This is a genomic window from Pseudaquabacterium pictum, assembly GCF_005403045.1.
GTDB classification, from domain to species: domain Bacteria; phylum Pseudomonadota; class Gammaproteobacteria; order Burkholderiales; family Burkholderiaceae_C; genus Pseudaquabacterium; species Pseudaquabacterium pictum.
Genome location: NZ_BJCL01000003.1, coordinates 56621 through 283486, shown reverse-complemented (window position 1 = coordinate 283486; position 226866 = coordinate 56621). Strand labels below are relative to the sequence as shown.

Annotated in this window: 203 protein-coding genes, 4 tRNA genes and 1 pseudogene (2 of these 208 only partly in view); 120 read left to right on the top strand and 88 right to left on the bottom strand. The window is 69.5% G+C overall.

The window, feature by feature from the left end; translation table 11 throughout:
- Together FFT10_RS28825 and FFT10_RS28820 are read right to left on the bottom strand one after the other, a co-directional pair.
- On the bottom strand, positions 1–278 hold the 5' portion of the coding sequence (locus FFT10_RS28825; protein ID WP_137732324.1) for a type II toxin-antitoxin system RelE/ParE family toxin. The gene continues 19 nt to the left of window position 1, outside the view; the window shows 278 of its 297 coding nt (coding positions 1–278); it begins with the start codon at positions 276–278; its stop codon lies off the left edge, out of view.
- Positions 275–499, bottom strand: coding sequence for an addiction module protein (locus FFT10_RS28820; RefSeq protein WP_137732323.1), 225 nt, complete (start codon positions 497–499; stop codon positions 275–277). The genes FFT10_RS28825 and FFT10_RS28820 overlap by 4 nt, the downstream gene beginning before the upstream one ends.
- 197 nt (positions 500–696) lie before the next feature.
- Between FFT10_RS28820 and FFT10_RS28815 the strand changes: the two genes are divergently transcribed.
- Complete coding sequence (locus FFT10_RS28815; RefSeq protein WP_137732322.1) at positions 697–1209, top strand: DUF3658 domain-containing protein; 513 nt, start codon at positions 697–699, stop codon at positions 1207–1209.
- Between the two features lie 204 nt (positions 1210–1413).
- On the top strand, positions 1414–1899 hold the full coding sequence (locus FFT10_RS08265) for a hypothetical protein (protein WP_137732321.1): 486 nt from the start codon (positions 1414–1416) through the stop codon (positions 1897–1899).
- A gap of 223 nt (positions 1900–2122) precedes the next feature.
- Here FFT10_RS08265 and FFT10_RS08260 read toward each other — a convergent pair whose 3' ends face one another.
- Entirely contained in the window at positions 2123–2422 is a 300-nt protein-coding gene (locus FFT10_RS08260; RefSeq protein WP_137732320.1) for a hypothetical protein, read from the bottom strand.
- 172 nt (positions 2423–2594) lie between these two features.
- Here FFT10_RS08260 and FFT10_RS08255 point away from each other — a divergent pair, with 172 nt between their 5' ends.
- The 7 genes from FFT10_RS08255 (at position 2595) to FFT10_RS08225 (ending at position 7688) form a co-directional block, all read left to right on the top strand.
- Positions 2595–2981 (top strand): toxin-antitoxin system YwqK family antitoxin, encoded by a 387-nt coding sequence (locus FFT10_RS08255; RefSeq protein WP_137732319.1) that lies wholly within the window; start codon positions 2595–2597, stop codon positions 2979–2981.
- A 266-nt stretch (positions 2982–3247) separates the two neighbouring features.
- Positions 3248–3571, top strand: a complete 324-nt coding sequence (locus FFT10_RS08250) for a hypothetical protein (protein WP_137732318.1) — start codon at positions 3248–3250, stop codon at positions 3569–3571.
- Between the two features lie 1010 nt (positions 3572–4581).
- Positions 4582–5049: a hypothetical protein gene (locus FFT10_RS08245; RefSeq protein WP_137732317.1), complete on the top strand. Its 468-nt coding sequence runs from the start codon at positions 4582–4584 to the stop codon at positions 5047–5049.
- Between the two features lie 299 nt (positions 5050–5348).
- Positions 5349–5750, top strand: a complete 402-nt coding sequence (locus FFT10_RS08240; RefSeq protein ID WP_137732316.1) for a hypothetical protein — start codon at positions 5349–5351, stop codon at positions 5748–5750.
- 45 nt (positions 5751–5795) lie between these two features.
- A complete protein-coding gene (locus FFT10_RS08235) occupies positions 5796–6425 on the top strand; it encodes a C40 family peptidase (protein WP_137732315.1) in 630 nt (209 codons plus the stop codon).
- A 226-nt stretch (positions 6426–6651) separates the two neighbouring features.
- Positions 6652–6930, top strand: a complete 279-nt coding sequence (locus FFT10_RS08230) for a hypothetical protein (protein WP_137732314.1) — start codon at positions 6652–6654, stop codon at positions 6928–6930.
- A gap of 155 nt (positions 6931–7085) precedes the next feature.
- Entirely contained in the window at positions 7086–7688 is a 603-nt protein-coding gene (locus FFT10_RS08225; RefSeq protein WP_137732313.1) for a YdeI/OmpD-associated family protein, read from the top strand.
- A gap of 100 nt (positions 7689–7788) precedes the next feature.
- On the opposite strand, the gene FFT10_RS08220 is transcribed toward FFT10_RS08225, so the two are convergent.
- Positions 7789–8184 carry a type II toxin-antitoxin system VapC family toxin gene (locus FFT10_RS08220; protein ID WP_137732312.1) on the bottom strand — a complete coding sequence of 132 codons (396 nt, stop codon included), beginning with the start codon at positions 8182–8184 and terminating at the stop codon, positions 7789–7791.
- Positions 8181–8414: a FitA-like ribbon-helix-helix domain-containing protein gene (locus FFT10_RS08215; protein ID WP_228027008.1), complete on the bottom strand. Its 234-nt coding sequence runs from the start codon at positions 8412–8414 to the stop codon at positions 8181–8183. Before FFT10_RS08215 ends, FFT10_RS08220 begins: the two co-directional genes overlap by 4 nt.
- A 256-nt stretch (positions 8415–8670) precedes the next feature.
- On the opposite strand from FFT10_RS08215, the gene FFT10_RS08210 reads away from it, so the two are divergent.
- The 9 genes from FFT10_RS08210 to FFT10_RS08175 all read left to right on the top strand — a co-directional run bounded on the left by FFT10_RS08210 (position 8671) and on the right by FFT10_RS08175 (position 14634).
- A complete protein-coding gene (locus FFT10_RS08210) occupies positions 8671–9060 on the top strand; it encodes a RidA family protein (protein ID WP_137732310.1) in 390 nt (129 codons plus the stop codon).
- 206 nt (positions 9061–9266) lie between these two features.
- Positions 9267–9542, top strand: coding sequence for a BrnT family toxin (locus tag FFT10_RS08205; RefSeq protein WP_137732309.1), 276 nt, complete (start codon positions 9267–9269; stop codon positions 9540–9542).
- Positions 9499–9798: a BrnA antitoxin family protein gene (locus FFT10_RS08200; protein WP_137732308.1), complete on the top strand. Its 300-nt coding sequence runs from the start codon at positions 9499–9501 to the stop codon at positions 9796–9798. Before FFT10_RS08205 ends, FFT10_RS08200 begins: the two co-directional genes overlap by 44 nt.
- A 125-nt stretch (positions 9799–9923) precedes the next feature.
- On the top strand, positions 9924–10463 hold the full coding sequence (locus FFT10_RS08195) for a hypothetical protein (RefSeq protein ID WP_137732307.1): 540 nt from the start codon (positions 9924–9926) through the stop codon (positions 10461–10463).
- A gap of 429 nt (positions 10464–10892) precedes the next feature.
- Positions 10893–11330 carry a VOC family protein gene (locus FFT10_RS28810; protein ID WP_373282480.1) on the top strand — a complete coding sequence of 146 codons (438 nt, stop codon included), beginning with the start codon at positions 10893–10895 and terminating at the stop codon, positions 11328–11330.
- Between the two features lie 917 nt (positions 11331–12247).
- Entirely contained in the window at positions 12248–12451 is a 204-nt protein-coding gene (locus FFT10_RS08190) for a type II toxin-antitoxin system VapB family antitoxin (RefSeq protein WP_137732306.1), read from the top strand.
- The gene (gene vapC / locus FFT10_RS28805; protein ID WP_137732305.1) at positions 12448–12861 is read left to right on the top strand and encodes a type II toxin-antitoxin system VapC family toxin; all 414 of its coding nucleotides are present in this window, start codon (positions 12448–12450) and stop codon (positions 12859–12861) included. The genes FFT10_RS08190 and vapC overlap by 4 nt, the downstream gene beginning before the upstream one ends.
- Before the next feature lie 693 nt (positions 12862–13554).
- Positions 13555–13968: a hypothetical protein gene (locus FFT10_RS08180; RefSeq protein WP_137732304.1), complete on the top strand. Its 414-nt coding sequence runs from the start codon at positions 13555–13557 to the stop codon at positions 13966–13968.
- Between the two features lie 150 nt (positions 13969–14118).
- On the top strand, positions 14119–14634 hold the full coding sequence (locus tag FFT10_RS08175; RefSeq protein WP_137732303.1) for a hypothetical protein: 516 nt from the start codon (positions 14119–14121) through the stop codon (positions 14632–14634).
- A gap of 302 nt (positions 14635–14936) precedes the next feature.
- Here the strand turns inward: FFT10_RS08175 and FFT10_RS08170 are convergent, their stop codons facing one another.
- Entirely contained in the window at positions 14937–16034 is a 1098-nt protein-coding gene (locus FFT10_RS08170) for an IS110 family RNA-guided transposase (protein ID WP_137732302.1), read from the bottom strand.
- A gap of 211 nt (positions 16035–16245) precedes the next feature.
- Here FFT10_RS08170 and FFT10_RS08165 point away from each other — a divergent pair, with 211 nt between their 5' ends.
- Positions 16246–16782, top strand: coding sequence for a helicase (locus FFT10_RS08165; RefSeq protein WP_137732301.1), 537 nt, complete (start codon positions 16246–16248; stop codon positions 16780–16782).
- A gap of 255 nt (positions 16783–17037) precedes the next feature.
- On the top strand, positions 17038–17274 hold the full coding sequence (locus tag FFT10_RS08160; protein WP_137732300.1) for a hypothetical protein: 237 nt from the start codon (positions 17038–17040) through the stop codon (positions 17272–17274).
- Positions 17275–17295: 21 nt separating this feature from the next.
- Here FFT10_RS08160 and FFT10_RS08155 read toward each other — a convergent pair whose 3' ends face one another.
- Complete coding sequence (locus FFT10_RS08155; RefSeq protein ID WP_137732299.1) at positions 17296–17910, bottom strand: YitT family protein; 615 nt, start codon at positions 17908–17910, stop codon at positions 17296–17298.
- Positions 17911–17950: 40 nt separating this feature from the next.
- Complete coding sequence (locus tag FFT10_RS08150; RefSeq protein ID WP_228027007.1) at positions 17951–18940, bottom strand: NADP-dependent oxidoreductase; 990 nt, start codon at positions 18938–18940, stop codon at positions 17951–17953.
- A 129-nt stretch (positions 18941–19069) separates the two neighbouring features.
- Here FFT10_RS08150 and FFT10_RS08145 point away from each other — a divergent pair, with 129 nt between their 5' ends.
- The gene (locus tag FFT10_RS08145) at positions 19070–19741 is read left to right on the top strand and encodes a hypothetical protein (RefSeq protein WP_137732297.1); all 672 of its coding nucleotides are present in this window, start codon (positions 19070–19072) and stop codon (positions 19739–19741) included.
- A 9-nt stretch (positions 19742–19750) separates the two neighbouring features.
- On the opposite strand, the gene FFT10_RS08140 is transcribed toward FFT10_RS08145, so the two are convergent.
- Entirely contained in the window at positions 19751–19954 is a 204-nt protein-coding gene (locus FFT10_RS08140) for a DUF2805 domain-containing protein (RefSeq protein ID WP_137732296.1), read from the bottom strand.
- A gap of 3 nt (positions 19955–19957) precedes the next feature.
- Positions 19958–21187, bottom strand: a complete 1230-nt coding sequence (locus FFT10_RS08135) for a saccharopine dehydrogenase family protein (RefSeq protein WP_137732295.1) — start codon at positions 21185–21187, stop codon at positions 19958–19960.
- Positions 21188–21264: 77 nt separating this feature from the next.
- Here FFT10_RS08135 and FFT10_RS08130 point away from each other — a divergent pair, with 77 nt between their 5' ends.
- The 22 genes from FFT10_RS08130 to FFT10_RS08025 all read left to right on the top strand — a co-directional run bounded on the left by FFT10_RS08130 (position 21265) and on the right by FFT10_RS08025 (position 40743).
- On the top strand, positions 21265–21477 hold the full coding sequence (locus tag FFT10_RS08130; RefSeq protein ID WP_137732294.1) for a SlyX family protein: 213 nt from the start codon (positions 21265–21267) through the stop codon (positions 21475–21477).
- 304 nt (positions 21478–21781) lie between these two features.
- On the top strand, positions 21782–22885 hold the full coding sequence (locus FFT10_RS08125) for a hydrogenase small subunit (RefSeq protein ID WP_137732293.1): 1104 nt from the start codon (positions 21782–21784) through the stop codon (positions 22883–22885).
- Between the two features lie 22 nt (positions 22886–22907).
- Positions 22908–24764, top strand: coding sequence for a nickel-dependent hydrogenase large subunit (locus tag FFT10_RS08120; RefSeq protein WP_137732292.1), 1857 nt, complete (start codon positions 22908–22910; stop codon positions 24762–24764).
- A 29-nt stretch (positions 24765–24793) separates the two neighbouring features.
- Complete coding sequence (locus FFT10_RS08115; RefSeq protein WP_137732291.1) at positions 24794–25087, top strand: hypothetical protein; 294 nt, start codon at positions 24794–24796, stop codon at positions 25085–25087.
- 21 nt (positions 25088–25108) lie between these two features.
- Complete coding sequence (cybH, locus tag FFT10_RS08110) at positions 25109–25840, top strand: Ni/Fe-hydrogenase, b-type cytochrome subunit (protein WP_137732290.1); 732 nt, start codon at positions 25109–25111, stop codon at positions 25838–25840.
- A gap of 5 nt (positions 25841–25845) precedes the next feature.
- Positions 25846–26466 carry a HyaD/HybD family hydrogenase maturation endopeptidase gene (locus FFT10_RS08105; protein ID WP_137732289.1) on the top strand — a complete coding sequence of 207 codons (621 nt, stop codon included), beginning with the start codon at positions 25846–25848 and terminating at the stop codon, positions 26464–26466.
- Between the two features lie 5 nt (positions 26467–26471).
- The gene (locus tag FFT10_RS08100; RefSeq protein WP_137732288.1) at positions 26472–26813 is read left to right on the top strand and encodes a HypC/HybG/HupF family hydrogenase formation chaperone; all 342 of its coding nucleotides are present in this window, start codon (positions 26472–26474) and stop codon (positions 26811–26813) included.
- Positions 26813–27337, top strand: a complete 525-nt coding sequence (locus FFT10_RS08095) for a thioredoxin domain-containing protein (RefSeq protein WP_228027006.1) — start codon at positions 26813–26815, stop codon at positions 27335–27337. The genes FFT10_RS08100 and FFT10_RS08095 overlap by 1 nt, the downstream gene beginning before the upstream one ends.
- Positions 27338–27347: 10 nt before the next feature.
- The gene (locus FFT10_RS08090; RefSeq protein ID WP_137732287.1) at positions 27348–28226 is read left to right on the top strand and encodes a hydrogenase expression/formation protein; all 879 of its coding nucleotides are present in this window, start codon (positions 27348–27350) and stop codon (positions 28224–28226) included.
- Complete coding sequence (locus tag FFT10_RS08085) at positions 28223–28447, top strand: rubredoxin (protein ID WP_137732286.1); 225 nt, start codon at positions 28223–28225, stop codon at positions 28445–28447. Before FFT10_RS08090 ends, FFT10_RS08085 begins: the two co-directional genes overlap by 4 nt.
- Positions 28444–29043 carry a [NiFe]-hydrogenase assembly chaperone HybE gene (gene hybE / locus FFT10_RS08080; RefSeq protein WP_137732285.1) on the top strand — a complete coding sequence of 200 codons (600 nt, stop codon included), beginning with the start codon at positions 28444–28446 and terminating at the stop codon, positions 29041–29043. Before FFT10_RS08085 ends, hybE begins: the two co-directional genes overlap by 4 nt.
- Positions 29040–30203, top strand: coding sequence for a hypothetical protein (locus tag FFT10_RS08075; protein WP_137732284.1), 1164 nt, complete (start codon positions 29040–29042; stop codon positions 30201–30203). Before hybE ends, FFT10_RS08075 begins: the two co-directional genes overlap by 4 nt.
- Positions 30196–30543, top strand: a complete 348-nt coding sequence (locus FFT10_RS08070) for a hydrogenase maturation nickel metallochaperone HypA/HybF (RefSeq protein WP_137732283.1) — start codon at positions 30196–30198, stop codon at positions 30541–30543. Before FFT10_RS08075 ends, FFT10_RS08070 begins: the two co-directional genes overlap by 8 nt.
- A gap of 33 nt (positions 30544–30576) precedes the next feature.
- A complete protein-coding gene (gene hypB, locus FFT10_RS08065) occupies positions 30577–31476 on the top strand; it encodes a hydrogenase nickel incorporation protein HypB (RefSeq protein WP_137732282.1) in 900 nt (299 codons plus the stop codon).
- Positions 31469–32692, top strand: a complete 1224-nt coding sequence (locus tag FFT10_RS08060; protein ID WP_137732281.1) for a Kae1-like domain-containing protein — start codon at positions 31469–31471, stop codon at positions 32690–32692. The genes hypB and FFT10_RS08060 overlap by 8 nt, the downstream gene beginning before the upstream one ends.
- Complete coding sequence (locus tag FFT10_RS08055) at positions 32665–32931, top strand: HypC/HybG/HupF family hydrogenase formation chaperone (protein ID WP_137732280.1); 267 nt, start codon at positions 32665–32667, stop codon at positions 32929–32931. Before FFT10_RS08060 ends, FFT10_RS08055 begins: the two co-directional genes overlap by 28 nt.
- The gene (gene hypD, locus FFT10_RS08050) at positions 32928–34088 is read left to right on the top strand and encodes a hydrogenase formation protein HypD (RefSeq protein WP_137732577.1); all 1161 of its coding nucleotides are present in this window, start codon (positions 32928–32930) and stop codon (positions 34086–34088) included. The genes FFT10_RS08055 and hypD overlap by 4 nt, the downstream gene beginning before the upstream one ends.
- Positions 34085–35140 (top strand): hydrogenase expression/formation protein HypE, encoded by a 1056-nt coding sequence (gene hypE / locus FFT10_RS08045; protein WP_137732279.1) that lies wholly within the window; start codon positions 34085–34087, stop codon positions 35138–35140. The genes hypD and hypE overlap by 4 nt, the downstream gene beginning before the upstream one ends.
- Before the next feature lie 56 nt (positions 35141–35196).
- Positions 35197–36654, top strand: coding sequence for a sigma-54-dependent transcriptional regulator (locus FFT10_RS08040; RefSeq protein ID WP_137732278.1), 1458 nt, complete (start codon positions 35197–35199; stop codon positions 36652–36654).
- Positions 36655–36662: 8 nt separating this feature from the next.
- The gene (locus FFT10_RS08035) at positions 36663–37706 is read left to right on the top strand and encodes an NADH-quinone oxidoreductase subunit B family protein (protein WP_174246090.1); all 1044 of its coding nucleotides are present in this window, start codon (positions 36663–36665) and stop codon (positions 37704–37706) included.
- 10 nt (positions 37707–37716) lie between these two features.
- A complete protein-coding gene (locus FFT10_RS08030) occupies positions 37717–39207 on the top strand; it encodes a nickel-dependent hydrogenase large subunit (RefSeq protein ID WP_137732277.1) in 1491 nt (496 codons plus the stop codon).
- 138 nt (positions 39208–39345) lie between these two features.
- Entirely contained in the window at positions 39346–40743 is a 1398-nt protein-coding gene (locus FFT10_RS08025; RefSeq protein WP_137732276.1) for a sensor histidine kinase, read from the top strand.
- A 24-nt stretch (positions 40744–40767) separates the two neighbouring features.
- On the opposite strand, the gene FFT10_RS08020 is transcribed toward FFT10_RS08025, so the two are convergent.
- The 6 genes from FFT10_RS08020 to cysS all read right to left on the bottom strand — a co-directional run bounded on the left by FFT10_RS08020 (position 40768) and on the right by cysS (position 46379).
- Positions 40768–40860, bottom strand: a tRNA-Ser gene (locus tag FFT10_RS08020).
- Between the two features lie 71 nt (positions 40861–40931).
- Positions 40932–42206, bottom strand: a complete 1275-nt coding sequence (locus FFT10_RS08015; protein ID WP_137732275.1) for an aspartate kinase — start codon at positions 42204–42206, stop codon at positions 40932–40934.
- A gap of 102 nt (positions 42207–42308) precedes the next feature.
- A complete protein-coding gene (gene tilS / locus FFT10_RS08010; protein WP_137732274.1) occupies positions 42309–43235 on the bottom strand; it encodes a tRNA lysidine(34) synthetase TilS in 927 nt (308 codons plus the stop codon).
- A 25-nt stretch (positions 43236–43260) separates the two neighbouring features.
- Complete coding sequence (locus FFT10_RS08005) at positions 43261–44232, bottom strand: acetyl-CoA carboxylase carboxyltransferase subunit alpha (RefSeq protein ID WP_137732273.1); 972 nt, start codon at positions 44230–44232, stop codon at positions 43261–43263.
- 24 nt (positions 44233–44256) lie between these two features.
- The gene (locus FFT10_RS08000; RefSeq protein WP_137732272.1) at positions 44257–44988 is read right to left on the bottom strand and encodes a DNA-3-methyladenine glycosylase family protein; all 732 of its coding nucleotides are present in this window, start codon (positions 44986–44988) and stop codon (positions 44257–44259) included.
- 2 nt (positions 44989–44990) lie between these two features.
- On the bottom strand, positions 44991–46379 hold the full coding sequence (gene cysS / locus FFT10_RS07995) for a cysteine--tRNA ligase (protein WP_137732271.1): 1389 nt from the start codon (positions 46377–46379) through the stop codon (positions 44991–44993).
- Positions 46380–46658: 279 nt separating this feature from the next.
- On the opposite strand from cysS, the gene FFT10_RS07990 reads away from it, so the two are divergent.
- Genes FFT10_RS07990 through FFT10_RS07970 form a run of 5 tightly spaced genes read left to right on the top strand, consistent with a single transcriptional unit; the run spans position 46659 to position 49801 of the window.
- Positions 46659–47135 (top strand): tetratricopeptide repeat protein, encoded by a 477-nt coding sequence (locus FFT10_RS07990; protein WP_137732270.1) that lies wholly within the window; start codon positions 46659–46661, stop codon positions 47133–47135.
- Positions 47136–47178: 43 nt separating this feature from the next.
- Entirely contained in the window at positions 47179–47730 is a 552-nt protein-coding gene (locus FFT10_RS07985; protein WP_137732269.1) for a peptidylprolyl isomerase, read from the top strand.
- Between the two features lies 1 nt (position 47731).
- Positions 47732–48235, top strand: coding sequence for a peptidylprolyl isomerase (locus FFT10_RS07980; protein WP_137732268.1), 504 nt, complete (start codon positions 47732–47734; stop codon positions 48233–48235).
- A gap of 7 nt (positions 48236–48242) precedes the next feature.
- Positions 48243–49019 (top strand): UDP-2,3-diacylglucosamine diphosphatase, encoded by a 777-nt coding sequence (locus tag FFT10_RS07975; protein WP_137732267.1) that lies wholly within the window; start codon positions 48243–48245, stop codon positions 49017–49019.
- Positions 49016–49801 (top strand): M90 family metallopeptidase, encoded by a 786-nt coding sequence (locus tag FFT10_RS07970; RefSeq protein ID WP_137732266.1) that lies wholly within the window; start codon positions 49016–49018, stop codon positions 49799–49801. The genes FFT10_RS07975 and FFT10_RS07970 overlap by 4 nt, the downstream gene beginning before the upstream one ends.
- Here FFT10_RS07970 and clpA read toward each other — a convergent pair whose 3' ends face one another.
- A complete protein-coding gene (clpA, locus tag FFT10_RS07965; protein WP_137732265.1) occupies positions 49802–52120 on the bottom strand; it encodes an ATP-dependent Clp protease ATP-binding subunit ClpA in 2319 nt (772 codons plus the stop codon). It lies immediately after the preceding gene.
- Positions 52117–52473 carry an ATP-dependent Clp protease adapter ClpS gene (gene clpS, locus FFT10_RS07960; RefSeq protein ID WP_137732264.1) on the bottom strand — a complete coding sequence of 119 codons (357 nt, stop codon included), beginning with the start codon at positions 52471–52473 and terminating at the stop codon, positions 52117–52119. The genes clpA and clpS overlap by 4 nt, the downstream gene beginning before the upstream one ends.
- A gap of 263 nt (positions 52474–52736) precedes the next feature.
- Here clpS and FFT10_RS07955 point away from each other — a divergent pair, with 263 nt between their 5' ends.
- Positions 52737–52967: a cold-shock protein gene (locus FFT10_RS07955; protein WP_137732263.1), complete on the top strand. Its 231-nt coding sequence runs from the start codon at positions 52737–52739 to the stop codon at positions 52965–52967.
- Between the two features lie 71 nt (positions 52968–53038).
- Here FFT10_RS07955 and FFT10_RS07950 read toward each other — a convergent pair whose 3' ends face one another.
- Positions 53039–53824 (bottom strand): S1 family peptidase, encoded by a 786-nt coding sequence (locus FFT10_RS07950; RefSeq protein ID WP_137732262.1) that lies wholly within the window; start codon positions 53822–53824, stop codon positions 53039–53041.
- Between the two features lie 120 nt (positions 53825–53944).
- Between FFT10_RS07950 and FFT10_RS07945 the strand changes: the two genes are divergently transcribed.
- A complete protein-coding gene (locus tag FFT10_RS07945) occupies positions 53945–54484 on the top strand; it encodes a carboxymuconolactone decarboxylase family protein (RefSeq protein ID WP_137732261.1) in 540 nt (179 codons plus the stop codon).
- A gap of 146 nt (positions 54485–54630) precedes the next feature.
- A complete protein-coding gene (locus FFT10_RS07940; protein ID WP_137732260.1) occupies positions 54631–57912 on the top strand; it encodes a GH149 family glycoside hydrolase in 3282 nt (1093 codons plus the stop codon).
- A gap of 111 nt (positions 57913–58023) precedes the next feature.
- Here FFT10_RS07940 and FFT10_RS07935 read toward each other — a convergent pair whose 3' ends face one another.
- Both FFT10_RS07935 and FFT10_RS07930 read right to left on the bottom strand, forming a co-directional pair.
- Positions 58024–60144, bottom strand: a complete 2121-nt coding sequence (locus tag FFT10_RS07935; RefSeq protein ID WP_137732259.1) for an Ig-like domain-containing protein — start codon at positions 60142–60144, stop codon at positions 58024–58026.
- A 162-nt stretch (positions 60145–60306) separates the two neighbouring features.
- The gene (locus tag FFT10_RS07930; protein ID WP_137732258.1) at positions 60307–62562 is read right to left on the bottom strand and encodes a glycosyl hydrolase; all 2256 of its coding nucleotides are present in this window, start codon (positions 62560–62562) and stop codon (positions 60307–60309) included.
- A 270-nt stretch (positions 62563–62832) separates the two neighbouring features.
- On the opposite strand from FFT10_RS07930, the gene FFT10_RS07925 reads away from it, so the two are divergent.
- From FFT10_RS07925 to FFT10_RS07915, 3 genes are read left to right on the top strand one after another with little or no spacing between them, the layout of a single operon-like run.
- The gene (locus tag FFT10_RS07925) at positions 62833–64188 is read left to right on the top strand and encodes a hypothetical protein (protein ID WP_137732257.1); all 1356 of its coding nucleotides are present in this window, start codon (positions 62833–62835) and stop codon (positions 64186–64188) included.
- A gap of 15 nt (positions 64189–64203) precedes the next feature.
- Positions 64204–65961, top strand: coding sequence for a glycosyl hydrolase family 17 protein (locus FFT10_RS07920; protein WP_137732256.1), 1758 nt, complete (start codon positions 64204–64206; stop codon positions 65959–65961).
- Positions 65958–67313, top strand: coding sequence for a glycoside hydrolase family 30 protein (locus FFT10_RS07915; RefSeq protein WP_137732255.1), 1356 nt, complete (start codon positions 65958–65960; stop codon positions 67311–67313). Before FFT10_RS07920 ends, FFT10_RS07915 begins: the two co-directional genes overlap by 4 nt.
- A gap of 34 nt (positions 67314–67347) precedes the next feature.
- Here the strand turns inward: FFT10_RS07915 and FFT10_RS07910 are convergent, their stop codons facing one another.
- The 6 genes from FFT10_RS07910 to FFT10_RS07885 form a co-directional block, all read right to left on the bottom strand.
- On the bottom strand, positions 67348–69702 hold the full coding sequence (locus tag FFT10_RS07910) for an MFS transporter (protein WP_137732254.1): 2355 nt from the start codon (positions 69700–69702) through the stop codon (positions 67348–67350).
- Between the two features lie 15 nt (positions 69703–69717).
- Positions 69718–70653 carry a glycosyl hydrolase family 17 protein gene (locus FFT10_RS07905; protein ID WP_174246089.1) on the bottom strand — a complete coding sequence of 312 codons (936 nt, stop codon included), beginning with the start codon at positions 70651–70653 and terminating at the stop codon, positions 69718–69720.
- Positions 70654–70658: 5 nt separating this feature from the next.
- Positions 70659–71633: a glycoside hydrolase family 17 protein gene (locus FFT10_RS07900; protein ID WP_137732253.1), complete on the bottom strand. Its 975-nt coding sequence runs from the start codon at positions 71631–71633 to the stop codon at positions 70659–70661.
- Positions 71634–71677: 44 nt separating this feature from the next.
- Positions 71678–72643 carry a glycoside hydrolase family 16 protein gene (locus tag FFT10_RS07895; RefSeq protein WP_137732252.1) on the bottom strand — a complete coding sequence of 322 codons (966 nt, stop codon included), beginning with the start codon at positions 72641–72643 and terminating at the stop codon, positions 71678–71680.
- 22 nt (positions 72644–72665) lie between these two features.
- The gene (locus FFT10_RS07890; protein ID WP_137732251.1) at positions 72666–74060 is read right to left on the bottom strand and encodes a GH1 family beta-glucosidase; all 1395 of its coding nucleotides are present in this window, start codon (positions 74058–74060) and stop codon (positions 72666–72668) included.
- Positions 74061–74183: 123 nt separating this feature from the next.
- On the bottom strand, positions 74184–75239 hold the full coding sequence (locus tag FFT10_RS07885) for a LacI family DNA-binding transcriptional regulator (protein ID WP_137732250.1): 1056 nt from the start codon (positions 75237–75239) through the stop codon (positions 74184–74186).
- Between the two features lie 90 nt (positions 75240–75329).
- Between FFT10_RS07885 and FFT10_RS07880 the strand changes: the two genes are divergently transcribed.
- On the top strand, positions 75330–76487 hold the full coding sequence (locus tag FFT10_RS07880; protein ID WP_137732249.1) for an MFS transporter: 1158 nt from the start codon (positions 75330–75332) through the stop codon (positions 76485–76487).
- A gap of 3 nt (positions 76488–76490) precedes the next feature.
- Here FFT10_RS07880 and FFT10_RS07875 read toward each other — a convergent pair whose 3' ends face one another.
- From FFT10_RS07875 to FFT10_RS07835, 9 genes are read right to left on the bottom strand one after another with little or no spacing between them, the layout of a single operon-like run.
- Positions 76491–77204, bottom strand: a complete 714-nt coding sequence (locus tag FFT10_RS07875) for an HAD-IA family hydrolase (RefSeq protein WP_137732248.1) — start codon at positions 77202–77204, stop codon at positions 76491–76493.
- 2 nt (positions 77205–77206) lie between these two features.
- Positions 77207–77911: a ribulose-phosphate 3-epimerase gene (rpe, locus tag FFT10_RS07870; RefSeq protein ID WP_137732247.1), complete on the bottom strand. Its 705-nt coding sequence runs from the start codon at positions 77909–77911 to the stop codon at positions 77207–77209.
- A 20-nt stretch (positions 77912–77931) separates the two neighbouring features.
- Positions 77932–78600: an HAD-IA family hydrolase gene (locus FFT10_RS07865; protein WP_137732246.1), complete on the bottom strand. Its 669-nt coding sequence runs from the start codon at positions 78598–78600 to the stop codon at positions 77932–77934.
- Between the two features lie 30 nt (positions 78601–78630).
- Positions 78631–80670, bottom strand: coding sequence for a transketolase (gene tkt, locus FFT10_RS07860; RefSeq protein ID WP_137732245.1), 2040 nt, complete (start codon positions 80668–80670; stop codon positions 78631–78633).
- A gap of 12 nt (positions 80671–80682) precedes the next feature.
- The gene (locus FFT10_RS07855; RefSeq protein WP_137732244.1) at positions 80683–81555 is read right to left on the bottom strand and encodes a phosphoribulokinase; all 873 of its coding nucleotides are present in this window, start codon (positions 81553–81555) and stop codon (positions 80683–80685) included.
- An 11-nt stretch (positions 81556–81566) separates the two neighbouring features.
- Complete coding sequence (locus FFT10_RS07850) at positions 81567–82646, bottom strand: class 1 fructose-bisphosphatase (RefSeq protein WP_137732243.1); 1080 nt, start codon at positions 82644–82646, stop codon at positions 81567–81569.
- A gap of 40 nt (positions 82647–82686) precedes the next feature.
- Positions 82687–83652 (bottom strand): CbbX protein, encoded by a 966-nt coding sequence (gene cbbX, locus FFT10_RS07845; protein ID WP_137732242.1) that lies wholly within the window; start codon positions 83650–83652, stop codon positions 82687–82689.
- 32 nt (positions 83653–83684) lie between these two features.
- Positions 83685–84125, bottom strand: coding sequence for a ribulose bisphosphate carboxylase small subunit (locus tag FFT10_RS07840; RefSeq protein ID WP_137732241.1), 441 nt, complete (start codon positions 84123–84125; stop codon positions 83685–83687).
- A gap of 22 nt (positions 84126–84147) precedes the next feature.
- Positions 84148–85587: a form I ribulose bisphosphate carboxylase large subunit gene (locus FFT10_RS07835; protein WP_228027033.1), complete on the bottom strand. Its 1440-nt coding sequence runs from the start codon at positions 85585–85587 to the stop codon at positions 84148–84150.
- Between the two features lie 200 nt (positions 85588–85787).
- Between FFT10_RS07835 and FFT10_RS07830 the strand changes: the two genes are divergently transcribed.
- Positions 85788–86717 (top strand): LysR family transcriptional regulator, encoded by a 930-nt coding sequence (locus FFT10_RS07830; protein WP_137732239.1) that lies wholly within the window; start codon positions 85788–85790, stop codon positions 86715–86717.
- 211 nt (positions 86718–86928) lie between these two features.
- Complete coding sequence (locus FFT10_RS07825; protein ID WP_137732238.1) at positions 86929–87156, top strand: hypothetical protein; 228 nt, start codon at positions 86929–86931, stop codon at positions 87154–87156.
- A gap of 29 nt (positions 87157–87185) precedes the next feature.
- On the opposite strand, the gene ybaK is transcribed toward FFT10_RS07825, so the two are convergent.
- From ybaK to FFT10_RS07810, 3 genes are read right to left on the bottom strand one after another with little or no spacing between them, the layout of a single operon-like run.
- Positions 87186–87674, bottom strand: coding sequence for a Cys-tRNA(Pro) deacylase (ybaK, locus tag FFT10_RS07820; protein WP_137732237.1), 489 nt, complete (start codon positions 87672–87674; stop codon positions 87186–87188).
- Between the two features lie 16 nt (positions 87675–87690).
- Positions 87691–88779, bottom strand: a complete 1089-nt coding sequence (locus FFT10_RS07815) for an aldo/keto reductase (protein ID WP_137732236.1) — start codon at positions 88777–88779, stop codon at positions 87691–87693.
- 7 nt (positions 88780–88786) lie between these two features.
- Positions 88787–89638 carry a sulfurtransferase gene (locus tag FFT10_RS07810; RefSeq protein WP_137732235.1) on the bottom strand — a complete coding sequence of 284 codons (852 nt, stop codon included), beginning with the start codon at positions 89636–89638 and terminating at the stop codon, positions 88787–88789.
- Positions 89639–89808: 170 nt separating this feature from the next.
- Between FFT10_RS07810 and FFT10_RS07805 the strand changes: the two genes are divergently transcribed.
- Entirely contained in the window at positions 89809–90927 is a 1119-nt protein-coding gene (locus FFT10_RS07805) for an HD-GYP domain-containing protein (RefSeq protein ID WP_137732234.1), read from the top strand.
- Here FFT10_RS07805 and FFT10_RS07800 read toward each other — a convergent pair whose 3' ends face one another.
- Positions 90928–91431, bottom strand: coding sequence for a GNAT family N-acetyltransferase (locus tag FFT10_RS07800; protein WP_137732233.1), 504 nt, complete (start codon positions 91429–91431; stop codon positions 90928–90930).
- A gap of 75 nt (positions 91432–91506) precedes the next feature.
- On the opposite strand from FFT10_RS07800, the gene FFT10_RS07795 reads away from it, so the two are divergent.
- On the top strand, positions 91507–92421 hold the full coding sequence (locus FFT10_RS07795) for an alpha/beta fold hydrolase (protein WP_137732232.1): 915 nt from the start codon (positions 91507–91509) through the stop codon (positions 92419–92421).
- A gap of 101 nt (positions 92422–92522) precedes the next feature.
- Positions 92523–95540, top strand: a complete 3018-nt coding sequence (locus FFT10_RS07790) for an ATP-binding protein (protein WP_137732231.1) — start codon at positions 92523–92525, stop codon at positions 95538–95540.
- Here the strand turns inward: FFT10_RS07790 and FFT10_RS07785 are convergent.
- Complete coding sequence (locus tag FFT10_RS07785; protein WP_137732230.1) at positions 95524–97914, bottom strand: UvrD-helicase domain-containing protein; 2391 nt, start codon at positions 97912–97914, stop codon at positions 95524–95526. The two genes, FFT10_RS07790 and FFT10_RS07785, sit on opposite strands and share 17 nt — an antisense overlap.
- Here FFT10_RS07785 and FFT10_RS07780 point away from each other — a divergent pair.
- The 5 genes from FFT10_RS07780 (at position 97909) to FFT10_RS07760 (ending at position 104494) form a co-directional block, all read left to right on the top strand.
- Positions 97909–98580 carry a hypothetical protein gene (locus FFT10_RS07780; RefSeq protein WP_137732229.1) on the top strand — a complete coding sequence of 224 codons (672 nt, stop codon included), beginning with the start codon at positions 97909–97911 and terminating at the stop codon, positions 98578–98580. The two genes, FFT10_RS07785 and FFT10_RS07780, sit on opposite strands and share 6 nt — an antisense overlap.
- 188 nt (positions 98581–98768) lie before the next feature.
- Positions 98769–99746 (top strand): GMP reductase, encoded by a 978-nt coding sequence (locus FFT10_RS07775; RefSeq protein ID WP_137732228.1) that lies wholly within the window; start codon positions 98769–98771, stop codon positions 99744–99746.
- Between the two features lie 192 nt (positions 99747–99938).
- Positions 99939–100556 carry a TRAP transporter small permease subunit gene (locus FFT10_RS07770; protein ID WP_137732227.1) on the top strand — a complete coding sequence of 206 codons (618 nt, stop codon included), beginning with the start codon at positions 99939–99941 and terminating at the stop codon, positions 100554–100556.
- 1 nt (position 100557) lies between these two features.
- Positions 100558–102369, top strand: a complete 1812-nt coding sequence (locus FFT10_RS07765) for a TRAP transporter large permease (protein ID WP_137732226.1) — start codon at positions 100558–100560, stop codon at positions 102367–102369.
- 19 nt (positions 102370–102388) lie between these two features.
- On the top strand, positions 102389–104494 hold the full coding sequence (locus FFT10_RS07760) for a reductive dehalogenase domain-containing protein (RefSeq protein WP_137732225.1): 2106 nt from the start codon (positions 102389–102391) through the stop codon (positions 104492–104494).
- 61 nt (positions 104495–104555) lie between these two features.
- Here the strand turns inward: FFT10_RS07760 and FFT10_RS07755 are convergent, their stop codons facing one another.
- Together FFT10_RS07755 and pmbA are read right to left on the bottom strand one after the other, a co-directional pair.
- Positions 104556–105638, bottom strand: coding sequence for a TRAP transporter substrate-binding protein (locus FFT10_RS07755; protein WP_137732224.1), 1083 nt, complete (start codon positions 105636–105638; stop codon positions 104556–104558).
- A gap of 115 nt (positions 105639–105753) precedes the next feature.
- Positions 105754–107127: a metalloprotease PmbA gene (gene pmbA, locus FFT10_RS07750; protein ID WP_137732223.1), complete on the bottom strand. Its 1374-nt coding sequence runs from the start codon at positions 107125–107127 to the stop codon at positions 105754–105756.
- An 89-nt stretch (positions 107128–107216) separates the two neighbouring features.
- Here pmbA and yjgA point away from each other — a divergent pair, with 89 nt between their 5' ends.
- Entirely contained in the window at positions 107217–107807 is a 591-nt protein-coding gene (gene yjgA, locus FFT10_RS07745; protein ID WP_137732222.1) for a ribosome biogenesis factor YjgA, read from the top strand.
- Positions 107800–108402 carry a molybdopterin adenylyltransferase gene (mog, locus tag FFT10_RS07740; protein ID WP_137732221.1) on the top strand — a complete coding sequence of 201 codons (603 nt, stop codon included), beginning with the start codon at positions 107800–107802 and terminating at the stop codon, positions 108400–108402. The genes yjgA and mog overlap by 8 nt, the downstream gene beginning before the upstream one ends.
- Before the next feature lie 10 nt (positions 108403–108412).
- On the opposite strand, the gene cysE is transcribed toward mog, so the two are convergent.
- The gene (gene cysE / locus FFT10_RS07735) at positions 108413–109192 is read right to left on the bottom strand and encodes a serine O-acetyltransferase (RefSeq protein ID WP_137732220.1); all 780 of its coding nucleotides are present in this window, start codon (positions 109190–109192) and stop codon (positions 108413–108415) included.
- A gap of 84 nt (positions 109193–109276) precedes the next feature.
- Here cysE and FFT10_RS07730 point away from each other — a divergent pair, with 84 nt between their 5' ends.
- From FFT10_RS07730 to FFT10_RS07720, 3 genes are read left to right on the top strand one after another with little or no spacing between them, the layout of a single operon-like run.
- Positions 109277–110650 carry a S1 family peptidase gene (locus FFT10_RS07730; RefSeq protein WP_228027005.1) on the top strand — a complete coding sequence of 458 codons (1374 nt, stop codon included), beginning with the start codon at positions 109277–109279 and terminating at the stop codon, positions 110648–110650.
- Entirely contained in the window at positions 110602–111615 is a 1014-nt protein-coding gene (locus FFT10_RS07725; RefSeq protein WP_137732218.1) for an FHA domain-containing protein, read from the top strand. The genes FFT10_RS07730 and FFT10_RS07725 overlap by 49 nt, the downstream gene beginning before the upstream one ends.
- Positions 111612–112322: an SDR family NAD(P)-dependent oxidoreductase gene (locus FFT10_RS07720; RefSeq protein WP_137732217.1), complete on the top strand. Its 711-nt coding sequence runs from the start codon at positions 111612–111614 to the stop codon at positions 112320–112322. The genes FFT10_RS07725 and FFT10_RS07720 overlap by 4 nt, the downstream gene beginning before the upstream one ends.
- 1 nt (position 112323) lies before the next feature.
- Here FFT10_RS07720 and FFT10_RS07715 read toward each other — a convergent pair whose 3' ends face one another.
- Complete coding sequence (locus tag FFT10_RS07715) at positions 112324–113079, bottom strand: RNA methyltransferase (protein WP_228027004.1); 756 nt, start codon at positions 113077–113079, stop codon at positions 112324–112326.
- Between the two features lie 114 nt (positions 113080–113193).
- On the opposite strand from FFT10_RS07715, the gene FFT10_RS07710 reads away from it, so the two are divergent.
- Entirely contained in the window at positions 113194–114327 is a 1134-nt protein-coding gene (locus FFT10_RS07710; protein ID WP_137732216.1) for an inositol monophosphatase family protein, read from the top strand.
- 58 nt (positions 114328–114385) lie between these two features.
- Positions 114386–116005, top strand: a complete 1620-nt coding sequence (locus FFT10_RS07705) for a gamma-glutamyltransferase family protein (protein ID WP_137732215.1) — start codon at positions 114386–114388, stop codon at positions 116003–116005.
- Between the two features lie 22 nt (positions 116006–116027).
- Here FFT10_RS07705 and FFT10_RS07700 read toward each other — a convergent pair whose 3' ends face one another.
- The 3 genes from FFT10_RS07700 to FFT10_RS07690 form a co-directional block, all read right to left on the bottom strand.
- Positions 116028–117755 (bottom strand): response regulator, encoded by a 1728-nt coding sequence (locus FFT10_RS07700; RefSeq protein ID WP_162520716.1) that lies wholly within the window; start codon positions 117753–117755, stop codon positions 116028–116030.
- A 94-nt stretch (positions 117756–117849) separates the two neighbouring features.
- Positions 117850–119016 (bottom strand): HupE/UreJ family protein, encoded by a 1167-nt coding sequence (locus FFT10_RS07695; RefSeq protein ID WP_228027003.1) that lies wholly within the window; start codon positions 119014–119016, stop codon positions 117850–117852.
- A complete protein-coding gene (locus tag FFT10_RS07690) occupies positions 119013–120197 on the bottom strand; it encodes a hypothetical protein (protein WP_228027002.1) in 1185 nt (394 codons plus the stop codon). The genes FFT10_RS07695 and FFT10_RS07690 overlap by 4 nt, the downstream gene beginning before the upstream one ends.
- Before the next feature lie 190 nt (positions 120198–120387).
- Here FFT10_RS07690 and FFT10_RS27950 point away from each other — a divergent pair, with 190 nt between their 5' ends.
- Together FFT10_RS27950 and FFT10_RS07685 are read left to right on the top strand one after the other, a co-directional pair.
- A complete protein-coding gene (locus tag FFT10_RS27950; RefSeq protein WP_162854852.1) occupies positions 120388–120564 on the top strand; it encodes a hypothetical protein in 177 nt (58 codons plus the stop codon).
- 105 nt (positions 120565–120669) lie between these two features.
- Complete coding sequence (locus FFT10_RS07685; protein WP_137732213.1) at positions 120670–121650, top strand: Gfo/Idh/MocA family protein; 981 nt, start codon at positions 120670–120672, stop codon at positions 121648–121650.
- 9 nt (positions 121651–121659) lie between these two features.
- Here the strand turns inward: FFT10_RS07685 and FFT10_RS07680 are convergent, their stop codons facing one another.
- The gene (locus tag FFT10_RS07680) at positions 121660–122067 is read right to left on the bottom strand and encodes a MarR family winged helix-turn-helix transcriptional regulator (RefSeq protein WP_228027001.1); all 408 of its coding nucleotides are present in this window, start codon (positions 122065–122067) and stop codon (positions 121660–121662) included.
- Between the two features lie 119 nt (positions 122068–122186).
- On the opposite strand from FFT10_RS07680, the gene FFT10_RS07675 reads away from it, so the two are divergent.
- Together FFT10_RS07675 and FFT10_RS07670 are read left to right on the top strand one after the other, a co-directional pair.
- Positions 122187–124127, top strand: coding sequence for an FAD-dependent monooxygenase (locus FFT10_RS07675; RefSeq protein ID WP_137732211.1), 1941 nt, complete (start codon positions 122187–122189; stop codon positions 124125–124127).
- A 52-nt stretch (positions 124128–124179) separates the two neighbouring features.
- Positions 124180–124593: a hypothetical protein gene (locus FFT10_RS07670; RefSeq protein WP_137732210.1), complete on the top strand. Its 414-nt coding sequence runs from the start codon at positions 124180–124182 to the stop codon at positions 124591–124593.
- Between the two features lie 28 nt (positions 124594–124621).
- Here the strand turns inward: FFT10_RS07670 and FFT10_RS07665 are convergent, their stop codons facing one another.
- Positions 124622–125161: a CHRD domain-containing protein gene (locus tag FFT10_RS07665; protein WP_137732209.1), complete on the bottom strand. Its 540-nt coding sequence runs from the start codon at positions 125159–125161 to the stop codon at positions 124622–124624.
- Between the two features lie 215 nt (positions 125162–125376).
- On the opposite strand from FFT10_RS07665, the gene mutS reads away from it, so the two are divergent.
- The 5 genes from mutS (at position 125377) to FFT10_RS07640 (ending at position 132437) form a co-directional block, all read left to right on the top strand.
- Positions 125377–128010: a DNA mismatch repair protein MutS gene (mutS, locus tag FFT10_RS07660; protein ID WP_228027000.1), complete on the top strand. Its 2634-nt coding sequence runs from the start codon at positions 125377–125379 to the stop codon at positions 128008–128010.
- A 98-nt stretch (positions 128011–128108) separates the two neighbouring features.
- The gene (locus tag FFT10_RS28570) at positions 128109–129095 is read left to right on the top strand and encodes an ABC transporter ATP-binding protein (protein WP_137732208.1); all 987 of its coding nucleotides are present in this window, start codon (positions 128109–128111) and stop codon (positions 129093–129095) included.
- Between the two features lies 1 nt (position 129096).
- Complete coding sequence (locus FFT10_RS07650; RefSeq protein WP_137732207.1) at positions 129097–130260, top strand: ABC transporter permease; 1164 nt, start codon at positions 129097–129099, stop codon at positions 130258–130260.
- 40 nt (positions 130261–130300) lie between these two features.
- Positions 130301–131551 (top strand): aminotransferase class III-fold pyridoxal phosphate-dependent enzyme, encoded by a 1251-nt coding sequence (locus tag FFT10_RS07645; protein WP_228026999.1) that lies wholly within the window; start codon positions 130301–130303, stop codon positions 131549–131551.
- A gap of 61 nt (positions 131552–131612) precedes the next feature.
- The gene (locus tag FFT10_RS07640) at positions 131613–132437 is read left to right on the top strand and encodes a proteasome-type protease (RefSeq protein ID WP_137732206.1); all 825 of its coding nucleotides are present in this window, start codon (positions 131613–131615) and stop codon (positions 132435–132437) included.
- Here FFT10_RS07640 and FFT10_RS07635 read toward each other — a convergent pair.
- The 3 genes from FFT10_RS07635 to FFT10_RS07625 all read right to left on the bottom strand — a co-directional run bounded on the left by FFT10_RS07635 (position 132409) and on the right by FFT10_RS07625 (position 136330).
- A complete protein-coding gene (locus tag FFT10_RS07635; protein WP_137732205.1) occupies positions 132409–134274 on the bottom strand; it encodes a PEP-CTERM sorting domain-containing protein in 1866 nt (621 codons plus the stop codon). The two genes, FFT10_RS07640 and FFT10_RS07635, sit on opposite strands and share 29 nt — an antisense overlap.
- Positions 134271–134942: a PEP-CTERM sorting domain-containing protein gene (locus FFT10_RS07630; RefSeq protein ID WP_137732204.1), complete on the bottom strand. Its 672-nt coding sequence runs from the start codon at positions 134940–134942 to the stop codon at positions 134271–134273. The genes FFT10_RS07635 and FFT10_RS07630 overlap by 4 nt, the downstream gene beginning before the upstream one ends.
- Before the next feature lie 134 nt (positions 134943–135076).
- Complete coding sequence (locus tag FFT10_RS07625; RefSeq protein WP_228027032.1) at positions 135077–136330, bottom strand: MFS transporter; 1254 nt, start codon at positions 136328–136330, stop codon at positions 135077–135079.
- 181 nt (positions 136331–136511) lie between these two features.
- On the opposite strand from FFT10_RS07625, the gene FFT10_RS07620 reads away from it, so the two are divergent.
- The 8 genes from FFT10_RS07620 to FFT10_RS07585 all read left to right on the top strand — a co-directional run bounded on the left by FFT10_RS07620 (position 136512) and on the right by FFT10_RS07585 (position 146738).
- On the top strand, positions 136512–137057 hold the full coding sequence (locus tag FFT10_RS07620) for an ECF-type sigma factor (protein WP_137732202.1): 546 nt from the start codon (positions 136512–136514) through the stop codon (positions 137055–137057).
- Between the two features lie 64 nt (positions 137058–137121).
- Positions 137122–139941 carry a serine/threonine-protein kinase gene (locus FFT10_RS07615; RefSeq protein WP_137732201.1) on the top strand — a complete coding sequence of 940 codons (2820 nt, stop codon included), beginning with the start codon at positions 137122–137124 and terminating at the stop codon, positions 139939–139941.
- Between the two features lie 94 nt (positions 139942–140035).
- Entirely contained in the window at positions 140036–140851 is an 816-nt protein-coding gene (locus FFT10_RS07610) for an alpha/beta fold hydrolase (protein WP_137732200.1), read from the top strand.
- 109 nt (positions 140852–140960) lie between these two features.
- On the top strand, positions 140961–142496 hold the full coding sequence (locus FFT10_RS07605; protein ID WP_137732199.1) for an acyl--CoA ligase: 1536 nt from the start codon (positions 140961–140963) through the stop codon (positions 142494–142496).
- A 143-nt stretch (positions 142497–142639) separates the two neighbouring features.
- Complete coding sequence (locus FFT10_RS07600) at positions 142640–143644, top strand: Bug family tripartite tricarboxylate transporter substrate binding protein (RefSeq protein WP_373282476.1); 1005 nt, start codon at positions 142640–142642, stop codon at positions 143642–143644.
- 28 nt (positions 143645–143672) lie between these two features.
- The gene (locus tag FFT10_RS07595; RefSeq protein WP_137732198.1) at positions 143673–144182 is read left to right on the top strand and encodes a tripartite tricarboxylate transporter TctB family protein; all 510 of its coding nucleotides are present in this window, start codon (positions 143673–143675) and stop codon (positions 144180–144182) included.
- Between the two features lie 12 nt (positions 144183–144194).
- On the top strand, positions 144195–145715 hold the full coding sequence (locus FFT10_RS07590) for a tripartite tricarboxylate transporter permease (protein ID WP_137732197.1): 1521 nt from the start codon (positions 144195–144197) through the stop codon (positions 145713–145715).
- Between the two features lie 15 nt (positions 145716–145730).
- On the top strand, positions 145731–146738 hold the full coding sequence (locus tag FFT10_RS07585; RefSeq protein WP_137732196.1) for a 2-dehydropantoate 2-reductase: 1008 nt from the start codon (positions 145731–145733) through the stop codon (positions 146736–146738).
- A 13-nt stretch (positions 146739–146751) separates the two neighbouring features.
- Here the strand turns inward: FFT10_RS07585 and FFT10_RS07580 are convergent, their stop codons facing one another.
- The gene (locus FFT10_RS07580; RefSeq protein WP_137732195.1) at positions 146752–147516 is read right to left on the bottom strand and encodes a fumarylacetoacetate hydrolase family protein; all 765 of its coding nucleotides are present in this window, start codon (positions 147514–147516) and stop codon (positions 146752–146754) included.
- A 172-nt stretch (positions 147517–147688) separates the two neighbouring features.
- On the opposite strand from FFT10_RS07580, the gene pyrG reads away from it, so the two are divergent.
- The 9 genes from pyrG to FFT10_RS07535 all read left to right on the top strand — a co-directional run bounded on the left by pyrG (position 147689) and on the right by FFT10_RS07535 (position 153713).
- A complete protein-coding gene (gene pyrG / locus FFT10_RS07575) occupies positions 147689–149332 on the top strand; it encodes a CTP synthase (RefSeq protein ID WP_137732194.1) in 1644 nt (547 codons plus the stop codon).
- Positions 149333–149345: 13 nt separating this feature from the next.
- Positions 149346–150203 (top strand): 3-deoxy-8-phosphooctulonate synthase, encoded by an 858-nt coding sequence (gene kdsA / locus FFT10_RS07570; RefSeq protein WP_137732193.1) that lies wholly within the window; start codon positions 149346–149348, stop codon positions 150201–150203.
- Positions 150204–150219: 16 nt separating this feature from the next.
- Positions 150220–150525, top strand: a complete 306-nt coding sequence (locus FFT10_RS07565; protein ID WP_137732192.1) for a DUF1330 domain-containing protein — start codon at positions 150220–150222, stop codon at positions 150523–150525.
- A gap of 37 nt (positions 150526–150562) precedes the next feature.
- Positions 150563–151849 carry a phosphopyruvate hydratase gene (gene eno, locus FFT10_RS07560; RefSeq protein WP_137732191.1) on the top strand — a complete coding sequence of 429 codons (1287 nt, stop codon included), beginning with the start codon at positions 150563–150565 and terminating at the stop codon, positions 151847–151849.
- A gap of 19 nt (positions 151850–151868) precedes the next feature.
- Positions 151869–152144 (top strand): septum formation initiator family protein, encoded by a 276-nt coding sequence (locus FFT10_RS07555; RefSeq protein ID WP_137732190.1) that lies wholly within the window; start codon positions 151869–151871, stop codon positions 152142–152144.
- Positions 152141–152782, top strand: a complete 642-nt coding sequence (gene pnuC, locus FFT10_RS07550; protein ID WP_228026998.1) for a nicotinamide riboside transporter PnuC — start codon at positions 152141–152143, stop codon at positions 152780–152782. Before FFT10_RS07555 ends, pnuC begins: the two co-directional genes overlap by 4 nt.
- Positions 152775–153449, top strand: a complete 675-nt coding sequence (locus tag FFT10_RS07545; protein ID WP_137732189.1) for an AAA family ATPase — start codon at positions 152775–152777, stop codon at positions 153447–153449. Before pnuC ends, FFT10_RS07545 begins: the two co-directional genes overlap by 8 nt.
- A 69-nt stretch (positions 153450–153518) precedes the next feature.
- A tRNA-Lys gene (locus tag FFT10_RS07540) sits at positions 153519–153594 on the top strand.
- 43 nt (positions 153595–153637) lie between these two features.
- Positions 153638–153713: transfer RNA gene (locus FFT10_RS07535), tRNA-Lys, on the top strand.
- A gap of 76 nt (positions 153714–153789) precedes the next feature.
- Here FFT10_RS07535 and FFT10_RS07530 read toward each other — a convergent pair.
- Entirely contained in the window at positions 153790–155046 is a 1257-nt protein-coding gene (locus tag FFT10_RS07530) for an ABC transporter substrate-binding protein (protein WP_137732188.1), read from the bottom strand.
- 248 nt (positions 155047–155294) lie between these two features.
- Between FFT10_RS07530 and FFT10_RS07525 the strand changes: the two genes are divergently transcribed.
- From FFT10_RS07525 to FFT10_RS07490, 8 genes are all read left to right on the top strand, one after another.
- Positions 155295–155678 (top strand): VOC family protein, encoded by a 384-nt coding sequence (locus FFT10_RS07525; protein ID WP_137732187.1) that lies wholly within the window; start codon positions 155295–155297, stop codon positions 155676–155678.
- Positions 155679–155981: 303 nt separating this feature from the next.
- Positions 155982–165767, top strand: a complete 9786-nt coding sequence (locus FFT10_RS07520; protein WP_137732186.1) for an Ig-like domain-containing protein — start codon at positions 155982–155984, stop codon at positions 165765–165767.
- A 121-nt stretch (positions 165768–165888) separates the two neighbouring features.
- On the top strand, positions 165889–167331 hold the full coding sequence (locus tag FFT10_RS07515) for a TolC family protein (RefSeq protein ID WP_162520715.1): 1443 nt from the start codon (positions 165889–165891) through the stop codon (positions 167329–167331).
- Positions 167328–168137, top strand: coding sequence for an efflux RND transporter periplasmic adaptor subunit (locus FFT10_RS07510; protein ID WP_137732184.1), 810 nt, complete (start codon positions 167328–167330; stop codon positions 168135–168137). Before FFT10_RS07515 ends, FFT10_RS07510 begins: the two co-directional genes overlap by 4 nt.
- Entirely contained in the window at positions 168109–169668 is a 1560-nt protein-coding gene (locus tag FFT10_RS07505; protein WP_137732183.1) for an efflux RND transporter periplasmic adaptor subunit, read from the top strand. The genes FFT10_RS07510 and FFT10_RS07505 overlap by 29 nt, the downstream gene beginning before the upstream one ends.
- A 14-nt stretch (positions 169669–169682) precedes the next feature.
- Entirely contained in the window at positions 169683–171761 is a 2079-nt protein-coding gene (locus FFT10_RS07500) for an efflux RND transporter periplasmic adaptor subunit (protein WP_137732182.1), read from the top strand.
- Between the two features lie 22 nt (positions 171762–171783).
- Entirely contained in the window at positions 171784–172770 is a 987-nt protein-coding gene (locus tag FFT10_RS07495) for a tripartite tricarboxylate transporter substrate-binding protein (RefSeq protein WP_137732181.1), read from the top strand.
- 120 nt (positions 172771–172890) lie between these two features.
- Positions 172891–173877 (top strand): tripartite tricarboxylate transporter substrate-binding protein, encoded by a 987-nt coding sequence (locus FFT10_RS07490; RefSeq protein ID WP_137732180.1) that lies wholly within the window; start codon positions 172891–172893, stop codon positions 173875–173877.
- Between the two features lie 137 nt (positions 173878–174014).
- Here the strand turns inward: FFT10_RS07490 and icd are convergent, their stop codons facing one another.
- Positions 174015–175268: an NADP-dependent isocitrate dehydrogenase gene (icd, locus tag FFT10_RS07485; RefSeq protein ID WP_137732179.1), complete on the bottom strand. Its 1254-nt coding sequence runs from the start codon at positions 175266–175268 to the stop codon at positions 174015–174017.
- Between the two features lie 147 nt (positions 175269–175415).
- Here icd and FFT10_RS27945 point away from each other — a divergent pair, with 147 nt between their 5' ends.
- Complete coding sequence (locus FFT10_RS27945; protein WP_162854851.1) at positions 175416–175589, top strand: hypothetical protein; 174 nt, start codon at positions 175416–175418, stop codon at positions 175587–175589.
- Between the two features lie 84 nt (positions 175590–175673).
- Here the strand turns inward: FFT10_RS27945 and FFT10_RS07480 are convergent, their stop codons facing one another.
- Together FFT10_RS07480 and hemN are read right to left on the bottom strand one after the other, a co-directional pair.
- A complete protein-coding gene (locus tag FFT10_RS07480; protein ID WP_137732178.1) occupies positions 175674–176372 on the bottom strand; it encodes a sulfite exporter TauE/SafE family protein in 699 nt (232 codons plus the stop codon).
- Between the two features lie 25 nt (positions 176373–176397).
- Complete coding sequence (hemN, locus tag FFT10_RS07475; protein ID WP_265575327.1) at positions 176398–177762, bottom strand: oxygen-independent coproporphyrinogen III oxidase; 1365 nt, start codon at positions 177760–177762, stop codon at positions 176398–176400.
- A 213-nt stretch (positions 177763–177975) separates the two neighbouring features.
- On the opposite strand from hemN, the gene fnr reads away from it, so the two are divergent.
- Complete coding sequence (gene fnr / locus FFT10_RS07470; RefSeq protein ID WP_137732176.1) at positions 177976–178719, top strand: fumarate/nitrate reduction transcriptional regulator Fnr; 744 nt, start codon at positions 177976–177978, stop codon at positions 178717–178719.
- Positions 178720–178746: 27 nt separating this feature from the next.
- Here fnr and FFT10_RS07465 read toward each other — a convergent pair whose 3' ends face one another.
- The 9 genes and pseudogenes from FFT10_RS07465 to FFT10_RS07425 form a co-directional block, all read right to left on the bottom strand.
- A complete protein-coding gene (locus tag FFT10_RS07465) occupies positions 178747–179031 on the bottom strand; it encodes a hypothetical protein (RefSeq protein ID WP_137732175.1) in 285 nt (94 codons plus the stop codon).
- Positions 179032–179048: 17 nt separating this feature from the next.
- On the bottom strand, positions 179049–179315 hold the full coding sequence (locus FFT10_RS07460) for a hypothetical protein (RefSeq protein ID WP_228026997.1): 267 nt from the start codon (positions 179313–179315) through the stop codon (positions 179049–179051).
- Positions 179316–179335: 20 nt separating this feature from the next.
- Positions 179336–180838 (bottom strand): cytochrome c oxidase accessory protein CcoG, encoded by a 1503-nt coding sequence (ccoG, locus tag FFT10_RS07455; RefSeq protein WP_137732174.1) that lies wholly within the window; start codon positions 180836–180838, stop codon positions 179336–179338.
- Between the two features lie 30 nt (positions 180839–180868).
- A complete protein-coding gene (gene ccoP, locus FFT10_RS07450; RefSeq protein WP_137732173.1) occupies positions 180869–181786 on the bottom strand; it encodes a cytochrome-c oxidase, cbb3-type subunit III in 918 nt (305 codons plus the stop codon).
- Entirely contained in the window at positions 181783–181956 is a 174-nt protein-coding gene (locus FFT10_RS07445) for a cbb3-type cytochrome oxidase subunit 3 (protein ID WP_137732172.1), read from the bottom strand. The genes ccoP and FFT10_RS07445 overlap by 4 nt, the downstream gene beginning before the upstream one ends.
- Before the next feature lie 15 nt (positions 181957–181971).
- On the bottom strand, positions 181972–182592 hold the full coding sequence (gene ccoO, locus FFT10_RS07440; RefSeq protein WP_137732171.1) for a cytochrome-c oxidase, cbb3-type subunit II: 621 nt from the start codon (positions 182590–182592) through the stop codon (positions 181972–181974).
- A 25-nt stretch (positions 182593–182617) separates the two neighbouring features.
- Positions 182618–184069 (bottom strand): cytochrome-c oxidase, cbb3-type subunit I, encoded by a 1452-nt coding sequence (gene ccoN / locus FFT10_RS07435; RefSeq protein WP_137732170.1) that lies wholly within the window; start codon positions 184067–184069, stop codon positions 182618–182620.
- Between the two features lie 104 nt (positions 184070–184173).
- Positions 184174–184308: pseudogene (ccoS, locus tag FFT10_RS07430) on the bottom strand (cbb3-type cytochrome oxidase assembly protein CcoS); the annotation flags it as partial.
- Positions 184309–184320: 12 nt separating this feature from the next.
- The gene (locus tag FFT10_RS07425; protein ID WP_228026996.1) at positions 184321–186642 is read right to left on the bottom strand and encodes a heavy metal translocating P-type ATPase; all 2322 of its coding nucleotides are present in this window, start codon (positions 186640–186642) and stop codon (positions 184321–184323) included.
- A gap of 117 nt (positions 186643–186759) precedes the next feature.
- Here FFT10_RS07425 and FFT10_RS07420 point away from each other — a divergent pair, with 117 nt between their 5' ends.
- Positions 186760–187227, top strand: coding sequence for a DUF192 domain-containing protein (locus FFT10_RS07420; protein WP_137732167.1), 468 nt, complete (start codon positions 186760–186762; stop codon positions 187225–187227).
- Positions 187228–187299: 72 nt separating this feature from the next.
- On the opposite strand, the gene FFT10_RS07415 is transcribed toward FFT10_RS07420, so the two are convergent.
- Both FFT10_RS07415 and xseA read right to left on the bottom strand, forming a co-directional pair.
- Positions 187300–187881 carry a superoxide dismutase gene (locus FFT10_RS07415; RefSeq protein WP_137732166.1) on the bottom strand — a complete coding sequence of 194 codons (582 nt, stop codon included), beginning with the start codon at positions 187879–187881 and terminating at the stop codon, positions 187300–187302.
- Between the two features lie 104 nt (positions 187882–187985).
- Positions 187986–189359, bottom strand: coding sequence for an exodeoxyribonuclease VII large subunit (gene xseA, locus FFT10_RS07410; protein WP_137732165.1), 1374 nt, complete (start codon positions 189357–189359; stop codon positions 187986–187988).
- Positions 189360–189732: 373 nt separating this feature from the next.
- Between xseA and FFT10_RS07405 the strand changes: the two genes are divergently transcribed.
- The 9 genes from FFT10_RS07405 (at position 189733) to FFT10_RS07365 (ending at position 197036) form a co-directional block, all read left to right on the top strand.
- A complete protein-coding gene (locus FFT10_RS07405; protein WP_137732164.1) occupies positions 189733–190377 on the top strand; it encodes a MotA/TolQ/ExbB proton channel family protein in 645 nt (214 codons plus the stop codon).
- A 15-nt stretch (positions 190378–190392) separates the two neighbouring features.
- The gene (locus tag FFT10_RS07400) at positions 190393–190836 is read left to right on the top strand and encodes an ExbD/TolR family protein (RefSeq protein WP_137732163.1); all 444 of its coding nucleotides are present in this window, start codon (positions 190393–190395) and stop codon (positions 190834–190836) included.
- A gap of 7 nt (positions 190837–190843) precedes the next feature.
- Positions 190844–191911 carry a tetraacyldisaccharide 4'-kinase gene (gene lpxK, locus FFT10_RS07395; RefSeq protein ID WP_137732162.1) on the top strand — a complete coding sequence of 356 codons (1068 nt, stop codon included), beginning with the start codon at positions 190844–190846 and terminating at the stop codon, positions 191909–191911.
- Positions 191908–192120 carry a Trm112 family protein gene (locus tag FFT10_RS07390; RefSeq protein WP_137732161.1) on the top strand — a complete coding sequence of 71 codons (213 nt, stop codon included), beginning with the start codon at positions 191908–191910 and terminating at the stop codon, positions 192118–192120. Before lpxK ends, FFT10_RS07390 begins: the two co-directional genes overlap by 4 nt.
- Positions 192121–192126: 6 nt before the next feature.
- A complete protein-coding gene (kdsB, locus tag FFT10_RS07385) occupies positions 192127–192888 on the top strand; it encodes a 3-deoxy-manno-octulosonate cytidylyltransferase (protein ID WP_137732160.1) in 762 nt (253 codons plus the stop codon).
- Between the two features lie 182 nt (positions 192889–193070).
- Positions 193071–193727 carry an adenylate kinase gene (adk, locus tag FFT10_RS07380; RefSeq protein WP_137732159.1) on the top strand — a complete coding sequence of 219 codons (657 nt, stop codon included), beginning with the start codon at positions 193071–193073 and terminating at the stop codon, positions 193725–193727.
- An 86-nt stretch (positions 193728–193813) separates the two neighbouring features.
- A complete protein-coding gene (locus FFT10_RS07375) occupies positions 193814–194572 on the top strand; it encodes a 3-hydroxyacyl-CoA dehydrogenase (protein ID WP_137732158.1) in 759 nt (252 codons plus the stop codon).
- Between the two features lie 106 nt (positions 194573–194678).
- Complete coding sequence (locus FFT10_RS07370) at positions 194679–195974, top strand: aspartyl/asparaginyl beta-hydroxylase domain-containing protein (RefSeq protein ID WP_162520714.1); 1296 nt, start codon at positions 194679–194681, stop codon at positions 195972–195974.
- A 39-nt stretch (positions 195975–196013) separates the two neighbouring features.
- Positions 196014–197036, top strand: a complete 1023-nt coding sequence (locus FFT10_RS07365) for a class I SAM-dependent methyltransferase (protein WP_137732156.1) — start codon at positions 196014–196016, stop codon at positions 197034–197036.
- Positions 197037–197145: 109 nt separating this feature from the next.
- Here the strand turns inward: FFT10_RS07365 and FFT10_RS07360 are convergent, their stop codons facing one another.
- The 13 genes from FFT10_RS07360 to hemC all read right to left on the bottom strand — a co-directional run bounded on the left by FFT10_RS07360 (position 197146) and on the right by hemC (position 214004).
- Positions 197146–199671, bottom strand: coding sequence for a TonB-dependent receptor (locus FFT10_RS07360; protein ID WP_162520713.1), 2526 nt, complete (start codon positions 199669–199671; stop codon positions 197146–197148).
- A gap of 417 nt (positions 199672–200088) precedes the next feature.
- Entirely contained in the window at positions 200089–201915 is a 1827-nt protein-coding gene (locus FFT10_RS07355; protein WP_137732154.1) for an ABC transporter ATP-binding protein, read from the bottom strand.
- 5 nt (positions 201916–201920) lie between these two features.
- Positions 201921–203372 carry an ABC transporter permease gene (locus tag FFT10_RS07350; RefSeq protein WP_137732153.1) on the bottom strand — a complete coding sequence of 484 codons (1452 nt, stop codon included), beginning with the start codon at positions 203370–203372 and terminating at the stop codon, positions 201921–201923.
- A complete protein-coding gene (locus FFT10_RS07345; RefSeq protein WP_137732152.1) occupies positions 203372–204355 on the bottom strand; it encodes an ABC transporter permease in 984 nt (327 codons plus the stop codon). The genes FFT10_RS07350 and FFT10_RS07345 overlap by 1 nt, the downstream gene beginning before the upstream one ends.
- Before the next feature lie 25 nt (positions 204356–204380).
- Complete coding sequence (locus FFT10_RS07340; RefSeq protein WP_137732151.1) at positions 204381–206633, bottom strand: ABC transporter substrate-binding protein; 2253 nt, start codon at positions 206631–206633, stop codon at positions 204381–204383.
- Positions 206634–206857: 224 nt separating this feature from the next.
- On the bottom strand, positions 206858–207775 hold the full coding sequence (locus FFT10_RS07335) for an LD-carboxypeptidase (RefSeq protein WP_137732150.1): 918 nt from the start codon (positions 207773–207775) through the stop codon (positions 206858–206860).
- Complete coding sequence (tadA, locus tag FFT10_RS07330; RefSeq protein ID WP_137732149.1) at positions 207772–208383, bottom strand: tRNA adenosine(34) deaminase TadA; 612 nt, start codon at positions 208381–208383, stop codon at positions 207772–207774. Before tadA ends, FFT10_RS07335 begins: the two co-directional genes overlap by 4 nt.
- 68 nt (positions 208384–208451) lie before the next feature.
- The gene (locus FFT10_RS07325) at positions 208452–209423 is read right to left on the bottom strand and encodes an MBL fold metallo-hydrolase (RefSeq protein ID WP_137732148.1); all 972 of its coding nucleotides are present in this window, start codon (positions 209421–209423) and stop codon (positions 208452–208454) included.
- 173 nt (positions 209424–209596) lie between these two features.
- Positions 209597–209673: transfer RNA gene (locus FFT10_RS07320), tRNA-Arg, on the bottom strand.
- Positions 209674–209755: 82 nt separating this feature from the next.
- Entirely contained in the window at positions 209756–211000 is a 1245-nt protein-coding gene (locus FFT10_RS07315) for a heme biosynthesis HemY N-terminal domain-containing protein (RefSeq protein WP_137732147.1), read from the bottom strand.
- Between the two features lie 17 nt (positions 211001–211017).
- A complete protein-coding gene (locus tag FFT10_RS07310; protein WP_137732146.1) occupies positions 211018–212130 on the bottom strand; it encodes a uroporphyrinogen-III C-methyltransferase in 1113 nt (370 codons plus the stop codon).
- Between the two features lie 54 nt (positions 212131–212184).
- Positions 212185–212985 (bottom strand): uroporphyrinogen-III synthase, encoded by an 801-nt coding sequence (locus FFT10_RS07305; protein WP_137732145.1) that lies wholly within the window; start codon positions 212983–212985, stop codon positions 212185–212187.
- A 29-nt stretch (positions 212986–213014) separates the two neighbouring features.
- Positions 213015–214004 (bottom strand): hydroxymethylbilane synthase, encoded by a 990-nt coding sequence (hemC, locus tag FFT10_RS07300; RefSeq protein WP_174246087.1) that lies wholly within the window; start codon positions 214002–214004, stop codon positions 213015–213017.
- A 105-nt stretch (positions 214005–214109) separates the two neighbouring features.
- Here hemC and ppc point away from each other — a divergent pair, with 105 nt between their 5' ends.
- Both ppc and FFT10_RS07290 read left to right on the top strand, forming a co-directional pair.
- On the top strand, positions 214110–216971 hold the full coding sequence (ppc, locus tag FFT10_RS07295) for a phosphoenolpyruvate carboxylase (protein ID WP_137732144.1): 2862 nt from the start codon (positions 214110–214112) through the stop codon (positions 216969–216971).
- 70 nt (positions 216972–217041) lie between these two features.
- Positions 217042–219258, top strand: a complete 2217-nt coding sequence (locus FFT10_RS07290) for a N,N-dimethylformamidase beta subunit family domain-containing protein (protein ID WP_137732143.1) — start codon at positions 217042–217044, stop codon at positions 219256–219258.
- 9 nt (positions 219259–219267) lie between these two features.
- Here FFT10_RS07290 and FFT10_RS07285 read toward each other — a convergent pair whose 3' ends face one another.
- The 6 genes in view from FFT10_RS07285 to phnA are tightly spaced (at most 13 nt apart) and all read right to left on the bottom strand, a layout consistent with a single transcriptional unit that may run on beyond the window.
- Positions 219268–221706, bottom strand: coding sequence for a GcvT family protein (locus FFT10_RS07285; protein WP_137732142.1), 2439 nt, complete (start codon positions 221704–221706; stop codon positions 219268–219270).
- Positions 221707–221719: 13 nt separating this feature from the next.
- Positions 221720–222604 carry an EamA family transporter gene (locus tag FFT10_RS07280; RefSeq protein WP_137732141.1) on the bottom strand — a complete coding sequence of 295 codons (885 nt, stop codon included), beginning with the start codon at positions 222602–222604 and terminating at the stop codon, positions 221720–221722.
- Positions 222601–223146, bottom strand: a complete 546-nt coding sequence (locus FFT10_RS07275) for a phosphonate degradation HD-domain oxygenase (RefSeq protein ID WP_137732140.1) — start codon at positions 223144–223146, stop codon at positions 222601–222603. The genes FFT10_RS07280 and FFT10_RS07275 overlap by 4 nt, the downstream gene beginning before the upstream one ends.
- Before the next feature lie 9 nt (positions 223147–223155).
- A complete protein-coding gene (locus FFT10_RS07270; protein WP_137732139.1) occupies positions 223156–224826 on the bottom strand; it encodes a Na/Pi cotransporter family protein in 1671 nt (556 codons plus the stop codon).
- A 7-nt stretch (positions 224827–224833) separates the two neighbouring features.
- Positions 224834–226270: a phosphonoacetaldehyde dehydrogenase gene (phnY, locus tag FFT10_RS07265; protein ID WP_137732138.1), complete on the bottom strand. Its 1437-nt coding sequence runs from the start codon at positions 226268–226270 to the stop codon at positions 224834–224836.
- On the bottom strand, positions 226263–226866 hold the 3' end of the coding sequence (phnA, locus tag FFT10_RS07260) for a phosphonoacetate hydrolase (protein ID WP_137732137.1). The gene runs 608 nt beyond the window's last position; 604 of the gene's 1212 nt are visible here — the last part of the coding sequence; its start codon lies off the right edge, out of view; it ends in the stop codon at positions 226263–226265. The genes phnY and phnA overlap by 8 nt, the downstream gene beginning before the upstream one ends.

Here is a 226866-nt window from a genome sequence, read left to right as displayed (position 1 = left end):
CCAGGTGCACGCCGGTTGTGTGCTACCGCAAGAACGATGACAGTCCTTTGATCGACCTCATAGAAAACTGTGTATGGAAAGTGCCGAAGTAGGCGACGACGAGTTCCATCGTCGTCTTCCCTCCACTTACCTGCAGATTCAGCCAAGTCGTCCATGGAACTGAGCGCTTCATCCCGAAACGCAATTGCAGCTTGCGGATTTCTCTCGAAGTACCAAAGATAGATAGCACCAATCTCTGCCTCAGCATCGGGCAGGATCTGAACATCAAATAGACTCACAGCGCAGAAAGCCTTGCTTTAGCCTCTGCCCAAGCCACCGGCACTATCGTCCCATCACGTAACCCAGCGCGCCGGCGACGAATTTCTTGTCGCCAAGCGTCAGAGACGCTGGCATCATCACTTCCTTCAAGACTGTCGAGCAGCGCTACAACGAGTGCAGATCTGTCGTCAGTAGGAAGAGACAGTGCCTCGTCCAACAGGTGGTCAATGCGAGCGTTCATGGGTCATGAGTCTAGCACTTGCCAGGCGCTGTCGCACTAGCCGGCGCCATCGAACACCGACGCCTAACCAATCGCTCAACCGGACATTTTGCGGCATGCGGCAGTTGGGCTTCATTATTCTCGCCCAACTGCCGCATGCCGCAAAATGCCGGTTAGCTCAAACGTTAGGCCGCACAGCAGCCATCGCGCACTAAGAAATGCCTCAAGAAAAATCTATTGATCTTCAAGCCGCGCTTGAACACGCCAAAGCTGCGCTGACTGCATCAGTCGCAGATGTTATGGCAGCAACAGATCCCGCCGAAAGAAGCGGCCACCTAAGGGCCCTTGCAACTATGCTGGTAGGCAGTCATGAAGTGCTGAGATCACACGCAATAGCACTTTGTCCAGAACTAGAGGAAGTAGAGCCTACTTCTGATCATTGTTTGCACGAGTCGGAACAGAAGGCTGTAGCGCAACTAAAGAACGCAGATATCGACACTATCGACCATGAACTATTGACCAATACCACATGTACCTGGACGAAAGCCATACGAGTCATTGGTGAGACCCTAGTGTCACTTGATAATCGGTTCTCAGCTGTTCCACTTGGCTTCTATGCTCAGCGTGTGGCGGCACTGATAAGTAGCGGCACCCTTGAAGCACGGGGGAATACAGAGTTCATGCGCCTCTGTGAGATAAGATTGTCAACCGTGATCGAAAGTGCGGCCTAACCCTTCGCTCAACCGGACCCATTGCGGCATGCGGCTAAAGGCCCGCCATTTCATTCTGGGCCTTTAGCCACATACCGCAACGGTCCGGTTAGCTCAAACGTTAGGCATCAGGTAGTGAAGGCTTTAACCGTCGACGGTACGGTCAATACTGAATACGTTCTGGGCCCACCTTGGTTGCTTCCAGAGGCATCCCGACCAGAGCTCATGCAAGCTGCAATAAACAGCCTGCTGGCAAATCTGGAGTTCGAAAGGGACCAAAGACAAGCTTCGCGGTCACGTAGCCAAGTTGCCTTCATGTTCATCTGCTTTGGTCGCAAAGATGAAGCGCTCAAGACACTGCATGACTGCGCCCGCTCACAAGAGTCGATCCAGGACTACAGAGGCCTGATTGCGACACAACTGCGACAAGTCCAAGCCCTCCAGGCGATCAACGATGCTGCCGCAGCAGTTGAGATTGCCCGAGCAGCACTGTCCAGAAGCAACGCAGATCCAGCGCTCGCTGACCTTCAGCACTTTGCGTATCACCACCTTGGCAAGGCCGAGCTGCAAGCAGGTCTGTACGGCGAAGCTAGACAGCATTTGCTCAATGCCCTAGCTTCGAGGCAGCAAATGTCCGATCATGAGCTTGTGTCTTCAACGCAGGCGGCACTAGCGCTTCTGCGCAGGCTCACAACGAACACTGATGCCTAACCATTCGCTCAACCGGACCCATTGCGGCATGCGGCCAAAGGCCCGCCATTTCATTCTGGGCCTTTAGCCACAAACCGCAACGGTCCGGTTAGCTCAAACGTTAGGCCGCATATTTGAACCGGCGCCGCTTGCCAACGGCAATGAATGCAGTTCTGCGCGCGCTCGGCAGTTTCCACACTGGTCGGCACAGTCAGCCCGCTTCCGGCAAGGCCAGCGCGCAAAGTCAAGACAAGGCACGCACGGTGGTCGTTCTAGGCGTCGAGGCGGCTGCGGGCACCATGAAGAACATAGGCCCGGTGGCTGTTCTGGCGTGCAGTCCCTGCCAGCTTGCGAACGCTGCTTTCTCTTGTTGTTGGTTGGCGCGTCGCGCCGGCGTGCTGCGCCGCGCAGTCAGTTCTTCGGTGCGGCCCTTGTTGCACCGTGCCTCTTGTTCGGTTAGCGTGGGCCGCATGCCGCTTCGTTCAAGTCCGTGGCCTAAAGCACCAAGTTCTTGCGCAGTCGTGTTACCGGCGCGCTTGGCCATCGCTGTCCAGGTCGGCAGCCGTCCACAAATGCGGCCTAACAGGTCGCTCAACCGGACCCATTGCGGCATGCGGCCAAAAGCCCGCCATTTCATTCTGGGCTTTTAGCCGCATGCCGCAACGGTCCGGTTAGCTTCAACGTTAGGCCGCATATCGGTCACTTTCAGAGGTGCCATGAAGTCAGAGAATCCAACACCGCTAGATGGTCCCTGCACGGAACTGTTCGCCGATGGAGGCCTGTCTGGCAAAGGACACATGAAGGATGGGAAGCGGGATGGGAAATGGGATTGGTACTATAAAAGCGGCGGACTGAAGGCTGTGGGTAACTACTCGGATGGAGAGCTTGATGGCTTCTGGGAGTGGTGGCGTGAAAATGGCGCGCCACTTCAGGCGGGAGCCTTCAACTGTGGGCATCAGGTGGGTCCATGGAAGCGCTACTACGAGAACGGCCAGTTGTGGGACGAGGGCAACTACGAAGACGGGAAGAAAGTTGGCGAGTGGAAGCTGTACGACAGGAGCGGTGAGCTCAAGCAAACTAAAGTGTTCAAGCCGAAGACATGATCGGCGTCACGGTAATACTCGTTGTGTAACCTACTTGTGTGAAGTAAGTCGGTACGTTACATGCGGCGCAAGCATCAGTCAGGCCCGCAGTAGGCTTCAATAAATCGTCGCCTTCCATCAACGCCAAAAATGCGGCCTAACCATTCGCTCAACCGGACCCATTGCGGCATGCGGCTAAAGGCCCTCCATTTCATTCTGGGCCTTTAGCCACATACCGCAACGGTCCGGTTAGCTCAAACGTTAGGCGTCACAGGCACCACCGTCGCATGTCGGACACCATCTTCTGGATCTTTCCTTTCGCACTGGTGATTCCAGTCGCCGGACTTCAACTAGTGCGTGAGCGGTTGGTTGCTAAGTTGCAAGCAGCCGGACATCCCATAGCGCAACAAATCTCCGACTGGACGTTCAGCGCAGGACTACCGGGTTATGCAACGCCAATCAAGCGGCAGTTCATCTGGGGGCGCGAGTCCCGCGCACTGATGACTGAGCCCCAGACCAGAAGGCTGATCATCGTTGCTCGTCTACTCAGCGCCGTGTTCTGGTTGGGGTTTGCTTCAACCCTATTTGCGCTCTACTTGGAGTTTGCGTGAAGCCACCAACGCGAAGAACAGGAGCTATCAGTGATTAGCATTCTCAACCGCCCAATAAACGCGGTGACGCCTAACCATTCGCTCAACCGGACCCATTGCGGCATGCGGCTAAAGGCCCGCCATTTCATTCTGGGCCTTTAGCCACATACCGCAACGGTCCGGTTAGCTCAAACGTTATGCGTCAGGTACCCCGCGCAAATCAAATGCAGTCGGTGGCCAGCGTTGACCTCGACAAGACTCCATCGCTCTGGCAGCCATTGTCTCGGTGCACCGAGAACCATGTCAGCGCACAGAGACTGCCATCGCCACGCGTCAATCAGTTCCGCATGCAACGGTTTTGTGTCCCGCGCTCAACCACCTGCCGCGCATTGGCTCATGCAGGCTGGCTCAGCTTCAATCAGCCACCACGCGCGGCGGGCGTTTCCGCTTCGTCGTTGGCGCTACGCATAACACTGCGCTCAACCGGACCCATTGCGGCGTGCCGCCATTTGGGCTACAAAACCGTAGCCCAAATGCCGCCACACCGCAACGGTCCGGTTAGCTAGAACGTTATGCGTCAGGTACCCCGCGAAAATCAAATGCATTCGGTGGCCGGCCCGAACCTCAGCAAAACTCCGCCGCTCTGGCAGTTGTTCCCTCGGTGCACCGAGAACCATGTCAGCGCACAGAGACTGCCATCGCCACGCGTCAATCAGTTCCGTCCGCAAAGGTTTTGTGTCCCGCGCTCAACCACCTGCCGCGCATTGGCTCTTGCCGGCTGGCTCAGCTTCAACCCGCGTCCGTACACTGCTGGCGTCACCGCTTCGTCGTTGGCGCTACGCATAACACGGCGCTCAACCGGACCCATTGCGGCATGCGGCTAAAGGCCCGCCATTTCATTCTGGGCCTTTAGCCACATACCGCAACGGTCCGGTTACCTCAAACGTTAGGCATCGGAATCCGTCACCTGCGCTCTACCTCAAATCTCTCTCTACATCACTATGGCTCAACGACTTTTAGTCACTGTACCGATGCTGCTTTCTCTTGCACTGCTCTCCTCATGCTCGGAAACCACTGAGCAGAAATACATCAAATTACAGCAGCAAATTCAGAAGGACAATGCGAAGCTGATCGATCTCGTGAAGGTTCGGCTCAAGGATCCTGAATCGGCACAGTTCAAAAACCTTACCGCATCTAGTGGCGACAATGGCAAATCTCTATGCGGCCTGGTCAATTCCAAGAATTCGTTGGGCGGGTATGTTGGTTATTCTGAATTTGTGGCGACAGAGAATCCGATGCAGGATTCCGCAAGCAATGTTGTGTTTATCGAGCCCGGTCTTGCTAAATACAAGACTTTTTTGGACGTGAAACGCGCCGGTTGTGAGGTATGGTGGCATTCTGGTCATCAGTACACCGAATGCAAGAAGCAACGCCCAACGCAATCCGATGAGTCAAATCAAATGTGCGAAACCGGTCATACTGCATTCAAGCGTGAATGAACTCACTTTAATGATTGAACCGCCGATGCCTAACCATTCGCTCAACCGGACCCATTGCGGCATGCGGCTAAAGGCCCGCCATTTCATTCTGGGCCTTTAGCCACATACCGCAACGGTCCGGTTAGCTCAAACGTTAGGCGTCACACAAGAACGCGCACCCCAACGCAGCACGAGCAAAGCCGCTCAGCATTGCCGCACACATCGAAACCCAAATGTGCCAATGCGCAACTTCGAGCGCTTGTACAGGCCTCATCAGCTTTTCTTCAACAATACAGGGTTCAACCACCACTGGAAACGACATGAAACTCACCGATGCGATGTCACACCTACGCAGCATCTCTGATCAAACTCACAAGTTCTGGGCCTACTACCAAGCCGTCACCGCGGGCGTAATTGGGTTCGCGTGGGCATCGAGCAAGCCCCCGCCTGAACTACTCATTGGACTTACGGTCGCTTATGCGATCTTCGCTTTTCTGAACTGTCGCCTTGTGGTGTCATCGCAAGAAGTGGCGCTTGCTGTCTGGAGGGCGATTCAGAAGTACAAGGAACAACCTTCAGAGCCAATCACTCCACAGTTTCTTCCAATTCTTGACCTCAATCAACCGGATGATCCAACCCTCATTAAGGGGATGCACATCGGACTGAGTATCCTCACAGCAACTGCGGTTCTCGCACGCATCTGGCTCCAACCCGCTTGTTAGCCGCGACAGATATCTCGCGTGTACATTACAATTAGAGAGGACAACATGGCACTATCTCGAAAAACGTTTCCTACTAACAAGGTTCGCAACTACTACAACGATGTGAGAAGCGAACTGCGAAACGGCGACGTCGTACTGTGCTCGGGTACCGGCTTCTTCTCGGCGATGATCCAGAACGCTACGGACAGCGTCTGGAGTCATGTGGCATTCGTCCTACGCCTTGACGAAATTGATCGAATCATACTGCTTGAGAGCGTAGAGTCCATCGGTGTAAGAACCGTTCGCCTGTCCAAATATCTTGAGAACTACAAAAAGGATGGCAACCCCTACCCTGGCGGCATCGCCGTTATCCGGCACACCGAATTTGAGAGCGTCGCGAAGCATGGTGCTCTAACTCAGCTTTCTCAGTTCGCCATTGATCAGTTTGGCTACCCTTATGACAATGACGAGATCGCGAAGATTGCAGCAAGAATCATGGCATCGAGAATTCCTTTCTCCAAGAAGCAAAAGAAAAAAATTGAACCGGACAGCGAATACATCTGCTCCGAATATGTCGCTCGTTGCTACGAAGAAGCCGGGCTCAAGGTAAAGTGGAATGAACTAGGATTCATTGCGCCCGGAGACTTCGCAGACGATCCCAACTTTGAACTAGTTGCTGTGCTGCAGCGCAAGTGACGCCTAACCATTCGCTCAACCGGACCCATTGCGGCATGCGGCTAAAGGCCCTCCATTGCATTCTGAGCCTTTAGCCGCATGCCGCAACGGTCCGGTTAGCTCAAACGTTAGGCGTCACAAAGTCATGCTGCGACCACTCGCGATGCCCATACTGATTCTTGCTATGGCTTCATTTGGGAGTTCATCCGCAGCAGGCTGTAGATTACCCGTCCCAGATGGATCAGACGTGAAACCATCACCGGCGAATCTGCATGGGACGATAGCAGTGCTCGATGGACTTGATGTAACAATCCGTCAAACAAGCACTAAAAGGCTTGTAACTATTCGCCTACGCAACAAGGCCGAGATATATAGCGCCTTTGGCGGGGATATCGATAGAATTGAATTGGCAATAGGACAAACTGTCTGGGTCTGGTTTGATAACTGTAACTGGCCAATGACTGGCAAGCCGATTTCAGTCTACTTTCAAGTCTTCTCGAAAGACCCGAAGGATAAACCGAGTTGAGAACTACCGCGCCAACGGATGCGTCCAAAGTGACGCCTAACCAATCACTCAACCGGACCCATTGCGGCGGGCGGCCAAAAGCCCGCCATTTCATTCTGGGCTTTTAGCCACACGCCGCAACGGTCCGGTTAGCTCAAACGTTAGGCCTCACCAAATTGACCGAAGCACCTCAACCATCAATACAACCGCTCACGCGCGGGGACTGGCGAATATGGCTTGAGCAGAATCACACTCGAACGACTGGCGTTTGGCTGGTGTCCTTCAAGAAGGACACTGGGAAGCCAAGATTCGAATACGATGAAGCTGTCGAAGAAGCTTTGTGTTTTGGATGGGTAGATAGCAAGCCCAACAAGTTGGATGCAGAACGTACCCTTCTATGGTTCGCGCCGCGAAAGTCCGGCACCGGCTGGTCAAGACCAAACAAGATCCGGGTTGATAGGCTGACTCAGGCCGGCCTGATGGCTGAAGCAGGCTTGCGCAAGGTCGAACTCGCGAAAGCAGACGGAACATGGTCGAAACTAGATGCCGTAGAAGACTTAATCGTCCCAGAGGACCTTGGTCAAGCGCTTGCGAGCTATCCGCAAGCCAGCGAGAACTTCAATCTGTTCCCAAGGTCTGTCAAACGTGGCATCCTAGAGTGGATCGTTAGTGCCAAGACCCCAGCAACACGGGCGAAACGCGTTACAGAAACGGCAACACTCGCGAGCAGAAATGAAAGGGCAAACCAATGGCGCCCGAAGACCTCGCGTGATGCCTAACCGTTCGCTCAACAGGACCCATTGCGGCATGCGGCAAAAGGCCCGCCATTTCATTCTGGGCCTTTAGCCACATGCCGCAACGGTCAGGTTAGCTCAAACGTTAGGCCGCAGAAATTGGCAGCGCGCGGTTCGGGAAGGCTCGTAAAAGCTTCTTGTCCATTGTGAAGAGCTTCGTGTCCAACTTCATCGCTAGAGCAACGAACTCGCAGTCGTACGCGGAGCAGTCGCTATCTCGACCAAGCTCCATAACTGCGCGGGATTCGACCTCATATTCACCGCCTGCCAACAGGCTTTCAGCTTCTGCCTGCAAGCTCACAGCTTGCTCAAAAGAAATGTCGTTCCGTCGCACATAGCCGGCCAAGATGTTTCGGAATTCGCTTCTCCAAAGAATCGGTGCGCTCCAGTCCGGAGCTCGCTCAAGTAGCGCTTCCGCCGCGGCCGTGTGCTCGCCTGGCAAGTACAGGTAGGCCAGCACGTTCGTATCAACTACGATCATGGCCTGCCATCTCGCTTCGCGTTCTCAATGTCCTCAGCAAAGAACGTCTGCCTTGGCAACGCAGCACGCAGTTCTCTGGCCCTGGCAAGCCTCTCGCTCGGCGCCAGCTTCGTCGGGAGCAGCACAGCCTCAAGGCACACAATCGCTTCGCTGTTCAAGCTTCGTCGGTGCATCTCTGCAGCGCTCTTCAACCGCTCGTACACGGCATCGGGTATGTTCTTCAACGTCAAGGTCGTGGGCATGTCTCACACCAAAAGGCAACCAATGTGGTTGCATTGTGGCACATGTAACCGCCTGGCGCCAGCCTGGCGCTGCGGCCTAACACTTCGCTCAACCGGACCCATTGCGGCATGCGGCTAAAGGGCCTCCATTTCATTCTGGGCCTTTAGCCACATACCGCAACGGTCCGGTTAGCTCAAACGTTAGACCCCACTATTCGAGACCTGCGCATTTCAGCATCTGATTGAACTCCAGGAGACCACACCCATGACTGCATTTATCAATCCGCAAGACGTTCACACGCCCACCGGATACAGCCACACGGCAGTGGTACCAACAGGCACAGAACTGATCTTCCTCTCTGGCCAAGTTGGCATCAAACCGGATGGGTCAGTTCCTTCGACTCTGGAAGAGCAGTCTGTTCAGATGTTCAACAACATCAAGTCCCTCCTACTTGCTCATGGACTAGATGCATCTTCTACCGTCAAGATCACGCTGTTTATTGTGGCTGGTCAAGACATCCGGGTTGTTCGCAGCGCACGCGCCCAGTTCCTTGGCGATCACAAGCCAACTTCTACTGCGGTGTTCATTTCTCAACTCGTCGATCCAAAATTGCTTGTCGAGTGCGAGGTCATCGCAGCCAAGCCTGCAAAATAGGCGTTTGCACAGCCAAGCAGTGTGGCCTAACCATTCGCTCAACCGGGCCCATTGCGGCATGCGGCTAAAGGCCCTCCATTTCATTCTGGGCCTTTAGCCACATACCGCAACGGCCCTGTTAGCTCAAACTTTAGGCGTCGGACTCGCAGCGCCTGTGGCTGATCAAGACCCTTGCAGTCTAGCGTTTTTGTATCTACACTTACCGCATGCGCATCGCGTTCGATCCCACCAAGCGGACCAAGACCCTAGAAGAGCGCGGACTGGACTTCCAAGACGCACAAGAAGTCTTCAAAGGCGTCACCATGGAGGTCGATGACGAACGAAAGGACTATGGCGAACGCCGTGTACTCTGCTTCGGGCTTCTTCGCGGACGCCTCGTAGTCGTGGGCTATACACCCCGCGGCGCTGTCAGACACATCTTCAGCATGCGAAAGGCAAATGATCGTGAGCAAACCCGCCTCGCCTCGTACTTTGGGCTCTGATCTCACCAAAGTGGATTCTCATGTGGTGAAGCCACATGAATACAAAGATCTCCCAGAACTGACAGATGGCATGCTGAAGCGCGCTGTCGTCAACAAAGGTGGGCGTCCTAAATCGGAGAACCCGCGGCAGCTGATCAGTCTTCGCCTTCCTCCTGAAGTCATTGAACGTTGGCGTTCAACAGGTCCAGGTTGGCAAACCAGGATGGCGGAGCGTTTGGCCAAAGGGCCCGTTCCTAGAGCCAAAACTGACGCCTAACAATTCGCTCAACCGGACCCATTGCGGCATGCGGCTAAAGGCCCGCCGTTTCATTCTGGGCCTTTAGCCACATGCCGCAACGGTCCGGTTAGCTCAAACGTTAGGCGTCACAAACAGAGGGCCGCATGCGTCGCATCATTGTCGACACCGAGTGGACCGCGACTCCCTGGTCAGAGCATCGCGATCTGCTGTGGATCAGCCTCGCCGACTCGGCAGGGGCAACCTTCTGCGGCTTCAACCTCGACTATCAGGTGCATCCGTCGTACGAGCAGTACACCGAGACGCTGCTTGCGATCATCACCCCTGATGTACCAAGACTGTCGCGACAAGCACTGTCTTCAGAAGTCCGACAGTTCTGCGGAGAGTCTGTCCAGTTCTGGGCCTGGATCCCAACCCTAACGAGCTTCACAGCCTGGGCGAAACTGGGTGCAGAGGCTGCCTCGGTCTACGAGCGCTGCCGCGACATCGACATCCAGATGCTCCGATCCTTGATCAACCCTTGGCCGAGTAGCTGGACGACCTCTGTTGAGGACCTAAATGCGGCCGCAACTACCGCTGGCGTAACGCTGCCCGAGCGATCTAAGAACCATCTCCATCCTCGTGCGCACGCTCTCTGGAACCAGCAGCTCTTTAACCTTATCCATTCAGCTCAGGGCGCGCAGTGACGACTAACCATTCACTCAACCGGACCCATTGCGGCATGCGGCTAAAGGCCCTCCATTTCATTCTGGTCCTTTAGCCACATACTGCAACGGTCCGGTTAGCTCAAACGTTATGCGCCGCAAACGCTCCCGAGTCCGCGATTCACTGGCAAGGCCAAGGTACTAAACCTACCGCGGTCAGTGCAATGGAAGCACAGCGCAGCGGTATAGTCCAAATAGATTGGACAACTCTTGGGCAGTGTATGCGAGTCTAGAAATTGATGTCAGTCTTCGTAAATTTTTAATAGGTCGCAATCTTCTAAGCGCAGCCTCCTAGCGCCATTTGCAGGTCTTTGGCGACGAAGCTCTCAAATTCTCGCAGCGGGCTGGGCAGCTTCTGCACCTATAGCAATTCAACTATCCCACTGTTGTCGACCAACTTTTGAACAACTCATGGCTCGAAAGCGTAGCGCCAACTCCTCCATCCCAGCTTGGCCACATAGATCAACCAATGTCCTAGTGGACGATTTCGAAGCCGCACTTCACTTCTATCGTGATCGCCTCGATTTTGATGTACTAGACGATGCCAACTCTTGCGACAGCCGCTACGTTGTATTGCGGCCAAAGGGCCCGGCTCAAATGAGCATCTGCCTAAGTCCAGGACTTCCGAGTCTTGCGCATGACAGGGAACATCACGGCTGCTATGCACCAATGCTATTTATTCACGCAGCAAACCCAGCGCACTATAGAAGTGAGCTAGAACTACGAGGCGTTTTGAATCAGCGAAGCGGAACTTCTTCAGAAAGCGATGAAGGAAGCTTCCAAATTTCGGATCCATCGGGAAACAACTGGTGGGTGATCCCGTTCCTACCGCCGAAGTGCGACGCCTAACCCCTCGCTCAACCGGACCCATTGCGGCATGCGGCTAAAGGCCCTACATTTCATTCTGGCCCTTTAGCCACATACCCCAACGGTCCGGTTAGCTCAAACGTTAGGCGTCACAAACACCCAAAGGTATTACTCAGTCAACGTAGACTATGCACTTTGAACGTTTTTTGAACGAAAAGTACGGGGTGGACCCAGATGACCCCTACGGCTGTAATTTGCTTATCGAACAAAACCGGCGGTTAGAAGAGTGGCAGCGTAATCGAGATCAGTTTCGGGCATCACTAGCCCCCCACTTGGAGAGGATTAGGTCGTCAATGACTACCAACATGTTGACCCCAGAAGAAATATGCATAACTACAGCCGAAATTTACGAACTAGCTTGGAAACATGGTCAGTATAGAATATCTGTCGCAGCTGAGATACTAGCGCATGCCCAAGGCTACTCAACGGGTTTTCCCCAGAAAATCTTCAAATCATGGTACGGCGAGGCCTTTCGTGACTCACCAATGGGTCGCGTCGAGAATCTTACAAACTTGCTCATCCAGGAATGCGAAGAGTTTTTAGCTTATCGCACACCTTCAAATGAGAAATTGACAGCACTGTTGACACGCATATAGAGCTTAAAGTGCTTTTTTGACTTTGGCCTCAAGTGTATGCGCCTGAGGGTTACAAATGAACACTTGCAGAAGAGCTATTTTGGGACTACTGCAGACAATGCAGTGACGCCTAACCATTCGCTCAACCGGACCCATTGCGGCATGCGGCTAGAGGCCCGCCATTTCATTCCGAGCCTTTAGCCACATACCGCAACGGTTCGGTTAGCTCAGACGTTAGCCATCAGAAACGCCACCCGCGCACTGCCAAGACTGTGATTGCTGCCGTCGCACAGGATGTGTAGACTGCCGACAAAGGAGTCACACATGGCCACCAACCTCGCCCTAGATCAAGACCTCCTGGAACGCGCCTTCCTCCTCAGCGGAGAAGCGACCAAGAAGGCTGCAGTCACACGCGCTCTGCAGGAGTTCATCGCCCGCCGCGAGCAGAAGCGCGTTGCCGAACTTTTCGGCAAGCTCGACTGGGACGCCTCGTTCGATTACAAAGCTGAGCGCTCTCGCGAGCCATGAGCCTGCTCGTAGACACAAGTGTTTGGTCTCTCGCACTCCGACGGGATGGGGAACTCCAAACGCTAGAAGTTGTTGCGCTGCGCAATGCTCTACTTGGAACCGATCAAGTATTCAGCACTGGTCTTGTGCTGCAGGAACTCCTGCAGGGCTTTGCTGGCCCCAAGGCGCGCGACAGCATCGTAGAACGATTCACTGCCCTGGCGTTCGTCGAACCGGACCGGCAGGATTACATTGACGCAGCTGAGATTCGGAATGCCTGTCGCAGGCATGGCGTTCAGATTGGAACCATCGACGCTTTGCTAATACAACTGGCGAGACGACACGACCTTCAGATCTTAACTGCTGACAATGATTTCAGATCAGCGTCATTGCACGTTGAATTTCGGCTTTGGGGTCCGACTGATGGCTAACCGTTCGCTCAACCGGACACATTGCGGCTTGCCGCCATTTGCCCGGTCATTTCATTCTGGGCCAAATGCCGTCACGCCGCAAGGTGCCTGTTAGCTAAAAAGTTAGGCCGCACAGTTGAGAAGCCGCGCCTAGATCGCGGCGTTGAATTCAAGCCAAGTGCTGGTCTGCAGGTTTCAATCCGTCGCGCAACTGGCCAGAGGAGAATCCAATATCGACTTGGCCGTCCTTCGGCGTCATCGCAGTTCGAAGCGTCAATTCGCTCCTGCACTTTCTATGTTGGGCCGGTTGCGCATCACAGGTCACTTGGCCAGTTTGTGGTTGGCGCTCCGCGCCGGCGTGATGCGCCGCGCAATCCAGTCTTGGGTGCGGCCCTTGTTGCACCACAGCACCTCATCGGTTAGCGTGGGCCGCATGCCGTTTGGCCCAGCGCTTGCGCCTCTTCCAGCATCGCCCTGCGCACGCGCCAGTCCAGTGCGCTCGTCCAAAGCTGGTTGGGTCTGCACACTTCCACCAGTGCGGCCAAATAGATCACTCAACCGGACCCATTGCGGCGTGTGGCTAAAGGCCCTCCATTTCATTCTGGGCCTTTAGCCGCACGCCGCAACGGTCCGATTAGCTTCAACGTTAGGCGTCGCAATCAATCGCCGTACTGGGCCATGCTGAACCGTACTGTGCCATCCACACTCGTGACGATGTCGAACATCCTTGTTGGGCCTAAAACACCAGTGACATGGTTACGCCAGCGAAGCTGGATGTTTCCGAGAAGCGCGTTTGCAGAACTCTGGGAGCACTCGATGGACGTTACGGTCAAGAAGAGAATTTACATTGCTTGGGCGCTAGTCGTCGTCGCAGCGGTCTTTGACTTCGGCTCTTCACGAGCGACCTGTGTCAACGGATTCGTGCGCGAATGCGATGGGTTTGACTTAGTGAATATTGTTTGCGGCATTGTTATAGTGGCGCTCACCTTTAAATACTGGAAAAGCCTGACCGACAGTTACCAAAGCACATTACCTGCCAAACTTGGTGTCGCATTTCTGGATATCGTTGGCGTCGGCGTACTTGTTTCTGGTTTTGATGGCAATTGTATTTGCCCGAGGTCTTTCTAGGCTCGAAGCAGCGACGCCTAACCATTCGCTCAACCGAACCCATTGCGGTATGTGGCTAAAGACCCTCCATTTGATTCTGGGCCTTTAGCCACATACCGCAACGGTCCGGCTAGCTCAAACGTTAGGTCGCACACCAAGGACCAGCACATCATGTATCCCCATCTCCACATCGCAGTGGCCGCCGTTTTTATCGGAGTGCTTGCTACACCCGCTCAGGCACAATCCGACACGCCACAGTTTGGAATCAAGTCCGATCGTCCGCCCACAGGATCGATGATCCGACGAGAGGCAGTGAGCGGAAGCAGAATTCCGATAAATAGGCCCTACGAAAAGCTAACTGAATCGGAACGCGAGCAGGTAAGGAACTGGTACGAGTCCATGCCAGAGGCCGACGAACCACCATTTCCCAAAGACGGCTTACGGCCCATCCTCGATGCTCTTCGCAAGGCCCAAGATAAGCTTTTTGTCACTGGCGACCTTTTTCCAATCGCAACAGTTGACTCCACTGGCGTAGTTACCAACGTCAAGGCTATCGGATCGCCAAGCCCCGAGATGGTCAGGTTTGCATCGTCTGTCATGTTGCTAACGAGATTCAAGCCTGCGGTCTGCACCGGATCTCCGTGCCAAATGGAGTTCCCGCTCTGGCAGATATTCCGCGTAGAGTAGTGACAGTGCGGCCTAACCCTTCTCCAGGGACTCCCCAACCGGTCAACGGTTTGAATTGACTCTCGAATCGAGTCGATTGATTTCGCAGCAGCGCAATGCGTTGATATCCCCGACAAGGGACAGACTGCACATCTACAGGCGGGCTTGTTTTGGTGTTGCACCGAGACCCCAGATACGAACCGCTCTGCAGGACTCCATTCGCTCAACGCGTCTTTGGTCCTTGAGGGTTACCGAGTTCACCTGCCGCCGGTCTGACCTGTGGTGATATCTGCGTGTCGCGTCTGCGGTGGAATCGATTCTCTTCAGGTTTCCGGGCATTGGCTCAAGGCGCAATGTGGCGCCGGGCGCTCGGGCAGGTGATTCGCGTCGAACTCGCCATCCCGGGTGAGCATCGCCCACAGGATGCGCGCGTTCTTGTTGGCCAGCGCCACCACCGCTTTCTGCCAGCCTGCCCGCTCCTTCACTTGCACCAGCCACTGGCTGATGCGGTCGCTGCGTTTGTGCGCCGTCATCACGGCCGACTTCGCGCCCTGGATCAACAACGTGCGCAAGTCGTCGTCGCCGCGTTTGGTGATGCGGCCCAGGCTGGCCCTGCCGCCGGTGGAGTTCTGGCCAGGCACCAGGCCCAACCAGGCGCTGAACTGCTTGGCGCTGGCGAACTGCGAGAAGTCGTCAACGCTTGCCACCAGCGCTGACGCGCCGATCGGACCAATCCCCTGCAGAGCCGCAGCCTTGCTGGCCCGCTCATCGCTGCGCACGTGGGTCCCGATGCGTTCTTCGCACCACTTCATCTGCAAGTTCAACTCGATCCAGTGCAGGTGCGCTCGTTGCAGCACCAGGCGGGCGATGCCGGTGCGTTCATTGCTGCCATCCTCGATCAATTCGGCCAGCACCCGGCGCAGCGCTTCGGGGCTTTGCGGGAAGCTCATGCCGAACTCGACCAGCACGCCGCGGATGCGGTTGATCAACGCGGTGCGTTCGGCCTTGTCGCCTTCGCGCAGGCGGTGCACGCTGAGCTGGCCCTGCTGCTCGGTTGTCTTCACCGGCACGAACCGCATGTGCGGCCGGCCCGCAGCCTCGCAGATCGCCGCAGGATCGTTCGCGTCGTTCTTCCCGCTCTTGCCGGCCATGCGGTACGGCGTGACGAAATGGCCCGCGATCAGCCTCGCATCCAGGCCCAGCGAGCGCAGCCGCCTCGCCACATGGTGCGCACCACCGCACGCCTCCACCGCCACCTCACAGCCAGCTGGCAACTGCGCGCACCAGGCGAAGAACTTCTCCGGCGCCATCGGCTCGGCCATCACCACCCGACCCGCCCGGTCCACTGCGTGCACCTGGAACACGCGCTTGGACAGATCCACCCCTACCCGTGCGGCCTCGCCGCGTGTAACCTCCGCCATGACTTCCCCTTTCCGCTCAGATTGAACTTCCGCAAGTCAATCTTGGTACCTCGATACCGTCTCAGGGCTGGGGAAGTCCCTTCGTATTCGCTCAACCGGACCCATTCCGATATGCGTCCAAAGGCCCGGCATTTCATTCCAGACCTATGGTCAAATATCCCAACGGCCCGGTTGGTTCAAACGCTAGGCCGCTGACACCAACAACGTCGCTATGCCACAGCATGAATTCATGCGGATGCGCGAAGAGGAGATCACAGTTGGAGGACTGTCGGGATTGGAACTGCTCGCGCGCCTGGAAGAATCTGACATCCAACTGAATGAGATTGCGCGGAAAATATTGAAGGGTCAGAACTTCAAGTTTTGCGTATCGACCTACCGGGTCAAGGTCACCATTCAGTCATTGAACGAATTGGGCTTGCCAAATGGCGGGACGCTTGGCGAAGCAATCGATGCCGCGGCGGCGCTTGGCTACAGACTTTGTCCTCTTGAGCTGGGCCCACATCTTCGACTTGCTTATCTGAATCAAGAGGAAGGTTCAGTTGGCTTTGAACCCAGCAAGCATCAGGCGCCACCGCAATCCATCACGGTGGTCGATCAACGTCCCGACAAGGACCAGTCCGAGTACCAAGGCTTCTATCTGCGTCGCATCGATGGCAAGCTCTGGCTGCGGGGTTACACATCTTGGTCTGGCCATGTCTGGCAGCCGAGTGACATGCTTGCCTTCACAGTCCCCCACAACGCGACCTGACCATCCGCTCAACCGGACCCATGGCGTCATGCGGCAAAGCGCCCGCCGCCGCCCCGTTTCACGCTGGGCGTCCAGCCAGTAAGATCGGAGTTGCGGGTGTGCGGTGTTGGACTGCCTAGATGTGCACAAGACCAGCACCGGGACTTCCGGCAAGACACAACAACAAGAACCAATCAGCGAGGGCTTGGCATCTGCCAGGCCCTTTGTCGTTCTGCGATCCCCTGAATCCGACTGCACGCCACCATGTCTGCTCCGATGACCCCTCCCCAGCTCGACGGCCTGGCCATGGCCGACCTCCAGCGCCTGCTGGCCCAGACCGATGCCGCCATCGCCGAACGCCGTGTCGAAGAACTGAAAGTGCTGGCGGACGGCTTCGCCCGCAAGCTCGCGGTCAACGGTTTCTCGGTCAAGGAAGGCATCGACGCGCTCAAGCCGTACATCGGCAAGAACCTGCGGCCGAATCTGCAGCCCAGGCAAGACCAGTCGGCCTGATGCCGCACGGCGGCGCCGCGCTCAGAGCACGGCGTAGCGCCCGGGCTTGTGGTTGATCGCGATGAACAGGTTCATCACCATCGCGGCCAGCACCGACCAGCCCACCTGAACAGCCGGCAGCACCGTCAGCGCCAGCGCCAACACGCTGCAGTCAATGGCCATCTGCACCTTGCCGGCGCGCCAGCCATGGGCGCGCTGCAGGTACAGCGACACGATGGTGGCGCCGCCCAGGCTGGCATGGTGCCGCGCCAGGAACAGGCAGCCCGAGCCCAGCAGCAGCCCGCCCAGCACTGCGGCGTACAGTGGGTGCAGCCTGTCGATGGCGAACAGCCGGGGCGACCACTCGGTCATGGCCGACAGCAGCGTGATGGCGGCAAAGGTCTTCAGCGTGAAGACCCGGCCCATGCGTTGCCAGGCAAACCAGTAGAACGGCAGGTTGATCAGGAAGAACAGCTTGCCCAGGCTGACGCCGGTGGCGTAGTGCAGCAGAAACGCAGCGCCTGCCGTGCCGCCAGTGATCAGGCCGGCCTGGCCGAACAGGATCAGCGCCAGCGACACGAACAGCGTGCCGGTGAAGATCGCCTGCACATCCTCGAAGGCGGTGTGGCCGGCCACGGCCTTTGCGGTGCTGGACATGCCCCAAAGCACGCAGGAAGCATGCCGCTGCCGCGGCGCGCTACTCGGGCGCCACCTGCACCAGCCGCTTGCCCATGGCCTCGCCCTTGAACAGGCCCACCAGCGCGGCGGGCGCCTGGGCCAGGCCGCCCGGCACGATGTCCTCGTCGAACCAGAGTTCACCGCTGCGCAGCCAGGGCGCCACCCGGGCCTGGTAGGCCGGCAAGTGGTGCACATGGTCGTAGATGATGAAGCCGGTCATCGTGATGCGCTTGGTCAGCACCGCCTGCAGGCCGCGGATGCCGGCATCCCCCTCGGTGTTGTAGGCCGAGATCATCCCGCACACCGGAAAACGTGCCGCCGCGTTGGCATGGCGCAGCGCCGCCTCCAGCGTGGTGCCGCCCACGTTGTCGAAGTAGACATCGATGCCGCGCGGGCAGTGGCTGCGCAGCGCCTCGTCCGGTGGCGTGGTCTTGTAGTTGAAGACTGCGTCGAAACCACCACGCGCCAGCAGGTGGGCACGCTTGGCCTCGCTGCCCACCGAGCCCACCACCCGCGCACCGGCCCGCTTGGCAAACTGGCCAGCCAGCTGGCCGACGGCGCCCGCCGCCGACGAGACATAGACCGTGTCGCCAGGCACCGGCTGGCCGATCTGGATGGCACCGATCCAGGCCGTGAGCCCGGGCATGCCCAGCACCGACACCGCATGGCTGATGCGCCCCAGCGCCGGGTCGATCTTGTGCAGGCCCTCGCCGCGGGGCACGCGCACCCGCTCGGCCCAGTCGAGGAAGCCCCAGACATGCTCACCCACCGCAAACCGTGCGTTGCGCGAGGCGATCACCCGCGCCACCACCCGCGAGACGATGGGCGCACCCAGCGCAAAGCCCGGCGCATACGACGGCCCTTCGTTCATGCGGCCGCGCAGGTACGGGTCCAGCGAGAGGTAGACGCTCTGCAGCAGCACGTCCTCGGGGCCGATCTCGGGTTCGGCCACGTCCTCGGTGGCGAAGCAGCCTTCGTCGACCCAGCCCACGGGCCGCCTGGCCAGCACGATGCGTGTGTTAATCGGGCCACTGTAGCGCCGGGCTCGGGTCTGGCGCCCGCCATCCGGGAAGGCACCTAGCAATGGAACGGCCCGCTCGCACGTAAATCGGGTTCCACCTTTCCAGGAGACGTTTCCATGCCCAACCTCCGCCTGCCCCTGCGCAGCCTGGCCGCCGCCACCCTTGCCGCCGGCCTGCTGGCCGGCTGTGCCAGCACGCCCACCACCGGGCCGATGGGCTTCTTCGTCACCAGCACCGGCAGTGGCAAGGGCGCCGACCTGGGCGGGCTGGACGGCGCCGATGCCCACTGCAAGCGCCTGGCCACCGCGGCAGGCGCCGGCCAGCGCAACTGGCGCGCCTACCTCAGCGCCAGCGCGGTGGGCACCACCCAAGCCGCGGTGCATGCGCGCGACCGCATCGGCAAGGGCCCCTGGTACAACGCCAAGGGCACGCTGATCGCCGCCGACCTGGCGCAGCTGCACGGCGACAATGGCATCACCAAGGCCAATGCGCTGGACGAGCGCGGCAATCTGGTGAAGGGCCGCGGCGACACGCCGAACGAGCACGACATCCTCACCGGATCGCGCCCCGACGGCACCGCCTTCTCGCCCATGCCCAACCTCACCTGCGGCAACTGGACGAGCAGCGGCGAGGGTGCCGCGATGATCGGCCACCATGACCGCACCGGCCTGGTGACCGACCCCTGGGCGCTGAGCTGGAACTCCTCGCACCAGACCCGCGGCTGCGGCCAGGAGGCGCTGAAATCCACCGGCGGCGCCGGGCTGTTCTACTGCTTCGCCGCGGACTGATCCGCAGCATCAGCGCCCCGGCTTGCCCCGGGTGCGCGCGGTCCACACCTTGTAGGCGTTGGGCGTCAGCTCGCGCTTGAGCAGCTGCACCACCTGGCCGGGGTTCAGGCCATGCAGGCGCAGCACCCGGTCGAACGGCGGCTGGTCGTCCCAGGCGGTGGCGATGATGCGTTCGATCTCGTCGGCCGACAGCCGCGGCACGGGCTTGGCCATCGCTCAGTCCTTCAGCACAAACCGCAGGCCGGCATGGGCCTGCAGGCGCCGCAGCAGGGCCAGGCCCATGGCGGCACCGGGCGTCCACACGCCACCGGGCGTGGCCTGGCGCGGCACATCCTGCAGCAGGCACAGCGCGGCCTCGGCCAGCATGCGCGATGTGGAGCCGTAGCCCGGGTCGCGGTCACCGTGCACCGTGGCCGCCAGGCTGCGGCCGTCCACCGTCTGGCCGGTGAACAGCAGGTCGTAGCTGCCGGCCTCGCGCTGGCGGCGACTGGGGCCCTGACCAGGCTGCGGCAAGGCCAGGCGGCCGATCAGCGCCCGCGCAGGTGACCAGGCCAGCGCCAGGTTCTGCAACCGTGTGCCCCCGGCCAGCAACTCGGCCGCCACCCGGCCGCCCAGGCCGCGGCCGGTCACCAGGCGCTCGTCGTAGGCGAAGTCGCGGCCCCAGGGATGGCCGCGCAGGGCATTGCTGCGGTGCACGTTCTTGGTGTTGATCATCGCCATCACGAACGGGCCGCTCCAGGCGCCGCCGGGCCGGTCCTGGTGCGCGCCACCGCCGTCGGGCTGCACCGGGCCGTGCCAGCCGGGTGTCAAGGCGAACGGGTCGGCCAGCAGACGGGCCGCTGCCGGGTTGCCATCGATGGCCTCCAGCGTGGCCAGCATGCTGGCTGCCGTGCCGCCCGACAGGCCGCCGCGCAGGCGCTGCACCCGGCCCTGCACCCGCTGCAACGGCTGGCCAAAGCGCTGCTGCGCCTCGGTCTGCAGGAACAGCACGCCCAGGTCGAACGGCACCGAATCAAAGCCGCAGGAGAACACGATGCGCGCCCCGCTGGTGGCCGCCGGCGCCTGCAGCTTGCGGATCATCTGCGCCATCCACAGCGGCTCGCCGCACAGGTCCACGTAGTCGGTGCCGGCCTCGGCACAGGCCGTGGCCAGTGCCGTGCCATGCCGGGTGTAGGGGCCGACGGTGGTGATCACCAGCCGGGTCTGGCGCACCAGGCTGGCCAGCGCGGCGGGGTCGGTGGCGTCGGCGGTCAGCAGGGGCAGCGTGGCGGGCGCGCCGATGGCCTGCCGCACGGCGGCCAGGCGCTCGGCACTGCGGCCGGCCAGCGCCCAGCGGAAACCGGCGCCGGCCTGGGCGCGGGCCAGCAGGACCTCGGCGACCAGCCGGCCGGTGAAGCCGGTGGCGCCGAACAGCACCACGTCGACGGGCAGGGCGGGGTTGTGCATGCGGCCATGGTCGCACATGCGCGGGCCGGCACCGGCGGGGCGACAATCCGGGCCCGCGACCGCCCTGCCCGCCTGCCATGTCCGCCCTGGAACAACGCCTCACCGACCTGGAGATCAAGGCCAGCTTCCAGGAAGACGCGCTGGACCAGCTGAACGCGGTGGTGGTGCGCCAGCAGCAGCAGATCGACGCGCTGCTGCGCGAGCTGGCGGCCCTGCGCGACCAGCTGCCCGATGCCGACGGGGCACGGCCCTTCCGCAGCCTGCGCGACGAGCTGCCGCCGCACTACTGACCCGGCGCAGCACGGCGCCAGCCCGCCGGCAACCCGGCTTCCACTTCGCCTGGCCGCCTGGCAGCCCGGCTGCCACTGCCTGGCATGCCGTGCCTGGGCTGGCGCTGTCTCGCCGGAAGAAGTTGCGTCAGATCAAGCACTTGCAGCGGCCTCTCGGTGCTTACCCGCGGCGCAGGTCCGGCGGGTATGCAACTTGTGTTGTTCCTGGCACTGCCAGCGCCCCCAGGACCTGGCGGCCACCAGCGGCCCCAACGGCCAGCCGGGCCAGAACAACCACCAGCCGACGATCCGGAGGAGACCCCGCATGGAGACTTTCTACGAGGTGATGCGACGCCAGGGCATTTCGCGCCGCAGCTTCCTCAAATACTGCTCGCTCACCGCCACATCCCTGGGGCTGGGCCCGGCCTTCGTGCCGCAGATCGCCCACGCGATGGAGACCAAGCCGCGCACGCCGGTGCTGTGGCTGCACGGGCTGGAATGCACCTGCTGCAGCGAGAGCTTCATCCGCAGCGCCCACCCGCTGGCCAAGGACGTGGTGCTGTCGATGATCAGCCTGGACTACGACGACACCCTGATGGCCGCCGCCGGCCACCAGGCCGAGGCCATCCTGGAAGAGGTGATGGCCAAGTACAAGGGCAACTACATCCTGGCGGTGGAGGGCAACCCGCCGCTCAACCAGGACGGCATGAGCTGCATCATCGGCGGCAAGCCCTTCATCGAGCAGCTCAAGCACGTGGCCAAGGATGCCAAGGCCATCATCAGCTGGGGCTCGTGCGCCAGCTGGGGCTGCGTGCAGGCGGCCAAGCCCAACCCCACGCAGGCCACGCCGGTGCACAAGGTGATCTTCGACAAGCCCATCATCAAGGTGCCCGGCTGCCCGCCGATCGCCGAGGTGATGACCGGCGTCATCACCTACATGCTGACCTTCGACCGCATCCCCGAGCTGGACCGCCAGGGCCGGCCCAAGATGTTCTACAGCCAGCGCATCCACGACAAGTGCTACCGCCGGCCGCACTTCGACGCCGGCCAGTTCGTCGAGGCCTGGGACGACGAGAGCGCGCGCCGCGGCTACTGCCTCTACAAGGTGGGCTGCAAGGGCCCTACCACCTACAACGCCTGCAGCACGGTGCAGTGGAACGAGGGCACCAGCTTCCCGATCAAGGCCGGCCACGGCTGCATCGGCTGCAGCGAGGACGGCTTCTGGGACAAGGGCTCGTTCTACAGCCGGCTGACCGACATCCATGCCTTCGGCGTGGAGGCCAATGCCGACCAGATCGGCGGCACCGCGGCCGGCGTGGTGGGCGCGGCGGCGGTGGCACATGCGGCGGTCTCGGCCATCAAGCGGGCCACCGACAAGAGCGTGGCCGACAAGACCGCCGACCACGCCAGCGACAAGACAACGGCCTGAGCGCCAGACGGAGAACCGCAGCATGGGCGCGTACGAAACACAAGGCTTCAAGATGGACAACACCGGCCGGCGCATCGTCGTCGACCCGGTCACCCGCATCGAGGGCCACATGCGCTGCGAGGTCAACCTCGACAGCAACAACGTCATCCGCAACGCGGTGTCCACCGGCACCATGTGGCGCGGGCTGGAAGTCATCCTCAAGGGCCGTGATCCGCGCGATGCCTGGGCGTTCGTGGAGCGCATCTGCGGCGTGTGCACCGGCTGCCATGCGCTGACCAGCGTGCGTGCGGTGGAGGATGCGCTGGGCATCCGCATCCCGAAGAACGCGCACCTGATCCGCGAGATCATGGCCAAGACCCTGCAGGTGCATGACCATGCGGTGCACTTCTACCACCTGCATGCACTCGACTGGGTGGACGTGGTCTCGGCGCTGAAGGCCGACCCGAAGAAGACCAGCGAGCTGCAGACCCTGGTCTCTCCCCAACACCCGTTGTCAGCGGCCGGCTATTTCCGCGACATCCAGAACCGGCTGAAGAAGTTCGTCGAGAGCGGCCAGCTCGGCCCCTTCATGAACGGCTACTGGGGCAGCAAGGCCTATGTGCTGCCGCCCGAGGCCAACTTGATGGCCGTGACCCACTACCTGGAGGCCCTGGACCTGCAGAAGGAATGGGTCAAGGTGCACACCATCTTCGGTGGCAAGAATCCGCATCCCAACTACCTGGTGGGCGGCGTGCCCTGCGCCATCAACATCGACGGCGACGGCGCCGCCGGCGCGCCGATCAACATGGAGCGGCTGAACTTCGTGCAGGCCCGCATCCAGGAGATGATCGACTTCAACAACAACGTCTACGTCCCTGACGTGCTGGCCATCGGCACGCTCTACAAGCAGGCTGGCTGGCTGTATGGCGGCGGCCTGGCCGCCACCAACGTGATGGACTACGGCACCTACGAGAAGGTGCCCTACGACACCAGCACCCAGCAGCTGCCCGGCGGCGCCATCCTGGGCGGCGATTGGAGCAAGATCCTGCCGGTGGACCCACGCGACCCGGAGCAGGTTCAGGAGTTCGTGCCCCACAGCTGGTACAAGTACGCCGACGAGACCAAGGGCCTGCACCCCTGGGACGGCGTGACCGAACCCAACTACGAGCTGGGCAAGGCCACCAAGGGCACACGCACCAACATCCAGGAGATCGACGAGAGCGCCAAGTACTCGTGGATCAAGAGCCCGCGCTGGCGCGGCCATGCGATGGAGGTAGGTCCGCTGTCGCGCTACATCCTGGGCTATGCCCATGCGCTGCAGGGCAACAAGAACAGCCTGCGGGTGAAGGAACAGATCGAGTCCTCGGCCGCCGCCATCAACAGCGGCATCCCCAAGGCCCTGGGTCTCCCCGAGACGCAGTTCACCGCCAAGCAACTGCTGCCCACCACCATCGGCCGCACCCTGGCCCGCGCGCTGGAATCGCAGTATTGCGCCGAGATGATGATGGACGACTACCACGCGCTGGTGGCCAACATCAAGGCCGGTGACCGCGCCACCGCCAACGTCGAAAAGTGGGATCCGAGCACCTGGCCCAAGGAGGCCAAGGGCGTGGGCACGGTGGCCGCGCCGCGCGGCGCACTGGGCCACTGGATCCGCATCAAGGACGGCCGCATCGAGAACTACCAGTGCGTGGTGCCCACCACCTGGAACGGCAGCCCGCGTGACAACAAGGGCCAGATCGGCGCCTTCGAGGCCAGCCTGATGAACACGCCCATGGCCAACCCGGAGCAGCCGCTGGAGATCCTGCGCACGCTGCACAGCTTCGACCCCTGCCTGGCCTGCAGCACCCATGTGATGAGCCCCGACGGCGCCGAGCTGGCCCACGTCAAGGTGCGCTGACGAACGCACCACCCCCGAGGAGACCGACGATGACATGCTTTCCCACGACCGCACGGCGGGTGCTGGCCGCTGGCCTGGCCCTGCTGGCCACCACCGCCGCCCGCGCCCATGACGGCCACGGCAGCCACGACAGCCTGGGCGTGCTGGCCACGCTGGCCCATCCGCTGGACCTGCGCGAACTGCTCACCTTGTTGCTGCTGGTCTGCGTGGCCGGCCGCGTGTTCACCCTGGGCGCGTTCCGGGCCCGCAGCCCGCTGGCACTGGCCCTGGTGGCCGGCGCGGCGGTCTCAGCCACCGGCCTGGCCGTGCTGGCCCGCGGCTGAGCACCCACCGCGGAGCCCGCCATGGCCATCCAGTCCCAGACCTACGGCGCCGAGGCGCCCGATGCCGACAGCCGCGAATTCGCCAGCGCCAGTGCGCTGAAGACGGTCTATGTGTACGAGGCGCCGGTGCGCATCTGGCACTGGATCAACGCGCTGGCCATCACCGTGCTGTGCATCACCGGCTACTTCATCGCCAGCCCGCTGCCCACCCAGCCGGGCGAGGCCAGCGCCAACTTCCTGATGGGCTACATCCGCTTTGCCCACTTCGCCGCCGGGCAGGTGATGGCGGTGGGCCTGCTGGCGCGCGCCTGGTGGGCGGTGGTGGGCAACCACCATGCCCGCGAGCTGTTCTGGGTGCCGCTGTTCAGCGCCGCCTACTGGCGCGACATCGGCGTGATGCTGAAGTGGTATGCCTTCCTCACGCCGCGGCCCGGCCGCTTCGTCGGCCACAACCCGCTGGCCCGCTTCGCGATGGTGTTCGGCTTCCTGGTGCTGGCGGTGTTCATGGTGGTCACCGGCCTGGCGCTGTATGGCGAGGGCGCGCAGGCCGGCTCCTGGGCCGACCGGCTGTTCGGCTGGGTGATCCCGCTGATGGGCCAGAGCCAGGACGTGCACACCTGGCACCACCTGGGCATGTGGGGGCTGGTGATCTTCGCGGTGCTGCACATCTACGCCGCGGTGCGCGAGGACATCATGGGCCGCACCAGCCTGATCAGCACCATGGTCTCTGGCCATCGGACCTTCAAGGACTGACCCCCATGGATGCCCCGACCATCACCATCCTCGGCATCGGCAATGTGCTGTGGGCCGACGAAGGCTTCGGCGTGCGCTGCATCGAGGCGCTGCAGCAGCGCTACGAGTTCGCGCCGCAGGTGCAGTTGATCGACGGTGGCACCCAGGGCCTGTACCTGGTCCAGCATGTGCAGCAGGCCCACAGCCTGCTGATCTTCGACGCCATCGACTACGGGCTGGCGCCCGGCACGCTGCGCCTGATCGAGGACGACGACGTGCCGCGCTTCATGGGCGCCAAGAAGATGAGCCTGCACCAGACCGGCTTCCAGGAGGTGCTGATGCTGGCCCAGCTGACCGAGCAGTACCCGCAGCGGGTGCTGCTGGTCGGCTGCCAGCCCGAGCAGCTGGACGACTACGGCGGCAGCCTGCGGCCGGTGGTGCGCCAGGCGATGGAGGATGCGCTGGCGCTGGGCGTGGACGCGCTGCGCCGCTGGGGCGCGCAGCCGGTGGCCCGGCGCACACCGCTGGGCCCGCAGGAGTCGGTCACCTTCGCGCCGCTGGCCCTGCCGCTGTACGAGGGCCAGCGCCCGCCGGAAGACGCGGCCTGCCGCGTCGGCGATGCACGGTTCTTTCCCACTGCGGCCTAGCGTCCATGTGCATCGGCATTCCTCTGCAGGTGCTGGCCCTGTCGCCAGGCCACGCGCTGTGCGACGACGCCGGCACGCCGCGCCAGGTTCGCACCACGCTGCTGGGCGACGGCATCACGCCGGGCGACTGGCTGCTGGTGTTCCTCGACAACGCCATCGAGCGCCTCAGCCCGGCGCGTGCCGCCGAGATCCGCCACACCCTGGCGCTGCTGGCCGGCGCCATGGCGGGCCGGCAGCTGGATTCATCCGGTGACGCCGGCTTCGACCTGCCCTCGCGCTGGACCACCGCGCAGCTGCATGCGCTGTCCGGCCAGCCTGTTTCCGCATCCACGCCTGAGGCGCCTTGATGACCACCATGCTCCCCGACACCGGCAGCAGCACCCTGCTGCACCTGCCTGTGCAGGCACCCGCCGGCCGCGCCGCGGCTGCCTCCGAACCGCATGCGCCGCAGGTGCAGCGCCTGGCCAGCCATGCCGGCGCCAGCTGGGTGGATGCCACCAGCGTGCAGGCCTGGGCCGCCGCCGGCGGCCACCGGGTGCTGCTGCTGGCCGGCGATGCCGTGCGCTTCCCCGAAGGCCAGGACGTGGCCGCCGTGCTGCCCGAGCTGCAGCGCTGCGCCGGCACGCCGTTCGCGCTGGGCATCGTGCCGGCCGACCAGGAAGACGCCGTCGCCCGCCGCTACGGCGTGCAGCGCTGGCCATCGCTGGTGGCGCTGTGCGACGGCGCCTACCTCGGCACCCTCAGCGGCATGCATGACTGGCAGCCCTTCCTGGCCCAGTTGCAGGCCCTGCTGGCCCTGCCGGCCAGCCGGGTGCCGGGCATCGGCATTCCGCTGGTCAGCGCCGGCGCCGCCTCGGCCTGCCAGGCCTGAGGAGATGGCGATGAAGGAGTTTCCGATCCCCGTGGTGGCCGCCCTGGTCGGCCCCGGCAGCCAGGCCGAGGACGAGACGCTGGACTACCTGCCCATGCCCGGCGGCATGGCCACCTTCCAGCCGCCGCTGCTGCCCGAGCCCGAGGCCGCCGCGCCCTGCCACCAGGGCCGGCAGGTGCTGCACCAGGCGCTGGCCGCGCTGGCCGCCGTGCAGGCTGAAGGCGGCCGCCGGAGCGTGCCGCTGGACGGCCTGCCCGCGGCCGACCTGCGCCTGGTCAACCAGGTGCTGGGTGAAGGCGAGGTCAGCGCCGTGGTGCAGCCGGCCCAGCCCGGCGGCGCCAGCGTGCAGGTGCAGGAATCGGTGTTCGCCGGGCTGTGGCGGGTGATCACGTCAGCCGGCGGCGTGGTGCTGCACGACACGCTGGAGGTGGCCGCCATCCCCCAGGCGCTGCACGAGGCCGCGCTGGCCGATGCCGCCACCGCCACGCCGCCGCCGCGCTGGACCGGCGCCCTGCCACCCGAGGTGCAGAACGCCCCCGCCCTGCTGGCCGAGATCGACGACCAGCTGCCGCGCTGCGGCCCCGGCCAGCCGGCCCATGTGATCAACCTGACGCTGCTGCCGATGAGCCCGGCCGACATCGGCTTCCTCGACCACCACCTGGGCACCGGCCGGGTGCTGATCCTGTCGCGCGGTTATGGCAACTGCCGCATCAGCAACACGCTGCGCGCTCATGGCTGGCGGGTCGTGTACTACAACTCGCAGGACGTGGTGATCCTCAACACCGTCGAGCTGGTCGACCTGCCGGCCGTGGCCCAGGCCGCGCCGGAAGACATCGCCGATTCCCACGCGCGCCTGGCCGAGGTGCTGGCCTGGGTGGACGGATCGTGAACCCCACCGCCGGCTTCGAGGGCAGCTACCTGGGCCAGGCCGCCCGGCTGCCCGACCGCGCCCGGCTGGAATGCAAGATCTGCTGGTGGGTCTACGACCCCGACCTGGGCGATCCGCAGTGGCAGGTGCCGGCCGGCACGCCCTTCACCGCCCTGCCCGGCCACTGGCGCTGCCCGCAGTGCGACGGCGACGCCGCCCAGTTCATGGTGGTGACGGCATGAACACCCGCGTGGCCGTGCTGCAGGCGGTGTTCACCGAGATCGCCGAGACCCGCATGGCCGGCCTGCCGGTGTGCAACCCGCGGCTGGAGGTGGAGGCGCTGGGCTTCGAGCCGGTGCGCCAGGCCGACCTGCGGGCCAGCGGCCTGGCCGGGCCCGCGGCGGTGGCCGATGGCCGGCACTGGCTGCCGCCGCTGTGCCTGGGCGTGCTGGTCACGCCCTGGTTCATGAACCTGGTCTGCCTGCCGCTGCTGCGCGACGACCGCTGCCCGCCGACAGGCCAGGCCCGCCTGCTGCACATCGGCGGCCATGCCCTGCCCTTCCTCTCCAGCCACGAGCCCGATCTGGGCAGCTTTGGCTGCTGCTCGCTGTTCTCTCCGATGCAGGACTTCGCCAGCGCCGCCGCAGCACGCGCCACCGCGATGGCGGTGCTGGAGGCGCTGCGCCGGCCGGCGGCCGGGCTGCAGGACGGCGCGGTACCGCCGGCCGGTGTGCCAACGCTGGTGGTCCCGCAGCCGGCAGCCGTCCAGGCCGGCAGCCCGCCGTCGCGCCGGGGCTTCCTGTTCGGCCGCACCGCCAGCCCGGGGGCCACCGCATGAGCCTGGCCGGCCAGCTGCTGCTGCAGCCCGGCGCACCGCTGGGCCACAGCCTGGTCAGCACCCGGCCGGCGGGCCTGGCGCGCTGGCTGCGCGGCCAGCCGGCCGCGGCCTTGCCCGGGCTGTTGGCCGGCCTGTTCAGCCTGTGCGGCCCGGTGCACCACCTGGGCGCCACGCTGGCCCTGCGCAGCGCTGCCGGCGGCCAGGCCAGCCCGCCCGGCCTGGGCGACCGGCGCCGGCTGCAGTGGCACACCCTGTGCACCCACCTGCAGCACATCGCGCTGGACTGGCCCCGCGGGCTGCATGGCCGCAGCGGCCCGGCGCCGGGCACAACCGACCAGGGCCTGGCACTGCTGGCCGGCAGCCCGCTGCGCCTGCGCGCCGCCGACGCTGCCATCGACGACGCTGACGTGGCCGCAGCGGCCCGCTGGCTGGAAGCGCAGGTCTTCCGCCAGCCGCTGCCCGACTGGCTGGCGGCCTGGCGGCACGCGCCACAACCGGCGCTGCAAGCCTGGGCGCAGCGGCATGCCGGCAGCGGGCCGGTGGCCGCATGGCTGCTGGCGGCCGAACCCTCGGCCCGCCAGGCACTGCCGGCCATGCCCGCGCTGCGGGTGCATGCCGATGCCGCAGCGCTGCACGCGCTGGCTGCCGACCTGCCGGCCTGGGGCGCCACGCCGCAATGGCAGGGCCGCTGCGCCGAGACCGGCCCCGGCGCCCGGCTGGCCGACGGCGCGCAGGCGCTGCAGTGCCTCACCACACCGTGGCTGCGTCTGGGTGCCCGCCTGGCCGATCTGGCGCAGCTGGCCCTGCCCGACGATCCCGCCAACCACCTCGGCGCCCACCGCCTGTCGCTGGGCGCCGAGCCCGCCGGCCCGGACGCGGCCATCGCCTGGGTGGAGACCGGCCGCGGCCTGCTGCTGCAAGCGGTGCAGCTGGCGCCTGGCGCCGCCGGGCCGCTGGTGGCCGATGTGCGGGTGCTGGCGCCGACCGACTGGCATGCCCATCCGGCCGGTGGCTGGGCGCAGGCGCTGTCGCAGCTGGATGCCGATGCGCCGACAGCGGCCGTGCACGCGCTGGTCGCCGCGTACGATCCCTGCGTGCCCTGCCAGATCACCACCGCCGCCCCGGTCCGCCCTGCCACGACGGAGGCCGCCGATGCATGAGGCCAGCCTGGCCGGCGGCATCCTGCAGCTGGTGGAAGACGCCGCCCGCCGCGAGGGCTTCGTGCGGGTCACCCGGCTGCGGCTGGAGGCCGGCCAGCTGGCCGGCGTGGAACCACGCGCGCTGCGTTTCGCGCTGGAGGCCCTGGCCCCCGGCACCTGCCTGCAGGGCAGCACGCTGGAGATCGACGAGCCGCCGGGCCAGGCCTGGTGCCTGCCCTGCGGCACCACGGTGGCCATCGGCCAGCGTGGTGATGCCTGCCCGCTGTGCGGCGGCTGGCAACTGCAAGCCACCGGCGGCACCGCGTTGCGGGTGGTCGACATGACCGTGGAAGACACCTGAGCGCCGCCGGCGGCCCGGGACGAGGAGAACAGCATGTGCGTGGTGTGTGGATGTGGTGACGGACAAGCCGCGGTCGAATCGGCCAGCGCCTTGAGGATGGATCCGCAGCAGGGCGACCTGCACTTCGGCGCCGGTGCGGCGCGGGTGTCGGTGCCGGGGCTCAGCCAGGGCCGCACGCTGCAGATGGAGGCCGACATCCTGGGCCAGAACAACCGGGTGGCACGGCGCAACCGGGCGCATTTCCTGGCCCATGGCGTCACCGCACTGAACCTGGTCTCCAGCCCCGGCTCGGGCAAGACCACGCTGCTGTGCGCCACCATCGCCGCGCTGCGGCAGCGGGCGCCGCAGCTGCATGTGGCAGTGATCGAGGGCGACCAGCAGACCAGCTTCGATGCCGACCGCATCCGTGCCACCGGCGCGCCGGCCATCCAGGTCAACACCGGCCGCGGCTGCCACCTGGATGCGCCGATGGTGGCCGAAGCCTTCCACCGGCTGCACCACCATCACCACCACCACAACGACCATGGCCACGACCATGACGCGCGCAGCCTGCTGTTCATCGAGAACGTCGGCAACCTGGTCTGCCCCGCGCTGTGGGATCTGGGCGAGGCCGCCAAGGTGGCCATCCTGTCGGTGACCGAGGGCGAAGACAAGCCGCTGAAGTACCCCGACATGTTCGCCGCCGCCTCGCTGATGGTGCTGAACAAGACCGACCTGCTGCCGCACCTGCAGTTCGATGTGGCGCGCTGCATCGCGATGGCCCGGCGGGTGAACCCCGGCATCGCGGTGCTGCAGCTGTCGGCCACCACCGGCGAGGGGCTGGACGCCTGGCTGGACTGGCTGCTGGCCTGCCAGCCCGACGACCTGGACGCCGCCACGCCGCATGTGCATGGCCCGGGCTGTGGCCATCCCACGCACCACCACCATGGCTGATGCCACCATCGCCGCACCCGCGGTGCTGGCCCTGGGCGCCTGGCTGAAGAACACCGCCTGCCTGCTGCCGCTGCAGCCCGGCGCCGCCCCGCTCTGGAGCCCGCTGCACGGCGACCTGGGCGACCCGCGGGCCTGCGCCGATTTGCAGGCCTCGGTGCTGGCGCTGCAGGCCCGCGGCCACCGCGTGGTGGCGGTGGCGCATGACCTGCACCCGGACTTCTTCAGCACCCGGCTGGCCCGGCAGCTGGCCGCGGCGCTGGGCGTTGCGGCGGTGGGCGTGCAGCACCACCATGCCCACATCGCCGCGGTGCTGGCCGAGGCCGCGCTGCAGCAGCCCGACGCCGATGCCCGGCCGGTGCTGGGCCTGGCGCTGGACGGCTTCGGCCTGGGCCCGGCCGGCGAGGCCTGGGGCGGCGAGCTGCTGTGGCTGCACGGCGCGCGCTGGCAACACCTGGGCGGGCTGTGGCCGCTGGCCCTGCCCGGCGGCGATGCCGCGGCCCGCGAGCCCTGGCGCATGGCCGCCGCCGCGCTGCAGGCCCTGGGCCGCGCCGCGGAGATCGTGACGCGCCTGGGGCCGCTGGCCGGCGCGCTGAAGGCCGCCGGCGTGGCCCGGATGCTGCAGCAGGGCCTGCACTGCCCGCCCACCAGCAGTGCCGGCCGCTGGTTCGATGCCGCCGCGGCGGCGCTGGGCCTGCATGCCGGGCGCCAGGCCCATGAGGCCGAGGCCGCCATGGCGCTGGAGCAGGCCGCGCAGCGTGCGCTGGCCAGCCAGCCAGCCGATGCGCTGGCGCCGCCAGCGGGCATAGTCGCCGCCGACCGCCAGGGCCAGCTCGACATCCGGCCGCTGCTGGCGCGGCTGTTCGACCTGCCGGCCGAAGCCGATGCAGCCCAGCGGGATGCGGCCGCCGCCGGCTTCCACCTCGGCCTGGCCGATGGGCTGGCCGGCTGGGCCGCCGACGCCGCCGCTGCACATGGCACCACCACCGTGGCGCTGGGCGGCGGCTGCCTGGCCAACCGGGTGCTGACCACGCGCCTGGTGCAGCAGCTGCACACCCGCGGCCTGCAGGTGCTGCGGCCGCGCCAGTGGCCGGCCGGCGATGCCGGCCTGGCACTGGGCCAGGCCTGGGTGGCGGCGCAGCCGCTGCGCGCCGCCCCCACCTCCACCCCACCCGACCTGGAGACCACCGCATGTGCCTCGCCATCCCTGCGCGGGTGATCGCGCTCACCGGCCCGGACGAGGCCGTGGTCGACCTCGGCGGCATCCGCAAGACGGTGTCCATCGCCCTGGTGCCCGATGCCGCCATCGGCGAGTACGTCATCGTGCATGTGGGCCATGCCATCGGCCGCATCGATGCCGCCGAGGCCGCGCGCACGCTGGCGCTGTTTGGAGAACTGGCGGCCCAGGCCGCCTTGGCAGACACCAGCACCATGGAGACCACCACATGGGCCAGATGACCTACATCGACGAGTTCCGCGACGGCACGCTGGCACGCAAGATCGCCGACCGCCTGGCCGCCGAGGTGCAGCCCGGGCGGCGCTACAACTTCATGGAGTTCTGCGGCGGCCACACCCATGCCATCTCGCGCTACGGCATCGCCGAGCTGCTGCCACCGGCGGTGCGCATGATCCACGGCCCCGGCTGCCCGGTGTGCGTGCTGCCCATCGGCCGCATCGACCTGGCCATCCAGCTGGCGCTGCAGCATGGCGCCATCGTCTGCACCTATGGCGACACCATGCGCGTGCCGGCCAGCCACGGCCTGTCGCTGACCAAGGCCAAGGCCCGCGGCGGCGACATCCGCATGGTCTATGCCGCCACCGATGCGCTGCGCATCGCCCGCGAGAACCCCGACCGCGAGGTGGTGTTCTTCGCCATCGGCTTCGAGACCACCACGCCGCCCACCGCGGTGGCGCTGCGCGACGCCGAGCGCGCGGGCCTCACCAACTTCAGCGTGCTGTGCTGCCATGTGCTGACGCCGGCCGCCATCACCCACATCCTGGCCAGCGCCGATGCGTCGGAGGGCAGCGCGGCCCCGCTCGACGGCTTCGTTGGCCCGGCGCATGTCAGCATCGTCATCGGCTCGGCGCCCTACGAGCCGTTCGCCCGTGCCTGGCGCCAGCCGGTGGTCATCGCCGGCTTCGAGCCGCTGGACGTGATGCAGGCCATCCTGATGCTGGTGCGCCAGGTCAACGACGGCCGCGCCGAGGTGGAGAACGAGTTCACCCGTGCCGTCAGCCGGGACGGCAACCGCACCGCCCAGGCGCTGGTGGACGATGTCTTCATGCCGCGCGACAGTTTCGAGTGGCGCGGCCTGGGCGAGGTGCCGCACAGTGCGCTGCAGATCCGCCCCGGCTTCGCCGCCTTCGATGCGGAGCGGAAGTTCCCGCTGACCTACACGCCGGTGGCCGACAACAAGGCCTGCGAGTGCGGTCCCATCCTGCGCGGCGTGAAGCAGCCGACCGACTGCAAGATCTTCGGCACGGTGTGCACGCCGGAGAACCCGGTGGGCGCCTGCATGGTGTCGTCCGAAGGCGCCTGCGCGGCGCACTATGCCTACGGGCGGTTCCGGGACATTCCGATCCGGGTCGAAGCGGCTGCAGGAGCGGCGGCATGAGCACCCGGCCGGACTACGTGCGGCCGCTGGACATCAAGCATGGCCGCATCGACATGGGCCACGGTGCCGGTGGCCGCGCCGCTGCGCAACTGATCGACGAACTCTTCGCCCGCGCCTTTCACAACCGCTTCCTCGGCCAGGGCAACGACGGTGCCTGCCTGCCCGCGCCGCCGCCCGGCCACCGGCTGGTGCTGGCCACCGACGGGCATGTGGTCTCGCCGCTGTTCTTTCCAGGTGGCGATGTGGGCTGCCTCAGCGTGCACGGCACGGTCAACGATGTCGCCATGTGCGGCGCGGTGCCGCTGTACCTCACGGCCAGCTTCATCCTGGAGGAAGGCTTTCCGCTGGCCGACCTGCAGCGCATCGTCGCGTCGATGGCGGCGGCCGCGCGGGAGGCCGGTGTGCCCATCGTCACCGGCGACACCAAGGTGGTGGAGCAGGGCAAGGGCGATGGCGTGTTCATCTGCACCACCGGCCTGGGCGCGGTGCCGCCGGGGGTGGAAGTGAGCGGCGCCAATGCCCGGCCGGGCGATGTGCTGCTGCTGTCGGGCAGCATCGGCGAGCATGGCGTGGCGGTGCTGTCGCAGCGCGAAAGCCTGGGCTTCGAGACCAGCATCACCAGCGACACCGCCGCCCTGCACACCCTGGTGGCCGCGATGCTGCACAGCGCGCCCGGCGGCGTGCGGGTGCTGCGTGATCCCACCCGCGGCGGCCTGGCCACCACGCTCAACGAGATCGCCCGCCAGTCGGCCGTGGGCCTGCACCTGCAGGAGGCCGCCATCCCGGTGCTGCCCCAGGTGGATGCCGCCTGCGAGCTGCTGGGCCTGGACCCGCTGTACGTGGCCAACGAGGGCAAGCTGGTGGCCGTGGTGGCGCCCGAGGCGGCCGATGCCGTGCTGGCGGCGATGCAGGCCCATCCGCTGGGCCGCCAGGCCTGCCGCATCGGCATGGTGACCGACGACCCGCAGCACTTCGTGCAGATGGACACCCGCTTCGGCGGCCGCCGGGTGGTCGACTGGCTCAGTGGCGAGCAGCTGCCGCGCATCTGCTGACACGCCGCAGACGGTCTGCCGACCGCCCCACAAGCTGCCCCACAATCCCCCGCAGCATGCTCCCCAGCGCCGCCCACCCCGACCTTCCCACCGTGCTGGTGGTCGATGACGAGGTGCGCTCGCAGGACGCCATCCGCCGCACGCTGGACGAGGATTTCCACGTGCTCACCGCCAGCTCGGCCGATGCCGCCCGCAGCCTGCTGGAAAGCCAGCCGGTGGCGGTGATCCTGTGCGACCAGCGCATGCCCGGCACCAGCGGCGTGGTGTTCCTCAAGGAAGTGCGTGCGCGCTGGCCCGACACGGTGCGCATCGTCATCTCGGGCTACACCGACAGCGAGGACATCATCGCCGGCATCAACGACGCCGGCATCCACCAGTACATCCTCAAGCCCTGGGTGCCCGACCACCTGCTGGCCACGGTGCGTGACGCCGCCGAGGCCCAGGGCCTGCAGCGCGGCCTGGCGCGGCTGGACATCGCGCTGCGCACCGCCACGCCGGTGCTGCGCCAGCGCGCCGCCCAGCAGCTGGCCCAGGCCCGCAGCGCCTTCGACTTCGACCGCATCGAGCGTGCCCCTGGCAGCCCGCTGGATGCGGTGTGCGCCATGGCCGCGCGCCTGGCCCGGCATGAGCTGAGCGTGCTGGTGCTGGGCGAGAGCGGCAGCGGCAAGGAGCTGCTGGCCCGCGCCCTGCATTACGCCAGCCCGCGTGCCGGCGCCGCCTTCGTGGTGGAGAACTGCGCCGCCATGCCCGACACCCTGCTCGAGAGCGAGTTGTTCGGCCACAAGCGCGGCGCCTTCACCGGCGCCCATGACGACCACCCCGGCCTGTTCCAGCGCGCCCACGGCGGCACCATCTTCCTCGACGAGATCGGCGAGACCTCGCCGGCCTTCCAGGTGCGGCTGCTGCGGGTGCTGCAGGAGGGCGAGGTGCGGCCGGTGGGCGCCGCCCGCCCGGTGCCGGTGGATGTGCGGGTGATCGCCGCCACCCACCGCGACCTGGAGCAGCGGGTGCGCGACGGCCTGTTCCGCGAGGACCTGTACTACCGCCTGGCCACCGCCACCCTCACCGTGCCGCCGCTGCGCGAGCGGCCCGGCGACATCGCGCCCATTGCCCGCCGCCTGCTGCAGGACGTCGGCGCCGAGCTGGGCCGCCCTGGCCTGCAGCTGGCCGACGATGCACTGGCCTGCCTGATGGCCTACCCCTGGCCGGGCAATGTGCGCGAGCTGCGCAACGAGATCGCCCGCGCCGTGGCCCTGGGCGATGGCGACACCATCGTGGCGGCCACGCTGTCCAGCCGGGTGCTGCAAGGCCAGGCCGGCCGCAGCCGCCTGGCGCCCACCCAGGGCCTGCCCACCACCGGCACGCTGGCCGAGCGGCTGGACGCGATCGAGGCGGTGGTGCTGCGCGAGACCCTGCTGCGCCACCGCTGGAACAAGACCCGTGCCGCGCAGGAGCTGGGCCTGTCCCGCGTGGGCCTGCGCGGCAAGCTGCAGCGCTTCGGGCTGGAAGGTTGAGCACCGCCATGGCCCTGCCCCGCGTCCTCCCCGGCGACGATCCCGCTGGCCCCGGCCTGAATGTGTTGTGGCTGCAGTCGGGCGGCTGCGGCGGCTGCAGCATGTCGCTGCTGTGCGCCGACAGCACCGATTTCCACGGCCAGCTGCGGGATGCCGGCATCCGCCTGCTGTGGCATCCCTCGCTGTCGCTGGAAAGCGGCGCCGAGGTGGTGGACCTGCTGGAGCGCCTGGCCCAGGGCCGGCTGCGGCTGGATGTGCTGTGCGTCGAGGGCGCGCTGCTGCGCGGCCCGCATGGCAGCGGCCGCTTCCATGTGATGGCCGGCACCGGCGTGCCGATGATCCACTGGGTGCAGCGCCTGGCCGCGCAGGCCCGGCAGGTGGTGGCCGTGGGCAGCTGCGCCGCCTGGGGCGGCATGACGGCCGCCGGCGACAACCCCACCGACGCCTGCGGCCTGCAGTGGGACGACGACCGCCCCGGCGGCCTGCTGGGCGAGGCCTTCCGCGCCGGCAGCGGCCTGCCGGTCATCAACGTGGCCGGCTGCCCCACCCACCCCGGCTGGGTGCTCGACACGCTGATGGCCCTGGCCGACGACAGCCTACACGCCGGCGACCTCGACAGCCTGGGCCGGCCGCGCTTCTATGCCGACCAGCTGGTGCACCACGGCTGCACCCGCAACGAGTTCTACGAGTTCAAGGCCAGCGCCGAGAAGCCCAGCGACCAGGGCTGCATGATGGAGCACATGGGCTGCAAGGGCACGCAGGCCCATGCCGACTGCAACACCCGGCTGTGGAACGGCGAAGGCAGCTGCACCCGCGGCGGCCATGCCTGCATCAGCTGCACCGAGCCCGGCTTCCAGGAGCCAGGCCACCCCTTCCACCAGACGCCCAAGCTCGCCGGCATCCCCATCGGCCTGCCCACCGACATGCCCAAGGCCTGGTTCGTGGCCCTGGCCTCGCTGTCGAAGTCGGCCACGCCGCGGCGGGTCAAGCTCAATGCCACGGCCGACCACCGCGTGGTGGCGCCGGTCGCCCGCAAGACCCGGCTGAAGTGAGCGCAGCGCGATGACACGGCTGATCGTCGGGCCCTTCAACCGGGTGGAGGGCGACCTGGAGGTGACGCTGGACATCAGCGGCGGCCAGGTGGCCAGCGCGCGCGTGACCGCGCCGATGTACCGCGGCTTCGAGACCATGCTGCAGGGCAAGGCACCGCACGATGCGCTGGTGATCGTGCCACGCATCTGCGGCATCTGCTCGGTCAGCCAGACGGTGGCCGCGGCCCGCGCACTCGCCAGCCTGGGCGGGATGGGCACCGCAGGCGGTGTGGCCATGCCGGCCAACGGCCAGCACCTGACCAACCTGGTGCTGGCCACCGAGAACCTGGCCGACCACCTGACCCACTTCTACCTGTTCTTCCTGCCCGACTTCACCCGTCCGGCCTACGCCGGCCGGCCCTGGCATGCGCAGGCGCAGCAGCGCTTCGCGCCGCACAGCGGCGAGCAGGTGCGCGCGGCCATCGCAGCGCGCCAGCGCTGGTTCACCCTGCTGGGCACGCTGGCCGGCCACTGGCCCCACACCCAGAGCCTCGAGCCCGGCGGCAGCGCCCGGCCGGTGGATGCCGCCGAGCGCACCCGGCTGCTGGCCAAGGTGCGCGAGTTCCGCGGCTTCCTGGAACGGCAGCTGTTCGGCCTGCCGCTGGAGCAGGTGGCCAGCTGGGACGACGAGGCCGCGATGCTGGCCTGGTGGGCGCAGCAGCCGCCGCTGGCCGGCAGCGATTTCGCGCTGTGGCTGGGCATCGCGCAGGATGCGCAGCTGCAGCACCTGGGCCGCGGACCGGGCCGCACGCTGAGCTTCGGCGCCTATCCGCAGCCCGGCGGCGGCCATGCGCTGGGCGCCGGCGTGTTCGATGTGGCCAGCGCCACGCTGCAGGCTGTCGACACCGAGGCCATCCGCGAAGACGCCACCCACAGCTGGCTGCAGCACGCCGGCGGCCCGCTGCACCCGCGCGAGGGCCGCACCCTGCCCGATGCCGACAAGCCCGGCGGCTACAGCTGGAACAAGGCGCCGCGCCTGGCCGGCCAGGTGGTGGAGACCGGCGCCATCGCCCGCCAGCTGGCCAGCGGCCAGCCGCTGGTGCGCGATGTGGTGGCGCGGCATGGCGCCACCGTCTACACCCGCGTGCTGGCCCGGCTGGTGGAACTGGCCCGTGTGGTGCCGATGATGGAAGCCTGGCTGCAGGCCCTGGCCATCGGCCAGCCCGACAGCGCCTGGTGCGTGCCGGTGCCGCTGCCCGACAGCGGCCAGGGCGTGGGTCTGGGCGAGGCCGCCCGCGGCGCGCTGGGCCACTGGGTGCGCCTGGAGCGCGGCCGCATCGCCAACTACCAGATCGTGGCGCCGACCAGCTGGAACTTCTCGCCCCGCGACGCCGCCGGCACGCCCGGCGCGCTGGAGCAGGCCCTGGTGGGCGCGCCGGTGGACGGCGCCGAGGCCACGCCGGTAGCGGTGCAGCACATCGTGCGCTCGTTCGACCCCTGCATGGTCTGCACCGTGCACTGATGGCCCACCCCCTACGCGCTTCGCGCGCCCCCTCAAGGGGGCAACGCCAGCGGCCCGGCGAAGCCGGTTCCGCGGCGTTCGCTTGGTTTGGCCTGTGGCCTGCCACCGAGGGCACGCACCACTGCACCCCGGACTGCCATGCCTGACGGTACCCTGCCCAGCCGCACGCCGGACCTGACTGCGCTGCTGCCCGGCGGCACGCTGGACGGCGTGGAGGAATCGACCTGGCTGGACGTGATCCAGAAGATGGACGAGGTGTACTCGCAGCTGGTGCGCGACGAGGTCGCCCTCGAGGAAAAGAACGCCGAGCTGGAGCAGTCGCACCAGTTCATCTTCAGCGTGCTGTCGGCGATGTCGGACGTGCTGCTGGTCTGCGATGCCCAGGGCCGCATCGTCGAGACCAATGCCGCGCTGTGCGAGCTGGTGGGCCGCGGCGAGGCCGACCTGCACGGCACCCATGTGGCCGACCTGGTGGTGCCGGGCAGCGCCGGCGCGGATCGCCTGCGCGAGCTGCTGGCCACGCCGGCGCTGCAGCGCAGCGGCACGGTGGTGGAGGTGGCACTGCGCGACGCCCAGGGCCAGCCGGTGCCGGTCGACCTGAACGGCACACCGCGCATGGACGCCCGCGGGCGCCGGGTCGGCCTGGTCTTCGTCGGCCGGCCGATGGCCGAGATCAAGCGCGCCTACCAGCAGCTGCACCAGGCCCACGAGGCGCTCAAGCGCACCCAGCAGCAGCTGCTGCATTCGGAGAAAATGGCCTCGCTGGGCCGGCTGGTGGCCGGCGTGGCCCATGAGCTGAACAACCCGATCAGCTTCGTGCTGGGCAATGTGCATGCGCTGCGCAAGTACACCGAGCGCCTGCGCGCCTACCTGGACGCCATCCACCAGGCCGCGCCGGCCGATGAACAGGCGAAGCTGCGCGCCCGCCTGCGCATCGACCACCTGCTCGACGACCTGCCCTCGCTGATGGAAGGCACGCTCGAAGGCGCACAGCGCACCGCGGACATCGTGCAGGGCCTCAAGCGCTTCTCGGCCATGGACCGCGGCGAGCGGGTGCGCACCGACCTCAACACCGTGGTCGAGCGTGCCATCCACTGGGTCAGCAAGGGCACGGCGCGGCACCTGCAGGTGCACTGGCAGCCCGGTGCGCCCTGCTGGGTGCTGGGCCAGGCCGGCCAGCTGCTGCAGGTGCTGATGAACCTGGTGCAGAACGGCTACGACGCGGCGCTGGCCGACAGCGCGGCCCAGCCGCAGGTGTGGATCGACATCCGCAGCGACAGTGGCACCGTGCGGCTGACCGTCAGCGACAACGGCAGCGGCATCCAGCCCGAGCACCTGTCCCAGGTGTTCGATCCGTTCTTCACCACCAAGCCGGTGGGCGCCGGCACCGGACTGGGCCTGTCGATCAGCTACGGCATCGTCGAACAGCACGGCGGCCGGCTGCAGGCGGCCAACCGGCCCGGTGGCGGCGCCACCTTCACGCTGGAGCTGCCCAGCGCCGGCGCGCCGCCGCAGAAAGAAGAAAACCCCAAGTGAATCAATCACTTGGGGTTTCAGGTTTGGCGGAGTCGGAGGGATTCGAACCCTCGATGGAGTTTTAAGCCCCATACTCCCTTAGCAGGGGAGCACCTTCGGCCACTCGGTCACGACTCCGGTGCAAGCCACACATTCTAGCCCAGCCCGCGCCGTGTTTTGGCGCCGCTGGGCAGGAAATCAATGCCAGTTCAGGCCACCGTCTCCGGCGCGTCCAGGCCGAAAGCCTTGTGCAGTGCACGCACGGCCAGCTCCATGTACTTCTCGTCCAGCACCACCGAGGTCTTGATCTCGCTGGTGGTGATCATCTGGATGTTGATGCCTTCCTCGGCCAGCGTGCGGAACATGGTGCTGGCCACGCCCACATGGCTCTTCATGCCGATGCCCACGATCGACACCTTGCAAATGCGGTTGTCGGCGGTGAACTGGGCGGCGCCGGTGGCCGGCAGCACGGTGTTCTTCAGCAGGTCGTTCGTGCGTTGGAAATCATTGCGGTGCACGGTGAAGCTGAAGTCGGTGCGGCCGTCGTGCGACACGTTCTGCACGATCACGTCCACGTCGATGTTGGCCGCCGCGACCGCGCCCAGGATCTGGTAGGCGATGCCGGGCTTGTCGGGCACGCCGACCACGGTGAACTTGGCCTCGTCGCGGTTGAACGCGATGCCTGAGACGACCGCTTGTTCCATTTTTTCGTCTTCCTCGAAGGTGATCAGGGTGCCGGAGACGGCTTCCTCGTCGATGTTGATGTCCCAGGGCGTGAAGCTGGACAGCACACGCAGCGGCACCCGGTACTTGCCGGCAAATTCGACCGAGCGGATCTGCAGCACCTTGCTGCCGAGGCTGGCCATCTCCAGCATTTCCTCGAAGCTGATGGTGTGCATGCGCCGGGCCTCGGGCACCACCCGTGGGTCGGTGGTGTAGACGCCGTCGACATCGGTGTAGATCAGGCATTCGTCGGCCTTCATCGCGGCGGCCACGGCCACGGCCGAGGTGTCGCTGCCGCCGCGGCCCAGCGTGGTGACGTTGCCGTCGCCGTCGATGCCCTGGAAGCCGGTGATGATCACCACCTTGCCGGCGGCCAGGTCGGCGCGCACCTTGGCGTCGTCGATCGCCTCGATGCGGGCCTTGGTGTAGGTGCTGTCGGTCTGGATCGGCACCTGCCAGCCGCCATAGCTGACCGCCGGCTGGCCTTCGGCCTGCAGCGCCAGGGCCAGCAGGCCCACGCTGACCTGCTCGCCGGTGGCGGCGATGGCATCGAGCTCACGCATCGCGGCCGCGTCCAGCTGAGCCGGCTGCAGTTCCTTGGCCAGGCCCAGCAGGCGGTTGGTCTCGCCGCTCATCGCGGAGGGGACGACCACCATCTGGTGGCCGGCACGGGCCCATTTGGCCACGCGCTTGGCGACGTTGCGGATGCGCTCGGGCGAGCCCATCGACGTGCCGCCGTACTTGTGAACGATCAATGCCATGGTTGGAGGAAGTGCGGGACTTCGTGCGGGGCTCCATCGGTGCCTGGCAGCCCGCTTGGGGCCCGTCAGGCGTGGCGCGGCCCTGGTGCGCAGCCCATGATTTTAGCCTGCGTCGCCAGGCGGGGCGACCACGCGCAAACGTCCGGCGCGCAGCGTGCACCACCAGCCGGCGCCGGCAGGCCAGCGCGCCACGCCCTGGGCGGGCACTTCGGCCAGCAGCCGGGTCACCAGCGCCAGCGGCGCGCTGTGCCCGGCCTGCGCCGCCCACCAGGCCCGCAGCGCGTTGGCCTGGCGTGCGGCAGACAAGTCGCGCCAGCCGGCCACCGCCAGCCCGCCGTCGGCATCGACCAGCGGCGCGAGATCCAGCGCGGCCAGCTCATCCAGCGCCGCGCGGGCCTCCTGCGCGCGCTGGGCAGCGGCGGCCAGGCTGGTCTCGGCATGCGGAAAGGCGGCTTCCAGCACCGGCCACAGCTGCAACCGCAGGCGGTTGCGGGCCAGGCGGTCGTCGGCGTTCGACGGGTCATCGACCGGCTGCAGCCGGTGCCGCTGCACATAGGCATCGATCGCGCGGCGCGGCTGGTCCAGCCAGGGCCGGGCCCAGACCAGACCCGCACGGTCGATCTGCCGCGGCATGGCCGACAGGCCGGCCGGTGCGCCGCCGCGCAGCGCCTGCAGGATGAAAGTCTCGGCCTGGTCACGCCGGTGGTGGGCCAGCAGCAGCAGGCTGGCACCCGCCTCGGCGGCCATCGCCGCCAGCGCGGCATGCCGGCCAGCGCGGGCCCAGGCTTCCAGGCTGTCGCCCGGCGCGGGCTGGCCGCTCAGCCGAGCCCAACGCAGCTGCACCGGCCAGCCGCGTCGGCGCCAGCGGGCGCACAGGCGTTGGGCGGCCTGCAGCCAGGCATCGGCCTCGGGCAGCAGGCCATGGTGGATGTGGAGTGCGACGACCTGCAGATCCAGCGCCTGGGCGGCGCGGCAGGTGGCATGCAGCAGGGCCAGTGAATCACGCCCGCCGCTGAAGGCCACCGCCACGGTGGCGCCAGCGGCTGGCGCCGGGTCAGCGGTCCTTGGTGTCGGCAAAGCGGCCGTAGGCCTGCAGCCGGTCGTAGCGGCGGTTCAGCAGATCCTTGGGCTTCAAGTCGCTGACCTGGCGCAGCGCATCGACCAGCGCACGCTTGAGCTGCGAGGCCATCTGCCGCGTGTCCCGGTGGGCGCCGCCCACCGGCTCGCTGACCACCTTGTCGATCATGCCCAGGGCCTTCAGCCGGTGGGCGGTGATGCCCAGGGCCTCGGCCGCATCGGCCGCACGCTCGCTGGTCTTCCACAGGATGGACGCGCAGCCCTCGGGCGAGATCACCGAGTACACGCTGAATTGCAGCATCAGCACCTGGTCGCCCACGCTGATGGCCAGCGCACCGCCCGAACCGCCCTCGCCGATGATGGTGACGATGATCGGCACCTCCAGCTGCGCCATCTCGAAGATGTTGCGGCCGATGGCTTCCGACTGGCCACGCTCCTCGGCGCCGATGCCGGGGTAGGCGCCGGGCGTGTCGACGAAGGTGAAGACCGGCAGGCCGAACTTCTCGGCCAGCTTCATCAGCCGCAGGGCCTTGCGGTAGCCCTCGGGCCGGCTCATGCCGAAGTTGCGCAGGCCGCGCTCTTTCGTGTCGCGGCCCTTCTGGTGGCCGATCACCATGCAGGCCTGGCCATTGAAGCGGGCCAGGCCGCCGACGATGGAGTTGTCGTCGGCAAATGCGCGGTCGCCGTGCAGCTCCTGCCAGTCGGTGAAGATCTCGCTGACGTAGTCCAGCGTGTACGGCCGCTGGGGGTGGCGGGCGATCTGCGTGACCTGCCAGGGTGTCAGGTTGCTGTAGATGTCCTTGGCCAGCTGCTGGCTCTTCTTGTCGAGCCGGCCGATCTCTTCCGAGATGTCGACGGCCGACTCGCTCTGCACGAAGCGCAGCTCTTCGATCTTGGTCTCGAGTTCGGCGATCGGCTGCTCGAAGTCGAGGAAGTGTCGTTTGCTCATGCTGGCAGTGTGCTGTCTGGACAGTCAGTAGTCTACCGGCAGCGGGTCCAGGCTCCGCCAGATGTACCAGGTGGCCACCGAGCGGTACGGCGCCCAGGCCTCGCCCACCTCGCGCGCCTCGGCGCGGCTGACCGGCTCGCCGCTGAAGTAGCCCAGGCTGATGCCCTTGATCAGGCCCAGGTCATCCAGCGGCAGCACGTTCGGGCGCATCAGGTGGAAGATCAGGAACATCTCGGCCGTCCAGCGGCCGATGCCGCGGATCGCCACCAGCTCTTCGATGATGGCTTCGTCGTCCATCTGCTGCCATTGCGGCACATGCACCGCGCCGGACTCGAAGTGCCGCGCCAGGTCGCCCAGGTATTCGGCCTTGCGGGCCGACAGGCCGGCGCCACGCAGGGTGGGCGTGTCCAGCGCCAGCACGTCGGCCGGCGCCAGCCGGCTGCTGGGCCCGCCCACCGCGGCGGCGAAGCGGTCCCACACCGACTGCGCCGCCTTCACGCTGATCTGCTGGCCGACGATGGACCGGGCCAGCGTGGTGAAGGCGTCGCCGCGGCTCTGCAGGCGGGCTTCGCCGAACTTCGGGATCAGCTTCTTCATCACCCGGTCGCGCTTGGACAGGTGGCGGCAGGCCTCGTCCCAGTAGCCAGGGGTGATGGTGGCGACCGGCGGCTCGGCCGCCGCGGGTGCGGCCACCGGCACGGGCACGGGCACGGCGGGGGCATCGGGCGGCTGGCCCGGAGTGCTGCGCTTGGGCATGGTCAGGCCCGCACCCAGGTGGTGCCGGTGGGGGCGTCTTTGAGTTCCACGCCCTGCGCGGCCAGCGCCTGGCGGATGCGGTCGGCCTCCGCGAAGTTCTTCGCCGCCTTGGCCGCCGCGCGGGCGGCGATCTGGGCCTGGATGGTGGCTTCGTCCAGCCCGACGCCGCCCAGCGCCGCTTGCAGGAAGCTGCGCGGCGCCTGCTGCAGCACGCCCAGCGTGCCGGCCAGCGCGCGCAGCAGCGCGGCAGTGGCCGGTGCGCGGCTGCGGTTCAGGTCATTGGCCAGTTCGAACAGCACCGCCAGCGCGCCAGGGGTGTTGAAGTCGTCGTCCATCGCCGTCCGGAACGCCGCGGCCTGCGGCTGCGCCCAGTCGATGGCCATGTTGTCGGCCGGCAGGTCGATGCCGTCCAGCGCGGTGTAAAGCCGGCGCAACGCCGTGCGTGCGTCGTCCAGGCCCTGGTCGCTGAAGTTGAACGGGCTGCGGTAATGGGTGCGCAGAAAGAAGAAGCGCAGCGTCTCGCCGTCGAACTTCTTCAGCACATCGCGGATGGTGAAGAAGTTGCCCAGGCTCTTGGACATCTTCTCGTTGTCGACGTTGAGGAAGCCGTTGTGCAGCCACACGTTGACATGCTGGTGGCCGAAGGCGCCCTCGCTCTGCGCGATCTCGTTCTCGTGGTGCGGGAACTGCAGATCCTGCCCGCCGCCGTGGATGTCGAAGCGCTCACCGAGCAACGCGCAGCCCATGGCCGAGCATTCGATGTGCCAACCCGGGCGGCCGGGGCCGTAGTCGCCGCCGTACTTGGCGTCTTCGGGCTCGTCGGGCTTGGCGGCCTTCCACAAGACGAAATCCAGCGGATCGCGCTTGTCGTCGCCCACGGCCACGCGCTCGCCGGCGCGCAGGTCCTCGATGCTCTTGCCCGAGAGCTTGCCGTAGCCGTCGAACTTGCGCACCGCGAAGTTCACGTCGCCGCCGTCGGCCCGGTAGGCAAGGCCCTTGTCCTCCAGCGTGCGGATCATCGCCAGCATCTGCGGCACGTAGTCGGTGGCGCGCGGCTCATGGGTGGGCGGCAGGGTGCCGATGGCGGCCAGGTCCTCGCGCATCGCGGCAATCATCTCGTCGGTGAGGGCACGGATGGTGATGCCGCGTTCCAGCGCCCGCTTGATGATCTTGTCCTCGATGTCGGTGATGTTGCGCACATAGGTCACTGCATAGCCGCTGGCCGCCAGCCAGCGGGCCACCACGTCGAAGGCCATCATCATGCGCGCATGGCCCATGTGGCACAGGTCGTAGATGGTCATGCCGCACACATACATGCGCACCTGGCCCGGCACGATGGGCGTGAACGGTTCGAGGCGGCGGGTGAGCGTGTTGAACAGGCGCAGGGTCATCGGCCGATGCGGAAAACGGCCGCCAGGTGGCGGCCGGAGACACAGGTGGGGGCGGGGTGGCGAACGCCGGCCTGGCGGCAGGCAGGGCGGGCAAGCCGGTCCCCCGGTCTGCCCGCTTGGCGTCGATACAATCAAATCAGTATAGCGGCGGGCCGGTGGCCGCAGCCGCGTTCCGAAGCCCGCACCGGTCCATCCTTGGCCCCTCGCAACACCCCTGTTTCCATCCGTCAGCGCCCTCGCCGCGCCCGGCTGCCGGCTGTCCGGGTCGCGCTGTCCGGCATGCTGCTGACGGCGCTGTCCGCCCTGGCCAACACGCCGGTGACGGCCGCCGACATCGAGCGCCAGTACCGCGGCGGCGAGCCGCGCGTGGCCTTGCAGCGCCTGGAGCAGGCGCTGGCCCAGCGTCCCGGCGATGCGCCCCTGCGCTTCCTGCAGGCGGTGCTGGCCGCCGAAACCGGCCAGACGGCCCAGGCCGCCAAGCTGCTCGAGCGCATGACCGAAGAGTTTCCCGACCTGCCCGAGCCCTACAACAACCTGGCCGTGCTGCAGGCCGCCGGTGGCCAGTACGACCGCGCACGCAGCCTGCTGGAAACCGCCTTGCGGCTGGACCCGGGCTACCGCACCGCGCACGAGAACCTGGGCGATGTGTTCGTGCGCCTGGCCCAGCGTGCCTACGAGGCCGCCTCGGGCCCGCGCAGCGAGCCGGCCCTGCAGAGCAAGCTGCGGCTGGCCCGTGAGCTGGCGGCGCTGCGCTGACAGCCTTGCCAACCCCACTCCCTTTCCTGATCTGGAGCGACAGATGAAACACCTGGCCCTGGCCATCACCCTGGCCGGCCTGCTGGCTGCACCGCTGGCCGCGCAGGCGCAGAAGGTCAAGCTCGCCACCACCGCGGGCGACATCGTGCTGGAACTCGACGCCGCCAAGGCGCCGAAATCCGTGGCCAACTTCGTGCAGTACGTGAAGGCCGGCCACTACACCAACACCGTGTTCCACCGCGTGATCGACAGCTTCATGATCCAGGGCGGCGGCATGACCGCCGACCTGGCCGAGAAGCCCACCCGCGCGCCGATCCCGCTGGAGGCCGGCAACGGCCTGTCCAACCTGCGCGGCACGCTGGCGATGGCACGCACCAACCAACCCAATTCCGCCACCGCGCAGTTCTTCATCAACGTCGTCGACAACACCCGGCTCGACACCGCCGGCGGCGGCTACGCCGTGTTCGGCAAGGTGATCGAGGGCATGGATGTCGTCGACAAGATCCGCATGGTGCCCGTGGGCAACAAGGGCCCGTACCAGAACGTGCCGGTGACCCCGGTCGTGATCAAGCAAGCCACCCTCCAGGAGCAATGACATGAGCAAGTTCGTCGAGATGACCACCAGCGCAGGCACCCTGCGCATCGAACTGGACGACGCCAAGGCGCCGGCCACCGTCGCCAACTTCCTCGGCTACGTGAACAAGGGCCACTACGACGGCACCATCTTCCACCGCGTGATCAAGGGCTTCATGATCCAGGGCGGCGGCTTCGAGCCCGGCATGAAGCAGAAGCCCACCGGCGCCGAGATCCAGAACGAAGCCCACAACGGCCTGAAGAACGACCGCTACACCCTGGCCATGGCCCGCACCAGCGCGCCGCACTCGGCCACGGCGCAGTTCTTCATCAACGGCACCGACAACGACTTCCTCAACTTCCGCAGCGAAAGCCCGCAGGGCTGGGGTTATGCGGTCTTCGGCAAGGTGGTCGAGGGCACCGACGTGGTCGACAAGATCGAGCGCGTGGCCACCGGCAACAAGGGCGGCCATGGCGACGTGCCGGTCGAGGACGTGGTGATCCTCAAGGCCGTCGAAGTCGCCTGACCTTGCAGTGAGCGCCAGCACGCCAGGCTTTGGCCATCTGCTGGCCGATCCGGCCTGGCGCTGCATCGACCTGCTGTCGGACGTGCACCTGCACGCCGACATGCCACGCACCTTCGCCGCCTGGCGGGACCACCTGCTGGGCACGCCGGCCGATGCGGTGCTGATCCTCGGCGACCTGTTCGAGGTGTGGATCGGCGACGACAGCGCGGCCGGCGGTTTTGCGGCCGATGGCGTGGCCGTGCTGCGCGCCGCCAGCCGGCAGCGGGCGATCGCCTTCCTGCCCGGCAACCGCGACTTCCTTGTCGGTGCCGATCTGCTCTCCACCACCGGCATGCAACTGCTGGCAGACCCGACCGTGCTGCAGGCCTTCGGCCAGCGCTGGCTGCTGACCCACGGCGACGCGCTGTGCCTGGCCGACACCGCCTACCAGCAGTTCCGCCAGCAGGTGCGCAGCCCGGCGTGGCAGCAGGCCTTCCTGGCCCAGCCGCTGGCCGAGCGCGAGCGACAGGCCCGGGCGATGCGCGACGCCAGCGCCGCCCACCAGGCCGGCATGGATCCAGCGCAGTGGAGCGATGTGGACGACGCCGCAGCAGCGCAATGGCTGGCCGCTGCGGGCTGCACCACGATGATCCACGGCCACACCCACCGACCCGCCAGCCATGCCCTGCCCGGTGGCCGCACCCGCCATGTGCTGGGTGACTGGGACTTTGACCACGGCACGCCGCGCGCCCAGGCCCTGCGGCTGACGGCGGCTGGCCTGCAGCCCCTGGACCTGGCGGCATGAAGGCCCTGCTGCAGCGCTGGCAGGCCCGGCGCGAAGCGAAGGTGCTCGCGCGCCGCGCCATCCCCGACGCGCTGTGGCAGCTGACCCTGGCCCGCCTGCCCTTCTTGGCACAGCGCAGCGACGCCGATCTGGCCGAGCTGCGCCGCCTGGCCAGCCTGTTCCTCGACCAGAAGGAATTTACCGGCACCGACGGCCTGGTGGTCGACGATGCGATGGCGGTGTGCATCGCCGCGCAGGCGGTGCTGCCGGTGCTGCGCTTCGGGCTGGCGCCATACGCCGGCTTCGTCGGCATCGTGGTGCACCCCGACGAGGTGGTCGCCCGCCGCGAGGTGACCGACGACCACGGCGTGGTGCATGCCTACGACGAGGTGCTGGCCGGCGAGGCCATGGACGGCGGCCCGGTGATGCTGAGCTGGCGCGACGTGGCCGACGCCGGCGAGACCGCCGCATCGGGCTACAACGTGGTGATCCATGAGTTCGCCCATGTGCTGGACATGGGCGACGGCGCCGCCGATGGCGTGCCGCCGCTGCCCTCGGCCCAGGCCCGGCGCGACTGGCTGGACGTGCTGATGCCGGCCTACGACCGGCACGGCGAACAGGTGGTCTGCGGCTACGACACCCTGCTCGACCCCTACGGTGCGCAGGGCCCCGAGGAATTCTTTGCCGTGGCCAGCGAGACCTTCTTCGTCAACCCCAAAGAGTTGCGCGCCGAGCACCCCGATCTGTACGGGTTGCTGGCGCGCTACTACTGCCAGGATCCTGCGGCCTTCGCCGCAGGTTGATCAGGCCGGCGTCGGCTCGGTCTTGGGCTTGTCGCTCTTCTTGGGCGGCTGGATGTCCAACTGCACCTGGCCGTCGGCATCCACATCGACCGTCAGGCGGCCGCCATCGACCAGGCGGCCGAACAGCAGCTCATCGGCCAGGGCGCGGCGGATGGTGTCCTGGATCAGGCGCTGCATCGGGCGGGCACCCATCAGCGGATCGAAGCCCTTCTTGGCCAGCATCTTGCGCAGCGCGTCGGTGAAGGTGACTTCCACCTTCTTCTCGCCGAGCTGGCTTTCCAGCTGCAGCAGGAACTTGTCAACCACGCGCAGGATGATGCTCTCGTCCAGCGCGCGGAAGCTGACGGTGGCGTCCAGCCGGTTGCGGAACTCGGGCGTGAACATGCGCTTGATGTCGGCCATCTCGTCGCCCTGCTCGCGCGCCGTGGTGAAGCCGATGGTCGACTTGTTCATCGTCTCGGCGCCCGCATTGGTCGTCATGATGATGATGACGTTGCGGAAGTCGGCCTTGCGCCCGTTGTTGTCGGTCAGGCTGCCATGGTCCATCACCTGCAGCAGCACGTTGTAGACGTCCGGGTGGGCCTTCTCGATCTCGTCGAGCAGCAGCACGCAGTGCGGCTTCTTGGTGACGGCCTCGGTCAGCAGGCCGCCCTGGTCGAAGCCGACATAGCCCGGAGGCGCGCCGATCAGCCGGCTCACTGCATGGCGCTCCATGTACTCCGACATGTCGAAGCGGATCAGCTCGATGCCCAGGATGAAGGCCAGCTGCTTGGCGACCTCGGTCTTGCCGACGCCGGTGGGGCCGGAAAACAGGAAGCTGCCGATCGGCTTGTCGGGCTTGCCGAGGCCGGAGCGCGCCATCTTGATGGCGGCGGCCAATGCATCGATGGCCGGATCCTGCCCGAACACCACGCTCTTCAGGTCGCGGTCCAGGCTCTTGAGCTTGCCGCGGTCGTCGTTACTGACCGAGGCGGGCGGGATGCGCGCGATCTTGGCGACGATCTCTTCCACCTCGTTGCGGGTGATGGTCTTCTTCTGCTTGCTCTTGGGCAGGATGCGCTGCGCGGCACCGGCCTCGTCGATCACGTCGATCGCCTTGTCGGGCAGGTGGCGGTCGTTGATGAACTTGGCCGACAGCTCGGCTGCCGCCTGCAGCGCGCCCAGCGCGTACTTCACGTTGTGGTGGTCCTCGAAGCGGCTCTTCAGGCCCTTCAGAATCTCCACCGTCTGCTCGACCGAGGGCTCGACCACGTCGACCTTCTGGAAGCGCCGCGACAGCGCCGCGTCCTTCTCGAAGATGCCGCGGTACTCGGTGAAGGTGGTGGCACCGATGCACTTCATCGTGCCGTTGGACAGCGCCGGCTTCAGCAGGTTGGACGCATCCAGCGTGCCGCCCGAGGCCGCACCGGCACCGATCAGGGTGTGGATCTCGTCGATGAACAGGACCGCGCTGGGCTGGTCCTTCAGCTGCTTGAGCACACCCTTCAGGCGCTGCTCGAAGTCGCCGCGGTACTTGGTGCCGGCCAGCAAGGCGCCCATGTCCAGCGAATAGACGGTGGACGCGGCCAGCACCTCGGGCACATCGCCCTGTGTGATGCGCCAGGCCAGGCCCTCGGCGATCGCCGTCTTGCCCACGCCGGCCTCGCCGACCAGCAGCGGGTTGTTCTTGCGGCGGCGGCACAGGATCTGGATGACGCGCTCGACCTCGTGGTCGCGGCCGATCAGCGGATCGATCTTGCCGTCCTTGGCCTGCTGGTTCAGGTTCTGGGTGAACTGGTCCAGCGGCGAGCCCTTGCTGCTGTCGCCGGCTTCTTCCTTCTCGGCGTTCTCGCCACTGCCCGGCTCGCTGCCGCCACTGCCCTTCTGGGCCTCGGGCGGCTCGCTCTTCTTGATGCCATGGGCAATGAAGTTCACCACGTCCAGGCGGGTCACGCCCTGCTGGTGCAGGTAGTACACCGCGTGGGAATCCTTCTCGCCGAAGATCGCCACCAGCACGTTGGCGCCGGTCACTTCCTTCTTGCCGCTGCCGGTGCTCTGCACATGCATGATGGCGCGCTGGATCACCCGCTGGAAGCCGAGCGTGGGCTGGGTGTCCACCTCCTCGGTGCCGCCGACGGTGGGCGTGTTTTCCTTGATGAAGGTGGTGAGGCTCTTGCGCAGGTCGTCGATGTTGGCGGCGCAGGCCTTCAACACCTCGGCCGCGGAAGGATTGTCCAGCAGCGCGAGCAGCAGGTGCTCGACGGTGATGAACTCATGGCGCTGCTGGCGCGCCTCGACGAACGCCATGTGCAGGCTGACTTCCAGTTCTTGCGCAATCATGCGGCCTCCATAATGCACTGCAGCGGATGCCCGGCGCGGCGGGCCGCGGCGAGTACGAGTTCGACCTTGGTGGCCGCCACGTCCTTGGTGTAGACACCGCAGACGCCACGTCCTTCGTGGTGGATCTTCAACATGATCAGCGTGGCCGATTCGAGGTCACGCCGGAAATACTGCTGCAACACCATCACCACGAACTCCATCGGGGTGTAGTCGTCGTTGAGCAGGACCACCTGGTACATCTGCGGCGGCTTGGTCCGCGCCGTCTTGCGCTCGACCACGACCGCGCCACTGTCGCCGCGGCGCGGCTGGGCCGGAGGTTTTGGCGGTGGCGACGGTGGGTCTTCGGATGGCATGGTTCATTCTATGCATTGCGGCTGTTCGCCAAGGTGCTGGGTGGGATATTGCGCCCAATCCTGCCGTTGCAAGGCGTGAAAAGCACCGTGTGATCCAGGCAGATGGGCCGCTGCCCGCCGGCCCGCCTGCGGCAGGGGTTGAACCGGTGCGCTGTAGGGGAAACATGACCATCGCTGGTCCAGTTCTCCGCCTTGACGCTCATTTCCGTGGCTTCGCAGAATCCTTCCACTCCCCGCTCCATGGGGAGGCGCGGGAGTACACGATGTTTGTCGGAACGGTGAAATGGTTCAATGACGCCAAGGGCTTCGGGTTCATCGAGCCGGAGGAAGGCGGGCCGGATGTGTTCGCGCACTTCTCGGCCATCGAGATGGAAGGTTTCCGCACCCTGAAGCAGGGCAGCAAGGTCAGCTTCGAACTGGTGCAAGGCCCCAAGGGCAACCTGGCCCAGAACATCAAGCCGCTGGCCACGCAGGACGTCGCACAAGGCGCCTGACGGCCTCCGTCCCCTCCACCGGCGCCGGTTGACTGTGTCAGCCGGCGCCGCGTCACTTCTGGCGCCCGGGTTCAAGCCTCGCTGAGCGTCATCAGCATGTTGGCGTACCAGGCGCAGTTCAGGCCCAGGCTCTCGTCCTGCACCAGGTCGCGGCCCGCCATGTCGAGCCGGGCGGAATGCACGCCCAGCAGCTTCCAGGGCAGCGGCGCATCGGGCGCGGCCTGCAGGTCACGCCGCACCACCGGTGCGCCGCTGGTGCCGCGGTGGGTGCGGGCATCGGTCAGGAAGTAGCCCAGACCCTGGAAGCGCAGGCCGAAGGCCGAGGCGATGACCGACTGCCGCACCACCGGCAGGTGGTGCAGGGTGTCATGGAAGCCCAGCGGGAAGCCGACGATCAGCGCCGAACTGCCCACCTCCACCGGATCGTCCAGGTGCTGCAGGTGGTCCGGCGTGAAGGCGTACAGCAGCGCCGACGGCGGCAGCGCGTCGCGGTCCAGCTCCAGCATGGCCACATCGATCTCGCCACTGCCATCGGTGCCCTGGCGCCAGCAGCTCTGGCCGTCCTCGTACAGCAGCAGCGAGATGCGCACCGACTTCGCCAGGTCGTCGGCGCGGGTGTGGACCTCGATCTCGATGCGGTTGGGAAAGTGCTTGCTCGGCTTGTCGATCAGCACATGCCGGCTGGTGACCAGGTAGAGCCGGCCATCGCGCTCGAAGAAGAAGCCGCTGGCATTGGTCAGGCCGCGCTGGTGCTCGAAGGTGGCGATGCGCGTGGCCGCCAGCAGCAGCGAGTCGATCGGCGGGCGTGCTGCAGGCGGTGGCTCCGGTGCCGCGGCCGCATCGGGGGCGTCGCTCATCGCGGCTTCTCCTGGTGTTGCAGCGCACCATACCACCCGGGCGGCTGACGCGCAGGCGGCACGGCAGCGCGCGGCCCGGCGCCAGAATCCGCCGACTTGACACCCCACCCGGAGACCGCCATGACCACCCGCCTGCCCCTGTTGACCGACGCCCAGGTGGGCCCGCCCGACCTGGTGGCCGCCATCCGCCAGCGGCGCGGCGGCGACCTGATCGACCTGGACCGGCTGCTTCTGCACAGCCCGGCCTTCGCGCTCGGCTGGAACGAGTTCATGGGCCGGGTGCGCACCGCGCTGAGCGTGCCGCCACTGCTGAAGGAGTTGGCGATGTGCGGCGTGGCCGCGCTCAATGGCGCCGACTTCGAGATGCACCACCACGCGCCGCTGTACCTGGCCGCCGGCGCCACCGAGGCGCAGCTGGCCGCCCTGCACCGCCTGGGCGCCGAGCCCGGCGTGGCCGCCGATCCGGTGTTCGACGCCACCCAGCAGGCGGTGCTGGCCCTGGTGGTGGAGATGACCCGCCAGGTGCAGGTGAGCGAGGCCACCTTCGCCTGCGCCCGCGCCGCGCTGGGCAGCGACCAGGCGATGTTCGAGACCATCGGCGTGATCGCCGCGTACAACATGGTCTCGCGCATCCTGGTGGCGTCAAATCTGCACCCCTGAGGCGCAGGGCGCGCTTCTTGCTCAACGGCTGCGGCCCAGGCGCAAAGGTACAGTCACGCGCCTGCACCGCCGCCGCCTTGGCGGCCTGACGTCTCCCACCTTGCACAGGTTGCCGCATGCACCACACCGGCCCCACTCCGCCCGTCTTGACAGGCGCTTTCATAGAAGCCGACGGCCAGACCTGGTACCGCATCGACCACCCCGACAGCGCGCCGCCGTTCTTCATGACGCTGGCCGGCGACAGCGATCTCTGGGCGTTCCTCTCCAGCAACGGCTCGCTCACCGCGGGCCGGCGGGATGCCGAAGGCGCCTTCCTGCCCTACGAGACGGTGGACCGCATCCACCTGCGCTGGGAGCACACCGGCCCGCGCACCTGGATCCGCGTCGGCGATGGCGACGCAGCCACGCTGTGGCAGCCGTTCGCGCCGCGGCTGGCCGGTGGCGGCGGCATGCGCTCGGTGTGGAAGAACCTGTCGGGCACACGCATCCGACTGCGGGAGGTGCATGCCGACGGCCAGCTGGCCTTCGAGCAGGAATGGGCCGGTGCGGCCAGCCTGGGCCTGGTGCGCACCGCAAGGCTGCAGTGGCTGGGCGGTGCAGGCAGCCAGCCGCCACGCCTGCAGGTGCTGGATGGTCTGCTGAACCTGGTGCCGCCCGGTGTCGGCGTGCTGCATGCAGCCACGATGAGCAGCCTGACCGACGCCTACAAGTGGAACGAGCTGGCCGCCGACGGCCGCCTGGGCCTGTTCACGCTGTATGCCCAGATCTGGGACCGTGCCGAACCCAAGGAGAGCTTCCATGCCCTGGCCGCCTGGCACAGCGGCCTGCCGGCGGGCGCCCGCAGCCTGCTGTCGGCGCAGCAGGTGGAGGCCTTCTGCCAGACCGGCCAGGTGGCCGAAGAGACCCTGACCCGCGGCCGACGCGGTGCCTGGCTGACCCGCTTCGACGTGCAGGCCGACCAGCTGCCCCTGCAGTGGCACCAGGTGCTGGACGGCCCGAAAAGCCAGGTCGAGGCCTTTGCGCTGGCGCAGTGGCTGCAAGGCGGTGGCGGCACGCCGGCCGAGATCGCTCAGGCGCTGGCCACCAACGATGCCGGACTGGACGAACTGCTGGCCCGCGCTGATGGCCTGCAGACCTCGGCCGACACCATGGCCGCGGCGCACCACCGCGCCAACGTGCTGTTCAACATCATGCGCGGCGGCGTGTTCGTCGATGGCACCCGCTTCGACCGCGACGACCTGCTGGCCTTCCTGCAGCAGCGCAACCAGGCAGTGGCCGCCCTGCTGCAGCCGGCGCTGGCCGGTGAACCGGCCACGCTGGAGCGCAGCGCCGCGCTGGCCATTGCCCGCGCCGCCGGCCCGCAGGCCGAACGCCTGGTGCTGGGCTACCTGCCGCTGACCTTCAGCCGCCGGCACGGCGACCCCAGCCGACCGTGGAACAAGTTCGCCATCCGGGTGCGAGACGCCGCCGGGCACCGCGTGGTCAGCTACGAAGGCAACTGGCGCGACATCTTCCAGAACTGGGAGGCGCTGCTGCCCAGCTGCCCGGCCTATGCCGGGTCGATGATCGCCACGTTCCTGTGTGCGATGACAGCGGACGGCTACAACCCCTACCGCATCAGCCGCGCGGGCATCGACTGGGAGCGGCCCGAGGCCGACAACCCCTGGAGCCACATCGGCTACTGGGGCGACCACCAGGTGGTCTACCTGCTGCGCCTGCTGGAAGCCGCCCAGGCACACGACCCGGCCCTGCTGCCGCAGCTGTGGAACCGGGCGCTGTTCAGCTTTGCCGACGTGCCCTACCGGCTGAAGCCGCATGACGCGCAGACCGCCCAGCCCAAGCACACGATCACCTTCGACACGGCCGCCGACCAGCGCGCGCATGCCCGGGCGGCCACGCTCGGAAGCGACGGCCTGCTGGTCTGCGATGCCCAGGGCGAGCCGGTGCTGGCCACGCTGGCGGAGAAGCTGGCGATCATCGTGCTGGCCAAGGCCGGCAGCCTGGTACCAGGCGGCGGGCTGTGGCTGCACACCCAGCGGCCGGAGTGGAACGACGCCAACAACGCGCTGGTGGGCAACGGCCTGTCGGTGGTGACGCTGGCGCACCTGCGGCGGCTGTTGTGCTTCCTGCTGGCGCTGCCGGCTGCGACCGAGGCCTTCGCGCTGTCACCGGCCACCTTGGAAGCGCTGCAGGGGCTGTTGGCGTTGCTGCGGCAGACGCCGCCATCGGCTGCCGACGATGCACTGGCCCGACGCCAGTTCCTGGACGGTGCAGGCCGCCTGCTCGACCCCTGGCGCGCCAGCGGCTATGCGGGCTCGGAAGGCCGCTACCCGGCCGGCCAGCGCGCCGTGGCACCCGCCGGCCTGCTGACCGATCTGGCGCAGGCCCTGCTGCCGCTGGTCGATGCCACGCTGCAGCGCGCCCGCCGGCCGGATGGCCTGTTCCACAGCTACAACCTCGTCGATCTGCGCGGCGGAGGCGCCGAGGTGTCGACGCTGTATCCGATGCTCGAAGGCCAGGTGGCACTGCTGTCATCGGGTCTGCTCGGTCCCGCGGAGGCGGCGGCACTGCTGGATGCGCTCTTCGCCAGCCCGCTGTACTGCCCGCGGCGGCACAGTTTCCTGCTTTACCCCGACCGGCCGCTGCCCGGCTTCCTGCAGCGCAACCAGCTGGATGCCGACGCCCTGGCGCTGCCACTGGTGCAGCAGCTGCTGGGCGACGGCCGCACCGATCTGCTGCAGCAGCAGCGCGACGGCACGGTGCGCTTCGCGCCGCAGCTGGCCAACCGCGACGACCTGGAAACAGCCGGTGCCGATCTGGGCCCGGCCCTGGCGCCGCTGGCCGTGGCCTACGAGCGGGTGCTGCAGCACCACCAGTTCACCGGCCGCTCAGGCACCATGTTCGGCTACGAGGGGCTGGGCTGCATCTACTGGCACATGGTGGCCAAGCTGCTGCTGGCGGTGCAGGAGCAGGTGTTCGCCGCCGCCGATGCGCAGCACCCGGCGCTGCCGGCCCTGCAGGCCCACTACCGCCGCGTGCGCGACGGCCTGGGCTACCGCAAGACGGCCGCGGCCTACGGCGCTTTCCCGGCCGACCCGTACAGCCACACGCCCGGCGAAGGCGGCGCCCAGCAGCCGGGCATGACCGGCCAGGTCAAGGAAGAGGTGCTGACCCGCTGGGGTGAACTGGGCCTGCGCATGCAGGCCGGCCGGCTGCGCCTGCAGCCGGTGCTGCTGGACGCCACGGAACTGCCGCCAGGCACGCCGCTGCAGTTCAGCTGGCGCGGCATCCCTGTGCGCTACCAGGCCGGCGGGGCCACGCAGCTGCGGGTGCGGACGGCGGCGGGCTGGCAGCCCTGCCCCGACCTGACCTGCGACCTGGACGGCGTGCTGGCCATCGAGGCCGACATCGCCCTGCCCGCCGCCTAGCCGCGCGGGCAGCCCGCCAGTGGCCGCCCGAAACGGCCGCGCCGCCTGCAGCACGGGGCTGCAGGCGGCGCAAGTTGCGGTGCACCGGGGCCGCAGCCCCGGCCGGATGCATCAGTCGATCGTGATGCCGCCCTGCAGCACCACCGTGGTGGGGTAGACCCCGCCCACCGCCACGCTGCGGTTCGCGCCGCTGGTGCGGCTGCCGTCCGACAGCGCGATGCCGCCGCCCACGCCCTGGAAGGCGATCTGCGAGATCGGCGAGGCGGCCAGCGCCTGGGCCACGCTGGTCACCGCACCGGCGCAATCCTGCACCAGGGCGAACGAGCTGAGCGGGATGGCGTAGTCGGTGGCGGGCTGCGCCGTGGGCGTGACCACCCGGCGCAGCTGCAGCCGGCAGGCGTTGCCACCCACGGTGTAGCGCTTGCCCAGGTCCATCACGATCATGAAGTTGTTGGTGCCGCTGTTGAACCACTCGATGTTCTGGCCCAGCTTGAACCGCAGCGTGGTCTGCGATCCCACCTGCACGCCGGCGGTGTCGGCCGTGGGGCTGAAGCCGCCCACCACGCCGGGCGCCTGCACGTAGATGCCCATGTACAGATCGGTGGCGGGTGTCGGCGTCTGGTAGTAGTAGAAGAAGAAGCTGTTGGCCGCCGTCTGCGCCGGCGTGAACTCGCCACCCGAGCCGCAGCTGGCAGGCGCACCGCAGCCGAAGTTGTCCAGGTTGCTGCCACTGAAGCCGCCGAACTCGCCGCCCTCGACGGTGCGGTTGCTGCCCGCGAAGCCGGTGGAGAAGGTCAAGGGGCCACTGCTGCCACCGCCGCTGCCGCCACTGCCACCGCCGCCGGCGGCCGCCAGCAAGGTGATGGTGTCGAAGTAGTAGGCCTTGCCGGGCGCCGCGTCCACCGTGCCCAGGTTGGGCAGCAGCACGATCTTGCCGTAGCTCTGGGCGGGGTCGGCGCCGGTGAAGGTCCAGGTGAGGGTTTGCCAGCCGGCCACCACGGCTTCGTTGGCTTCCACTTCGCCGGTGTTGATGCCGGGGTTGGCCGCGTTTTCCAGCTTGATCACCATCCGGATGCCGGCCGTCGGCGAAAAGACCTGCGCCGAGATGGTGCGCCGTGTGGCGGTGATGGGCAATGCGGTCTCGATGATGCCCAGCGCGTAAGGCTGGCCGCCCGAGCGCAGCACCTTGAAGCTGCGGCCCGAGCCGCCGCCCGCGGGACCGGTCTCGACAGCGCTGCCTTCCGCGCCCTCGAAGCCGACTGCAGCCGTCGGCGACACATCGTCGAAGTTGGCCAACACCGTGCCGGTGGTCGGCGCCGGGGCAGCCTCGCTCAGCGTGAGGGCGTCGAAGTAGTAGGCCTTGCCCGGCGCCGCATCCACCGTGCCCAGGTTGGGCAGCAGGACGATCTTGCCGTAGCTCTGGGCGGGGTCGGCGCCGCTGAAGGTCCAGGTGAGGGTCTGCCAGCCCGCCACCACGGCCTCGTTGGCTTCCACCTCGCCGCTGTTGATGCCGGGGTTGGCCGCGTTTTCGACCTTGATCACCATCCGGATGCCAGCGGTCGGCGAGTACACCTGTGCCGTCAAAGTGCGCCGGGTGGCGGTGATCGGCACCGCGGTCTCGATGATGCCCAGCGCGTAGGGCTGGCCGCCGGAGCGCAGCACCTTGAAGCTGCGGCCCGTGCCACCGCCTGCCGGGCCGGTCTCGATGGCACTGCCTTCGGCGCCTTCGAAGCCCGCCACCACGGCTGGCGTCACGGTGTCGAAATTGGCCAGCTCCACCGTGCCGGTGGCCGGCGGCGGCGCCACGGTGTTGAAGGCCTTGCTGGCCGTGGCTGCCGCATTGGCCGTGCCCACGGCGTCGGTCACTGCGCCGGCGGCCACGCTGACCGTCACCGTGCCGGTACCGCCGGCCGCAGGCACCACCTCCAGCGTGGCGCTGGTGCTGCTGGTGCGGGTGAACGCACCCTTGGTGCCGCCAGTGACGGTGATGTCGTCGGCGGTGAACGAGGTGCCGACATCGCGGTTGAAGGAGAAGGTGAAGGTGATCGTCCCCGTCGCCGTCTCACCGCTGATGTTGTTGGTGATCGTCACCACCGGTGCGGCCGGGGTCACGACGTTGCCGCCGGTCTGGGGCGGCGGCTCGCCGTTGCCGCCGCCGCAACCGGCCAGCGTGAGGGCGCACAGCGCCGCGGCCGTGGCGGCCAGGGTGTGACGGAAGTGTCGGGTGGTCATGGCGAGCTGTCCTGTGGTGGCGGAGCCGTCAGGCTCGGTGGCGTGGTGCCGTGAAGATTGTGAAAGCGCTTTCAGGAGTATCGAGACCTTGGCGCATGGTTGACAAGTGCATCCGCGTTCTCGCTTTCCCGTAGATGGGCCTGCCAATGGTGGCCATGTTGCTCAGGGCGATGTCGTGCGCCCCAGCTGGCCCGGCGCCACGGTCAGGCGCTGGCCGTCGCTGAAGCGCACCTCCAGCGGCGTGGTGCGGGCGTTGAAGGCCAGGTAGGTGCGGCGACCGTCGGCGCGCTTGAACACCGCATGCAGCGGGGTGTCGGCGGTGGTGCCGAAGTCGGGCGTGCCCATGGCCTCCAGGCTGAGCATGAAGTTCAGCGTGTGGCTGCGGGAATCGCCCGCCTCCACCGAGCCCCAGCGGTCCCAGGTCTTGAGCGCCTCGGACGGATCGGCCAGCGCCAGGTACTTGGCGAAGATGTCCTGCCAGATGTCCTTGGGCGGCGGCGGATTCGGCTTCTTGGCGATGCGGTTCCACAGCTCGGTCTCGGCCGGCAAGGTGGCCAGGCTGCGCTTGACGAAGGCCGGATCGCGGCCCAGGTAGGTGTGGGCCGCGGTCAGCGGCAGCAGGTTGATGCCCTTGATCTGCCGCGGGTCGTCGATCCACCAGGTGTCGTGGCGGTACATGCCGCCAAAGACCAGGCTGACCTCGGCGTTCTTGTACTCGGGCGCGAAGACCAGGCCATGGATGTTGAACCAGTAGTGGTTGATCGATTCGATCTCGTTGGTGTAGAGGTAGATGCCGAGGTCGCGCAGTGCCTTGTTGCCGGTCACCTCGCCCCACAGGATCAGCCCGGCCCAGGCGTTGATCGACTCGGACGACGACTCGTTGTTGTTGCCGAACTCACCCACGCCGATGCCATTGGCCCAGGTGTGGCCTTCGTAGGCATCCCAGTTGCGCAGGAACGGTGCATCGGCGCGGCCGCGCTCGGTGGTGGCGATGTCGGCGATCAGCAGGTCGATCATCCCGCCCCAGCGGTCCTTGGCGATCCAGGCGGGGTCACGCAGCGCCACCTCGGCGGCGGTGCGGATGAAGTAGCCGTACCAGAAATGGTGGTCGTTGATCTCGGCCACGGCGAAGAACTCGTCCGGGTAGATCGACACCACGCCCATGGCCTTGTCGACCTGCACATAGCCGCGGTCGCTGTTGCCGCCCAGCCATTCCTCGGCGCGCTTCTTCAGCATCTCCAGCAGGCGGTCGCGGCGGGCGGTGTCGCCCTGCTGCTCGAACAGCTCGGCCAGCCGCATCGTGCGCTGCAGGCCCTTGCCGGCCCAGTAGGCGCTCTTGCCGATGCGCTGCAGCTCGCGGCCGGCGGTGCCGAAATCGCGGTCCATCAGCTCCTTCAGCTCCGGCAGGCGTGGCGACCCGGCCACCGCCGGCCAGTGCGGCACGAAGCCGTTGTAGCGCAGCGTGGTGGTGAACTGCGGCGCGGCGAGCAGGCGCAACTGGCCGCGCACGGTGTCGAAAGCCGGGCCCAGCTTGCCCTCGACCGACGCATTGCGGAACCACTGGTGCGGATACAGGCCCAGCAGCGGCCCGTTGTCGGGCCCTTCCATCACCTGGGTTGTGGCGGTGAAGGTGGTCTGCACCTGGCTGGCCGCCTCGTCATAGCGCCAAGCCACCCGCGTCTGCTTGATGAAGGCATAGGCGTGGCGGGCGAACAGCGCCAGTGTCCCGGCCTGGTCGTCGGGCAATGCAGCCACCGACAGGTAGCCGGCATTGGCCGGCATGCGCGCCACCCACTCGGTGGGCGAGGCCGACTCCCATTTGACGCCGGTGGGGCCGAACAGCGCATAGGTCTTGCTGCCCACCTTCAGCGCCAGCGCACGGGCATCGGCGTCGGCATGCAGGCGCTGGCCGGCGGCGGGCAGGCGCACCCGCAGATCGCCGCGGGTGACGCGGATCGACGCATAGGGATGGCCACGGGCGACCGTCGTGGTCATGTCGTCGGTGCCGCGGGCCATCGAGATGTCGATCGACCAGTCGTCGGCATTCGCCAGCTTGGCAGTGCCGGGCTCGAAGGCCAGCGGAGTGATCAGCAGCGGATCGCGGTGCGGGTAGCGGATCTCGACGTCCTGCCGCACGCTGGTGACGGCCTCCTTCGACGGCAGCGCGAACTCCAGACCCGCCGGCGTGGCCTTCACGGTGATCGGCTGCACAAAGATGGCTTCGGGCTTGGGATTGAAGGCCAGCGTCGAGTACCACTGGCTGGTGGGCGCGGCACGCTGCAACATGGCATCGGTGCGGAACGGCGCCTGCGGCACCGCCTTGTCGCCCGCCTTGGGCGCCAGGAAGTAGGTGCCCTCGCCCAGCTTCACGGGCTGCGCCGCCACCGGCTGCAGGCCGGTCAGCAGCACGGCGGCCACGGCCGCGGTCCAACCTGCCCAAAGGGCCAGCCGACGGGGGGTGGTGGATGTCATCGCATTCCTTTCGCAGCCGATGGGCAGTCCGTGTGCAGTGCCGGACAGCTTGCCAATGATTGTTCTTGAAAGCGCTTTCAGATTGCTTGCTCGTTTACCCGGATGGGCGCCGCAAGGGTAAACACGCAGCCTGGACGCGTTGACTGGAGCGTGCCGCTGCCCGTATTCTCTGAAAGCGCTTTCAATGCCACCATCCAGCGCCAAAGGGCCTGACCTATGCAGCAAGCAAACCACCGTCCCCAGAGCCAGCCGGCGCGCCGGGCCGACCAACCGATCCACCTGGCCCGAAGCGCCGCGTGGCTGGCGCTGTGCGCGCTCAGCCTTGGCGCCGCCCCGTCGGTGCAAGCCATCGAGCTCGGTGCCCTCAGCCTGACCGGCTTTGCCAAGGTCAGCGTCAGCCGTGTCAACAACGGCTGCGAGTATTGCCAGCGCGAGCCGGAGGCCGGCCGCCACTTCATCTGGGCTGACGACCTGGCCTTCGGCAAGAAGTTCGGCGGCCTGACGACCCACAGCGTGCAGATCCAGCCGACGCTGGCCTTGAAGTTCGATCTGCCGCAGGGCTTCAAGCTGTCGGCCGCGTTCTCGCAGCGCTACCGCGACGGCGAAGCCGACCTGCCCGGCGTGGTGTACGAGCGCAGCCTGACCCTGACGCACGAATACTACGGCACGGCCCAGATCGGCAACTTCGTCTCCCGCGGCTGGAACCGGGCCGACTACCCGTACGCGTCCGATCTCGGGCTGACGGCCTTCAGCGACTCTGGCGCGGCCTACGGCATCCTCACCCATGCCGTGCGCTACACATCCCGCGAACTCTTCGTGGCCGACGGCAACCTGGTGCTCGAAGCCACCTACAGCCAGGGCGACCGTGACTTCGACCGCAACAAGCCCGAGCTGTTCGAACTGTGGGCGCTGTGGGGGCGTGGGCCGCTGGTGATCGAGGCGGTGGCGCAGTCGTCGCGCAATGGCGCGGCGGCGGCCTTCGCCAAGGCCGGCTTCACCGGCCTGACGCCGTTCGCCAACCGGGACGACAAGCAGCTCAACGGCAACCGGCAGGGCATGTTCATGGTGCTGGGCAAGTACCAGATCGGCACCGAGTACGAGGTGTCGGGCGGCCTGCGCTTCAACCGCTGGAGCGGCGCCTATGCGGTGCAGCTGACCACCGGCGCGCTGGCGCAGTGGAACAACCCGTTCAACGTCGACTGGAACGGCGTCGATGCCAACGGCGTGGCCAACCCGGGCTATGCGGCGCGGTCCACCGACGTGATGGTGGGCCTGCGCAAGTACATCAACCCCAAGCTGGTGGGTTACGTGGGCCTGGCCCACCTGGGCAAGGCCAGCACCGACAACCCGAGCGAGCGTGGCCAGAGCAATTCGGCACTCTTCGGCTCGCTGGGCGCGCGCTACGACGTGGGCCAGGGCCTCAGCGTCTCGGGTGCGATCAACATGGTGTCCTACCGCCACAAGGGTCTGGCGCCGCTGAGCATGCCAGCCCACAACGCGTTCTCGAATGTCGACTCCCGCATTGCCAAGCGTGGCAACTGGCTGTCGCTCGAAGCGAACTACAAGTTCTGAGTCCGAGGTCCGTCCATGATGCCCAACAGCTTCCGCGCGCTGCACCGCGCCCCGCAGCGGTCCATCCTCTCGGCCGTGGTGGTGGCCCTGACCGCCACACTCGCCGCCTGCGGCGGCGGTGACAGTGGCGGCTACACCCCGCTGGCCGTGTCGCAGACGGCCGAGCGCCGCGAACTGCCGCAGGCGCTGATGACCCGCGCGTCGATCAACTACTCGCCCTACCGCACCGCCGCCAGTGCCAGCGACCTGGGCAGCGAGGTGATCACCCCGGCCAACGTGCTGCAGGACCTGCGCCTGGTGCAGGCGGCCGGCTTCGGCACCATCCGCCTGTTCACCAGCAGCATCTTCTCCGAGACGGTGCTGACGGTGATCCGCGACAACAACCTCGACCTGAAGGTCTACCTCGGTACCTACCCCAACCCGGTGAACAGCGCGGCCGACGAGACCGCCAACCAGGTGGAACTGGATGCCGCCATCCGCCTGGCCAAGGCCTTCCCCGACACGGTGCTGGCGGTGAGCGTGGGCAACGAGACCATGGTCGAGTGGTCCACCCACAAGATCCCGCCCGAGACCATGGGCGGCTACCTGCGCAAGGTGCGCGCGGCCATCACCCAGCCGGTCACCACGAACGACAACTGGCTGTTCTGGGCCTCGGTGCCCAAGGTGATCGCCGAGACGGTGGATTTCGCTGCGGTGCATGTCTACCCGTTCCTCGACACCTTCTACAACGCCACCAAGTACGACTGGCGGCAGAAGCAGGTGGCCGAGCCGCAGCGCGCCCAGGCGATGATCGACGCCACGCTGGCCGAGGCCAAGCTGCAGTTCAACGATGCCCGCAAGGGCCTGCAGAAGCTGAACCTGGGCAGCATGCCGATGCTGATCGGTGAGACCGGCTGGGCGGCGGTGGACACCGCCGGCGGACCGACGCTGTCGTTCCGCGCCCACCCGGTCAACCAGAAGCTGTACTTCGACGGCCTGCAGTCCTGGGTGGCCGAAGGCCGCCGGGACACCCAGGGCCCGAAGGCGATCTTCTACTTCCAGGCGTTCGATGAGCCCTGGAAGCAGGGCGACGACGGCTGGGGCCTGTTCAACGCCCAGCGCCAGGCGCGCTACACCGTGCAGGGCCTGGGCACCTGCGGCGTGACCTGGGCCTGCGAGGCCGGCAGCTACACCAGCGCCGATGCGGTGAAGTGGGTGGCCCCGACGCTGAACCCCGCCGTCACCGCCAGCCGCTACACGCTGTTTGCCAGCACCGCCACCGCGGGCGAGCAGTTGGCCACCGGCCTGCGCTGGGATCCGTTCGTCGCCACCGGCTATGCCGACAGCAGCACGGCGCCGCTCAGCAGCGATGGCGGCAATTACCTGCTGGTGACGCCCAACCCGGCCGACTTCGGCTGGGGCCTGTTCCTGTACTCCGGCACCGGCGTCACGGCCAACCTGTCGAACTTCGCGAACGGCCGGCTGAACTTCAGCGTGCGCAGTGACGGCTACCCCGGCAAGATCGAGGTCGCGATCACCACCGACAACGAAGACCGCGAGGGCCAGGAAGCCTTCCTGCAGATCGCCCCGGGCGAGATGGGCTACTGCAACACCAATGCCTGGTGCGATGTGTCGATCCCGATCGCCTCGTTCCTGGCCGCCAACCCGAAGCTGGACCTGCGCTACGTGAACTTCCGCTTCACCATCGCCGACCGCTACAGCTTCACCGGCAAGCCGCTGAACCTGACCGGCCTGCCGCCGCTGCGCATCGACAACATCCACTGGACACGATGACGTCTGGCCCGCAGCCACTGCGCTGGTGGCTGACGGCGCGCGACGGCGGCGCGCGCCTGGCCGAACAGGCCGCGCCATCGCCCGGCATCAGCGCCGGCGCGGCCCGCCTGCATGTGGACACTAGCCGCCGCTTCCAGACGCTGGAGGGCTTCGGCGGCGCCTTCACCGAGGCCGCCGCCAGCGTCTGGCAGCGGCTGTCGGCCGCGCAGCAGCAGGCCTTCCTGCGCGACCACTTCGACCCGCAGCACGGCCACGGCTACACCCTGTGCCGGGTGCACATCAACAGCTGCGATTTCTCGCTGGGCCACTATGCCCATGCCGACCAGCCGGGCGACAGCACGCTGCAGCACTTCAGCATCGCGCGTGACCGGCAGCACCTGCTGCCGATGATCCAGGCCGCGCAGCGCATGGCCGGCCGGCCGCTGAAGCTGCTGGCCTCGCCCTGGAGCCCGCCGGCCTGGATGAAGAGCAACCAGCAGATGGCCGACGGTGGCCACCTGCTGCCGCCCTTCCGTGCGGCCTGGGCGCAGTGCTTCGTGCGCTTCATCCAGGCCTACCAGGCCGAGGGCGTGCCGATCTGGGGCGTGACGGTGCAGAACGAGCCCGAGGCCCGGCAGCGCTGGGACTCCTGCCTGTACACCGCGGAGGAGGAGCGCGACTTCGTGCGCGACCACCTGGGCCCGGCGCTGCATGCCGCCGGCCTGGGCCATGTGCGCATCGTCATCTGGGACCACAACCGGGATGCGATGGTCGAGCGGGCCAGCACCATCCTGGGCGACCCGGATGCGGCCCGCTACGTGTGGGGCACCGGCTTCCACTGGTACCTGGAAGACCACTTCCACCATGTGCAGCTGGTGCACGACGCCTGGCCCGACAAGGGCCTGCTGTTCACCGAGGGCTGCCAGGAAGGCGGCCCGCACCACGGCAGCTGGGAACTCGGCGAGCGCTATGCCCGCTCGATGGTCAACGATCTGAACCGCTGGACAGCCGGCTGGATCGACTGGAACCTGCTGCTCGACGAGCACGGCGGGCCCAACCATGTGGGCAACTTCTGCAGCGCGCCGGTGCTGGCCGAGCCGTCGGCCGATGCGCTGCATCGCCAGAGCTCGTTCTGGTACCTCGGCCACTTCGCCCGTTTCATCCAGCCTGGCGCCCAGCGTGTGCTGTGCGCGGCCACGCGGGAAGCACTGGAATGCACGGCCTTCGTCAACCCCGATGGCCGCTGCGCGGTGGTGGCGATGAACCGCGGCGAGGACGCCCTGCCCTTCACGCTGGCGATCGACGGCGCACACCACGCGCTGGAACTGCCGCCCCGGTCCATCGCCACCCTCGTGCAGCCGGCGGCCGGCTGAACCGGCCCGGCCGGCCGGTCGGTCGGTCGGTCGATCAGGTGCGGTACTTCGGCCGCTCGTCCTTGTCCCACAGGCCCCACTGCGTGCCCACCTCGCCCTCCTGCCGGCGCTTCCAGGGCTCGTCGAACGAGGCGAACCAGAACAGCTTGACGCCCTCGCGCCGGCTCCACTGCTGGGCCTCGGTGAAGTAGCGCATCGCATGGTCGGCCGATGGCACGGCTGCACCCACCGCCTCGCCCTGGCCCGGCCAGCCGGTCTCGGCGAGGATGACTGCCTTGTCCTCGCCGGCCACCGCCTTCACCAGGCCGTGCATGCGCCGCAGGTACTGGGCCGCATGGTCGATGTGGGCGCCCTCCCAGAACGGGTAGCAGTTGGGCAGCAGCACATCGCAGGCCGCCACCAGGGCCGGGCGCTCCAGGAATTCGAAGTAGGCATCGACGCAGCCCACCCGCACGGACTCCGGCACCGCCGCACGCACCCGCGCCAGGGACTGCAGCAGTTCGGCTTCGGGCAGTTCGCCGCGCAGCAGCACCTCGTTGCCGACCACGGCGATGTCGACCATGCCATCCTGGGCCAGCCTGATGAGCGCGGTGATCTCACGCTCGTTGCGGGCGCGGTCCGCGCTGAGCCAGGCGCCGACCATGGTCTTCAGGCCCTTGGTGCGGGCCAGGCGGGGGATCGCCTCATGCCCTTCGGTGCAGGAGAACGAGCGCAGCCAGCGGGTGTGCGGCGCCACCAGGTCGATGCGGCGGCCGACATCGGACGCCAGCAGTTGGTCGCCCGCGCGCTGGCCTTCGGGATAGGCGCTGAAGCACAGGCCGTAGAGGCCGGCATCGAACTGCTCCGAGAAGCGCGAACGGATCTCGGCCGTCGGCATCGCCGCCATCGGCGAGGGCTCGGCACCCGGCAGCAGCAGGCCATGCTCGGCCAGCCAGGGCCGCGCGCCCGAGCCCTGCGACGAGGCGGCCGCACGCTGCTTGCGCCGGGCCAGTTCGGCATTGACCTCGGTGGCACGGCGCTCGTCCAGGTCGTAGTCGCGCATGAACCACATCGCCAGCAGCGTGCCAAAGATGGGCACGCCGGAATAGAACAGCCGCAGGCCGTCCACAGCGCCGGCCGGCTGGGTGGCGGCGCCAGGGGTGAAGGCGACCAGCGACATGATGGCGCCGCTGAGCAGGCCGGCGATGGCGAAGCCGAACTTCACCATCCACCAGTAGATGGCGCCGAAGATGCCCTCGCGCCGCTTGCCGGTGGCCAGCTCATCCAGGTCGCAGACGTCGGCAGTCATCGACATCATCAGGGTGAACAGCCCGCCGATGCCGAACGAGAAGAACGGCAGCGCGAACATGAACATCCACGGCTTGCCCGGCACCATCAGGAACCACAGCAGCACATAGCCGATGATGGAGATGCCCTGCGACACCATGAAGGCGTTCTTCTTGCCGATCCGGCGCGACATCCACGCCACCGTGGGAATGACGGCGAAGGTGGTCATCAGCGCCCCCACGCTGCCGAACAGCGTGGGCCAGATGCCGGCATCGGCCGTCTTGCCGCCGAACAGGTGGTAGACGACGATGAAGAACGAGAACGCCGCCACCGTGTTGAAGGCGTTGAAGATCAGGAAGGTGGAGAAGCACAGCTTGCGGAACGGCTTGGAGCTGAAGGCTTCCTTGAAGCCATTGAGGATCTCGCGCATGCCGCCGCCGAAGTTGGCCCAGGTCAGCGGCACCAGCTTCGCATCGTCCAGGCTGGAGCGGCTGGGGATGAACAGCGCCGGCACCATGGCCAGCAGCATGCACACCACGCCCACCCACACCGCCAGGTGGCGGGTGGCGGCATCGGCGTTCTCGAACCAGTCGGGGTCGTACATCACCACCCAGAACCAGGGCGCGATCACCCAGGCCCACTGGCCGATCCACTGCGCCACCGCCATGATGCTGGTGCGCTCGTGGAAGTCGTCGCTCATCTCGTAGCCGATCGCCACGTAGGGGATGCTGAACAGCGTGAGTCCGGTGTAGAAGATGAACGACCAGAACAGGAAGTACAGAAAGTTGTAGGTGACGCCGTCCTCGCGGTGGATCTGCCACATCGCCACGAACGAGATGCCCATCACGATGGCGCCCAGCAGCACATAGTGGTGCCGCCGGCCCCAGCGCGAGCGGGTGTTGTCGGAGATGAAGCCCATGATCGGGTCGGTCACCGAGTCGAACACCCGCGGCAGGAAGAACAGGATGCCCCACATCCACCCTGGAAAGCCCATGTCCTGCACCAGCACCACCATGAAGATGCCCAGCGCCGCCGGGAACATCTGGTTGGCCAGCATCCCCAACCCGAAGGCGACCTTCTGGCCGAACGGAACCTTGTGGCTGGTGGCGGCTGGGGTGGTCATGGGGGCTTTCGGAAGTCAGGCCTGGGCGACCAGGTCAGGGTACAGCGGGCGCATGGCCAGCTTGGGCTGGCGGTCGGCGGTGAACAGGCCCCAGTGCTTTTCCGGCTCCAGCGGGTCGGGGGAACCCTTCCAGGCCTCGTCGAAGGCTTCGAAGACGAAGCACAGCAGGCCCTCGGCCCGGGTCCAGGCCGTCAGCTCGGCGATGTAGGTGGCCTGCAGCGGCTGCACCGCATGCGCAGCATGCATGCCGCGGCCATTGCTGTGGGTGCACCAGCCGGCCTCGGTGATGACGATGGGCTTGCCGGGATGGCAGCGCGCCACGCTGGCGATGTTGGCCTGGGTGTAGGCCAGCGCCTCGCCGATGGGCTTGTACTCCCACAGCGGATAGGTGTGCACCGAGATGAAGTCCAGCTCGGGCACGAGGGGGCGCAGCTTGTCCTGCCAGGGCACGTAGTTCTCGCAGAAGGTGACCGGCTGGCGCACCGCCGCCTTGACCCGGCGCACATGGGCGATCATCGATGGCACCGGCACCAGGTGGTCGGTCCAGTCGACCGTGGCCTCGTTGCCCACCGCCACCGAGAACACGATGCCGGGGTAGCGGTTGGCCAGCGTGATCAGGCGGCCGACCTCGGCCTGGTTCTCGGCGCGGCTGGCGGCCAGTTCGGCGTCGGTGAAGTCGGCCCCCCAGGGGCAACCCGGGTTGCTGACCTCGGCGCCCAGGTAGGCGCCCAGCATCACCTGGAACGGCAGGCCGTCCTCTTCGATCACCTGCAGCACCCGCTCGGCATGCGGGCTGCAGTCGTACAGGCGCAGCAGGGTCCAGTGGCGGCGCAGGATGGCCAGGTCTTCGCGGATCTCGTCCAGCGATGGGTAGATCTTGTCACCCGGGCTTTGGCCATCGCGGTAGCCGGAGTAGCAGATGGCGTTGCCAGTGGGCAGGGTCAGGGGCATCGTGCTCATCCGAACTTGAGGACGCCGTCCTTGTCCCACAGCCCCCAGTAGGCACCCACATCGCCCTCGGCGCCGACCTTCCAGGCTTCGTCGAAGGCGGCGAAGTAGAAGAACTCGATGCCGTCCTGCTCGGCCCAGCGGCAGCAGTCGACGAAATACTGCATCGCGCCTTCACGCGAGGGCACGGCGCCGTGGAAGGCACTGCCCTGGTCGGGCCAGCCGGTCTCGCTGATCAGCACCCGCTTGCCCGGTGCCACAGCCCTGGTGCGGGCCACCATGCTCTGCATGTAGGCCAGGGCCTGCTCGCGCGGGCAGCCCTCCCAGAACGGGTAGCAGTTGGTCATCACCACATCGCAGGCGGCGGTGATGCGCGGGTGCTTCTCGAACAGGTAATAGGCATCGACATAGCCCACCGGCACGCCCGGCAGCGCATCCTTCACCCGCTGGATGCAGGCCAGCAGGTCGTCTTCCGGCATGTCCTCGCGCAGCAGCACCTCGTTGCCGACGGCCACGATGTCGGCATGGCCGGCGCGGGCGACGTCGATCACGCCCTGCAGTTCGCGTTCATTGATCGCCACATCGGTGCCCAGCCAGGCGCCCACCAGCGTCTTCAGGCCCAGTTCGTGGGCGATGCGTGGCGTCTGCTCATGGCCATCGGTGCAGGAGAAGCTGCGGATCCAGCGCGCATGCGGCTGCATGATCTGCAGCCGGGCCCGGATCTGCGCTTCGCTGATCTGGTCACCCGGCTGCTGGCCTTCCAGGTAGGGGCTGAAGCACAGGCCGTGGGCGCCGCGTTGCAGCGTGGCGGTGAAGTCGGCGGCCAGCGCATCGCGGGCGTCGGGTGTCCAGACCGTGGGGCCGGTGTGTTCCCAGCGGCCACCCAGCGGCACGCCGGTCACCGGCTGCGCACCGGAGTGACCGGCCTGCGCGTTCTGCAGATGGTCGCCCTGCGCATGGGTGGTGGTGGCGGACGGCGCCATGCCGGCGGGCGGGGAAGATCCGGGACGGGACATGGTGGACTTTCTCAGCGCGGCTTGGCGCGGGGCTTGGCGGGTGTCTTGCGCGCCGGCTTGGGCGCGGCAGGTTGGGGCTGCTGCCAGGGGAACAGCCCGGTGCCGATCGGCTTGGCCGGCCCGTAACCGCCGACCTTGTCGTAGACCCGCACGTAGTCGACCACCAGTTCGGCCGGGAAGCGGGTGGCATCGTTCGGCACGCCGGGGAAGTTGCCACCCACGGCCACGTTCATCACCAGGTAGAACGGCTGGTCGAACGGCGCCGGCCAGGGGTTCAGGTCGGCAGCGCGCTCGGGCTCGACACCGGCGCCGTCCACCCGCTTGCTGCAGCTCCACCAGTGGTCGTAGGTGCAGGTCTGCACGTCATCCACGAAGAACCGGATCTCGCCCGGCTCCCATTCCACCGCATAGGTGTGCCAGTCGGACACCAGGCTGCCCTCGGGCAGCGGATGCACCGTGGTGATCAGCGAGCGCTTGGGGAAGCTGCTGCCGAAGTGGATGCTGTTGAGCACCTCCTGGGGCTTCTCGCCGACGATCTCCATCAGGTCGATCTCGCCGCTGGCGGCCCAGCCGCCGTAGGCATCGTCGACCGGCAGCATCCACAGCGCCGGCCACAGGCCCTTGCCCCACGGCACCTGGGCGCGGAACTCGATGCGGCCGTAGCGGGTGGCGAACAGCACCGTGCCGTCGCGCCGGCGGGTCTTCAGCCGGGCCGAGGTGTAGCCGCAGCCGTGCAGCGGCGCCTTCACCGCACGGATGCGCAGGCAGCCGTCGCGCACCACCACGTTCTCGGGCTCGTGGGTGTAGTACTGCAGTTCCTCGTTGCCCCAGCCCGGAACCCAGGCGTGGTTCTTGTAGTCGTAGAAGCCGTTGCCGATGTCGAAGTCCCACTTGGCGGGGTCGACGCGGTCGCCGTCGAACTCGTCATGCCAGACGAGCTTCCAGCCGGGGATCTTCTTGGGTTTGGTCTTGGCCATGGCGTTGCGTTGGCAGGGTGGGTCAGACGCGGTCGCCGGCCAGCACCGGGCCGGGCTGCTGCGCCCGCTGGCGCTGCAGGAAGCGGCGGTACCACAGTGCGCTGTCCTTGGCGGTGCGGCGCTGGGTGGCGTAGTCGACATGCACGATGCCGAAGCGCTTGGCATAGCCCGAGGCCCACTCGAAGTTGTCCATCAGGCTCCACACCATGTAGCCGGCCATCGGAACCCCCTGGCCCAGCGCGGCGCCCACGGCGGCGATGTGGCTGGCGATGTAGTCGGCGCGGTCGCGGTCATGCACCCGGCCGGCCACCAGGGTGTCGGCAAAGGCGCCGCCGTTCTCGGTCACGTAGACCGGCGGCAGCGGGTAGTCGCGGTGCACCCGCAGCAGCAGGTCGGTCAGGCCCTCGGGGTAGACCTCCCAGCCCATGTCGGTCAGCGGCAGGCCGCTGCGCTGCACGTCGAACGGCGCATCGGCGCTGACCACGGCGCGCGAGTAGTAGTTGATGCCGAGGAAGTCCATCGGCGTGGCGATGGCCGCCATGTCGCCGGGCTGCACCCGCGGTGCATCGGGCCCCAGGTGCTGCAGCACATCCAGCGGGTAGCTGCGGTGGAACAGCGGATCCATGTACCAGCGCAGCAGCAGGCCGTCCTCCAGCCGCGCCCGGGCCTGGTCGGCGGCGCTGTCGGTGGCCGGCTGCACCGGCGACAGGTTCAGCACGATGCCGAGCTTGGCCCGGCAACCGTCGGCCCGCAGCGCCTGAAGCGCCAGGCCATGGCTGACCAGCAGGTGGTGGGCCACCTGCATCGCGGTGGCGCGGCTGCGCAGGCCGGGCGCGAAGATGCCGTCCTCATGGCCCAGCTTGGCCACCACCCAGGGCTCGTTGTGGGTGGTGATCGCGGCCACGCGGTCGCCCAGGCGGCGGTGCATGCCCAGCGCGTAGTCGACAAAGTGCTGCACCGTGTCCCGGCTGGCCCAGCCACCGCGGTCCTGCAGGGCCTGGGGCAGGTCCCAGTGGTTCAGCGTCAGACAGGGCTGCACGCCGCGGGCCAGGAGGCCGTCGACCAGGCGCTCGTAGAACGCCAGGCCAGCCTCGTTCCAGGCGCCCTGCCCCAGCGGCCGCACCCGCGGCCACGACACGCTGAAACGGTAGGCGTCCACGCCCAGGTCGGCGACCATGTCCAGGTCGTCGTCGAGCCGGCGCAGGTGGTCGCAGGCCACATCGCCGTTGCTGCCGTCGGCGATGGCGCCGGGCTGGCGGCAGAAGCGGTCCCAGATGGACTCGCCCTTGCCATCGGCCGTGGCCGCACCTTCGATCTGGAAGGCGCTGGTGGCCACGCCCCAGACGAAGCCGGGCGGAAAGCGGTGGCCCGGCTCGGCAGGCTGGTACAGGTCGTGGATCGGCAGCGAGAAGGGCATGGGTCAGGCGGCGCGGCTGCGGCACGGGCGCCGGCACGGCTGCGTTTGTTTGAAAGCGCTTTCAAACTATAGGCGGCGCGGGATCGGCATGTCAATCGAGGGTAAGCGCGGGGGGCTCCGAGCTCAGCCACGCAGGCGCCGGCTGGACTCGCGCGCGATCAGCCGCGGCGGCGGCACTGCCACCGTGGGCGTGCTGCCGCCCAGCAGCTGCAGCATGGCGGTGGCCGCCAGGCGGCCCAGCTCGTAGGCGGGCTGGTGCACCGTGCTCATGGGCGGCAGCGCATACATCGAGGTGGGCAGGTCGTCGAAGCCGACCAGCGACACATCCTCCGGCACCCGCAGCGATCGGCGGTGCAGGCCCAGCGCCGCGCCGCAGGCCATCTGGTCGTTGGCGGCGAAGATGGCGGTGAAGCGCTGGCGGCTCTCCAGCAGCCGGTCGACGGCCAGCAGGCCGCTGACCTCGTGGTACTCGCCCGGCACCACCAGCGCCGGGTCGTAGGCGATGCCGGCCTCCTCCAGCGCCTGGCGGTAGCCGCGGTGGCGGTCGTTGGCATCGGGATGGTCGGCATCGCCGGCGATGAAGGCGATGCGCTGGTGGCCCAGCTCCAGCAGGTGGCGGGTGGCCAGGCGGCCGCCTTCCATGTTGTCGAAGGCCAGCGAGAACAGCCCCGGGGCCTTGGTGCTGCGCCCGGTGGCCACCACCGGCAGCTGGCGCGCGGTGGCCTTCAGCGCGGCGTCGGTCAGCCGGCCGGTCAGCACGATGATGCCGTCCACCCGGCGTGAGCGCAGCACCTCGATGCAGCGGGCCTCGGCCGCGGCGTTCCAGTGGCCGCTGACGAACAGCGGGCTGTAGCCGGCCGGGTCCAGCTCGTCCTCGATGCCGCGCAGCGCGGCGCCGTAGAAGGGGCTGTCGATGGCCTGGGTGACCACGCCGATGCTCAGGCTGCGGCCGCCGGCCAGGCCACGGGCCATCGGGTTGGGCACGAAGCCCAGGCGGGCGATGGCATCGTCCACCGCCTGCTTCTTCAGCGCGCTGACCACCGCCGTGCCGTTGAGGATGCGCGAGACGGTGCTGGGCGACACCCCGGCTGCCTGGGCCACCATCTCCAGCGTGATCGGCCCCTGCGTCGGGCTGGCGGCGGCGCGGTGTCCCCGGCCGGGATTCGTCGTCGACTTCATCGGCGTGTGCCCTGCTCTCCCGGCGGGCAGTGTAGCCGGCACCCCTGCGCATCGATGCGATGATCCGGCGCCCTGCCCTTCAAGCCGCCGATGCCCGCTGGTGCCCGCCTGAGCCCACCCCAACGGGTGTATGCCGCCTTTCTGCTGTACGCCATGGCCATTGGCGGCATCTTTCCGCGGCTGGGTGACCTGCAGCAGGCGCTGGGCCTGAGCGAGCGCACGCTGGGCCTGGCGCTGATCGGCACCGCCAGCGGCACGCTGATCTCGCTGACCTTCGCCGGCCGCTGGCTGGACCGCCTGGGCCACCGCCAGGTGCTGCTGCTGGGCATCCCGCTGATCGCGGGCGCCTATGCGCTGGCCAGCCATGCCGGCGGTGCGCTGGCGTTGTACCTGCTGCTGGTGCCGGCCGGCCTGTGCATCGGCGCGGTGGAGATCGTCGTCAACCTGGAGGCCGACCGCATCGAGCACCAGTTGGGCCAGCGCATCATGAGCCGGGCCCATGCCTTCTGGAGCATCGGCTTCTTCGGCGCCGGGCTGCTGGGCGCGGGCGTGGCCCAGCTGGGTGTGTCGGTGCAGGCGCACCTCTTGGGCATGGTGCTGGGCATCGGGGCAGCCTGCGTCTGGGCGCTGCGCGGCTTCGAAGCCGCCGGCCACCGGCCCGACAGCCATGCCGGCGCCACGCCGCGCTGGGCCCGGCCCACCCGGGCCACGCTGGTGCTGGTGGCGGCCACGCTGGCCGCGATGGTGCTGGAAGGCGCCGGTGCCGAATGGTCGGCGATCTACATGCGCGATGTGTTCGGCGCCACGCCCTTCCTGGCCGGTGCCGCGGTGGCGGTGGGCGCCGGCGCGCAGGCGGCGGCGCGCTGGGTGGCCGACGGCTTCGTCGAGCGGCACGGCCCGCTGCGGGTGGCGCGCACGCTGCAGGCCCTGCTGGGCACCGGCGCGGCCCTGGTGCTGCTGGCGCCGCATCCGGCGCTGGCGCTGCTGGGCTTCGGCCTGATCGGCGTGGGCACCAGCGCGATGTTTCCATTGGCCATGTCGGCCGCCGCCCAGGCCACCGACCGGCCCGCGGCGCAGAACGTGGCGGCGCTGGCGCAGACCTCGTTCCTGGCCTTTCTGGTGGGGCCGCCGCTGCTGGGCTGGGTGGCCACCAGCCTGGGCATCCGCTGGAGCTTCGGCATCACGCTGCCGCTGGTGGCGCTGGCCTGGTGGGCCTGCACGGCCCTGGTGCCGCGGCGCCCGGGCTGACGATCAGCCGGCGTGCCAGGCCCGCAGCCGGGGCAAATCCACCCCCGCCAGATCGACCAGGTCGGCCCGCAGCAGCGGGCTGGCCGGCAGCACATCGGCCTGGGTGTAACGGCTGCGGGTCACCACCGTCGGCAGGCCGGCGGCCACCGCGGCAGCGCTGCCGGGGGCCGAGTCCTCCAGCGCCAGGCAGTCGGCCGCCGTCAGCCCCAGCCGCTGCAGCACCCAGCGGTAAATGTCGGGCGCCGGCTTCTTGGCCGGCACCACATCGCCCGCGCCGATGCTGGCGAACCAGGCCGGGCTGCCGGCGCCCAGCGTGGCCAGCAGCAGGGCATCGACGTTGTCTGGCGTGGTGGTGGTGGCGATGGCCAGCGTGACGCCCTCGGCCCGCGCAGCCTGCAGCAGCCGGGCCACGCCCGGGCGCAGCTGCACCGCGCCGCGGGCCACCAGCTCGACATAGATCGCCGTCTTGCGGGCATGCAGGCGCGCGATGCGGGCGGTGGTGTCGGACGCGGCGGCCGTCGCCGGGTCCACCTGCTGCCACCAGACGCGCAGGCGTTCCTTGCCGCCGGTGGTGGCCAGCAGATCGCGGTACAGCGGTTCGTCCCAGTGCCAGCCCAGGCCGGCTTCGGCAAAGGCCTGGTTGAAGGCGACGCGGTGGCCGTCGTGCTCGGTCTCGGCCAGCGTGCCGTCGACATCCCAGACCAGGGCGCGCAGCATGCTCAGGCTGCCCGGCGGTCGGCCGCGCCAGCGCGGGCACCGGCCTTCAGCGCGGCGATGGTGGCGGCCCAGTCGGCGCTGCCGAACACTGCCGAGCCGGCCACGAAGGTGTCGGCACCGGCGCGGGCGATCTCGGCGATGTTGTCGGGCTTGACGCCACCGTCCACCTCCAGCCGGATGCGGCGGCCGGACTGCGCCGCGTGGGCATCCAGCCGCTGCCGCACCTGGGCCAGCTTGGGCAGGGTGCTGGCGATGAAGCTCTGGCCACCGAATCCCGGGTTCACGCTCATCAGCATCACCAGGTCGAGCTTGTCCAGCACATGGTCCAGCCAGGCCAGCGGCGTGGCCGGGTTGAACACCAGGCCGGCCTGGCAGCCGTGGTCGCGGATCAGCGCCAGCGTGCGGTCGACATGGCGGCTGGCCTCGGGGTGGAAGCTGATCAGCCCGGCGCCGGCCTTGGCGAACAGCGGCACCAGCGCATCCACCGGCTCCACCATCAGGTGCACATCCATCATCGCGGTGCGGGCATGGGGCTTCAAGGCCTCGCAAACCATCGGACCGAAGGTGAGGTTGGGCACGTAGTGGTTGTCCATCACGTCGAAGTGGATCCAGTCGGCGCCGGCGGCGACGACCTGCGCCACGTCATCACCCAGGCGGGCGAAGTTGGCCGCCAGGATGCTGGGGGCGATCAGGGGAGGAACGGGCATGGTGGGCCTGCGGGAGGTGGTCAGCCGATGGCCAGGTGGGTGGCCGCCAGCGGGTTGAACTGGTCGAAATGGGCGATGAAGCCATCGGGTGCGTCGTCGCCGGTCAGGCTGCCCTGCGGGTAGCCGTGGCGCACCAGCTGCACCGCCACGCCGGCGGCGCGGGCGGTGCGCACATCGGTGGTGCTGTCGCCCACCAGCAGCGCCTCCTCGGGCCGGGCCTGCAGCGCAGCCAGTGCATGCTGCACCACGCCCGGGTGCGGCTTCTTCACCGGCAGCGTGTCGCCGGCCACGATCAGGTCGAAATCCGACAGCAGCTGATGCCGCACCAGCAGGCGCTGGGCAAAGGCCGACTCCTTGTTGGTCAGCAGCACCTGCTGCAGGCCCTGGTCACGCAGGCGCTGCAGCATGGCCCGCACGCCGTCGTGCACCAGGCTGTTGGTGCCGCAGCGCTCGGCATAGTCGTTGGCGAAGCCGGGCCAGGCCGCGTCCACCGCGCTGGCCGGCTCGCCCACATGGGCCAGGGCCTTGCCCAGCAGCGCGCGGGCGCCGTCGCCGATCCAGGTGCGCACCAGCGCCGCCGGCGCCAGCGCATGGCCGCGGCGGCGCAGCGTGTCGTTGACCGCATCGGCGATCTCGGGGGCGGTCTCCATCAGGGTGCCGTCCAGGTCGTACAGGATCACGCGCAGCATGGTCGGCATCCAGTTCAAGGTTTGTGAGGTTCAGTGGCTGGCTGCCACGCGCTGGCGCACCGCGGCCATCACCGCGTCGGCGGTGAAGCCGAAGTGCTGCATCAGCGCCGGGCCGGGTGCCGATTCGCCGAAGCGGGCGATGCCCACCACCGCGCCGCTGCGGCCGGTGTAACGGCGCCAGCCATCGGGATGGCCGGCCTCCACCGCCACGGTGGGCAGCGAAGGTGGCAGCACCGCATCGCACCAATCGGCCGGCTGGGCATCGAAGCGCTGGGTGCAGGGCATCGACACCACCCGCACGGCGATGCCCTCCTCGGCCTGCAGGCGCCGGCGTGCCTCCATCGCCAGGCCCACCTCAGACCCGGTGGCGATGATCACCGCCTGCACCGGCTGGCCGGCGGGCGCATCGGCCAGCACATAGCCGCCGCGGGCCACGTCGGCCCGCTGCGCCGGCCGGCTGACGATGGGCAGCGCCTGGCGCGACAGCACCAGCGCGCTGGGGCCATCGGTGCGCTGCAGGGCCTGCACCCAGGCCACCGCAGTCTCCAGGGCATCGGCCGGGCGCCACAGGTCCAGCCCGGGGATCAGCCGCAGCGAGGCCACCTGCTCGATGGGCTGATGCGTCGGGCCATCCTCGCCCAGGCCGATGGAGTCATGGGTGAACACATGCACCACCCGCTGCTGCATCAGCGCGGCCATGCGGATGGCATTGCGGCTGTAGTCGCTGAAGGTGAGGAAGGTGCCGCCGAAGGGCAACAGGCCGCCATGCAGGGCCACACCGTTCATCACCGCAGCCATGCCGAACTCGCGCACGCCATAGCTGAGGTAGTTGCCGGCCTGGCCAGGCGTGACCGTGCGGCAGCCGGCGAAGTTGGTCAGGTTGCTGCCGGTCAGGTCGGCCGAGCCGCCCAGCAGTTCAGGCAACAGCGGCGCCAGCGCATCCAGTGCCAGCTGCGAGGCCCGGCGGGTGGCCACCGGCTTGGTGGACGCCTCGGCCAGGGCCATCACCGCCAGGTCGGCCTGCGCGGCCCAGGCGGCCGGCAGCGCGCCGCGCTGGCGGCGCTGGAACTCGGCAGCCAGTGCCGGATGGGCTGCCGCGTAACGTGCAAACAGCGCGTCCCAACCGGCCTGGCGGGCGGCGCCGGCACTGCGCCCATTCCATGCAGCGCGCAGATCGTCGGGCACCTCGAACGGCGGCGCGGTCCAGCCCAGGTGTTGGCGCAGCGCGGCGATGGCGGCAGCGCCCAGTGGCGCGCCGTGCACATCGGCCGTGCCCTCCTGGCCGATGGCGCCCTTGCCGATGGTGGTGCGGCAGACGATCAGCGTGGGCTGGTCCTGCACCGCGGTGGCCTGGGTGATGGCCGCATCCAGCGCCGCCAGGTCATGGCCGTCGAGCGGGCCGATCACGTTCCAGCCGCAAGCGCGGAAGCGCGCTGGCGTGTCGTCGCCGAACCAGCCGGCCACGTCGCCGTCGATGCTGATGCCGTTGTCGTCGTACAGCGCCACCAGCTTGCCCAGCTTCAGCGTGCCGGCCAGCGAGATCGCCTCCTGGCTGATGCCTTCCATCAGACAGCCGTCGCCCAGGAACACCCAGGTGCGGTGGTCGACGATGGGGAAGCCCTCGCGGTTGAACTCGGCGGCCAGCAGCTTTTCCGCCAGCGCCATGCCCACCGCATTGGCCAGGCCCTGGCCCAGCGGGCCGGTGGTGGTCTCCACGCCTGGCGTGAGGTGCACCTCCGGATGCCCGGGCGTCTTGCTGCCCAGTTGCCGGAACCGGCGGATCTCGTCCATCGGCAAGTCGTAGCCGGTGAGGTGCAGCAACGCATACAGCAGCATCGACGCATGGCCGTTGCTCAGCACGAAGCGGTCGCGGTCGGCCCAGTGCGGGTTGGCCGGGTTGTGGCGCAGGTGGCGGGCCCACAGGGCCACGCCCATCTCGGCCATGCCCATCGGCGCACCGGGGTGGCCGCTGTTGGCCTGCTGCACCGCATCGACAGCCAGCATGCGGATCGTGTCGGCCATGCGGCGGCCCAGCGCCCCGTCCAGGGGCGCGGTGTTCTGTGTGGTCATGGAGTCTCCGGACTAGCCTGCGCGCCGCTTCAAGTCGAGCAGGCGCAGGATCATGGGTGTGAAGATCAGCTGCATCGCCAGCCCCATCTTTCCGCCGGGGATCACGATGGTGTTGGGCCGGGTCATCATCGAGCCGTGCAGCATCGACATCAGGTACGGGAAGTCGATGCCCCGGGGCTTGGCGAAGCGGATCACCACCATGCTCTCGTCGGCGCTGGGGATGTCCTTGGCGATGAATGGGTTGCTGGTGTCCACCGTGGGCACGCGCTGGAAGTTGACATGCGTGCGGCTGAACTGCGGGCAGATGTGGTTCACATAGTCGGGCATGCGGCGCAGGATGGTCTCGACCACCGCCTCCTGGCTGTAGCCGCGCAGGTTCTGGTCACGGTGCAGCTTCTGGATCCACTCCAGGTTGATGATGGGTACCACGCCCACCAGCAGGTCGACATGGCGGGCCACGTCCACGCCCGGCCCGGTGAAGCCGCCGTGCAGGCCCTCGTAGAACAGCACGTCGCTCTCGGCCATCGGCTGCCAGTCGGTGAAGGTGCCGGGCTCGCCGCCCAGTTCCCTGGCTTCGCCGGCATCGTGGATGTAGCGGCGCACCTGGCCGCCGCCGTTCTTGGCGTAACCCGCAAAGGTGGTGTCCAGCTCGGCCAGCAGGTTGCTCTCCGGGCCGAAGTGGCTGATCTGCGGGCCCTCGCCATGGTCGGCGGCGCGCACCTTGGCGCGCATCTCCACCCGGTTGTAGCGGTGGAAGGAATCGCCCTCGATGACCTGGGCGCGGATGTTCTCGCGCCGGAAGATGTGGGCGAAGCTCTTCATCACCGTGGTGGTGCCGGCGCCGGACGAGCCGGTGACCGCGATGATGGGATGTTTCTGCGACATGGCGACTCCGGTCAGATGAATTCACGCGCGCGGAACAGCGAGCGCTCGTTGAACAGCGGGCTCTCGTAGGGCCGGTCCTCGCCGCGTTCATGTTCCGCGTGGTAGCGCTCGATGCGCAGCACCTCGTTCCTGCTGCCCAGGATCACCGGCACACGCTGGTGCAGCTGAGACGGCTGCACCTCCATCAGCCGCTGGCGGCCGGTGCTGCTGGCGCCGCCGGCCTGCTCGATCAGCATGCTGATCGGGTTGGCCTCGTACATCAGGCGCAGGCGGCCGGGCTTGCTCGGGTCCTTGGTGTCCTTGGGGTACATGAAGACACCGCCGCGCATCAGGATGCGGTGCACCTCGGCCACCATGCTGGCGATCCAGCGCATGTTGAAGTCGCGCCCGCGCTCGCCCGCCTTGCCGGCTTGGCACTCAGTCACGTAGCGGTGCACCGGCGGCTCCCAGAAGCGGGCGTTGCTGGTGTTGATGGCGAACTCGCTGGTGTCCTCGGGGATGGCCAGGTCGCGGTGGGTGAGGATGAAGTTGCCCACCTCGCGGTCGAGCGTGAAGCCGTGCGTGCCCTTGCCCACCGTCAGCACCAGCATGGTGGCCGGGCCGTAGATGGCGTAACCCGCGGCCACCTGGCGGATGCCGGGCTGCAGGTAGTCGCTGGTGGCGGGCTGCTCGGTGCCGGCGTGCTGCAGCACCGAGAAGATGGTGCCCACCGACACATTCACATCGGTGTTCGACGAGCCGTCCAGCGGGTCGAAGATCAGCAGGTAGGGCCCGCGGGCGAAGTTCTCGGGGATGACATAGGGCTCGTCCAGCTCCTCGCTGGCCAGGCCGGCCACCAGGCCGCCCCATTCGGTGGCGGTCACCATCGCGTCGTTGGCCAGCACATCCAGCTTCTTCTGCTGCTCGCCCTGCACATTGGTGTGTTCCACCGTGCCCAGGTAGCCGCCCAGCGCGCCCTTGGCCGTCATCGACGAGATGGCTTTCACGGCAGCGGCCACATCCACCAGCAGCGCGGCCAGCTTGCCCTGGTCCTCCACATCCTGCAGCTGCTGGATCAGGAACTTGGAAAGGGTGGTGCGTCCGAGGTGCATGGCGAGGCTCCGGGTCGGGATCTGGTCGTGGTTGTGGAGATCAGGGCGCGGCGGCGGCAAACACCCGGCTCGCGCGGATGTCGCTCTCGGCGATGGTGCTCAGGTCGTCGGCGGTCAGCGGCCGGTCGCGGTCGGCGAACAGGCGGCTGGCCTGCCGCAGCCGCATGCGGTCGAGTGCATTGCGCACGCTGCGCGCATTGGCAAAGTGCGGCTGGGTGATGCGGCGCTGCAGGTAGTCATCAAACGCCTCGCGGGCGCCGGGGCCAAAGCGGTAGTGGCTGGCGCCCAGCATGGTGTCGGCGATGTGCAGCAGCTCGCCGCTGGAATAGTCGGGGAAGTCCAGGTGGTGGGCGATGCGGCTGCTCATGCCCGGGTTGCTCTGGAAGAAGGTGTCCATGCGGTCCTTGTACCCCGCCAGGATCACCACCAGGTCGTCGCGCTGGTTCTCCATCACCTGCAGCAGGATCTCGATCGCCTCCTGGCCGTAGTCGCGCTCGTTCTCGGGGCGGTAGAGGTAGTAGGCCTCGTCGATGAACAGCACGCCGCCCATGGCCTTCTTCAGCACCTCCTTGGTCTTGGGCGCGGTGTGGCCGATGTACTGGCCGACCAGGTCATCCCGGGTGACGCTGACCACATGCCCCTTCCGCACATAGCCCAGGCGATGCAGGATCTGCGCCATGCGCAGGGCCACCGTGGTCTTGCCGGTGCCGGGGTTGCCCGAGAAGCACATGTGCAGGCTGGGCTTGCTGGCCGCCAGGCCCAGGTGCTCGCGCAGCTTGGCGATCACCAGCAGCGCGGCGATGTCGCGGATGCGGGCCTTCACCGGCGCCAGGCCGACCAGATCGCGGTCCAGCTCGTCCATCACCGATTCCACCTGGCTCTGGGCCAGCACCTGGCCCACAGTCACCGGCACGGGGTGGTTGGCTGCCGGAAGGGGGGCAGCCGCCGCAGCAGCAGGTGTTGCCGGCGTCGACCCCGGAATGGCATACAACGGTGCGGTGGACATGGTGCAGTGCTCCTGGTGCGGGCCGGGCAGGCTCAGCGTGTGCCGCGTTCGCCTTCGGGCTTGTCGGTGCTGTAGCTGTGCACGGTGTAGTGCATGCTGCGGCCGCCCACCTCCTGGCGCACCAGGCCGAAGCCGGGCTCGTTGGCCGGGCGGTTGACCATGAAGCTCATCGCGATGGTCTCCACGCCGCGGGTGGAATCAAAGGCCATCAGGCGGATGTAGTGGCTCGGGAAGGTCTTGCGGCAGGCCTGAAGTTCCAGCATCACGCCGGCGGCGTCGGCCAGGTCGAACATCGGCATGCCGTACATCTCCCAGTAGGTGTTGCGCGGGTGCGGATCGTCGGTGTATTCGACGCTCCAGGCGTAGCCTTTGCGCAGGCCGTACTCGATCTGCAGCGTGATCTCGTCGTCCGTCAGGTCGGGCAGGAAGCTGAACTGGCCCTGGGTGATGCGGCCGGTGGGGTTGGTCATCATGGTGGTGGCTCCTGGTGTGCGTTCAGGCGACGGACGGCTGCACCGCGTAGTCGCTGGTGTCGGTGCTCTGGTAGTTGAAGCTGATGTCGCCCCAGGTGTCGAGCGCCTGCTTCAGCGGGGTGCAGAACTGGGCGGCCTTGCGCAGGATGTCCGGGCCCTCGTTGAGGATGTCCCGGCCCTCGTTGCGCGCCTTGACCATGCACTCCAGCGCCACGCGGTTGGCCACCGCGCCGGCCTGGATGCCGGCCGGGTGGCCGATGGTGCCGCCACCGAACTGCAGCACCACGTCGTCGCCGAACAGGTCGATCAGCTGGTGCATCTGGCCGGCGTGGATGCCGCCCGAGGCCACCGGCATCACCTTCTTCAGATCCGCCCAGTCCTGGTCGAAGAACAGGCCGCGCTGCAGATCCTGCTTCGTGAAGCTGTCGCGGCAGACGTTGTAGTAGCCCTGCACCGTCATCGGATCGCCCTCGAGCTTGCCCACCGCGGTGCCGGTGTGCAGATGGTCGCAGCCGGCCAGGCGCAGCCACTTGGCGATCACCCGGAAGCTCACGCCGTGGTTCTTCTGCCGGGTGTAGGTGCCGTGGCCGGCGCGGTGCATGTGCATGATCATGTCGTTGGCGCGGCACCATTCGGCCATGCTCTGGATGGCGGTGTAGCCGATCACCAGGTCGACCATGACAATCACGCTGCCCAGTTCCTTGGCGAAGTCGGCCCGGCGGTACATCTCCTCCATGGTGCCGGCGGTCACGTTCAGGTAGCTGCCCTTGACCTCGCCGGTGGCCGCGCTGGCCTTGTTCACCGCGTCCATCACGTACAGGAAGCGGTCACGCCAGTGCATGAAGGGCTGCGAGTTGATGTTCTCGTCGTCCTTCATGAAGTCCAGGCCGCCCTTCAGGCCTTCGTAGACCACGCGGCCGTAGTTGCGGCCACTCAGGCCCAGCTTGGGCTTGGTGGTGGCACCCAGCAGCGGGCGGCCGAACTTGTCCAGCCGCTCCCGCTCGACCACCAGGCCGGTCGGCGGGCCCTTGAAGGTCTTGACGTAGGCCACCGGGATGCGGATGTCCTCCAGCCGGGCCGCCTTCAGCGGCTTGAAGCTGAACACGTTGCCGATCAGGCTGGCCGTCATGTTGGCGATCGAGCCCTCTTCGAACAGGATGATGTCGTAGGCCACCCAGGCGAAATACTGGCCGGGCGTGCCGGGCACCGGCTCCACCTTGTAGGCCTTGGCGCGGTAGCTGTCGCAGGCCGTCAGGCGGTCGGTCCACACCACCGTCCAGGTGGCGGTGCTGCTCTCGCCGGCCACGGCGGCGGCGGCCTCCACCGGGTCCACGCCCTCCTGCGGCGTGATGCGGAACAGGCACAGGGTGTCGGTGTCCTTGGGCACGTAGTCGGCATCCCAATAGCCCATCTGCCGATACTTCAGCACGCCGGCGCTGTAGCGGGCCTTCTTGTCGGTGATCTGGGTGTTGGCCTGGTTGGCAAACGCGGCGGCTTCGACGGGTTGGTTCACAGGGGTCTCCTTGGGTTGACCACCGCCTGCGTTGGCCGCAAGAGGTTTGGCGTGGACCCACTGTAGGCAGCATGACCCATCAGGAAAAGTCAGACTTCATCGCAGTTGAGATAAGCTTTCGCTGAACTTATTACCAGGATCACCCCGCCATGAACGTCACCTTCCGCCAGTTGCGGGTGTTTGCCGAGGTGGCGCGCCTGGGCAGCGTGCAGCGTGCGGCCGAGGCCCTGCACCTCACGCCGCCTGCGGTGTCCATGCAGATCAAGGAGGTGGAGAGCCAGGTCGGCATCCCGCTGTTCGACCGCGTCGGCCGCCGGCTGAGCCTGTCCACCGCAGGCGAATACTTCCTGGTCTATGCCCGCCGGCTGCTGGGCACGCTGAAGGAGGCCGACGACGCGATGGCCCGCTTCAAGCGCATCGAGTCCGGTCTGCTCACCGTGGGCATGGTCAGCTCGGCCAAGTACTTCCTGCCGCAGCTGCTGGCGCAGTTCCATGGCGAGCATCCGTCCATCGAGGTGCGGCTGCGCCTGGGCAACCGCGAGCAGCTGGCCGCCTGGATGCAGGCCAACGAGGTCGACCTGTCGATCATGGGCCGGCCGCCCAAGGACTTCCCCAACCGGTCCGAGCCCTTCGCCATGCACCCGCATGTGCTGATCACCGCGCCGGGCCATGCCTTCGCCGCCGGCGAGGACGTGCCCGCCGCCGCGCTGGCGCGCGAGCCGTTCATCGTGCGCGAGCCCGGCTCGGGCACCCGCGCCGCGCTGGAAGAGTACCTGGAGCGCTTCCACCTGCAGCCGATGTACGTGATGGAGATGAACAGCACCGAGGCCATCAAGCAGGCGGTGATGGCCGGCATGGGCGTGAGCCTGATCTCGCTGCACACCATCGGCCTGGAGTGGCGCAATGGCCTGATCGCCGCGCCGGCGGTGGAAGGCCTGCCGCTGATGCGGCGCTGGCATGTGGTGAACACCGCCGGCAAGCTGCTGTCACCGGCCGCGGAGGCGCTGCGTTACTTCGTGCTGGAACGCGGCGAAGCCCATCTGGCGGCGATGTTCGCCGAGCCCGGCAACAGCGCCTGAGCGGCGCGGCCGCGCCGGTGGCGGTGGGGCCGCCGCCGTGCATTCCGCACGCCGAGGCCGACTATCGGGTAGACCACCCCCTCAAATGGGTGCTCGCACCCCCGGGTTGCGGGCCCCGCCTGTCTTGAGACGATCATGTAACGATCAGATACTCGTCCACATGGAAAATTTTTCGACAACCCGCGCGGCACTGCTGCCCCGGGCGGCCAACTTGGCCACCCTGGCCGTGGTGGTGGCTGCCACCTGGTGGTCTGGCGCCCAGCGTCCGCTGGCCCAGGATCCGCTGGCCAGCCAGGCTGCGCAGCCCGCCACGCGGCAGGCCGCTGACCAGGCTGTCACTGCCGGCACCGCCGGCACGGCCCATTGGCCGGTGCAGACCACCAGCCTGCCGCGCGACGGCCTGCAACCGGTGGGCTTCCAGGCCCGCGCCACCCGCTGACCACCCAACCGGCGCCGCCCGGCGCCGGGTCAGAGGGCGCAGTGCACGGCCTGCGCCCCCAGCACCGCCAACAGCACGGCGGGCTTCAACCCCACCAGATAACCACGCCGGCCGCCGTTGATCAGCAGATCCGGCAGTTCGAGCACCGTGGCCTCCACATAGACCGGCATCGCCTTGCGGGTGCCGAAGGGCGAGGTGCCGCCCACCAGGTAGCCGCTGTGGCGCTGCGCCACCTCGGGCTTGCAGGGCTCCACGCTCTTGGCGCCGATGGCCCGCGCCAGGTTCTTGGTGCTGACCTGTTTGTCGCCATGCATCAGCACGATCAGCGGCTCGGCGCGCTCGTTCTGCATCACCAGCGTCTTGACCACCGCATGCTCGGGCCAGCCGAGCTGGCGCGCCGATTCGGCCGTGCCGCCATGCTCGACATAGTCGTAGACATGCTCGCTGAAGGCCACGCCGGCCGCCCGCAAGGCCTGGGTGGCCGGGGTTTCGCTGACGTGTCGGTCCTTCTTCGCCACGGTCGCCCCCGCAGGGTCACTGCGCCGGGTCGCGCAGCTCCCAGCGCACCGCGTCGATGGCGGCCAGCAGTTCGGGCGACAGCGTCGTGCCCCAGGCGGCCAGGCACTCGTCCAGTTGGTCCGCCGTGGTCACACCGATGATGGTGCTGGCCACGCGCCAGTTGCCGTAGCAGAAGGCCAGCGCCATCTGCGTGGGCGTGAGGCCATGCGCCCGCGCCAGCGCGTTGTAGCGGCGGGCGGCCACCAGCGTCTCGGGCCGGGCCCAACGCTGCTTGCGCATGCTCTCGAAGCGGGCCAGCCGCCCCAGCGTCGGCTGCGCCGGATCGAAGCCCGGGCCGTCGTACTTGCCGGTCAGGCTGCCGAAGCCCAGCGGGCTGTAGGCCAGCAGGCCGACGCCGGTGCGCAGCAGGGCCTCGTCCAGGCCGTTGTCCGCCGCGCGGTTGACCAGCGCATACGGGTTCTGCACCGACACCACCTTGGGCAGGCCATGCTGCTCGGCCAGCCGCAGGAATTCCATCAGCCCCCAGGGGGATTCATTCGACAGCCCGATGTGCCGCACCTTGCCGGCCTGCACCAGCTTGCCCAGCGCGGCCAGCTGGTCGTGGATCGAGGTGTAGAACCGGTCCTTGGATGGATCGAGGTACAGGCTGCCGAACACCGCCGCATTGCGATTCGGCCAGTGGATCTGGTAGAGGTCGATCACATCCGTCTGCAAACGGCGCAGGCTGTCGTCGCAGGCCTGGGCGATGTGGGCGGGCTGCAGGTCGTCGGCGCCATCGCGCACCCAGGGCATGCCGCGTGATGGCCCGGCCACCTTGGTGGCCAGCACGATGCGCTGGCGCATGCCCGGGCGGGCAGCCAGCCAGCGGCCGATGATGGTCTCGGTGGCGCCGTAGGTCTCGCGCCGGGCCGGCACCGCATACATCTCGGCGGTGTCGATGAAGTTGATGTCGCGGTCCACCGCCCGGTCGAGGATGGCATGGGCCGTGGCCTCGTCGACCTGCTCGCCGAAGGTCATCGTGCCCAGGCAGATGCGGCTGACCTGCAGGTCGCTGCCGCCCAGGGTGGTGCGGGGAATGGTGGGGGACGTGCTGGGGCTGTTCATGGCCCGATCATGCCCCGACGGCCACCGGCGCGTTGTCGCGCGAGCACCATTCGCTCCAGGAGCCGGCATACAGCGCCGAGCCCGGCAGGCCGGCGGCGGCCAGGGCCAGCAGGTTGTGGCAGGCCGTCACGCCGGAGCCGCACTGCTGCACCAGCTCGGCAGGCTGGCGCGGGCCCAACAGGGCCAGCCACTCGGCGCGCAGCTGCTCGGCCGGCTTGAAGCTGCCATCGGGCTGCAGGTTGTCGCGGAAGCAGCGGTTGGCCGCCCCGGGGATGTGGCCGCCCACCGGGTCCAGCGTCTCGTTCTCGCCGCGGAAGCGGTCGGGCGCACGGGCGTCGACGACCAGCCGGTCGGGCCGGCCCAGGCCGGCCAGCACCGCGTCGAAGTCCAGCAGGTCGACCAGCGGCGGGCGCAGGGTCAGCGTGGCGGGCAGGCGTGGCGCCACCGGCCCGGCCTGCAGCGCGCCACCGGCGGCATCCCAGGCGGCCAGGCCGCCGTCGAGCACCTGCACCTGGCGGTGGCCCAGCCAGCGCAGCATCCACCACAGCCGCGCGGCATACATGCCGCCGGAGGCGTCGTAGGCCACCACCGGCAGGTCGTCGTGGCAACCCAGGGCAGCCAGGCGGGCGGCGAATTCGGCCCGGTCGGGCAGCGGATGGCGGCCGTTGCGGCCGTTGCGGGGCGCCGACAGGTCGCGGTCCAGGTGCATGTAGACCGCGCCGGGGATGTGCCAGGCCTCGTGGTCGGCCTGGCCATGGTCGGGGTCGGCCAGGTCGAAGCGGCAGTCGCACACCATCAGGCGCACGCCAGACGACATCTGGGCGCGCAGCGCCTGGGCCGAGATCAGGGGAAGCGTCATGGGACCTCTCTGGTTCTTCTGTGTCCGATTGTCCCTGTTGCCAGCAGGCCCGGACCCGCAGTGTCCGACGAAAGCGCGGTCCGCGGATCAAGACTTCCCCTCAAGTCGACGTCGTGCCTTGCCGATATGCCTGCCAGCAGCCACCAGGTCTGTGCAGGAGACACCCAGCGATGCAGTTCACCCCACTATCCCAGGTCCAGGCCCGCATCCGGGTGGGCGCGCCATTGCCCTTCGGCGTGCACGACCATGACCACACCCTGCTGCTGGCCCGCGGCCAGCAGGTCGGCAGCCAGGCCCAGCTGGAGGCGCTGTTCAAGCGCGGCGCCCTGGTCGACCTGGCCGAGGTGCTGAGCCCGGCCGAGCGCGTGGCCCAGGCCCGCCGCGAGGACCTGCCCGGCCTCTGGAACGACTGCCTGGGCGCCGTGCACGACAGCCTGCGCCAGGCCCACGACGAGGGTTTCCGCGACGCGCTGGAGGCCAGCAGCGCCCCGGTGCTGGCGCTGGTGGCGCGCGACCCCGATCTCGCCATCCTGCAGGTGCTGCGCCAGCAGGGCAATGCCCATGTCGACTATGGCCTGCACCATGCCACCCACAGCGGCATCACCGGCTGGCTGGTGGCGCGGCGGCTGGGATGGTCGCCGGCCGAGTGCGAGCGCGTCTTCAAGACGGCGCTGACGATGAACATCTCGATGCTGGAGCTGCAGGGCCAACTGGCGCAGCAGACCACGCCGCCCACCGACGAGCAGCGCCTGGCCATCCATGCGCATCCGCAGTTCAGCCGGGTGATGCTGGAGATGGCCGGCGTGACCGACGCCGACTGGCTGCTGGCGGTGGAGCAGCACCACGAGGCCCCCGACGGCAGCGGCTACCCGCTGGGCCTGCGCACCGTCGGCGACCTGGCCGCCCTGGTGCGCCGGGTCGACATCTACACCGCCAAGCTCAGCCCGCGCGCCGGCCGCAACGCCATCGCGGCCGACAAGGCCGGCCGCACGATGTTCATGCAGGAGCCGGGCCATCCGATGGTGGCGGCCCTGGTCAAGGAATTCGGCGTCTACCCGCCCGGCTGCATGGTGCGGCTGGCCTCGGGCGAGACGGCCATGGTGGTGCAGCGCGGCAGCACCGTCACCACGCCGATCGTGGCCGTGCTCGGCAGCAGCCGCGGCGCTGCCCTGGCCAGGCCGCTGCGCCGCGACACCGCCCAGCCTGCCTACGCGGTGCACGGCGTGCTGCCGCCAGAGGACAGCCCCTGCCTGGCGCCCGATCAGCTGCTGGCCGCGCTGACCGCCTGATCAGCCGGCCGCCGGCGCTGCGAAGGACTGCAGCCGGTCGCCGGTGACGCGGCAGATCTGCCATTCCTTCATCACCGTGGCGCCCATCTTCTCGTAGAAGCGGATGGCGTTGGCGTTCCAGTCCAGCACGCTCCACTCGAAGCGGCCGTGGCCCCGCGCCAACGCCAGTGCGCCCAGGTGCTGCAGCAGCGCCTTGCCGATGCCGGCGCCGCGGTGCGCCGGCTGCACATACAGGTCTTCCAGGTAGAGGCCGGGCTGCGCCAGGAAGGTGGAGAAGTTGGTGAAGAACAGCGCAAAGGCCACCACCGGGCGGCCCGGCGCGTCGTCCAACTCGGCCACCACCGCCTCGGCCACCGGCCGCTCGCCGAACAGGTGCGGCGCCAGCCGCTCGGGCGTGCAGCGCACCAGGTGGGTCAGGTGTTCAAAGTCGGCCAGCTCGGCGATCAGGCCGGTGATGGCAGTCAGGTCTCGCGGCTCGGCCGCGCGCAGCGTGAAGGGCGTCATCCGCCGATTCTGCCCGGCCGGCCTTGTCGCCCCACCGACAGCCCTGCGCCACCACGCCCGCCTACAGTGCCTGGGATGAACGATGTCTACCAGCCCCGGCGCCAGGCGCTGGGCCGCCACCTGCCGGTGCGCGGCCTGTCCTACCACCTGCACCAGTGGGGCACGCCGCAGCCCGGCGTGCCGCTGCTGGTGATGGTGCACGGCTTCATGGATGTCGGTGCATCGTTCCAGTTCGTCGTCGACGCCATGGCCGCGGCCGGCGATGGGCAGCGCTGCGTCATCGCCCCCGACTGGCGCGGCTTCGGCCGCACCAGCGCCCCGGTGGCCGCCGATGCCTACTGGTTCGCCGACTACCTGGGCGACCTGGACGCCCTGCTCGATGCCCTGTCGCCCGACGCCCCGGTCGACCTGCTGGGCCACAGCATGGGCGGCAATGTGGTGATGACCTACGGCGGCGTGCGGCCGCAGCGCATCCGCCGCCTGGTCAACCTGGAAGGCTTCGGCCTGCCCGATCTGCCCGCGGCCGAGGCACCGCTGCGCCTGGCCACCTGGCTGGACGAGCTGAAGACGCCGCAGCGGCTGAAACCGTATGCCAGCCTGGACGCCGTGGCGCAGCGCCTGCAGCAGAACAACCGCCGGCTGCCGGCCGACAAGGCGCGCTGGCTGGCCGGCCACTGGTCGGCACCCGGCGCCGACGGCCAGTGGCAGCTGCTGGCCGATGCCGCCCACAAGCGCATCAACCCGGTGCCCTACCGCGCCGCCGATGCCATCGCCACCTGGCAGCGCATCAGCGCGCCGCTGCTGTGGGTGCAGGGCGAGCGCAGCCGGCTCGACAGCCACTGGGGCGGCCGCTACAGCCTGGCCGAATTCCAGCAGCGCCTGGCCCATGTGCCGCAGGTGCGGCAGGTGACGCTGGCCGATGCCGGCCACATGCTGCACCATGACCAGCCCGAGGACCTCGCCGCCGCGCTGCTGGAATTTCTGCGCTGACGGCGGTCCGCCGGCCGCGCAGGATGCCGGTGGGCTTGTATGCTGGGCAGTGCCAGGCCATGGCGCCCGGCGTCCCCTCTCCCAGCTGTCGAACACCGCTCTTGTCCGCTGTCGCCGCCCCGCATTTCCCTGCCCAGCCCACCGACCGGTGGCTGCGCCGGCTGGCCCTGGCGCTGCCGCTGGTCGCACTGCTGGTGATGGCGGTGTACCTGCAGCGCATGGTCGCTGCCCACACGGCACTGGAGGCGCACACGCTGGAACAGGCCGGCGGCCGCGCCCAGCAGCTGGCCGCCGCCAAGGCGCAGCATGTGGAAGCCCTGCTGGTCAGCGCCGACCTGGCGCTGTGCCAGTTCCGCGACCAGGTGCTGGCCGGCAACCCGGCCACCATGGCCGCCACGGCCCGGGCCATCGTCGCGGCGATGCCGGCCGGCGCCATCGGCCACTTCAGCGTCTCCGATGCCGACGGCCGGGTGATCTTCCCGTCGGCCCACATGCAGGGCGAGGGCGATCTGCCGCTGAACGTGGCCGACCGCAGCTACTTCCGCCAGCTCGCCGCCAATCCGGTCGACCAGATGGCGGTGCACACGGTGATGGTCTCGCGCATCACCGGCCAGTGGTCGGTGCCGGTCACCCGACCGCTGCTGCGCGACGGCCAGTTTGCCGGCGTGGTGCTGTTGTCGCTGTCGCCGTCCTACCTGTCGGATGCAATGGCCCGGCAGCAGCCCAGCGGCCAGGATGTGATCAGCCTGTTCCATGCCGATGGCAGCTACCTGGCCCGCAGCGCCGGCATCGACCACCTGCTGGGTACGCAGCTGCCGGCCAGCAGGCCCTTCCTGCAGCCCGGCGCCGCCAGCGAGGGCCGTTTTCGCCTGGTGGCGCAGGCCGACGGCGGCGAGCGCCTGTACGCCTGGTACCGGCTGGACCGGCTGCCGCTGATCGTCAACGTGGGCCTGGACATCGAGAACGTGCTGGTACCGGCGCGGACGGAGGGGCAGCGCGCGATGCAGCGGGTGGCCGTGCTGGCGCCGCTGTCGCTGGCGCTGGTGCTGGCCATGTCCTGGCTGCTGCTGCGCATCGCCCGCGAGCAGGCCGCGCTGGCCGCCAGCCGGCGCCTGATGCGGGCCACGCTGGATGCCACCGGCGACGGCCTGATGGTGGTCGACAGCCAGGGCCAGGTGCTGCACGTCAACCGCAATCTGCGCCAGTGGTGGGCCCTGCCCGAGACGCTGGGCGAGGGCAGCCCGCACACCGCGCTGCTCGACCTGGGCGCCAGCCAGCTGCTGGACCCTGCCGCCTTCCATGCCGTGCGTGCCCAGGTGGAAGCCAGCGGCGACATGGCCCTGCTGACCCTGCCCTGCACCGACGGCCGGGTGCTGGAGTGCCAGACCCGCGCGGTGCAGCTCGACCAGATCTCGGTGCGGCTGTGGTCGCTGCGCGACGTGACCGGCCTGCACCAGAACCGCCAGCAACTGGAGCAGCGGGTGGCCGAACGCACGCTGGCACTGAAGGCCGCCAACCAGCAATTGCTGGACACCCAGTTCGCGATGGACAGCGTGGGCATCGGCATCGAATGGGTGGACGCTGCCAGCCTGCGCTTCATCTACGTCAACCGCATGGCGGCCCAGCAGTTCGGCTACAGCCCGGCGGAGATGCTGCAGCTGCGCGTGCCCGACGTCGACATGCAGGCCGACGAGGACGACCTCGTGCGGCGGGTGCAGACGCTGCGTGAGGTGGGCAAGATCCGGCGCGAGGTCGTGGCCCGGCGCCGTGATGGCAGCCCGCTGCCGCTGGAGGTGACGGCCTTCTACCTGGCCGGGGTCGACGGCGCGCCCGACCGGATCATCAGCTTCCTCACCGACATCGCCGACCGCAAGTCCGCCGAGCAGGCCCTGGTGCGGGCCAAGGACGCGGCCGAGGCCGCCAACGTGGCCAAGAGCGCCTTCCTGGCGAACATGAGCCACGAGATCCGCACACCGCTGAACGCCATCACCGGCATGGCCTACCTGATCGGCCGGGAGGGCCTGTCGGGCCGCCAGGCCGAGCGGCTGGACCACATCAAGACCGCCGCACGCCACCTGGTGGAGACGCTGGACGCGGTGCTCGATCTCTCCCGCATCGAGGCCGACCGCCTGACGCTGGACCACCGGGTGGTGGATGTGCAGGCCGTGGTGGCCAACGTGGCCACCATGCTGCAGGACAAGCTGCTGGCCAAGCAGCTGGGCCTGTCGGTGCAGGTGCAGCTGCCGCCCGGCGCGCTGCTGGGCGATGCCACGCGGTTGCAGCAGGCGTTGCTGAACTATGTGGCCAATGCGGCCAAGTTCACCCCCAGCGGCCACATCGCGGTGCGGGTCTCGGCGGCCGATGAAGGCGCGCTGGCCCAACCCGGCAGCCTGCTGCTGCACTTCGAGGTGCAGGACACCGGACCGGGCCTGGACCCGGCCACCGTGGCCCGCCTGTTCACCCCGTTCGAGCAGGCCGACAACTCCACCACCCGCCAGCATGGCGGCAGCGGCCTGGGCCTGGCCATCACCGCCAAGCTGGCGCGGCTGATGGGCGGCGAGGCGGGCGTGCACAGCAGCCCGGGCCAGGGCAGCCGCTTCTGGTTCACCGCCCGGCTGGCGCGGGCGCCGCAGCCGGCGCCCAGCCCGGCCCTGCCGGCCGACGACGGTGGCCCCCCGATGGAAGCCTTGCTGCGCGACCGTGCCGCCGGCCGCCGGGTGCTGCTGGTGGAAGACGATGCGGCCAACCGCGACGTGGCCCTGGCCCTGCTGCAGGCCGCCGGCCTGGTGGTGCAGACCGCCCACGACGGCCTGGCCGCGGTGGATGCCGCCGCCGCCACAGCACCCGACCTGGTGCTGATGGACTTGCAACTGCCGCGGCTGGACGGCCTGGCCGCGGCCCAGCGCATCCATGCGCTGCCGGGGCTGGGCCAGCTGCCGATCCTGGCCTTCACCGCCAATGCCTTTGCCGACGACCATGCCCGCTGCCGCGCCGCCGGCATGGTCGGGGTGGTGACCAAGCCGGTGGACCCGGAAGATCTCTACAGCGCCCTGCTGCCTTGGCTGGTGCAGGCCGAGGTGGGCGCCGAGGCGCCGGCTGAGGTCAGTCCACCGGCGTGAGCTTGGCGATGGCCAGCGCCAGCCACTTGGCGCCATGGCGGCCGAAGTTGACCTGCGCCCGCGCATCGGGGCCGTTGCCCTCCAGCGTCAGCACCACGCCTTCGCCGAACTTGGTGTGGAACACCGCCTGGCCCACCCGCAGCCCATGGCTGGCACCGGCCTTGTTCTGCATGGCCGCGGGCAGCGGCTGCGCCGGTGGCGCGGTGTAGGCCGGCCGCCCAGCCACGCGCCCTGCGCCCACCACCGACCCCAGGCCGGTGCCGCGCTGCCAGGCCTGCTGGTACTCCTTGGCATAGCCCGAGCCGAAGCCGGCATTGCGCGGGGTCAGCCACTTCAGCGCGCCCTCGGGCAGCTCATCCAGGAAGCGGCTCTTGACGTTGTAGCGGGTCTGGCCGTGCAGCAGCCGGGTCTGGCTGAAGCTGAGGTACAGGCGCTTGCGGGCGCGGGTGATGGCCACGTACATCAGCCGGCGCTCTTCCTCCAGGCCGTCGTTGTCGCTCATCGCGTTCTCGTGCGGGAACAGCGCCTCCTCCAGGCCGGTGATGAACACGCAGTCGAATTCCAGGCCCTTGGCGGAATGCACCGTCATCAGCTGCACGGCATCCTGGCCGGCCTGGGCCTGGTTGTCGCCCGCTTCCAGCGCCGCATGGGTGAGGAAGGCCGCCAGCGGGCTGACGATCTCGCCGGTCTCGGCATCCGGCGTCAGGTCCACCGCCGCCGGCGCCGGCGGCAGGCCCACGGCCAGGGTGCCGGGTCCGCCGGTCTCGTCCACCGGCAGCGCCACCGCATCCTTGCCGAAGCCTTCCTGGGTAACGAAGGCCTCGGCGGCATTCACCAGTTCGCCCAGGTTCTCGATGCGCTCGGCGCCTTCCTTCTCGGCCTTGTAGAAGTCGACCAGGCCCGAGGTGTCGAGCATCTGCTCGATGATCTCGCGCAGTGTCAGGCCGCGAGTGCGCTCGCGCAGCTGGTCGATCAGGCCGGTGAAGGCCAGCAGATTGGCGCCGCCCTTGCCCACCACCGCGCCCACGCTCTGGTACAGGCTGCGGCCGCTGGCGCGGCCGGCGTCGGTCAACAGTTCGATGGTGCGCGCGCCGATGCCGCGGGTGGGAAAGTTCACCACCCGCAGGAACGAGGTGTCGTCGTTCGGGTTCTCAAGCAACCTCAGGTAGGCCAGCGCATGCTTGACCTCGGCCCGCTCGAAGAAGCGCAGGCCGCCATACACCCGGTAGGGCACGCCGGCGTTGAACAGCGCACTCTCCACCACCCGGCTCTGCGCATTGCTGCGGTAGAGCACCGCGATCTCGCTGCGCGGCGTGCCGCTGCGGTGCAGCTGCTGGGCTTCGTCCAGCAGCCATTGGGCCTCGGCGTAGTCGCTGGTGGCCTCGGCCACCCGCACCGGTTCACCCGGGCCGGCCTCGGTGCTGAGGTTCTTGCCCAGGCGCTTGGCGTTGTGGGCGATCAGCGCATTGGCGCTGTCGAGGATGTTGCCGAAGCTGCGGTAGTTGCGCTCCAGCTTGATCACCTGCTTCACCCGGTATTCACGCTCGAAGTCGGCCATGTTGCCGACCTGCGCGCCGCGGAAGGCATAGATGCTCTGGTCGTCGTCACCCACGGCGAACACGCTCTGCGGGCTACCCGGCGGCGCGAACATCTTCAGCCAGGCGTACTGCAGGCGGTTGGTGTCCTGGAACTCGTCGACCAGGATGTGGGCGAAGCGGTGCTGGTAGTGCTCGCGCAGCGCGGCGTTGTCGCGCATCAGCTCGTAGGTGCGCAGCATCAGCTCGGCGAAGTCGACCACGCCTTCACGCTGGCACTGGTCTTCATAGGCCTGGTAGATCTCGACCATCTTGCGGCTCTGCGGATCGTGGGCATCCACATCCTTCGGCCGCTCGCCGTTGTCCTTGCGTGCGGCGATGAACCAGCTCACCTGCTTGGGCACGAAGCGCTCTTCGTCCACGTTCATCGCCTTCATCACCCGCTTCACCGCCGACAGGGAATCGGCGGTGTCCAGGATCTGGAAGCTCTGCGGCAGGCCGGCCAGCTTCCAGTGCGCCCGCAGGAAGCGGTTGCACAGGCCGTGGAAGGTGCCGATCCACAGGCCCCGCACGGGCACCGGCAGCATGGCGCTGAGCCGGTGCAGCATCTCCTTGGCCGCCTTGTTGGTGAAGGTGACGGCCATCAGCCCGCCCGGCGACACCTGGCCGGTGGCCATCAGCCAGGCGATGCGGGTGGTCAGCACCCGTGTCTTGCCCGAGCCGGCGCCGGCCAGGATCAGGCTGGCGCCGCTGGGCAGGGTGACGGCGGCGTGCTGCTCGGGGTTCAGGCCCTTCAACAGCGAACCGGTGCCGGGCGCCTCAGAATACTGTGCATGCATCCATTGATTCTAGGAGCCGGCCTGCTTGCCGGGGTGGCCATCGGCAGCGCGGCCGCGGCCGCCTGCCCCGGGCCGGGCGCGGCGCTGGCCGAGCGCTTCATCGCGGCCGACTGCGCCGGCTGCTGGGCCGACGACCCCGGCGCTGTCCGTGCCGCACCGGGCTGGCAGCTGGACTGGATCACCCCGGCCGCGGACGATGCGCCGCTGGCGGCAGCCGCGCTCACCGACAGCGCCCAGCGCCTGCAGCGCACCGGCCAGCCCGCGCCCGCCGCCAGCGCGGCCCAGGTGCTGCGCCGGGCCAGCGTGCCGGCGCGGCCCGGGCTGTCGCTGCGGGTGGGCGCCGGGCCGGCCTGGCGCGGCTACTTCGGCCTGCAACTGAGCCTGCTGCCACCACTGCGGCCGGCCTGGCCGGCCGGCACCACCGGCTGGCTGGCATTGGTGGAACTGCTGCCCGCCGGCAGCGAGGGCAATGCCCAGCCGCGCGCCCTGGTGCGCAGCGTGGCCGGCCCGCTGCCGCTGGATGGCGCCGCGCCCGGCCAGCGCCTGAGCCACCTGCGTGCGCTGCGTTGGCCCGAAGGCGCCCAGCCCGACCGCCTGCAGGCCCGCGCCTGGCTGGAAGCGCCCGACGGCCGCATCATCGCGATGGCAGCCAACCGCTGTCCGTGAGCCGCAGGGCGCTGCGGCGCCCTGCGTAGAATCAGCCACCGGGCCCAAATTCTGGCGTCCGGTGTTCCGCTTGCACCGCCCCCTGCCGGGCGGCATCGCAGGCCGGCCGGTCCCCCCAGGTCAAGCGCTCGCAGCCTTTGCCGTGGCACTGCACAACGCCGCGGCTCACTTGCGACGAAAGCTTCCCCATGGACATCTTCGACTACGACAACATCCTGCTGCTGCCCCGCCAGTGCCGGGTGGACAGCCGCGCCGAGTGCGACACCTCGGTGCAGTTCGGCCCGCGCCGCTTCAAGCTGCCGGTGGTGCCGGCCAACATGAAGACGGTGGTCGACGAGGCCATCACCGAGCAGCTGGCCGCCAGCGGCCACTTCTACGTGATGCACCGCTTCGACCTCGACAGCGTGGCCTTCGCCCGCCGCATGCGCGACAAGGGCCTGTACGTGTCGATCAGCGCCGGCGTGAAGCCGGCCGACATGGCGGTGATCGACCAGCTGGCGGCCACCGGCATCGGCGCCGACTACATCACCATCGACATCGCCCACGGCCATGCCGAAAGCGTGCGGCGCATGATCGGCCACATCAAGCAGCGGCTGCCCGATGCCTTCGTCATCGCCGGCAACGTGGGCACGCCCGAGGGCGTGATCGACCTGGAGAACTGGGGCGCCGACGCCACCAAGGTCGGCATCGGCCCGGGCAAGGTCTGCATCACCCGGCTGAAGACCGGCTTCGGCACCGGCGGCTGGCAGCTCAGCGCGCTGAAGTGGTGTGCGCGGGTGGCCAGCAAGCCGATCGTGGCCGACGGCGGCATCCGCCACCACGGCGACATCGCCAAGAGCGTGCGCTTCGGCGCCGCCATGGTGATGGTGGGCTCGCTGTTTGCCGGCCATGAAGAGTCACCCGGCGCCACGGTGGAGGTGGATGGCAAGCTGTTCAAGGAGTACTACGGCTCGGCCAGCGACTTCAACAAGGGCGAATACAAGCATGTGGAAGGCAAGCGCATCCTCGAGCCGGTCAAGGGCAGGCTGGCCGACACCCTGCGCGAGATGCATGAAGACCTGCAGAGCAGCATCAGCTATGCCGGCGGCCGCGTCTTGACCGATCTCAAGAAGGTGAACTACGTGATCCTGGGCGGCGAGAACGCCGGCGAGCACCTGTTCATGTAGCCGCCCCGCAGCCCGGGGGCCCCGACTGGCCTGGGATTACCCTGGGTTCGGGGGTTTTGCGGCCGAAGCCGCGCCAGGCTTGCGTACAGTCGCGCCCCAGTTGCAGGTTCGCCATGGACCTGCGCAGATTTGCGTGGATGCCGGCCCCGCCGGCCTGCATCCCGCCCGCCAGACCGTCTTGCAGGAGAACCCGTGCAACTGCTCTTGAAACTCTCGCGCGCCATCGACGCGCTGAACACGCTGATCGGCAAGCTCACCATGTGGCTGGTGCTGGCGGCGGTGCTGATCAGCGCCACCAACGCCATCGTGCGCAAGGCCTTCAACATCGGCTCGAACGCGTTCCTGGAGATCCAGTGGTACCTGTTCGCCGCGGTGTTCATGCTCGGCGTGGGCTATGTGATGCTGAAGAACGCCCATGTGCGCATCGACTTCATCAGCAACAAGCTCAGCAAGCGCACCAACGCCATCATCGATGCCATCGGCATCATCGTCTTCACCATCCCGCTGTCGCTCATCATGATCGACCTGGGCTGGCCGCTGTTCATGCGCGCCTGGGAAAGTGGCGAGATGAGCCAGAACGCCGGTGGCCTGATCCGCTGGCCGGTGATGCTGCTGGTGCCGCTGGGCTTCGCGATCCTGACGCTGCAGGCCATCAGCGAGCTGATCAAGCGCTTCGCCTTCCTGAGCGGCCACCTGGCCGAGCCCTTCAGCGTGTTCGACGACAAGCTCGAGGAAGAGAAGTTTGCCCAGGCGCTGGCCGAAGAAGCCGCCCAGCGTGAAGCCAAGCTGGCCGCCGCCAAGTTGAACTGACATGACCGAATTCATCACCCAGAACTTCGTGCCGCTGCTGTTTGGCGGCTTGTTCGTGTTCCTGCTCACCGGCATTCCGGTGGCCTTCGGCCTGGCGGCCACCGGACTGCTGTTCGGCTACATCGGCATGGAGGTGGGCCTGTTCCCCACCAGCCTGTTCCAGGCGCTGCCGCAGCGGGTGTTCGGCATCATGCAGAACGACACCCTGCTGGCGATTCCGTTCTTCACCTTCATGGGCATCATCCTCGAACGGTCCGGCATGGCCGAGGATCTGCTCGAGACGGTGGGCCAGGTGTTCGGCCCGCTGCGCGGCGGCCTGGCGGTGGCGGTGATCCTGGTGGGCGCGCTGCTGGCCGCCACCACCGGTGTGGTGGCCGCGGCGGTGATCAGCATGGGCCTGATCTCGCTGCCCATCATGCTGCGCTACGGCTACAACCGCACCATCGCCACCGGCACCATCACCGCGAGCGGCACGCTGGCGCAAGCCATCCCGCCCAGCCTGGTGCTGATCGTGCTGGCCGACCAGATGGGCCGCAGCGTGGGCGACATGTACGCCGGCGCCATGATCCCCGGCCTGCTGCTGGTGGCGCTGTACATCGTGTTCATCGCGGTGGTGGCCTTCGTGCGGCCCAAGTGGGTGCCGGCGCTGCCGCAGGAGGCGCGCATCTACCGCGAGGCCAATGGCGCCTCGGGCCATGTCTCGCTGCTGGTGCTGCTGGCCGTGTGCGGCGCGGCTGCCTACGCCTGGTCCCAGGTGCATGACAGCGTGTTCAAGGCCTGGCTGGGCCGCACCAACCCGTCGCCGGGTGATGAAGTGCTGATCATGTCGCTGACCGTGGCCTCGTTCCTGGCGCTGGGCCTGGCCATCGTCAACAGCGTGACGCGCATGGGCCTGCTGTCGAAGCTGGCCGAGCGCTTCACCTATGTGCTGATCCCGCCGCTGGTGCTGATCTTCCTGGTGCTGGGCACCATCTTCCTGGGCGTGGCCACGCCCACCGAAGGCGGCGCCATGGGCGCCCTGGGTGCGCTGCTGATGGCGATGGGCCGGCGCAAGCTCAGCGGCGCGCTGATGCACCAGGCGCTGGACAACACCGCCAAGCTGGCCACCTTCGTGCTGTTCATCCTGATCGGCAGCACGGTGTTCAGCTTCACCTTCAATGCGGCCGACGGGCACATCTGGGTCGAGCACCTGTTCGACAAGCTGCCTGGCGGCGCGCTGGGCTTCCTGATCGTGGTGAACATCCTGGTGTTCATCCTGGGCTGCTTCATCGACTTCTTCGAGATCGCCTTCATCGTGATCCCGATCCTGATGCCGGTGGCCGAGAAGATCCTGCCCGAGCTGTTCCCGCCCGGCACGCCGATCGACGCCATCATGGTGTGGTTCGGCGTGGTGCTGGCGATGAACCTGCAAACCTCCTTCCTGACACCGCCGTTCGGCTTTGCGCTGTTCTACCTGCGCAGCGTGGCCGCCAAGGCCGACTACAAGGACCGCATCACCGGCGCCACCATCCCGGCGGTGACCACGGCCCAGATCTACAAGGGCTCGATCGCCTTCATCTGCCTGCAGCTGATCATGGTGGCGGCGGTCATCGCCTTCCCCGGCATGGTCACCGGTGGCATCGGCAGCACGGTGCAGATCGATGCCGACAAGGCGCTGGAGAGCATGGGGCTGCCTGAGCGAGAGGCGCCGGCGCCGATGCCCGGCATCGATGCCAGCGCCCCGGGTGCCACCGCGCCGTCGTCCACCGAGAACAACGAAGACCCGATGAAGGCGCTGCTGGAATCGGTGAACAAGGAAGCCGGCAAGAAGTAGCCGGCAGCAGGCCCGGGCCATGGCGCGGCTGCACTCCCACCGCCAGCGCCCGGTGCACCTGGGGCCGCTGCCCGCCGAGCGGTTGCCACGGCAGGCCGGCGCTCCGGAACTGCCGGCACGGCAGCCTGGTGACGACACCACCGCGGGCGCCCTAGCCGTTGCTGCGGTGGTGCCGGAGTACCTGGCGCTGTGTGCCGGCCACCTGGCGGGCGCCGTGGCCGCCACCCAGGCGCCGGTGCCGGACGATCTGCAGGCCCGCGCCGACAACCTGAAGGCCACCGCCTGCTTCCTGGACGCCACGCTGGCCGGCGTGTGCACGCTGCAGCCCGCCGAGGTGGCAGACGGCCCCTGCGCCGGCCACACCCACGCGCTGGTCTTCCTGGTCGAGTTCAGCCGCGAGGCCCATGCCGACGAGCCGGGCGCCGCCTGGACGGCCGGCAGCAACGCCGCCCGCACCGACCTGCGCTGCGCCGAAGTGGCGGTGGTGCTGGCCGGCTACCTGCGCAGCCTGGGCTGGGCGGCGCAGGGCCATGTGCACGGCCACAGTCAGGTGGACCTGTGCGCCCTGGCCCAGCGCGCCGGCATCGCCCTGGCGATGGACGGCGTGCTGGCCATGCCCTTCACCGGCAACGGCTTCCGCGTGGGCGCAGTGACCACCACCTGCGCCATGGCCACCGACCTTCCCATCGCCCCCGGCACGCCGCTGGGCTGGCCCGACAGCGACGCCTACATGGGCGTGGGCGGCACCCGCCCCGGCTTCGACGCGGCCGAGCAGGCGCGGCGACCGCTGCACCTGGGCCGCCATCCGATGGAACGCATCCCGCGGGTGGACGAGCCCACCACCCTGGTGCTGCGCGACGAGATCCAGCGCGTGCCGAAGCGCGCCGACCTGTTCACCCGCGCGCTGGCCGGCGACCTGGGCGACAAGGCCCGGCAGGAGCGTAGCCGTTTCGCGGTCAAGCACCCGCTGGCCTGGGCGATGACGCCGCTGATCCGCGGGCTGGTGCCGCTGCAGGGCACGCGCACGCCGCTGCCGCCCACCTGCATCGGGCCGCCGCTGGACGGTGCGGAGCACAACAGCCTGGCGGTGAAGGCGCTGGCGCACTTCCTGGGTGCCGACCTGGTCGGCATCTGCGCCGCCGAGCCCTGGATGTACTACTCGCACGACGAGGCCGAGGGCCGCGCCATCGACGCCTACCACCCATTCGCCATCGTGCTGCTGATCGACCAGGGCTTCGAGACGATGGAAGGCGCCTCGGGCGACGACTGGATCTCGGGCGCCCAGTCGATGCGGGCCTACCTGCGCGGCGCGCTGCTGGCCGGCGTGATGGCGGCCCACCTGCGGCGGCTGGGGCATTCGGCGCGGGTGCACTCGAATGCGCACTCGGAGCTGCTGCACATCCCGGCGGTGCTGATGGCCGGGCTGGGCGAGCTGTCGCGCATCGGCGAGCAGGTGCTCAACCCGTTCCTCGGCCCGCGGTCGAAGTCGGTGCTCATCACCACCAGCCTGCCGCTGGTGCCGGACCAGCCGGTCGACTTCGGCCTGCAGGCGGTGTGCAACCTGTGCCGCAAGTGCGCGCGTGAATGCCCGTGCAACGCGATTCCCTTCGGCCCGAAGGTGATGTTCAACGGCTACGAGATCTGGAAGCCCGATGTCGAGAAGTGCGGCAAGTACCGGCTGACCAACATGAAGGGCTCGGCCTGCGGCCGCTGCATGAAGACCTGCCCCTACAACCGCGAGGACCTGGTCGAGTCCGACCGGCTGCTGTGGCTGTCGATCGACGTGCCGGCCACCCGCCGGCAGCTGATCGACCATGACGACGCCAGCGGCGGCGGTGTGCGCAACCCGGTCAAGCGCTGGTGGTTCGATCTGGAGATCGTGGATGGCGTGGTGCAGGCGCCAGCGGCCGGCACCAACGCCCGCGACCTCTCGCCCGGGCGCGAAGCCAAACTGGCTGCCGGGCAGAAGCTGGCGTTCTTCCCGCCGTCGCTGCAGCCGGCCGGCGGCACCACGCTGGCCACCACCGTGCCGCTGGACCGCGCCGCCGGCCTGGCCGCCGCCGCCGCGTCCGAAACCCCGGCAGCCGCCCGCCGGCGCCGCCGCGGGCCCGCCACGCGCCCATGAAAAAGGCCCCGCTGTGCGGGGCCTGGTTGCAGCGGCAGGCGGCCATGCGGCCGCCGCGGCATCACAGCTTCTGGCGCTGCATGAAGTCGTCGAAGGTGGCCTCGGTGAAGCGGAACCACAGGTTCTGCTCGGCGCGGAACTTCGAGTAGTCCTCGTAGACCTTCTTCCAGTTCGGGTTCTTGGCCGAGATGTCGCTGTACAGCGCCATCGACTCCTTGAAGGCCGCGTCCATCAGGTCCTTCGGGAACGGGAACAGCTTGGCACCGCCGGCCACCAGGGTCTTCAGCGCGGCGGCGTTCTTGCCGTCGTACTTGGCCTGCATGTCGGTGTGGGCGTAGGCCGCCGCGCACTCGATCACCGCCTTGTACTCGGCGCTCAGGCCGTCATAGGCCTTGGTGTTGACGTACAGGTCCAGCTGCGGGCCGCCTTCCCACCAGCCCGGATAGGCGTAGTTCTGGGCCACCTTGTAGAAGCCCAGCTTCTGGTCGTCGTACGGGCCCACCCACTCGGCCGCGTCGATCGTGCCCTTTTCCAGCGCCTGGTAGATCTCGCCGCCGGGGATGTTCTGCGGCACGCCGCCGATGCGCTCGACCACCTTGCCGGCGAAGCCGCCGACGCGGAACTTCAGGCCCTTGAAGTCGGCCAGCGAGGCGATGGGCTTGCGGAACCAGCCGCCCATCTGCGCGCCGGTGTTGCCCATCGGGAAGTTGATGATGTTGTACTGGCGGTAGAAATCGCGCATCAGCTTCAGGCCGTTGCCTTCATAGGCCCAGGCCGTCATCTGCCGGCTGTTCAGGCCGAAGGGGATGGCGCAGCCCAGTGCGAAGGTCTCGTCCTTGCCGAAGAAGTAGTACGGCGCGGTGTTGGCCATTTCCACGGTGCCGGCCTGGATGGCGTCGACCACGCCGAAGGCGGGCACCAGTTCACCCGGGGCATGGGTGGTGATGACGAACTTGCCACCGGTCAGTTCCTTCACCTTGGCGGCGAAGATGTCGTTCACGCCGAACAGCGTGTCGAGCGCCTTCGGGAAGCTCGAGGTGAGGCGCCAGCGCAGGTTGGCTTGCGCATGCACGATGGCAGGCGCAGTGCCCGCGGCGAGGACCCCGGCCAGGCCGGCACCACGGACAAACAATCGACGTTCCATGCAGATCTCCTAGGCAAGTTTGCATTCAAACCGGCCGCATTCTAGGGGGGCCGGTTGCCTCGGAGCGGGCGGTGAAACCCGGACACCATTGCAGTGCGGGGCGCACCCGCCACCGTCAGCTGCCGGCCACCTTCATGCGCGCCAGCAGCACCGACCCCACCGTGCGGCCGCCCGACACATAGGTGTCGGCGCCCACCGCCACGATGGCGCGCAGCATGTCCTTCAGGTTGCCGGCGATCGTCACCTCATGCACCGGGTGCACGATGCGGCCGCCTTCCACCCAGTAGCCGGCCGCACCGCGCGAGTAGTCGCCCGTGACGCCGTTCACGCCCTGGCCCATCAGCTCGGTCACGAACAGGCCGCGGTGCAGCTTGCGCAGCATCTCGTCGAGGTGGTCGCCCGGGCGGGTGAGGCGGCTGCTCAGCACCAGGTTCTGGGCGCCGCCGGCATGGCCGGTGGTCTGCAGGCCCAGCTTGCGCGCCGAGTAGCTGGACAGGAAGTAGCCCTGCACCACGCCACCGTCGACCACCCGGCGCTTGCGGGTGCGCACACCTTCGTCGTCGAAGGCGGCGCTGGCCTTGCCGCGCGGCACCAGCGGGTCCTCGTCCACATCCAGGTGGTCGGCCAGCACGGCCGTGCCCACGCTGTCCATCAGGAAGCTGGCGCGGCGGTACAGCGCACCACCACTGAGCGCGCCCACCATGCTGCCCAGCAGGCCGGCAGCCAGTGTGTTCTCGAACAGCACCGGCACCTCGCAGGTGGGCACCTTGCGGCCCTTCAGCCGCGACAGCGCCCGCTCAGCGGCATAGCGGCCCACCGCCTCGGGCGAGGCCAGGTCCATCGCGTTGCGCTGGCTGCTGTACCAGGCGTCGCGCTGCATCGCCGCGCCCTTGCCGGCGATCGGCGCCACCGACAGCGAATGGCGCGAGCTGGCATAACCACCGCGGAAGCCGCGGCTGTTGCCGGCCCAGAAGTGCGACTGTTGTGCCGACACCCCGGCGCCCTCGCTGTTGCTGATCTTCGGGCTGGTGGCCAGGGCCGCCTCCTCGCAGCGGCGGGCCAGCGCGGCGGCGCCGTCGGCATCCACCAGCCAGGGGTGGAACAGGTCGAGATCGATGCCGGCGATGTCGGGCGTGGCCAGGTCTTCGGCATCGGGCAGGCCGGCGGCCGGATCTTCGGCGGTGAAGCGGGCGATGTCGTAGGCGGCGCGCACCGTCTGCTGCAGCGCGGCGGCGAAGAAATCGCTGGTGCTGGCATTGCCGCGGCGCTGCCCCAGATAGACGGTGACGCCCAGACTCTTGTCGCGGTTGCGCTCGACGTTCTCGATCTCGCCCAGCCGCACCGACACCGACAGGCCGGCGCCTTCGCTCACCTCGGCCGCGGCATCGCTGGCACCCAGGTCCTTCGCGATGGCCAGCGTGTCATCGATGATCTGCTGGAACTGGCCGCGGTTGAAGGCGAAACCCTGGGAGGTGGTGGAACCGGACATGGAGGCGTGGCCTGGGAGCGAGGTGGGCGACAATCATAGCCACCGGCCCCTGCACGCCCTCCCAACGCCCGACCCAGCCACACAGGCCCATGCGCCAACGCCCCGAACCCGAACCCGCCGACGCCTACGTCTTCGAGAAGCCCAGCAAGACCAAGCTGAAGGCCCAGGCCCACGAGCTGCAGGCCCTGGGCGAAGCCCTGGTGGCCCTGCCGCGCAGCCGGCTCAAGGACGTGCCCATGCCCGACGGCCTGCGTGACGCCATCGACCAGTACCGCAAGACCAAGAGCTTCGAGGGCCAGCGCCGCCAGCTGCAGTTCATCGGCAAGCAGATGCGCTTTGCCGATGCAGCGCCGCTGCAGGCCGCGGTGGATGCCTTCAAGCTCGGCTCGGCCAAGGACACGCTGGCCCTGCACGAGGCCGAGCGCTGGCGCGATGAACTGGTGACGAATGACGACGCCTTGACCCGCTGGGCGGCCGAGTTCCCCGGCAGCGACCTGCAGCGCCTGCGCAGCCTGGTGCGCGCCGCCCGCAAGGACGCCGCCGCCGCGCCCGAGCAGCGCAACGGCCGCGGGTACCGCGAGCTGTTCCAGTTCGTCAAACCCTGGCTGGCCGATGCCGCCGGCCAGCCGGCGCATGCCGATGACACCGACGACGACACCGACGACGACGACGATGACTGACACGGCCCACCCTTTCGACCCGGTCACCATCGGCCTGGTGTCGGTCAGCGACCGCGCCTCGGCCGGCGTCTATGAAGACAAGGGCATCCCCGCGCTGCAGGACTGGCTGGGCCGCGCGCTGCAGAACCCGATCACCTGGGTAACCCGGCTGATCCCCGACGAGCAGGACGGCATCAGCGCCACGCTGCGCGACCTGGTCGATGTGCAAGGCTGCCACCTGGTGCTGACCACCGGCGGCACCGGGCCTGCACTGCGCGACGTGACGCCCGAGGCCACGCTGGCCGTGGCCGACAAGGAGATGCCCGGCTTCGGCGAGCAGATGCGCCAGATCAGCCTGCGCTTCGTGCCCACGGCCATCCTCAGCCGCCAGGTGGCGGTGATCCGCAAGCAGGCGCTGATCATCAACCTGCCCGGCCAGCCCAAGAGCATCGCCGAGACGCTGCAGGGCCTGCCGGATGCCACGCCGCCGGTGCACGGCATCTTCGCCGCGGTGCCCTACTGCATCGACCTGATCGGCGGGCCGTGGATCGAGACGGATGCCGCGGTGTGCAAGGCCTTCCGGCCGAAGACCGCGGTGCGGCCGGTGCGCGGTTGAGGCCGGCGGGCTACTTCACCAGCCGGCTCAGCCGGTCGGCGTCGAAGGCCTCGCTGGTCTGCGCGTCCTGCGGCACGCAGTCGCTGCCGGGCAGCTCGCGGGCGCCGGACGACAGCTTCTCGATCGCCTGCCACAGCAGCATGATCTGGTGCTCGTGGCTGCTGGCGTTGTCGATCAGGCCCTTCATCGCCTGGGAGACCGGGTCGTCGCCCACCGTCACGCCATAGGCCGAGAAGCCCATCTTGGCGGCCGCCTGCTCACGCGCGGCGTCGGCCGACTTCTGCACGATGCGCGCCGGGATGCCCACCGCCGTGGCGCCGGCCGGCACCGGCTGCAGCAGCACCGCGTTGCTGCCCACCCGGGCGCCATCGCCCACGGTGAAGCCGCCCAGCACCTTGGCGCCGGCGCTGACGATCACGCCCTTGCCCAGCGTGGGATGGCGCTTGGCGCCCTTGGCCAGCGAAGTGCCGCCCAACGTCACGCCCTGGTAGATGGTGCAGTCGTCGCCGATCTCGGCGGTCTCGCCGATCACCACGCCCATGCCGTGGTCGATGAACACCCGCCGGCCCAGCGTGGCGCCGGGGTGGATCTCGATGCCGGTGAGGAAGCGGCCGATGTGCGACAGGAAGCGTCCGGGCCAGCGCAGGCCGCGCACCCAGGCGGCATGCGCCAGGCGGTGCCACATCACCGCATGCAGGCCCGGGTAGCAGGTCAGCACCTCCCAGTTCGAACGCGCGGCAGGATCGCGCTCGCGGATGCAGGCGATGTCTTCACGGAGGCGGCTGAACATGGTGGTGCGCGCAACAGGGTGGCGTGCCAGTGTAGTGCGGCCCTGCAAGCCGTGCAGGCAACGGCCCGCGCCTACACTGGCGCGGTGATCCGCTGTCTGCACGCTTCCGCCCTGGCCTTGGCCCTGAGCTTCGCCACGGTCTGGCCCGCGGCAGCACAGGCGCCGGCTGCCGCAGCGCCGGCCGCGGCGGCGAGTGCCACCGTGTCGGGCACCGGCCAGCGCATCTATGCCGACATGCAGCCCCGCCTGCTGCAGGTGCGCACCCTGCTGAAGACGCAGGACAGCCAGTCGTCGGTGGGCTCGGCCTTCCTGGTCACGGCCGAAGGCCACCTGATCACCAACTACCACGTCATCAGCAGCTATGCGCTGGCGCCCGAACGCCACCGCCTGGTCTATGCCACGGTCGATGGCCAGCAGGGCGCGCTGCAGTTGCTGGCCTTCGATGTGCTGCATGATCTGGCCCTGCTCAAGCCGGTGGACCCGGCACCGTTGCGCGGGCGCGGCGCCGTGCCGTTCCGGGCCGATGGCGCCGAGCCCGAGCGCGGCGCCCGCATCTTCTCGCTGGGCAATCCGCTGGATGTGGGCTTCGCCGTCACCGAAGGCGCCTACAACGGCCTGGCCGAGCGCCACTACCTGCCCACGCTGTTCTTCGGTGGCTCGCTCAGCAGCGGCATGAGCGGCGGGCCGGCGCTGGATGCCCAGGGCCGGCTGGTCGGCGTCAACGTGGCTGCCCGGCGGGATGGCGAGCAGGTCAGCTTCCTCGTGCCCGCGGCCTTGGCGCAAGCCCTGCTGGCCCGGGGCCGCAACGCCGCGCCCATCACCCAACCGGTGCATGGCGAGATCGAGCGCCAGCTGCTGGCCCACCAGGCCGGCCTGGTCGATGCCTTCATCGCCCAGCCCTGGCGCGCGGCCGGCCATCCGCGCTACCGCATCCCGGTGCCGATGGAGACCTACTCGCGCTGCTGGGGCAGCGGCACGGCCGCCGGCGGCCGCGGCCTGCTGTTCGAGCGCAGCGATTGCGCGATGGACAGCGCGGTGTTCATCGACGAACGCCTGCGCACCGGCACCATCACCGTGCGCCACGAAACCTACGACGGCAGCCGGCTGGGCCCGCTGCGCTTCCAGCAGCGCTACAACGCCAGCTTCGACAACGAGGTGGTGGGCCGGCGCGACAGCCACCGCGTCGCCGCCCTGTGCACCGAGCGCACGGTGCGCGCGGGCGGCGGCCTGCCGCTGCGGGCGGTGGTCTGCCTGCAGGCCTACAAGAAGCTGCCGCAGCTGTTCGACCTGAGCGTGCTCACCGCCTCGCTGGACAGCGGCACCACGGGCGTGCAGGGCCGGCTGGATGCGCAGGCCCTGAGCTTCGACAACGCCCAGCGCCTGGCGCGGCACTACCTGGAGGGCTTCGGTTGGACGACGCCACCGCCATCCACCGCCCCGAAGACCGGCGCGCGCTGATCGAGCTGCTCGACCGCGACGGACGCGCGCGCCGCACGCTGGACGTGCACGCCTGGCCGGTGACGCTGGGCCGCGCACTGGACAACACCTGGGTGCTGGACGACCCCCACGTGGCGCCCCACCATGCCACGCTGGCGCTGGGCGAGGACGGCCTGCCGCAGCTGCTGGTGGGCGACAGCCGCAACGGCGTGCAGATCGGCCGCCGCGTGCTGCGCGCGGGCGAGCAACTCGCGCTGCCGGCCGCCGGCGCGGTGCTGCTGATCGGCGGCCAGCGCCTGCGGCTGCGCCTGGCCGGTGCGCCGGTGGCCGCCGAATATCCGCTGGCCCGGCCGCTGGTGGCCGGCACCGCGCTGTGGGCCATGCTGGCCGCCTGGGTGCTGGCCCAGGTGGCACACCGCTGGGTGCAGCTCGATCCCGGTGCCGACCTGGTCGAGTGGCTGCCCTGGCTGCTGGGCCTGCCCACCGGCCTGGCGGTGTGGTGCGGCCTGTGGGCGCTGGGCTCCAAGCTGTTCCGCCATGGCTTCGAGTTCAGCAGCCATGCCGCCATCGCGCTGGCCTGGCTGCTGGTCTATGAGCTGCTGGACCAGCTGATGCCCTTCAGCGCCGCGGCGTTCGACGCGCCCTGGCTGTGGCAGGCCTACCACCAGTGGGGCCTGCCACTGCTGGCCATGCTGGTGGTGCGCAGCCACCTGCGGCAGCTGCTGCCGCAGCGCGGCGTGGCCATCAACGCCGCACTGGCCACGGTGCTGCTGGCCGGCATGCTGGTCACCGGGGTGATCAACCAGCGCCAGCTGGGCCGGGTGTTCAGCCAGCCCTACATGAGCACGCTGCCACCGCCGGCGCTGCGCTGGGGCGGCACCACCACCATCCCGGCGGTCGACCAGGCCCTGGTGCCGCTGCGCGACCTGCTGCAGCAGCGCGCCCGCGAGGCCGCCGCCGACGACGGCGAGGACGGCACGCCATGACGGCAGCGTCGATGGCCTCCCTGCCCGACGGCTACCGGGCGCTGGTGGTCGGCGCCCGCGGCGGCATCGGCGCCGCCTTCGTCCAGGCGCTGCAGGCCGACCCGCGCTGCGCCACGGTGGTGGGGCTGCACCGGGGCACCGACCCGGCGCTGGACCTGGCCGACGAAGCCAGCGTGGCCGCCGCCGCCGCAGCGCTGGCGCCCGCCGGCCGCTTCCACCTGCTGGTCAATGCCGCCGGCCTGCTGCACGGCCCCGGCTTCCAGCCCGAGAAGAAGCTGGGCGACCTGAACACCGCCCAGCTGCTGGCCACCTTCACCGCCAATGCCATCGGCCCGGCGCTGCTTCTGCGGCACTTCAGCCCGCTGCTGGACCGCCAGCGCGCGCTGCTGGCCATGTTGTCGGCCAAGGTGGGCAGCATCGGCGACAACCGGCTGGGCGGCTGGTACAGCTACCGCGCCAGCAAGGCGGCGTTGAACATGCTGCTGGCCACCGCCGCCATCGAGCTGCGCCGCAGCCAGCCGCAGACCGTGGTGGTGGCGCTGCACCCGGGCACGGTCAGCACCGGGCTGTCGGCGCCGTTCCGCGGTGGCGAGATCGGCCGGCCGCCGGACGTGGCCGTGGCCCAGATGCTGGCCACGCTCGATGGGCTGGCACCGACCGACAGCGGCAGCTTCGTGGCCTACGACGGCCAGCGCCTGCCCTGGTAGATCAGCCGCCTGATTTGCCCACGGCGCGGGCAATGCCGCGCAGGATGTGCAGTTCCTCCGCCGTCGGCTGGGCCCGCTGGATCAGCTGCTGCAGCCGCGGCATCAGCCGCTTGGGCGCGGCGGGATCGAGGAAGCCGATCTGCTCCAGCACCTGCTGCCAGTGGTCCAGCGCGCCAGCCACCGCCGCGCCGTCGGCGGGCACCGTGGCGGCGGTGCGGGCCTGCACCGAGAAGGCGCCCAGCGCGCAGCGCCAGTCGTAGGCGATGCATTGCAGCGCCTGCGCCAGGTTCAGCGAGCCGTAGTCCGGCGCGCTGGGGATGCTCAGGCAGACATGGCAGCGCCAGACATCGGCGTTCGCCATGCCGAAGCGCTCGCTGCCGAAGACGAAGGCCACGGTCTGCGCGCCGGCGGCCACCTCGGCAGCCAGGGCCGGCAGCCGGTCGCGCGGGGCGAAGGTGGGCGGGCCGAAGTCGCGTGGCGTCATCGCGGTGGCGCAGGCGAAGCTGATGCCGTCCAGCGCCTCGGCCAGCGTGGGCACCACCCGGGCGCGCACCAGGATGTCGGCCGCGCCGCTGGCCATGGCCACCGTCTCCTCCTGGCTCAGCACATCGGCAAAGCGCGGCGCCACCAGCACCAGGTCGGAGAAACCCATCACCTTCATCGCCCGGGCGGCCGCGCCCACATTGCCGGCGTGGCTGGTGTTCAACAGCACGAAACGGGTGGCATCGTGGGCGGCGAGCGGTGTGTTGGCGGTCACGTGCGGGTAAACTCCAGGGTTGCCTGCGTGATTGTCCGGCGTTCTCCCGCCAGCCACCGCCACGCCGCTGCTCTTTCTTTCCGCCGCCCTGCTCCACCCCTGTCCGGACACGCCATGTCGCAATCCCTGCACCCCATGCTCAACATCGCCATCAAGGCCGCGCGCGCCGCGGGGGCGATCATCAACCGGGGCTCGCAGGACCTGGACATCCTGAAGATCAGCAGCAAGGGCCCGAACGATTTCGTCAGCGAGATCGACCAGATGGCCGAGCAGGCCATCATCGAGACGCTGCTCACCGCCTATCCTGGCCACGGCATCCTGGCCGAAGAGTCGGGCCGCGAGCATGGCGCCAAGCACAGCGAGTTCACCTGGATCATCGATCCGCTGGACGGCACCACCAACTTCCTGCACGGCTTCCCGGTCTACGCGGTCAGCATCGCGCTGGCCTTCCGCGGCAAGGTGGAGCAGGCGGTGGTCTACGACCCCACCCGCAACGACCTCTTCTACGCCTCGCGCGGGCGCGGCGCCTTCCTCAACGACAAGCGCCTGCGGGTGAGCAAGCGCACCCGCCTGGCCGACTCCCTGATCGGCACCGGCTTCCCGTTCCGCAAGGGCGACAACTTCCAGCGCTACCTGAAGATGCTGGAGACCATCATGGGCGCCTGCGCCGGCGTGCGCCGCCCCGGTGCCGCCGCGCTGGACCTCTGCTACGTGGCCGCCGGCTGGTACGACGGCTTCTTCGAGACCGGCCTGAACCCCTGGGACATCGCCGCGGGCTCGCTGATCATCACCGAGGCCGGTGGCCTGGTGGGCAACTTCACCGGCGACGCCGATTTCCTCTACCAGCGTGAGGTGGTGGCTGGCAACCCGAAGGTCTACGCCCAGCTGGTGACCCTGCTGGCGCCGTACAGCAAGGCGATCAAGGCCGACGAGCCGGCCGATGCCGCGCCGGCCAACACCAACACCGGCGCGCTGGCCGCGGCGGCCGATGCACTGGCTGGCGCCGCGCTGCCGGTCGATGCGGCGGGCACCGCCGTGGCCGCCACCGAGCCGGCCCCGGCGGCTGAGCGCGAACGCAAGCCGGTGCGCATCCGCAAGGTCGACGCCCCGGCGGCCGATGGCGCGCAGGGCCAGGGCGCTGCCCCGGCGCGTGCCCCGCGCGCGCCCCGCGGCGACTTCAACGACCGCCCGCGCCACACCGGCCAGCCGGCGCCCGGCCGGCCTCTGCCCAAGCGCCGCGACGACTGACCGGCGCCTTGCAGCCTGGGCGACACGCCCGGCCGCGCCAGCCCGCCACAATGCGGGCATGAACTTCGACTGGACCAACCCCTACCCCACGGTGCGCAGCCCGTTGATGGCGCGCAACGTCGTCGCCACCTCGCATCCGCTGGCCTCGCAGGCCGGCCTGCGGATCCTGCAGCAGGGCGGCAACGCCATCGACGCCGCCATCGCCGCCGCCGCCGCGCTGACCATCGTCGAGCCCATCTCCAACGGCCTGGGCAGCGACTGCTTCGCCATCCTGTGGGACGGCCAGGGCCTGCACGGCCTGAACGCCTCCGGCGTGGCGCCGGCGGCCTGGAACCCCGGCTACTTCCGCCAGAAGTACGGCGACGCCAACGGCCACAAGCTGCCGCTGCGCGGCTGGGACACCGTCACCACCCCCGGCGCGGTGGCCGGCTGGGTGGCGCTGTCCAAGCGCTTCGGCAAGCTGCCCTTCGGCGACCTGCTGGCCCCGGCGATCGAACTGGCCGAGCGCGGGCACGGCGTGGGCCGCATCACCGCCCACAAGTGGGGCCTGCAGGTGCCGCAGCTGCACAACCAGCCCGGCTTCGCCCAGGCCTTCATGCCGCATGGCCGCGCGCCCAACCCGGGCGAACGCTTCGTGTTCAAGGAGGCCGGCGCCACGCTGCGCAAGATCGCCGCGACCAAGGGTGAGGCCTACTACCGCGGCGAGATCGCCGCCGCCCTGGTGGCCCACGCCCAGGCCAACGGCGGCGCGATGACGCTGTCGGACCTGGCCCAGTACCAGCCCGAGTGGGTCACGCCGATCCAGAAGGACTTTGCCGGCCACACGGTGCACGAGATCCCGCCCAACGGCCAGGGCATCGCCGCGCTGATGGCGCTGGGCATGCTCAACCACCTGGACATCGGCCGCTACCCGGTCGACAGCCTGGAAGGCCAGCACCTGCAGATCGAGGCCATGAAGCTGGCCTTCGCCGACACCTACCGCTGGGTGGCCGATGCCTCGGCCATGACCCAGGTGACGCCGGCCGACCTGCTGAGCGACGGCTACCTGGCCGAGCGCGCCAAGCTGATCGACCCCAGTCGCGCGCAGGATTTCCGGCACGGCACGCCGCCGGCCGGCGGCACCATCTACATGTGCGCCGCGGATGAGAGCGGCATGATGATCAGCTTCATCCAGAGCAACTACATGGGCTTCGGCAGCGGCGTGGTGGTGCCCGGCACCGGCGTCAGCCTGCAGAACCGCGGCCACGGCTTCACGCTGGACGAGACCCATCCCAACGTGGTGGCCGGCGGCAAGCGGCCGTTCCACACCATCATCCCCGGCTTCCTGACCAAGGACGGCAAGCCGCAGATGCCCTTCGGCGTGATGGGCGGCAACATGCAGCCGCAGGGCCACCTGCAGACCATGGTGCGCATGCTGGTGCACCGCCAGCAGCCGCAGGCCGCGTGTGACGCGCCGCGCTGGAAGGTGGCCACGGGGCTCAAGATCGACCTGGAGCACACCATGGCCCCGGCGCTGCAGGCCGGCCTGAAGGCCCTGGGCCACCAGTTCGAGGCCACCGACGACCCCTACATGGACTACGGCAGCGGCCAGTTCATCTGGAAGTTGAGCGACGACCTGGAGGACGGCTACGTGGCCGCCAGCGATTCGCGCCGCGACGGCCAGGCCGCCGGCTACTGAGCGCCCGGCGGGCTGGTCCCGCTCAGGCCGGCAACTGCGCCGCCACCGCCCGCCGCCCCGGCTTGCCGCGCGGCGCGGGCAGGTCCAGCCCGCCTGGCGGCCGGCCGGTGTCCTGGGCCAGCAGGTGGCTGCGGCCCACGGTGCTGCACAGCGCCTGCAGCAGGCCGCAGCGCTCGGCCAGCGCCTCGGCCTCGGCGATGTGCGCGCGGTGGCGCTCCAGTGCGGCCTGGGCCAGCTCCAGCAGCTTGGCATTGCGGGTGCGTTCCACCGCCTTCAGCAACTCCTCCACCGCCCGCTGGTGGCGGCCGGCCAGGCCCTCGGACAGCGCACTGCGGCTGATCTCGTTGATCTCCGCATGGGCGGTGCGCACCAGCAGGCCCAGCGAGGGCGCCGGGTCGCAGGCCTTGGCCAGCATCTCGGTCACCTGCTTGCTGACGCAGAAGCGCAGGCCGGCGGAGCGGGTCCAGTCGTCGGCCTGCTGCGGCGCCAGCCCGGCCGCGGCGCTGGTGGCGATCAACGACAGCAGGTTGGTGGCGGCCTCGACGTCGAAGCCGGGCGCCATCAGCTGTTCGGCCACCGGCATCAGGCAGGCCTGCAGGCCGAGCCGGTCCTGCGCCTGCACGGCCACCAGGGCCTGCGTCATCTGGCCCAGGCGGCGCAGCCGGTCCAGCCGGCCGTCGTCGGCCTGGCCGGTGTCCGGCGCGCGGGTCTGGCGGCCCAGCACGCCGGCCAGCTGCTTGTTGCACTGCCGCAGGCCGGCGGCATCGCCGCGCTGGAAACGCGCCATGGCCAGCAGCAGAAGGGTCTGGTGGTCGAACTGCGGTGATTCGCCGCCGATCTGGGCCGCATGCTCCAGCGCGGCCAGCGCCACGTCGGGCTCGCCGGCATACCAGGCCAGGATGCCGTATTTCTGCGCCCGCGCCACCGAGAACGGCGTGATCTCCACCGCCTGCCGGAAGGCGGTGATGGCGCCAGCCAGGTCGCCCTGCTCGGCATGGATGCGGCCCATCACGTCATAGGCGTCGGCGTACATCGGCTCGTCGGCCAGCAGGTTGCGGATGGTGGACACCGCCGCGCCGGCCTCGCCCTCGGCCTGCAGCACCCGCGCCAGGCCCAGCTTGGCCCAGGGCACGGCCTTGTCGGCCAGCACCGCGGCGTACATGGCGCTGGCCAGCGGCAGCTGCTCCAGCCGCAGCGCCAGCTCGGCCCCCAGCCGGGCGGCATGGGTCCAGTACGGGCCGCGCTGCTGGTAGCGCGCCTCGCACAGCGCCAGAGCATGGGCATGCGCGTCGGCCTCGATCGCGTCGTACACCTCGCGCAGCGCATCCTTGCGCTGGAAGGCGCTGATCAGCCGGTCCTCCAGCTTGCCCGGCGTGTAGGGCTTGATGACGAAGCCGTCCAGCGCCGACTCGGCCACCTGCGCCACCACCTGGTACGAGGCCTGGCTCGACAACATCACCACCACGGTGCGCAGCGGCAGCAGGCCGTCGCGGCGCAGTTCGTCGATCAGGGTCTGGCCCTGCACGCCGTTGTCGAGCTGGTATTCCACCAGCAGCACATCCACGCCGAGCGTGGCCATGTGCTGGCGGGCGTCGTGCGCGGTGGCCGACTGCAGCACCTGGCCCACGCCCAGCCCGCGCAGCTGCGCGGCCAGCAGGCTGCGGGCCGTGGCATGGCCGTCGACGACCAGCGCACGGCTGCGGGCGCCGAAGCGCGGCTGGATCTGCAGTTGGTGGGCGTGATCGGGCAAGCTGTCCTCGTCGAACCCCTTGTGGGGGATGCATGCGCCCGTCCGACCACCGGGCGCAACCCGGTTTGTCGGCAGCCCGCGGCGGAACTTGAGCCTAGAACGGCAACAGCTGCAGGTCGAACGCCCGCTCGACGAACCAGGCCGCCGCCAGCGCGGCGATGGCCAGCGAGCCGCCCCACAGCACCACGCGGCGGTAGAACAGGCTGCGGCGCAGCAGGTAGGCCAGCGGCAGGAAGACCGCCACGATGGCCAGCTGCCCCGCCTCCACGCCCAGGTTGAAGCCGACCAGCGCCAGCGCCAGCGCTTCACGCGGCAGCCCGAGATCGGCCAGCACGCTGGCGAAGCCGAAGCCGTGGACCAGGCCGAAGCCGAAGGCCACCGCCCAGCGCCGGCCCTGGAAGAACGGCCACACGTTGTTGAGCGCCGCCAGCACCACGCTGGCGGCGATGGTGGCCTCCACCAGCCGCGACGGCAGCGTCACCCAGCCCAGCGTGGCCAGCGACAGCGTGATCGAGTGCGCCAGCGTGAAGGCGGTGACGATGCGCAACACCTCCCACACCGCCACGCCCAGCCGCGGCACCGGCTGCCACACCGCGCGCTGGTGGCCAACGCCACGCGCCGCCCAGGTGCCCACCGCCGGCAGCAGCAGCGACAGCAGGAACAGGATGTGGTCGAAGCCGATCCAGATGTGCCAGACGCCATCGGCCGCGTAGTCGATGAACTGCCGCCAGCGGTTGACCTGCGCCAGCGTGAAGGCCTGCTGCGGCGCCTGCGGCCCCAGGATGGCGGCCCGCGTGGCGCCGTTGGCCGCCAGGTTGAGCAGGCCGCGGTGCTGCGGGTCGAGGTCGGCGAACAGGCTGTAGCCGACGTCCAGCACCACCGGCGCCCGCGGGCAGGTGGCGGTGAGCGGCAGCACGCTGTAGGCGCCGTCGGTGTGCTCGTCCACCTGCTGCGGGCCCACCACCAGGCTGCAGGCCTGGCCGTCGGCGCGCAGCGCCAGGTGGGCCTGCGCCAGGCCGGCGATGTCGGCATGGCGGCTGCGCACCTCGCCCCAGGTGATGCGGCCGTCGCCGTCGGCGTCCAGGCCCAGCGCGAGGTCGAGGTCGCGCAGCGCGATGTCCCAGCGGCCGGTCAGCACTGCGCCGTCCGCCGCCAGCGTCAGGTAGCTGTCCGACGGCTTGTGGGCCTGCGCCGGCGCGCCAGCCAGCAGCAGCCACAACACCGGCCACAGCGCCGGCAGCCAGGCGAGGCGGCGGTTCAACGCAGCCCCTTCAGCGCCGCGGCCAGCGGCTGCAGCGCCACGCTCTGGATGCCGGACGCGGCCATCCAGTCCAGCGCCGGCTGGGCGGCGGCGGGCTGGCGCGCGGCCAGTGCGGCTTCCAGCAGGATGCGGGCATCGGCCGGCTCCTTCTGCACCGCGAAATTCTGCTGCGCCAGCTGCAGCGCCCGCGCGGCATCCCGCTGCACGCCGAGGGCGAAGCGCGATTCCTCCTTCTGGTGGCTGGTGTCGCCGCGCTGGCGGGCGGCGGCAAAGCGCGCCGCCAGCGCCTGGGCATGGCCGGCAGCGCTGGCATCGCCGGTGGCCCGCGCGGCGAGTGCCAGGCGCAGCAGCAGCACGTCGGCCTTGCCGCGGTCCTGCAGCAGGCTCAGCACCTCGGCCGGGCGGCCGCGGTCGAGCAGGAAATCGGCATAGGCCGCCTGCAGGTAGACATCGGGCAGGCCCAGCGCGAGGCCGGCGCGGAAGGCGGCCTCGGCGGCGGCGAAATCGCCACGGCGCTCCTCGGTCTCCGCCAGCCGGGTGGTGGCCCACAGCCGCGCCTCGGCACTGGCACCGGGCTGCTGCGCCAGCGCGGTGCGCAGCGCTGCCGCCGCATCGCCCGCCTGGCCGGTGACGGCATCGATCTGCGCGCGGCAGGCGGTGGCGATCAGCGGCGCGGCCAGTGGGGCCAGGCCGGCGCAGCTGCGGCGCGCGCCGGCGTAGTCGGCCTGCACCAGCTGGATGGCGGTGCGCCAGGCCCAGGCATCGCCGTTGGCGGGCTCGGCCTGCAGCGCGGCGTCCAGGTCGGCCAGCGCCGGGGCGAACTGGTGGTCGAACTGCAGGATCTGCGCACGCAGCACCCGCACCGCCACCGGCGGATCCGGCAAGCTGAACCAGGGCTTGAGCGCCGCCTGTGCATGGCCGACGAAGCGCGGATCGCCCTCGGCAGCCACCTCCTCGAAGCAGCGGCGGGCATAGGCGACGGCGGTGGCCAGGTCCTGCGGCGCCCGCAGCCAGGCCTGGCGCAGGGCCAGCAATTCCCGGGCGCGGGGGTCGGTGGCGCGGGCGGGCACGGTGGCCAGCACCTGGCCATCGCTGGCGGGGACGAAGGGCGCTGCATGGGCTGGCAGCGCACAGAGCAGGGCAAGGGGCAGCGCCAACAGCGCGGTCATGGATCCGGTCACGGCTGCATGTTATCGGTCTGGGCGCGGCCAGCGGGTTGGTGCAGACCGTGTCAACCGATTGGCGAGGCCGGCGTTGTGGACAGGTGTGCTGACGGTGCGATGGTTCCGGCAGCCACGGCAAGGTCCGATGCATTCAGGGTTTTCCCTGTGCCGGATTCCACAGCACTGTCCCAACCGAGAGATCGACAACATGACCAAGCTCTTCACCGCCCTGATCCTGACCGCCTTCGCCTTCGGCGCCCAAGCCGCCTCGCACGCCGGTGGCGCCCCGATGAAGGACAAGGCCGCCAGCGCCCCCGCCGCCGCCGCCAGCGCCGCCAAGAAGGACGCCAAGCCGGCCGCCAAGAAGGAAGAAGCCAAGAAGTAATTCTTCGGGCTTCCGCCAAAGAGGGCAGGTGCTTCGGCACCTGCCCTTTTTTCATGCCCGGGCCGCCGCCACTAGACTCGCGGGCCTTGTCGACGGACACCACACATGCCTGATCTCCTGAATGTCGGACTCATCGGCCTGGGCGTCATGGGCCAGCGCATGCTGGCGCGCCTGGCCCAGCACCCGCGCCTGCGCGCCGCCCGGGTGTGGGACGCCGACCCCGCGGCGCTGGCCCGCACGCTGGCGGCCTTTCCGGCGCTGCAGCCGGCCGACAGCGCCGAGGCGCTGATCGCCAGCCCCGACCTGCACACGCTGTACATCGCCACGCCGCCGGCGCCGCACATGGTGCTGTCGAACCGGGCCTTCGATGCCGGGCTGGCGGTGTTCTGCGAAAAGCCGCTGACGGTGGACTTCGACGCGGCCCGCCGCACCATCGCCCGCATCGCGGCCGAAGGCCACCGTGCAGCGGTGAACTTCTCGCTCGCCTCGTCGCCCGGCCTGGCCGCTTTGCAGGCGGCGGTGCAGGGCGGCATCGGCACGCCGCAGGCGGTGCAGATCGCGCTGGCCTTCGCCGCCTGGCCGCGGCCCTGGCAGGCGGCGGCCGGCGCCTGGCTGGCCGAGCGGGCCGAGGGCGGCTTCACCCGCGAGGTGCTGTCGCACTTCATCTTCGTGCTGCAGCGGCTGCTGGGGCCGGCCCAGGTGCTGCAGTCGGCGCCCGACTATCCGGCCGATGGCCGCAGCGCCGAGCGCGCCCTGACCGCCACCCTGCAGGCCGGCGGCGTGCCGGTGCAGGTGCAGGCTGCGGTGACCGGCGCGGTGGACGACTTCAACCGCTTCCTGCTGCAGGGCAGCACCGGCGCGGTGGAACTGCGCGACTGGTTCGGCCTGCAGCGCCGCCAGGCCGACGGCAGCTGGCTGGGCGACGGCGACCCGGCTGCCCTGCGCCAGCGCGGCCAGGCCGACCAGCTCGACCAGTGGGTGGCGCTGATCGAGGGCCGGCCGCACAGCCTGCCCGGCTTTGCCGAGGCGCTGGCGGTGCAGGAGACCATCGAAGCGCTGCTGGCCGGCCAGGCGCCCGCGGCCTGACCGCCGCCGTCAATCCAGCCCCAGCGCCTTGCGCGCCAGCGCGGCGAAGGCGGCTTGTTCGGCGTCGGTCAGCGGCGCCAGGATCTGCGCCTGCAGCGCTTCCACCGTCGGCCGCACGGCGGCCAGCTGCGCCAGCCCGGCCGGCGTGGCATGCAGCAGGCGGGCGCGGCGGTCATCGGGGCTGACCAGCCGCTGCACCAGGCCCTTGGCCTCCAGCCGGTCGACCACACCGCCGATGGTGGCGCGGTCGAAGCTGATGGTGGCCGCCAGGCTGGCCTGGTCGATGCCCGGCTGCTGGACGATGGCATCCAGCGCCGCGAACTGCACCGACGTCATGTCGACGCCGATGGCCTGCATGCCGGCCTGGAAGGTCTGGGTCGATTGCTGGTGCAGGCGCCGGATCAGGTGTCCGGCCATCGCGATCCTGTGCATCGCTGCGGGTCTCCGTGGGTGCCCGGATCCGGGCTTGACCAGTGTAGCGTTGCATGCATATGATATGCATACATACTATTGATCCACGACGGCACGGAGACACCATGCAATACCACCGCGACGGCTTCCGGCCCGGCGACCCCGACCTGCAGCCCGCCGCCCCCGGCCACCGCCGCGCGGGCGACCCGCTGCCCACCGAGGTGGATGTGCTGATCGCCGGCTCGGGCCCGGCCGGCCTGTGCCTGGCGGCGCAGCTGGCCCGCTTCCCGCAGATCCGCACCATGCTGGTCGAGCCCAAGCTGGCGCCGATGGAGAAGGGCCAGGCCGACGGCATCAGCGTGCGCTCGATGGAGATGTTCCAGGCCTTCGGCTTTGCCGAGCAGGTGATGCGCGAGGCGGTGTGGATCAACGAGACCACCTTCTGGGCACCCGGGGCTGACAACCGCCAGCTCGACCGCGTGGCCCGGGTGCAGGACGTGCCCGACGGCATCTCGGAGATGCCGCATGTGCTGATCAACCAGGCGCGGGTGCATGACCTGTTCCTCGCGCAGATGCGCCAGTCGCCCAGCCGCCTGGTGCCCGACCTGGGCCTGAAGGTGGCGGGGCTCACGGTCGACCCCGGCACCGACGACCATCCGGTCACCGTCACCCTGGCCCACACCGCGCCGGAGCGCGCCGGCCAGACCCACACCGTGCGCGCGAACTACGTCATCGGCTGCGACGGTGCCCGCTCGACCGTCCGCAGTGCCATCGGTGGCGCGCTGCACGGCGATGCGGCCCACCAGGCCTGGGGCGTGATCGACCTGCTGGCGGTGACCGACTTCCCCGACTGGCGGATGAAGAGCTTCGTGCGTTCGCAGGACCAGGGCACGCTGATGGTGCTGCCGCGCGAGGGCGGCCACCTGGTTCGCCTGTATGTGGAGATGGACCAGCTGGCCGACCACGAGCGGGTGGCCGACCGCGGCCTGGCCGCGGCGGACATCATCGCCAAGGCGCAGCACATCCTGGCGCCCTTCCAGCTGGAGGTGAAGGAGGTGGTCTGGTGGTCGATCTACGAGATCGGCCACCGGCTGACCGACACCTTCGACGATGTGCCGGCCGGCCAGGCGGCCCGCCGCACGCCGCGGGTGCTGCTGGCCGGCGATGCCTGCCACACCCACAGCCCCAAGGCAGGCCAGGGCATGAACGTGTCGATGGGCGACACCTTCAACCTGGGCTGGAAGCTGATCGCGGTGCTGACCGGCCGGGCCGATGCCGGCCTGCTGCACACCTACACCGGCGAACGGCGCGCCGCGGCCCAGGCCCTGGTGGACTTCGACCACACCTGGTCGCGGGTGGTGGGTGCCCGCACCACTGCACCGTCCACCGACGGCCTGCCGGACGTGGCTCGCGCCTTCGTCCAGAACCTGCCCTTCACCTGTGGCCTGACCGTGCGCTACGAACCCGGCCTGCTGACCGGCGTGGCCACCCACCAGGATCTGGCCAGCGGTTTCGACATCGGCATGCGCCTGCACTCGGCTCCGGTGGTGCGGCTGGCCGACGCCCGGCCGATGCAGCTGGGCCACTGCATCGAGGCCGATGCGCGCTTCCGGCTGTTCCTGTTCGCCCCGGCGGGCGACGACGGCCGAGCCGGCGGCACGCTGGCCAGCCTGTGCGCCTGGCTGGCCGACGACACGGCATCACCCCTGCGCCGCCACACCGCGCCGGGCGAGGACATCGACGCGGTGATCGACACCCGGGCGGTGTTCCAGCAGGGCTTCCGCGCGCTGGATTTCAACGCGATGCCGGCGCTGCTGCGGCCGCCGGTGGGTGCCTACGGCCTGCGCGACTACGAGAAGGTGTTCTGCGCCGACCAGCGCCCGGAGGCCGACATCTTCGCGCTGCGGGGCATCGACCGTTCCGCGGGCTGCATGGTGGTGGTGCGGCCCGACCAGCATGTGGCCCTGGTGCTGCCCCTGGCCGACCGCGGCAGCCTGGCGGCCTACTTTGCGGGCATCCTGCGCAGCCGGGCGTCCAGCCCGCCGGCAGCAGCGGTCGACCGCTGAATCCGGCGGGCGGCATCCGGCGTACAACCACACCACCATGCCACGCCCCACCATGCGACCCAACGAACCGCCTCACCACCGCACCCACCGTCCGCAGCCCTGGTGGGCCACCGCCATCCTGGCCGTGATGGGCCTCGGCCTGCCGGCACAGGCCGAGATCGTCGACATCCGCTTCGACGCGGAGCGCCGCTTCACGCACCGGTTCGAGGTCGCCGCCGGCAAGTTCGCCGAGGCCTGCGGGCAGATCCCCCGCGGCTCGGCGGTGCAGTGGCGCTTCCAGGCCAGCGCGCCGATGAACTTCAACATCCACTACCACGAGGGCAAGGCCGTGACCTACCCCGAGAAGCGGGAGGGCCGAGCCCAGGGCGACGGCACCCTGCAGGTGACCGTCGATGAGGCCTACTGCTGGATGTGGACCAACAAGACCGGGCAGCCGGCTGCCGTCACCGTCGAACTGCAGCGGTGATGGCGGCGGCCCGGCCGCGCAGGCCGGGTCAGTCGGCAGCCACGGCCAGCTGGCCACGCACGGCGCCCGCCGGGTACTGGCTGTTGTGCACGTTGACGTAGTAGTTCTCGGGGTTGGCCAGGATGTCGGCGATCAGGGCTTCCACGCTGGGCACGTCGGCCGCGAAGCGCGCGCGCTGGTTGATGCCGTCCAGGCAGTCGGCCGACTGGCCGCCCTGCGGCCAGGCCAGGTTGGCGACCACGGGGCCGTTCTGGCCGCGCTTGCCGGCGTGGATGTGCGCCATGCGCACACCCGGCTGCGGCGCCAGATCCAGCTCGCCGATGCGCTTGACCTGCAGGTTGTAGCAGAGGGTGTACTTGTTGGCATCGATGCCGAAGACGTAGACCTCGCCACGACCGTTCGGGTCGCCCACGATGGCGCTGGTGCCGGCGGTGTTGACCTGCTGGCGCCCGTCGAGGTCGGCATTCAGCAGCGCGTTCAGATGGCCGGCAAAGGCCGCAGGCGCGACCAGGGCCAGCGACAGCACGGCCTTGCGGACCAGGGGGGCGATGCGTTGGATCTTGCTCATGTTTCGTCCGGATGGTGGGTGAAAGGGGCGGCCTGCCGACCCTACCGGCCGGCGCGCCTCCACCCATACGCGGCCCGGATGCGGATGGATGCAAGCCATCCGGCATTCCCCCATGCGGGAGGCCCAACGCTGCCCTGGATGACCACGCCCCGGCCGGCCAACGGCCCCGCGGCGGCCCGAGCATCCGGACCGGCTGCCCTAACATCGCCCGCGCCATGCCCGATCCGACCCCCACCGCCGACCGCTTGAAGGGCGACGCTTCAGCCCACACACCCATGATGGCCCAGTACCTGGGCATCAAGGCCGGCTTCCCCGACACCCTGGTGTTCTACCGGATGGGGGATTTCTACGAGCTGTTCTTCGACGATGCACGCAAGGCCCACCGCCTGCTCGACATCACCCTGACCACCCGCGGCCAGAGCGCCGGCGAGCCGGTGGTGATGGCCGGCGTGCCGGTGCACTCGGTCGAGAACTACCTGGCCCGGCTGATCAAGCTGGGCGAGGCGGTGGCCATTGCCGAGCAGGTGGGCGACGTGGCCACCGCCAAGGGCCCGGTCGAGCGAAAGGTGGTGCGGGTGGTGACGCCCGGCACCATCACCGACAGCGCCCTGCTCGACGACCGCGTCGACACCCTGCTGTGCGCCGCCACCAAGATCCGCAACACCTGGGGCCTGGCCTGGCTGGGCCTGGCCAGCGGCCAGCTGGGCGTCACCGAATGCAGCGAGGCGGACCTGGCCGGCTGGCTGGCCCGGCTGGACCCGGCCGAGCTGCTGCATCCCCAATCCACACAAGCCGGCGATCTGGCCGACAGCCTGCCGGCCGCCATCACCCAGCACCGTGCCGCCCGCACCGCGCGGCCGGCCTGGCAGTTCGACACCGCCCTGGGCGAGCGCAAGCTGTGCGCGCTGCTGAAGGTGGCCTCGCTGCAGGGCTTCAATGCGCAGGATCTGGCCGTCGCCCAGGCCGCCGCCGCCGCGCTGCTGAGCTTCGCCGAGCACACCCAGGGCCAGGCCCTGGCCCATGTGGCGACGCTGGAAGCCGCCCGCGCCAGCAGCCTGATCGACCTGCCGCCTGCCACCCACCGCAACCTGGAGCTGACCCAGACCCTGCGCGGCGAGAAGGCGCCCACCCTGCTGTCGCTGATCGACAGCTGCCAGACCGGCATGGGCAGCCGCACGCTGCGCCACTGGCTGACCCACCCGCCACGTGACCGGGCGCCGGCCACCGCGCGGCACGCCGCCATCGCCGCGCTGCTGGACCACGGCGCCGAGCCGCTGCGCGCCGCGCTGCGGGCCGTCAGCGATGTGGAACGCATCACCGCCCGGCTGGCCCTGCGCCAGGTGCGCCCGCGGGAGCTGAGCGGCCTGCGCGCCACGCTGGCCCTGCTGCCGGTGCTGCGCGCCACGCTGCCCGATGCGGGCGCGGCCAGGTTGATCGACGAGGCCGCCGACGCGCTGCAGCCGCCGCCCGCGCTGCATGCGCTGCTGCAATCCGCGATCGCCGACGAACCCGCGGTGCTGCTGCGCGACGGCGGCGTGATCGCCACCGGCCACGATGCCGAGCTGGACGAACTGCGCGCCATCGGCCAGAACTGCGATGCCTTCCTGCTCGACCTGGAAGTGCGCGAGCGCAGCCGCTCCGGCATCGCCAACCTGCGGGTGCAGTTCAACCGGGTGCATGGCTTCTACATCGAGGTGACGGCCGGGCAGCTGGACAAGGTGCCCGCCGACTACCAGCGCCGGCAGACGTTGAAGAACGCCGAGCGCTTCATCACGCCGGAGCTGAAAGCCTTCGAGGACAAGGCGCTGAGCGCACAGGACCGCGCCCTGGCCCGAGAGAAATGGCTGTTCGACCAGCTGCTGGAGCAGCTGCAGGCCCACCTGCTGCCGCTGGGCGCGCTGGCCCGGGCGCTGGCGGCGCTGGACGCCCTGGCCGCGCTGGCCGAGCGTGCCGCCACGCTGGCGTGGTGCCGGCCGCGCTTCGTGCCCCAGCCCTGCATCGACATCACGCAAGGCCGCCACCCGGTGGTGCAGGCGCGCTTGATGGAGACCGGCGGGCCGGACTTCATCGCCAACGATTGCCGGCTGGACGCCCGCACCCGCATGCTGGTGATCACCGGCCCGAACATGGGCGGCAAGAGCACCTACATGCGCCAGGTGGCGCTGATCGTGCTGCTGGCATCGATGGGCTCCTTCGTGCCGGCCCAGGCCTGCACGCTGGGGCCGATCGACGCCATCCACACCCGCATCGGCGCAGCGGATGACCTGGTCAATGCCCAGTCGACCTTCATGCTGGAGATGACCGAGGCCGCCGCCATCGTGCATGCCGCCACGCCGCACAGCCTGGTGCTGATGGACGAGATCGGCCGCGGCACCAGCACCTTCGACGGCCTGGCCCTGGCCGGTGCCATCGCCAGCCAGCTGCATGACCGCAACCAGGCGTTCACGCTGTTCGCCACCCACTACTTCGAGCTGACCGAGTTTCCGGCGAAGCACCCGCGGGCACTGAACATGCATGTCTCGGCGGTGGAGGCGGGGCACGACATCGTGTTCCTGCACGCCATCGAGCCCGGCCCGGCCAGCCGCAGCTACGGCGTGCAGGTGGCGCGTCTGGCCGGCATGCCGGCCACGCTGGTGCGCCAGGCCCGCGCCACGCTCGAGGCGCTGGAAGCCCAGCAGCGCGCCGGTGATGCCCAGGTGGACCTGTTCGCCGCGCCGCCCGAGGCCAGCGCGGCACCCGAGCCATCGCCGGTGGACGCCGCGTTGTCAGCCATCGACCCCGATGCGCTGACGCCGCGCGAGGCGCTGGACGCGCTGTACCGGCTCAAGGGCCTGGCCAGCCGCGGCTGACGCGCGCTTGCCGTCCACCGGGCGGCATCTCGCGACAGGTGGCGGCGCTCTGTCGCAGATCAGGCAGGCCGCCCGGGTGGCCATGGGAGCATGGCTGCATGTCCCCCCTCAATGCCCCACCCACCCCGCTGCTCGACGCCCGCCACCTGGCCAAGCGCTACGGCGCTCGCCAGGCGGTGGCCGATGTGTCCCTGCAGGTGGCGCCCGGCACTCTGCTGGGCCTGCTGGGCCCCAACGGCGCCGGCAAGAGCACCACGCTGGCCATGATCGCCGGCCTCACGCCCGCCGACGGCGGCAGCGTGACCATCGCCGGCCAGAGTCAAGCCGATGACCCCGCCGCCGCCCGCCGCCACATCGGCCTGGTGACGCAGGAGCTGGCGCTGCACGACACGCTGAGCGCCCGCCGCAACCTGCTTTTGTTCGGCGCGCTGCACGGCCTGCGCGGCGCAGCATTGGCGCAGCGGGCCGATGCGGTGCTGGACCAAGTGGGGCTGGCGGACCGGGCCAACGACCGGCCCGAGACCTTCAGCGGCGGCATGAAGCGCCGCCTGCACATCGCCTGCGCCCTGGTGCACGACCCGGCCCTGGTGCTGCTGGACGAGCCCACCGCCGGCGTCGACCCGCAGAGCCGGCTGGCCATCTTCACCATGCTGGAGGCGCTGCGCGCCGCCGGCAAGGCCCTGGTCTACACCACCCACCACATGGACGAGGTGGAACGCCTGGCCGACCAGCTGGTGATCATCGACCACGGCCGGGTGGTGGCCCAGGGCACGCTGGCCGCGCTGCGCCAGCGCCTGCCGGGCCACCAGCGGCTGGACATCGCGCTGGCCACGCCGGCCGACGATGCCCTGCTGACCGCCGTGCGCAGCCTGCCCGGCGTGCACCAGGCCGATGCCCGGCCCGACGGCCTGACCCTGACGCTGGCCGACAGCGCAGCGCCGGAGGCGCCCGGCCTGGCCGGCAGCGCCGCGATGGTGCTGGCCCTGCTGTCGGCCCGCGGCATCACTGTGCAGCACCTGGCCAGCCAGCGCGCCACGCTGGAAGACGTGTTCATCGACCTGACCGGTCGGCAACTGAGAGACTGACATGACCGCCTTCCTCGCCCTGGTGCACACCGATCTGCTGCTGTACCTGCGCAACCGCCGCGCGCTGCTGATGAGCCTGGTGGCGCCGATCCTGATCGGCGCCTTCTTCGGCAGCCTGTTCAAGCAGCGTGAGCCGCAGGTGCAGCAGGTGCCGGTGGCGGTGGTCGATCTCGACGTCAGTGCGCTGTCGGCCCGTCTGCTGGCCGCGCTGCGGGCCGACCCGGCGCTGAAGCTGAGCACGCCCGGCGCCACCGCCGCACTGGATGGCGTGCGCCGCGGCACGCTGCGCGCGGCCATCACCGTGCCGGCCGGCTTCGGCGCGCAGGCGGTGGCGGCGGTGCAGGGCCGGGGCGACAAGCCGGCATTGGCGCTGGCGCATGACCCATCGCAGAACATGGTGCTTCCCCTGCTGCGCGGCCTGCTGGCCCAGCATGTCAGCCAAGCGGTGGCGCAGACGGCCTTCGGCGGCCCGGCCGATGGCAGCGGCCCGCGCCGCGGACCGGACTTCGCCCTGCCGTTCACCCTGCAGGAGACCAGCGCGGTGGTGCAGAAGCGCGCCGGCGACGGCTACGACAGCTATGCCCATTCGTTTGCCGGCATGGGCGTGCAGTTCGTGCTGCTGATGGCGGTGGACACCGGCATCGCCTTGCTGCTGCTGCGCCGCAGCGGCCTGTGGCAGCGGCTGCGGGTGGCGCCGCTGTCGCGGCTGCAGCTGCTGGGCAGCCGGGTGGCCTCGGGCGCGGTGATCGGCCTGGGCGTGTTCTTGGTGGTGTTCGGCGTCGCCATCGCGGTGTTCGGTGTGCGGGTGCAGGGCAGCACGCTGGGCCTGCTGGCGGTGCTGGCCGCCACCGCGCTGTGCAGCGCCACGCTGGGGCTGATGGTGGCGGCGCTGGGCCGCTCGCCCGAGGCCACCCGCGGCCTGGCCATCCTGGTGACGCTGCTGCTGGTGATGCTGGGCGGCGCCTGGGTGCCCAGCTTCCTGTTCCCGCCCTGGCTGCAGGCCGTGGCGGCCTGGACACCCACCCACTGGGCCGTGCAGGGCATGGACGCGATGACCTGGCGCGCCCTGCCGCTGGCCGATGCGGCCCTGCCGGTGGCGGTGCTGCTGGGTTTTGCGGCGCTGTTCGGCGCGGTGGCGCTCTGGCGCTTTCCCTGGAACGATTGACCGCCCGCCCTGGCTACCATGGCCGGCAGGAGGTTCTGCCATGGCCCACCCCACCGAAATGCTCGCCGAGACCGTCGACCAAGCCCTGCGACAGCGCGCCCGACGCGTGGTGCCGGGCGGCATGACCGGCCACCTCAACGCCGCCGCGCTGCCGGTCGGCTACCCGCAGTTCTTCCAGCGCGGTGACGGCTGCCGGCTGTGGGATGTGGACGGCCGCGAAGTCATCGACTTCATGTGCGCCTGGGGCCCCAACCTGCTGGGCTACCGCCACCCGGAGGTGGAGGCCGCCGCCCAGGCCCAGGCCGCGCTGGGCGATTGCCTGAACGGCCCGACGCCGCGCTTCGTCGAGCTGGCCGAGACCCTGGTCGACACCATCGCCCATGCCGACTGGGTGCTGTTCCAGAAGAACGGGACGGATGCCACCACCGTGGCGCTGATGGTGGCGCGCGCCGCCACCGGCCGGCGCAAGGTGCTGGCCGCCCAGGGCAGTTACCACGGCGCCGCGCCCTGGTGCACGCCGGTGCCCGCCGGCACCACGCCGGAGGACCGCGCCCACCTGATCCGCTTCCGCTACAACGACGTGGCCAGCCTGGAGGCCGCCGCGGCCGAGGCCGGGCCCGACCTGGCCGCGGTGCTGCTGGCGCCGATCCGGCATGACCTGGGCATCGACCAGGAATTGCCCAGCCCCGCCTTCGCCCAGGCCGCGCGGGCCCTGTGCGACCGCGCCGGCGCCGCCTTGGTGCTGGACGAGGTGCGCACCGGCCTGCGCCTGAACATGCCCGGCAGCTGGGAGCCGCTGGGCATCCGCCCCGACTTGAGCGCCTGGAGCAAGGCCATCGCCAACGGCCATGCGCTGGCCGCCGTCACCGGCACCGACGCACTGCGCGATGCCGCCGGCCGCATCTTCACCACCGGCTCGTTCTGGGCCGGCGGCGTGGCCATGGCCGCGGGCCTGGCCACGCTGGCGGTGGCCCGGCGCGACGGCCTGGTGGTCCACCTGGAACGCATCGGCAGCCTGTTCCGCCAGGGCCTGGCCGAGCAGGCCGTGGCGCTCGGGATCGGCATCCGCCAGAGCGGCCCGGTGCAGATGCCGCTGGTGCTGTTCGACGACGATCCGGCCTGGGAGAAGGGCATGGTGTTCTGCGCCGAGGCGCTGCGCCACGGCGCCTACCTGCACCCCAAGCACAACATGTTCCTGAGCCTGGCCCACACCGAGGCGGACATCGCCCAGGCGCTGCGCGCCACCGAGGCCGGCCTGCAGGCGGTGCGCCAGCGCTTCGGCGCGGGCTGATACCCTCGCGGGTTTGCCGGGCGCCGCGGGTGCCGGGCGCCTGCCAGACCCACCACATCCCATGACCTACTGCATCGGCATCCGCCTGAACGCCGGCCTGGTGTTCCTCAGCGACAGCCGCACCAACGCCGGCATCGACCAGATCAGCACCTTCCGCAAGATGATGGTCTACGAGAAGGCCGACGACCGCTTCATGGTGCTGCTGTCGGCCGGCAACCTCAGCATCAGCCAGAGCGTGCGCGAGATCCTGCAACTCGAGAAGATCGACCGCGGCCCCGACCAGCCGGCGCTGACGATCTGGAATGCCGAGAGCATGTTCGACGCGGTGCGGGTGCTGGGCGCGGCGGTGCGCCGCGTCTACCAGCAGGACGGCCCCAGCCTGAAGGCCGCCGGCATCGACTTCAACGCCAGCATGATCTTCGGCGGCCAGATCAAGGGCGAGGCGATGCGCATGTTCCTGGTCTATTCGGCCGGCAACTTCATCGAGGCCACCCGCGAGACCTGCTTCTTCCAGGTGGGCGAGAGCAAGTACGGCAAGCCCATCCTCGACCGGGTGCTGACGCCTTCCACGCCGCTGGACGAGGCCGCCAAGTGCGCGCTGGTGAGCATGGATTCCACGCTGAAGTCCAACTTGAGCGTGGGCCTGCCGCTGGACCTGCTGGTCTACCGCGAGGGCAGCTTCCGCACCGAGCAGATGGTCTGCATCGACGACCAGAACCCCTACTTCCAGATGATCCACAGCACCTGGGGCCAGCGCCTGCGCGAGGTGTTCGAGGGCATCGCCGACCCAGTGTGGGACGGCAGCGCCGCCGAGCACCCGCTGCAGGCCAGCGCGCGCTACGCGCCGATGGGCAAGATCAGCAAGCCCGAGGACCGGATCGTCTGAGCCGGGCCACACCGCCCAGCACCGCCAGGCCCAGCAGCAGGCTGGCCGCCGTGGCCGGCTCGGGCACCGGCGCCAGGAAGTCATGACCGCTGGCACCGACCGTGTTCAGCCCGGCCACGGACGGCGTGAGACTGTAGGCCGCCGAGTGGCCGAAGTCGGCCACGGCCGACCGGCCCAGCGTCGCGTAACTGCTGACATAGGCTCCGGCGTAGAGCATGCCGCTCACGGCCAGGCTGTGGCCGACCTGGGTGTTCAAGGTCAGCGCGTAGCGGCCCGTGGCGTTCTTGCTGGCATCCCAGCTGAGCGACACCTCCTGGAAGCTGGTCAGGTCGCGCAGTCGCACCTCGGCCAGTCCGTCCACGCTGAGAAAGCCGCCTGACTCGAACAGGGGCCGGCTCAGGCTGCCGCTGATGTCGAACTCGACCCGGTAGCTCACCGGCGTGCCCAGGGTCAGGCCCGCACCGCCCACCAGCACCGTGTCATAAAAGCGACCCTGCACCGTGGCGTTGCTGTAGCCGAGCGTCAGCACATGGCCCTGCAGGTCGCAGCAGTAGGGGTTGCTGACAGCGGCATAGGCCTTGAGCAGGCCCACCCGGCCAACGAACCGGGCATCGGCCCGGCCGCCCACCGGCGTCTCCGACAGCTCGCTGCGCACCTGCAACTGCCTGGCGTCGGGGTGGTTCAGCAGGTTCAGGTTGTCGTTGTTGCTGACGGTCAACCCCGCGCCCGGCGTGAACTGGACGGCGTTGGCCAGCAGGTTGGCGCTCAGCTGCCAGGTCTGGGCCATGCCGGCGGCGGGCCACAGCGTGCCCAGCGCCAGTGCCGAACCAGCCAGGCCCCGGCGCAGGCGCGGCCGGCGCAGCCCCAGCAAGGCCAGCCCGGCCAGCAGCATGACCGCGGGCGCCGGCTCGGGCACGCTGCTGACCTGGGCCCAGGCCACCGGGGGCAGCACGTCGGACACATCGCCGCGCACCAGGGTCACGCCGTTGCTGACGCGCAGCGCCAGCTGGCCGTCGAAGGCCAGATCCAGCGGCGCGCGGGCGGTCTGCCAGGCATCGGCCGGCGCGCCGGCCACGCGGCCGCGCAGGTCCAGCCCGGCGTACAGGCTGACGAAGCCGCTGCACACGCCGCGCACCACGCTGCAGCCGGTGGACTGCAGCGCACCGCTGTAGCCGAGCCCCGTGCCGGCCGTGCCGGCCTCGGTGCGCCAGACCGGGTCGAACGGGTGGTGGCTGTCGCCGGTGGCCACGCCGCCCAGCCACAGGAAGGCCTCCACCCCCGGGCGCAGCGGGTCGGCCGGATCGGTGCCGGTGAGCCGGCCGGCCAGCTGCAGCGACAACGTGACCTCGATCGGCGCCACGCGGGCGATCGGGTAGACCACCTCGAAGGTCTCCCACAGCTCGGCAAACGGGTAGCCGCGGGCGAAGCCCTCGCGCGGCGTCCCCGGCTGCTGCGCCAGACTGCTCTGCCATTGCAGCGACAGCGTGCCGGCAGCCACGTCGCTGGCCACCGCGCCGGTGCCCGCGAAGGCCTGGCCGTTGCTGCGCAGCCGGGCCTCGGCCTGCGCCTCGGCGCGGGCCGAGGTGTTGCGCGCGCCGCTGTCGACCCGCAGGCTCACCGTGGCCCAGTCCTTGGCGGGCGGCGCGGCGGCATCGGTCACCCGCTCCAGCAGCACGCCGTCGCGCCAGCCCTGGCCGCTGGCACTGGCCCCGTCCAGGTCGGTGGTGGCCCAGGTGCCCATGCCGATGCCCACCTGGGCGCGGCCGGCCTGCGCGGCCAGCGGCAGCAGGGCCAGCAGCAGCCAGGCGGCCGGCAGGCCGCGGCGGCGGCGGCTCATGCGGCGCCCCGGCGGCGCAACGCCAGCAGCAGGCCGGCGCCGGCGGCCAGCAGCGCGGCGCTGGCCGGCTCGGGCACTGCACTGATCTGCACCTCGCTGAGCATGGTGGCGGTGTCGAAGCGGTGCACCTGCAGCTGCAGGCTGCTGCCGGTGAAGCCGGGGCCCAGCACCAGGGTGCTGGCGAACGGGGCGTCGCCGGCGGGGTCGGTGATGTCGAAGCGCTGCGACTGCGCGCCCACCGTCACGGTGAAGGCCATCGGCGTGGCCACGTTGCCGTGACCGTTGGCGTCGTCATGCCAGATGGTGACCTGGCTGAAGCTGTGCGACTGCGCGAAGTGGAAGGTGATGACCGGGTCGATGCCGGCCCAGCCGACGTAGGGGCCGGTGCCCTCGAGGTTTTCCACCGCGTCCCAGCGGCCGGTGGCGATCACGCCGTCGGTCAGGTCGCCCAGGCCACCGCTGAGCGGCGCGAAGTCCAGGCTGGTGTCGCCGCTGCCGGTGTAGGCCTTGTCCCAGTAGTTGAAGCTGCCCAGGTTGGCCTGGCCATAGCCGTTGGGCATGTCGTAGGCGGTGGGCGTCACCACCGTCTGGGCCGCGGCGGGCAGCGCGAGTTGAGCGGCCAGCGCCAGGGCGGCGGCATGGCAGGCCAGGGACGAACGCATGGACATGGTCGGATCCTTTGCAACCGTGGTCTGCCGCCCCCTTGACGGCAGATCCGTTGCTTCAGCCAACGCAGACTGCAGCGCCCGCCGGACACGCTTCACCCCCTTGAACGTGGGGGCGCTCCGCCTGTCCCGGCCCTTCAGGCCGGCGGCACGGCGCGCAGGTTGCCCGGTGCGTCGGCGCGCCACAGCGCATCCCGCCAGGCCCAGGCGATGGCCGCGGCCAGCAGCACGCCGGTGGCCAGCATCGCGTGGGCCGTCCAGGCATAGCCGATGCGCGGGATCAGCGCCCCGGCCAGCAGCAGGCCCAGCGGCAGCGGGTAGATGGCCAGCATGCGCGCACCCATGATGCGGCCGCGGAAGCGCTGGTCGGAGCCACGCAGCAGCAGCATCGACAGTGCCAGCATGCTGATGCTCTGCGCCGCGCCGGCCGCCGCCAGCAGCACCATCGCCAGCCCGGGCTGCCGCGCATGCACGAAGCCCAGCAGGCACAGGTACCACAGCCCGCAGCCCCACAGCATGGTGCGCGCCGGCCGCAGCCGGCCGCCCACCATGCCCATCAGCACCGATCCGGCCAGCGCGCCGCCGGCAAAGCTGGCCACCAGCCAGCCCAGGCCACGCTGGTCGAGATGGAACACGTCGCGCGCGATGTAGGGCATCAGCCCGCCGCTGAGCGGAAACGCCGTCAGGTTGACCAGCGCCGCCACCGCCATCGCCGCCAGCAGCACCGGCGTGTGCCAGATGTAGGCCAGGCCCTCGCGCAGCTCACGCCAGGGCGACGGCGGTGCCGCCGGCGCCTGGCCCGGCACTGGCGCCACCGGCAGGTGGCGGCCGCTGTCGGCGCGCAACGTCAGCAGCGCGCCGCCCAGGTGGATGGCGGTGATCGCCGCGTAGGCCACCACCATGCCGAAGGCGGCCACCACGCCGGCGCCCGCCAGCGCACCGGCCACCTTGGCCGAATCCATGCTGGTGCGCGAGATGCCCATGGCCGCCATCAGGTGCTGCGGCGGCACGGTGGCGCCCACCAGGGCGGTGCGCATGCCGATGTCCGACGGCCGCAGCAACCCGGCCACGCCGGCCACTGCCAGCACCGCGCCCGGGCTGAGCCGGCCGGTGGCCGCCAGCAGCAGGATCACGCCGGCCAGCGCGGCATAGGCGAAGCGCATGCTGGCCAGCACCCGGCGCAGGCCCAGCCGGTCGGCCAGCGTGCCCAGCAGCGGCGAGGCCAGCGTGCCGACGAACTGCAGCGCGCCGAAGGCGGTGAGCCACAGCACCGAGCCGGTCTGCACCAGCACATACCAGCCCAGGATCAGCGTCTCCATCTCCAGCGCCCAGGCGGTGCACAGGTCGGCCGGCCACTGGAAGCGGAAGCTGCGGGTCTGGAACGGTGCCAGGAAGGATGCGCGCGCCGGTGGCTGCCCGGAGGTGCCAAGAGCAGTGGCGATGGTGGTGTCTCCTCGTCAGGGCAGCGCATGGTGGCGCCGCCGCCACGTGGCCACCAGCACCTGAGCGACAGGCCCGGGCGGGGCAGCGCCCCCCCAGTTTCAGGGGAAGCACCCATGCGAACATGAACCCATGCCGCCGCCCGCCCGCACTGCCGACGCCGACGACTTGCCGCCCGCCTCCTGGGAAGCCGCCTACCCCGAGCTGAAGAAGATCGCCCGCGCCCGGCTGCATGCCGCCCAGCATGGCGCGCCCGGCCTCAGCACCACCGCCCTGGTGCACGAGAGCTTTCTGCGCCTGGCCGGCCGGGTCGATGCGCTGCAGTTCGACAGCCGCGGCCATTTCTATGCCTATGCCGCCCGGGTAATGCGCTCGGTGATCGTCGACCTGGTGCGTGCGCAGGCCGCCGACCGCCGCGGCGGCAGCGCCGCCCATGTGACGCTGGACACCGTGGTGGCCGACGGCCTGGCCGGCCCCGACGATGCCGAGGCCCTGCGCGTGGACGAGGCGTTGACCGCCCTGGCCACGGTGGAGCCGCGCCTGGCGCAGGTGGTGGAGATGCGCTACTTCGCCGGCATGAGCGATGACGAGATCGCCCAGGTGCTGGGCCTGACCGACCGCACCGTGCGGCGCGACTGGGACAAGGCCCGGCTGCTGCTGCGGTCCATGCTGGCCTGATGGCCTGATGGGCTGAGGGCCTGGTGTCCGTTCCCGCCCGCCGGGCCCGTTGGCCCCTGCAGCGATGACCGCCCTGCCCTGCCCGCCCGAACACTGGCCGGCCTTCTCGCGCCGGCTCGATGCCCTGCTGGCGCTGCCGGCCGAGGCCCGCGCGGCAGCCCTGGAGGCCCTGCCGGCCGACGAGGCTGTGCTGCGCCCCTGGCTGGCGGCGGTGCTGGCCCGGCAGGCCGATGCGCTGGCCGACGGCTACCTCACCGCGCCCCACCTGGCGCCGGCCGCCGATGCCACGCCCGCGCACCAGGCCGGCCAGCGCATCGGCCCCTGGCAACTGCAGCGCGAGCTGGGCCGGGGCGGCATGGGCGTGGTCTGGCTGGCCGAGCGGGCCGATGGCGCCTATGCCCGCCAGGTGGCGCTGAAGCTGCCCCACCTGCACCTGCTGGAGAACCTGAACGCCGCCGCCGTGCGTGGCCGCTTCGCCCGCGAGCGCGACATCCTGGCGGCGCTGGCCCATCCGCACATCGCGCGCTTCTACGACGCCGGCGTCACCGAAGACGGGCAGCCCTGGCTGGCGCTGGAGGCGGTGGACGGCCAGAACATCACCACCTGGTGCCAGCAGCGCCAGCTGCCGCTGGATGCGCGCCTGGCGCTGTTCGACCAGGTGGCCGACGCGGTGGCCCATGCCCACGGCCGCCTGGTGGCCCACCGCGACCTGAAGCCGGCCAACGTGCTGGTGACGGCCGACGGCCAGGTCAAGCTGCTGGACTTCGGCATCGCCAAGCTGCTGCAGGCCGGCGAGCGCGACAACCCGGCCGAGGACGCCGACAGCACCGTGCTCACCCGCGCCCAGGGCGTGCTGGCCACGCCGCAGTACGCCGCACCGGAGCAACTGGCCGGCGGCCCGGTGAGCGTGGCCACCGATGTCTATGCGCTGGGGCTGATGCTGTTCGAGCTGCTGACCGACCAGCCGGCGTTCACCGGAACGCGGCGGGACGCCACGCTGGACGAACCGCCGCAGCCCTCCCGCGTGGCTGCCACGCCGGCGCTGCGCCGGGCGCTGGCGGGCGACCTGGACGCCATCGTCACCCAGGCGCTGCAGACAGCGCCCGAGGCGCGCTACGCGTCGGTGGCGGCCCTGGCCGACGACCTGCGCCGCCACCGCCAGCACCTGCCGGTGCGCGCCCGCCGGCTGGGTGCCGGCCAGCGGTTGGCGCGCTTCGTGCGCCGCCACCGGCTGCCGGTGGCGCTGGGCAGCGCACTGACGCTGGCGCTGGTGGCCGGCGTGGCCGGCGTGCTGTGGCAGGCCCAGGAGGCCCGCGCCCAGGCCCGCCGTGCCGAAGCGGTGAAGGACTTCCTGCTCGGCGTCTTCAGCGCGGCCGACCCACGCCTGGCGGGCGGCAAACCCAACGGCCAGACCACCGCCAAGACCCTGCTCGACCGCAGCGCCGCCCGCATCGACGCGCAGTTCGCCGATGACCCGGACCTGCGCATCGAGCTGCTGCGCACCGCCGCCGATGTCTACCGCGAGCTGGGCGAGGACGACGCCTACGAGGCGCTGCAGCAGCGCCAGCTGGCCCTGGTGCTGCAGCGCCACGGCCCATTGCACGACAACGTGCTGAACGGCCAGCTGGAGGCCGCCACCCGGGCCTACCTGCGTGGCAGCCTGGCCGACTGCCGCCGCCTGCTGGCCGACGCCGACGACAGCATTCGCCGCGCCGGCCGCGACACCGACCCGCTGCGCGCCCACTGGTGGATGACCCGCGGCATCTGCCTGCGTGACCAGGCCGACCAGGCGGCCGCCCGGGTGGAAGCGCTGCAGCAGGCGCAGGCCCTGTTTGCGCAGCTGGAGCCCGGCCAGCGCGGCAACGTCACCGCGCTGATGGAACTGGCCACCGAGCACAGCACCCAGGGCCGCCATGCCGTGGCGATCACGCTGAACCGGCAGGCCGTGGCCATGGCCGAAGCCCTGCCCCGGCGAAACGAGGCCGAGTTGCAGACCCTGTACGGCAACCTGGGCCTGGCGCTGCAGCAGCAGGGCGACCTGGACGCCGCTGCTGCCGCATTGGGGCAGGCCGCCGACATCGCCGAGCTCACCAGCGGCGCCGACTTCAGCACGGCCTGGGTGCCGCGCAGCCGGCATGCCCGCACGCTGCACCTGGCCGGCCAGCGGGCGCCGGCCCAGGCGCAGTTCCAGCGCCTGCTGGCGCAGATCGCCCGGCAGCCGGATGGACCCGATGCCAACATCGTGCGCGAGGACGCCGGCGAACGCCTGGCCGCCGAAGGCCGCCCGGCCGACGGCCTGCCGCTGCTGCAGCAGGCGCTGGCCGCCTACCAGCGAAGTGCGCAGTTCGAATTCGACCAGCGCCGGGTGCAGCGCCACCTGGGCGACGCCCAGGCCCGCCTGGGCCGGCAGGCCGAGGCGCTGGCCACGCTGCAGGCCGCGCTGGCGGCCTACGAGGCCGCCGACGCGCCCCAGCGCCAGCCCACGGCCGCCTGCCGCGAGCGCCTGGGCCGGCTGCTGCTGGACATGGGCCGCACCGAGGCGGCACGGGTGCAGCTGCAGCGGGTGGTGGACGAGGCGGCCGTCAAGACCTGGAGCCATGTGGCCCTGGCCCAGGCCGGGCTGGCGCGGGCGGCACTGGCCCGCGGCGCGCTGGCCGAGGCGCAGGCATTCAGCCAGCAGGCCCTGGCCACCTGGGATGCGCTGACCGGCTTCCGCGACGTGCGCATGCAGGCCTACCTGTGGCGGGTGCGCGCGGCGGTGCTGGCCGCGGCGGGCGATGCAGCCGGCGCCCAGGCCCTGCGCGACCGCGCGCTGGCCGCCGCCCGCCGCACCGACGCGCCGGACAGCCCCACCATCACCCAGCCGCTGGCCCTGCTCCTGTGACGCGGGCGGCCGCTGGGCCCGTCGCTCTAGAAACCGCGGTCGGGCGCAAGGCACACTTGCGGGTTTTCCCGAGCCTGCTGCCGAGCTGTCCGCGATGCGCCCCACCCTGGTCTTTTCCCATGCCAACGGCTTTCCGGCCGGCACCTACCGCCAGCTGTTCGCCCTCTGGCGGGCGGCGGGCTGGCGGGTGCTGGCGGTCGAGCAGTTCGGCCATGACCCGGCCTACCCGGTCACCAGCAACTGGCCGCGGCTGCGCGACCAGCTGATCGACTTCATCGACGCCCAGGCGCCGCAGGGCGCCCACCTGGTGGGCCATTCGCTGGGCGGGCTGCTGAGCCTGCTGGCGGCCAGCCGCCGGCCCGACCTGGCCCGCAGCCTGGTGATGCTGGACTCGCCGGTGTTCACCGGCTGGCGCAGCCACACGGTGCAGGTGCTCAAGCGCAGCCGGCTGATCCAGCGGCTGGGCCCGGGCAAGGTGTCGGCCACCCGGCGCCATGCCTGGCCCACCCGCCAGGCGGCGCTGGACCACTTCGCCGCCAAGCCCAAGTTCGCCCGCTGGGCACCCGGCGTGCTGGCCGACTACATCGCCTGCGGCACCCACCGGGAGGGCGGCGAGATGGTGCTCAGCTTCACCCGCGAGGTGGAGACGCGCATCTACAACACCCTGCCCCACCACCTGGGCCGGGTGCTGCAGCGCCATCCGTTGCGCTGCCCGGTGGGCTTCATCGCCGGCACCCGGTCGACCGAGATCCGCCAGGGCGGCATCGAAGGCGCGCGCCGCCTGGCCGGCGACGACCTGGTGTGGCTGGAAGGCAGCCACCTCTATCCGATGGAGAAGCCGCAGCAGACGGCCGAGGCGGTGCTGGACCTGCTGGCGCGGCTGCAGGCGACAGCGGCGCCAGGCGCCTGAGCGGGCCAGCGGCGCTGGCTGTGGCGACGCAGCATCGCACGCAAGCCCGGGTGTGCCAGCCAGGGTGCCTCGGGTATAACGGGCCGATTTGCCCTTCCCAGCCCCCGCCATGCAACCCACCCTCCAGACTTTGCTCGCCACCGGCGCCGACACCGCACCGGCGATCTCGGCCCCGTCGCGCAGCCCGCTGTCCTTCGGCGCCCTGCGCAGCTTGATCGCCGACACCCTGGCCACCCTCAACGGCCTGGGCATCGGCCGCAACGACCGCGTCGCCATCGTGCTGGCCAACGGGCCGGAGATGGCCACCTGCTTCATGGCCTGCGCCAGCGGCGTGGCCAGCGCGCCGCTGAACCCGGCCTACCGCGCCGACGAGTTCGAGTTCTACCTGGCCGACCTGAACGCGAAGGCGTTGATCGTGGAGCGCGACAGCACCTCGCCCGCCATCGCGGTGGCACAGAAGCTGGGTGTGCGCCTGATCGACCTGGTGGTGGCCGACGGCGCGCCGGCCGGCCAGTTCAGCCTGCAGCCGCGTGACGGCGCCGGCGGCACCGCCGCCGCGACCTCCACAACAGCAGGTGGCTACGCCGAGCCGGGCGACGTGTCGATGGTGCTGCACACCTCGGGCACCACCTCGCGGCCCAAGATCGTGCCGCTGTCCCAGGGCAACCTGGCGGCCAGCGCCACCCACATCAAGCGCACGCTGCAGTTCAGCGCCACCGACTGCGGCCTGAACATCATGCCGCTGTTCCACATCCACGGCCTGATCGCCGGCGTGCTGTCGCCGCTGGCTGCCGGCTCGCAGGTGTTCTGCACGCCGGGCTTCAACGCGCTGAAGTTCTTCGGCTGGATGGACGAGGCCAAGCCCACCTGGTACACCGCCGTGCCCACCATGCACCAGGCCATCGTCGGCCGCGCCAGCAAGAATCTGGATGTGATCGCGCGGCACCCGCTGCGCTTCCTGCGCTCCTCGTCCAGCTCGATGCCGCCGCAGGTCATCGCCGAACTGGAGGCGGTGTTCAAGGCGCCGCTGATCGAGAGCTACGGCATGACCGAGGCCACCCACCAGATGGCCAGCAACCCGCTGCCGCCGGCGGTGCGCAAGCCCGGCACGGTGGGCGTGGCCGCCGGCCCCGAAGTGGCCATCATGGCCGAGGACGGCAGCCTGTTGCCGCGCGGCGACACCGGCGAGATCGTCATCCGCGGCCCCAACGTCACCGCCGGCTACGAGGCCAATGCCAAGGCCAATGCCGAGGGCTTCCGCGACGGCTGGTTCCGCACCGGCGACCAGGGCGTGATGGATGCCGACGGCTACATCAGCATCACCGGCCGGCTCAAGGAGATCATCAACCGCGGCGGCGAGAAGGTCAGCCCGCGCGAGGTCGACGAGATCCTGATGGACCACGCCGCCGTGGCCCAGGTGGTGTGCTTCGGCATGCCCCACCCCAAGCTGGGGGAGGAAGTGGCCGCCGTGGTGGTGCTGCGCGAAGGCCAGACCACCACCGAGCGCGAGCTGCAGCAGTTCGTGGCCGGCCGTGCGGCCGACTACAAGGTGCCCAAGAAGATCCTGTTCATGGACGAGATCCCCAAGGGCGCCACCGGCAAGCTGCAGCGCATCGGCTTGGCGCAGAAGCTGGGCTTGGGCTGACTTTTCCGCGCTGTCGATTCAGGTTTCCCTGAATCACTTGTTGCGCGGATCTGAATTGACCGTTGCCGCCGGTCTTCCTACATTCAGATGACAAGGCCGCTTCGGCGGCTTTTCTTTGGCCTGAACTTTCCGAGGAGCACCCCTTGAAGCTGTTGACCCGCCTGGCCTGCTCGGCCGCTGCCGCCCTCGCCCTGACCGCCGCGCCGCTGGCTGCCCTGGCCGCCTGGGAGCCCACCAAGCCGGTCGAGTTCGTGGTGCCTGCGGGCACTGGCGGCGGTGCCGACCAGATGGCCCGCTTCATCCAGGGCGTGGTGGCCAAGAACAAACTGATGAAGCAGCCGATCATCGTGGTCAACAAGAGCGGCGGCGCGGGTGCCGAGGGCTTCCTGGATGTCAAGGGCGACAAGGGCAACGGCCACAAGATCGTCATCACGCTGAGCAACCTGTTCACCACCCCGCTGGCCACCGGCGTGCCGTTCAACTGGCGTGACCTGACGCCGGTGCAGATGCTGGCGCTGGACCAGTTCGTGCTGTGGGTGAACGAGGAATCGCCCCACAAGACGGCCAAGGCCTACCTGGACGCGGTGAAGGCCGGCGCGCCCAACAGCTTCAAGATGGGAGGCACCGGCAGCAAGCAGGAGGACCAGATCATCACCGTGATGATCGAGAAGGCCGCCGGCAAGAAGATGACCTACATCCCGTACAAGGGGGGTGGCGACGTGGCGGTGCAGCTGGTGGGCAACCACGTGACCAGCACCGTCAACAACCCGATCGAGGCCGAGAGCCACTGGCGCGCCGGCAAGCTGCGCCCGCTGTGCGTGATGGACAAGGCGCCGATGCCCTACAAGACCAAGCTCACCGCCACCCAGAGCTGGGCCGACATCCCGACCTGCGCCTCGGCCGGCCTGCCGGTCGACTACGTGATGCTGCGCGGCATCTTCATGCCCCCGGGCGTGACGCCCGACCAGGTGGCGTTCTACACCGACCTGTTCAAGAAGGTGCGGGCGCTGCCCGAGTGGAAGGACTTCATGGACAAGGGCGCCTTCAACACCACCGCACTGTCCGGGCAGGAGTTCTTCGACTGGCTGGGCAAGAACGAGCAGATGCACCGCGTGCTGATGCGCGAAGCCGGCTTCCTGGCGCAGTAGTTTCCACGCACCCGCAGGCAGGCCCCCGATGAGCGACGACGACCGCGAAGACCGATCCACCGCCGTGCGCACCCAGGGCCCCGAGCTCGCGGTGGCCGGTTTCCTGTTCGCCATCGCACTGCTGGTGATCACCGACAGCCTGCGGGTGGGCATCGGCTGGGCCGATGACGGTCCGCGCGCCGGCTATTTCCCGTTCTACATCGGTCTGCTGCTGGCGGCTTCCAGCGGCTGGGTGGTGCTGGGCACGCTGCGCCGCTGGTCGGCCGACACCGAGGAGTTCGCCACCCGCAAGCAGGTGGGGCTGGTGCTGTCGGTGCTGGTGCCGATGGTGATCTACGTGGCGCTGATCTTCGCCATCGGCATCTACATCGCCTCGGCGCTGCTGATCGGCTACTTCATGTTCCGCCACGGCAAGTACAAGGCCGTGGTGGCGCTGCCGGTGGCCATCGGCGTGCCGCTGTTCTTCTTCGCGGTGTTCGAGAAGTGGTTCCTGGTGCCCCTGCCCAAGGGTCCGATCGAGCAGCTGCTCGGGCTGTGACGGAGCCGGACCATGGAAGAACTCGGCAACCTCGCGCACGGCTTCAACATCGCCCTCACGCTGCCCAACGTGGGCTTCATGTTCGTCGGCATCATCCTGGGCGTGCTGATCGGCGTGCTGCCCGGCCTGGGCGGCGCCAACGGCATCGCCATCCTGCTGCCGCTGACCTTCAGCATGAATCCCACCTCGGCGATCATCATGCTGAGCTGCATCTACTGGGGTGCGCTGTTCGGCGGGGCGATCACCTCGATCCTGTTCAACATCCCCGGTGAGCCCTGGAGCGTGGCCACCACGTTTGACGGTTATCCGATGGCCCAGCAGGGCAAGGCGGCGCAGGCGCTCACGGCCGCCTTCACCAGCAGCTTCGTCGGCGCGCTGTTCGCGGTGCTCTTGATCACCTTCCTGGCGCCGCTGCTGGCGAAGTTCGCGCTGAAGTTCGGCCCGGCCGAGTTCTTCGCGGTGCAGTTGCTCACCTTCGCCAGCTTCGTGGGCATGAGCAAGGAGCCGCCAGCCAAGACCCTGGCCGCGATGATGCTGGGCTTCGCCCTGGCCGCCGTGGGCATGGACACCGTCACCGGCACGCTGCGCATGACCTACGACCAGCCGGTGCTGCTCAAGGGTTTCGACTTCCTGATCGCGGTGATCGGCCTGTTCGGCATCGGCGAGATCCTGCTGACGATGGAAGAGGGTCTGGCCTTCAAGGGCAAGAGCGCACGCATCAGCAGCCGCGCGGTGTGGAACACCTGGACCGAGATCTTCAAATACTGGAAGACGTTCCTGCGCAGCACGGCCATCGGCTGCTGGATGGGCATCACGCCGGGCGGCGCCACACCCGCGTCCTTCATGAGCTACGGCATGGCCCGGCGCATGGCCAAGCACCCCGAGCGTTTCGGCAAGGGCGACATCCAGGGCGTGATCGCGCCCGAGACGGCGGCGCACGCCGCCGGCACCAGCGCCCTGCTGCCGATGTTGACGCTCGGCATCCCCGGCAGCCCCACCGCAGCGGTGCTGCTGGGCGGCCTGCTGATCTGGGGCCTGCAGCCCGGGCCGATGCTGTTCGTCGAGCAGAAGGACTTCGTCTGGGGCCTGATCGCCAGCATGTACCTGGGCAACATCGTCGGCCTGATCGTGGTGCTGACCACCGTGCCCTGGTGGGCGGCCATCCTGCGCATCCCGTTCAGCGTGATCGCGCCGGTGATCATCGTCATCTGCGCCATCGGCGCCTACACCGTGCACAGCTCGATGTTCGACGTGGTGCTGATGCTGGTGTTCGGTGTGCTGGGCTACCTGTTCAAGAAGCTGAAGTACCCGCTGGCGCCGCTGGTGCTGGCCCTGGTGCTGGGCGACATGGCCGAGGCCAGCTTCCGCCAGGCCATGCTGCTGAGCCAGGGCAGCCTGGCCATCTTCTGGTCGAATCCGCTGGTCGGCAGCATCGTGGCCCTGGCGCTGGTGATGCTGCTGTGGCCTCTGTGGGGCCTGGTCAAGCGCGGCGTGGCGCAGCGCGAGGGCGGCGCCTTCGGCGAAGTGAAGTGATGCGAGACTGATGCGATGAAGTTTGCAGTGGTGGGCGCCGGCGCGATCGGCGGGTATCTGGGGGCCAGGCTGGCCATCGCGGGGGAAGAGGTCACCTTCATCGCCCGCAACCGCAACCTGGCGGCGATCAACGCCAACGGCTTCAAGCTGATCGAGGAAGACGGCACCGAGCAGCACACCCGCGCGGTGCGCGCGGTGCAGTCCATGGCCGATGCCGGCCCGCAGGATGTGGTGCTGCTGACGGTCAAGGCCCACCAGGTCATCGACCTGTTGCCCGGTCTGCGCGACCTGTTCGGCCCGCAGACCCTGCTGGTGACGATGATCAACGGCATCCCCTGGTGGTATTTCCAGGGCCTGGCCGGCCCGCACCAGGGCCGCGGCCTGGAGTCGGTGGACCCGGGCGGCCAGCTGGCCGCGGCCATCGAGCCCGAGCGCATCATCGGCAGCATCGTCTACCCGGCCGCCGAGCTGCTGGAACCCGGCGTGGTGAAGGTGGTGGAAGGCAACCGCTTCACCATCGGCGAGCTCACCGGCGAGCGCACCGAGCGCATCGACGCGCTCAGCCAGGCGCTGATCCGCGCCGGCTTCAAGGCGCCGGTCAGCAAGGACATCCGCAGCGAGCTGTGGGTCAAGCTGTGGGGCAACCTGAGCTTCAACCCGATCAGCGCGCTGACCCATGCCACGCTGGAAGACATCTGCCGCTTCCCGGCCAGCCGCGCGCTGGCCGCCGGCATGATGGCCGAGGCCCAGAAGGTGGCCGAAGCCCTGGGCGTGCGCTTCCGCATCAGCCTGGAGCAGCGCATCGCCGGTGCCGAGGCCGTGGGCGCCCACAAGACCAGCATGCTGCAGGACGTGGAGGCCGGCCGCGCCCCCGAGATCGCCGCCTTGGTGGGCGCCGTGGTCGAGCTGGGCCAGATCACCGGCGTGCCCACGCCGCAGATCGGGGCGATCTACGGCGCCATGCAGCTGCTGGCGCACACGCTGGCGCAGCAGAAGGCCAAGGTGGGCTTGACGCCGGCCTGACCGGCGTCGCGCCTCAGCCGTAGGTGTTGGCCAGCGTGCCGATGCCTTCGACCACCACCTGCACCTCGGTGCCCGGCTTCATCGGCATCGCGCCCAATGAGGTGCCGCACAGGATCACGTCACCCGGCTGCAGGGTGATGTCCTGCGAGATGCGGTGCACCAGCTCGGCGGGGCTGAAGAACATGTCGGCCAGGGCGTAGTTCTGGCGCTCGCGGCCACCCACCAGGGTGCGCAGGCTGGCGGCCGATGGGTCGAAGTCCGTCTGGATCACCGGGCCCAGCGGGCAGAAGCCGGGCATGCCCTTGGCGCGGGTCCACTGCGGGAAGCTGGGATCGCGGTTCAGCAGCTCCAGCGCGGTCACGTCGTTGGCCAGGGTGTAGCCGAAGATGTGGGCCGGCGCATCGGCCAGCGACACGGCCTGGGCCGTGCGGCCGATCACCACCGCCAGTTCACCCTCGTACAGCACGCGGCCGTCGTAGGCGGCGGGCACCGGGATGGCCCTGCCGTGGGCGTTCAGGCTGCCGATGGCCTTGACGAAGTACAGCGGGTCGGCGGGCGTGGCCCAGCCGTTCTTCTCGGCGGCGGCGCGGAAGTTGTTCCACAGGCCCAGCATCTGCCCCGGCTGGCAGGGCGGCAGCCACTGGCAGTCGGCCACCGGCAGCATCTGGCCGGTGGGCTCGGGCTGGTCGAACAGGTTGCCGCGGTGCACCTGCACCTGGTCGCCGGCCAGGCGGCCGAAGCCGGTGGCGCCGGCATGGCTGAATCGCATCCACTGCATCGGGTTGTCCGTCGCGAAGTCTGAGGAGGTGCCGATCTTGCCTGCGCACGGCCGCCCGGCCCATGCTGGGATGCCCGCAGCCACCCCTCGCCTATAATCGCGCTTTACCACCAGAGCATTCCTGAGTCCTGCCGATCACGCGTCGGTGGCGTACCGCCGGGTGCTGCACGACATGACCAAGTACGTCTTCGTCACCGGCGGTGTGGTGTCCTCTCTCGGCAAGGGCATCGCGTCGGCCTCGCTGGCGGCGATCCTCGAATCGCGCGGCCTCAAGGTCACCCTGATCAAGCTGGACCCCTACCTCAACGTCGATCCGGGCACGATGAGCCCGTTTCAGCACGGTGAGGTGTTCGTCACCGACGACGGCGCGGAAACCGACCTCGATCTCGGCCACTACGAGCGCTTCATCACCACACGGATGAAGCGCAGCAACAACTTCACCTCGGGCCAGATCTACAAGAGCGTGCTCGAGAAGGAGCGCCGCGGCGACTACCTCGGCAAGACGGTGCAGGTGATCCCGCACGTCACCAACGAGATCCAGGAGTTCATCAAGCGCGGCGCGGTCGATGTCGATGTGGCCATCGTCGAGATCGGCGGCACCGTCGGCGACATCGAGAGCCTGCCCTTCCTGGAAGCGGTGCGCCAGATGAGCCTGAAGCTCGGCCCCACGAACACCGCCTTCGTGCACCTGACCTATGTGCCGTGGATCGCTGCCGCTGGCGAGCTCAAGACCAAGCCCACCCAGCACACGGTGCAGAAGCTGCGCGAGATCGGCATCCAGCCCGATGTGCTGCTGTGCCGTGCCGACCGCGAGGTGCCGGCCGACGAGCGCGAGAAGATCAGCCTGTTCACCAACGTGGTGCCGCACGGCGTGATCAGCATGTGGGACGTGGACACCATCTACAAGGTGCCGCGCCTGCTGCATGAGCAGGGCCTGGACGAGCAGATCTGCATGAAGCTGCAGATGCTGACCAAGGCCGCCAACCTCAACCGCTGGGACCGCCTGGTGCACGAGGTGGCCCACCCGCTGCACGAGGTGACCATCGCCATGTGCGGCAAGTACACCGATCTGTCGGACTCGTACAAGAGCCTGAACGAGGCGCTGCGCCATGCCGGCATCCACCAGCATGCCCGCGTGCGCATCGAGTACGTCGATGCCGAGACGCTGACGCCCGCCACCGCCGACAGCCTGGCCCAGTACGACGCCATCCTGGTGCCCGGCGGCTTCGGCAAGCGCGGCATCGAGGGCAAGATCATCGCTGCCCGGTACGCCCGCGAGCACAAGCTGCCCTACCTGGGCATCTGCCTGGGCATGCAGGTGGCCACCATCGAGTTCGCCCGCCATGTGGCCGGCCTGGCCGGCGCCAACAGCACCGAGTTCGAGCCCGAATCGCCGCACCCGGTGATCGCGCTGATCGACGAGTGGCAGGACCGCGACGGCAGCATCCAGAAGCGCGATGCCCACAGCGACCTGGGCGGCACGATGCGCCTGGGCGCGCAGAGCAGCGATGTGAAGCCTGGCACCCTGGCCCACCAGATCTACGGCCCGGTCGTGACCGAGCGGCACCGCCACCGCTACGAGGCCAACGAGAAGTACCTGGACCAGCTGCAGCAGGCCGGCCTGGTGATCTCGGCCATCACCCAGCGCGAGAAGCTCACCGAGATGGTCGAACTGCCGCAGGCCCAGCACCCCTGGTTCGTCGGCGTGCAGTTCCACCCCGAGTTCAAGAGCACGCCCTGGGACGGCCACCCGCTGTTCATCAGCTTCATCGCCGCCGCCCTGGCGCACCGCGCCGCCCCGGCCTTGGCCGCCTGACCGGAACGCTCCCATGCAACTCTGCGGCTTCGACATCGGCCTCGACCGGCCCTTCTTCCTGATCGCCGGCACCTGCTCCATCGAGAGCCTGCAGATGTCGCTGGACGTCGCCGGCACGCTGAAGGAGGCCTGCACCGCGCTGGGCATCCCGCTGGTCTACAAGGGCTCGTTCGACAAGGCCAACCGGTCATCCGGCACCAGCCAGCGGGGTGTGGGCATCGATGCCGGTCTGAAGATCCTCGACGAGGTGCGCCGGCAGACCGGCCTGCCTGTCCTCACCGATGTGCACGACGAGGCCCAGGTGCCGGCGGTGGCGGCCGTGGTCGATGTGCTGCAGACGCCGGCCTTCCTGTGCCGCCAGACCGATTTCATCCGCGCCGTGGCCCAGTCGGGCAAGCCGGTGAACATCAAGAAGGGCCAGTTCCTCGCCCCCTGGGACATGAAGAACGTGATCGACAAGGCCCGTGCCGCCGCGCGCGAGGTCGGCCTGTCGGAAGACCGCTTCCTGGCCTGCGAGCGCGGCGTCAGCTTCGGCTACAACAACCTGGTGGCCGACATGAGCAGCCTGGCCGAAATGCGCAAGTCAGGCGCACCGGTGGTCTTCGACGTCACCCACTCGGTGCAGAAGCCCGGTGGCCTGGGTGGCTCCAGCGGCGGTGCCCGCGAGATGGTGCCGGTGCTGGCGCGTGCCGGCGTGGGCGCCGGGGTGTCGGGCCTGTTCATGGAAACCCATCCTGACCCGGTCAAGGCCTGGTCCGACGGGCCCAACGCCGTGCCGCTGAAGCACATGCGCGCGCTGCTGGCGCAGCTGGTGGCGCTGGACCGGGTGGTCAAGGCGCAGCCCCTGCTCGAGAACGACTTCAGCTGCTGAACCCGAGGACCCTGCCATGCCCTGCGCCTACGTCATCGTCGACATGAAGATCAGCGACCCGGCGCAGTACCAGGGCTACATGGCCGCCGCGCCGGCGGCGGTGAAGGCCTTCGGCGGCGAGTACCTGGTGCGTGGCGGCCGGCATGTGGTGATGGAAGGCCAGTGGCAGCCCGCGCGCATCGCGATGCTGCGCTTCCCCAGCCTGGAAGCGGCGCAGGCCTTCTACGACGCCGAGCAGTACCGCGCCGCCCGGGCCCTGCGTGCCGGCGCCACCGAATTCTTCAACATGGTCGTGGTCGAGGGCGTGGACGCGCCGGTCTGACCACCCTGCCCCTTTTCACAACTCCAAAGGACTCCCCATGAGCGCCATCGTCGACATCGTCGGACGCGAGATCCTCGACAGCCGAGGCAACCCCACCGTCGAATGCGACGTGCTGCTGGAGAGCGGCACCATGGGCCGCGCCGCGGTGCCCAGTGGCGCGTCCACGGGCAGCCGCGAGGCCATCGAGCTGCGTGACGGCGACAAGGGCCGCTACCTGGGCAAGGGCGTGCTGAAGGCGGTGGAGCATGTCAACACCGAGATCAGCGAGGCCGTGCTGGGCCTGGACGCCAGCGAGCAGGCCTTCCTCGACAAGACCCTGATCGACCTGGACGGCACCGAGAACAAGAGCCGCCTGGGCGCCAATGCGACGCTGGCCGTCAGCATGGCCGTGGCCCGCGCCGCGGCCGAGGAATCGGGCCTGCCGCTGTACCGCTACTTCGGCGGCTCGGGCGGCATGAGCCTGCCGGTGCCGATGATGAACGTGGTCAACGGCGGCGCGCATGCCAACAACAGCCTCGATCTGCAGGAGCTGATGATCATCCCGGTGGGCGCGCCCAGCTTCCGCGAGGCCCTGCGCTGGGGCGCCGAGACCTTCCACGCGCTGAAGAAGATCCTGCATGACCAGGGCATCAGCACCGCCGTGGGCGACGAAGGCGGCTTTGCGCCCAACGTGGCCAGCCATGAGGCGGCCATCCAGATGATCCTGCAGGCCATCGAGCAGGCCGGCTACACGCCCGGCACGCAGATCGCCCTGGGCCTGGACTGCGCGGCCAGCGAGTTCTACCACGGTGGCCAGTACGTGCTGGAAGGCGAAGGCGGCCTGAAGCTCAGCGCCGAGGCCTGGACCGACATGCTGGCCAGCTGGGTCGACAAGTACCCGATCATCAGCATCGAAGACGGCATGCACGAAGGCGACTGGGCCGGCTGGAAGCACCTGACCGAGCGCCTCGGCCAGAAGGTGCAGCTGGTGGGCGACGACCTGTTCGTCACCAACACCAAGATCCTCAAGCGCGGCATCGACGAGCGCATCGCCAACTCCATCCTCATCAAGATCAACCAGATCGGCACGCTCACCGAGACCTTCGCCGCCATCGAGATGGCCAAGCGCGCCGGCTACACCGCCGTCATCAGCCACCGCTCGGGCGAGACGGAAGACAGCACCATCGCCGACATCGCCGTGGGCACCAATGCCGGGCAGATCAAGACCGGCAGCCTGAGCCGCAGCGACCGCATGGTCAAGTACAACCAGCTGCTGCGCATCGAGGAAGACCTGGGCGACATCGCCACCTACCCCGGCCGCGCCGCGTTCTACAACCTGCGCTGAAGCCAACCGCCGCGCCGCCATGCGCTTCGTCACCATCGCCCTGCTGCTGCTGCTGGCTGCCGTGCAGGCCGAACTGTGGCTGGGCGATGGCGGCATCCCGGCGGTCCTGCGCCAGCAGGCGAAGCTGGACGCCAAGCTGCAGGCCAATGCCGAGCTGATGCGCGCCAACCAGCGCCTGGCGGCCGAGGTCGACGACCTGCGCCAGGGCCTGGAGATGGTGGAAGAGCGCGCCCGCAGCGATCTGGGCATGGTCAAGCCCGACGAGATCCTGGTGCAGTACGCACCGCGCCGGTGACCGAGCTCCTGGCGGCCACCGCGCCGCTGATGGCACCGGCCTTCACCATCGCCGGCACGGCCGTCAGCTGGCTCGAAGGCCTGGCCCTGGTGCTGGCAGTGTGGATGGTGCTGTGCAACCTGCGGGTGCACCCGCTGGCCTGGCCGCTGGCCATGGCCAGCTCGGCGATGTACGGCGTGCTGTTCCTGCACAGCAAGCTGTACGGCGAGGCCGGTCTGCAGCTGCTGTTCTTCGTGCTGGCCGCCTGGGGCTGGTGGCAGTGGCTGCGCGGCACCGAGGCCGCCGGCCAGCCGCTGCAGGTGCGCGCCCTGCCCGGCCGGCAGCGGCTGCAGGTGCTGCTGCTGACGCTGGCCGCCTGGCCGCTGCTGGGCCTGCTGCTGCAGCGGCTGACCGACAGCGACGTGCCCTTCCTCGACGCACTGCCCACCGTGGGCAGCATTGCCGGGCAGATCCTGTTGGCCCGCAAGCGGCTGGACAACTGGCCGGTGTGGCTGGCCGTCAACTTGGTCAGCGTGCTGCTGTTCAGCGTCAAGGGCCTGTGGCTGACGGCGGCGCTGTATGCGCTGTTCGCGGTGCTGTCGGTGATCGGCTGGCGTGCCTGGACCACACTGGCGCGCGCAGAGCCGGCCCATGGCTGAGGCAACGCTGCGCATCGCCATCGTCGGTGCCGAAAGCACCGGCAAGACAGCCCTGGCCCAGGCCCTGGCCGAACGCCTGACCACACTGACCGGCCTGCGCTGCACCTGGGTGGGCGAACACCTGCGCGCCTGGTGCGATGCGCATGGCCGCACGCCGCAGCCTGACGAGCAGCCCGCCATCGCCGCGCAGCAGCAGGCCCTGATCGACGCCGCGGCGCAGACCCACGACGTCGTGGTCTGCGACACCACGCCGTTGATGACCGCTGTCTACAGCGACTGGCTGTTCAACGACCAGCGCCTGCATGCCGACGCCGTGGCCTGGCAGCGCCAGTGCCAGATCACGCTGCTGACGGCGCTGGACATCGCCTGGAAGCCCGACGGCTTGCAGCGCGACGGCCCGCAGGTGCGGGTGCCGGTCGACAACCGCGTGCGCAGCCTGCTGATCCAGAACGGCCTGCCCTGGGCCCTGGTGGCCGGCCAGGGCGCGGCACGTCTGGAATCGGCCGTGGATGCGGTGGCACCGCTGCTGCGCCAGCGCCGCGGGCCGGCGGCCGGCCTGTTCAGCCGTCTGGCAGACAGGGATGCCAGCCAGCCCGACTGGCGCTGGACCTGCGACAACTGTGACGCGCCCGATTGCGAACATGCGCTGATGCGCCTGCGCGGATGAACACAAGCGGCCCGCACCTCTAGACAGACCTCCAAAATCCGGGCTAGAATCTTGTGCTTTACACGAACGGGGTCGTTAGCTCAGTCGGTAGAGCAGCGGACTTTTAATCCGTTGGTCGCGTGTTCGAGTCACGCACGACCCACCAGTGTTGAAAGTCAGGTGAGACCGGTCCGGTTCACACAGTTTCAGGGCTCTTAGCTCAGTTGGTAGAGCAGCGGACTCTTAATCCGTTGGTCGAGTGTTCGAGTCACTCAGGGCCCACCAACAAAACAAGCCCCTGGCGATGCAGATCGCCAGGGGCTTTGTCTTTGGGGCGCCGCCGCGCCCTGGAGCCATCGGCCTACTTCTTGACCAGCGGGCACACGCTCCTGGACAGCGGGAGGAAGGCCTGCTCGGCCGGGATCGTGGCCTTGAGCTTGTAGTAGTCCCAGGGGTAGTTGGACTCGCTGGGCTTCTTCACCTCGTACACATACATGTCGCGGATCAGCCGGCCGTCCTCGCGGATCTTGCCGTTCTTGGTCATGAAGTCGTTGACCGGCGTGGCCTTCATCTTGGCCATCACCGTGGTGGTGTCGTCGGTGCCGGTGGCGGCCACCGCCTTCAGGTAGTGGGTGATGCCGGAGTAGATGCCAGCCTGGGCCATGTTGGGCATGCGCTTGTGCTGCTCGAAGAAGCGCCGGCTCCACTTGCGTGCCTCGTCGCTGCTGTCCCAGTAGAACGCTTCGGTCAGCAGCATGCCCTGCGCCACCGGCAGGCCCATCGAGTGGATGTCGTTGATGAACACCAGCAGCGCGGCCAGGCGCTGGTTCTTGGTGATGCCGAACTCGTTGGCGGCCTTGATGCTGTTGATCATGTCGCCGCCCGCGTTGGCCAGGCCCACGATCTTGGCCTTGGACGACTGCGCCTGCAGCAGGAAGGACGAGAAGTCCGCGGCATTGAGCGGATGCCGGACCGAGCCGATCACCTTGCCGCCCTCGGCCTTGATGACCTCGGTGGTGTCCTTCTCCAGGTTGGTGCCGAAAGCGTAGTCGGCGGTCAGGAAGAACCAGCTGTCGCCGCCCGACTTCACCACCCCGCGGCCGGTGCCGGCGGCCAGCGCGTAGGTGTCATAGGTCCAGTGCACGCTGATGGCCGAGCAGTCCTCGTTGCTCAGGCGGCTGCTGGCAGCGCTGGGGAACAGCGCGATCTTGTTCTTCTGCTTGGCCACCTGCAGGGCTGCCAGCGCGGGCGCGGTGGCAGCCACGTCGCCCAGCATGTCGACCTTCTGGGTGTCGAACCATTCGCGCGCCTTGGCGGCGGTGATGTCGGCCTTGTTCTGGGTGTCGGCCACCACCAGTTCGATCGGCTTGCCCAGCACCTTGCCGCCGAAGTCGGCGATGGCCATCTTGGCGGCGATCACCGCGCCCGGGCCCACGATGTCGGCGTACACGCCGGACAGGTCGCTGAGCAGGCCGATCTTGACGATGCCGTCGGAGATCTTGTCCTGCGCCAGTGCACCGCCGGCGGCAACGACCAGGGCGGCGGCAGTGGCCAGGCGGGTCCAGCGTGCGGCACTGCGGGCTGCGACAGGCGTGGACGGGTGGTGGTGGATGTGCATGCGGTCTCCTCGCGTCAGGGTGGTGGCTTCCGCCTCTGGCCGGGCGGGCTGCGCAGGAGTCTAGGGTCAGCGCGGCCCGCCGGCCATGCGCCGTTGGCGAAGGGGAACTGTGGCCGCGGCATACCCTGGGGCAGACCCGAAGATCGACCCGCAGGCGACGTCGACCCGCAGCGTGCCGGTGTATCTTGCGCCTCGGGTTGCCGCCGGTGGCCCGTCCCATCCATCCCATGCCTGGAGTCAACCACCCCATGTTCTCGCACATCATGATCGGCACCAACAACCTCGAGGCCTCGAAGGCGTTCTACGACGCCGTGCTGGGCACGCTGGGCGTGGCGCCCGGTTTCGTCGACCGCCACCGCATCTTCTGGCGCACGCCGGCGGGCACCTTCTCGGTGTCGCTGCCGATCAACGGCCAGCCGGCCTCGGTGGGCAACGGCAGCACCTACGGCTTCGCCTGCCAGTCGGCCGAGCAGGTGGATGCCTGGCATGCTGCCGGCGTCGCCAACGGCGGCAGCACCTGCGAAGACCCGCCGGGCGTGCGCGAAGGTGCCGCCGGCAAGCTGTACCTGGCCTACCTGCGCGACCCCGACGGCAACAAGATCTGCGGCCTGTTCCGCATGCCCAAGGCTTGACGCAGCACCGGGCCCGCACGGGCCCGGCCGTCCGCCCACGGCAACGGCAACGGCAACGGCAACGGCAACGGGCGTGAACTATGCACGCGACCGCAGTCGCCGGCGTTTTTATTGATTTTTGCGATTTCAAGTTTTGAGCAGCACCTGTCGATAGACAGCGATGCGCTCATGCTCGCCCACCGATCTCCCAGGCAGCCCTGGCCGCCACCCAGCGCCTGATGGCCCGTGCAGACCGACGCGGCCGGACCCGGCCAACACGCTGTCCGGCCCGGCCACCGTGGCCGTCTGACCGAGCCGGCGGCCGTGCGCTTCAAGACCTACCGCTCGCCACTGGCGCTGGAATCGCGCGTCATGTTCGACGCCGCGGCGCTGGCGCTGGCCGCCGATCTGTCGGCGCCCGGGGTCGATCAGGTGCCTGCCGCCGGCGCCGATGGTGGCGACGCTGACGGCCCCCACCGCGCGGACGACACTGCCGCACTGGGCGCGGCGCTGGGAGTGAGCCCCGGCGCTGGCCCGCAGGTCGTCTTCGTGGCCGACGATGTGCCCAGCCTCGCGCAACTTCTCGGGCAACTGCCCGCAGGCCTGCAGGTCGTCGTCCTCGACAGCACCCGCGATGGCCTGCAGCAGATGGCCGATGCGCTGCGCGGCCAGCACGACGTCCGTGGTGTGCATCTGCTCACCCACGGCCACGCGGGCGGGCTGCAACTGGGCAGCACCGGCTTCGATCCGACCCGGTTGGACGCGCTGCAAGCCACGCTGCTGCGCGAGATCGGGACCCACCTGGCCAGCGGCGCCGACCTGCTGGTCTACGGCTGCAACTTCGGCGCCGGCGACCGCGGCAGCGCCGCTGTCGCCGCGCTGGCCATTGCGCTGGACGTGGACATTGCGGCGTCGAGCGACAGCACGGGCAGCAGCAGCCTCGGCGGCGACTGGGATCTGGAAGTGCGACACGGCGACGTGACCCTGCACGCGCTGAGCGCAGCCGATTGGGACAGCCTGCTGGGCACCCAGAGCGTGACGATGACCGAGGACAGCACCGCCGTGGGCACGGTGCCGGTTCTCCTGGGTGTGGCGCAACTGACCGTCGCCCCCAGCCACGGCACGGCCGTGGTGACCGTCGCAGGCGCCTACACCTACACGCCCGACCCCGACTACAACGGCACCGACAGTTTCACCGTCAAGGCCTACAACCTGCTGGGCATCCTGACCAGTTCGACCACCGTCCACATCACCGTGACGGCGGTGAACGACGCACCGGTCGGCAACCTGCTGGCCGCCCGCAGCGGTGCCGATGGCAGCGCCATCAGCATCGCCACGGCGGCGGGCTTCAGCGACGCCGATGGCGACACGCTCAGCTTCAGCGCCAGCGGGCTGCCGGCCGGGCTCGGCATCGACAGCAGCAGCGGCGTCATCAGCGGCACGCTGGCCGCCCAGGCCTCGGGGGGCGGCATGGCTGGCGTCCACGCGGTCACGGTGACGGCCAGCGACGGCCATGGCGGCAGCGCCAGCCGCAGCTTCAGCTTCACGGCCAGCAACCCGGGTCCGGTGGCCGTGGGCGACAGCGCGTCCACCGCGGAAGACACGTCCATCGGCGGCAACCTGCTGGCCAACGACAGCGACGACGACGCCCTCACCGCCAGCCTGGCCGTCGCGCCGGCACACGGCACCGTCACGCTGGCGGCCGATGGCGGCTACACCTACATCCCGGCCAACCACTACAACGGCAGCGACAGCTTCACCTACCGCGTCACCGATGCACAGGGCGCCTTCGGCCTGGCCACGGTGTCGATCACGGTCGCTGCGGTCAACGATGCGCCCACCACCACGGGCACGCTGGCCGCTGCGAGCGTGCTGACGGGCCAGGCCCTCGGCATCGCCACCGCCGGCGGGTTTGCCGATGTCGATGTCGCCAGCAACGGGCAATCGTTGGTCTACAGCGCCAGCGGCCTGCCGGCGGGTGTGACCATCCATGCCGGCACCGGCGTCGTCGCGGGCACGCCGCTGGTGGCGGGCAGCTACAGCGCCACCATCACCGCCACCGACAGCGCTGGCGCCAGCGCCAGCCAGCCGCTCAGCCTGCAGGTGACCGCGCCCAACCTGCCGCCGGTGGGACTGCCGCTGGCGGCCGTGGCAGCACAGGACGGCCAGGCGCTGAGCATCGACACTGGCAGCAGCTTCTCCGACCCGGATGGCGACCCGCTGAGCTTCAGCGCCAGCGGCCTGCCGGCGGGCCTGAGCATCCACGCCAGCACGGGCGCGATCAGCGGCGTGCTGGCGGCCAATGCCTCGGCCGGCGGCACGGCCGGCGTCTACGCCGTGACCGTGACCGCCAGCGATGGCAACGGCGGCATGGCCAGCCAGGTGCTGGTGCTGACCGCCACCAACCCCGCCCCCGACGCCACGGCCGACAGCGCCAGCGGAATGGAAGACACGGGCATCAGCGGCCATCTGCTGGCCAACGATGGCGACGACGACGCACTGACCGCCGCGCTGCTGACGCCAGCCTTGAACGGCACGGTGACCGTGGCCACCAACGGCGCCTACACCTACACGCCCAACGCCGACTTCAACGGCAGCGACACCTTCAGCTACACCGTCACCGACAGCCAGGGCGCCAGCGCCGTGGCAACGGTGACAGTGACGGTGACCGCCGCCAACGATGCGCCCACGGCCTCGGCCGCCCCGCTGGGCACGGTGTTGGCCACCGCCGGCACGCCGCTGAACCTGGTGACGGCCACCGCCTTTGCCGACGTGGACGTGGCCACCAATGCGCAGGTGCTGACCTTCAGCGCCAGCGGCCTGCCCAGCGGACTGGGCATCGATGCCAGCACCGGCGTGATCACCGGCACCACGCTGGCCGTGGGCGACCATCCGGTCAGCGTGACCGCGACAGACAGCCTGGGCGCCACCGTGTCGCAGACGCTGACACTGACGCTCACCGCCGCGCACGCGCCACCAGTCGCGGTGGTGGACACCGCCACCACCTACACCAACACCGCGGTCACGCTGGCCGTGCTGGCCAACGACCTGGTGGCCCTGGGCGACACGCTGAGCGTCACCAGCGCCAGCGCCAGCCACGGCAGCGTGGTCATCAATGGCAACGGCACCGTCACCTACACGCCCGGGGCCGGCTTCAACGGCGTGGACACCATCCAGTACACCGTGCGCGACAGCACTGGCGCCGATGCGCTGCTGCCCGGCCTGGCCACCGTCACGGTGTCGCCGCAGAACATCGACATCGCGCTGCCGACGCTGATCAACCTGCTCGGCGAAGACCAGCCGCTGCTGGTGGTGGACGCCGGCGGCAACAGGATCAGCATCGGCGACGTCAACGGCAACCTGATCTCGGTGAGCCTGAGCGTGGCCATCGGCGACCTGACGCTGGGCTCCACAGCCAACCTCACGCTGGCAGATGGCGACCGCGTGAGCGACAGCGCGCTGACCTTCTCGGGGCTGGCCACCGACATCAATGCGGCGCTGGCCGGTCTGGTGTACACGCCGGGCGCCGACCACAACGGCGCGGTGACGCTGCACATCACCGCGCTGGACACGCTGCTCGGCCTGCCGGTGGTGACCGCCGAACTGCCCATCGGCATTGCTGCGGTGGCCGACGTGGTGGACGACACCGCGGTGCTGGTGCAGGACCAGGCGGTCAGCCTCAACGTGCTGGCCAACGACCACTTCGAAAACCCCGGCCGCGCGGTCACCGGCTACAGCCAGGGTGCGCACGGCAGCGTCAGCATCGACGCCGCCGGCAACGCCGTCTACACGCCCGACGCCGGCTACCACGGCACCGACAGCTTCACCTACACCGTCACCAGCAACGGCACGACCGAGACCGCCACCGTCACGCTGACCGTGGACGCCCAGCTGGTGGCTGCCGCGCCGCTGCCCGCGCGCTCGGCGCTCGACGGCCAGGTGCAGAGCTTCCATGTGGCTGGAGCCTTCAGCGACCCCGACGGCGACACCCTGAGCTACAGCGCCAGCGGCCTGCCCCCGGGCTTGTCGCTCGACGTGGCCACCGGGCAAATCAGCGGCACCCTCGACGCCAACGCCTCGGCCGGCGGCACCGGCGGCGCCTACGCCGTCGCCATCACCGCCAGCGACGGCAAGGGCGGCACGCTGACGCGCAGCTTCACTTTCACGGTCAGCAACCCGGACCCGGTGGGCGTGAACGACAGCGCCAGCGGCGCTGAGGACACCGCCATCACCGGCAATGTGCTGGCCAACGACAGCGACGACGACAGCCTCTCTGCCACGCTGGCCAGCGGCCCGGCCCACGGCAGCGTGACGTTGGCAGCGGACGGCAGCTACAGCTACACGCCGAGTGCCAACTTCAACGGCACCGACAGCTTCAGCTACACAGTCACCGACGCCCAGGGCGCCACGGCCACGGCCACCGTGACCATCTCCCTGGCACCGGTCAACGACAGCCCTGGCGCCAGCGGCACGCCTCTGGCCGCCGAATCCGGTCTGGACGGCAGCGCCGTCAGCATCGCCACCGCTGCTGCCTTCACCGATGCTGACGGCGACACCATCAGCTACAGCGTCACCGGCCTGCCGCCGGGGCTGAGCATCGATGCCAGCACCGGGTTGATCAGCGGCATGCTGAGTGCCGCCGCGTCGGCCGGAGGCACGGCTGGCGTCTACACCGTGACGGTCACCGCCAGCGACGGCCTGGGCGGCACTGCCAGCCAGAGCTTTGATTTCACCGCCAGCAATCCGAGCCCGACCGCCAACGCAGACAGCGCAGGCGGCAATGAAGACAACATCATCACCGGCAATGTGCTGGCCAACGACAGTGACGACGACAGCCTCACTGCCACGCTGGTCAGCGGACCAGCACACGGCAGCGTGACGCTGGCAGCGGACGGCAGCTACAGCTACACGCCGAGTGCCAACTTCAATGGCACCGACAGCTTCGTCTACACGGTGACCGATGCGCAAGGCGCCACTGCCACGGCCACCGTGACCATCTCCGCGGCACCGGTCAATGACGGCCCTGGCGCCAGTGGTACGCCTCTGGCCGCCGAATCCGGTCTGGACGGCAGCGCCATCAGCATCGCCACCGCCGCGGGCTTCACAGATGTTGACGGCGACACCCTCAGCTACAGCGCCACCGGCCTGCCACCAGGGTTGAGCATCGACGCCAGCACCGGTCTGATCAGCGGCACCTTGAGCGCCGCTGCATCGGCCGGAGGCACTGCTGGCGTCTACACCGTGACGGTCACCGCCAGCGACGGCCTGGGCGGCACAGCAAGCCAGACCTTTGCATTCACCGTCAGCAACCCGGGTCCGAACGCCACCGCAGACAACGCCGGCGGCAGTGAAGATACCGCCATCACCGGCAACGTGCTGGCCAACGACAGCGACGACGACAGCCTCACTGCCACGCTGGTCAGCGGACCAGCACACGGCAGCGTGACGCTGGCAGCCGATGGCAGCTACACCTACACGCCAGCAGCCGACTTCAACGGCACCGACAGCTTCACCTACACCGTCACCGATGCCCAGGGCGCCACTGCCACGGCCGCCGTGACGATCTCTGTGGCACCGGTCAACGACAGCCCTGGCGCCAGCGGCACGCCTCTGGCCGCCGAATCCGGTCTGGACGGCAGCGCCGTCAGCATCGCCACCGCTGCAGCATTCACCGATGCTGACGGCGACACCCTCAGCTACAGCGCGACAGGCCTGCCGCCGGGGCTGAGCATCGATGCCAGCACCGGGTTGATCAGCGGCACGCTGAGTGCCGCCGCGTCGGCCGGAGGCACGGCTGGCGTCTACTCTGTGGCGGTCACCGCCAGCGACGGCCTGGGCGGCACCGCCAGCCAGACGTTTGATTTCACCGCCAGCAATCCGGGCTCCACGGCCAACGCCGACAGCGCCAGCGGCAATGAAGACAGCGCCATCACCGGCAACGTGCTGGCCAACGACAGTGACGACGACCTGGTCACGACGACCATCGCCACGCCACCGGCACACGGCAGCGTCACGCTGAACACCGACGGCAGCTATACCTACACGCCCGCCGCGAACCACAGCGGCAGCGATGGCTTCGTCTACACGGTGACCGATGCCCAGGGCGCCACCGCCACAGCCACCGTGACGCTGAGCATCACCGCCATCAACGACGCGCCAGCACCATCGAGCACCCCGCTGGCCGCCGCCACCGGCCTGGACGGCAGCGCCGTCAGCATCGCCACCGCTGCGGCCTTCACCGATGTTGACGGCGACACCCTCAGCTACAGCGCCATCGGCCTGCCGCCGGGGCTGAGCATCGATGCCAGCACCGGGTTGATCAGCGGCACGCTGAGTGCCGCCGCGTCGGCCGGAGGCACGGCTGGCGTCTACACCGTGACGGTCACCGCCAGCGACGGCCTGGGCGGCACCGCCAGCCAGACCTTTGATTTCACCGCCAGCAATCCGGGCCCCACCGCCAACGCCGACAGCGCCAGCGGCAATGAAGACAGCGCCATCACCGGCAACGTGCTGGCCAACGACAGTGACGACGACAGCCTCACTGCCACGCTGGTCAGCGGCCCGGCGCACGGCAGCGTCACGCTGAACACCGACGGCGGCTATGCCTACACGCCGGGTGTCAACTTCAACGGCAGCGACAGCTTCGTCTACACAGTGACCGATGCCCAGGGCGCCACCGCCACAGCCACCGTGACGATCTCCGTGGCACCGGTCAACGACGGCCCTGGGGCCAGCGGCACGCCACTGGCCGCCGCAACCGGTCTGGACGGCAGCGCCGTCAGCATCGCCACCGCGGCGGGCTTCACCGATGTTGACGGCGACACCCTGAGCTACAGCGCCACCGGCCTGCCACCGGGGCTGGGCATCGACGCCAGCACCGGCGTGATCACCGGCAGGCTGAGCGGCGCGGCGTCGGCCGGTGGAATCAGCGGCGTCTACGTCGTGACAGTCACCGCCAGCGATGGCTTGGGCGGCACTTCTGGCCAGCGCTTCGACTTCACCGCCAGCAACCCGGGCCCGACTGCCAACGCCGACAGTGCAAGCGGTGATGAAGACACCGCCATCACCGGCAACGTGCTGGCCAACGAAAGTGACGACGACAGCCTCACCGCCACGCTGGCCAGCGGACCAGCACACGGCAGCGTGACGCTTGCAGCGGACGGCAGCTACAGCTACACGCCGAGTGCCCACTTCAATGGCACCGACAGCTTCACCTACACAGTCACTGACGCCCAGGGCGCCACTGCCACGGCCACCGTGACCATCTCCGTGGCACCGGTCAACGACGACCCAGGCGCCAGCGGCACGCCACTGGCCGCCGCAACCGGTCTGGACGGCAGCGCCGTCAGCATCACCACCGCGGCGGGCTTCACCGATGTTGACGGCGACACCCTGAGCTACATCGCCACCGGCCTGCCACCGGGGCTGGGCATCGACACCAGCACCGGCGTGATCACCGGCACGCTGAGCGCCACGGCGTCGGCCGGTGGAATCGGCGGCGTCTACGCCGTGACGGTCACCGCCAGCGACGGCCTGGGCAGCACAGCGAGCCAGACGTTTGCCTTCACCGCCACCAATGCCGGCCCCATGGCCACGTCCGACAACACGCGCGTCGACGAAGGCAGCAGCGTCAATGGCCAGGTGCTCGCCAACGATGTGGACGACGACGCACTGACGGCGAGTCTCGTCAGCGCACCAGCCCGCGGCAGCCTGGTCTTCAACAACGACGGCAGCTACACCTACACGCCCTCGGCGGGCGACAACGGCAGCGACACCTTCAGCTACCGCGCCACCGACGCCCAGGGCGCCAGCGCCACGGCCACGGTGACCATCACCGTGGTGCCGGTGAACACGCCACCTGCACCTTCATCCACACGGCTGGCAGACGCCAACCTCAGCGACGGCCAGGTGGTCAGCATCGACGCCGGCGCAGCCTTCACCGACCCCGATGGTCCGCCGCCAAGCTACAGCGCCACAGGCCTGCCGCCGGGCTTGTCCATCCATGCCGCCACGGGCGAGATCAGGGGCACGCTGCCCGCCAGCGCCTCGACCGGCGGCACCGGCGGCGTCTACACCGTGACGGTGACAGCCGACGACGGTGCCGGCGGCGTGGCGGCCCAAACGGTGCAGTGGACGGTGGGCAATCCAGGACCGACGGCCACGGCTGACAGCGCCAGCGGCGCTGAAGACAGCGCCATCACCGGCGACGTGCTGGCCAACGACCGCGACGACGACAGCCTCACCGCAACCCTGGTCAGCGGCCCGGCCCACGGCAGCGTGACGCTGAGCACCGATGGCAGCTACAGCTACACCGCCGGCGCCAACTTCAACGGCAGCGACAGCTTCACCTACACCGTCACGGACGCCCAGGGCGCCGCCGCCACGGCCACCGTCACGCTCAACGTCGCGTCCGTCAATGACGCGCCCGCATCCAGCAGCATGCCGCTGACGGCCAAGACGGCCGCTGACGGCCAGGCCCTGGTCATCGACACGGCTGCCGGCTTCGTCGAGCCGGAGGGCCAGGCCCTCCGCTACAGCGCCACCGGCCTGCCGCCAGGCCTGGCCATCCACCCCGTCACGGGTGTCATCAGCGGCACGCTGGCGGCCAACGCCTCGACCGGCGGGTCAGCGGGCGTTTACAGCGTCACCGTCACCGCCAGCGACACCGGCGGAGGCCTGGGCAGCCAGACCTTTGCCTTCACCGCCACCAACCCCGGCCCCGCGGCGCATGCCGACAGCGCCACTGGAGCCGAGGACACCCCCCTCACCGGCAACCTGCTGGCCAGCGACAGCGACGACGACACGCTCAGCGCCGCGCTGGCCACTGCGCCGGCGCATGGCAGCGTGGTGCTGGCAACCGATGGCACCTACACCTACACGCCCGATGCCGACTTCAACGGCAGCGACACCTTCACCTACACGGTGACCGATGCGCAGGGCGCCAGCACGACGTCCACCGTCACCGTGACGGTCACGGCCATCAACGATGCGCCGCTGGCCGACGGGCCGGCGCTGCGCGACGTGACCGGCATCGAAGGCCAGTTGCTGACGCTGCAGGCCGCCCTGCCCTTCCGCGATGCCGATGGCACGGCGCTGCGCTACAGCGCCACCGGCCTGCCGGCCGGGCTGGCCATCGACCCGGCAACCGGGGTGATCAGCGGCCGCCTCGACCGCGCAGCGTCCAGCGGTGGCGCTGGCGGCGTCTACGCCGTGACCATCTCCGCCACCGATCAGGCCGACGCGAGCGTGCGCCAGACCTTCCTGCTGACGGCCACCAACCCCGCGCCCTTGGTGCCGTCGCTGGCCGTGACGACGGCAGAAGACACACCGGTGGCCGGCAATGCACTGGACGGCAGCGGCGACGATGATGCCCTGACCGCCGCGCTGGCCACGGCACCCGCCAACGGCAGCGTCACGTTCAACGCCGACGGCAGCTACACCTACATGCCCGACGCCGACTTCAACGGCACCGACAGCTTCCGCTTCACGGTGACCGACAGCCAGGGCGCGGCGCGCACGGCCACGGTCACCATCAACGTGACCGCGCAGGACGACGCGCCGGTGCCATCGGATGCGCCGCCGACCGCCACGGTCACCGCCGAGCCGCCGCCCGCGTTGGCCACGCCCAGCACCAACACCGCCGACACCACGCCGGTCCCGCCCCAGGACCTGCGCACCGCCACCCACGACACGGTCCTCATCAAGGCCGTGAACGATGTCAAGCGCCTGGGCGGCACCGAGGCGCTGGCGGGCAACCAGGCCCTGGGTTGGTCGGTCGGCGGGATCCAGAACCTCGCGGCCTCTGCCGCGCTCAGCCAGGACAGTCCGATCGCCGCGGTCGTCGGCGACATGAACGAGGGCTTCAGGACGCCCCTGCGTGTGGACACCGGCCTGGACAACGCCGCCCGCAGCGGGAGCGGCCTCGCAGACCTGGGCCTCGCCGTCGGATTGCCCGGCAACGAGCCGGGGCTGGCCCGCAGCGGCATGCGCCTGCAAGAGGCCTTGGACGCGCAGCCCGTCGCCATCCCCGAGACCCTGTCCGAGTTGCTGCTGCAAGACCAACGCCGCCGTCGCGCCGAACTGGACGACCTGGCCCATGCGCTGGCCTGACCGTCCAGCCTGGTGCCCCCGCTGAAAGCCTCCGATGAACCTCCCGCCGATCCTCGCCCGCCGCCGACTGCTCACTGCCAGCGGCACGGCAGCCCTGCTCGGGCTGGCAGGTTGCAGCACCATGCCGGCCCCCGTGAACCACGACCAGCGCGCCGTGAACACCTTCCAGCGCCTGCGCGACACCATCACCCGGGAAGAACCGGTCAATGGTCCGATCTCGCTGTACGAGGCCATGGCGCGGGCCATCAAGTACAACCTCGACGCCCGCATCGAGGCCATGGACGAGGCGCTGAAGCTCAAGCAGCTGGACCTGCGGCGCCTGGACATGCTGCCGGACCTGGTGGCGCAGAGCGGCTTTGCAGGCCGCGACAACGACGCCGGCGCGCGCAGCCGTTCGCTGCTCAGCGGCAAGCAGTCGCTGGAGCCCTCCACCTCCAGCGAACGCCGCAGCACCAACGGCGAGATCCGGGCCAGCTGGGACGTGCTGGACTTCGGCATGGCCTACGTGCGCAGCCTCCAGCAGTCCAGCGAGGCACGCATCGCGGCAGAGCGCCGCCGCAAGGTCATGACGCGGATCGTCGAGGACGTGCGCACCGCCTACTGGCGTGCCGTCAGTGCCGACCGCACCTTCAAGCGGCTGTCCCAGGTCGAAGGCCTGGCCTTGAAGGCACTCGCCCAGGCCGAAGCGCTGGAGAGCCGGCGCGTGGCGTCGCCGCTGGCGGTGCTGGCCTTCCAGCGCGACCTGCTGGGCGTGCAAGCCGAGGTGCAGAAGCTGCAGCGCGAGTTGACGCTGGCCAAGAACCAGCTCGCGGCGCTGATGAACCTGACGCCGGAAACCAGCTACCAGCTGGTGCTGCCCGACCGCACCGACGTCGTGCCTGAGCTGCCCGGCTCGGCCAACGAGATGGTGCTCACCGCGCTGCGCTTCCGGCCCGAGATGCACGAAGCCGGCCACCGGCGTCAGATCACCGAGCTGGAAGACCGCGCCTCCCTGCTGCGCAGCCTGCCCTCGGTGAAGGCGGTGCTGGGGCTGAACCACGACAGCAACCAGTTCCTGTACAACAAGGACTGGCTGGACTTCAGTGCCCGCGTCAGCTGGAGCGTGATGTCGGTGTTCCGCCGGCCACGCGAGAAGGCGGTGCTGCTGGCCGAACTGGATGTGCAGGACCAGCGCGACCTGGCGCTGACCATGGCGGTGATGACCCAGGTGCATGTCGCCCGCGTGCGCTTCGTGCGCCTGGCCCAGGAACTGACCGTGGTGCGCCAGTCCAACGGCGTGCAGGCCCGGCTGACCGAGACATCGCGCGGCGCCTTCAAGGCCCGGGCCATCAGCCAGCAGAACCTGGTCCGTGAGGAAATGAACGCCGTGCTGGCCGAGGTGCGCTACGACAACGCCTACGCCGACCTGCAGAACGCCTATGCCAATTTGTACGCGTCCATGGGTCTGGACAACTTCGATCTCAAGCTGGACAGCTCCGAGCCACTGTCGGAGATGACCGACAAGCTGGAGGAGCACTGGACCGACCGTGCGCTGTCGCTCCCCCCCTTGCCCAAGGCTTCATGATGCATCCACCGCTTCTTGCACTGCTGCTGGCGGCCGCGATGGCCGGCGGTGCCGCCCATGCGCAGACAGCCAGCGCTGGCGCCGTGCCGACGCCCGCGTCCAGGCTGGCGGTGGACACCGCCACCGGTGGCAGCGGCCAGGCCAGGGCCATCGTCCGCGCCGTGCGTGAGGCCACGCTGTCCTCGCGGCTGGCGGCGCGCATCACGCAGATGCCGGTGCGGGAGGGCCAGGCCTTCAACGAAGGCACGCTGCTGGTGGCCTTCGACTGCGAACGCCAGCTGGCCGAGGCCAGAGCGGCGGCCGCTGCAGTGCAGGTGCAGAGCAAGATGGTGGACACCAACCGCGAGCTCGACCGCTTCGAGTCCATCGGCAAGAACGACCTGCTGGTGTCCATCGCGCAACTCGACAAGGTGACGGCCGAGGCCGAGGCGCTGAACGCCACGGTGAAGGACTGCAGGATCGTTGCGCCCTTCCAGGGCCGCGTCGTGCAGCACCTGGCCCGCGCGCACGAAGCGGTGTCGCCGAGCCAGCCGCTGCTGAAGATCGTCGATCCCGACGACCTCGAGGTGGACATCCTGGTGCCTTCGACCTGGCTGGTGCGTCTGAAGCCTGGCGCACCGCTGGTGCTGACCGTCGACGAGACCGGCGGCCGCTGGAAGGGACAGATCGAGCGGGTCACGCCCAGCATCGACCCGGTGAGCCGCACTGCACGCATCGTCGGCAAGCTGCAGCAGCCCAACGCCAGCACGCCCCTTCCACTGCCCGGCATGAGCGGTTATGCAAGCTTCCCTGGTCGAACACACTGAGCCGGCGGCAGCGCCCGCGTCCGCGCCGGACCCGACCACCGCCACGGCGGCGGCGGCGCCTGCCCCTGCCGCATCGGCCCTGCGCGCAGACGACGTGCTGCGCCGCGCGCTGCGGTCGGCCATGCAGATCCCCCAGGTGGGACCGGAACAACCCGCACCGACACCGGGCCCTGCGCCCGCGCCCGCGACCACCACCCACAGCCCTGCGCTACGCCTGCTGCAGCATGAGCGGGAGGTGCGCGGCCTCGACACCGAGGCCGCTCTGCTGCACCACCTGTGCAACGCCACCCAGCCCCTGGTGCGCAGCGACCTGGTGCTGGTGTTCCGCCGCCGCCACCGCAGCCACCAGTGGGCCTGCGTGGCCCACAGTGCGGTGCCCGACGTGGACCGTGAAGCCGCCTTGGTGCGGGCGCTCGAAGGCCAGCTGCGCACGCTGCACGGCCGCGGCGACCTGGCCAGGTCGGCCGCGCACCAGTTGCACGACCCGCTGCAGGACACCGACCGTGCCACCCGGCATGCGTTGGCGGACTGCAGCACGCCACATGCCTACTGGGTGCCGATGCCGGACCGTGACGGCGAGATCGGTGCCGGCATGCTGTGCCTGCGCAGTCAGGCCCACAGCCCGGCCGAGGCCGTGTTGCTGCAGCGCCTGGGCGAGACCTACGGCCACGCCTGGCACGCGCTGCAGCGGCATCCGCGGCTGCGCCTGCCGCCGGCCCGCGCGCTGCGCCTGGGCCTTGCAGCGCTGCTGGCCGTGGTGGCAGCCGGCCTGGTGCCGGTGCAGCGCAACGTGATGGCGCCACTGGAGGTGGCGCCGCGTGCCCCGGTGCTGATCACCGCGCCGCTGAACGGCGCGGTGCGCAGCATGCTGGTGGCACCGAACCAGGCGGTGAAGGCCGGCCAGCCGCTGGTGCAGTTTGAGGATGTGCAGGCCCGCAACGACGCTGTGCTGGCGCAGCAGCGCGTGGCGGTCGCCCAGGCGCGGCACGCCACCCTGGGCGTCCAGGCCTTCACCGACCCCAGTGCCCGCGAGGAACTGGCCACGGCCTATGCCGAGCTCAAGCTGGCCCGGCTGAACCTGGGCTACGCCAACGACCTGCTCGCCCGCAGCGTGGTGCGCTCGCCGGCGGACGGCGTCGCCCTCTACACCGACCGCCGCGACTGGGAAGGCCGGGCGGTGCAGGTGGGCGAAGAACTGGTGCAGGTGGCCGAGCCCCGCGATGTGCGCTACCGCGTCGAGATGAACGTCAACGACGTGCTGGCGCTCAAGCCCGGCGCCAAGGTCGCTGTCTACATGGACAACGCCCCGCTGGGCGGCCATGCAGCGCGGGTGGCCAGCGTGGCGTACACGCCCCGGCAGCGGCCGGGTGCGACCGAGAGCAGCTACACCGTCTGGGCCGAGCCCACCGACGGCCATGTGCCGCGCATCGGTGGACGCGGCACCGCACGCCTCTATGGCGATGACGTGCCCCTGGCCTTGCAGCTGCTCCACCGCCCGTGGGCGGCGCTGCGCCAGTCGCTGGGCTACTGAGGGCGCCGCCGGCCATGCACAAGCCCCTGACCCTGCCGCCCTTGCGCCAGGACCTGCGCCTGAAGTCCCGGCCGCCAGGCGCTGACGGCGTGCCCGTGTGGCTGCTGGTCGATCCGCTGCGCGACCAGCACTTCGTCATCAGCGACGATGACCGGCAATTGCTGGCGCACTGGGACCAGGGCGACAGCACACGCCTGGGCCAGGCACTGGAACGGCAAGGCCGCCGGCTGGACACCCAGCGCCTGCAGGCGCTGCTGGCGTTCCTGCGGCTGCACCACCTGGTGCTGGACGCCGAGCCACCCCGGCCGCCCACCGCGCTGCAGCGGGTGTTTGCCGCGCTGCAGTGGCGCTTCGTCGTGTTGCGGCCCCAGGGCCTGCTGGAGCGCACGCTGCCACTGGTGCGCACGCTGGTGTCGCCGGCCTGGTTGCTCATCTGGTTGGCCGCCACCGGCCTGGGCCTGGCCATGGCCAGCCGGCAGTGGGACGCGTTCCGCGACGGCGTGCAAGCCCTGCTGACCCCCTGGGGCGCCCTGGGCTTCCTGCTTGCCCTCGTCGCGATGAAGGTGGTGCACGAGCTGGGCCATGCCTGGGCCTGCGTGGCGCAGGGCGTGCGTGTCCCCCACATGGGCCTGGCGGTGTCCATGGGCCTGCCCATGGTCTACACCGAGACCAGCGGCACCCACGCCTTGCCCAGCCGCCGTGGCCGCGTGCTGGTGGGCGCGGCCGGCATGCTGGCGGAAACCTGGGTGGCCGGTTGGGCCGTGCTGGCCTGGTCCATCCTGCCCGACGGTGCGGCGCGCACCACCGCCGCCATGCTGGCCACCACCAGCCTGGCCACCAGCCTGGCCGTCAACCTGAATCCGCTGGGGCGGTTTGACGGCTACCACATGCTCAGCGATGCGCTGGGCATCGAGAACCTGCAGCCGCGCTCGCTGGCCTACGCCGGCTGGTGCTGGTCACGGCTGCTCTTCGGGCCGGCCGAGCCGCCACCGGAAATGCCGCCGCGGCGCCTGGCCGTGGGCCTGGCGCTGTTTGGCCACGCGGTCTGGCTCTACCGGCTGGTGCTGTACGCGGCCGTCACCTGGCTGGTCTACCGCTTCGTCGGCACGACCCTGGTGCTGCCGGTGGCGGCCGTGGCGGTCTGGGTGCTGCTGCTGCTGCCGATCTGGCGCCGGCTGCAGCACGGGCGGCAGCTGGGCCTGTTCAGCCAGACACTGACGCGCCTGCGGATGGCCGCGACATTGGCCGGGCTGGCGCTGCTGCTGGCATGGCCGCTGGACCGCAGCGTGGCCGTGCCCGCGGTGCTGGGCTGGACCCAACAGACCGTGGTCGAGGCGCCCGAGCCCGCCCTGGTGCAAGCGCTGTGGGTCGTGGACGGCCAGCGCGTGCGCGCCGGACAGCCGCTGCTGCAGCTGGTCTCGCCGGAGCTGGAGCGCCGCGGCGAGGCGGCTGCGGTGGACGAGGCCCTGGCCCACGTGCGGCTGGACCGCGCGCCGGCGAGCGCGCGCGACCAGCAGGCCAGCCGCGTCCTGGCTGCGCAGGTGGTGACGGCCAGGAGCGACCGCGAGGGCGCGCAAGCCCGGCAGGCGCTGATGGCCGTGCGCGCCGCCAGTGAGGGCGCCACGGCCGACCTGGCGCCGGCCCTGCGCGCCGGCATGTGGGTGCGCCCCGGACAGACGCTGCTGCGCGTGTTGCACGGCGACCGCCAGGACGTCCGCGGCTACCTCGCCGAACGCGAGCTGCGCCGTGTGCAGACGGGCACGCACGGCCGCTTCGTGCCCGACGACCCGTCGATGCCGACCGTGCCCGTGCGCCTGGTCGAGATCGACGACGTGGCGGCGGAGCAGTTGACGCCCGGCATGCTGGCCTCCACCCAGGGCGGCCGCATCGCGGCGCAAGTGGATGCCAAGGGGCGGCTGGTGCCGGTGCACGGGCAGTTCAGCGTGCGCTTTGAGATCGAAGGCCCGGTCGGCAGCGACCGCCTGGCCATGTTGCAACGCGGGCTGGTGCTGGTCGATGCCGCCCCTGAAAGCCTTGGCGCGCTGGCATGGCGCCAGGTCTGGCGACTGCTGATCGCCGAACTGCGGACCTGAAGGCCGCCCACAGGAAGCCACCATGAAGCACCGTCGACAATTCCTCCGCCAGTGCGCCAGCCTGGGCGCCGCGGCGCTGCCGCTTGACTGGGCCCGTGCGCAGACCGCCGCAGACAAGGGCCGCCTGCTGTTCAACCTGCCCACCGATTCGGTGATGGGCCGCTTCGCGCGCGAGGTCACCGGCCTGAAGGGACCGCACTACACCCCGCCACTGGCGGCCGAAAGCCAGACCGTGGGTGGGCCGCTGCGCTTCGTCGACACCATCCGCAAGGCGCCGCCGGATGGCTCGCTGCTGATGCACACGCAGAACAGCCTGCTGACGCTGACGCCGCAGCTGGCGGCCAGCAGAGGCCGCTACGCCCCGCTGAGCGACCTGACGCCGGTGGCGGCACTGGCCGACTTCACCTGGGTGCTGGCCGTGGCGCCGCATGTCGACGCCCAGGTCACCACGGTCAAGGAGTACCTGGCCTGGGTGGCCGACAACCCCGACAGCCGCAACTACGGCTCCACCCAGTTCGGCTCGATCCCGCACCTGGTGGGCACGATGCTGGCGCGGCTGGCGGGCGCCAACATCCGGCCCGTCAGCTACGCCAGCTCCGACGCCATTCGCCGCGACCTCGCGTCCGCCATGCTCGCGGCGGCCATCATGCCGGTGGACAGCTTGCGCGGGGCGGATGGCCTGCGCCTGCGGCCGCTGGCCGTGGTGGGCAAGGCGCGCTGGCCGACGATTCCCGATGTGCCCACCTTCTCCGAAGCCGGTTTCCAGGATCTGGAAGCCACGGGCTGGTATGTGTGGGCCGGTCCGGCCACGCTGTCGCCAGCTGTGCGGCAGCGGCTCGTCGACAGCCTGGGCAAGTCCCTGCCTGGCAGGGATCCCGCCAGCAACCCGGCGCTGGCCAACATCGTGAACAACCTCGTCACGGGCGACGCGCTGATCGAACGGCTGCGTCGCGAGAGCCGCTACTTCGAGTCGCTGACGCAGGAACTGCGCTTCGGCACAACGGCCTGAGCCTGGGCCGGGCCAACCTGGGTTGCACCGCTGCCCGCCGCCGATCCGACCTCGCCAGCCCTGGCGACCCACAGCCGAGGGATGTCGGCGCCCCACCCAGCCAACCATGGGAGACTTGACATGAGCTTCACGATGCGCCGCCGCCAGCTGCTTCAAACGCTGGCCGCCAGCGCGGCAACAGGCCTGGGCAGCGCCCGCGCGGACACCCCCGAGTCCCGCGTTCTCTACGGCTTCGCGCCCGGCACGTCGATGGACGACATCTACGACGTCCTGGCTGTCGAACTGCGCGGCCGATACCGCCCGACCCTGCCGTCCAGGCTCACGCACCTGCCTGGCCAGTCGGGCTCCCGGGCCCTGCGCGAGTTGATGGACGCACCGGCCGACGGCAGTGTCGCCATGGTCGTGCCGACCTCGCTCGCCACGCTGCTGCCCCAGGTGCGCAAGCTCCCGGCCGACCCGCGGACATCCTTGCAGGCTGTCGCCTCGATCGCTGAATTCACCTTCGTCCTGTGCGTCGGCAAGCACATGCCGCCCGAGGTGCAGGATGCGGCCAGCTATGTGAAGTGGGTCAAGGACAACCCGGGCCGCAACAACTACGGCCTGCCAGGCCTGGGTTCCGCGCCGCATCTGCTGGGGCTGCAGCTGGGCCAGGCCACGGGCCTGAACCTGCGGGCCGACGCCTATCCCGGCACGGCACCCCTGCTGCGCGAACTGCAGGAAGGTGGTCTCCCCGCGGCGCTGGTGGTGTCGGCCGCCGCCGTGCCGCTGCTGCGGAGCGGTGCCATCCGTGCACTGGCCGTGACCAGCAAGGCGCGCTGGCCCGGGCTGGACACGGTCCCGACCCTGCTCGAACAGGGCATCGCGTGCACGCCGCTGACAGAGGCCTTTGCGATGTTCCTGCCGGCCAAGGCACCGGCGGCCAAGGCGGACGAGCTGGCCGCAGCCATCCAGGCATCGCTTCGGGCACCGCAGATGGCTGCGCAACTGCTGTCGCTCGCGCTCGCGCCGGGCGATCTCGCAACCGGCGCCCTGACGCAGCATCTGGCGGACGAGCGCGATCGCTGGCGCGACCTGATCGCCCGCGTCGGATTCAAGACCACCAGCTGACGCCCGCGCCGGGCCTGACCTCCGCCACCTCCGGTCTCGATGTCGCCGGGTGGGGTGCCGCTTGAAACGACGAAGCCCCTGGCTTCCAGAAGAAGATCAGGGGCTTGCAGGGCGTCAGGAGACGCCGGGGACCGACCTCACATGTGGTCGATCATCACCTGGCCGAAGCCCGAGCACGACACCTGGGTCGCGCCTTCCATCAGGCGGGCGAAGTCGTAGGTGACCTTCTTGCTGGCGATGGCGCGCTCCATCGACGCCAGGATCAGGTCGGCCGCAGCCACCCAGCCCATGTGGCGCAGCATCATCTCGGCCGACAGGATCTCGGAACCGGGGTTCACGTAGTCCTTGCCGGCGTACTTCGGCGCCGTGCCGTGGGTGGCCTCGAAGCAGGCCACGCTGTCGCTCAGGTTGGCACCCGGGGCGATGCCGATGCCACCCACCTGGGCGGCCAGCGCGTCGGAGATGTAGTCGCCGTTCAGGTTCAGGGTGGCGATCACCGAGTACTCGGCCGGGCGCAGCAGGATCTGCTGCAGGAAGGCGTCGGCGATCGAATCCTTGATGGTGATGGTCTTGCCGGTCTTCGGGTTCTTGAACTGGCACCACGGGCCGCCGTCGATCAGCTCGGCGCCGAATTCCTTCTGTGCCAGCGCGTAGGCCCAGTCACGGAAGCCACCCTCGGTGTACTTCATGATGTTGCCCTTGTGCACGATGGTCACGCTGGGCTTGTCGTTGTCGATGGCGTACTGGATGGCCTTGCGCACCAGGCGCTCGGTGCCTTCGATCGACACCGGCTTGATGCCGATGCCCGAGGTCTCGGGGAAGCGGATCTTCTTGACGCCCATCTCTTCCTGCAGGAATTTGATGAGCTTCTTCGCCTTGTCGGTCTTGGCCTCGTACTCGATGCCGGCGTAGATGTCTTCGCTGTTCTCGCGGAAGATCACCATGTCGATCTTGTGCGGCTCCTTCACCGGCGAGGGCACGCCCTTGAAGTACTGCACCGGGCGCAGGCAGACGTACAGGTCCAGCTCTTGCCGCAGCGCCACGTTCAGGCTGCGGATGCCGCCGCCCACCGGGGTGGTCAGCGGGCCCTTGATCGACACCACATACTCGCGCAGCGCCGCCAGGGTTTCCTCGGGCAGCCAGACATCGGGACCGTAGACCTTGGTGCTCTTCTCGCCGGCGTAGATCTCCATCCAGTGGATCTTCTTGCTGCCGCCGTAGGCCTTGGCCACCGCCGCGTCCACCACCTTGATCATCACCGGGGTGATGTCGAAGCCCGTGCCGTCGCCCTCGATGTACGGAATGATCGGCTGATCAGGCACGTTGAGCGAGTAGTCGGCGTTGACGGTGATCTTCTGCCCACCCTCGGGCACCTTGATGTGCTGGTACATGTGCGTTGGCTCCGCGCGCTGCGCTTCGGTTGGAAAACCCTCGAATTTTATGCCATCGGCGCTGTCAACCGACTGACGGGCGGCAACGTTTCACCGGGGCTCGCCCGACGAAGGCGGGCATTTCAAACCAACTTGAGGACCCTGAAAATGACCAAGCTCCTGGCTGCCCTGTCCATCGCCGCTTTCGCCGCCACCGGTGCGTTCGCCCAGGCGAAGAAGGAAGAGAAGCCCGCCGCTCCCGCCGCCGCCGCTTCGAAGGCTGACGCGAAGGCCGACAAGAAGGCCGCCGCCCCCGCCGCTGCTGCCGCTTCGAAGAAGTAAATCGCTTGCGCCGCGGGCCGCTCGCGGCCCCGGTTCATGCACCGACGCCCGGCTCCGCCGGGCGTTTGTGTTTCTGGCGATCGCCTAGCTGAAGCACCAGGCCAACACCCGCATCCACAGGCCATGGCCCAGCGCCCAGGCCGAGGCCAGCGCGAGCGCGGCGCCCGCCCAGCGCACTGCCAAGGCCGGCGACACCGCCGCCGCACCACCGCGCCGCCCCGACAGCCGCCACCACAGCGCCGGCCCCAGCACCAGCCCGGCGGCCGATGCCGCGGCAAAACTGGCCATCACCAGCGCACCGGCCGGCGCCGAGTTGGCCAGCGCCGCCACCAGCAGCGCCGATTGCAGCAGGCCACAGGGCCAGGCCACCCAGGCCAGGCCGACACCGGCGCTGCGCGCCGGGCCACGCACGGCCTGCCAGCGCTCGCCGGGACGGTGCGGAACATCCTTGGTACGCGCCCGGCCCAGTTGCTCCATCCAGGCGGGCTGGCGGCCCTGCCACAGCAAGAACAGACCCAGCGCCAGTGCAGCGGCGTGGACGAGGGTCCAGAGCGGGCGCAATGCGCCGACAGCCTGCCCCAGCGCCGCCAGGCTGCCCACACTGGCGGCCGCCACCGCGCCTGCCGCGGCATAGGCCAGCAGCCGCCCCAGGTGGAAAGCCAGCAGCCGCCCGGGCTGGCCACCGCCGGCGGCGGCGGTGCAGGCCGCGCCGCACATCGCCAGGCAATGCGGCGTGCCGGCCAGGCCCATCAGCACGGCGCTGAGGATCAGCGCTTGGTCCATGCCCGGCAGTGTGGCAGATCGGTGCTCAGATGATGCGCGAGAAGCGCTCGCGCACCTGGTCGGCCCGCAGGTGCCGGTCGAACACCATGGCCACCGCCCGCACGAAATACCAGCCGGTGGCCGTCACCTGCACACCATCGGCCCGCAGCTCGCACAGGCCCAGGCTCTGCAGTTCGGCCAGGTCGTCGAGCTCGGCCTTGAAGTAGTCGCGCATCTTGATCAGGTGCGCCAGCTCGATCGATTCGAAATCCAGCCGGCCCTGGCACATCAGCGCCATCACCACCGCACGGCGCACCAGGTCGTCGCGGCTCAGGGCGAGGCCACGGACGGTGGGAAACTGGCCCTGGCGCACCGCGTCGTAATACTCGTCGATGGTCTTGGCGTTCTGGCTGTAGGTAGCACCCATGCGGCCGATGGCCGACACGCCCAGCGCGATCAGGTCGCAGTCGGGCTGCGTGCTGTAGCCCTGGAAGTTGCGGTGCAGCCGCCCCTGGCGCTTGGCCGCGGCCAGCGCGTCGCCCGGCAGCGCGAAGTGGTCCATGCCGATGTAGGTGTAGCCCTGGGCGATGAAGCCGGCGATGGCACCGCCCAGCATCTTGACGCGGTGCTCCGGCGGCGGCAGTTGCTCGACGATGATGCGCCGCTGCGGCTTGAAGCGCTGCGGCAGGTGGGCGTAGGAATACAGCGCGATGCGGTCGGGCCGCAGCTCGGCCACCTGGGCGATGGTGCGGGCGAAGGACTCCGGTGTCTGCCTGGGCAGGCCGTAGATCAGGTCGGCGTTGATCGACTCATAGCCCAGCGCGCGGGCCGACTGCATCAGCGCCTGCACCGAGTCGAACGGCTGCACCCGGTGCACCGCCTTCTGCACATCGGCGTCGAAGTCCTGCACGCCGAAGCTCAGCCGGTTGAAGCCCAGCGCGGCAAAGTGCTGCAGGCGCTCGGGCGTGGCGGTGCGCGGATCGACCTCGATCGAGATCTCGGCGCCGGGCGCCAGGCGGAAGGCCTCGCGCAGCATCGCCATCAGGCGCGTGAGCTCGTCGTCGGACAGGAAGGTGGGCGTGCCACCACCCAGGTGCAGCTGCGACACCGCCTGCCCGTGGCCCAGCACGGCGGTGTGCAGGGCCACCTCCTGCGTCAGCACGTCCAGGTACTCGGCGGCCTTGTCGTGGTGCTTGGTGATCACCTTGTTGCAGGCGCAGTAGTAGCACACCGACTCGCAGAACGGGATGTGGATGTACAGCGACAGCGGCGGCTTGCCGCCCACCGTGGCCCCGCTGGCGCGCTGCGCCAGGGCCTGCGCGTACTCGGCGGGCCCGAAGGCCTCGACGAAGCGGTCGGCCGTGGGGTACGAGGTGTAGCGGGGCCCGGGCCGGTCCAGGCGACGCAGCATCGCCTCAGTCAGCACGGGGACAGGTTCAGCAGCGATCTTGGCCATGGCAGGCACTTTGCCAAAGCCTGCAGGCCAGCACTTGATCTGGCTCAATCCGCCCGGCAGCCCAGGCCAAAACAATGCGGCAGCCCTTGTCGGTGCGGTGCCGCACGCCGTGCACCACCGCCGCAAAACTTGATCTTGGACAAGCGCCAAACTCCCATAATCAACCACATGAACACCACCGCCGACACCCCGAAGCTGCGCCTCGAGCCGTTCAAGGTGGCCTGCTCCAGCTGCAACCTGCGCGAGCTGTGCCTGCCCGTGGGCCTGAACCGCGAGAACCTCGACCGGCTCGACAGCCTGGTGGCCACGCGCCGCCAGGTGGCCCGCGGGGACACGCTGTTCCGTGCCGGCGACGAGTTCCAGTCGCTCTACGCGGTGCGCACCGGCTTCTTCAAGACCTGCGTCTCGTCGGAAGACGGCCGCGACCAGGTCACCGGCTTCCAGATGGCCGGCGAGTTGCTGGGGCTGGACGGCATCAGCACCGACAACCACACCTGCGACGCGGTGGCGCTGGAGGACTCGCAGGTCTGCGTGATCCCGTATGAGCAGCTCGAGGGCCTGTCGCGCGAGTTCAGCGAACTGCAGCACCAGTTCCACAAGATCATGAGCCGCGAGATCGTGCGCGACCATGGCGTGATGCTGCTGCTGGGCAGCATGCGTGCCGAGGAGCGGCTGGCGGCCTTCCTGCTGAACCTGACGCAGCGCCTGCAGGCGCGCGGGTTCTCGGCCAGCGCGCTGATCCTACGCATGACGCGCGAGGAGATCGGCAGCTACCTCGGCCTGAAGCTGGAGACGGTGAGCCGCACCTTCAGCAAGTTCCAGGACGACGGCATCCTGGACGTGAAGCAGCGCCAGATCCGCATCCTGGACCAGGACAAGCTGCAGAGCCTGGTCAACGGCACCAACTGCTGACCCGCCGGCGCCACCAAGGCGCCGCGGTCAGTGGCGGAACGCGCCCGAGGCGCCTTCCCGGTTGATGTGGTCCGGATCGCCTTCGAGCAGCCGCGTGAGCAGGCCCGAGGCGGCGATCACGCCCCAGAAGGCGAAGAACGCCAGCGTGTAGACCGCGCTGGGCGACAGCGGCACCACCTCGCCGCCCATCCACCGCAGGCTGGCCGGGTCGACCAGGGCGAAGACCAGCATCTCCAGCAGGCCGGCCATCAGGAACGACGGCCACAGGATGGCCATCAGGTGCATGCGCAGGCTGGAGCGGCGGCTGGCCATGGTGGGCGCCTGGTGGCTCAGCGCGGTGCCGGCGTGGCGGCGTGGTTGCGCGCCTGCATCGCCGGTGTCTGCGCACCCAGCTGGCGCACCACCTGCTGCGGCGTGGGCGCTTCGGTCAGCACCGGGTCGGCGCCGCGGTAGGCGATCACCGCCGTGCCGATGGCCGCCACCACCACCACCGCCGGGCCGCCCAGCACCAGCCAGACCATGCCGACGCGCCACCAGGGCGGTGATGTGTCGGCGGCGTTGCGCGGGGTGGGTGTGTTGGAGGCGGGCGTGGTCATGGGGGTCTCCGGTGGTGCGCTCAGCGCGGCACCACAAAGGTGGACTTCTCGCTCACTGCGGCGCCGGCGCTGGGCTGGCCGCCGGCATCGGTGCCGAGCAGTTCGATCTGGAAGTGGATGGCGTGGGCGCCGGGACCGGCCTGGGCTGCGGCCTCGGGCGGCACCCGCACGTTCAGCGTCACCCAGCGCGCTTCGGCCGAGGCCAGCGACACCTCGGGCAGCTTCTCGATCTGGATGCCCGGCAGGCCCTGCACGCCGACGCGGTAGCGCTGCGGCTGCTCGGTGGCGTTCATGATCTGCAGGCGGAACACGTTCTCGATCTGGCCGTCGTCGACCAGGCGGGCCAGCGAGGCGCGGTCGCGCACCACGTCCACCTTGAACGGATGGCGGGTGGCCAGGCTGTAGAAGAAGGCCAGCAGGATGATGCCCAGGATGACGGTGTAGACCAGCACCCGCGGCCGGACGATGCGGCGCAGCCGTTCGCCGCGGCTCAGGTGCTGCGACAGGCCGTTCTGGGTGTCGTAGCGCACCAGGCCCTTGGCGTAGTTCATCTTCTCCATCACGCCGTCGCACACATCGACGCAGGCCGCGCAGCCGATGCACTCGTACTGCAGGCCGTTGCGGATGTCGATGCCGGTGGGGCAAACCTGCACGCACAGGCCGCAGTCGATGCAGGAGCCCAGTCCCAGCTTGGCCGGATCGGCCTTGCGGCTGCGCGAGCCGCGCGGCTCGCCACGCTCGGCGTCGTAGCTGATGATCAGGGTGTCCTTGTCGAACATCACGCTCTGGAAGCGCGCGTACGGGCACATGTACTTGCACACCTGCTCGCGCAGGAAGCCGGCATTGCCGTAGGTGGCCAGGCTGTAGAACAGCACCCAGAACCACTCCCAGGGTCCGAAGCCCAGGCTGGCAGCGGAGGCGGCCAGGGTCTGGATGGGGGTGAAATACCCGACGAAGGTGAAGCCGGTCCACAGGCTGAAGCCCACCCACACCGCCTGCTTGGCGCTCTTGCGCCAGACCTTCTCCAGCGTCCACGGGCCGTCGTCCAGCCGCATGCGGGCAATGCGGTCGCCCTCGATCTTCTGCTCCATCCACATGAAGATCTCGGTGTAGACCGTCTGTGGGCAGGCAAAGCCGCACCACAGGCGGCCGGCGACTGCGGTGAACAGGAACAGCGCATAGGCCGAGATGATCAGCAGGCCGGTGAGGTAGATGAAGTCCTGCGGATAGAGGACCAGCGGCCCGATGTAGAAGCGCCGCGCGCCCAGGTCGAACAGCACCAGCTGGCGGTCGTTCCACTGCAGCCAGGGCAGGCCGTAGTACAGGATCTGGGTGAACCACACCAGGCTCCAGCGCCAGGTGGCGAACCGGCCGCTGACCGCCCGGGCGTAGATCTTCTTCTGCTTCTGGTAGAGCGAGACCACCGCCACGGCGGCATCGTCGCCGACCAGCCCGTGGGCATCGGCCACGCCCTGCGCAGGCAGGGCGGCGGCGCGGGCGGGTGCAGCAGGTGTGTCGCTCATCTTGCTGGTCAGATGGTCAAGCAGCCGGGATCACTTGGCCGCGGCCACCGCGGTGGTCTGCGACAGGTTCCACACATAGGCGGCCAGCACATGGATCTGCTCGGGCGACAGGCGCTTCTCGAAGGCCGGCATCACGTTCTGCTTGCCGTTGGTGACGATGTGGCCGATGGCCTCCTCGCCCCAGCCGTGCAGCCACACCTTGTCGGTGAGGTTGGGCGCGCCCAGGGCCTGGTTGCCCTTGCCGTCGGCACCATGGCAGGCGGCGCAGACGCCGAACTTGGGCTTGCCCAGCTGCGCGGCCACGCTGTTGTGCGGGCTGCCCGACAGGCTAAGCACGTAGTGGGCCACGTTCTTGACGTCGTCCGCACCACCCACGGCTGCAGCCATCGGCGGCATCATGCCCACGCGGCCACCCACCACCGTCTTCTTGATGTACTCGGCACCGGTGCCGCCCAGCCAGTCACCGTCGGTCAGGTTGGGGAAGCCCTTGCTGCCGCGGGCGTCCGAGCCGTGGCACTGGGCGCAGTTGTTGACGAACAGCCGCTCGCCGATGCCCATGGCCTGGCTGTCCTTGGCCAGGGCCTCGGGCGCCATCGCGGTGAACTTGGCATACACCGGCGCCATCGTGGCATAGGCCTTCTGCTGCTCAGCCTCCCACTGGCCGCTGCTGCTCCACTTCAGCGCGCCAGGGTTGGTGCCCAGGCCGGGGTACAGCGCCAGGTAGATGGCGGCGAACACCACGGTGATGACGAACAGCCACATCCACCAGCGGGGCAACGGGTTGTTCATCTCGCGCAGGTCTTCGTCCCACACATGGCCGGTGGTGTTGTCGGCGGCCATCACCTTGCGCTTGCTGGCCACCACCAGGATGAACACGCAGAAGGCCAGCGAGGCCACGACCAGCCCGGCCACATACCAGGCCCAGCCGCTGTTGATGAAGTCACTCATTGCTTCTCTCCTGCCGGGCCACCAGCCACCGGCTGGTCGTCCAGGAATGGAACTTGGGCGGCCTCGTCGAAGGCCGCGCGGCGGCGGCGCGAGATGGCGAAGCCGACGATGCCGATGAAGGCCACGAACATGAAGACGGTGCTCAGCGCACGCAGGTCATTGACATCCATTGCAGTCTCCCGGCGTCACTTGCGGGCGGTGCCCATCACCTGCAGGTAGGCGATCAGGGCTTCCATCTCGGTCTTGCCCTTCACGTCGTCGGCCGCCTTGGCGATCTCGTCGTCGGTGTAGGGCACGCCCACCAGGCGCAGGCCGCGCATCTTGGGCGCCATGTCGGCGGGGTTCAGCGCCGCGCCCACCAGCCAGGGATAGGCCGGCATGTTGCTCTCGGGCACCAGGTCGCGCGGGTTGATCAGGTGGATGCGGTGCCACTCGTCGCTGTACTTGCCACCCACGCGGTGCAGGTCGGGGCCGGTGCGCTTGCTGCCCCACTGGAACGGATGGTCGTAGACGAATTCGCCGGCCACCGAGTAGCTGCCATAGCGCAGCGTCTCGGCGCGGAACGGCCGGATCATCTGCGAGTGGCAGTTGTAGCAGCCCTCGCGGATGTAGACGTCGCGGCCGGCCAACTGCAGCGCGGTGTAGGGCTTCAGGCCTTCGACCGGCTGCGTGGTGCTCTTCTGGAAGAACAGCGGCACGATCTCCACCAGGCCGCCGAACAGCAGCGCCAGCAGGATCAGCACGATCATCAGGAAGTTGTTGGTCTCGATCTTCTCGTGACCGGCCACGGGGGCATGGGATGCCATGTGATGTTCTCCTTGTGGCGTGGCGTCAGGCGTGGGCGGCGACCATCGGCACGCGCTGCTGCACGACCTTGCCACCCTTGACGGTCATGAACACGTTCCAGGCCATGATCAGCATGCCGCTCAGGTAGAGCACGCCGCCGCCGAGGCGGATCACGTAGAACGGGTAGGTGGCCTTGACGCTTTCGACGAAGCTGTAGACCAGGGTGCCGTCGGGGTTGACGGCGCGCCACATCAGGCCCTGCATCACGCCGGCGATCCACATCGCGGCGATGTAGAGCACGATGCCGATAGTGGCCACCCAGAAGTGCAGCTCGATGGCCTTGGTGCTGTGCATCTTCTCGCGGCCGAACATGCGCGGGATCAGGTGGTACAGCGAGCCGATCGAGATCATGCCCACCCAGCCCAGGGCGCCGGAGTGCACATGGCCCACGGTCCAGTCGGTGTAGTGGCTGAGCGCGTTGACGGTCTTGATCGACATCATCGGGCCCTCGAAGGTGGACATGCCGTAGAACGACAGGCTCACGATCAGGAACTTCAGGATGGGGTCGTCACGCAGCTTGTGCCACGCACCGCTCAAGGTCATGATCCCGTTGATCATGCCGCCCCAGCTGGGCGCCAGCAGCACCAGGCTGAAGATCATGCCCACGCTCTGCGCCCAGTCGGGCAGCGCGGTGTAGTGCAGGTGGTGCGGGCCCGCCCACATGTAGGTGAAGATCAGCGCCCAGAAGTGCACGATCGACAGCCGGTAGCTGTAGACCGGCCGGCCGGCCTGCTTGGGGATGTAGTAGTACATCATCCCCAGGAAGCCCGCGGTCAGGAAGAAGCCCACCGCGTTGTGGCCGTACCACCACTGCACCATCGCGTCCTGCACGCCGGCATAGGCGCTGTAGCTCTTGGTCAGGCTGACCGGAATGGCCGCGCTGTTGACGATGTGCAGCAGCGCCACGGCCAGGATGAAGGCACCGAAGAACCAGTTGGCCACGTAGATGTGGCGGATCTTGCGGATGCCCACCGTGCCGAAGAAGACGATGGCATAAGCCACCCACACCACGGCGATGAGGATGTCGATCGGCCACTCCAGCTCGGCGTACTCCTTGCCGGAGGTGATGCCCAGCGGCAGCGTGATGACCGCCAGCAGGATCACCAGGTTCCAGCCGATGAAGGTGAACATCGCCAGCCCGGGCATGAACAGCCGCGTCTGGCAGGTGCGCTGCACCACGTGGTAGCTGGTGGCGAACAGCGCACAGCCGCCGAAGGCGAAGATGACCGCATTGGTGTGCAGCGGGCGCAGCCGGCCGTAGGTGAGCCAGGAGATGCCCAGGTTCAGCTCGGGCCAGGTCAGCTGGGCAGCGATGATGACGCCGACCAGCATGCCGACAATGCCGTAGACCACCGACATCAGCGCAAAGCCGCGGATGACGGTGTCGCTGTAGACCGGTGCGGCGCCGGTTGGACTGGTTGTGGAACTGCTTGCCATGGAGAGGCCTCCTTCCGGGAATTCAGATCGATTCAAACTGCAGATGTGCGGGATTGTTCGGGGGGGCTGGTGGCGGCCGATTGATCGCCGTCAACTGCAGGCGGATCGCCTTCCAAAATGCGGGAACCTTCGCGCTCGACATCGTCGAACTGCCCCCGGTGCAGGGCCCAGCCGAAGATGCCGACGATCAGCAGCACCAGCACGGCCGACAGCGGGATCAGCAGGTAGAGGATGTCCACGTCCGTTGGCCGTCAGGCGGGCGTCGGCGGCATGTCGCCGGCGGGCTGCAGCGGCCGCGCCAGGCGCAGCGAATTGCCGATGACCAGCAGCGAGCTGGTGGCCATGCCCAGGCCGGCGGCCCAGGGTGGCAGCCAGCCCACCAGGGCCAGCGGAATGCACACCGCGTTGTAGCTGGCGGCCCACAGCATGTTCTGCCGCACCACGGCCATGGTGCGGCCGGCCAGGTCATGGGCCAGCACCAGGTCGCCCAATCGGCTGGACGCGACCACCGCATCGGCCTGCGCCCGGCTGACCAGGGCGCCCTGCCCCATCGCGAAGCTGGCATCGGCGCGCGCTAGCACGGGCGCGTCGTTGATGCCGTCGCCCACCATCGCCACCCGCAGGCCCTGGGCCTGGGCGGTGGCCACCTCGGCCAGCTTGCTCTCGGGCGTGGCGCCGCCGATGACCTGGTCGACCGCCAGCCGCTGGCCCATGCGGGCGGCCCGGTCCGGGCGGTCGCCCGACAGCAGGACCACCTGGAGGCCGCGCTGGCGCAGCGCGGCCACGGTGGCGCGGGCATCAGGGCGCAGGGTCTCGTCGAACTCGAAGCAGTGGCTGGCCTGGCCATCGGCGCCCCACCAGACGGCCGCACGGCCGCCGGCATCGGCGGCTTCAGCGGCCAGGCCAGGCGCCACGAAGCCGGCGCGGCCCAGGCGCCACAGCCGCCCTGCCGCATCGCGGGCCTGCAGGCCCTGGCCGGGCCGTTCCTGCACGTCCTGCCAGACATGGGCGTCGGTGCCGGCCACCGGCGCGGCGGCCGCCGCGAGTGCCTGCGACAGCGGATGCTGCGACCAGCCCGCCAGCGACGCCGCCATGGCCAGCGCCTGTGCATCACCCGCCGGATCGACACCGCCGGCCAGGCGCTGCAGGCCGGTGTACTGCAGGTGCTCGTCGGTCACCGTGCCGGTCTTGTCGAAGTAGATGCGCTGGATGCGGGTGAAGCTCTCCAGCGCATCCAGCCGCTGCAGCAGCAGACCGCGCCGGGCCAGCGCGCTGGTGGCCGACAGCAGGGCCGACGGCGCCGCCAGCGACAAGGCACAGGGGCAGGTGACGATCAGCACCGACACGGCCACCCACACCGCCCGGCTGGGGTCGATGACGCTCCACACCGCCGCGGCACCGGCGGCCAGCAGCAGCACCACCCACAGGAAGGGAGCGGCCCAGCGGTCGGCCGCACGGGTGAGCGACGGGCGCTGGCTCATCGCATCACGCATCAGCGCGACGATGCCTTCGAGCCGGGTGTCGCTGCCCACCCGCTGCACCTGCACCACCACCGGCGCGCCCAGGTTGATGCTGCCGGCCACCACCGCAGCGCCCAGGGGCTTGGCCACCGGCACGCTCTCGCCGGTCAGCAGGGATTCATCGGCCCGGGTGCTGCCCTCGGTGAGCAGCGCATCGGCCGGAAAGGCCTGGCCCACCGGCACCCGCACCCGGTCGCCCGGCACCAGGCGCTGCACGCTCACCCGCTCGGACTGGCCCTGGGCATCCAGCCGCAGCGCGGTCTCGGGCATGCCGTCCAGCGCCGTCTCCAGCACCTGGGCCACGCGGTGGCGGGCGCGGGTCTCCAGCAACCGGCCGGCCAGCAGGAAGCTGACGAACATGGTCAGGGAATCGAAGTAGACCTCGTGGCCGAAGATGCCGTCGGGGTCGAAGGTGGCGCCGGTGCTGGCGACGAAGGTGACCAGCACGCCCAGGGCCACCGGCACATCCATGCCGATGCGGCGCTGCCGCAGGCCGCGCCAGGCGCCGGTGAAGAACGGCCCGGCGGCGAACACCATCACCGGCAGGCTCAGCAGCCAGCTGCCCCAGTTCAGCAGCTGGCGCAGATCGGGCGCCAGTTCGTTGCCGGTGGCCACATAGCTGGGCGTGGCCATCATCATCACCTGCATGCCGCAGAAGGCCGCCACGAACAGCCGCCACACCGCCTGGCGGTGCTCCAGCTTGCGGGCCTCGCGGGCGTCCAGCGCGGTGTCGGGCGCGGCGTCGTAGCCGGCGGCGCGGATGGCCTGCACGATGTCGGTGAGCCGGGTGCGGCCAGGCAGCCAGCGCACCCGCGCCCGCTCGCCCGAGGCACTGACCGTGGCCTCCAGCACCCCGCCCACCCGCTGCACGGCCTGCTCGATCAGGCCGGCACAGGCGGCACAGTGCATGCCGCTGATGCGCAGCGCCGAATCGGCCACCGCCTGGCCGGCGGCATCGGTGTGGAAGCGGGTGAAGCGGCGCTGCTCGACCGGATCGTCCAGCACCTCCAGCGCGTCGCTGGCAACCGTCCCGGGGCCGGGGGGCGGCAGCATGTGCGCAGCAGTGGACGGAGGGGGCATGGTGAAATGGACGACGACAGCGCACGGCACGCGGGCCGGCTGAGGCCGATCCGGTCAGCGCTAATCTAGTGGTCTTCCCGAAGGTTCAGCATGATCTATGTCAAGGCGGTGGCCGCCAGTGTGCTTGTTTTCGTCGGCCTCGGGGCGCTCCGCCCCGCCTGGTCGCAGGGCGATGCGGAGCAGCCCCAGCGCCTGCAGGCCATCACCCTGAATGCCGGCATGCACAACATCCGCGCGGAGGTGGCGCTGACGCCCGAGCAGCGCCAGAAGGGCCTGATGTTCCGCCGCGACCTGGGGCAGAACGACGGCATGCTGTTCGTCTTCGAGCAGCCGTCGCCACAGTGCTTCTGGATGAAGAACACGCCCACGCCGCTGACCATCGCCTTCGTGGCCGACGACGGCAGCATCGTCAACCTGGCCGACATGAAGCCGTTCGACGAGGCCTCGCACTGCTCGGCCAAGCCGGTGCGCTTCGTGCTGGAGATGCACCAGGGCTGGTTCGCCAAGCGCGGCATCAAGGCCGGCTTCAAACTCGGTGGGCCACCGTTCAAGCCCTGAAGCGGCGCCAGACGCAACAAGGGCCGGACAGCGATGCCGTCCGGCCCTTGCAGATGCAGTCAGCCTGGGCGGTCAGGCGAAGTTGGCGGCCGCGAAGTCCCAGTTGACCAGCGAGGTCAGGAAGGTCTCGACGAACTTCGGACGGGCGTTGCGGTAGTCGATGTAGTAGGCGTGTTCCCACACGTCGATGGTCAGCAGGGCCTTGTCGGCGCCGGTCAGCGGCGTGGCGGCATTGCTGGTGTTGACGATGTCCACGCTGCCGTCGGCCTTCTTCACCAGCCAGGTCCAGCCCGAGCCGAAGTTGCCGACCGCGCTCTTGGTGAAGGCTTCCTTGAAGGCGGCGTAGCTGCCCCACTTGGCATTGATGGCCGCGGCCAGGGCACCGGTGGGCTCACCGCCGCCGGCGGGCTTCATGCTGTTCCAGAAGAAGGTGTGGTTCCACACCTGGGCGGCGTTGTTGAAGATCGGGCCCGACGACTTCTTGACCACCTCTTCCAGCGCCAGACCGGCGAACTCGGTGCCGCCGACCAGGTTGTTCAGGTTGGTGACATAGGCCTGGTGGTGCTTGCCGTAGTGGAACTCGAAGGTCTCCGGCGAGATGTGCGGTGCCAGGGCGTTGGTGGCGTACGGCAGGGCGGGCAGGGTGTAGCTCATGGAAGGCATCCTTGCGGGAGCGGCGCCGGGGACATCCATGGCGCCTGGGTTGCGAGATTCGTGCAGCCGCGCATTGTAGGCAGCGTGCCCGTGCAGGCCGTGTGTCAGGGGCTTGGCGGCCCGGCCGGCGCGCGCTTGCGGGCCGCGCGGGGCCGCTTGGCGGAAGCCGGCGGCGCGCCGGCATCGGCCTGCACCCGCAGCACCTGCACATCGGCGCGGCCGTCGGCCCATTGCGCTGCCAGCGTGCTGCCCACCGCCAGGCCGGCCGCCCGGGTGACCGGCCGGCCCTGACCATCGGCCAGCCACGCATAGCCGCGTGACAGCACCTGCTGCGGATCATTCGCAGCCAGCCGAAGCGCCAGGCGGGCGAGTTGCTCGCCCTGGCCGTGCACCTGCTGTCGCAGTGCACCGCGCAGGCGCTGGGCCAGATCGTCCAGCCGGCGCTGGCGCTGCGCCAGGGCCTGGGCCAGGGCCTGCTGCTGGCGGGCCTGCAAACGTTCCAGTCGGGCGGCCTGCTGGTCCAGCAGCCGGGCCGGCCGGCCGATCTGCAGCGCCAGCCGGTCCAGCCGCTGGGCCTGCTGGTCCAGCCGCCGGCCCACCGCCCGCTGCAGCGCTGTGGCCAGCGCCTGCAGCCGCGCCAGTGCCTCGGCGCGCAGCGGCGTGGCCAGCTCGGCGGCGGCGGTGGGCGTGGGGGCGCGCAGGTCGGCGGCCAGTTCGGCCAGGCAGGTGTCGGTCTCGTGGCCGACGCCGCAGACCACCGGCAGCGCGCTGCCGGCCACCGCACGCACCACCGCCTCGTCGTTGAAGGCCCACAGGTCTTCCAGCGAGCCGCCGCCGCGGCAGACGATCAGCACGTCGGCCTCCTGCCGGGCATTGGCCTGGTCGATGGCGCGGGCGATCTGCGCCGGCGCCTCGGGCCCCTGCACCAGGCAGGGGTAGACGACCACCCGCACCTGCGGCGCGCGCCGGGCGATGGCGGTCAGCACATCATGCAGCGCCGCCGCGCCCAGCGAGGTGACCACGCCCACGGTGCGCGGGTGTGCCGGCAGCGGCCGCTTGCGCTGCGCATCGAACAGCCCGGCCGCCGCCAGCCGGGCCTTGAGCCGCAGGAACAGCTCGTACAGCGAGCCCTCGCCCAGGCGCTGCAGATGCTCCACCACGCACTGCAGCTCGCCGCGGGATTCATACACCGTGATGCGGCCGCGCAGTTCCACCTGCTGGCCGTCGGCCGGTCGGAAGTCCAGCAGACCGGCGGCGCGGCGGAACATCGCGCAGCGCAGCAGCGCCTGCTGGCCGTCGCTGTCCTTCAGGCTGAAGTAGCAGTGGCCGCTGGCCGCCCGGGTGAAGCCGGAAATCTCGCCGCGCACGGTGACTGCGCCCAGCCTTGCCGCCAGGGCGTCGGCCACGGCCAGCAGCAGGCCGGCCACGCTCCAGGCGCGTGGTGCCGCGGCGGCAACCGGGGTCTCAGGCCAGGCCATCAGTGCCCCGCCGCCGCCGTGCCGCCACAGGCCGGCGGGCATGGAATTCCACAGGCGGCAGCCACCGTCGCGCGGGCGACAAACACCGCCACGCCACGCAGGCGGCACGACGCAAGTGCTTGATTCTGATCAGAAAAAGGCTGCCTCAATTTTCAGCAATCCAAGGCAGGCCCTGGAAATCCTTGGGGTTTTTCGGGTGCCAGGGCAGTTGCCCACAAGCTTGTCCACAGAAGCGGTGGATGGATCGCCACCGCCACCGCGGCCCGCCGCGGACGGTGACCAGGGTGCCCGGTGCCGCGGGCTATCATCGCGCCCAGCCAGCAGGCGGCCCATGCCGCCCTGCCCCTGCCAAGCACTGCCTGAGAGGCCCCTGTTGCTGTCGATCATACAAGCCGCCGGTTGGCCGATCTGGCCCTTGATCCTGTGCTCCGTGGTGGGGCTGGCCCTGGTCATCGAGCGGCTGATGAGCCTGCGCCGGGGACGCGTGGCACCCGCCACCCTGGTTGACGAGGTGATGGCGGTCAGCCGCACCAACCTGCCGGCGATGGACGTGGTGAACAAGCTGGCCGACAACTCGGTGCTGGGCGGCGTGCTGGCCAGCGGGCTGCGGGCGATGATCATCGAGCCGCGCACCACCGAGCGCATGCTGCGCCAGACCTTCGAGACCGCCGGCCGCGCCGCGGCCCAGCAACTGGAGCGTTACCTGAATGCCCTGGGCACGATCGCCGCGGCGGCGCCGCTGCTGGGCCTGCTGGGCACGGTGGTCGGCATGATCGAGATCTTCGGCGCGCAGGCACCCACCGGCGCCACCAACCCGGCGGCGCTGGCGCACGGCATCTCGATCGCGCTCTACAACACCGCCTTCGGCCTGATCATCGCCATCCCGGCATTGATGTTCTACCGCTACTTCCGCGGCCGGGTCGACGACCACCTGATGAGCCTGGAACTGGCGGCCGAGCGCATGGTGCCGCACCTGATGCGCTTTGCCGTGCGGCCACAGGCCACGGCGCCGCGCTGATCCCGGGGCCGCACGATGAACTTCCGCCGCCGCCAGAGCGAAGCACCTGAGATCAACCTGATCCCGTTCATCGACGTGCTGCTGGTGGTGCTGATCTTCCTGATGCTGTCGACCACCTACAGCCGCTATTCCGAGCTGCAGATCACCCTGCCCACGGCCGATGCCGACAAGTTGGCCGAGAGGCCGGCCGAGATCCTGGTGAGCGTGGCCGCCGACGGCCGCTACGCCATCAACCGCGTGCCGCTGGACGGCCGCAGCATCGAGCTGCTGACCGCCGCCCTCACCCGCGCGGCCGGGCCCGCCGCGGCCACGCCGGCGGCATCGCCAGTGGTCATCGTCTCGGCCGATGCGCTGGCGGCGCACCAGTCGGTGGTCAACGTGATGGACGCTGCCCGCCGCGCCAACCTGCCGCGCCTGACCTTCGCCACCCAGCTGCCGGCCGACGCGGCCGCACGCTGAGCGGTTGATGACCGGCGGCGGCCTGTCGGCCCGGCTGCACGGGCAGCTGCTGGCGGCCTGGGCACAGACCCGACCCAACGCGCTGGCGCGGCTGCTGCAGCCGCTGTCCTGGGTGTACGGCGCGCTGGCTGCGCTGCACCGTGCGCCCTACCGGTTGGGCTGGCGCCAGACCGCCCGTGCGCCCGTGCCGCTGCTGGTGGTCGGCAATCTGGTGGCCGGCGGCGCCGGCAAGACGCCGGCAGTGATGGCGGTGGTCGATCTGCTGCGCCAGCAGGGCTGGACGCCGGGCGTCATCTCACGCGGCCATGGCCGCCAGGGCGGCGAGGTGCGCGCGGTGACCCGCGAGGCGACTGCCGCGGCGGTGGGCGACGAACCGCTGCTGATCCACCTGCGCACGGGCGTGCCGGTGGTGGTGGGCGCCGACCGCGCTGCCGCAGCCCGGGCCCTGTGCGCCGCGCATGCGGCCGTCGACATCCTGGTGGCCGACGACGGCCTGCAGCACCACCGCCTGCACCACGACATGGCACTGCTGGTGTTCGACGAGCGCGGCGCCGGCAACGGCCTGCTGCTGCCCGCCGGCCCGCTGCGCGAGGCACTGCCCACCCGCCCGGGCCCGCACCAGGCAGTGCTGTACAACGCGCCGCGGCCCAGCACCGCCCTGCCCGGCTGCACCGGCACGCGCCGGCTGGCCGGCGTGCAGCCGCTGGCCGAATGGTGGGCCGGCCGGCCGCTGCCGGACGACGGCGGCTGGCCCGCGCTGCAGGCCCTGGTCGCCAGCGGCACGCCGCTGCTGGCCGCGGCCGGCCTGGCCCGGCCGGAGCCGTTCTTCCGCATGCTGGCCGCGCAGGGCCTGGCCCTCACCCGCCTGCCGCTGGCCGACCACCATCCGCTGCAGCCGCTGCCCTGGCCGGCCAGCACCCCGCTGCTGGTGTTGACCGAGAAGGACGCGGTGAAGCTGCCGCCCGGCACGGCCGGCCGCACGCAGGTGTGGGTGGCGCGGCTAGACTTCCTGCCCGAGCCGGCTTTTGCCGGTGCCCTGCGCGCCCTCTGCGCCCCCTTCAAGACCACCCCATGAGCCTGGACCACCGCCTGATCGACCTGCTGGTCTGCCCGCTGTGCAAGGGCCCCTTGCAGATGGCCCGCGATGCGCAGGGCCGCCCGCACGAACTGCAATGCCCGGCCGACCGGCTGGGCTTCCCCATCCGCGACGGCATCCCGGTGATGCTGGAGGCCGAGGCCCGGGTGCTGGAGGACTTTCCGGCGCCGGCACCGTCGCCCCTGTAGCCGGCGATGGGCTTCACCGTCCTGATCCCGGCGCGGCTGGCCAGCAGCCGCCTGCCCGACAAGCCGCTGGCCGACATCGCCGGCCTGCCGATGGTGGTGCGGGTGGCCCATGCCGCGGCGCGGAGTGGCGCATCGCGGGTGGTGGTGGCCGGGGATGCGCCCTCCATCGTGGCGGCCTGCGAGGCCCATGGCGTGGCCGCGGTGCTGACCCGCGCCGACCACCCCAGCGGCAGCGACCGACTGGCCGAAGCCTGCAGCCTGCTGGGCCTGGACGGCGACGACCTGGTCGTCAACGTGCAGGGCGACGAGCCGCTGATCGCGCCAGCCATGGTCGACGCCTGCGCCGCGTTGCTGCGCGAGCGGCCCGACTGCGTGATGGCCACCGTGGCCCATGCCATCGACGACGTGGCCGAGTTCACCAACCCCAATGTGGTGAAGGTGGTGCTGGATGCCGATGCGCGGGCGCTGTACTTCTCGCGCGCGCCCATCGGCTGGTGGCGCGATGGCTTCGCCCAGGGCATCACCACGCTGCCGGTCGATCCGGCGCCACTGCGCCATGTGGGGCTGTATGCCTACCGCGCCGGCTTCCTGCGGCGCTTCCCGGCGCTGCCGGTGGCGCCGCTGGAGACGCTGGAATCCCTGGAGCAGCTGCGGGTGCTGTGGCATGGCGAGCGCATCGCCGTGCATGTGAGCGCCGAGCGCCCTGGCCCGGGGGTCGACACGCCCGGGGACCTGGCCCGTGTGCGGGCCCTGTTCAGCGCCCGCTGAAACGGCCAGGGCAGGCGGCCCGCACCGGGCGTCATGGGGGTTTTGCCTGCCTGCCAACGGCATGCCCGCGTCAGCTTGACGCAGGGCATGGCGTGCTATTCTCAAATGAAGATGTCACACGTCGTGCAGGGCTGTCCCCGCGGCGGCCAGACCCGAGATCCACACAACACGACGAGGCAAGGATGAGACTGATTCTGTTGGGGGCGCCAGGCGCCGGCAAAGGCACGCAAGCCAGCTTCATCTGCCAGAAGTACGGCATCCCGCAGATCTCCACCGGCGACATGCTGCGCGCGGCCGTGAAGGCCGGCACCACCATGGGCCTGGCGGCCAAGAAGGTGATGGACGCCGGCGCGCTGGTCAGCGACGACATCATCATCGGCCTGGTGAAGGAGCGCATCGCCCAGCCCGATTGCGCCAAGGGCTTTCTGTTCGACGGCTTCCCGCGCACCATCCCGCAAGCCGATGCGATGAAGGCCGCCGGCGTCAAGCTCGACCTGGTGCTGGAGATCGACGTGCCCGATGACGCCATCATCGAACGCATGAGCGGCCGCCGCGTGCACCTGCCGTCGGGCCGCAGCTACCACGTCAGGTTCAACCCGCCCAAGGTGGCCGGCAAGGACGACGTGACCGGCGAAGACCTGATCCAGCGCGACGACGACAGCGAGGCCACGGTCAAGAAGCGCCTGGATGTCTACCAGGCCCAGACCCGCCCGCTGGTCGACTACTACTCGCAATGGGCCGCCGCCGGCGACGCGCAGGCACCGCGTTATGCGCGCGTGGCCGGCCTGGGCACGGTCGACGAGATCACGGCCCGGGTGATGGCTGCACTGGCTGGCTGACACGCCGGCTGACCGGCTCCCCCTGCCAACGGCCACGCATTGCGTGGCCGTTGTCCTTTCACACACCACGACACAGGAGCACATCCATGGACATCCGCAACAAGGTCTTCATCGTCACCGGCGGCGCGTCGGGACTGGGCGAAGGCACGGCCCGCATGCTGGCCGCCGAAGGCGCCAAGGTCGTCATCGCCGACCTGCAGGTCGAGAAGGGCGAAGCCCTGGCGGCCGAGATCGGCGGCGCCTTCGTGCGCTGCGATGTGAGCCAGGAAGCCGACGGCCAGGCCGCCGTGGCTGCCGCGCTGGCGCTGGGCCGGCTGTTCGGCCTGGTCAACTGCGCCGGCATCGCCCCGGCGGTGAAGACCGTGGGCAAGGATGGCGCCCACCCGCTGGCCACCTACACGAAGACCATAATGGTCAACCTGGTCGGCAGCTTCAACATGATCCGCCTGGCCGCTGCCGCGATGGTGGACAACACGCCCGAAGCCACCGGTGAGCGCGGCGTGCTGATCAGCACCGCCAGCGTGGCCGCCTACGACGGCCAGATCGGCCAGGCGGCGTACGCGGCCAGCAAGGGCGGCGTGGTCGGCATGACGCTGCCCATCGCCCGCGACCTGGCGCGCAACGGCATCCGCAACATGACCATCGCCCCGGGCATCTTCGGCACGCCGATGCTGTTCACCATGCCGCAGGCGGTGCAGGACGCCCTGGCCGCCGGCGTGCCGTTCCCGTCGCGCCTGGGCACCCCGGCCGACTACGCCAAGCTGGTGAAGCACATCATCGAGAACGACATGCTCAACGGCGAGGTGATCCGCCTGGACGGGGCGATCCGGCTGGCGCCGAAATGAGCGTGCGACGTCCGGGTTCGAATCCGCGTCAGGGCGGTGGGCCAGCCCGCCGCCGGCGAGGCAGGGACAGCGCACAATGGCGGCCGATGGGCAACGCAAGTTCAACATGAGTGCCGGCGCCGACTGGTCGGTCGACCCCCGGCTCGCTCGGGCTGGTGAGCTGCTGCAGCGCCGGGAGGTGCTGCAGGCCGAACTGCTGTTCCGCGCCGTGCTGCGTGAGCATCCTGGCTGCGTGCCAGCCGCCCGCACCGTCGCCGAGTTGTCCCTGGACCGCGGCGACCTCGACGGGGCGCTGGCCGTGCTGCGCAACGCCGCGCAGGTGGCGCCGACCGACCTCGCGCTGCGGTTCGATCTCGCGCGGGCGCAGGCCCAGGCAGGCCAGTTGGCAGAGAGCCAGGCCGCCGTCGAGGCCGTGCTGAAAGACGACCCGGGCCACCATCTGGCCTGGCTGATGCTGGCCGAACTGCGCGACGCCGCCGGTGACGGCTTCGGCGCGCTGCGGGCACGGTGGCAGGCCATCGATCGGGCTCAACGGACAGGTCGCTGGCTCGGCCGCGACACCACCGAGCCGCACTTGATGCAGGCCGTGATGGGCCACATCGGGCGCCTGCGCGAAGACCGTCGTCATTGGCTGCAGCAGGCCATCGAGCCCGTGCGCCAGGCCTTTGGTGGTGCGGCCGTGACCCGGGTGGAGACCGCGCTGGCCGCCTACCTGGGCGAGATCGACCTGCGCCCACCGCACCCGCAGCAGCGGCCCAAGTTCCTGTACTTCCCCGGTCTGCCTGACGGGCCCTACCACGACCCCATGCTGCAGCCCTGGGCGCCGCAGTTGCGTGACGCCTGGCCGGCCATCCGCGCGGAGGCCATGCAGTTGCTGGCCGAGGACCGAGACTTCGAAAGCTTCCTGGGGCTGGCACAGGGGCAGCGGGCGCCGCAATACGTGGGCGGCAGCAACCCGGCCGCGGCCTGGGACGCCTTCTTCTTCTACCGCCACGGGCAGCGGTTCGACAGCAACCACACGCGCTGCCCCGCCACCAGTGCGGTGCTGGAGGGCCTCACCCTCTGCCGGGTGGCCCGGCAGGCTCCGGAGGTGTGCTTCTCCGTGCTGCGGCCGCAGTCGACCATCATGCCCCACCATGGCGTCACCAACACCCGTCTGGTGATGCATCTGCCACTGATCGTGCCGCCGGGTTGCGCACTGAACGTCATCGGCCTGGGCGAACACCACTGGCGCGAAGGCGAGCTGATGATGTTCGACGACACCTACGAACATGAAGCCTGGAACCGGTCGGACAGCCCACGCCTGATCGTCCTGATGGACTGCTGGAACCCGCACCTGACGCCGCCTGAACAGCAGGCGGTGCAACGTCTGGTTGAAGCCATCGACGCGGTCGAGAACTGACCCGCTGCCCGCCCTTGGAATGGCAGTGACCGCTGCACCATGACCCCGACCTCCGATCTCCAGCCCACCCCCGGCACCGGGTCGCCAGACGACGCGCGCGACCAGCGCATCCAGAACTGGTCGCGGCATTGGCACAGCGGCGTGCACCATTCCTGCAGCACCAGTTTCGGGGCCGACTATGCGGGCAACATCGCGGCCTTCTGGCACCGCGTGTTCTCGGCCATGGCGCCCGGCTCGCGGGTGCTGGACATCGCCACCGGGAACGGTGCGCTGCCCCGTCTGCTGCTGCAGGCGCGGCCCGCGGGTGACTGGCATTGCGATGCAATCGACCAGGCCAGCCTGGCGCCACGCTGGGCCGATGCGTCCGCCCCGGACGCGCCACTGTGCTTCCACACGGGCGTGGCTGCGGAAGCACTGCCCTTCGAAGATGCCCGGTTTGCGCTGGTGGTCAGCCAGTTCGGCATCGAATACAGCGACCTGGACAGCAGCATCCCCGAACTTCTGCGGGTGCTGGCACCCGAGGGCAATCTGGCCCTGGTGGTGCACCACGCCGACGCCCGGCCGGTGCAGCTGGCGGCCATCGAGATCGACCACATCGACTGGCTGCTGTCGGCAGACGGCCTGGTGACCACCGCGTTCGCGATGCTGGAGCCACTGGCGCGTTCCACCACGGCCGCAGGCCGCGCCTCGCTGGCCTGCGATGCGGCTGCAGAGCTGGCGCGGGTGCGGTTCAATGCCGCCCAGGACCAGCTGAGCGCACGCGCCACGGCTGCCGACGGCGCAGACGTGCTGTTCGAGGCGCAGGATGGCATTGCCCGCCTGGTTCAGCTGGCGCTGGACCAGGGCAGCGAACCGGCGCAGCAAGCCTGGACCGTGCTGCGGCAACAGTTGGCCGATGCGCGCTGGCGACTGGCTGACCTGCGCGCACGCGCACTGTCTCCGGCGCAGCTGGCGGCGCTGGCAGCGCAACTGCAGGCGGCCCGGCCGGGGCTGGTCAGCAGCCCGTTGCATGAACGCGATTTCCTGATGGGCTGGTGCCTGCATTCCGTGCCGCCAGCTTGAACGGGAGACAAGTGCCGGATGTGGTCCGGCGCACGCAATGAAAAGGGGCTCCGAAGAGCCCCTTGTTGTCGCGTGCTGGGGCCCCCAGGAGCCCCGTGCCAGCCGGTGATCAGAACTTCATCTCACCCTTCAGGTAGTACTGCTTGCCGTAGGCGTCGTACAGGTAGTAGTTGAACGGCTTCTGGTCGTAGGGCGAACCCACCAGCTGCGGCAGCTTGCCGGTGATGTTGACGGCACCAACGGTCAGCTTCAGACCCTTGACCGGGGTCGCCCAGGCCAGCTGCACGTCATGGGTGACATAGCCGCCGGCCGATCCGCGCACGTCTTCGTTGCGGCCGATGTAGTTGAGGTTCCAGTTCGCCGAAAGGGCACCCATGGACCAGCCGTTGGTCAGCGTCGCGCGCGACTTGGGCTCACCGAACTCACCGTTCTGGTTGATGCCGTTCTCGGTCCACTTGGTGCGCTCGGACCAGGTCAGCTCATGCTCGAACTTGCCCCAGCCGCCCACCGAGTGGCGGAACAGCACGCTCAGGTCGACACCGGCCGCCTTCAGCGTGCCTTCGTTGGACAGACCGCTGACGATCTGCACGATGGCGCCGGTGGCCGGATCGCGGGTGATCGACAGGGCAGCCGGGATGGGCAGCGGGCTGTCGCCGTTGTCGCGGTCGACGATTTCCTGGGCATCCACGAACGACAGCGTGTTGGTGATCGTGGTCGACCAGTAGTCCACCTTCACGCTGAACGCCGGCGTCACGTCCCAGATCGCGCCCAGCGAGAACTGCTTGGACTTCTCCGACTTCAGGTTGGGGTTCGAGATCCGCAGGCCGTTGATCTGGAACTCCTCGCTCAGGCACTCGGCGACGGTGAAGCCACCGTCGGCAGCGCAGTGGCGCGGATCGACGATGGTGTCGGCGCTGAACGACGGCTTGGTGTAGAGGCTGGGCAGGCTGGGTGCCCGGAAGCCGCGGCCGGCGCTGGCGCGCAGCGACAGGTTGGGCATCACCTTCCACTTCATCGACGCCTTGGGCGAGAAATCGCTGCCGTAGTCGGAGTACTTCTCGTAGCGCGCGGCCACCGTCGCCTCGAGGTTGCGGGTGATCGGCATGAACATCTCGGCCGTCAACGCATCGACCGAGCGGCTGCCGGACGCCGAGCTGCCGGAGCTGCCCAGTACCTCACCGGCCTCGCTCAGCGAGTCGTAGATGTCCTTGTAGGTCTGCTTGCTGGTCTCCAGGCCCACGTACAGGCGGGCATCGCCGCCGCCCAGCTTGAACAGGCTGGTCTGGGCATTGGCATAGAAGTCGGTCTGCGCCCACAGGCCGTCGCGGCCGGTGGTGGTGGTGATCGACTTCAGCACTGTGTCGCTGTTGGCGAAGGGGTCGGCGATGTTGTAGGTGCCGTTGTTGATCGCGGCCGTGGCGAGGCCCTTGACGATGAAGCCGCGGCCGGTCTCGACGAACTTGCTGGTGGTGCGGCGGGCGCCGAAGTCGACGTCGAAGCCAAGCACCGAGCCCTGGGCGCCAACCGTCAGGTCGACCAGGGTGGCGTCGGTGGAGGTGTCCCGGTTACCGGCCGCCGCGAAGCGGTGGGCCAGGTACAGCGTCTCGGGACCGGCAAAGCCCAGCAGGTTGCCGGCGCCGGCCTTGTCGATCACGATCGAATCAGGCACCGGCGCATAGCGGCCGAAGCTGGTGTTGTTGGTGCTCGACACGTTGGCATAGGCCGACCAGTCGCGGCCCACCTTGATCTCGCCACGTGCGAACACCGACTTGGTGGCCAGCGCCGCTTCGTCGGCCGCCACCAGGTTGAAGTCATAGCGGCAGCGGCTGCCCGCGCCGATGTAGAAGCCCTTGTCGGGGAAGTCGCAGGTCCCTGCCGCGCCCAACGAGGTGCCGTTGCTCGGCGAGAAGGCGTAGCCACCCTTGCCATCGGCCACGCCCTTGTAGAAGCCGTTGGAGAACGACGAGGCACCGACGGCAGCACCCCAGGGGTAGTCGCGCACGAAGATGATGTCGCGCGAGGTCTTGGACGCGCCGAAGACGATGCGGCCCTTGTCGCTGGCCATGCCGCCGATGACAGACGCCTCGGTGCGGTCACCGCCGGTGATCGAGGGCTTGGTCTCGCCGTAGTTCAGCACCAGGCCTTCGAAGTCCTTGCGCAGGATGACGTTCACCACGCCACCGATGGCGTCCGAGCCGTAGATGGCCGATGCGCCGTCGGTCAGGATTTCGATCTTCTCGACCGCTGCCATCGGGATCGAGTTCATGTCGGCCGAGTCGCCGACGTTCGGCGCCTTGGCGACGCGGCGGCCGTCCACCAGCACCAGGGTCCGCTCGCTGCCCAGGCCACGCAGGCTGACGCCCGAGAACGACTGCGCCGTGCTGCCCGACTGCGGACGGAAGCTGCCCGACGAGGTGAAGGTGGTGTTGCGGATGAACTCGGCCACGGTGACCGAGCCGCTGGCCTCCAGGTCGGCACGCGTGTAGGTGGTGACCGGCTGCGAGCCCTCGATGTCGGCGCGCTTGATGCGCGAGCCGGTGATCTCGACCGTCTGGCTTTGCGCGTAGGCGGCGCCACCGACAACAGTGCTGAGGGCGAGCATCACGCCCATGCTGACTTTGCTGCGTTTGAACATGGAAAGGCTCCTGGATGAGAGAGCGTTGGATCCGTGGATCGACATGCCACCTGCCCGGCAGGGCTGGTTGTGTGAACCAACCATGCTGGACGGTGAGCGGAATGTGAAAGGATTCTCTCTGCTGCCCACGAGCCCCCTGTTCTAGGGAAACCCTCGTGAATCCCGGCGTCGCGCAAGTCGCGCAGCAACTTGGTGCAGCCATGCACCTGCAAGCACCAAAAAATCCTGATCTGACAGGCACTTGCACCGCACCACCCGCAGATCGCCGGCACCTGGCCGAAACCGCTCTAGAGGTTCGCCCCTAGTTCCCAGGGCCCAACAGCGTTGGTACGTCGCAACACGACAGCTGCCGGACGGTGTCTGCAGCCCACCACCGCAAGCGGGTTGTCCGGTTCCACTGCACCAACCGGGCCCGGGTTACAGCCGAGGTACGGCCGCCAGCAGCGTGCGGGTGTAGTCGTCCACCGGCCGCTCCAGCACATCGGCGCAGGCGCCCTGTTCGACGATGCGGCCGGCGCGCATCACCGCCACGGTGTCGGCGATGTACTCCACCACCGCGATGTTGTGGGTGATGAACAGGTAGCTGACACCCAGTTCGCGCTGCAGCTCGCGCAGCAGGTTCAGGATCTGGGCCTGCACGCTGACGTCCAGCGCCGAGGTGGGCTCGTCGCAGACGATCAGCTTCGGGTTGACCGCCAGTGCGCGGGCGATGGCGATGCGTTGGCGCTGGCCGCCGGAGAACTCATGCGGCCAGCGCTGCAGCGCCTCGCGGCGCAGGCCCACCTGCTCGGCGATCGCCTCGATGCGCTGGCGCCGGTCGGCCGGCGTGGTGCCGGGCTGCAGCGCGGCCAGGCCTTCGTCGAGGATCTCGGCCACCCGCATGCGCGGGTTCAGGCTGGCGAACGGATCCTGGAAGATGATCTGCACCGTGCGGCGGGCTTCGCGCAGCGCCGCGCCTTCCAGGTCGAACAGGTTCTGACCGTTCAGAAGTGCCTGGCCGTTGATCTGGGCCTGGCCACGCAGCAGCTGCACGATGGCCTTGCCGGTGGTGGTCTTGCCGCAGCCCGATTCGCCCACCAGCGCCAGCGTCTGCCCGGCGGCCACCTGGAACGACACGCCCTTGACCGCATCGAAGCGCGGCGGCTGCTTCTGCAGGAAGCCCTTGCGCAGCTGGAAGCTGACACTCAGACCGGTGACCTGCAGCAGCGGTGTGGTGCCTGCCCCGGCGGCAACGGCCGCCGGCGCGGCCGTGGACAACGGCGCCGCAGCCGGCGCCACCAGCCCCGGTCCGCCGGGCTGCAGCAGCAGGCAGCGCACCTGGTCACCCGCCGGCCCCGCCAGTGCCGGCTGCTGGCTGTGGCAGGCCGGCTGGGCAAAGCCGCAGCGCGGCGCGAAGCGGCAGCCGGTGAAGGCCTGCGTCAGCGGCGGCACGGTGCCGGCAATGGCGGCCAGCGCCTGGCCACGGCGGCCGCTGTCGGGCAGCGCCCGCAGCAGGGCCTGGGCATACGGGTGGCGCGGGCTGGCGAAGAACTGCGCCGCGGGCGCCACCTCGATGATCTGGCCGGCATACATCAGCGCCACATGGTGGGCCATGCCGGCCACCACCGCCAGGTCATGGGTGATCAGCAGCAGGCCCATGCCCTGCTCGCGCTGCAGGTCGCGCAACAGATCGAGGATCTGCTTCTGGATGGTGACGTCGAGCGCGGTGGTGGGCTCGTCGGCCACCAGGTAGTCGGGCTCGGCCGCCAGCGTCATCGCGATCATCACGCGCTGTTTCTGGCCACCGCTCATGCGGAAGGGGTAGTCGTCGAAACGGCGCTCGGGCTCGGGGATGCCGACGCGGCGCAACCAGTCGATGGCCTTGGCGCGGGCCGCATCGCCGCGCAGGGCGGTGTGCGTCTCGATGGTCTCGCGCATCTGCTGGCCGACCGTCAGCACCGGGTTCAGGCTGGTGCCGGGCTCCTGGAAGATCATGCCGATGCGGCCGCCGCGCACGCTGCGCATGGCCGATTCGGGCATGCCCAGCAGGTCGTCGCCGTCGAGCGTGATGTCGCCGCCGGTGACCGCGCCGCTGTCGGGCAGCAGGCGCATCAGGGCCAGCGCCGTCATGCTCTTGCCGCAGCCCGATTCGCCCACCAGGGCGAAGGTCTCGCCCCGGCGGATGGCCAGGGCCAGGCCGTCGATGGCGCGCACGATGCCGGCCTCGGCATCCAGTTCCACTTGCAATTGATCGATGGCGAGCATGGCGTTCAGGCCTTGGCAGCCGGCTTGCGGCCCAGGATGCGCGGCCGCATGGCGCGTGACCGCGGGTCGAAGGCATCGCGCACACCGTCGGCAAACAGGTTGGCCGCCAGCACCAGGGCCACCATGAAGCCGAAGGCCGCGGCGAAGCTCCACCACACCACCGGGTCGCGGCTCATCTCGCTGCGGGCCAGGTTGATCATGCCGCCGAAGCTGCTGGTGCTGGGGTCGACACCCACGCCCACGTAGGTGAGCACGGCCTCGTAGAGGATCAGGTCGCTGAAGTTCAGCACCGTGGTGATCAGCACCAGGTGCATCACGTTGGGCAGGATGTGGCGGCCCATGATCCTGGCCGGCGGCACGCCGAAGGCGGTGGCGGCCTGCACGAATTCCAGCTCGCGCAGCTTCAGCGTCTCGGCCCGCACCAGGCGGCACAGCGTGGCCCAGCCGGTCACGCCCAGGATCACGCACAGCAGGAAGACCTTCAGGTCAGCCCGCTCGGCGCCGGTCTCGAACCACTCGGGGTGCTTGTCCAGCGCCACCTGCACCATCAGCACGCAGGCGGCGATCAGCAGCACGTTGGGAACGCTCGACAGCGTGGTGTAGAGGTACTGCACCACCTCGTCCACCCAGCCGCGGTACCAGCCGGCCAGGATGCCCAGCACCACCGCGATCGGCAGCGTGGCCAGGGTGCTGAGCATGCCGATGACGAAGGCGGTGCGGATGCTCTTGAGCGTCTGCACCAGCACGTCGTTGCCGGTGCGGTCGGTGCCGAACACATGGTAGTGGCCGGCCAGCGCCACCACCGCGCCGCCGGCCACGCACACCACGGTACAGGTCAGCAGCAGCGCACGCACAGGGTAGGTGGTGCGGTCGGCGGCGATGGCGCGCCAGGCCGCACCGGTGCCGCCATGGGCGCGGCGCAGCAGCGCTGCCGCGCCCAGGCTGGCCAGCAGCGCGATGCCCAGGCCGGCGATGGCGCCGGTGCCGCCGCGCCGCCACAGGTCGGCCTCCCACTGGCTGGCGGGGTCGGTCAGGTGGGCGCCGCCGTGGATCAGCCGCGGCAGCGCGCGCACCGTCTGGCCATCGCGGGTGACGGTCTGCTTGGTGATCGCCAGGTAGGCCAGCGGCGCCGAGTAGGTGGTCTCGCGCATGCTGATCGGCCGGGCCAGCACCAGGTCGAGCAGGCTCTCGGTGCGGGTGTCGTAGAACACCTTGCCGGCGGCCTGCGCCTCGGTGGACGGCAGGGCGCGGCGGAAGTGCACGCTGTCGAGCAGGGTGACGATGACGAACAGCCCCAGCACCAGGGCCGAGCACATGGCCGGCGCATCCCGCAGCACGCGGCGCCAGGTGGCACGCAGGGTGTCGTGCCGCGCCACGCGGATGCCGTAGCCGGCGATGGCTGCGAACAAGGTCCACAGCGCCACGTCGGTCCAGAGGATGACGAACTTGAATCCCATCATGACAACCTCACCCGCGGGTCCACCCACGTGTAGGCGATGTCGATCAGCACATTGCTGGCGATGTACAGCGCCGCCCCCAGGAACACCATGGTGCGCACGATGGCGAAGTCCTGGCCCGAGATCGCCTCGATGACGAAGGCGCCCAGGCCGGGGATGCCGAAGAAGCTCTCGAACACCAGGCTGCCCATGAACACATAGGGCAGGTAGGCACCGGCGCTGGTGATGATCGGGATCAGCGCGTTCTTCAGCACATGGCGGAACAGCACCACCTGCTCGGACAGGCCCTTGGCGCGGGCGGTGCGCACGTAGTCGCGGCCGATCTCCTCCAGGAACATCGCCCGGTACAGCCGGGCCTCGCCGCCCAGCCGGGCCAGCAGGCTCAGGAAGATCGGCAGCGCCAGGAAGCGCACCGCATCCAGCCCGCCGGCGAAGCCCGAGATCGGCACCAGCCGCAGCACCCGCGAGAAGAAGTACTGGCCGACGATGATGTAGAACAGGCTGCTGATCGACAGCATCAGCACGCACAGCACCACGCCCCAGAAATCGATGCGGCTGTGGCGGAAGTACACCAGCATCAGCGAGAAGCTGACGCTGACGATCAGCTGCAGGATGAACAGCGGCAGCGCCAGCTGCAGGCTCACGCCCATGCGGGTGGCCACCTCGTGGCCGATGTCGGTGGACCGGGCCGAGTCACTGCGGCCGAAGTCCAGCAGCATCAGTGACACGCTGCGCTCCCACAGCACGGTGCGGGTGATCTTGTCGGTGCCCTGCGCCTCGGCGTTGAAGTACAACGGCCTGTCGTAGCCGCGCTCGGCCTTCCACTTGTCGATCTGCTCCTGGGTGATGCGCTTGCCGCCGATGTTCAGCCGCGCCATGTCGTCGGGCGTGTTGACGGTGAAGAACAGGAAGAAGGTGAGCAGGTTGACGCCGATCAGGATCAGCAGGCCGTAGCCCATGCGGCGCAGGATGTAGCGGAACATCGTCTCGGTCTCGGTGCAGTGCCGGTCAGGCCGGCGCGCGGCGGCGGGCGGTGGCCGTCTCGCGCTGGCGCACGCTGCGCCGCGCGGCCCAGAGCAGCGCCAGCACGCCGATGGCCACGATCACCAGCGGCCAGCGCACCGGGGCATTCCACGCAGCCTGCTTGGCGGCGCGCAGGGCCGGATCGACCCGGTAGTACTTGGCCATGTCGCGGATCAGGATGCTGGGCTTGCCGTTGTGCACCCACTGCTGGAAGGCCAGGCCGCCCCAGGGAAAGTAGCCGAAGGCCCAGGGCGCGTCCTGCTGCAGGATGGCCACCATGCGGTCCAGCGCGGCCTGCTTGGCCGGGCCGTCGTCCAGCATCTGCACCTGGCGGTGCAGGGCGTCGTACTCGGCGTTCTGGTAGTTGCTGATGTTCTCGCCGTTGTTCTTGCTCTTGGAATTGGGGCCGTAGAGCAGGAAGGTGAAGTTCTCGGCATCCGGGTAGTCGGCCAGCCAGCCGGCCCAGTAGATCTGGTGCTTGCCCTTGAGCGTCTTGTCCTGGTACTGGTTGAAGTCGGTGGCACGGATCTCCAGCTGCACGCCCAGCTTGGCGAACTGCTTGACCATCCAGTCGTTCTCGCTCTTGAACTCGGGCGTCACCGCACGCTGGAAGTCGTAGTTCAGCACCAGCGGCTTGCCGGTCACCGCATCGCGCCCGCCGGGGTAGCCGGCCTCGGCCAGCAGCACCTTGGCCTCCTCCACCGAGCGGCGCACCACCTTGCCGTCGACCAGCTTGTGGGTCACCGGGTTGTGGAACGTGCCCTCGCCTTCCCGCGAGCCGAACAACCCCGGTGGCAGCGGGCTGTGCGCCGCCACGCCGCCCTTGTGCTTGAAGATGCGGCCGTAGCCTTCCTCGTAGTCGATCACGATGGCCAGGGCCTGGCGCAGCTTGCGGTTCTTCTCGGCCTGTTCGGGCGTGCTGCCCTGACCCACCACCGGGTCGAGCATGTTGAAGCCCAGGTACCAGTTGCTGATGTCGGTCATCAGCGGGAACTGGAAGCCACGCGCCTTGAACAGCGCCGCCACGGCATCGGAATCATCGGCGTCGTTGCGGAAGTCCACGCCCCACTCGGGCCGCTCGATCTCGGGCACGTCCAGGAAGCCCTGCTTGAACTTCTCCTTGCGCGCCACCTTCTCCTTCTCGATGGTGACGTACAGCGTGTCGATGAACGGCATGCGCTTGCCGCAGTCGTCGAGCAGGCCGGCCTCGCGGTCGCCGGGCATGCCTTCGCAGGGGTAGAGGTCTTCGCGGTAGTTCGGGTTGCGCACCATCACATGGCGGCGGTCGCGCACGAACTCCTTCATCATGTAGGCACCGCTGCCCACCGGCCACTGGTTCAGGCTCAGGCCGGCCTCGTTCATGCCGGGCTGGGCGTAGAAGGCATCGGCCTCCCAAGGCACCGGCGCGGTGAAGGCCATGGCCATCCAGTAGTTCCACTGCGGGTATTTGCCCTTCAGGCGGATGCGCAGCAGGTGCTTCTCCGGCGCGGTGGCGCCGGCCAGCGGCCAGCGCCGGAAGTCGAGGAAGGGCTTGTCGCGGATGTCGGCGGGCAGGCCGGACAGCAGCTTGGCATCTTCCTGCTTGACCAGGGCGGCATAGTCCTTCAGGCCGACCACGTACTCGGCAAACACGGCGAACACCGGCGCCTCGATGCGTGTGGTGGCGTGGCGCTTGAGCGCGTAGACGAAGTCCTCGGCCACCACCTCGCGGGTGCCCTGGTGCTCGAAGTCCCAGGGCGAGCGGCGCTGGCCCAGGGCGTCGCGGGTCAGCGGCGTGTCGGAGTGGTAGCGGTACTTGCCCTGGGCATCGACCGCAAACGCCGGGTGCGGCTGGAAGCGCATGCCGGGCTTGATCGGCACGTCGTAGACGCTCTCGGCGATCTGCTCGCCCGGCGCATCCTCGGGCAGGGTCTGACCGTTCTTGTCCAGGTAGCGGGGCTTGGCCACGGCGGCGGCCGACTTGGGCACCAGCTGGTACGGCCGCTTCAGGTAGTGGTAGCCGTAGGGCGGGTCGTACGCCTGCATGGTGTACGCCGTCTCGGGATTGGAGTACGAGGCGGTCGGATCCAGGTAGCGCGGCGAGCGCTCGTCGAACGAGTAGAACAGCGTGTTCTCGCGCTCGGCCCCAAGCGGGTAGGGGTTGTTGTTGCAGCCGGCCGCCAGCAGGGCCGACGCCAGGCCCAGCGCCAGGCCGGCGCGGCGCCACCACACAGTGCAGAGAACAGCGATGCCGCGCATGCGGACAGCTCCTGGAGCAAATCGACGGCGGAGGCCTGGTCAGCCTCCGCCGGTCAGCCATGAATGACATCGCCTCGGCAGGGCCTGCTTGTGGCCGACCCTTGCGAGGCGATGTGCCATTCTAGGGGGCGCCCGCGGGGCCAGCCCCCCGGGTTTCAGCCCATGACCGGGCATTGGAGTGGCCGCTCTACCCCCGCGAAACCAGGGGGAGGACGGCGCCAGGCCTACCAGCCCAGCAGCACGTCGCGGCCCTGCACCAGCAGCTGCACCCTGGCGCCCACCGGCAGGCTCAGTTTGGTGGGCACATGGCCGAACGGCAGGCCGGTGAGGATGGGCGTGGCGCACACGCTGCGCAGGTGGGCCACGGCGGTCTTCAGCGTGTAGCCGCGGTCCAGCGGGCTCTTGCGCCAGCCGCTGAAATCGCCCAGCAGAACAGCCTTTTGCCGGGCCAGCACGCCGGCCTGGTGCAGCTGCAGCAGCGCGCGCTCGACACGGTACGGATGCTCGTTGACGTCCTCCAGGAACAGCACGCCACCGCTCACCTTGGGCCAGTGCGGCGTGCCCAGCAGGCTTTGCACCATGGCCAGGTTGCCGCCCCACAGCCGGCCCTTCACATCCAGCCCGTCGAAGCCGGCCTCGGTGCGGAAGCCCACGGCCTCCAGCTCGCCCGACATCGCCTCGCTGAAGCAGCCCACGGTCACCTCGTCGGTGCCGCCGGCATCGTCAGCGCGGCCGAAGTCGTCGCAGGCCATCGGCCCCTGCCAGAGGCCGTGGCGGGGGGTGGCACCGGTGTGGGCCAGCAGGCCCAGGTGCAGCGCGGTCAGGTCACTGTGGCCCACCCAGCGGGTGCCCTGCTCCACCGACCGGGCGAGCAGCGGCCAGTCGATGCGGTCGAGCAGGCGGGTGAGGCCGTAGCCGCCGCGGCAGGCCAGGGCCACCGACGGCGCCGCGGCCGCCACCCGGTGGATGGCCGCCAGGCGGGCGTCGTCGTCACCGGCAAAGCGCTGGTGGCGGCCGCGCACGCTGGGGTCCATCGTCACCGTGAAGCCCAGCGCGCCCAGGCGCTGGCGCGCCAGCTTCAGCGCGGCGGTGCGCAGTTCCACCCCGGCGGGTGCGTAGACATGCAGGCTGGGCAGGCTCATTGGGTGGATGCGGAAGGAGGATCGAAGGTGCTGCCGTGCTGCAGCTCGGTGGTCTCGCCGACCGGGATCACCGCTGGGTCGGCAGTCGATGCCGCAGCAGCCCGCAGCGCATCACGCTCGGCCCGCTGCTGGGCCCGGCGTTCGGCGAAGAACTGGCGCAGCAGGGCCGATGCCGGCTCGGCCAGCACGCCGCCGACCAGGGTGGTGTGGTGGTTCAGCTGGCGCTCGGCGAACAAATCCACCACCGAGCCGGCAGCGCCGGTCTTCGGGTCGGTGGCGGCGAACACCACCCGCTTGAAGCGCGCATGCAGCAAGGCCATCGCGCACATAGCGCAGGGCTCCAGCGTCACGTACAGCGTGCAGTCGGGCAGGCGGTAGTTCTGCAGCAGCTGGGCGGCGTGGCGCAACGCCACGATCTCGGCATGCGCCGTCGGGTCGTGGGTGGTGATCGGTCGGTTGTAGCCGGTCGCCAGCACCTGCGGGCCGGTGGCGGTGTGCCGCAGGATCACCGCGCCCACCGGCACCTCGCCGGCCAGCTGGGCGTTCAGGGCCTGGTCCAGCGCCAGGCGCATGCCCAGTTCGTCGGCGGGGTCGGGGGTGTCGGGCATCGGTGGCAGCACAGCGGCGAGCCACCGATGGTACGGCCGGCACGCTCAGGCGCCGGGCCGGACGGCGGTCAGGCCAGCGGCGTGAACGCGTAGCCGTTGCCGGCCGCCGCCACGCGGCCGAAAGCCGGGAACGGGAAGTGGAAGCCGCCGATCATCGCGTTGGCCGACAGGATGCGCGCGAAGGTCTCGCGCCGCACCTTGCGGGCCGCCTCGGCGTCCATGTCGAAGGTCACGGCCCAGTCGGGGTTGCGGGCGAACAGCGCCGGCACGTTGGTCAGATCACCCACGTAGTTGAAGGTCTGACCGGCGCTGCTCACCTCGAACAGGGTGTGGCCCGGCGTGTGGCCGAAGGCGGCCACCGAGCGCACGCCCGGCGCCAGCTCGCTGCCGGGCTCGAAACGCACCAGCATGTCGGCAGGCATCTGGGCGAAGGTGCGGCGCACGTTGTTGAAGGCGCCCTTCATCGCGTCGGGTGCGGCGGCCATCTTCGCGTCATCCATCCAGAACGCATGCTCGGGCGCCGGCACCATCACCTTGGCCTTGGGGAAGATGTACTCGCCGGCCTTGTTGCGCAGGCCGTTGATGTGGTCACCGTGGTAGTGGGTGATCAGCACGGTGTCGATGTCCTGCGGGCCGAAACCGGCGGCGCGCAGGTTCTCCAGCAGCTTGCCGGTGGTGGGGCCGCCGTGGTCACCCAGACCGGTGTCCATCAGGATGCGGCGCCCGCCCGCCACCACCAGGAACGGCGTGAAGGGGATGTCGATGTAGTCGGTGGGCAGGCCTTGCGAGGCCAGCAGCGCCCGCACCTCGGCGATGGGCGCGTTCTTGACGAATTCCTCGCCCAGCGGACGGCGCGCGATGCCATCGATCAGCGAGACGATCTCGACGTCGCCCAGCTTGGTGCGCCGGAAGCCGGGCGTGGGCAGCGTGGGCGTGCCCAGGTTGGGCGCGTTCTGGGCCCAGGCGGGCACAAAGCTGCCGGCGGCATAGGCCATGGGTGCAAGCAGGCCCGCGGTGAGCAGGCGACGGCGCTGGATCATGTGTGACTCTCCGGTCGGTTGTTGAACTCAACCGTCTATGTTCGCCGCAGCGGGAAAGTCCGGGCCGGCGAAGGGCTTTGCCGGCCGCATCGCGGTCGCGCCATCCCGGCGCCAGAAAGACAAACGGGTCAGCCCTTGTGGAGCTGACCCGTCGGTCTAGAACAGCAATGTTCTGGTGCGGCTGGCAGGAATCGAACCCACGACCCCTTGGTTCGTAGCCAAGTACTCTATCCAGCTGAGCTACAGCCGCGAAGCCTCGCAGTCTACAGCGAAATTCGACCTTTGCGCCAGCCTCGTCTGCTGTTGCAGCAAAAAAAGTTGCTGCGGCTGGATCAGTCCTGCGCCGCGGCCTGGCGCAGGCAGTCGAGCGCACGGGCGTCGTCGCCCTCCTCGGTGGCCAGGCGGGCCAAGGCGCGCCAGGCCTGGCGGCGGGCGCGCGGCTGCAGCTGCGCATCCTTGGCGGCGATCTCCAGCGGCCGGCGCGCCTTGCCCCACAGCTGCCGCTCGGCCAGCACCGCGCCCACGGCCGCCTGCACCGCCGCCTCGGTCGGATGGCTGCGCTGGGCAGTCTCCACCCGCGCCAGCCAGTCCGGCCCGAGACCGGCCACCACGTCGACCAACGCCAGGGCCACCTCGGCACGGCCGTCGGCACCGAGGCTGTCGAGCCGGTCCCACAGCGGGCGCAGCCAGGCGCGGCCATCCTCCGCCGCCTGCAGCTGGGCGGCGCGGCGGGCAGCGCGGGCGGCGACGAAGGGATCGCGCTGGTCAGCGGCGTCGAAATCCTGCCAGGCGCGGCGCAGCTGGTCGGCGTCATGGGTGGCATCCAGCGCCTCGATGGCCAGCGAGCGCAGCAGGCCCTGGGCCGCGGTGCTGGAGAACGCCTGGTGGTTGGCCAGCAGGCGCGCGGTGTGCAGCGCATCCATCGGCCGGCGCTCCAGCCGGGCGGCCTGCAGCTTCAGCCGCAGCGCCTGGGTGCGGCGGGCCACGCCGGGCTGCAGCTCGGCCAGCAGGGCCTCGGCGCGTGGGCCGTCGCGGTCGTCCAGCGCCCATTCGGCGGCCAGCAGGCGCGCGCCGTCGTCCACCGCCTGGCTGGCGCCGCGGCGGCCCGGGCGCAACGCGCGGCGCAGCAGCTCGTCGCGGCGGCCACGGTTCTGCAGGCGGTGCAGGCTGCCGGCGGCCAGCAGCTGGGCCAGGGTGCGGAACTCATGGTCGTCGCCGGCGTCCTGGCGGTCGTCCTGGATGGCGATGGCGCGCTGCGCGGCCTTGTGCGAGCGGCCGTAGCGGCCGCTGAAGTACTCGGCCAGCGCCTCGCGCAGGGCCGCCTGGGCCGCGCGCTCCAGCCGCAGCAGGCGCCATTCGCGGGCCCGGGCCGGCAGCCCGATCAGGGCATTGACCGCCTGCACCGCCGTCATCAGCGCAAAGCCGGTGGCCAGGGCGCCGAGGATGAACAGGTTGAGCGACAGGTCGACCCGCCAGCCTTCCCAGTAGAACGAGGCCATGCCGGCGTTGTCGCCCAGCGTCAGCGCGGCGACCACCGCCACCGCGAACAGCAGCACCAGCCAGACGACGTTGCGCACCGCTGCAGCCCCTGTGCCTAGCGGCCGGCCTGCGCGGCCGACAGGGCCGCCAGCGTCTCGTCGGGCCGTGGCAGGTTCACCTGCCGGGCCTGGCCCGCCACCTGGCGCACCAGGTCGGCCGTCAGCACCACGCGCCGGGCGCTGCGGTCGAAGTAGCGGTCGAGCGCGTTGGTGGCGTCGCGCAGGTCGGCCTGGGCGGTGTCGAACTGGCGCGACAGCAGCGCCAGGCGGGCGTTGAGCAGGCGCAGCTTCAGGTTCTCGCGCAGGAACCAGGCCTGCTCGGGCGCGATCAGCGCAGCCTCGGGCTGCTCGATGCGGGTCACCCGCACCAGGGTCTTGACCTCGCCCCAGACCCGCTCACCGACCCAGGCGCCCTGGGCCTGCAGCCAGGGCCACCAGCCGGCGGCCGATGCCGGTGCGGCCGGCGCCGACGCCGCCGCCGCGCCCGGTCGCGCCGGCGGCGCCGGACGGCGCTCGGGCTGGGCCAGCAGCGGCAGTTCGTCGACGGTGCGGATGGCCTCGTCGAGCTTGATGGTGAGGCTGGCGATGTCGCTGACCGCCACCGCGCGCACCCGGTCCAGATCGCGCGCCAGTGCGCGCCGCACCCGCTCCACCCGCGGCTGGTTCATGCGCGCCAGGCGCTCCTCGCTCTGGCGCAGCGCGGCGGCCAGCGGCTCGGCGCTGCCGGTGATGGCGCTCTGCTGCACGGCCACCCGCACCGCGGCGTCGACGTCGGCCAACACGTTCTCATCCCGGCTGCGCGACAGCTGCTGGATCAGCTCTTCCAGCTGGGTGCGCTGCAGCGCGGTCTCGGCCACGCGGCCGTCCAGCAAGGCCACCTTGGATTCCGCCGCGCGGGCCAGCTCCTGCGCCTGCTGGGCCATCGCGCGGGCTTCGATGGCCTGGCCCTGGCTGTCCTGCTGGCGGCGCACCAGCTCCTGCTCCAGGCTCTTGATGCGCTGCTGCCCCAGCAGGGCCAGGGTGATGGCCACGAGCACCAGGCCACCCAGCACGGCCAGCGTGGCCCACCAGGCGCCCGGCACAGTGATGACCGGCGCCGCTGCGGCTGGCGCGGGCGCCGCTGCGGGCTCGGCAGACGCGGGGGCGGCGGTTGGGTTGGACTCGTTCACTGGGGCGCGATTGTATCGGCGGCCCCCTGGCCGCCACCCATGGCGCAGCGCCGGTCAGGCGGCGCTGCCGCCCTGCAGCAGCGCAGCCACGGCCTCGGGCGTGGGCGCCACCGTGTGCACCCGCTGCAGGCCCAGCTGGCGGGCGGCTTCGGCAATGCGCGGGTGGGTGGCCAGGGCACGGGCCTGTGTCCAATCGGCGCCTGGCGCCAGCTGCGGCAGGTGGCCCACCGCCTCGCTGCTGGAAAACAACCAGCAGAAGGCGTCTGGCCGGGCCAGGGCCTGGACGAGCAGGGCTTGCGCGGCGGCATCAGGCACCGGCACGGTGCGGCGGTAGGCCTCCACAAAGTGCACCTGCGCGCCCTGCTGGCGCAGCACCTCGGCCAGCCAGTCGCGACCGGACTCACCGCGCACCACCAGCGCCGCGCTGCCCGGCCAGCGGCAGCGGTGCTGCAGCACTGCCCACAAGGCCTCCGAATCGAACTGTCCGCCGTCATCGGCCGGGCTGCACAGTGCCGCCGCCGGCACGCCGGCCTGCTGCAGCGCCAGGCGCGTGCCCAGTCCAGGCGCGGCGGCCACCAGGCCGGGCGGCCAGGCGGTGCCCGCCGGCTGGCTGGCAACGAAGCGCTGCACCGCGCTGGGGCTGACGAACATCACCATCGCCAGCGGGCGCTGCTGGTCATCGTGGCCATCGGCGATGGCCCGCCAGGCGGCCTGCACCGGCGCCGGATCGGCCGGGCCGTCGATGCCCAGCAGCGGGAAGGCACTGGCCGTCACGCCCAGCGCCTGCAGCCGGGACACCCAGTCGTCGGCCTGCGGCTGCGGCCGGGTCACCAGCAGTTGGGGCAGACCGGCCATGGCGGAGCGCGCGGCGGCGCCAGCGGCCGTCAGACCTTGGGCGCGGCGGCCAGGTAGCTGTCGGCGCCCAGGCTGCGCAGCTGGTCGGCAGCCTGGCGGCCCAGGGCATCGGCCGCGGCGGTGGCGGCGGCGCCGCTGTCCTGCGCGATGGTGGCCTGCACCTGGGTGCGCAGCAGCGGGCGGGCGGTGTCCTCGGCATGGCCCAGCGCAGCGATCATCACCAGCTGGTCGCCCTGCCAGACGGCGTGCGCGGCCAGCGGCATGCTGCAGCTGCCGCCCAAGGCACGGGAGACGGCCCGCTCGGCATGCACCGACAGCCAGGTGGGGGCGTGGATCATCGTGCCGAGTTGCGCGCGCAGCGTGGCGGCGTCGGCCCGCACCTCGATGCCCAGCGCGCCCTGGCCGGCGGCGGGGATCATCGCCGCCTCGTCGAACGGCGCGCGGATGCGCTCGGCCAGGCCCAGGCGCTTCAGGCCGGCGGCGGCCAGCACGATGGCGTCGTAGCCGCCTTCGTCCAGCTTGCGCAGCCGGGTGTCGAGGTTGCCGCGCAGCGGCTCGATGCGCAGGTCGGGCCGCAGGTTCTTCAGCTGCACCACCCGACGCAGGCTGCTGGTGCCCACCACCGCACCTTGCGGAAGATCGGCCACGCTGGCGTAGCGGTTGGAGACGAAGGCATCTCGCGGGTCCTCGCGCTCCAGCACCGCGGCCAGCACGAAACCCTCGGGCAGCTCCATCGGCACATCCTTCAGCGAATGCACCGCCAGGTGGGCACGGCCTTCTTCCAGCGCCACTTCCAGTTCCTTGACGAACAGGCCCTTGCCGCCGACCTTGCTGAGCGCCCGGTCGAGGATCTGGTCGCCCTTGGTCGTCATGCCCAACAGGCCCACGCGCAGTCCGAAGCGGGCGCCGAGCAGGTCGCGCACATGCTCGGCCTGCCACAGGGCCAGCCGGCTCTCGCGGGTGGCGATCAGGGTGTCGGGCATGTCGTGCGCGCTGGCGCCGGGGGTGGGCTGGGTCATGGTGGCCCGATTATCGCTAGGCGGCTGGGGGTCGCTGCCGGGCGCCCTGCCGGCGGCCGCCCGCCATGCCGTTGGGTAACATTGTTACTTCCCAGGAGTCAGCCCATGCCGCGTTCAACCGCCCCCCGGACATCCACCATCCGCGCTGCTGCGCCGTCTGTCCCCGCTGTGAAGCTGGCCGATGCTGGCGACGCCGCCGCCAAGAACAAGGCGCTGATGGAAGACATCCGGTTACTGGGTCGGCTGTTGGGCGATGTGATCCGCGAACAGGAGGGCAAGGACGCCTTCGAGCTGATCGAGCGGGTGCGCCAGCTCAGCGTGGGCTACCGGCTGAAGAAGGACGCCTCGGCCGGCCGGGTGCTCGACCGGCTACTGAAGAACCTGTCGGCCGACCAGACGGTGAGCGTGATCCGCGCCTTCAGCTACTTCAGCCACCTGGCCAACATCGCCGAGGACCGCCACCATGTGCGCCGCCGCCAGCACCATGAACGCCAGGGCCACCAGCAGGACGGCAGCCTGGCGCTGAGCTTCGAGCGGCTGCACAAGGCCGATGTGCGCTCGGCCGACGTGGCGCAGATGCTGACCCAGGCCTACATCAGCCCGGTGCTGACCGCCCACCCCACCGAGGTGCAGCGCAAGAGCATCCTGGATGCCGAGCGGGCCCTGGCCGAGCTGATCGGCGCCCGCGACGACCTGCCCACCGAGCGTGAGCGCGCCGCCAACGAGGCGCTGATGCGCGCCCGCATCACCCAGCTGTGGCAGACGCGCATGCTGCGCTACACCAAGCTGACGGTGGCCGACGAGATCGAGAACGCGCTGAGCTACTACCAGAGCACCTTCCTGCGCCAGATCCCGAAGCTGTATGCCGAGATCGAGGACCACCTGGCCGGCTTTGCCGTGCCCAGCTTCCTGCGCATGGGCCAGTGGATCGGCGGCGACCGCGACGGCAATCCCAACGTGACGGCAGAGACGCTGAAGATGGCGCTGGCGCGGCAGAGCGAGGTGGCGCTGCGCTTCTACCTGACCGAGGTGCATGCGCTGGGCGCCGAGCTGTCGATCAGCCAGATGCTGGCCGGCGTGACACCCGCCATGGCCGCGCTGGCCGAGGCCTCGCCCGACAAGAACCCGCACCGCGAGGACGAGCCCTACCGCCGCGCCCTGGTGGGCATGTACGCCCGCCTGGCCGCCACCCTGCAGGCGCTGACCGGCACCGAGGCGCTGCGCCATGCGGTGCAGCCACAGAACGCCTACACCAGCCCGGCGCAGTTCCTGGCCGACCTGGGCGTGATCGCCGACAGCCTGAAGCGCCACCATGCCCAGGCCCTGGTGGCACCGCGGCTGGCGCCGCTGATGCGGGCGGTGCAGGTCTTCGGCTTCCACCTGGCCACGGTGGACCTGCGCCAGAGCAGCGACAAGCACGAGGCCGTGGTGGCCGAACTGCTGCGTGAGGCCCGCCTGCACCCCGACTACAGCGCGCTGGACGAGGACGCCAAGCGCGCCCTGCTGATGGGCCTGCTGAACGACGCCCGGCCGCTGCGGGTGCACGGCGCCGCCTACAGCGACCTGGCGCAGAGCGAGCTGGCGATCTTCGAGACCGCCAGGACCATGCTGGCGCGCTATGGCCGCGAGGCCCTGCGCCACTACATCATCAGCCACACCGAGAGCGTGAGCGACCTGCTGGAGGTGCTGCTGCTGCAGAAGGAATGCGGCCTGCTGGCCGGCCCGAACGGTGGCACGCTGGACGGCGGCGCGGTGAACGCGCTGATTGTGGTGCCGCTGTTCGAGACCATCGGCGACCTGCGCCAGGCCGAGCCGATCATGCGCGCCTTCTACGCCCTGCCCGGCATCACCGAGCTGGTGGTGCGCAGCGGTGGCGAGCAGGACATCATGCTGGGCTACTCCGACAGCAACAAGGACGGCGGCTTCTTCACCAGCAACTGGGAGCTGTACCGGGCCGAGCTGGCGCTGGTGGGCCTGTTCGGCCCGCTGCGCGAACAGCACGGCATCACGCTGCGGCTGTTCCATGGCCGGGGCGGCACGGTGGGCCGCGGCGGCGGCCCCAGCTACCAGGCCATCCTGGCGCAGCCACCGGGCACGGTGAACGGCCAGATCCGGCTGACCGAGCAGGGCGAGGTGATCGGCAGCAAGTACGCCAACCCCGAGATCGGCCGCCGCAACCTGGAGACGCTGGTGGCCGCCACGCTCGAGGCCACGCTGCTGCACACCAGCGGCACCAAGTCGGGCGCGCCCAAGGCCTTCCTGGAAGCGGCGGCGGCCATCAGCGAGGGCAGCTACGCCGCCTACCGCCAACTGGTCTACGAGACCCCGGGGTTCACCGACTATTTCTTCGCCGCCACGCCGATCCGCGAGATCGCCGAGCTGAACATCGGCAGCCGCCCGGCCAGCCGCAAGGCCACTCGGGCGATCGAAGACCTGCGCGCCATTCCCTGGGGCTTCAGCTGGGGCCAGTGCCGGGTGGCGCTGCCGGGCTGGTGCGGCTTCGGCTCGGCCATCGACGCCTTCCTGGGCACCGGTGACGACCGCGACGACAAGCTCAGGCTGCTGCAGAAGATGCACAAGCAGTGGCCGTTCTTCCGCACGCTGCTCTCCAACCTGGACATGGTGCTGGCCAAGAGCGACCTGCGCATCGCCTCCCGCTACTGCGAGCTGGTGGAGGACCAGAAGCTGGCCAAGCGCATCTTCAGCGCCATCAAGGCCGAGTGGGAGCGCACCCATGCCGCGCTGTCGATGATCACCGGCGAGGCCGAGCGGCTGCAGAGCAACCCGGCGCTGGCGCGCAGCATCGAGCACCGCTTCCCCTACCTGGACCCGCTGAACCACCTGCAGGTGGAACTGATGCGCCGCTACCGCCACCGCAAGGAGGGCGCGCCCGAGAACGAGCGGCTGCAGCGCGGCATCCACCTGTCGATCAACGGCGTGGCGGCGGGCCTGCGCAACACCGGCTGAGCGCGGGGCTCTGGGTCGGCGGCGGTGCGATGATCGACCGACAACGCCACCACCGCACCCGGAGCCCTGCATGCTGCCCCTCGCCGGATACGCCGAACGCCTGTCTGCCCGCCCGGGTCAGACGTTGCGCTTCCATGTCGCCAACGCCACCGGCGCGCCGGTGTCGGCCCGGGTGGTGCGGGTGCGCTGTGCGGATCCGAACCCCGCGATCGGCGGCGTGCAGACCGAACCGGTGGACATCGCCGTCGAGGTGCTGGCCACGCCGGGCCCGCAGCCGGTGCCCTTGGGCTCGTACGCGGTGCTGGGGCCGGCGGGCCTGTTGGGCGCGGCGGCTGATTGCACCGCGGCCCTGCTGGTGCAGCCGACCCTGGCCCTGCCCCGCCGCCAGGTGCTGCTGTCGACCCTGGACGACCAGGGCCGCGGCCTGCAGCTGGAACTGACGCCGGCCCGGACGGTGCGGGCCACCGTCGGCACCAGCACCGGCCCGGCCACGCTGGAGACAGACCAGCCCCTGCCGCTGCACGCCTGGACCGATCTCACACTGGTGGTGGACAGCGCAGCCCGCATGCTGACCCTGTCCGCACGCCCGCTGGCCGGCCCGGCCACCAGCCAGGCCGTGCAGCTGGCGCTGGCCGCAGCGCCGGTGCTGCAGTCACCCACCCGCTGCCTGAGCCTGGCCAGCGCCAGCGACACCGCACCGGTGGACTGCTTCAACGGCCGGCTGGAAGCCCCGGTGCTGCTGGCGCGTGCGCTGCCGACAGGCGACACCGTCAGCCGCCCAGCTGCCGACGACCCGGCCTGCATCGCCGCCTGGGACTTTGCGCTGGAGATGCACAGCCAGCGCGTGGTCGACACCGGCCCGCACGCCCACCACGGCCGCCTGGTCAACACCCCCACCCGGGCGGTGTGCGGCGCCCGCTGGACCGGCCAGGAGCACTGCTTCCGCCATGCGCCGGCCGAGTACGGTGCCATCCACTTCCACGACGACGATCTGGACGACTGCCGCTGGCCGGCCACGCATGCGGTGCATCTGCCCGCTGGCCTGAAGTCCGACGCCTACGCCCTGTTGCTGCAGGCTGGCGATGCGGCCGAGAACATCCCGTTCTTCGTGGTGCCGCCGCTGGGCCGGCCGACGGCGAAGATCGCGGTGCTGGTGTCGACCTACACCTACACCATCTACGGCAACCACGCCCGGCCGGAATGGATGATCGACCCGGCCTGGCGCGCTGACCTGGTGGCCCAGAACCAGGCCTGGGGCGCCTACCCCTACAACCCGGGTGAACACCGCGACTACGGCCTGTCGACGTACAACTACCACAGCGATGGCTCGGGCATCGCCCTGGTCAGTTGGCGGCGGCCGATGCTGAACCTGCGCGTCGGCTATGTGACCTACCCGTACCCCGAGATCCGCGGCTCGGGCCTGCGCCACTACCCGGCCGACAGCCACCTGCTGCTGTGGCTGGCGCAGATGGGCCATGAGGTCGACCTGATCACCGACGACGAGCTGCACCGCGAGGGCCAGGCCCTGCTGGCGCCCTACAAGGCGGTGCTGACCGGATCACACCCGGAATACCACACGCCGCAGATGCTGGACGCGCTGCAGGCCTTCCGCGACAACGGCGGCCGGCTGGCCTACCTGGGCGGCAACGGCTTCTACTGGAAGATCGCGCTCGACCCCGTGCGCGACGGCCTGATCGAGATCCGCCGCGGCGAGGGGGGCATCCGCGCCTGGGCGGCCGAGCCGGGCGAGTACTTCCAGCAGTTCGACGGCCAGTACGGCGGCCTGTGGCGGCGCAACGCGCGGCCGCCGCAGAAGCTGGTGGGCGTGGGCTTCACCGCCCAGGGCAACTTCGTCGGCTCGCACTACCGCATCGATCCGGCGGCGCGCAGCAACCCGCGGGTCAGCTGGCTGCTGGAGGGCGTGGCGGCCGAGACGGTGGGCGGCGAAGGCTTCTCCGGCCACGGTGCCGCCGGCTTCGAGCTGGACCGTGTCGACACCCGGCTGGGCTCACCGGCCAACGCGGTGGTGGTGGCCCGTTCGGAGAACCACCCGCCGGAGGCCCCCTGGGTGCTGGTGCCCGAGGAGCAGCTGACCCACATCACCACCATTCCCGGCCAGCCGCACAAGGCGCTGATCCGCGCCGACATGACCTGGTTCGACTGCCCCGGCGGCGGCGAGGTGTTCGCCGTCGGCTCGATCACCTTCTGCGGTGCGCTGCCGGTCAACGGCGGCGACAACGACATCTCGCGCATCCTCGACAACGTGGTGCGGCGCTTCAGCCGCTGAGGCTGTCCTTCAGGCGGTGGGCGGCCAGCGGTCCCAGGCACGGGCTGCCACCGGCCGGCCCCACAGGTCCACCGTCAGCGACGTGCCGGCATGCGGCTGCTGCGCCGCCTCACCGCGCACGAAGCCCAGGCCGATGCAGGCGCCAGCCCGCGGGCTCCAGCCGGCGGAGCTGAGCTCACCCACGGCCTGGCCAGCCAGCGTCAGCGCTTCGCCGCCCCAGGCAAAGGCCTGCGGATCGTCCAGCACCACCGTGACCAGCTTCTTGCGAAGCGGCTGCCCGCGGGCCGCCAGCAGCGCATCGCGGCCGATGAAGTCACAACCCTTGTCGAACGCGACGAAGGCGCCCAGCCCGACCTCGAATGGTGTCTCATCGGGCCCCATCTCGGCACCCCAGGCGCGGCGGCCGGCCTCGATGCGCAGGGCATCCAGCGCCCAGTAGCCGGCATCGCGCAGGCCCAGGTCGGCGCCGGCGGCCTGCAGCGCGATGTCGACATGGCGGGCCATCTCCACCGGCACGTACAGCTCGTAGCCCGGCCCGCCCACATAGGCCATGCGGGCGGCGCGCACCCGGGCGAGGCCCAGGTCGATCTCCTGGCTGTGGCCCCACGGCAGCGCGGCGGGCGACAGGTCGTCGGGGCTCAGGCGGGCCAGCAGGGCGCGGGCGTTCGGGCCCATGACCGACAGCACGCTCCACAGCGCGCTCACATCGGTCAGCACCGCATGCTGGTCGGCGCCGAGGTGGCGGCCGATCCAGTCGGCATCGCGCAGCGGCTGGGCCGAGCCGGTGATCAGCAGGAAGCGGTCGGCCGCCAGGCGCAGCACGGTGCAATCGCTCTCGAAGCCGCCGCGGGCATTCAGCATGGCGGTGTAGACCAGCCGGCCCGGGGCCACGTCGATCTGGTTGGCGCACAACCGCTGCAGCACCGCCAGCGCATCGCGGCCCTGCAGCAGCAGCTTGCCGAAGCTGGTCTGGTCGTACAACGCCACGGCGCTGCGGGTGGCCTGCTGCTCGGCCTGCATCCAGGGCAGCCAGCCGGGGGTGCCCAGGGTGTGCGGCGGCAGGCTGTCCGCCCCGGCGGGGCGGAAGACATTGGCCCGCTCCCAGCCGTTCTTGCTGCCGAATTCGGCGCCGCGGGCGGCCAGGCGGTCATGCAGCGGGCTGGTGCGCAGCGGGCGGGCGCTCTGCAGTTCCTGCCGCGGCCAGCGCATGGCGTAGTGCAGGCCCAGGGTCTCGGCGGTGCGCTGGGCCAGCGCGCGGCGGTTGCCGGTGAAGGCGCCGAAGCGGCGGATGTCGACTTCCCACAGATCCTGCGGTGCTTCGCCGCCGACCACCCACTCGGCGATCAGTTGGCCGGCGCCGCCGCTGTTGGCGATGCCGGCCGAGTTGAAGCCGGCGCAGACGAAGTAGCCACGCAGCCCCGGCGCCTCGCCGAGGATGAAGTTGCCGTCGGGCGTGAAGCTCTCCGGCCCGTTGAGCAGCATCTTGATCGGCGCGGTCTCCAGGCAAGGCGTGCGGTGGATGGCGTTGGTCATCAGCGGCTCGAACTGGTCCCAGTCTTCGCCGAGCAGCTGGAACTGGAAGTCGGCGGGAATCGGATCGATCGACCAGGGCTTGGCCGCCAGCTCGAAGCCGCCCATCACCAGGCCGCCGACCTCTTCCTTGTAGTAGATCAGGCCGTCGGGATCGCGCATCACCGGCAGCATCGGGTGCACGCCGGGGATGCGGTCGGTGACGAGGTAGAAGTGCTCGGCCGAGTACAGCGGCACGTTGACGCCGGCCAGCGCGCCGAACTGCCGCGCCCACTGGCCGGCGCAGTTGATCAGCGTCTCGCAGCGCACCACGCCGGGAACGCCGTCCTGCAGCGTGTGCACGCCGGCCACCCGCGGACCGGACGGGCCGTCCTCGACCAGCACGCCGGTGACCTGCACGCCTTCCACCAGCTTCGCGCCCCGGTTGCGGGCGCCCTTGGCCAGCGACATCGTCAGGTCGGTCGGGTTGGCCTTGCCGTCACCCGGGATCCACAGCGCGCCCTGCAGGTCGTCGGTGCGCATCAGCGGCCACCTGTCGCCCGCCTCGGCCGGGCTGATCACATGCACCTCCACGCCGAAGCTGCGCGCCAGCGCCGCCTGCTTGTGCAGCAGCTGCATGCGCTCGGGCGTGTGAGCCACGTTGAGGCTGCCGCACTGCTTCCAGCCGGTGGCGAGGCCGGTTTCGGCCTCCAGCCGGCTGTACAAGTCGATGCCGTAGCGGCTCATGCCGGTCATGCTGCGGTTGGGCCGCATCTGGCCGACCAGGCCGGCGGCATGCCAGGTGGTGCCGCTGGTCAGCCGGCCCTGCTCCAGCAGCAACACGTCGCGGCGGCCCAGCTGGGTGAGGTGGTAAGCGGTGGAACAGCCGGCAATGCCACCGCCGACGATCAGGGTTTGCACATGGGGGGGCAAGGGCATCGCCAGGTCTCCGTCATCCGAGGCGCAAGGCCATCACACCAGCCACGATCACCGCGGTGCCGATGGCACGCTGCAGGCCGAAGGCCTCTTTCAGCAGCACCGTGCCCAGCACCGCGGCAAACAGCACGGAGGTCTCGCGCAACGCGGCCACGCTGGCCACCGGGGCACGGGTCATGGCCCACAGTGCGATGGCATAACTGCCGATGCTGGCGCTGCCGCCCACCGCCGCCAGCGGCCAGCGCTGGCGGGCATAGGCCAGGATGTGGGCACGGCCTTCCGGCCCGCGCCGCAGCCACACCAGCAGCGGGTAGGCGATGCCGTCCAGCACAAACAGCAGCATCACATAGCGCAGCGCGCTGCCGCCGGCCGCCACCTCGGCGCGCACCCCCAGGCCATCGACCACGGTGTAGACGGCGATGATGCCGGCATTGGCAAACGCGAACATCAGCGCCTTGCGGTGGTGCAGTGCTTCGCCTGGCTTGGCCAGCCCGACCAGGGCCACGCCGGTGGTGATGCCGATGACGCCGGCCCAGGCCGCCGGGCTGGGCGACTCACCCAGCAGGCTGCCGCTGCCCAGGGCCACCAGCAGCGGCGCGAAGCCGCGCATGATCGGGTAGGTCAACCCCAGGTCGCCATGCTGGTAGGCGCCGGCCAGCGCGATGTAGTAGCCGATGTGGATGACCAGCGATGCAGCGATGTAAGGCAGCCCGGCCGGCCCGGGCAGGCCGACGATCAGCAGCAACGGCACCGCCACCAGCGCGCCCATCAGGTGCACCAGGGCGGTGTCCAGTGGCTTGTCGCCGCTGCTCTTGACCAGGGCGTTCCAGCCGGCGTGCAGCGCCGCGCCGCACAACACGGCCAGCACCACCGGCCAGGTCAGCGCCAGATCGGTGGTCAAGCCAGCGCGCAGCGCCGCGCGCGCTGGATGAAGTGCGCCAGCGGCGGCGTCACCATGGTCGCACTCTTGGCCTGGTCGTCCCACAGGCGCAGGCGCACCGCCTCGTCGGCACCGGGCTTCGCGATGAAGGCCGCCGCCTGCGCCGCATCGAACACCCCGCCCTGCAGCACCAGGCTGCGCTGGGAATCGGCCGACAGGGTTTCCAGGTAGCCTGGCCGCTTGGCACACAACCAGCGCTTGGCATCCACATGGCCCTGCACGGCGCCCAGCACCCGGTCGCTGAACAGACCACGCAGGAACGGGAGGGCGATGAACTGGTGCAGGTCGTCGACGCCGCGCAGCGTCGGCGTTTCACCCAGGTCCTGCACCAGGTGGCCCAGGTCGTGCAGCAGCGCGGCGGTCACCAGTTCGTCGTCGGCGCCGTCGGCCTCGGCCAGCGTGGCCGACTGCAGCGCATGCTGCCGCTGGGTGACGGGCTCGCCGCTGTACTGTTCATGGCCCCGGTTCAGGAACAGGGCTTCGATGTCGTCGATGCGCAGCATGGCGATGGTTCAGGGTTGGATGTCGTCCAGGTCGGCCAGCTGCGACGCGCGCAGCCGGGTGGCCGACAGCGCGCCCTTGCTCTCCAGGATCGGGTAGGCGATGGAGCAGATGTGGCTGTTGATGCGCTTCAGCTCCGACAGCAGGTCCAGGTGCAGCGAGCTGGTCTCGATGCTCTGCGCGGTGTTGTCCTGCAGCCGGGCGATGTGGTTGGCCGCGTACTCATGCTCCAGGTCGCGGAAGCGGGCCTTCTCCTCCAGCAGCTTCTGCGCATCGCGCACATGGCCGTCGAGGAACACGCTCATGCCCAGGCGCAGGTTGCTGAGCAGCCGCTCATGCAGGTGCACCACCTCGGCCATGCCGGCCTCGCTGAAGCTGCGCTGCTTGCGGATCTTCTTGTCCTCGATGTCGATCAGCACCCGCTCGGTGCAGTCGCCGATCTGCTCCATGTTGATGGTGAAGCTGACGATGTCGGTCCAGCGCCGGCTCTCGCGCTCGCTGAGCGCCTCGCGCGAGATCTGCGTCAGGTAGAACTTGATGGCGCTGTAGAGCTGGTCGACCGTGTCGTCCATCTGGCGCAGGCGCTCGGCCAGCACCAGGTCGTTGTCGCGCAGCACCGGCAGCACGCCGCGCAGCATGGTCTCCACCACATCGGCCTGGTGCAGCGCTTCGCGCGCGGCGCAGCTGATGGCCAGGCTGGGTGTGGCCAGGGCCACCGGATCCAGGTGGCTGGTGCGGTGGCCGCCGGCGCCATGGGCCGGCGTGGGCAGCCAGCGCTCGACCACCCGGGCCACCACACCCGTCAGGCCGATGAACAGAACCGCCAGGCACAGGTTGAAGCCCAGGTGGAATACCACCACCTGCTCGGCCACCGTGGGCACGAACTGCTGCAGCCCCACATGGACCTGGCCCAGCAGCGGCACCGCCACCACCGCGCCCATGGTCTTGAACAGCAGGTTGCCCAGCGGCAGGCGGCGCACCTGCGGGCTGTCGCCACTGGTGGCGATGATGGCCAGCAGGCCGCTGCCCAGGTTGGCGCCGATCACCAGGCCCAGCGCCGCCTGGGTGGGCAGCAGGCCCTGCGAGGCCAGCGTGGCCGTCAGCAGCACGATGGCCAGGCTGGAGTACGACAGCACGGTGAGCACCGCGCCGACGACGATGTCCAGCAGCACCTCGTTGGGCAGCGCGGCCAGCAGGGCGCGCACCGCCGGGCTCTCGGTCATCGGCCGGGTGGCGGCCACGATCAGCTGCAGCGCCAGTGTGATCAGGCCCAGGCCGATCAGCACCCGGCCCACACGGCCGGCGCCGCTGGCCTGCCGGGCAATGAACATCACCACGCCGACGAAGATCAGCAGCGGCGACAGCCAGCTCAGATCGAACGAGAACACCACCGCCATCAGTGCGGTGCCCACATCGGCGCCCAGCATCACCGCCAGCGCCGCCGCGGTGGGCACCAGGCCCTTGCCGACGAAGCTGGCGACGATCAGGCAGGTGGCGGTGGCACTCTGCACCAGGCTGGTGACCCCCAGGCCCGCCAGCAGCGCCGCCGGCCGGCTGCCGAAGCTCTTGGCCAGCACACCGCGCAGGTTCTCGCCGAACACCCGCAGCATGCCGGTGCGCACGATGTGCGTGCCCCACACCAGCAGGGCAATCGCGGCAAGCAGGTTCAGCAGATGGGTCACTGGCCTCCTACAGCCAAGGCATTGAATAGGTCTTGGTGTTGGTGAAGCTCTTCATCGCTTCCTGCACGCCTTCCTTGTAGCCCAGGCCGCTGTCCTTGATGCCGCCGAAGGGCGTCAGCTCCAGGCGGTAGCCGGGCACCTCGCGCACGTTGACCGTGCCCATGTGCAGCTCGTTGACGAAGCGGGTGATGTCGCTCATGCGGTTGGTGCACACCGACGACGACAGGCCGTAGGCCGTGCCGTTGGCCATTGCGATCGCCTCGTCGATGCTGGCGAAGGTGAGGATGGGGGAGACCGGGCCGAAGGTTTCCTCGCGCACCACGGTCATCTCGGGGCGCACACGGTCGATCACCGTGGGGGCGTAGAGCGCGCCGTCGCGGGTGTGGCCCGTCAGCAGGCGGGCGCCCTGGCTGATCGCCTCGTCCACCCGCTGCTGGAACAGCGTGGCCGCGGCGGCATCGATCACCGTGCCCATCTCGGTGGCGGCGTCGGCCGGATCCCCAAACGTCCAGGCCTGCGTCTTGGCCACCACCCTCTCGGTGAACGCCGCGGCCACCTTCTCATGGACCAGCATGCGCTTGACTGCCGTGCACCGCTGCCCGCTGTTCTTGTAGCTGCCGCTCACCGCCAGCGTGCTGGCCTCGTCGAGGTCGGCATCGTCCATCACGATGATCGGGTCGTTGCCACCCAGCTCCAGCACGATGCGGCGGTAGCCGGCCTTGGATGCGATGTACTTGCCGATGGCCACGCCGCCGGTGAAGGTGATCAGGTCGACCGCCGGATTCGTCAGCAGTTCATCGGCGATCTCGCGCGGTTCGCCTGTGATGACGCTCAGCATCTCGGGCGGCAAGCCGGCTTCGTACAGGATGTCGGCAAACAGCAGGGCCGACAGCGGCACCTTCTCGCTCGGCTTGAGCACCATGCGGTTGTTGGTGGCCACGCTGGGCACCACCTTGTGCGCCACCTGGTTCATCGGGTGGTTGAACGGCGTGATGGCGGTGATCACGCCCAGCAGCGGATCGCGCTGGGTGTAAACCTTGCGCTGCCGGCCGTGCGGCGTGATGTCGCAGCTGAAGGTCTGGCCGTCGTCCTTCAGCACCTCCAGCGCGCCGAACATCAGCACATCGGCCACGCGGCCGGCTTCGTAGCTGCTGTCCTTCAGGCACAGGCCGCTCTCGGCGGTGATCAGCGCGGCGATCTCGGCGGTGCGGCTGCGCACCGCGGCAGCCGCCTTGTTCAGGATGTTGGCGCGCTCGAAGCGACTCAGTGTCGCCCTGTAGCCCCTGGCGATGCCGAAGGCCTGGCGCACCTCATCCAGCGTGGCTTTCGGCACCGTGCCCACCAGCGCGCCAGTGAACGGGTTGTTCACGGCGATGTGCGCGGCACGACCTGCTCCGACCACCTGGCCGGCGACGCGCAGGCCGTCGTGGCGGGGCTCAGACATGGTTCAAGGCCAGCTCGAAGGCATCGAAGTTGCGCCAGCGGCGCTGGCGGTCGATGCCCGGGATGGCGCGGTTCAGGATCAACGGCACGCGTTGCTCGCTGGTGCCGCCGTGGCTGCGCAGCGGCACTTCCAGCGCGCTCAAGTCATGCCGCGCGGCGCTGGTGCCGATGACGGTGAAGCGCTCGCTGATCACCACCAGGTCGCCGATGCGGTCGGCCGGCAGCTCGAACCACTCGGCCGCTTCGGCGCGGGTGAACACGCCCTCGATGCCGCGGCGCGCGGCCAGCCGGGTCTGCAGCGCCGCCACGTCGGTGCCCGCGGGCAGATAGACGGTGGCAAACGAGCCCAGCGCGCCGTGGTGCACCACATACGGGTCGGTGATCGGCAGGATCACCCGGCAGGCGGCCGGGCCGGTCCACTCATCCAGCAAGTCCTGCAGGTAGATGACGTCAGGCTTGGCGTCCATGCCGGTCTTGGCGTTCATGCCGTGGTCGGCCGTCAGCGCGATCACGCAGCCCATGGCATCCAGCTCGCCCAGGTAGCGGTCCATCATCGCGTAGAAGGCATTGGCGCCGGGCGTGCCGGGGGCGTGCTTG

What these genes read in the sequence shown, in the direction of transcription:
- FFT10_RS28820 (WP_137732323.1), bottom strand. Translation starts at nt 499, where the DNA reads ATGAACGCTCGCATTGACCACCTGTTGGACGAGGCACTGTCTCTTCCT.
- FFT10_RS28815 (WP_137732322.1), top strand. Translation starts at nt 697, where the DNA reads ATGCCTCAAGAAAAATCTATTGATCTTCAAGCCGCGCTTGAACACGCC.
- FFT10_RS08265 (WP_137732321.1), top strand. Translation starts at nt 1,414, where the DNA reads ATGCAAGCTGCAATAAACAGCCTGCTGGCAAATCTGGAGTTCGAAAGG.
- FFT10_RS08260 (WP_137732320.1), bottom strand. Translation starts at nt 2,422, where the DNA reads ATGGCCAAGCGCGCCGGTAACACGACTGCGCAAGAACTTGGTGCTTTA.
- FFT10_RS08255 (WP_137732319.1), top strand. Translation starts at nt 2,595, where the DNA reads ATGAAGTCAGAGAATCCAACACCGCTAGATGGTCCCTGCACGGAACTG.
- FFT10_RS08250 (WP_137732318.1), top strand. Translation starts at nt 3,248, where the DNA reads ATGTCGGACACCATCTTCTGGATCTTTCCTTTCGCACTGGTGATTCCA.
- FFT10_RS08245 (WP_137732317.1), top strand. Translation starts at nt 4,582, where the DNA reads ATGCTGCTTTCTCTTGCACTGCTCTCCTCATGCTCGGAAACCACTGAG.
- FFT10_RS08240 (WP_137732316.1), top strand. Translation starts at nt 5,349, where the DNA reads ATGAAACTCACCGATGCGATGTCACACCTACGCAGCATCTCTGATCAA.
- FFT10_RS08235 (WP_137732315.1), top strand. Translation starts at nt 5,796, where the DNA reads ATGGCACTATCTCGAAAAACGTTTCCTACTAACAAGGTTCGCAACTAC.
- FFT10_RS08220 (WP_137732312.1), bottom strand. Translation starts at nt 8,184, where the DNA reads ATGATCGTAGTTGATACGAACGTGCTGGCCTACCTGTACTTGCCAGGC.
- FFT10_RS08210 (WP_137732310.1), top strand. Translation starts at nt 8,671, where the DNA reads ATGACTGCATTTATCAATCCGCAAGACGTTCACACGCCCACCGGATAC.
- FFT10_RS08205 (WP_137732309.1), top strand. Translation starts at nt 9,267, where the DNA reads ATGCGCATCGCGTTCGATCCCACCAAGCGGACCAAGACCCTAGAAGAG.
- FFT10_RS08200 (WP_137732308.1), top strand. Translation starts at nt 9,499, where the DNA reads ATGATCGTGAGCAAACCCGCCTCGCCTCGTACTTTGGGCTCTGATCTC.
- FFT10_RS08195 (WP_137732307.1), top strand. Translation starts at nt 9,924, where the DNA reads ATGCGTCGCATCATTGTCGACACCGAGTGGACCGCGACTCCCTGGTCA.
- FFT10_RS28810 (WP_373282480.1), top strand. Translation starts at nt 10,893, where the DNA reads ATGGCTCGAAAGCGTAGCGCCAACTCCTCCATCCCAGCTTGGCCACAT.
- FFT10_RS08190 (WP_137732306.1), top strand. Translation starts at nt 12,248, where the DNA reads ATGGCCACCAACCTCGCCCTAGATCAAGACCTCCTGGAACGCGCCTTC.
- vapC (WP_137732305.1), top strand. Translation starts at nt 12,448, where the DNA reads ATGAGCCTGCTCGTAGACACAAGTGTTTGGTCTCTCGCACTCCGACGG.
- FFT10_RS08180 (WP_137732304.1), top strand. Translation starts at nt 13,555, where the DNA reads ATGTCGAACATCCTTGTTGGGCCTAAAACACCAGTGACATGGTTACGC.
- FFT10_RS08175 (WP_137732303.1), top strand. Translation starts at nt 14,119, where the DNA reads ATGTATCCCCATCTCCACATCGCAGTGGCCGCCGTTTTTATCGGAGTG.
- FFT10_RS08170 (WP_137732302.1), bottom strand. Translation starts at nt 16,034, where the DNA reads ATGGCGGAGGTTACACGCGGCGAGGCCGCACGGGTAGGGGTGGATCTG.
- FFT10_RS08165 (WP_137732301.1), top strand. Translation starts at nt 16,246, where the DNA reads ATGCCACAGCATGAATTCATGCGGATGCGCGAAGAGGAGATCACAGTT.
- FFT10_RS08160 (WP_137732300.1), top strand. Translation starts at nt 17,038, where the DNA reads ATGACCCCTCCCCAGCTCGACGGCCTGGCCATGGCCGACCTCCAGCGC.
- FFT10_RS08155 (WP_137732299.1), bottom strand. Translation starts at nt 17,910, where the DNA reads ATGTCCAGCACCGCAAAGGCCGTGGCCGGCCACACCGCCTTCGAGGAT.
- FFT10_RS08145 (WP_137732297.1), top strand. Translation starts at nt 19,070, where the DNA reads ATGCCCAACCTCCGCCTGCCCCTGCGCAGCCTGGCCGCCGCCACCCTT.
- FFT10_RS08140 (WP_137732296.1), bottom strand. Translation starts at nt 19,954, where the DNA reads ATGGCCAAGCCCGTGCCGCGGCTGTCGGCCGACGAGATCGAACGCATC.
- FFT10_RS08135 (WP_137732295.1), bottom strand. Translation starts at nt 21,187, where the DNA reads ATGCACAACCCCGCCCTGCCCGTCGACGTGGTGCTGTTCGGCGCCACC.
- FFT10_RS08130 (WP_137732294.1), top strand. Translation starts at nt 21,265, where the DNA reads ATGTCCGCCCTGGAACAACGCCTCACCGACCTGGAGATCAAGGCCAGC.
- FFT10_RS08125 (WP_137732293.1), top strand. Translation starts at nt 21,782, where the DNA reads ATGGAGACTTTCTACGAGGTGATGCGACGCCAGGGCATTTCGCGCCGC.
- FFT10_RS08120 (WP_137732292.1), top strand. Translation starts at nt 22,908, where the DNA reads ATGGGCGCGTACGAAACACAAGGCTTCAAGATGGACAACACCGGCCGG.
- FFT10_RS08115 (WP_137732291.1), top strand. Translation starts at nt 24,794, where the DNA reads ATGACATGCTTTCCCACGACCGCACGGCGGGTGCTGGCCGCTGGCCTG.
- cybH (WP_137732290.1), top strand. Translation starts at nt 25,109, where the DNA reads ATGGCCATCCAGTCCCAGACCTACGGCGCCGAGGCGCCCGATGCCGAC.
- FFT10_RS08105 (WP_137732289.1), top strand. Translation starts at nt 25,846, where the DNA reads ATGGATGCCCCGACCATCACCATCCTCGGCATCGGCAATGTGCTGTGG.
- FFT10_RS08100 (WP_137732288.1), top strand. Translation starts at nt 26,472, where the DNA reads ATGTGCATCGGCATTCCTCTGCAGGTGCTGGCCCTGTCGCCAGGCCAC.
- FFT10_RS08095 (WP_228027006.1), top strand. Translation starts at nt 26,813, where the DNA reads ATGACCACCATGCTCCCCGACACCGGCAGCAGCACCCTGCTGCACCTG.
- FFT10_RS08090 (WP_137732287.1), top strand. Translation starts at nt 27,348, where the DNA reads ATGAAGGAGTTTCCGATCCCCGTGGTGGCCGCCCTGGTCGGCCCCGGC.
- hybE (WP_137732285.1), top strand. Translation starts at nt 28,444, where the DNA reads ATGAACACCCGCGTGGCCGTGCTGCAGGCGGTGTTCACCGAGATCGCC.
- FFT10_RS08075 (WP_137732284.1), top strand. Translation starts at nt 29,040, where the DNA reads ATGAGCCTGGCCGGCCAGCTGCTGCTGCAGCCCGGCGCACCGCTGGGC.
- FFT10_RS08070 (WP_137732283.1), top strand. Translation starts at nt 30,196, where the DNA reads ATGCATGAGGCCAGCCTGGCCGGCGGCATCCTGCAGCTGGTGGAAGAC.
- hypB (WP_137732282.1), top strand. Translation starts at nt 30,577, where the DNA reads ATGTGCGTGGTGTGTGGATGTGGTGACGGACAAGCCGCGGTCGAATCG.
- FFT10_RS08060 (WP_137732281.1), top strand. Translation starts at nt 31,469, where the DNA reads ATGGCTGATGCCACCATCGCCGCACCCGCGGTGCTGGCCCTGGGCGCC.
- FFT10_RS08055 (WP_137732280.1), top strand. Translation starts at nt 32,665, where the DNA reads ATGTGCCTCGCCATCCCTGCGCGGGTGATCGCGCTCACCGGCCCGGAC.
- hypD (WP_137732577.1), top strand. Translation starts at nt 32,928, where the DNA reads ATGACCTACATCGACGAGTTCCGCGACGGCACGCTGGCACGCAAGATC.
- hypE (WP_137732279.1), top strand. Translation starts at nt 34,085, where the DNA reads ATGAGCACCCGGCCGGACTACGTGCGGCCGCTGGACATCAAGCATGGC.
- FFT10_RS08040 (WP_137732278.1), top strand. Translation starts at nt 35,197, where the DNA reads ATGCTCCCCAGCGCCGCCCACCCCGACCTTCCCACCGTGCTGGTGGTC.
- FFT10_RS08035 (WP_174246090.1), top strand. Translation starts at nt 36,663, where the DNA reads ATGGCCCTGCCCCGCGTCCTCCCCGGCGACGATCCCGCTGGCCCCGGC.
- FFT10_RS08030 (WP_137732277.1), top strand. Translation starts at nt 37,717, where the DNA reads ATGACACGGCTGATCGTCGGGCCCTTCAACCGGGTGGAGGGCGACCTG.
- FFT10_RS08025 (WP_137732276.1), top strand. Translation starts at nt 39,346, where the DNA reads ATGCCTGACGGTACCCTGCCCAGCCGCACGCCGGACCTGACTGCGCTG.
- FFT10_RS08015 (WP_137732275.1), bottom strand. Translation starts at nt 42,206, where the DNA reads ATGGCATTGATCGTTCACAAGTACGGCGGCACGTCGATGGGCTCGCCC.
- FFT10_RS08005 (WP_137732273.1), bottom strand. Translation starts at nt 44,232, where the DNA reads ATGAGCAAACGACACTTCCTCGACTTCGAGCAGCCGATCGCCGAACTC.
- FFT10_RS08000 (WP_137732272.1), bottom strand. Translation starts at nt 44,988, where the DNA reads ATGCCCAAGCGCAGCACTCCGGGCCAGCCGCCCGATGCCCCCGCCGTG.
- cysS (WP_137732271.1), bottom strand. Translation starts at nt 46,379, where the DNA reads ATGACCCTGCGCCTGTTCAACACGCTCACCCGCCGCCTCGAACCGTTC.
- FFT10_RS07990 (WP_137732270.1), top strand. Translation starts at nt 46,659, where the DNA reads ATGCTGCTGACGGCGCTGTCCGCCCTGGCCAACACGCCGGTGACGGCC.
- FFT10_RS07985 (WP_137732269.1), top strand. Translation starts at nt 47,179, where the DNA reads ATGAAACACCTGGCCCTGGCCATCACCCTGGCCGGCCTGCTGGCTGCA.
- FFT10_RS07980 (WP_137732268.1), top strand. Translation starts at nt 47,732, where the DNA reads ATGAGCAAGTTCGTCGAGATGACCACCAGCGCAGGCACCCTGCGCATC.
- FFT10_RS07970 (WP_137732266.1), top strand. Translation starts at nt 49,016, where the DNA reads ATGAAGGCCCTGCTGCAGCGCTGGCAGGCCCGGCGCGAAGCGAAGGTG.
- clpA (WP_137732265.1), bottom strand. Translation starts at nt 52,120, where the DNA reads ATGATTGCGCAAGAACTGGAAGTCAGCCTGCACATGGCGTTCGTCGAG.
- clpS (WP_137732264.1), bottom strand. Translation starts at nt 52,473, where the DNA reads ATGCCATCCGAAGACCCACCGTCGCCACCGCCAAAACCTCCGGCCCAG.
- FFT10_RS07955 (WP_137732263.1), top strand. Translation starts at nt 52,737, where the DNA reads ATGTTTGTCGGAACGGTGAAATGGTTCAATGACGCCAAGGGCTTCGGG.
- FFT10_RS07950 (WP_137732262.1), bottom strand. Translation starts at nt 53,824, where the DNA reads ATGAGCGACGCCCCCGATGCGGCCGCGGCACCGGAGCCACCGCCTGCA.
- FFT10_RS07945 (WP_137732261.1), top strand. Translation starts at nt 53,945, where the DNA reads ATGACCACCCGCCTGCCCCTGTTGACCGACGCCCAGGTGGGCCCGCCC.
- FFT10_RS07935 (WP_137732259.1), bottom strand. Translation starts at nt 60,144, where the DNA reads ATGACCACCCGACACTTCCGTCACACCCTGGCCGCCACGGCCGCGGCG.
- FFT10_RS07925 (WP_137732257.1), top strand. Translation starts at nt 62,833, where the DNA reads ATGCAGCAAGCAAACCACCGTCCCCAGAGCCAGCCGGCGCGCCGGGCC.
- FFT10_RS07920 (WP_137732256.1), top strand. Translation starts at nt 64,204, where the DNA reads ATGATGCCCAACAGCTTCCGCGCGCTGCACCGCGCCCCGCAGCGGTCC.
- FFT10_RS07915 (WP_137732255.1), top strand. Translation starts at nt 65,958, where the DNA reads ATGACGTCTGGCCCGCAGCCACTGCGCTGGTGGCTGACGGCGCGCGAC.
- FFT10_RS07910 (WP_137732254.1), bottom strand. Translation starts at nt 69,702, where the DNA reads ATGACCACCCCAGCCGCCACCAGCCACAAGGTTCCGTTCGGCCAGAAG.
- FFT10_RS07905 (WP_174246089.1), bottom strand. Translation starts at nt 70,653, where the DNA reads ATGCCCCTGACCCTGCCCACTGGCAACGCCATCTGCTACTCCGGCTAC.
- FFT10_RS07900 (WP_137732253.1), bottom strand. Translation starts at nt 71,633, where the DNA reads ATGGCGCCGTCCGCCACCACCACCCATGCGCAGGGCGACCATCTGCAG.
- FFT10_RS07895 (WP_137732252.1), bottom strand. Translation starts at nt 72,643, where the DNA reads ATGGCCAAGACCAAACCCAAGAAGATCCCCGGCTGGAAGCTCGTCTGG.
- FFT10_RS07890 (WP_137732251.1), bottom strand. Translation starts at nt 74,060, where the DNA reads ATGCCCTTCTCGCTGCCGATCCACGACCTGTACCAGCCTGCCGAGCCG.
- FFT10_RS07885 (WP_137732250.1), bottom strand. Translation starts at nt 75,239, where the DNA reads ATGAAGTCGACGACGAATCCCGGCCGGGGACACCGCGCCGCCGCCAGC.
- FFT10_RS07880 (WP_137732249.1), top strand. Translation starts at nt 75,330, where the DNA reads ATGCCCGCTGGTGCCCGCCTGAGCCCACCCCAACGGGTGTATGCCGCC.
- FFT10_RS07875 (WP_137732248.1), bottom strand. Translation starts at nt 77,204, where the DNA reads ATGCTGCGCGCCCTGGTCTGGGATGTCGACGGCACGCTGGCCGAGACC.
- rpe (WP_137732247.1), bottom strand. Translation starts at nt 77,911, where the DNA reads ATGCCCGTTCCTCCCCTGATCGCCCCCAGCATCCTGGCGGCCAACTTC.
- FFT10_RS07865 (WP_137732246.1), bottom strand. Translation starts at nt 78,600, where the DNA reads ATGCTGCGCGTGATCCTGTACGACCTGGACGGCACCCTGATGGAGACC.
- tkt (WP_137732245.1), bottom strand. Translation starts at nt 80,670, where the DNA reads ATGACCACACAGAACACCGCGCCCCTGGACGGGGCGCTGGGCCGCCGC.
- FFT10_RS07855 (WP_137732244.1), bottom strand. Translation starts at nt 81,555, where the DNA reads ATGTCGCAGAAACATCCCATCATCGCGGTCACCGGCTCGTCCGGCGCC.
- FFT10_RS07850 (WP_137732243.1), bottom strand. Translation starts at nt 82,646, where the DNA reads ATGCACCTCGGACGCACCACCCTTTCCAAGTTCCTGATCCAGCAGCTG.
- cbbX (WP_137732242.1), bottom strand. Translation starts at nt 83,652, where the DNA reads ATGTCCACCGCACCGTTGTATGCCATTCCGGGGTCGACGCCGGCAACA.
- FFT10_RS07840 (WP_137732241.1), bottom strand. Translation starts at nt 84,125, where the DNA reads ATGATGACCAACCCCACCGGCCGCATCACCCAGGGCCAGTTCAGCTTC.
- FFT10_RS07830 (WP_137732239.1), top strand. Translation starts at nt 85,788, where the DNA reads ATGAACGTCACCTTCCGCCAGTTGCGGGTGTTTGCCGAGGTGGCGCGC.
- FFT10_RS07815 (WP_137732236.1), bottom strand. Translation starts at nt 88,779, where the DNA reads ATGAACAGCCCCAGCACGTCCCCCACCATTCCCCGCACCACCCTGGGC.
- FFT10_RS07810 (WP_137732235.1), bottom strand. Translation starts at nt 89,638, where the DNA reads ATGACGCTTCCCCTGATCTCGGCCCAGGCGCTGCGCGCCCAGATGTCG.
- FFT10_RS07805 (WP_137732234.1), top strand. Translation starts at nt 89,809, where the DNA reads ATGCAGTTCACCCCACTATCCCAGGTCCAGGCCCGCATCCGGGTGGGC.
- FFT10_RS07800 (WP_137732233.1), bottom strand. Translation starts at nt 91,431, where the DNA reads ATGACGCCCTTCACGCTGCGCGCGGCCGAGCCGCGAGACCTGACTGCC.
- FFT10_RS07795 (WP_137732232.1), top strand. Translation starts at nt 91,507, where the DNA reads ATGAACGATGTCTACCAGCCCCGGCGCCAGGCGCTGGGCCGCCACCTG.
- FFT10_RS07780 (WP_137732229.1), top strand. Translation starts at nt 97,909, where the DNA reads ATGCATCCATTGATTCTAGGAGCCGGCCTGCTTGCCGGGGTGGCCATC.
- FFT10_RS07785 (WP_137732230.1), bottom strand. Translation starts at nt 97,914, where the DNA reads ATGCATGCACAGTATTCTGAGGCGCCCGGCACCGGTTCGCTGTTGAAG.
- FFT10_RS07775 (WP_137732228.1), top strand. Translation starts at nt 98,769, where the DNA reads ATGGACATCTTCGACTACGACAACATCCTGCTGCTGCCCCGCCAGTGC.
- FFT10_RS07765 (WP_137732226.1), top strand. Translation starts at nt 100,558, where the DNA reads ATGACCGAATTCATCACCCAGAACTTCGTGCCGCTGCTGTTTGGCGGC.
- FFT10_RS07760 (WP_137732225.1), top strand. Translation starts at nt 102,389, where the DNA reads ATGGCGCGGCTGCACTCCCACCGCCAGCGCCCGGTGCACCTGGGGCCG.
- FFT10_RS07755 (WP_137732224.1), bottom strand. Translation starts at nt 105,638, where the DNA reads ATGGAACGTCGATTGTTTGTCCGTGGTGCCGGCCTGGCCGGGGTCCTC.
- pmbA (WP_137732223.1), bottom strand. Translation starts at nt 107,127, where the DNA reads ATGTCCGGTTCCACCACCTCCCAGGGTTTCGCCTTCAACCGCGGCCAG.
- yjgA (WP_137732222.1), top strand. Translation starts at nt 107,217, where the DNA reads ATGCGCCAACGCCCCGAACCCGAACCCGCCGACGCCTACGTCTTCGAG.
- mog (WP_137732221.1), top strand. Translation starts at nt 107,800, where the DNA reads ATGACTGACACGGCCCACCCTTTCGACCCGGTCACCATCGGCCTGGTG.
- cysE (WP_137732220.1), bottom strand. Translation starts at nt 109,192, where the DNA reads ATGTTCAGCCGCCTCCGTGAAGACATCGCCTGCATCCGCGAGCGCGAT.
- FFT10_RS07720 (WP_137732217.1), top strand. Translation starts at nt 111,612, where the DNA reads ATGACGGCAGCGTCGATGGCCTCCCTGCCCGACGGCTACCGGGCGCTG.
- FFT10_RS07710 (WP_137732216.1), top strand. Translation starts at nt 113,194, where the DNA reads ATGTCGCAATCCCTGCACCCCATGCTCAACATCGCCATCAAGGCCGCG.
- FFT10_RS07705 (WP_137732215.1), top strand. Translation starts at nt 114,386, where the DNA reads ATGAACTTCGACTGGACCAACCCCTACCCCACGGTGCGCAGCCCGTTG.
- FFT10_RS27950 (WP_162854852.1), top strand. Translation starts at nt 120,388, where the DNA reads ATGACCAAGCTCTTCACCGCCCTGATCCTGACCGCCTTCGCCTTCGGC.
- FFT10_RS07685 (WP_137732213.1), top strand. Translation starts at nt 120,670, where the DNA reads ATGCCTGATCTCCTGAATGTCGGACTCATCGGCCTGGGCGTCATGGGC.
- FFT10_RS07680 (WP_228027001.1), bottom strand. Translation starts at nt 122,067, where the DNA reads ATGGCCGGACACCTGATCCGGCGCCTGCACCAGCAATCGACCCAGACC.
- FFT10_RS07675 (WP_137732211.1), top strand. Translation starts at nt 122,187, where the DNA reads ATGCAATACCACCGCGACGGCTTCCGGCCCGGCGACCCCGACCTGCAG.
- FFT10_RS07670 (WP_137732210.1), top strand. Translation starts at nt 124,180, where the DNA reads ATGCGACCCAACGAACCGCCTCACCACCGCACCCACCGTCCGCAGCCC.
- FFT10_RS07665 (WP_137732209.1), bottom strand. Translation starts at nt 125,161, where the DNA reads ATGAGCAAGATCCAACGCATCGCCCCCCTGGTCCGCAAGGCCGTGCTG.
- mutS (WP_228027000.1), top strand. Translation starts at nt 125,377, where the DNA reads ATGCCCGATCCGACCCCCACCGCCGACCGCTTGAAGGGCGACGCTTCA.
- FFT10_RS28570 (WP_137732208.1), top strand. Translation starts at nt 128,109, where the DNA reads ATGTCCCCCCTCAATGCCCCACCCACCCCGCTGCTCGACGCCCGCCAC.
- FFT10_RS07650 (WP_137732207.1), top strand. Translation starts at nt 129,097, where the DNA reads ATGACCGCCTTCCTCGCCCTGGTGCACACCGATCTGCTGCTGTACCTG.
- FFT10_RS07645 (WP_228026999.1), top strand. Translation starts at nt 130,301, where the DNA reads ATGGCCCACCCCACCGAAATGCTCGCCGAGACCGTCGACCAAGCCCTG.
- FFT10_RS07640 (WP_137732206.1), top strand. Translation starts at nt 131,613, where the DNA reads ATGACCTACTGCATCGGCATCCGCCTGAACGCCGGCCTGGTGTTCCTC.
- FFT10_RS07635 (WP_137732205.1), bottom strand. Translation starts at nt 134,274, where the DNA reads ATGAGCCGCCGCCGCCGCGGCCTGCCGGCCGCCTGGCTGCTGCTGGCC.
- FFT10_RS07630 (WP_137732204.1), bottom strand. Translation starts at nt 134,942, where the DNA reads ATGTCCATGCGTTCGTCCCTGGCCTGCCATGCCGCCGCCCTGGCGCTG.
- FFT10_RS07620 (WP_137732202.1), top strand. Translation starts at nt 136,512, where the DNA reads ATGCCGCCGCCCGCCCGCACTGCCGACGCCGACGACTTGCCGCCCGCC.
- FFT10_RS07615 (WP_137732201.1), top strand. Translation starts at nt 137,122, where the DNA reads ATGACCGCCCTGCCCTGCCCGCCCGAACACTGGCCGGCCTTCTCGCGC.
- FFT10_RS07610 (WP_137732200.1), top strand. Translation starts at nt 140,036, where the DNA reads ATGCGCCCCACCCTGGTCTTTTCCCATGCCAACGGCTTTCCGGCCGGC.
- FFT10_RS07605 (WP_137732199.1), top strand. Translation starts at nt 140,961, where the DNA reads ATGCAACCCACCCTCCAGACTTTGCTCGCCACCGGCGCCGACACCGCA.
- FFT10_RS07595 (WP_137732198.1), top strand. Translation starts at nt 143,673, where the DNA reads ATGAGCGACGACGACCGCGAAGACCGATCCACCGCCGTGCGCACCCAG.
- FFT10_RS07590 (WP_137732197.1), top strand. Translation starts at nt 144,195, where the DNA reads ATGGAAGAACTCGGCAACCTCGCGCACGGCTTCAACATCGCCCTCACG.
- FFT10_RS07585 (WP_137732196.1), top strand. Translation starts at nt 145,731, where the DNA reads ATGAAGTTTGCAGTGGTGGGCGCCGGCGCGATCGGCGGGTATCTGGGG.
- FFT10_RS07580 (WP_137732195.1), bottom strand. Translation starts at nt 147,516, where the DNA reads ATGCAGTGGATGCGATTCAGCCATGCCGGCGCCACCGGCTTCGGCCGC.
- pyrG (WP_137732194.1), top strand. Translation starts at nt 147,689, where the DNA reads ATGACCAAGTACGTCTTCGTCACCGGCGGTGTGGTGTCCTCTCTCGGC.
- kdsA (WP_137732193.1), top strand. Translation starts at nt 149,346, where the DNA reads ATGCAACTCTGCGGCTTCGACATCGGCCTCGACCGGCCCTTCTTCCTG.
- FFT10_RS07565 (WP_137732192.1), top strand. Translation starts at nt 150,220, where the DNA reads ATGCCCTGCGCCTACGTCATCGTCGACATGAAGATCAGCGACCCGGCG.
- eno (WP_137732191.1), top strand. Translation starts at nt 150,563, where the DNA reads ATGAGCGCCATCGTCGACATCGTCGGACGCGAGATCCTCGACAGCCGA.
- FFT10_RS07555 (WP_137732190.1), top strand. Translation starts at nt 151,869, where the DNA reads ATGCGCTTCGTCACCATCGCCCTGCTGCTGCTGCTGGCTGCCGTGCAG.
- FFT10_RS07545 (WP_137732189.1), top strand. Translation starts at nt 152,775, where the DNA reads ATGGCTGAGGCAACGCTGCGCATCGCCATCGTCGGTGCCGAAAGCACC.
- FFT10_RS07530 (WP_137732188.1), bottom strand. Translation starts at nt 155,046, where the DNA reads ATGCACATCCACCACCACCCGTCCACGCCTGTCGCAGCCCGCAGTGCC.
- FFT10_RS07525 (WP_137732187.1), top strand. Translation starts at nt 155,295, where the DNA reads ATGTTCTCGCACATCATGATCGGCACCAACAACCTCGAGGCCTCGAAG.
- FFT10_RS07515 (WP_162520715.1), top strand. Translation starts at nt 165,889, where the DNA reads ATGCCGGCCCCCGTGAACCACGACCAGCGCGCCGTGAACACCTTCCAG.
- FFT10_RS07510 (WP_137732184.1), top strand. Translation starts at nt 167,328, where the DNA reads ATGATGCATCCACCGCTTCTTGCACTGCTGCTGGCGGCCGCGATGGCC.
- FFT10_RS07505 (WP_137732183.1), top strand. Translation starts at nt 168,109, where the DNA reads ATGCAAGCTTCCCTGGTCGAACACACTGAGCCGGCGGCAGCGCCCGCG.
- FFT10_RS07500 (WP_137732182.1), top strand. Translation starts at nt 169,683, where the DNA reads ATGCACAAGCCCCTGACCCTGCCGCCCTTGCGCCAGGACCTGCGCCTG.
- FFT10_RS07495 (WP_137732181.1), top strand. Translation starts at nt 171,784, where the DNA reads ATGAAGCACCGTCGACAATTCCTCCGCCAGTGCGCCAGCCTGGGCGCC.
- FFT10_RS07490 (WP_137732180.1), top strand. Translation starts at nt 172,891, where the DNA reads ATGAGCTTCACGATGCGCCGCCGCCAGCTGCTTCAAACGCTGGCCGCC.
- icd (WP_137732179.1), bottom strand. Translation starts at nt 175,268, where the DNA reads ATGTACCAGCACATCAAGGTGCCCGAGGGTGGGCAGAAGATCACCGTC.
- FFT10_RS27945 (WP_162854851.1), top strand. Translation starts at nt 175,416, where the DNA reads ATGACCAAGCTCCTGGCTGCCCTGTCCATCGCCGCTTTCGCCGCCACC.
- FFT10_RS07480 (WP_137732178.1), bottom strand. Translation starts at nt 176,372, where the DNA reads ATGGACCAAGCGCTGATCCTCAGCGCCGTGCTGATGGGCCTGGCCGGC.
- hemN (WP_265575327.1), bottom strand. Translation starts at nt 177,762, where the DNA reads ATGCTGCGTCGCCTGGACCGGCCCGGGCCCCGCTACACCTCGTACCCC.
- fnr (WP_137732176.1), top strand. Translation starts at nt 177,976, where the DNA reads ATGAACACCACCGCCGACACCCCGAAGCTGCGCCTCGAGCCGTTCAAG.
- FFT10_RS07465 (WP_137732175.1), bottom strand. Translation starts at nt 179,031, where the DNA reads ATGGCCAGCCGCCGCTCCAGCCTGCGCATGCACCTGATGGCCATCCTG.
- FFT10_RS07460 (WP_228026997.1), bottom strand. Translation starts at nt 179,315, where the DNA reads ATGACCACGCCCGCCTCCAACACACCCACCCCGCGCAACGCCGCCGAC.
- ccoG (WP_137732174.1), bottom strand. Translation starts at nt 180,838, where the DNA reads ATGAGCGACACACCTGCTGCACCCGCCCGCGCCGCCGCCCTGCCTGCG.
- ccoP (WP_137732173.1), bottom strand. Translation starts at nt 181,786, where the DNA reads ATGAGTGACTTCATCAACAGCGGCTGGGCCTGGTATGTGGCCGGGCTG.
- FFT10_RS07445 (WP_137732172.1), bottom strand. Translation starts at nt 181,956, where the DNA reads ATGGATGTCAATGACCTGCGTGCGCTGAGCACCGTCTTCATGTTCGTG.
- ccoO (WP_137732171.1), bottom strand. Translation starts at nt 182,592, where the DNA reads ATGGCATCCCATGCCCCCGTGGCCGGTCACGAGAAGATCGAGACCAAC.
- ccoN (WP_137732170.1), bottom strand. Translation starts at nt 184,069, where the DNA reads ATGGCAAGCAGTTCCACAACCAGTCCAACCGGCGCCGCACCGGTCTAC.
- FFT10_RS07425 (WP_228026996.1), bottom strand. Translation starts at nt 186,642, where the DNA reads ATGCTGCCGCCCCCCGGCCCCGGGACGGTTGCCAGCGACGCGCTGGAG.
- FFT10_RS07420 (WP_137732167.1), top strand. Translation starts at nt 186,760, where the DNA reads ATGATCTATGTCAAGGCGGTGGCCGCCAGTGTGCTTGTTTTCGTCGGC.
- FFT10_RS07415 (WP_137732166.1), bottom strand. Translation starts at nt 187,881, where the DNA reads ATGAGCTACACCCTGCCCGCCCTGCCGTACGCCACCAACGCCCTGGCA.
- xseA (WP_137732165.1), bottom strand. Translation starts at nt 189,359, where the DNA reads ATGGCCTGGCCTGAGACCCCGGTTGCCGCCGCGGCACCACGCGCCTGG.
- FFT10_RS07400 (WP_137732163.1), top strand. Translation starts at nt 190,393, where the DNA reads ATGAACTTCCGCCGCCGCCAGAGCGAAGCACCTGAGATCAACCTGATC.
- lpxK (WP_137732162.1), top strand. Translation starts at nt 190,844, where the DNA reads ATGACCGGCGGCGGCCTGTCGGCCCGGCTGCACGGGCAGCTGCTGGCG.
- FFT10_RS07390 (WP_137732161.1), top strand. Translation starts at nt 191,908, where the DNA reads ATGAGCCTGGACCACCGCCTGATCGACCTGCTGGTCTGCCCGCTGTGC.
- kdsB (WP_137732160.1), top strand. Translation starts at nt 192,127, where the DNA reads ATGGGCTTCACCGTCCTGATCCCGGCGCGGCTGGCCAGCAGCCGCCTG.
- adk (WP_137732159.1), top strand. Translation starts at nt 193,071, where the DNA reads ATGAGACTGATTCTGTTGGGGGCGCCAGGCGCCGGCAAAGGCACGCAA.
- FFT10_RS07375 (WP_137732158.1), top strand. Translation starts at nt 193,814, where the DNA reads ATGGACATCCGCAACAAGGTCTTCATCGTCACCGGCGGCGCGTCGGGA.
- FFT10_RS07370 (WP_162520714.1), top strand. Translation starts at nt 194,679, where the DNA reads ATGAGTGCCGGCGCCGACTGGTCGGTCGACCCCCGGCTCGCTCGGGCT.
- FFT10_RS07365 (WP_137732156.1), top strand. Translation starts at nt 196,014, where the DNA reads ATGACCCCGACCTCCGATCTCCAGCCCACCCCCGGCACCGGGTCGCCA.
- FFT10_RS07360 (WP_162520713.1), bottom strand. Translation starts at nt 199,671, where the DNA reads ATGTTCAAACGCAGCAAAGTCAGCATGGGCGTGATGCTCGCCCTCAGC.
- FFT10_RS07355 (WP_137732154.1), bottom strand. Translation starts at nt 201,915, where the DNA reads ATGCTCGCCATCGATCAATTGCAAGTGGAACTGGATGCCGAGGCCGGC.
- FFT10_RS07350 (WP_137732153.1), bottom strand. Translation starts at nt 203,372, where the DNA reads ATGGGATTCAAGTTCGTCATCCTCTGGACCGACGTGGCGCTGTGGACC.
- FFT10_RS07345 (WP_137732152.1), bottom strand. Translation starts at nt 204,355, where the DNA reads ATGTTCCGCTACATCCTGCGCCGCATGGGCTACGGCCTGCTGATCCTG.
- FFT10_RS07340 (WP_137732151.1), bottom strand. Translation starts at nt 206,633, where the DNA reads ATGCGCGGCATCGCTGTTCTCTGCACTGTGTGGTGGCGCCGCGCCGGC.
- FFT10_RS07335 (WP_137732150.1), bottom strand. Translation starts at nt 207,775, where the DNA reads ATGAGCCTGCCCAGCCTGCATGTCTACGCACCCGCCGGGGTGGAACTG.
- tadA (WP_137732149.1), bottom strand. Translation starts at nt 208,383, where the DNA reads ATGCCCGACACCCCCGACCCCGCCGACGAACTGGGCATGCGCCTGGCG.
- FFT10_RS07325 (WP_137732148.1), bottom strand. Translation starts at nt 209,423, where the DNA reads ATGATCCAGCGCCGTCGCCTGCTCACCGCGGGCCTGCTTGCACCCATG.
- FFT10_RS07305 (WP_137732145.1), bottom strand. Translation starts at nt 212,985, where the DNA reads ATGGCCGGTCTGCCCCAACTGCTGGTGACCCGGCCGCAGCCGCAGGCC.
- hemC (WP_174246087.1), bottom strand. Translation starts at nt 214,004, where the DNA reads ATGACCCAGCCCACCCCCGGCGCCAGCGCGCACGACATGCCCGACACC.
- ppc (WP_137732144.1), top strand. Translation starts at nt 214,110, where the DNA reads ATGCCGCGTTCAACCGCCCCCCGGACATCCACCATCCGCGCTGCTGCG.
- FFT10_RS07290 (WP_137732143.1), top strand. Translation starts at nt 217,042, where the DNA reads ATGCTGCCCCTCGCCGGATACGCCGAACGCCTGTCTGCCCGCCCGGGT.
- FFT10_RS07285 (WP_137732142.1), bottom strand. Translation starts at nt 221,706, where the DNA reads ATGCCCTTGCCCCCCCATGTGCAAACCCTGATCGTCGGCGGTGGCATT.
- FFT10_RS07275 (WP_137732140.1), bottom strand. Translation starts at nt 223,146, where the DNA reads ATGCTGCGCATCGACGACATCGAAGCCCTGTTCCTGAACCGGGGCCAT.
- phnY (WP_137732138.1), bottom strand. Translation starts at nt 226,270, where the DNA reads ATGTCTGAGCCCCGCCACGACGGCCTGCGCGTCGCCGGCCAGGTGGTC.